This is a genomic window from Faecalicatena contorta (assembly GCF_003149105.1).
Classification (GTDB): Bacteria; Bacillota; Clostridia; order Lachnospirales; family Lachnospiraceae; genus Muricomes; species Muricomes contortus_C.
In genome coordinates this window covers 15,334-246,019 of sequence record NZ_QGDS01000001.1, presented here as the reverse complement: position 1 = coordinate 246,019, position 230,686 = coordinate 15,334, and the positions used below count along the sequence as shown (strand labels likewise).

Below are 230,686 nucleotides of genomic sequence, written 5' to 3'. Positions count from 1 at the left end.
CAGATTGGCATGCTCCATTCCCATTGCATATTTTCCGTATTCTTTCACAATATGCCTTGTTACACAGAGATTATCAATAACATGAGGCCCTAATGCATCCGGTGTCACCTGGCGGTTTCCAAGTCCGACAATGAGCACGGATAAATCATCCTTCTCTTCTATGCCCTTTTCCTCAATTAGTTCCCGGATAAATTCTGCCAGCTTTTCTGAAATCTCTCTGTGATACCCCTCATCCGGAACGGCCAGATTCGGCGCTTCTAAAGTAAGATAAGTTCCCACAGGCTTGCCCATAACTTTCGCGCCATTTTCAGTTTCAATGCGCACTCTGGTAATACGGATCTCTTTTTCCTCATCATACTCCTCTTCCAGAACGACCCCCTGTACTTCCACATTGTCAGATTCAAACCGTTCCTTTTCCTCCAGAGCCAAATCTGTTCTTACACTATACTTCTCCAACATCTTCAGTCCTCACTTTTTCTTTGCATCATTGTTACAAGTAGTTTTTACAATATTTTGAGAAATATGTATTGACAACCACTGTTCCTTATCATAAAATGAATGAGTATGTTCCGTGCAAAACGTCCGTGTCCGATTTTGGCGGAATAATGAATTCACTATTTGAAAATTTCACATATTTGGAGGTGTACAGATTGGCTAACATTAAATCTGCTAAAAAAAGAATTTTAGTAAACGAAACAAAAGCTGCAAGGAACAAAGCGATTAAGTCTAAAGTTAAAACTTCTGTAAAGAAAGTTGAAGCTGCAGTAGCACAGAATGACACAGCAGCAGCAAAGACAGCATTACAGGCTGCTATTAAAGAAATTTCCAAAGCAGGAAGCAAAGGTGTTTATCACAAAAACACAGTTGGAAGAAAAATCTCCCGCTTAGCAAAAGCTGTAAACTCAATTGCTTAATATAATATAGAATCCAAAGCATCCGCTTCCGTCAGGCGGATGTTTTTTTATATAAATAGGAAACGTAGTTTCCTATTATATAAAACCCTCCGGGGGATCACACTGGGTTGGTAAAGAAGGTGTTGCTATCGCAACCCAACCCAGGCGGAGAATCTCGCAAGCGAGATTCTTTTTCATGTAACAGAAAATACAGTTTCTTATTGCATAAAAAAATCCCGGTATCTGTTTTCCACAAACACCGGGACTTAATATTAGTTGTTAATCAATTTATCTTCATCACTCCAGCTATAAAGCTTTCTTACTTCTTCACCAATCTTTTCTGATGAATGTTCTGCACCAAGTTTTCTCATTGCTCTGAAGTGAGCCTGCCCGCCTGCTTCAGACATATCAAGCAGGAAGTCTTTTGCAAAAGTACCATCCTGGATATCGGCCAAAATCTTCTTCATAGCTTTCTTTGTGTCTTCTGTAATAATCTTAGGCCCTGTTACATAGTCACCGTATTCTGCCGTATTAGAGATAGAATATCTCATTCCTGCAAATCCGGACTGATAAATCAGGTCTACAATCAGCTTCATCTCATGGATACACTCAAAATATGCATTTCTTGCATCATATCCAGCTTCCACCAATGTCTCGAAGCCTGCCTGCATCAGCGCGCAGACACCGCCGCAAAGTACAGCCTGCTCGCCAAAAAGGTCTGTCTCTGTCTCTGTTCTGAATGTAGTCTCCAGAACACCAGCTCTTGCTCCGCCGACTCCAAGTGCATATGCCAGTGCTTTATCCAGTGCCTTACCGGATGCGTCCTGCTCAACAGCTACAAGACATGGAACACCTTTTCCAGCCTGATACTCGCTTCTTACTGTATGTCCCGGTCCTTTTGGTGCAATCATTGTAACATCTACATATGGAGGCGGTACAATCTGTCCGAAATGGATTGCAAATCCGTGTGCGAACATCAACATGTTGCCTTCTTCCAAGTTTGGCTCAATATCGTTCTTATACATTGCAGCCTGTTTCTCATCGTTAATCAGAATCATAATGATATCTGCTTTTTTTGTTGCCTCTGCTGCTGTGAATACTTCAAATCCCTGTGCTTCTGCTTTTGCCCATGATTTGCTGCCTTCATACAAACCGATAATTACATTGCATCCTGACTCTTTCAGGTTCAAGGCATGTGCATGTCCCTGGCTTCCATAACCGATCACTGCAATTGTCTTACCTTCTAATACAGCCAGGTTACAATCTTCCTGATAATAAATTTTTGCTGACATTTTGAAATTCCTCCTAATTCATATTCACCAGGCCACCCTGCCTGATAAGCATTTAAATAGTGTATTAGTTAAAGGCCCAGGGCCTCTAGCTTCCTGATATGTAACAGTACCTGGGGCTAATCCAGAAATGTGACATCCTTAATACCTCTTCCAAGTCCTGTAATTCCTGTTCTTGCAAGTTCCAGTATTTCATAGCCGTCCAGAAGATTCAGAAACGCATCCAGTTTTGATTGGTTTCCAGTCAGTTCTATAATCATAGATTCTTTTTCCACATCCACAATTTTTGCCCTGAATATATCAGCAATTGAAATCACTTCTGCCCTCTGGGCAGCATTTGCGCGGATCTTTACCATAATCAATTCTCTGCAGACAGATTCTCCGTCCTGCAGCAGTTTGATTTCAACCACATCTTCCAATTTGCGTACCTGCTTCTCAATCTGGGACAAAATCAGTTCATCTCCAGTTGCCACAACTGTAATTCTGGTAAACCTGATGTCTGCCGTCATCCCCGCAGTAATACTGTCTATACTGTACCCTCTTCTGCTGAAAAGACCTGCAATCCTGCTTAATACACCTGGATTGTTGTCAACCAGCAATGAATAAACCTGTCTTCTCATATGCTTCCCTACTTTCTACTTCAGAAACACAAAAACAGAGTGCGTTCTGTTTTTTTATCATACCAAGTTCCTATTTTTTTGTCAAGCAATTTTATCACAGTTCAGTCATGAAAATTTTTATTTAATAGGAAAGTGCTTTACCTATCCCCTGTAACCATCCGGGTTCGTGGATTGCCATTTCCATGAATCCACACACATCTCTTCAATTCCCCGCTCAGCCTTCCAGCCCAGTTCTTCCTTTGCTTTAGACGCATCACAGTAACAAGTAGCAATATCTCCGGGACGGCGTGGTTTTACCTGGTAAGGTATTTCCCTTCCGCAGGCTTTTTCATAAGCTTTTACCACATCCAGCACACTATATCCTACTCCCGTTCCCAGATTGTAGACGTGTACTCCTTTACTAGTCTTCATTTTTTCAATTGCCTTAACATGTCCCACAGCCAAATCCACAACATGTATATAGTCCCGTACACCGGTGCCGTCAGGAGTATCGTAGTCATCTCCAAAGACCCCAAGGCAGTCCAGCTTTCCAACGGCTACCTGGGCAATATAAGGAACCAGGTTGTTCGGAATTCCCTTCGGATCCTCGCCAATTAACCCGGACTCATGGGCCCCAATGGGATTAAAGTATCTAAGAAGCATAATATTCCATTCAGAATCTCCTGTGTGAAGGTCTGTTAAAATCTGTTCCAGCATCCCCTTGGTTCTTCCATAAGGATTGGTGATTTCTCCCTTTGGACACTGCTCTGTAATCGGAATCTCTGCAGGATCTCCGTAAACAGTTGCAGAGGAACTGAATATCATATTTTTACATCCATGCTTGCGCATCACGTCACAAAGAACCAAAGTTCCTGCAATATTGTTGTAGTAATACTCCCACGGTTTCGTTACAGATTCCCCAACAGCTTTTAATCCTGCAAAATTAATAACTGCCTCAATGTCTTCTTTCTCAAAAATGCATTCCAGGTCTTCTCTGTTCAGAATATCCCCTTTATAAAATTTTACACTTTTTCCCGTAATCTGCTCTACTCTTTCCATAGCTCTTTCACTGGAATTATACAGGTTATCAACTACAACTACCTCATAGCCTCTTTCCAAAAGCTCCACACATGTGTGGCTGCCTATATATCCTGCACCGCCTGCTACTAATATTGCCATAATTATACCTTCCTTTCTTTCTGATGCCGATTTCCACCGTTAAATGTCTACTTCCACAAATGCAGAGGATAAACTCCCTGGACTTTCATTTGAACAACTGCATCTGCAACACTTTGCTTGTCTTCTTTATATGTAATGCCATACCATCTGTCCTCTGATTTCAGAACTTTTACTGCGGCTCTTCCTTCCCGGATTAATTCCCCCACCACGGTAGGAAGAAAATACTCGCATTTCAAAGGAGAATCTTTCAGATTTTCTCTCAAAAATACCGGGAAACGCTCTTCTAGTTCTTTCAGCATACTTTGTGTAAATCCGAACATATTCATAGAGACAATACTGTCTTCATCAATATGGTTCCAGGTTTTCCCGTCGTCCTCTGTAAAAACAGCGCCGTTCTTGTTTTTTTCAATATGCGTTCTTTCTGTAATTCCAGTCAGATAACCTTTTTCGTCTACTTCGCATACCCCCCGGGATACATAACCGTTCTCTGTTAAAGTATTGGACAGTCGGTATCCCACCATAGCATATCTATATTTATCATCATCCTCAAACACGGATAAATACTGATAAATAGACTGCAATGCCGATACTCCATAATAATCGTCTGCGTTAATCACCGCAAAGGGACCATCTATCACCGCTTTACAGCTTAGAATAGCATGTCCTGTTCCAAATGGTTTTACACGGCCCTCTGGAACCTCAAAGCCCTCCGGCAGGTTATCCAGTTTCTGATATACATAATCCACTTCCATGAATTCACTGATTCGATTGCCGACGCTTGCCCTGAATTCTTCCTCGTTTTCTTCCTTTATTATAAAAATCACTTTCTCAAATCCTGCGCGTCTGGCATCATATATGGAAAAATCCATAATAATGTGCCCTTCTTCATCAACCGGGTCAATCTGCTTCAAACCGCCGTACCGGCTTCCCATTCCAGCGGCCATAATTACAAGTACAGGTTTTTTCATCCTTTTTGTCTCCTCCTCAATTCCTCTGTGCTTCTATCCTCTCAGCCAAATCACTTAAATAAACCCACCGTTCCATTTTTCCCTCCAATTCCTCTTCTATCTGTTCTTTCTTTTCAGTTAGTTCAGATAACTTCACAGAATTGGTTGCATTGGACATTATATCATCCTCCAGGTGTGCTATTCTTTCTTCCAGTGCTTCTATATCCTCATTGATAGTCTCGTATTCTTTCTGTTCCTTATATGAGAACTTCAGCTTCACAGAATGATTCTGCTTCCAGTCCTTTTTTTGTGTCTTTTTTGCATCATTTTCTACTATCTTATCCGTACTTTCTCTGTCATCTAGCAGAGACATTTGCCTTTCTTTTGCTTCCAGATAATCTGTATATCCACCTTCATACTGCTGCAGATGCCCGCTTCCGTCAAATTCAAAAATCCTGTCTGCCACATTATCCAGAAAATATCTGTCATGAGATACAGTGACCACTATTCCCGGAAATGAAGTCAGATAATCCTCCAAAATTGTAATTGTAGGGATATCAATGTCATTGCTTGCTTCATCCAGCACAAGAAAGTTAGGTGCCGCCTGCAGAATACCCAGCAGGTAAAGTCTCTTTTTCTCTCCTCCGGAGAGCTTACTAACGGGAGCATATTGCATGTCCGGTGTGAAGAGAAACCGCTCCAGCATCTGGGATGCTGTAATCCTACCATCCTTTGTGGGAATGTACTCTGCAATATCCTTCACATAGTCAATCACTCTCTGCTCTGTATTCATATCGGGAACTTCCTGGGCAAAATACCCCATCCGGATTGTCTCCCCTGTCTCCACCCTGCCTTCATCCGGCTCTATAAGACCCGCCATAATTTTCAGCAATGTAGACTTTCCGCATCCGTTTGGTCCGATGATGCCAAGCCGCTGATTCTTCAAAACAATATAGCTGAAATCTTCTATAAGTTTCTTATCTCCATAACTCTTACTCACATGATGTAGTTCAACCGTCTTTTTCCCCATCCTCGTTTCAGGGGACTCCAGCTCCACTGTCTGGTCCTTCACAGGGCCTCCTGCATTCTTTAAAGCATCCAGTCTTTCCAGCCGCGCCTTCTGCTTCGTACTCCGTGCCCGGCATCCCCGTTTTGCCCATTCCAGCTCCATACGCAGAACGCTCTGGCGCTTTCGCTTTGAGGCTAATTCCATTTCCTCACGCTGAGCTTTCAGCTCCAAAAACTTAGAATAATTTCCCTCATAGCCGTATAACTGCCCATGGCTGATTTCCAGAATCTTATTTGTGACTTTATCCAGAAAATATCTGTCATGAGTAACCATGATAACTACGCCCCCAAATTTCCTCAGGTAATCTTCCAGCCAGGAAATCATCTCGCCATCCAGGTGGTTCGTTGGTTCATCCAGCAATAAAATATCAGAAGGGGCTGCCAAAACTCTTGCAAGTGCCACTCTCTTTTTTTGTCCGCCGGAAAGCACTTCAATCTTTTCATCGTGCTGCCTGATATCCAGCTTATTCAGCGCACTTTTTGCTTCACTTCTGGCAGTCCAGTCTGTCTCTGGTATGCCTTCCATTACATAAGATAATACAGTGGAACCTTGAGGAAATTCCGGATTTTGAGGCAGGTAAGCAATCCGCAGGCCATTCTGCTTCACTACCTGTCCACTATCTGCATCCTCCTGACCTGCCAGAATTCTCAGCATTGTAGTCTTTCCGGTTCCATTGATACCGACAATCCCGATTTTATCTCTCTTATGGATTCCATAAGACACATCATTAAAGATGACTTTTTCTCCGTATATTTTACTGACATGTTCCATGTTTAAAATGTTCATATGCCACTCCTTATCCATTGTTTCACTTTGTTTATCATAATGGATTTCCACTCAAACGTCAATGTTTCACACATTCCTTCCACTTTAAATAACATGCTGTTTTTTCCATATACCGGAGAAATAAAATGCCATGGACAGTATTGTTCCCATCAGCCAGCCGATAGGCCAGGACATCCATATGCCAGTTTCCTTCCAGAAACCAGACAATACGAAAGCTAAAATTACCCTCAGAATCAAATCAGTAAAGGTAGCAATCATAAATACTTTCATGGCCCCGGCCCCTCTTAGTATTCCATCTGCTATCAATTTTAAAGCGATTACTATGTAAAACGGAGAAACAATCTTTAAAAATTGAACCCCCACATCGGCTGCCTGCGTACCGCCTTCACTCATAAATAAATTTACAAGAGGTCTTGCGGCGAAGAAAAACAGAAGAAATGCGGGAATTGCCACACCTAAAACCATAGTGGCACCGCTGCGGAAACCTTTAGCAACACGTTCTGCTTTTCGCGCACCCATATTTTGGGCGGTAAAGCTTGATACTCCATTTCCAAGAGTAGAAAAAGACATAATTGCAAAGGTATTGATTTTCATAGCTGCAGAATACCCTGCCACAACTGCTGATCCATAACTGTTAATCACTCCCTGTACGAAGAGATTTCCTACAGAAACAAAGCTCTGCTGTAAAATGCTGGGGATTGCTACCCTCATAATCCTATTTAACATAGAAAGAGAAAATCGTTTATATTCTCCGCTCTCTATACCTTTCAGCCGTTTTCGAAGTGCCACGCAGACCAGCACAGAAGAAATCCCCTGAGCCAGAAATGTAGCCCAGGCCACTCCGCTTACACCCATATGGAATTTAATAACGAACACCAGATTCAAAATTATATTTCCAATGGAAGATGCAATCAGGAAATACAGCGGAGTCCTGGAGTCTCCCAGTGCCGTAAATATTCCTGTACAGATGTTATACAAAAACAGAAAAACCAGACCACATATGTAGATGTTCAGAAAAAGAAGGGAATCTCCCAAAATATCCTTTGGAGTCTTCAGCAGAAGCATCAAAGGCTTACTGAAAATCAATCCCAGAACCGTCAGAAAAATACTGATTCCAAATACAACCAAAAGAGATGTACTGATTGCACTTTTCATCTGTTTATATTCCTTTGCGCCAAAATACAGAGAAATTACGACAGAACATCCGATATTCAGCCCTGTAGCTACCGACATAAAAATCATCGTAACTGAATAAGATGCCCCTACCGCGGCCAGAGCATTTACCCCTATAAACTTTCCTGCAACTACGCTGTCTGCAATATTATAAAACTGTTGAAACATTACACTGACAAGCATGGGGATTGTAAATTTCCAAAGTATCCTGGAAGGTGCCCCTTCCGTCATATCTGTTATCATAATATGTCTCCTCTCCGAATTTCTCTCGTCCACATATCTTAAATATTTTCGCAACTTTTTTATTCTACCACTTTTAGAAAAAATATGAAAGAATTCTTAGAACTTTATGAATTTTTAACGTTAACCCTTGAGTATACATGAAAAAAGTTATACAATGACCTACATAAAAAAATTGAGGAGAAGTTTGATGAGCAGTACAAAAAATACTACTACATTTTTTGATGATGATTTTGAGGTGACTTATGAAGAAGAGGAGCCCTTCACATATAGTTTCGATATAGAACCAGTAACCAAAGATTTATCCAATAAAACTACTGTTATGGATACGTCCCATTACCAGGATGACAAATATCGAAATGGCAGATATCGGGATAACAGATATGATGAAGATATATATGACAGGGACGAGTATGATGCAGACATATATGACAAAGATGAGTATGACGCAGATATATACAGCGGGGATGAGGATGATGCAGACATATATGATAATTTTATCCGGCCCAGGCGCCGCCGCAGAAAGTCCGTTCCGGGTATACCGTCTTTGCCTTTCCCTGCAAAAAAGAAGGCTAAATATGGAACAAAAGCCATTTATCACGTTGCCCGCTCTGTTGTAAGAATTGTATCTTTTCTTATCACAGCAGGAACATTAGGTGTTCTGGCTTATAATTTCTGGCGCGGTGCTGCTCCTTATGGAGACCCCCAGACCATTTTGACAGAAAAGAATTATGAGCTTGCAGCTTACGCTGGAGTTGCCGCTGTTTTTCTACTGTTTGAATTTATTGCCCTTTTATGGTCCATGACCAGAATGAGGATCCGGGAAGGGAGAAAGGTTTATAAAGAAGATACCGGAAGAGGCTTATCCTCCTTTATCTTTTTATACATTGCTTCTTATCTTTCCTTCCTGCTCTGCTCCTTTTTACCTGACACATCAGGCACTTATGCCATTTTGAACGGAATAGAGGGAGCCCTCGATGTGTTCGGCTCCCTCCATAATATGCTGCTTGGTCTGTGCGCCGCAGGCGTTATTTCCTGCCTGGTACGCAGACGTATGAATTAATTTGTAAATAAATAAGCTTATTTCTATGCCTGGTTCAATCTGATATCTAATCCCATATTTCCTGCGGCGGTAGAAATCAGGCAGCTCGTCATCAGTTCATATGTCTTACCATTATCAGGGTTGCACACTGCCGGAGGCAGAATATCACATTTCATGTCATTCTGTGCAAGCTCAGTCAGAACATTTCCGCTGATAATATTGGCAATCTCAGAAATGGCGGAGGTTACAAACTCATCCACAGAGCTTATTTCCATACCGCTCATAATATTCACCATATTAAGAGAAGTATCGGAAGGAAAACGATATATGACCTCCCCCACAAAATCACCTACAACGCCAATAGAAACATCCACGCCTTCCTCGTACTCAAAACTTTCCACCACACGGCCGGAAACATCCGAAAGGTCAAGCATAAGCTGAAAAACATTGCGGGTAGCTTCCATAAATGGAGCATACAGTTTATTATTCATTGCCGGCTACCCCCTTTTTAATTGCATAGGTAGCTATCTTCTGGTCTTCCGAAGCCACATGGTTAATCAGCCATGCCAGAAGTTTACCGCCAAACTGCTGCATCAATTGTTCGTCAAAACCGCTCTTTTCATATTCGGCGGTAACCTGAAGAACATAATCCACCATATCTTTATGTATCTTTTTATGTATTTCATAACCCGGGTATTGGATTCTCTGCTGATACTCCTCCTCATCACGAAAATGCTCTACTACATATCCATTCATAAATTCCAATGTCTCATTGACACTGGCTACTTTTTCTTCCCATGGAACCGCAGAACGCAGGTTCTTCATAAATTCTTCAACCCTCTGGAATAGTTCCTTGTGCTGCTCATCAATATTAGGATCACCCAACTCATACTTTTCTTTCCAAAGCATATCCTTTACCCTTCCTTATCTTAATGTATTTACTGAAGTTTATTCAAAATTCAGTTGTCTGCTGTACCGCCTCGTGAAGCTGTTCGCATTTTAATATCTTACCTCATAGTGGGTGTACTGACAATATTTTCTTATTGTTAATGACGTAAAATTTTGTCCATTTTTTTGCCCTTGGCCAATTCATCTATTAACTTGTCCAAATAGCGAAGTTCCCGCATCATTGGGTCTTCAATTTCTTCCACCCGTATTCCACAAATTACGCCTTTGATTAAAAATCTTGACGGATTCAGATTTGGGGCTTCTGTAAAAAAATCTTCAAAATTGGTGTCCTTTTCCAATTGGGACTCTAACTCTTCCTGGCTGTATCCGGTAAGCCAGCGTATAATCTCATCAACCTCTTCTTTTGTACGGCTCTTCTTTTCAGCCTTAGCTACATAAAAAGGGTATACACTTGAAACACTAGTTGCAAATATACGATGTTTTTCCATATAGAACCTCCGTAATAAAAATCTATCTATAGTAATCTTCTCTTGATATAACTACCGGTGTTACTGTACCTTTGTAAAAAGGAACAGGTTTACCAATAATTTTCCCACCCATACTACAAATAATTCCTACAGTTGCATCCCGTGCATCCATATAAACTTCTTCAACCCCTTGTGAAAACAGGGCCTCCAATGAGTGCCGGGCTAACCTTGTACCAATTTGTTTTCCCCTGTAAGTATTATTTACTGCAAATCTCCCCCAATGAATCTGATTGTCTTCTTTCCACGCCGCTACCGCCCCTACAACCAATGAATCTATTGCAGCACACCACCACCGGGTAACGTCTTCTCCAATTACCTCAATTATATCTTCCGGAATTTCTTGTTCACCTGCAAATACTTTTACCTGTAACTTCATTATATCACTCATATCCATACTGGTTGCTTCTCTAATTGTCACCTCTTGCATATACACACGTTCCTCTTCGCCGCAAAACACTCCGTGAGTCTTGTTTAATAAATACGGTCGCCATTTTCAACAATTTCTGCTGGATTAAGTAATACAGTACCCTGCTGTGAATCACATCCCAAAATCAGCACTTCACTCTTGACGCCGGCTACTCGGCGGGGAGGGAAATTTACTACTGCAATCACTTGCCTGCCAATCAACTGCTCTGCAGTGTAAAGTACCGTAAGTTGCGCTGAGGATGTCTTCGTTCCAATTTCATCACCAAAATCAACTACAAGTTTATATGCAGGTTTTTTAGCTTTTTTATTTATGGATGCCTCTATAATTGTACCAACTCTCATATCTACTTTATCAAAGTCATCTATCGTAATCATTGGCTTTGTTTCCTTTCTAAACCCTGTTTTGACTAATTATATCAAAGCTGAAACCCAAAGTATAGCACTGAATATCACTTTATATACAATGCTATCAATCATAATGCTCATTAATTGTCTAGTGTTACATACTTTTCATCCAGCCGGTGAACCGGCAGAGTCAAGGTGATTACCGTACCTTTTTTTAAACCACTTTCAATCTTCATGCCATCATATGTCCGGTACAGATAGAATAAACGCTCACGGATATTGGACAACCCGATTCCCCGCCCTCTTTCTTCGGGTCGATAGTGAGCTTCTCGGACTTGTTTTAAACGTTCTTCACTCATTCCCTGACCATCATCCTGGACTTTGATTACGATACTATTTTGCTGTTTCAAAATGATAATTTCAATCGTTCCTTCAATATCTCCAGTCTCCTCATTGATTAAACCGTGAAACAGTGAGTTCTCCACCAGCGGCTGAATCAGATTCTTGGGAATCTGTTCTTCCAGAAGGTCGTCATCCACCCTCCAAGTCAAATTTAATTTTCCATCATATCGATACCGCTGGATAATGATATACTGCTCCAGTACCTTGATTTCATTGGAAATTGTATCAGTAATTTCAATATCATTTACCCGCAGCCGGTCGCACAGTATTGAAATCAATGCTGAATTCATCGTCACGACATCCTCACAGCGATTCTGACGAGCCAGATAGTTGATACTATTAATCGTATTATAGATGAAATGAGGGTCGATCTGGCTAATCAGCAGACTGAACTTAATCTGTTGTTTTTCTTCTTCTTTCTTCCTAATAATCTCCAGACTTTCTTTGAGGTCTGCCAGCATCGTATTAAACGATACCCCCAGCCTGCCAATCTCATCATCGCCCACCACTTCAACTTCACAGTCCAGGTTTTTCAACGCCACCGACTCCATGCTGTGTGATAAGCTGGTGACGGGTTTGATAATTCTACTCATCGCCCGCGATAGAAACAATAGCACCAGGACCAAAAAGGAGGTCAAAATAATCAGCATAGCGACAATATATCTGGCAAAACCATGCAGAATCGTACCATATGAGACAACCACTGAAACGGCCCATTTATTATTAACCGACCCTTGCACCAGACTAATTGCTCCATTGCTATGGCGGATTTGATTGCGCAGACTCTGACCGGCATTTTCTCGCGACAGCGCTGCCCAATCCTCCTTACCCCGGGAATAAAAGATATTCCCCTCTGAATCAATCAGTCCATAGTGATCAAAGGCGGTATCGCCGATGACTCTGGTTTCGTATAATAATTTGTTTAAATTGATAAACACGGTATAAACATAACGTTTATTATAGGTATAAAATACTTTTGAATAGGCTGTAGTGACTGCATTTTCATTGTTTACACTGGCCGTATATACCGGCGACAGACTGCTGCCAAACGATGAATCATAAATTCTCTGGTACCACTCCGTGTCGAGCTGCTCCTTATCGTTTTCGGATATTTTCGTCAGGGAATCCAGCCGGGGACCATCGACCTTTTCAATCATAACACAGCGAATCAGCCCTTCGGCACTGATTAATTGATTCAGATGCAAGGTCGCAATCTGCTTATTCTGTTCAGTAGAATCATAAAAATAATTCATGATATTGTTATTTTGTGCCACCGATAAAGCTAGATTCTCGGTATAGTCCTGGGCAAAAGAAATGGTCGAATCAATCTGCTGAACCATCTCCACACTGGTATTTGATATCCCTTCTATCTCCCTTTCCCCAAAAGACGGTACCATAATCAGCGTGGACAGAATCAGCGAGGAAAAAAACATGATAATGCCAATTAAAACAATAGTCCGGTATATTTTTGATTTAATCGATTTAGATGGTTTCATAAATTCGTTTCCTTATTTAAATATTCGCTGGGATAGCAACCTTCTTGTTTATAAAATATCTGGCTGAAATACTGACCGGTCTGATAGCCCACCGCATCTGCTATTTCATAGATTTTCTTTTCTCCTGCCAGCAATAATATCTTAGCCTCTTCAAGACGAACTTGGGTAATATAAGCATTCAACGTCATTCCGGTCTCCTTCTTAAAAATCATCGAGAGATGACCAATGCTTAGGTTTATCACATCGGCGATTTCTTTAATAGATAGGGATTGACGCTGAAAATTCGCGGCAATATATTGCCGCACCTTTACAACTGGTCGCGAATATTTACCAAATTCCTGATTCTTTCTAATGTCTGCAAGTAATGAAAATTGAGTACAAAACCATTTGCAGATATCTTTCGCCCGCAGCCAACAATCCCAATCCAGCCCGCTCTTGACTGTTCCTAAGTTGGTCCCCGCCAGCGCTTTGACTTGTCTCGTCAGCAGACTATACATTTCACCGGCAAGCAGATTCAAATGTTTATAATCTTGCGGCATCGTTTCAAAGATACCTTCAATTTCTGCAACTATCTCTTTGACATCATTCTTGCCTACAGCCTTGTCAAGCCGCGAAATATCTGAGGTGTTAGCCTTCTTAGCCGGATTTTTAAAAGGTTCTGTTAAATCGATTGTTTCGGCATTGCTGATAAAGTATTTCTGAGAAAAAACGGCTTTGCTGCTCTGATACAGCTCTTTAAACTTTAGCAGGCTCATGCGCTGACCGACAATATAGATTGTGAACGAGCGCTGAAAGCTTTGCGCGAGATTCTTTTTGAAACGATTCTTGTAACGATATATCGCATCGATCCGCTCTGATATGAGATGTTCCTCGGGTTCAATCACCATCAGAATGCGATTGGCATCAAGCTTTACCGCCATCACAATATCGGCATCCTCCAGTTCGATTTCACAGCAGTCTTTTAGGATTTTATCGATGCGGATTTGATATTGGCTCAGATCATAATCAGCCGGGAGAAAGACAGGCAAATCCTGTTCGATAATCAGATAGTTATAGCGTTCACTTGTGAAGTCGCTGCCAGCATCCTTCATAGTGTTATCATCCGCCTGGAAAAATTCGGTCAGGCGATTTTGAGCAAGCAGATTTGAAACCTGTTCTTGCTCTTTTATCAAGCCCCTTAATTTACCTAGAACCTCACTAAAACTTTCTTTCGTAATAGTACCTTTAATAATATAATCATTGATGCCGTAACGAATTGCACTTTTGGCATAACTAAAATCTTCATAAGCAGTCAGCAGCAAAATCTGTGTCGCTTGATTTTCTTCCCGCAGTCTTTTGATCAACTCAATACCATCCATGAATGGCATTTTGATATCGGTAATCACCACCTGCGGATGATATTCACGAAACTTTATTAGTGCCTGTTTGCCATTTGCCGCGGTAGTGACTATATGAAACCCCAGCGCTTGCCAGTCAACGATGGTTCGTAAATCTTCAACCACCAGCCGTTCATCATCTACAATCATTACGGTTATCTGCTTCATATCATCACTTCCTTTTTGCTTTATTTTAGTTCATCTTGATAAGGGATTGAACCGGCCGCCCCTTTCTTGCCGACTGCTAATGCCGCCGCTTTAGAAGCCTGCTCTAAGCAGTCTTCAATCGTTTTTCCATCAGCCTTTAAAGCCAGGTAATAGCCGGTAAATGTATCACCCGCTGCCGTCGTGTCTTTAACCGCAGCCGGAATTGCTGGCTGCTTGAGAACCATCTCCTGATATTGATAGATACTGCCCTTTTCACCCAAGGTTAAAACCACCTCAGCATGCTGGTACTTTTGCCTCATTACCCTTAAAATATCACTTTCATCAGAGACTCCGGTAATCATCGCCCCTTCATGTTCGTTCATAATAAACAGCGACACCTTACTGAAATCACATTTTAAAAGCTCATCATTAATTGGCGAAGGATTCAAGACAATATACATCTTTTTCTGATATGCCTTTTCAATCAACAAATCAATCCCATTTATTTCATTTTGAAGCAGTAAGATATCACCCTCGCCAAAGTTTTTAAGTATTGCTTCGCTGAAAGACGGGTCATTCATCCTATTAGCGCCGCCGTATAAGATAATGCAGTTCTGACCGCTTTCATCAACCTGGATAATTGCATTCCCGGTTCTTTTTGCCACCACTTTTAAATAAGTACAGTCGACTCCATCGGCTACCAGAAGCTCCCTCAAACTTTCCCCATCAACACCGATCATTCCGGCATGGAAGATTTCATGACCGGCCCGTCTGATTGCCAGTGACTGATTAAGTCCCTTGCCGCCGGGATAGCATTGCAAATCAAAAGAATCAATGGTTTCACCTGGTTTTACAATCTCTTTGACCGCATACACATAATCTAAATTTAATGAGCCGAAATTCAATATTTTCATATTTTTATAACCTTTCTGATTTATTATACCATAGATACTTAAGGAATAAACAGAAAGGACACTTCCATAATGCAGTGTCCTTTTCTTGTTTTCTTTATTTAGGCGCCCGGCTTAATTTTTCGAACATATCACCGAAAATGCCGTCCCGATAAACAAAATTACACATTCTGATCAGATGGCTTTGCTGTTGCATCTGCCATTTCACATCATCCGTCAACCGCGGTGCTGATACCAGTGTGGTCGGACACCATCTGGGGTTGATAAGATAACCAATGACCGATATATCCCAGATGATACGCGAGCTGGCCATTGCCATAAATTGACTCTCTTCGGTCATTGTCTCAGCATAGTCGTCGACACCCTGCAGGTAAGTCAGGCGGAATAGAGACAACATATTATTAGCCGCTTCTGGAGATAACTGTTCAATAACCGTATCCGCCAGGAATGTGCCAATCCGGCTTTTGCCTTTTAAACATTCTGTCAGCTCAGCACTTGTTGTCACCAGGTGTGAGGCTACCGTCATACACGGAACCATGACCAGCGGCACACCACATTCCATGATAATCTGTGACGCATAAACATCCTGTCCAATATTAAATTCTAAAGTATGGGGCCAATATAACGGCTGCCCCGACAGCCAGACAATCACTATCTTCTTAATAATTTCTGGTTCCATCAGGATTGCCGAAGCGATGTTGGTAATCTCGCCCAGCGCTGCCACATATAAGATATCCTCGCTGGCCATCGCCCGTTTTACCAAATCCTTTGCAGCATCGCTTGCAATTGGCGTCTGCTTATCCTTCATATAGCTGTCAGAACCGCGGAATACCTTTCCCTCCGGGGATATTTCTAGATGCTTAAAAATCTTGATGATTTCCTGATAGCTCAACTCCAGACCCTCTTTAATATCGCTGGTCATCGGCGCTGCCACATCATCTTGTTTTATTAAATTATCAAAGAACCCTGAGGAAAATGGGGCCGCATAAACCGCTTCTACATTTAGCCGCTCTGGAGACATCAGTGCATAAGAGACGGCAAACTGATCGTCCACTTCATTGTATGTATCGGAATCAATTACAACGTTAATTTTCCCCTGGGGCGGGAGTAACATCTTTCTTCTTTCCAGTTCGGATAACACGGGATATTTCATTATTTTCATCTCCTTTACCCGGCAATTTCGGGTGCAATCTTTTTTTGTCTCACTCTTTTTTCTTTGATCCATTCTAAACTATTCGAGCCGACCATAATAATCAGCAGGAAGCCGCCCAGGACGATGTTCTGGAAGGTGTCGGGCAGACCTAACGCAATCAGACCGACGAAAATGGTATTGAGCATTAATTGGCTGATAAAAATCCCAAAAGTCAAGTTACAGAACGGCCGCAGTACCATTGCGATGATAATTCCCATCAAGGGCTTAAACAACAAGGAGGCACTGCCCAGATTGGTTTGGGCACCAATTGAGCCGGATTGACTGATGGTTAAAACTGCGGCGATGGCGACAAAGATACTGCCAATCAGGAAACTGCCGATCTTGATTTTCTGAACCTTGATGCCGGCGTTTTTCGCCACCACTTCATCGCTGCCAATCGCTCTCATATGAAAACTAAATTCAGTATAGTTGATAATGCAGTAAAACAATCCTGCCGACACAATTAACACAAAAATGATTTGGGGTGCTGTGCCAAGCACTGCATATTGATAATCGATGGTGACAAAGCTAAATCGCCCAGATATCTTTTTACCAATGATTTCGAAGACCATCGTCAACGCCATCGTTAAAATAAGTGATGGGATTTTACACAGCCAGTTTAGTACTCCGGTTAGCAACGCTGCCGCCAGACTTGCAATCAGTGTACCAAGAATCAGCCCGGTCAACCCGTATTGCGCTGAAGCGATACCACCGATTAAGCCGCTGATGATAATCCGCGAGCCAATGGTAAAATCAAACAGACCGCTAATGTGGATGAAAGCATATGCATATGCGGTGATTGTCGGAATGATCGACTGCAGAAAAATGGTATAAGCAGTGTTTACATTCCCAAAACGCTTGAAGCTGGCAATTAAAAATACGCTATATACTGCAATCGGCAGTAGCAATGTGATCAGGCTATTCTTCAGTACTCGTTTCATGTTTTAATCTTCCATCCCTTCATGTCTTTCAACGACGTTTTGTACGCTAAATTCATCGACAATCCCTTCAAAGGTTTCTTTACTAATATCTTTGTTATAGAATTTAATCATTCTCTCTTTGATTTCATCGGCTGTATACACTGCATTATCGCCAAGGAAATATTTGAGGAAATCATTTGCTTCTTCAGCCGAAGTGAGTTCCAGATAATTGGTAACCAAGTTATATGGTTCGCCTTCCACAATCGGTGTTCCGATAACTGCATTAACTAGTATTACTGTTGACAACAGCGGATCAATCTGCTGCTGACCGCCATATGCCACATGGAAAGAACCATTCTCAAAATATTCACCCATTGTAAAGTCAAAGTCAATTCTGCCGACAATGATATCACCAGATTTCTTATGGTCAGATAAGGTTTTCTCAATCGTTGGCAGAGCTGCGTCGGCATAAGTTCCGGCTAATAGAATTCCATCCAGCTCTGGATAAGCCGCCAGATAACTTTCGATTGCCTTAGTCATATCGGTTTGTGATGCTATGCCATACGTCGTATTGAGGAGATTAATACCAGTCTCTTCCACCGCCTTTTCAATCCCTTTATCACGCAAATCGGAAGAGGTGTCACCTTTCGCAATATTGATTACACACAGATTCTTGACCCCTTGATCCACCATGTTATTGACAATGTTAAAGGCACATATCTCATCATCTTCAAAACATCCGCCGGTAAAATACTCTGAGCTATACACCTCTTCTCTGATGCTGTCGTCGTTAATGGTCCTAAACATCGTACCATAGTATACCTCGGCCTCGGTGCACATCTGATTGACTGTCGCCAACATGGAATCAGATGCCGGCATTAAGATAATGCCGTCCACATCGCGGCTAATCAGATCTGAAACATTATTAATTAAATCTTCTGCGGACAGATCACTCTCGACTAAAACCAGCTCGCCGCCTGCAGCTTCAACCGCTGCCCGGACATTATTGACAATTGATACAAAAGTCGGATCGGTTGATGATGTTGCCCACGGAAATCCAATACTAAATGCAGCCGGGTTATCTCCGCCGTTTTCTGTTTGCTTTTCTTCACTGTCACCTTTGGCACCGCATCCAGTTAATGCCGATACCACCAATACTGCTGCTAATAATAACGATAATACTTTTTTCATATTCTTCCTCCTAGATTATTTGATAACTGCTACATTTCTTCGATCAAATGATATGACAACTACGATAATTAATATTATGCCTTTTACCAGCTGCTGGGTCAAACCATCAATTCCCATCAGCGACATGCCGTTCTGCATGACTGCCATCGAGATACTGCCGACCATTGCCGTTCTGTATTTCACCCCCCATCCTCCAGATAATGGCATACCGCCGAGAAGCACCGCCAAAAGCACTTCAAACTCAAATGCATCTCCGGTTTTAGAAGACGCCGTAGTTGTACGAACTAAACTGAAAAATGCTGCCAAGCCGCAAAGGGCTCCTGATATTACAAAAGCTGCCGTCTTTACCCTTTCAACTCTAATGCCCGACTGTCTGGCGGCGTCTTGTGATGCGCCGATAGCCCGGCAGCTCTTTCCAAATGAGGTAAACTCGAATAATATAAAAAACAGAACCAGGACCGCTATAAACACCGGTATTTTGACATGGTCGGCATCAAATCTGCGCATCTCCGTCGGAATACCCACCGAACCGTTTAATAACAAGACCATGACCCCTCTGGCAATAAAGGATACGGCCAGCGTGCCGATAAATGACTCAACCTTTAACCGAGAAATCAGCACTCCATTGATTAGTCCAATCAGTAAGCCGGTTAGCATCACCGCCGGAAATATAAAGACGGTTCCCTTAGCTCCGGCCAAGGCGCCAACCGCGGCCGATAACCCTAAGGCCGCACCCACCGAAAGATCAAGTTCTTTTAATGACATGAGAAACAGTACGCCGACAGCCCCTAAACCGATGGTGAAAAAATTATTAAAAATATTCATTAAATTTCTACTTGAGAGCAAACGTCCTTCTGTGAAAATCTGAAACGCAAGCAATATTAGTAGTAACCCAATAAAAGAAAAATAGCTAAAAATTATACTCCGAAAATTTATTTTTTTCATATTTCCCATCCCTCAAATCATTTTTTCCAGTAATTTTGCTTCGGTCAGCTGCTCTTCTCTGAAGAATTCGCCTGAAATTCTGCCGTTCTTTAAAACCAACACCCGATCGCTCATACCGATTAGTTCGGCTAGTTCCTCTGAAATCAGGATGATTGACTTTCCTTCGTTTTTAAGCTGCTCAATAATTTTATAAATAGAAGCTTTAGTTCCAATGTCAATGCCCCGGGTCGGGCAATCCAGAATCATAATTTCCGAGCCTTTTCCCAGCCATTTTGCCAGTACTACCTTTTGCTTGTTCCCACCGCTTAAAGTGTTACAGTACTGATTAACTGATAGAGCTTTGACCTTTAAAAACTCATACCACTTCTGGGCCAAAAGCGTTTCGCGCTTTTTCGAAATCAAGCCTCCTCTTGATATCTCTTTCAGCGATGGCAGACAGATGTTATCTTTAATGCTGCAGACCGTCATCATCGATTCGCGATCCCGATTCTTTGATACATAGGCAATTCCGTGCCGGACGGCCCAGGCCGCGTTTTCTACCCGGCCGCTGCCAGACAGCCGGGCTTCGCCCTGCTTTGGTTTGATTAACCCAAATAGGGCCTTGCCAAGTTCATGCATCCCGCAGTCACTCAAACCACCGATTCCTAAAATCTCGCCTTTATGAAGTTTTAGCGATACTCCATTGATGCCGCTGGCGGTCATTGATTCGGCTTCTAAGACCACTTCGCTGCAGACTTTGACTTTCTCGTCACTGCGATAATAATGTTTTGATATATCCCGTCCAATCATCAACTGTTTGATTGTTTCTTCTGCAAACTCCTCTTTCCTTAGATTGGCGGTTAATGTCCCGTCTCTTAGAACCGTCAGCGAATCACATTTCTCCATGATTTCTTCAATATCATGAGAGATGAACAAGACCGAGCCACCACCAATTTTTACTTGTTCCATCACCCGGTATAACACATCTCGGCCGCTTAAAGTTAAAGCAGTGGTTGTTTCATCAACAATCAACAGACAGGGATTGGTATAAAGAGCCCTGGCTATTTCCACCAGTTTACGGTCTTCAAAGGTCAGTCCATCGATAATCTGATCTGGCTTTATATGGCTGACCCCAATTTTTTCTAACGCTTCGGCCGCGGCGCAGTTAAGTTGTTTAATATTCACCAATCCACCTCGGGAAAACATTGCCTCTTTACCGAAAAAAACATTTGCAGCCACCGTTATTCCGCCGATCGTCCCCTGTTCCTGGACAATCATACTAATTCCCCGGTCAACTGCCTCAATAGTTCCACTGGGTTGATAGGAATCTTGCCCTATGTACATCATGCCGCTATCAGGTGGCTGTATCCCCGCGCAAATCGAAGAAAATGTGGATTTCCCGGATCCATTCTCACCAATCAGCCCGTGCACCTCTCCTCCATGAATAACCAGTTCAACTTCCTGCAAAGCTTTCGTCGCCCCAAAAGACTTGTTGAGTTTTTCTACCCGAAATAAAACCTGTGTCTCTTTCATAACCTCACCCTTTGTTTTATATTTGTTAATAGTGATTATACAGGTATCTTTTGTTCATATTACCTATAAAATCTTCATATTTCGTTCAAATTTATCATATTTTTACATAACCCGTCATATCACAGCACAATTTCCTCCATATGAACAAAAAGCTGTCCGTTGTGGTTCATTTCCCGCAACAAACAGCTTTATTTAACGATATGGGGTTATATGACTGGAATAATACTGCAAATAATTTACGTATTACTTTACCAGACGAATGGAATAAGCCTATATTTTACACGTTTCTTATAATCGGTATATCCGTCTAATCCTGACTCTAATATGCGTTCTTCATTACGAATCCGCTTCACAATTAATACCGGATAAGATAAAAATATAATAAATGAAATAGCTGAGCCCAATATAATAGGTATTGCCAAAAAAAGTAATAATGTAACCGTATACATAGGATGCCTTACAATCCCATACAGCCCTGTATCAATCACTTTCTGATTTTCCTGTACTTCAATAGTTCTTGAAAGATAAGCATTTTCACGCAGAACTTCTGCATAAAGACCATATGCAATTAGAAAAATTAATGTTGCTACCCCCACAAGCCAAACAGGAATATGTACCCACCCAAACCTAAAATCAAGGGCGGCTATTACAAAGCCACTAATAAACATTATAACTGATAAAATAATTACTGATTTCTGCTCTGTTTCCTTTTCCTTCGTATTCAAACGTTTTGCTAATAATTCCGGCTTTTTCATCAAAAGTACAATGCCTAAAATAGGCATCGGTATAAACAATACTGCAATAAACAGCCATGCATTCCAAAACAGGAATGTTCCTGCCGGAATAAATAACAAGAAACCTGCAATCAGCAGTCCGAAAAAAAGTTTAATGCAAGCTTGAAATAAAAGTTTAGTATTCATTTTCGCCCTCCTTAAATTGAATTTAACCTAACCGAAATCGAAAACCAAATATGATTGTAACCAAAACAGGAATTAAAATAATAATAAGACCTGATAACACAATAGCTGTGAGGACTTTTTCCTCGTTTTTCAGAAACGCATACAATCCCCTGTACGCCAATATTCCCTGTTTGGGCTGAATAATTCTAAAGGTGAAACGTACTTAAAAATCAACGCATAAAAAAGCAGAAGAATGTACAGCAAAAGAAAAACACCAAACAGCATAAAGGAGTTGAATGGTTTCATTTTTTTTATATAATTTTATCTCCCTAAATATAGATTGTTGTACATACTCCTTTTGACTTTATCCTTGTATAAATTTCAAAATCTTTTTCTCCTGGGCCTCTGGATTTAATGTATATACCTGTTCAGTAATCCTCGCAATCGCCTCTTGCTTTTCAATCTTCGCTGCCCGGCTAACCATTTCTTCTCCAAAAAAATCTTCAACAGTACAAAATACCGTAGACGACCAGCCGTATTCCGCTCCTTTTTGAGACAGCTTCTGCTGTTTTCCACACATAGTAAGATACATTTTCATTTGCAGTTCAATCATTGCCCGGTCAAACTTAGACTTATCTTCTTTGGAAATCTCTCCAATCTGCTTGATTGCATGCAATGGCAGTGTCCCGTGTTCAAGAATAATCTGATATATCTTTTTAGCATAATGAGAAATCATTCCTTTCTCATATTCCTCCTCAAGTGTCTGCCCTTCTCTTCTGGCTGCCAGAAAATATGGATAGAATTCTTTCGTTATATAGCCGCTTTTTTTGAAGAAGAGCTTTGCATAGGCAATATCATTCCGTTCGTCTAGAACACGCATACGCCATTCCCACGGATCGGTCTCTAAGTCTTCTGTATGCCAGCGCACCGGAGTATCATATGGTGGCTCCTCATTCCAATTCCAGGAAACAGCAGCATAAATACCTTCTGCGTTTCCACCTCCCATTGAAAAACCCGCCTGCAATAATACCTTTATAAAATCATTATAACTATAGATCTCTTTTTTCATTTTCCTTGTATTCTGTATTTGTAACCAAATATAGCATACTCTCCTTTCTTCTCAACTTTGTTATAATCAATAGTAACACTGTGGACTTTTTATTTTTCCTTATAGCTTTGACTATTTGTAGGAGTGTATTGCCACAGTTTTATCTGAATCATTTATAGTTGGATAAGTCTTAGAACTTTTATTTCACGCAAGTCTATGAGGGTAAAACTAGGTGGATTATCCACAGTGATTTCATGCAAAGGAGCTGATTTTATGATTTACTTAGGTATTGATATTGCCAAACTAAACCACGTTGCATCCGCTACTGATTCGGATGGACAAGTCCTCATTCATAATCTATGCTTTACCAACGACCATAAAGGGTTTCAAAAGCTATTGAACTCCATTGGTGCCTTCGATAAAGAACACTTTCTTATCGGTATCGAATCCACCGCCCATTATGGCGAAAACCTTATCTGCTTTCTCTTCAACAGAGGATTTCAGATTTGTTTAATCAATCCTATTCAAACTGCTACACTATGAAAAACCAACATCCGTAAGACCAAGACGGATGCTGTTGATTCTTTGCTCATTATCAAGTCATTAATGATGAACAAGTATCGTATCTTTTCACAACAAGATTTGAATTCCTTGCAATTAAAAAACCTCTGTCGCTTCCGCCAGAAACTTATCAAGGCTAGGACAAAGGTTAAAATCCAACTGGTCTCTTATATGGATTTACTATTCCCTGAACTCCAATACTTCTTTAAATCTGGAATTCATGGCAAAGCTGTTTATGCTTTACTTAAGGAGTGCTCTAATCCCGACAAGATTGCGACTATGCATCTCACGCGGTTATCAAACCTGCTGAACAAGACCTCTAAGGGCCACTTTAAACGATCACACGCCGTGTGTTTAAAAGAGCTTGCAGCACAATCTGTCGGTACTAAGAATGATACCTTATCTTTGCAGATTAAGCAATCTATAATTCAAATTTATGCCGGCCTTGACCCTTCTGTCCATCAGTCTGGTAACTACCAAGCTGCTAGAACCCGAATGTCAAAAAGAGGCTCTAAACTACTTCGATATGCTTTGATTAATGCTGCCTGGCAAACCACCTTGGTCAACAAAACATTCCAGGAATACTTTGATTTGAAAGTTTCTCAGGGGCGCCGACACTACAATGCTCTTGGGCATGTGGCTCACAAACTCGTTCGTGTGATACATAAAATGATGACTGACAATCTAGAGTTTAACCTAGCCTAGTCCTACTATATTTAATTTTCAGGCATCCAGAGGATGCTTTCTTTACATACACTTTTTTAAGCCAAAACTTTTTCCAAAACTTTTTGATTTTCTATTGACTATTCATAGTTGGTCTCCTATGTTAATTCAGTATTTAATTATCATCGGCTCTCTTAATGTATCATTTAGCAATAATTAACTATTAATATTTAAAACATTGTGCAAAGCCTTTCTAATCTCAGGCATCCGCTTTTTTTCAAACTCCGGCCGATCTTTAAGCCATTTCGTATTTAGCGGGGATGGGTGGGGTAATACATAGGCCGGTTTACTATTAATCTCTTGATCTTGAAATACCAAATCAGTAAAGTTCTTTTTAGGAAAAAAATAATTAGATGCATGTCTCCCTATTATAATATAAATTAAGTTATCCACAGATTCTAATTCAAGAAGCATCCATTTTTTTGCACAGTTCTTGGGAGGAATACGGTCTCCTCCTTTTGGATTTTTCCCAGGATAACAGTGCGCAATAGAGGTAATATAAAAGTAATCGGGGTTATAAAACACCTCATCTTCTATTTGATACCATTCCCTCCTCAGTTTTTTGCCGCTCAAGTCATTAAACGGCTTTCCTGTTTCATGAACCAACAAAGACGGTGCCTGACTAATCTGCATAATTTTAGATTCAGAATGTCCAAAAAATACCGGATGAGGTTCATACCCAAATAATTCATCACATTCTCTGCACCGTAAGATTTCTTCTTTTAACTGTTGTATCTTCATAATAATAGTCTCCTTAGCTTCATGAAAGCTCGTTCATCCTCTAATCTCCTACTCTTAGTCATTTACTACAATCCTTATATTAAAATATGCATATATATTATGTACATATTTCCAATTTTTGAACCACTATTCTATCTAGGAAAATTGCACGGCTAAATTTCTGTTTTACAGCATTAAAAAACTACTAACTTAATATTTGATATGCCCTCTTCTAGATAGACAGTTAAAATTATATAAACTGTTTATTTATGAAGGGAGCATATCAATTTCATAGTTAGTAGTTAATTGACCTCTCATTTGTATTAAACTGATATTTAATTTCCTTTATCATTCCAGACACTAGCTAAAATATCTTTGAATACCAAAAAAGCGTCTGTATCATTATATCCATATTCCTTTTTCAAGCTATATAGCATTTCTTTTATTTTAGGAATATAATCATTAACATTAACCTCTTGCTGATAAGTTGTTAAAATCGGATACTTTTCCCCCCACACCTTTGTCCAATCAATTTCCTGTTGCTTTTCTTCACTGGTCTTTTCAATAACCTGCTGTATTTCCTTTAAATCAATATCAAACTCTATCAGTTCATCTAAAGATAGGCCATATATAGTTGCCAACTTTTTTGATTGGCGTATGTCAGGAAGCGTTTCGTCGAGTTCCCATTTTGAAATGGTTTGTCTGCTTACTCCCAATTTTTCTGCAACTTCTTCCTGTGACAACCCTCTTTTCTTTCGTGCATTGAACAAATTACTTCCTAAGTTCATTAATTCCACCTCCAAATTTAATATAAGGTAAGTATATCAGTATATAAAAAGAAATCTACCAATTATAGTATGCACTTATGCACTTTTTCTTAACATTCTATAGAGTTGCATTTTGATTTTCTAACCTAAGGACACAGTAATCTCTACTAACTATCAATATTAAGTTATCAATGTACAACACTTTTGAATCACCAATTCAATCGTTTTCAGGTACTTCCCTGCTCTTCTTTCAGATGGTTCTATTCTATCATACTTTGCCATTTTGTAGAGGGATATCTTTTTTATTCTGATTTGTCTTGATATATATGATGGTTGATAATAATATAATTAAATCGGAATTTAATCGTTCTATTTGTATCTGTTCTTTAAGATATAGACAAACAATTAAAACTGCGCCAACCACGAAAGTCAGTGCAGTCTTTACGTAACTTTATTTTAATGTACACTATATGGTAGTGGCATCATTTAATTCAAATAGATTACCCTCCGGGTCTCTAAAATAAACGCAATTCATTCCCCAATCATCAATAAACTGTGGCTCCCCTATAAATTGTACACCCGCTTTCTTTAAGCGGCGGTAATCCTCATTCAGATTTGCTGATGGGATGACTCCTACAACTGTATCCGGCTGAATATTTCCCTCTGGCTGCTTATATCCTTTAAACATTGTCATATTCTCACCGGCAAAAATTGCAAAACACGGAGCTGATTCTTCACTCACAGCAAAAGACGTATACGGACCATTTCGGTCGCCCCAAACAGCTGCCAGTCCTAGTTTCTCTGTATAAAAATCATAACACTTTCGGTAATCCTTTCTTACTAAAATACGTGTTGCTATCTTATCAAATTGCATCCTTCTACCTCCATCATTCGGATTTTTATTCGACGGATTTTAACGCCTATACTGCCACCCATCCAATATCAGTTCCGGCATTTTGGTATATCCTGCCCTATTTCCCGATAAAGACATGGCTGAGTATCTTCATAGTCAGTTTCTTGTTCCGTCTTTATCTGCAACTATACCACAAAGTCATATTTTGTATTGTAAAAAATCGACATGGCTACCGGTTCACATCGGCAATCTTTCGGGCCTCGGTTGGGGTAACACCATGGAAACGTTTAAATTCTTTTAGTAAATGAGCCTGATCACTATAGCCATAACGATGCACTTCATCCTGAATGTCAAAGTTACTCAGCCGCACCATATCATTCCAGACACATTGATAGCGTATCAGACGGTATACCCGCTTTGGCGGCAGCCCTATATTCTGAAGAAACAGCCGTTCCATCTGTCGTTGGCTGACACAACTGTATGCACAGATATCCGAGATTGACATTTGTCCTGGTATATGCAGCAGCTGTTGGATTGAATTAAACAAATTTGCATTTAAATCAGGGCTTTCAATTCGTTTCAGCAAGAATTGTTCTATCAGATTAATCCGTTCTTTTGTTGTCTTCCGATAGAAAAATGACTCAAAAACAGCCCGCCATCCCTTATCAAATTCATCCAGTTCAAGAAGCTGATTGCGAGTTTCGTTAAAATTCAGCTTCAGAAAGAGATGGGCCGCCCAAAAATGGAATCGCACTGCAAAACAAGTAACGATATCCCCATTCTCATCCTCGATGGACAGGAACGGCTCATCCTGAATACTACACAGATATCCTGTAAGCGATTGACGAGTATGATTTATCCGAATAATAACATCCATGCAAGTATCGGGAATCACCAATACCTTGCTCTTTTCTTGTCCTGCCCCTATGCTTCGGTCTGTCGTCCAGTAACAGGCAATGTAAGGAAGCAATCCCTCACATGGCTGATGTTCAGTATAAGTGTGGTTTGATAAATATGGGCGTGATGTCAGGGGATGATATCTTTTGTGGAATGAAAGCATGTTACTCTCCTATCAATTATACTAATTCTAATCTGCCAGAGGCATATAATGTCTTTATTTATGAGGATATTATATCATATCTTTTCTTTGCATTTGTGCTTTAATTTCTCTGGTATTAATCACTTTCTCATTCTTTCTCACGACTTGCATATCCATAAGTTATTTTCATAATATCACATTTTTACTTTATCAACGTATTTTATTGCTTTTTCACAAGACATTCTTCCCTTTTTACATATTCTATTGTATTATTTATTTGAAGAGATGTACTACACATGAATATACAGAGTATCATCAAAAATAGAAGGTTTAAATTTGATTTAACGATGAAGAATATCGCAAAAGCACTTAGTATTTCCGTAACCACCGTGCCGAGATATGAATGTGGCAACATTCGAGATATAGAGATAGATAAATTTGATGCACTGGCAAATGTTTTGCGTTGTTCCGTCGGTTACCTAGTCCATGATTTTGGATACATAAAATTGGACGCAGAAAAAATGACATAAGGAAAAAGTCCATGGGAATATAGTACATATTAACTTTTAAAATAAGGTGACATTGTTGCCTTAGAATAAAATGAATAAGGAGAACTAAAGAAATGATTGATTTTCAAAATGGTAGTATTTTTAAACTGAAACAGACTAACCCCGATAGTGTAATGCGTGATGTTTCCCCTTTGCTCGTGAATGGTGAGGACGTTTTAAGTGCCTACAAAGGTTTACGCGATTATGTTGTCTTTACAAACAAGCGGGCTATTGCGGTTAATGTTCAAGGAGTAACTGGCAAGAAAAAGGACTTTACTTCCCTTCCATATTCAAAAGTTCAAGCGTTTTCTTCTGAAACTGCTGGCGTTTTTGATATGGATAGCGAATTGGAACTTTATTTCAGCGGACTCGGTAAAGTGAAGTTTGAATTCGCAGGCACAAGCAATATAGTACAACTGTCACAAGTTATTGGTTCTTATATTTTATAGTGCAGCAAAAACCGCCGTGCTGGTAATACGGACGGCTGCAATCTTCGAATGAACTAGGTTCTGAAAGAGATTGTGGGACATGAAGATAATGACATCACTGATCATTACACCCACTGTACTGTCGAAGATCTTCAAGAAGGGATTGTATTTTTAGATTATTCATAAGACGAACAATAGAAAATAGGCTGATCGGTTTGTGTATTCCCAGTACCGATCAACCTATTATTTTTCTGTGCATTCCCTTTGTGTATTACCCATGTAGTACGTGCTAATAGCCATTTGTGAGTCGTTTGTGTGCTACTGTCCACACCTGAGGGCTGTTCAGGGCACTACATAATATCAGCCGTTCGGTTGATAGGCAAAAAATAATTCCCTCTCTATAATAGAGACATCACCAAATAAGAGAGGAAAAATTATGGAAGCAATCTTATCAATTAAAAATCTTGAGAAAAGCTATCAAGCAAAAAAAGTAATCAAAGACCTGAGCTTTGATGTACACAAGGGCGAAATCTTATGTATCCTCGGACCAAATGGCGCTGGAAAAAGCACTACCCTGAATATCCTGACTGGCGTACTGAATTATGAAGACGGAATGATCCAAAGCAAAGGCAAAAATGTTCATGACCATCTCCGGCTCTTTAAAAAGCGCCTTGGCATCGTCCCCCAAGATATTGCCTTATATGAAGAGCTAAGCGCTGAACAAAACATTAAGTTCTTTGCTTCATTATACGGTTTAAAGGGAAATGCTCTATCCACCAGCTGTAACCAGGCACTAGAATTCGCCGGATTATCCGAGCGCCGAAAAGATAAAGTAAAAACCTACTCCGGAGGTATGAAACGTCGTTTGAACATTGCCTGCGCGATCGCTCACCAGCCAGAAATCCTGATCCTGGATGAACCAACTGTCGGTATTGATCCACAATCTCGAAATCACATCTTAAGCTCAATCAAAGAGCTGCGTAATAAAGGCATGACCATCATCTACACCACCCATTACATGGAAGAAGTGGAGGAAATCTCTACCCGGATTATTATTATGGACGGAGGCAGGATTGTTGCCAGCGGTAAGAAAGAAGAACTCAAAGAACACGTGAATGAAGAAAGATTGTACCATATTGATGTGGATCATACGGAAGGCATCAATGAAAAAGAGTTTTATCATATTGAAGGGGTTAAGCATGTATCCATTTCAGCTTCCCAGGTGGAGCTGGCAACCCTGAAAAGTGTTGAAAATCTAGATCGGATCATCTCTGTTTTCATTCAAAACAAGGTAAAAATAAATAGTATCTCATGTGAATCTACAAGCCTGGAAACGGTATTTCTACGTCTGACCGGGAAATCATTGAGAGATTAGGAGGTGTCAGGAATGTATCAGTTCAGAAGAATTTTAAAAATGGATCTTGTCAATCTATTTACTAATCCGATGTGGCTTTTCTATACTACAGCCTTTCCCTTTGCGCTGACACTCATTTTTGGTTTTCTGGCTAAGGGCAGCTACAGCGACAACATTACTTCCTATGATTTTTATGGAATTACAACAATGATCTACAGTGCTTTAAACGCTGCAACACTGGCTGCAAACAGTTTTATGGAAAAGGATATCAAAGGTCCCAACATGCGCTTGATCTATGCTCCGGTGCCCTCCTTTGCAATATATTTCCCAAAAATCATCGCAACGGTTATCTTTACTACCGTTTGTTATACTGCCGTAGCCTTGTTGCTCCGTGTGACTGCTCACGTGAATTTTGGGGAAACAAGTACGATTTATCTCTGGTTATTAATGATCCTGGTTGAAATATTTGCTGCTTCTTTCAGTGTGATGCTGTGCTGTGTCCTGAAAACCGAAGCAGCCGTAAACCAAATCCTGAGTTTTGCCATCACCCTAATGACATTGCTTGGCGGAGTATTTTTCCCGGTGGATGGTCTTGGTAAAACAGTTACCGCAGTCAGCAATCTGTCACCGGTCAAATGGGTCGCTTTATCTGCCTTCCAGATTATATATGACGGGAAATTCACCCTGTTGCTGCCGGCTTGCATTATTTTGACGGTGGTTTCGGTCATTTGTATTTTGTTCAGCACGAAATTTTTTAAAACGGAGGACTTCGTATGATTGCCATATTCAAAAACGATTTTTATCGCTTACTCACCAAAAAGTCTCTGATTATCTCCCTGCTGGTCCTGATCACCGGAGCGATCGCAGCCGCTATCTTTTTCAGCACACAAACCGAGACGATGGCCAATATCGCTGTCGTCACTTCCAGCCCCCAGAAAAGTATGGATATCTCCGCTTTAAAAATAACCACATTAACAGAAGCTCCGCCTGTTTCACAAATGGTTTCAGGGCATTATGATGCCATCTTAACTGAACAGCCGGACGGCACATTTGATATCCGGACGATTAAAAGCCAGGAAACAAAAGACGCTATTCTACAGTTGATGGAAACAGGCTCTCTGCCGGAAACTTTTCACTCCGATAAGCGCGGTGTCGGTACGATGATTATCGGATATCTGCTGATGTTCCTACTCATGCAGGGTGCGGCGCTAATGTGCATGTTTGCGGAGGATAAGGAGCACAAGCAGATTACCCGGGTCATCTCCTCTCCCCTTTCCCTGGGACGATATCTGGCTGCTCACAGCATCTTCAGTTTCTTTACGCTCTACCTTCCGACCCTGGCAATACTTGGCATCATCAACATCGCAGCTCCTTTTGACTTAGGTTTTACCATTTTACAGTATGCCGCATTACTGGCACTTATCTGTGCTTTTGCAACTGCCTTCGCATTGTTTTTAAACAGCTTGACAGCCAAGAGTGACAATGCAAATATGACCGCATCGGCAATCATCGTTATGAGCACTGTGCTGTCCGGCAGTTTTTATTCTTTTGAAAAAGGAAATACTATTTTAGAAAATCTGATCCGCTTTCTGCCGCAAAAGGCATATCTAAATATTGTCCAGCAGGTCGAAAAAGGATTTTCCTTTTCCTCTTACCGCAGCTCACTCAGCTACCTTGGTATACTTTTAATCCTTTTCTTTATACTGGCTGCCATAAAAACAAAAAAAGATTACGTACAAAGCCATTGAATTGACCTGGAAAAAGCGTTAAACTGATAAAAATAACAACTTACTGGCAGCAAAACCGGTTTATGATATCGGAGGACTTATGAATCAATATATTTTATCGACTAGACTAAAAATTCCACAGCCCCGAAAAAACTATATGATTAGAAAAACTCTTTTTGAGCAGCTAAAACATCTTGATGACTATAAAATAACCTTGATCAAGGGTGGACCGGGAAGCGGGAAGACGACGTTTCTCGCTTCTTATATTAAAGAAAGTGTTCCATCGGATTTCGTTTGGATCAGTCTGGATGAGACTTCCAACCAATCCCTGATCTTCTGGAATTATATAATCGAAGCGCTGGCAGCTTATTTAGGTGAATCAAAAGATATGTATTTACAAAATTTCAATAATACGTTTCATACCAACGATATTGAAATACTTTTAACCACTCTTCTGAATATCCTGGACGAACATAGTACCGGTAACAACGGACCAATCTTTCTGATCCTGGATGATTTTCATCTCCTTAACAATGAAAAGCTGCTGAAAGAACTGGATTTTTTTTTCTCACACATGAGTGCTTCTTTTCATATCATCCTTTTAACCAGAGAAAGCCCACCCCTGTATCTTTCCGGTTATCTGATGCAGGGCGAACTCCTTAGTCTGGACGAAAAATTGCTGACGCTGTCTTCTGATGAATCTTTCTTTTTCTTAAAAAACACACTAGCTCTGCCCTTACAAGATGAGACCCTGCTTTATCTGGCCGGGAAGGGAGAAGGATGGATCGGCGGACTTCAGCTGCTTGCCGCGGCATCTTTTGGTAAGTCAGATGCCGAGATTCTTTCTTCTGACTTGAATAATACCTATATCAGTGAGTATCTGACCAATGAGATTTATGATCGGCTGGATGAAAAAGAAAAATATTTCCTCGTCGCCGTCTCCCGTCTGTCTTATTTTAACCAGGATATAAGTGACGCTTTATTTCCGGGAGAAAACTTTCCCGTGATGTTAAGCAACCTGCTGAATAAAAATCTGCTGATCCAGTGTCTGGATGAAAAAGAGGGGCTTTACCGCTGTCATAATATTTTAAGTGAATACCTGAATACCCATTTTGTACAGCTTCCGGCTGGAACCAGAAAACAGATTCTGCAAATTGCTGCAGATGCCTTTCTGACCAGGGGTGAATACGAGGAAGGATTACAGCTTTTACTGAATATTCAGAACTACCCCGCCCTGATGCAGCAGCTGATGACCCTCCCTCTCAATGTAACCACTACTGCTTTTGCTATGAAGGTACCAAAGGATATTGCAGTTTCTAATCTTGATTTCGCATTTCAAAAGTTTTTCGCCCATTACTGTAACTATGATCTGGCCGGCTGTGCTGACATCTACCATGTAGCACTGCCCTGTATTGAACAAGACCCAGCCTATAAGATCTTTACCGGCCTCCATATTTTATTCAGTGACAATCCTCTGGAGCTGGATTTTGAGATCATTTCAGACAATGAGCTGAATCATTTTGGACTGCTGCCGCTTACAAGAGCTTTTGTCACCCTGGTGAGAGCCGCTTTTCTATATTATAAAGATTGTTTTCTTGGGGCACTCGCTTCACTGGATAGCGGTATAAGCTATACTAAAGATAAGATAAACCCCTTTATGGATTTTTTTAATCTGAGCCTTCGTTCTCAAAATTATGAGGAGCTGGGATATTTTCAGAAGTCATTGGAAATACATCGGCAGATTGTCAAAGAATTGGAAAAAAGTAAATCTCTTTCCATTTTTTATGTGAATCATTATATCAGCATTACCGGTGTATACCTAAAGCAGATGGAACTCAATAAAGCGAAAGAAATGCTGGACCTCTGTGCCGATTTTATCAAAAACAAAAGCGGCCAGATCTTGGTCGCCTACGAACATAATCTGGCCGAATACTATTGCCTTTCGGGACAAGAGGAAAAGGGCATACCCCTAATCAAACATTTATTATCACTAGACATCTATCGGAATCTTACGGTCACCGCAAATCTGGTAAAATACTTGTGGTTGTTCGATGAAATGGGTATCGCTATGAAAGAACAGTATATCCAGACATATGAAGACACTCCTGACCTGCAGCCGCTGAACAGCAAACTCTTATACGCCCGCCTTTTAAATGAAAAAGGCCAGGCCACAAAATCTCTTGCACTCGTTGATGATATTCTCAGCTATGCCAGAAAGGAAAAAGTATACTTAAAGATCACTGAAGCCGCATTGTGCAAGATCGAGTTTCTTTTTGATCACTATCCTGACGGCAGCCGATTGATTCCGGATTTGTATCAGGAAGCAATCTATTATGCCTGCTATGATTCCATTCGCTACCCGTTCTATTTCAGCCGGCAGACAATCGCTAAAGTTCAGAAAAAGTATGGACTGTTATTTGCCGAAAAATTTTCCGAAAAGGAATTGGCGTTCCATTCAGAGATGATTAATTTCTACACCGCACCAAACAACACGATCCTAAGCGTACGGGAAATCGAAGTCCTCACCAGGCTGGCCGAAGGAAAGATCAATAAAGCTATCGGTGAAGAACTATATATTTCTCTTGCTACGGTCAAAACTCATATTCTGAACATTTATAGAAAATTAGAAGTCAGCTCCCGTGTGGCCGCAGTTGAAAAGGGCCGGAAACTGGGATTGATCAGATAGTAGAACCTCTTCATTTTAGTCACTGAATAACCTGGCGTATTCTTAAAACTTTCCAGCCTTCACAGTTTCGATTGAGAAGCTGAGAAGGCCAGTTTTTCAAGAATCTAGAGTGCATTTGTGTGTTCTAGCTTCAATCTGCACCAAAATACATATCCTAGAGCAGCCAGAATTATACACTGTACTGTTATGATAATAAACTCCAATTCTGATGATGGTGTGGCGGTTAATTGAGAGATGATATTATGTATACTATGCCATACAATCCCTATAACAATACTGTTTGTTAGAAAAACAACTTCAGCACAAACAAAGCCAAACAGCATGGCAAATACAATTTGTACAAGTGTGGCCTTTAACTCTGCTCCACCTAACAAGTTCACAATATGTCCAACTCCAAATAGAGCAGTTGATAAAAAAATAGCTATCTTAGTACTTCTTCTGTTTAAATATTGCAATATCAGTCCACGATATATGATTTCTTCAAAGAATCCCACAGAAACCATAAATAGTACCAGTGCCCCAATTGTATTTAAATCCATTTCCAAATTAACTCCAGCCGTAAAAGCAACTGCTTCTATCACAACGATACCAATGATCCACTTACCAACACGACCAGCCCGGAAACCTATATCATTAAAAGTAAACGAACTTTTCTTTATAATTCCTATCAGGATCAAGCAGCCTACAAAGATCGCTATAAACTGAATAAGATATACAGCCACTTGATTTTTAATCTCCCCCACCCCTATGACAGCACCTGCCAGCGTAGGCATAAGCAGGGATAACAATACCAACAAGGTGATCTTTCTTCCTACTTTTTCATTATTTAAGTCAGAACTATTCTCAGTATTTTTTCTATTATGTTTCATCTTTAATTCTCCTTTTCTTTTCATGATTCAACTATAGGAGAATTTCAAAATTATTTCCACTAAAAATGCCTAAGCGGTATATCAGGCCTACCAAGTTGCATTAATTCTTTTATTTCATATTATTCTTTCGCTCTTTAAGAGCAGTATTAATTCCTTCCGCCTCTTTCTTATCTTCCGTAAATAGCAGATACTTTATCAAAAGATAGATGCCCATTACTATTATAAAGTTAATACCTACTGTTGAAAGTGACTGTTTCCACCCCAGTAAACAACTGATTCCAACAATAGTGACCATTATAATGCAAAGGTATATAAACTGATAAATCATCACACGTCGAGCACTAAACTTTTCATTATCCTTTAGCACAAAAGACATAACACTAGAGAAAAAAGATACAAACATAAAGGAATAAACGACCTCATTGGACAACTCTCCGCCTCTAAAAAAATGAATTAAAACCAGCACTGAGAATATAATACAGAACATAATACATCTGTTTTTTATAAAAGATCTCATAAACTTAATCCCTTCCTAATCCTAGTTTTTTCTTTAATCCAGGAACATAACTTCTTGAAATAGCCACAACTTCCTGATTCAATAACTTCGCTTCAAATCTGCCACTAATCGTAGGATATACAAGTTCTATCATATCAATATTTAAAATCATTGATTTTGATACTCTTACAAAATCTGCAAATTGCAGCTTTTTCTCTAGTTGATATAGCTTCTCTGATGATTCCAACACGTTTTCATTAGTGTATAAAAATGTTTTTTTATCAACTGTTTCAATGTAATAAAGGTCTTTAAATTTTACTTTATAGAATTTCTCATCAGCTTTGCCCACTAAGAATGTATCCATATTTTCTAAGTAATGAATGGCATTAGATACTTTCATATCCATTTCTCTTATATGAAATAGTATATATTCTTCTTGTGTTTCTTTTACCTCATCTATGATAATTTTCATATATTTCTCTTTTACCCTTCTTAAATTATCATGCTTTTGTGAAACAATATCCTCCACCTAAATGCAGATACCTTTTGTTACACTATGATATCATATACTCTATTTATTTCAACTACTATTTGGGGTTATAGTAAAACTGCACCAACCATGGAAGATTGATCTAGCATTTGTTAATCTTTTAATTTAAATAGTGAGCTATCTTAAAACATCAATCCCCTTTGTAAGATGGACATTCTTTAAAACTTCCCAATCTTCGCAGCCTCCTCAATCGAAACTGTGAAGGCTGGTTTTTCAAGGTGAAACTGGGCATTTGTGAGTTGTATGTATGCTACTATCCACATCTGACGACAACTCAGGACAACTATCATCAAATTGATATTTATTGCATTACTTGATTTTCAGCCCTATACTCCGAAAATGCTTATACTATTTGGTTCACTTGTTTAGATACTCTATAATCACTACTTGGTTATTATCCGGGTCTTTTAGACGAAGTTCGTATGTACCCCAATCAAATTTTTCCGGTGGAGTAAGGACAAGACCTTTCCGCCTTAATTCCAAACACGTATTATCAAGATTGTTACATCCAAAAACAAATGACATTGTCCCGCTAACAGGCACATTCCACTTTGCTGCATCCCAAATACAAATTGATGGCGCATCCTTTATAAAACCAAGATAGACACCATTGTAATCATCGCAATCAGTTTTCAGCACGGGTATCTCAAGTATTTCACAATAAAACTTTATTAGCTCCTTAGCATTACCGGTGAAAATATTAGTACAAGAAAAACTGTTTACCATATTGCACTCCTTCGCAGTATATAAATAATCTACAATTGCAGTTGCTTAACTAAATTTTGATTTAATAACCTAATAATATCAAACTTCGAGATTAAAAAACAGTCTATTTTTATTATACTAAAACTGCACCAACCATGAAAAGTCAATGCAATCATCATAAACTTTATATTTATGCTATTTTCTCAGAATTTACCCGTTTTAACACTCTCCTCGACAGAAGCTGTGAGGGGCTGTTTTACCAGCGTTTTCGGCGCAATTGTGTGCTGCTTGTGTGTTGATGACTGCTACTGACGACTGCTCAGTCCAACGATTATCAAATTGATATTCTGATGGACAAACTGGAATTTATTGGGCTTATTCTTAAAAGGCTAACATTCAGGTTTGGTTAATTTTAATGAAATAAATTTGTTAATGCCTATTTTAGTGGCTTTTTTCACAGGTACAGAGCTCGACTTGTACTCGACAAATCCCATTTTTTGATACAGTGCCATCGCTGGGACATTCGTGTCAGCTACTTCTTCAATTATATAATCAACAAAGGGAGTGTTCTCAAAAATGTAATCAAATATTTTCAATGAAATGCCCTGTCCACGAAAATTTGAAGATGTCCCTACAAATTCAATAGAACCTGTATTTAAAGGAGGGTTTCGAAAAGGTTTTTCAAATTCCTTCTTCAGAAAAATTCCAGCTAAAAAGCCCTTGTATAAACCGAAATGCTTTCGTAATTCCTTTTTGTCAAGGCAAACAGACAATGTCATGCAATCTGTACAGGCCACCATCCCAGCTACTTCATCACCAACCACCGCAACGTAAAACTGATCTAGCACAAATATATGAGCAAACGCTTTTGCAATCTTATCTTGATCTTTCGAGAAAAAACCAAGCCATTGTGTAAAACCTTCTCCGAAGATTTTTGCCATTCCGATGCGCACATTCACATCTTTTGCCATATCCGCACGAGAAATGGCAATATTATTCGCTTTCTTTTCCATACTCTTTGGCCTCCACTTCAACTTTCTATCTCAAAAGGAGATAACGTATAATTAATTTCGCACTTTTAATTTCATAAAAATAGACTACTGGTGACTGCTCAGCGATACTCCAGTAATAATACTCAAAATTCCTTTTCTAATATTATTCCTTTGGCTGTCTCATTATTTAATAACAAATCTTCATAATCACTTCCATCTAAATATGCAATTTCTACCAAATTTGAATAATCATAATCACTTTTGATCATTACATCTCTAAATAACTTTGAAGCGCGCTTTTTTCCCCAGCTAAGCTTCACATTAATCGCAATATTTCCAATGATATTTCCTATGAGTGTTATATATTAGGAAAACCAACAAGCTCTGTTCGTGTGTAGGTGTCTTATCCTACCTGTAAATGCGAGTTGACTTCGATATACTGGATAATGCGGCGCAGCTCGTCGGCAAACTTAAACCGTATGCTTATGTCGCCGCCCTCGTATACTTTGATATGGTCAACCAGTTCGATTAAGATTTCTCTTGTCAGCTTGTCGATGTTCTCGTATTTTCGGAAAGTTGCTAAAAAAGGATTTTCGGTGTCAATGCCATTTTCCAGTTCGTCCCGCTCTTTTTTCAGATTGGCAATCACTGTGCCAATGGCTTCATTTTGCTGTTCATAATCTTCACTCATGTGGCGGTAATCATTATGTGTGATATGACCGTCTTTCCAGTCCTGATAAAGTGCTTGCTTGTACCGCATGATTTTGGTAAGCTCTTTTTCTTTTGCGGTAATCAGTTCATTCAGCCGTATCGACTGGCTTTTTTTGAGCGGAGCCAAGTTAATTTTTGATACAATAGCGGAATAGCTGACTGCAAGATGTACCTGTTGCCGGATTGCATAGAGTACAGCCGCTTCAAGCCTTGTGCTTTTAATAGAGTGCATAGTGCAGGCTTTTTTAGAAAGGCTCTTATATGTTCCGCATTGGTAGTAAACGTACAATTCCTTGCTTGCTATCCGCGACATTGCCCGGCCACAATCCGCACAGCGGAGAAAGCCGCTAAACAGATAAAGCTGTTTCTGTTTTGGAGAAGTGCGGGTGTCACGCTTTAGCAGTTGCTTAACCTTTTCAAAGGCTTCGCGGTCAATAATCGGTTCATGGGTATTCGGGACAACAATCCAGTCTTTTTCAGGTACAGCTTCGATTTTGTGTATCTTGTAGCTTTTCACACGGTTTCGCCCCTGTGCCATATTTCCAACATAGACGGGATTTTTCAGCATATTGCTGATAGTAATGGTACTCCACATGGGCTGTGTCTGTCCGTTGGGGCATTTGTACTTTAATCCCTGACTTTGCTTGTAAACGGAAGGACACATAACACCGTGGTCGTTCAGATGATTCACAATAGCCCTGACGGTCATACCGCTTAGACACATGGAAAAAATCTGCTTTACCACTTCGGCGGCTTCATGGTCTACCAACAAAGCGTGTTTATCATTGGGGTCTTTGATGTAGCCATAGGGGGCATAGGAGCCAATAAATTCGCCATTACGTTTCTTGTAGTCAAACACCTGACGGATTTTCTTTGAAGTTTGGTAACAATACTGGTCGTTCATTACGTTCGTTATAGGAACAAGAATACTTGATACGCTGTCAGGGTTCAAATAACTGTCTACGCCCTCTGCCAAGCTGATAAAGCGTACATTCATCTGAACAAACAAATTTTCAATCAGGCTCCCGGCGTCCGTATAGTTACGGGAAAGACGGGAAAGGTCTTTGACAATCACGCAGTTTACCTTTTTCGCGTAAATGTCGGCCAGCAGTCTTTGAAAATCTGCCCGGTTCGTGTCTGTACCTGTGCAACCGTCATCAACATAGGTTTCGGCGCTTTCAAATTCATCAAGGTGCTGTCTGTAATAATCATCAAGCAACTTTTTTTGATTGGTGACACTGTTGCTGTCGTCCTTGCCACGATTCAAGTCCTCTTTGGATAACCGGATATATTTTGCAAGATTCCACCGTGTAGGATTATACGAAAATTGAGAAACAGCAGTATTTGTTTCCCTGTTTTTGGTTCGTGCCATGCTTCCTCCTTCCTATCACATTACACTTACATTATACCATTTCAGCATAATGCGAACAATGTTGTCGAGGGCTTAAAAATACCGTTAGATAGCTGATATTACCGACTTCGGGCCAAGTTGGCCCGAAGTGGCATGACCGATTACAGGCCGCTTTTCTGCCGTATAAGAAAGTTTGTAATTACATCCTGCAAGGGGGGGCCGTCCTCCGGGAACTCTACCTTTACCGCAGTATCTCCATGACGGAAGCAGTAAGGGTTTTTTACCTGCTTCAAAATATGTGCCGCACGTTCCCTTTGAGGCAGGCTGTTATCAAAGTCGATTCCGCTAACATCTGTCAACTGTGATTTATCCACTGTGGCAATATCCACATCTTGCATTGTGATGATCTGTTCCAGATTTACCATCGCTTTGTGCCTCCTTCTCAAATGAAAAATGTACTTTATGTTTCCTGCTGTCCTATGAGGAAACATAAACAGTCACCACTTTATAAGCAAAAGTGATGGCTGTTAATCTTTCCTCATACTTCGGGCCGAGTTGGCCCGAAGTCAATAGGGACTGTTCCGGTAATGCCCGTCTGCTTCGTGAATGGATTTGAAGTCAAATCTTTCGTTCAGTTCCATAACCACGCGCCGAATATCATCAGAGCTAAAACCACAGCTTTCCATTGCCCAAATGACATAGCCGCGACAAGCATTGTTGCTCCACGGTTCAGGCAGTATTTCCGATAAATTCATATCTTTTTCCATTTCGATTCTCCTATGCCAGAATAGGGGGAGTGCCGCGCCGGGAAAGAATGGGCTGTCATTAGACAGAAATGCCCGGCGCGGCCTCCTATATGGTAAATAAGAGGATAACCCGGACAGGCGGCGGCAACCGCCCTCATGGGAATTTCACCCCGCCCCATGCTGATGGCGCGACGGTCAATACTGTGACGCGTTCAAACCGTAAGTATCATTGTACCAATCAAAAGATTATCGCCGGGTAGATTGCCATATCTGCTCTGTCACAGTTGGTAGGAATCGCTCACGCTCCGTTTGGTTTTTCCCCCTTTCAACGGGCGGTTTTGGCGTACCCTGTGGCTTGGCTCCCTTTTGATTGAACGTATCCGGGTTATCTGTATTCAGTTGTCAAAGAACGGCAGATGGAGAAAAAACTCCTTCTAATAGCCATGTGATTTGAAAGGCAAATTCGGAACTGGAAATTAAGACTTTTTCAAAAATTTCTCCATGCTTTTCAACCCTTTCTCAATAGCAACTCTGACGGCTTTTTCATTTATACCCTCTGCCCGTGCAATATCGGATTTACTCATACCGAGTATGTAATGGGCATAAATTCGTTTTCCTTGCTTGTCCGGCAAGTAAGCGATTGCGGAGTGCAGTTGTTCGGAAGTAATTTTACGCTCGTAAATCTCGCAAGGGGAAAGGGATTCAAAAAGAATATCCTTTTCGATCCCGTCGTCAGCGTCCAGCGAATAGTGGGCTTTGTTATAGAAGCGGCGGCGAATGTAGTTTTTATCCAAACGTTCTGCTTCCAGCAAAGCGTCCTTGATTTCATCTGATATCTCAACAAAAAAGTCTGAATTATAAAACGGGTAATAATCCCGCAGATTGATTTTTGCCATAAGGCGTTCCTCCATTTCGATTTTTTAGGGAATAGTGAATCGAAATGGAGCGGGAGGGGAACGACAGCGAGGTCGGACTTCGGGCCAAGTTGGCCCGAAGTGACAAGGCTTGTTCCATACGTTGTCAGTGAAAAAAGGATACAAAAAAACACCTTTACGCAAATTAGCGCGAAAGGTGTCGAATAAAAAATGGGCGCAATAGCCGCCCACAAGTTGATATAATACTTTTAAACTATGTAAATGAAATTTTTCTGCTATATTAAACCGTCACAATATGGCGGCGTTTCTCTCAGAGAAAAAAATGCTTTGGGGTACATAAAAACCTCCTTATCCCAAAGCCGCCAGAATAAGAAGAATTACAGGTATACTCTTTCCGATTTTTAACGGAAAATGACGGCTTTGTATGTCTGTTAAATTTGTCAGCAATCGTATAACAGAAAATTGTTATATGAAAAGAGCCGATAATCAAGAGATATGTACTCATTGATTATCGGCTCTGCGTCTTTGCGTCTGGCTCTTTGATAACTGACATATTGAGTTGTAGCACATTGATTAGAGATTCTTGTTTACATTTGGGACAGTATAGGGGGAAGTTTTCGAGGATTGTATCTTTCCTAATTTTCAGTCTTGTTTTATTGCCACATATAGGACATAGTAACCATTGAACTTCAATCATTATCACCCCCTACATCATTTCATTAGTTGCTATTTTTCTGCTCTAATAATTACTGTTCCACAATTTTGATACAAAACTTCAAACGTTTTAAAACCGGCGTTTTTCATAAGTTCAAATTGATGTACCAATGTCAGTGGAATATCAATTTGTATAAACATATCTTCGGGTGTATTATTTTGCTTGCGCTTATATTCGTATTCCTTAAGGCAAAGCGCTTCCTCTTCATCGCAATAGGCAAATCTAGTATATTTCTGTTGCGTTGGACGGTAAGCTTTTAACGCGCTCAAGGTAGCTCTTGCTATTTCTTGCTTCTGTCAAATCGTAGGGGAAATTTAATTTCTCACTTACCTCCAAAGAAATTTTCTGAAACAAATCGCACATGAGAAAAACAGCATCCCATATAGCGTTTATTTGTGCTTTCGAATAAGATTCTAAGTATTGTTCATAAATCCCTTTCGGCAAATACTTGTCCATGTATTTTGCGGATTTCCCTGCGCTGACTGAAAAATCATTATCAATCCCAATTTTCCATTCCAGCAGCCGCCTAAGCATTGGCCTTATTTGAAAATTTATCATATCCATTGCATATGGAATCTCATTCCTCCATAATCCCTTCGCCACATTATTTAAACACCACCAAAATTCATTACATGTACAATAGAATTGATTTGGCACCGGCTTTTTCACCCAATATTCTTCATCGGACAATACTTGTTTTTGAGGCATGATATTGTCCTTGTCAACTAGTGTTTTATACAATTCTAGACTATTAAGTACATTTTCTAATGTCTTTACATGTAAATCCAATCTATTTCCATCAGTGAATTGAATTAGCCAACCATAGCAATTTTCAACATCAGAAGTGTAGTAGATATTTTCCTCTGGATATTGCATATACAAGCGCTCACCAAATCGATCAATCCAGGCTTTGTCCTCTCTGAATGACCTTGTTTCTGTAACAACATATACAATATCATAATCTTGAAAGATATCTTTTGGTACATTTGGATTTGCACGTGAACCTTCTAAGTAGGCCGCACGAATGCGGACATCATTGTTGGCAACTGCTATGATTAAATCCATCATTTCTTTTTCTGATCGCATACTGTGTCTCCTTTTATAGTGAAGATAAACTAAGTTATCCGGACAATTTTCTATTATATCAACTTATGAAAATGCGGCCTCATATTCTCGTATGTACAATGATATCGAAATCCCATATCGAATAATACTTTCTTGGTATTTTCAATATGTGCACCTAGCTGTCCTTTTTTATGACTGTCGCTTCCAATCGTGATAATCTCACCGCCTAATTTTTTATATAAAGTAAGTATATCTTTGGATGGTGTCATATCCGTAAGTCCATATCTGTAGGATGACGTATTTACTTCTATTCCTTTTCCATCACGAATGACAATTTTTAAAATTTCATTAACTATGTCTGAAATCTTTTCAAACGGATATGTGCCATTTTTATCATATCTTATAATAATATCTAAATGTCCCAAAACACTATAATTTTTATATTGTTTTACAATTTCCAGCAGCTCTTGATAATATTTTTCGTTATATTCTTTCTGGCTCTTTCCTTTCTGAAAATCCTGTGTCCATAATTCCAAGTTATCTATTTGATGCACAGATAGAATAATAAAATCAAATGGATATTTCACAAAGAGCTTTTCATATTGAGAAATTGTATGCACCTGTACTCCAAACTCCATTCCCTTTTTTATAGCAATCAAGTCACCATATAAATATTGTAATTCCTTAATCGTCTCAAAATATTCTGGATAATACACATTTGCCATAGGCATACCATCGCGATATTGAATTTCTTTCTTATCATTCCAGTCCAGCTTAACTCCATAATCTACATGATCCGTAAAACATATTTCTTCCATTTTTATTTGTATTGCATCTTTTACAACCTCTTCCATTTCATAAACAGAATCATCGCTAAATTCTGTGTGTACATGATAATCAGCAAACATTTTCTTCATCCCTTCAAGCAGTTTTTTTTACCAGCAATTCATGCATCATCACCATTAATAAAAGAATGATTAGCAAATATACCGGCAGCAAAACAATATTTATATGCTTTGCAATTAATCCAAATAGCGGCGGCATCACACAGGTTCCCACATATGCACTTGCCATCTGAACCCCGATGATTGCCTGTGACTTATCCGCACCAAAACGAGACGGAGTGGAGTGAATAATACACGGGTAGATTGGCGCACATCCAAAACCAATGAAAAGCAAGCCGACCAAAGATATTACTTCATTTAACGGCAGTAACATCATAATAATACCAGCCGCAATGATTCCCTGCCCCAGACGAATCATTTGTAAATCACTTAATTTCATACTTATAAATCCACTTAATACTCTCCCAATGGTAATACCAATAAAAAACATACTTGCAAAACCAGCCGCTGTCTCAATTGAAAATCCTTTGAACAGGGTAAGATAACTGCTTGCCCATAAGCCGGTCGTCTGTTCCAAAGCACAGTAGCAAAAGAAACAAAGCATTACTTCTTTTGCTCCAGAAATCTGAATTACCTCTTTCAAAGGCAATGCTTTTCCCGCTAAAATATCATTCTCTTCTGCCGTCCCTTTTTGGTTCTTCCATAACGGCAGGCTAAAAAACAAAATTACTGCAAAAGCAATCTGTAAAAAGGAAATATACAGATAACCAGCATTCCAATTCTGATTGTGCTTCAAAGCATATCCCATCATATAAGGTCCAATAGTTGCGCCGATTCCCCACATACAATGAAGCCAACTCATATGTCTGCTTGCATAGTGAAGTGCTACATAATTATTCAACGATGCATCTACACTACCTGCCCCAAGTCCGTAAGGAATAGCCCAGAAACAGAGCAAACCAAACGAATGGGAACTGGAAAAGCCAAATAAAGCAAGTGCCGTCATAGTAATGCTGATGGTCGTTATCTTTCCGGTTCCAAATTTACGGGTAAGTTTATCGCTTTGTAAACTTGAAATAACGGTTCCGATTGCAATAATCATAGAAATGACGCCTATGTATGAAATCGGCACCCCAAATTCCAAATACATGGATGGCCATGCCGAACCTAATAAGGAATCCGGCAATCCAAGACTAATAAATGCAATATAGATAATTACTAACAGTAATTGAAACATATTGACCTCCTTCTCTTTTTGCGATATCATAATATCATCATTCGATGAACTTTTATATAATATTTCACTCGCAATTATATAATAAAATCGTCAAAGAGAAGGTGTCTTGTATGAGCATAGCAAAATGTAATGTAACAGTGAATTCTTCCGGTGAAGAAGTTCAAAAGCATGGAACGTCAGAATTTCCTATTGCTTTTTATGAGGAAAACTTATCAAGCTATTCTATTCCCTGGCACTGGCACGAAGATTTTGAGATTATATGGGTAATCTCAGGATCGATAAAAGTATCTGTTAATAGCACAGAACATATCCTAAACAAAAATCAAGGGATATTTATCAATGCAGGCTTTCTTCATTCCATTCATGCAACAAACGATGGCGAATACGTTTTAAGATCCATTGTTTTTCATCCAAGACTAATCGGAAGCATAGATAGTATATACTGGCAAAATTATATTGAGCCAATTATCCAGAACAAAAATCTGCCATACATTTTATTAGATCCATTCATTAACTGGCACGATAAAATACTCGCTTGCTCTCTTTCTGTATGGAACAGACTTTATAACACTGAAAATGGTTTTGAGATATATGTCAGGAATGAATTATCTCAATTGATTCTAATTGTGCTAACAAATCATTCCATATGTGAAACAAAACCTAGCATTCGAAATCTTCGAAATGCTGATCGAATAAAAACCATGCTTCAATACATTCAGATGAATTTTTCAGAAACCATAACAATCTCTACTTTAGCAAGGGTAGCGCTAATTAGTGAAAGCGAAGTTCTGCGCTGTTTTCACAGTACAATCCATTCCACACCGAATCAGTACCTAAAACAATATCGAATCCAAAAAGCATGTCGAATGTTAATCGATACAGATATGACTTCTATCGATATTGCCTTTCAATGCGGATTTCAAAGCAGCAGCTACTTTACGAAAACTTTCCGAGAACAGATTGGCTGTACCCCTTTAGAGTATAGAAAAAGGGATCAGCAACGCTAATCCCTCTTTCTTATGTAATAAAAAGCCAAGTACGACGACCAATTGATATTCGGCAAAAACATTGAATTTTTTCTATTTCGAATCTACATATTAAAATCTTCTGCATCTTTTACAGGATACCCTTTAGCAATTAGGGCTTTGGCAAAAAGCCCTTGACCAGATACTAGTTTTCCGGTAAATGTTCCATCATATATATTGTTAACTCCACATGTTGGACTTCTTGACTGTAGAATAGCCAAATCAATTCTTTCGCCTTCTATTTTTTCTAATGCAAGCGCAACTGCTTTCCTATAATCAGAATCAACATTATTTCCCTTATCATCCATCACTACTCCATCAACAATTTCAGCACATGTTCGGGGAATGGGCATATTGGCTAACATTTCAGGACAAATACTTAGAACCTCTTTTCCTTTCAGGTATTCCATCACAGCTTCATTGCGATTGTTTCTCCCATTATATTTACAATTACATCCTAGTACACATGCACTTACTAATACTTTCATAATCAACAACTCCCATGGAAGACTTCCACCTTAATCTATATATTTCTCATACATTACCGTTTCGCTTATTTCTTTGCGTTGGGCAATATGACGCTCTGAACTTAAAAAGCCTTTTTCTGGATACCCTATTAAGAGTAAAGCTGTAGGTTCTATATACTCTGGTAAATTAAATTCATTGCTTATAATTGCGGGATCAAACAAACCAACCATTACGCTTCCAATATTTAATTCTCTTGCTGCCAACATCATGTGGTCACAGACAATACCTATATCCAAATCGCCAGAACATTTTTGATCAAATGGCCGTATTAATTCATCCCGTCGATCCCGACACACGATAAAAACACACTTAGAACCAAACGTTTGATAAGCCTTTTTAATTTTTAAAATGTTTTCTTCACTTTGAACAACAATAGTCCTTTGTGGTTGTTTATTACAGGCTGTAGGGGCGACACGTCCAGCCGATAAAATCTGATTTAAGTCATCTTTTGGAATCTGTGCTCCCGTAAAGCCGCGTGTTGTGCAGCGTTGTTTTGCCAGTGTTAAAAAATCCATTATTCTTCCTCCTATATACGAATGATTATTCACATTATTATTATAGTACCCGCATTGATAGATGTCAACAAAATGCGAATAATGATTCACATTTCATTGACCTGATTTAAAGTTCCAAGTATAATAAAAAAGAGGTGATATTATGAATGATGTAAGAGAACCCATTCAAAAACGTTCTATTGAAACAAAGAAAAAAATACTAGATGCCGGGTTTGCCCTTTTTTGCGAAAAAGGATATTATAAAACCAATACAATTGAGATTGCCAAACGTGCTGGTATCTCAACAGGAGCGCTATATAGTTACTTTAAAGATAAGAAACAAATATACATTGCTGCTTTTCACGATTATCTTGAAAATATTTCAGGCCATTTACTTGAAAAATTAAGTTTGCAACAACCTTTTTCACTAGCTAGTTTTGTTGAAAATTGGATCTGTTATTATATTGACTTATATGCCGATACCAGTCACGCTCTGGCTCAGTTAAGAATGATGATATCAGAAGATACTGATATCAATCGTCATTTTTCCAATTTTGAAAATGAATATTTTTTAAAAATTAAAGAGCTATTAAATAAAAATGGCATAACGCAAGATGACTTATTTGAAAAAGTTTACACTTGCTGCATTTTAATTGATGCTCTTAGACAGGAAAAATCTGCATTTTCACACAACGGCTTAGACTTCAATATTTTTAAAGACCAAGTAACCAAAACTGTCATTGTATTATTGTCAAGTTGATTTTTTATTAAGGGCTAATAAAATCGCAGAGCAAGTCTATTTTTCTGTATGGCAATTCAATTTGTCATTTGATAACTCTATCTATGTAATCTATCAAGGGGTGTAAATGAGAGACTTCAATTAATTCGGAAGCTCTTTCAGACGCAAAGATGGCGTAAGAAATTGCTTTCTTACGCCGGTATTAGCCACAGGTCTAGAGGTCAGGTCTTACCTTTTTCAACTTGTTCAGTTCCCTCGCAAACACATATCAATATTCCATTGTATTAGATAAGGACATTTTCCTTTGGAAAGCGTCATTATTATATCAAAATATACTTCAATCCAAAATCCTTCGCAAAAGTCGTAAACATCTATTAATCCTTCATATTTTCAGACTTTTTACTCAAAAACCATCTCATTCAGGAAAAGAAAGGCATTTGATACAGAAAAAAGGCAATAGCAGGTCCTATACACAGTGATATTAATGTTGTAATCAATTTTTTATGCATAAGAATTATAGCACAAATTAAAAATATTATCTCACAATACATATCATCATGATTACTGGACATAATTTGCAAAAGCATTACCGAAATAACACCTGCTGATAGTAATACCGCTAAGATATTATCTTGCTTTATTTTATGACATAAAACGGCCAAAAACGGCGATATTGCGGTAATTGTATACCAAATTAACATATAGCTATTAACATTAACATGAATCAATAAATGGTATATATGAAATGTAATATTTAGACTTAAGAAAAAAAACAAAACTCTAATTGCAGCTGAAATAGATTTTTCGCTTTTTAATGAAATAAATAATGCAATAAGGATCCATATACCAAAATTTGAAAGAATCGCATTTACATTTATTTGACCTAAGAAGAAATTGATATGGATATGCCTATTGTCTATATAGGCCGAAAAAAGACCTAATAAAACACCAACCACTGTAACGCTTAGTATGGGAATGACATTCTTTTTTGTTATTTTATTCAACTTTATAACCCTCCAAATTATATAAATAGCGAGTAATATCCATTCGCATTTTTCCATGATACATCTATTTATTTGCTAAATGAGATTGCAGTGTGTAACTGTAGCAATAATAATTAACGCAACGCCTGAACCAAACCATAACCCAACGAAATGGGACAACATCTGCTAAAGGCCCAAAAATCGCCATACCAATAGGCAAAAAACCGGAGTAGATTATTTTTGTATTCCATTGTTTTTATCCATATTTGCATTATACTTTGCAATGAACTTAATGGCAACCATAGCTCCATATATCTTGCCTCTGGAGTCGTATCATAGTACATCTCGGCAGCGAAATTACCGTAAATGCTTACAGTTTCACCATCATCACCGCACACAGACAGACATAATGACCACGTATTCACGCCGAAGTATCAGCGAAAGATAATCTATTATCAATTGAGGGACGACATACGGCAAATCATAAGAGATTTATGCAAAAGGAAGGGAATTGCGATCATAGAAGGACATATAATGCCCGACCATATTCATTTGCTTCTCTCAATTCCACCAAAATACAGTATATCGCAAATCATGGGATATCTCAAAGGAAAAAGTGCGATAATGATTTTCGATAGACATGCAAATTTAAAATACAAATTTGGTAATCGGAATTTTGGGGCGGAAGGATATTAAAAGCAAACCACAATTTTTGTGCCATTTTTGGGGCTTACGCTAACCCGCAAGCAGGGCAAGTGTATTGACACTTGCACATTTTTAAGATTTTTCCCTGCGGTCAAATCTTAAAAATTGCTTGTTGGGGCAAGCCGCCCCAAACCCTGCCACTTCGGGCCAAGTTGGCCCGAAGTCGGCGCTTCGCACCTTATGTTGCGTCATGTCGCTATCGCTCCCTTTCCTTATTTTTCTGCGCGTCCGTCAGGCCGAGCAGGTGGTCTATATTACTTTTCACCGTCACAATTTCCTGCATGGCCTTTTTAGTTTCCCGATACTCTCGATAAGTCTTTTTCTTGTCGGCCGATAACCGCTGAAACTCTGCTTTGAGCGTATCCATTTTGGGGAGCTTTGCCCCGGACAGCAACCGCCGGAATGTGTCCTGCGCCGCCCGGTAGGTAGCAATATCGGCTTCATGCTCGGCAAGATATTTCTTGTTGTACTTCGCCGCCTTATACCCCTCAAACACAGACCGGGTTTTAGCGTAATCCACCACTGCCGCCTTTAGCTCCGCATTGACACGCATAGCGGCTTCGGTGGATTTTATGCTATCCGAAAGCACATGAAAGTGGTCGGTAAGCTCTGCGGCCTTTTGCTCTAAATCTGCATATTCCATCAGGCCGTTTTCCTGCAAATACTGTAAGGCTGCCGCCATCTGTTTTAGGTTGAATACCTTTGCCCAGCGTTCATAGGCAGGGCCTTTTCCGGCTTTCATACGGGATTGAATATCTACAATCAGATTGACCTTGCGCCGTTCCTGCTGGGCGGTTCTGCCCTCAATCGCCGCTTGTATATCCTCCTGCCCGTAGCCCTTACCAAGCGTAGAAGCTCGAAGCCGGGTAAAGCGTTCCTGCCCCTCTGCCCGGAAGCTGATTGTGCCGCCGCGCCCCTGCTTGATTTCATAGCCAGCCGCCACCATTGCTTGTAAAAAGGTATCCATATCCGGCGGCTTCGTTGCAAGGCAAATATCAATCTGCGCCTTTAATTTCTCTTGAAAGGTGGGCGGCTTATGACCGCCGAGCCATTCCCCGTAATGCTTGAATTTTCCCTTGCTGTGGCGTTTCGGATTGGTAATAACAGATAGCCTATTTTCAAAACATATACGGTCGGAGAGCCGCCGCACCGCACGGGCCGAACCGATAAAATCCCGGAATTTCCGGGTGCAGTCCAGCGAGGTGGAATTGTAGTAAATATGACAATGAGGGTGGGGACGGTCAGCGTGGGAAACCACGAAAAAGGCGTGTCGTCCTTTTGTCCAGCGCATGGCAAGGTCATAACTGATTTTGAGGGCGGTTTCCGGGTCTGTTTCACCGGGCAGGAACGCCTGCCGGATTTGATAATATAGCACATCATTTTCCCGTTTTTGTTCCCGCCCTGTGATAGCTTTGTACTTTGCTTTTGAGAGTAAAAATTCTGCGTCAGCCGTGTCGGGGTCACATTCATAGGCAAGAATTAAATCGCCGTTGCGGGTCTTGTCTGGATTTTTCCCGTAATCAAAACCGTCCTTTAAGGTTTCCATAATGGTCATGCCGCTTCCTGCATGACGGGTCATAAGGCGGGTGGTTGCTATGTGCATTTCCTCCTTTCCTCGAAAAAACAACTTCGGGCCAAGTTGGCCCGAAGTAGCCCGGCAGCTCTGTTATTCTGATGTTAGTTTACAATGAAAAAGCGAAGCGAGTTGTTCAGGCTGTGCAGTCCGTCAATCAGGTGTTCCGCAATGGCGGGAATCCCAAGAGGAGAAATCAAAAACGACAGGAACAGGAACACGCCGAATCCCAGCTTTTCGCCGCTTATCAGCAGGGCAATGCTGATAAGAACACCTATCCCGGAAACTACCTGTAAGAAAGCGGCGGCATAGCAGAAAATAAATTCAATCATGGGTGTTGCTATCGTCAGCAGAACCACAAACGGCGCGGCGATAATCTTAAATATCAGCTTAATAAACTTCATAAAAATTCTCCTTTCATTGAGCGGCCTTATTGTTGTATCCTACCTATATTTTACCATTTCGTGCAGAGAGTAACAATGTTGTCGAGGCCACACCGATCTTGTCCCGGGACTTCGGGACAAGTTGGCTCGAAGTCAGCTTGTATACGTATGGAAAATGCTGTATAATAGAATATAAATAAATTTTACCACTTTTGAAAATTTAGTACATATTGCTGCTTTTGCGACGAAAAGGATGGATAAAGGCGAAGGAGAAGAACAATTATGAATATTGATGAAACATTGTATCAGTCGATGCTCGAAAACCAAAATTGTTTAAAAATTAGCAGTAAGATTGAATTCCCTGTATTTGATAATTTCAATGGGGAAAAAGACCTACAGTCTACGCGTGAACAATATCGAAAGAGAATTGAACCGTGGCTTAGTGCAGCACTACAAACTGAACATTTATCAATGTTAATCGGGACTGGACTTACGATGGCTATCTGTTCTTCTGCTGATGTTAAGTCATCTTCTATGGCAAAGGCAGAATTTGGTGAGGACTTTTCTACTAAAATAAACACTTATGCTGAAAATGCCGCAAAGCAAATGGGAAGAGGTAATTATAATATTGAAGATCAGATACGAACCGCTTTATCCTTGCTTCATGGCTACGAAATAGATAATAATGATGAAGCAGCAAAGAAGCTTGGTGCTGAAATTGATATTGTTCTTACTGATTTTAGTAATAGTATTTTAGAAGCAGAAAAAAGTTTTATGACAGCACTAGAATCTTCAGATACTACCCAATCAGCTAAAGCAGAATTCGCACTATTTTTACTTAAGTCATTTATTACATCTTTCAGTAGTAGGACTGCGACCAGAGAACGAACGCATATTTTTACAACCAATTATGATCGTTTTATAGAACTCGCCTGTGATTATTCAGGTATTAAAATTTTGGATCGCTTTTGGGGAAAAATTGTTCCCCGTTTTCAAGAAAGTCCAGCTACAATTGATTATTATTATCGGACACCAGATGCCAAAAATGAATTTCGCTATGCAGAAGGTGTTGTTCGTTATAGTAAAATTCATGGCTCTGTAGATTGGGTTAATAAAAATAATACAATTTATAAGGATTGTCTTCGATTCGGAGCTGAAAAAGTTGAATTACCCAAAGATAAAACTTATCGTGACCATTTAATGATTTATCCTAATTCCATGAAATCAGTTGAAACAGCCTTATATCCATATTCAGAACTCTTTCGTGATTTTAGCAGTGCAATATGTCGGCCAAATTCAACATTGGTAACATATGGATACGGATTTGGTGATACCCATATAAATAAAATCATCAAAGAAATGCTTAGTACTCCCTCTACGCATTTAATCATTATTTCTTATGGAATGGACGAACGTCTTGTTGGATTTTTAAGACAAATTAATCTTGCTCAAATAACATTACTCTGTGGTAGCGAGTTTGGTAGTATTGAAAATTTAGTACAATTTTATTTACCGAAAGCAGCTATTGACACGATAACTGAATCGGCAAGTAAACTTGTTGATGCTCGTAAAGGATATTTAGACAGAGCGGAGGTTAGTGCGGAGGTGGAGAATGAACTTTAATAATTATTCAGATAAATGCATCGGAATAGTTGACTCGGTTTCTCCTTCCGAAATCAAAGGTTTCTTATTGGATACTGCACCAACAAATGTTTCCATTACTGAGGGTAATATATCTTTATTCCCAAGAATAAATAGTTTTTTAACTATCCCCAATGAAACGGGGTGCTTAGTTGGTATGATTTCGTGGATAGGATATAATCACTTAAATGTAAATAGTGAGGTCAATCTGCCCCGGGGGGCGCGAATTATTTCGTTAAATATACTTGGTCATATCACAGCTACATTAAATGGCCTTGAATTTGAACGAGGAGCATTTACCTTACCTACTGTGGGTGACCCTATTCTTCTTCCTGACCCGGAACAACTGGATACTATCATTGAAAACCATGATGCAGAATCCATCACAATTGGAACGTCACCATTAGCTGGTAATAGGGATGTTCGTATTTCTGTTAATGAACTTTTTGGGAGGCATCTTGCTGTGCTTGGAAACACAGGAAGCGGAAAGTCCTGTACAGTTTCTGGATTGATACGGTGGTCAATAGAATCAAGTGAAAAAACTGGTCAAAAATCTCCAAATGCTCGTTTTATTATTCTTGATCCTAATGGAGAATATAAGCATTCATTTGATAATTTAAATGTTGATGTAACACATTGTACTGTAAAGGACTTGGATAAATCCAGTTCTTCTCAACTACGGATTCCTGCATGGATGTGGACAAGTTCTGAATGGGCTAGTGTATTTCAAGCAAGTGATAAGACACAAAAGCCTTTATTACGTGAAGCTCTTAGAGATCTAAAAGCAGCAAACCAAGATTGTACTAAATTCAGCAAAGAAACTGTAACTGGAGATCGTATTAAAATTTTTATTTATAAATTGGAATGTTTTCTGCGTGAATCAATCGTTTCTCAATCTCATTTGTCTAATGAAAGAACAAAATTCGGAAAAGAACTCAAGGCTAGAACCGATGCGCTTAGGCTCGAAGTTCAAAAGCTTGATGAAACGAACGATTATAAAACAGCTTTAATAAATTTCTGTGACAATACTGATGCTACAATTCAACAATATCAAGGTACATATAACGGAAATCTGTATTACAATATTTTCCCTGCGCAAGATGTTCAAACAATTCTTAGTAACACTATAGGTATCTCTGGGACTTTTGGAAAAGTAAGCGAAAACTTAACATGTAATGAAGACGATCCAATAGAATTCCCCATTGAAAACCTTGCCCCCTATATTGCTGCACTTGCAAATGATACTCAAGTGGCACAATATATTGACTTTATGACTATAAGAATTAAGAGTATTCTTCGTAATTCTTTGCTATCGCCTGTCATTGGAAACAATCCACAAATCACTTTATTAGAATGGGTAAATTTATTTTTGGGTGAATCAAAAGAAAAGAAGGCAAAAATTTGTATTATTGATTTATCCCTATTACCTTCAAACATAGTCCATTTGATGGTTTCAGTCATTGCAAGATTAATTTTTGAAGCATTGCAGAGATACCGAAAGCATTATGAAAAGGAACTTCCAACATTATTGATTATGGAAGAGGCTCATAACTTTATAAAAAAGTATTCTGACAATAATGATAATTCGTCAGAAAAACTATGCACCCAAGTATTTGAGAAGATAGCGCGTGAAGGTAGAAAATTTGGTTTGGGACTTGTTGTTTCCTCACAACGTCCTTCCGAATTATCTCCGACAGTTTTATCACAGTGTAATTCTTTTATCCTTCATAGAATCGTAAATGATCGAGATCAAGATATGGTCAGGAGAATGGTTCCAGATAACATGGGAAATATTTTATCAGAACTTCCCGCTTTACCAACCAAAAAAGCCATTATTTTAGGTTCTGCCGTTTCAATTCCTACTGTGGTAGATATTAAAGATATCCCTTCACAAAACAGGCCGAAATCGGACACTCCAGATTTTTGGAAAGTATGGACATATGCCGAAGAACGTTCTCTGGATTGGAAACCAATTATTGACACTTGGCAAGGCTAATTACCTACTAAAGTAAAAGCGGGGAGCGGCGACATTATGCCAACGCTCCCCGCTTTCCTTATAGCTCCACCACCGCCGTAAGCTGTTTGAGTACCTCCGAAACCCGGCTCCACAACTCTGCATAATCTTTTTGTAGGGCGGTAATTTCGGACGGATACACGCCGTAAGTATTCGCATGAATGGCAACCTGATTCAGATTGTTGGCACATCTGCGTTGCAGGGAAACCAGCTCCCGGACAGGAGCAAGGTCAACATTCAGCACATAGCCATTGAGTGCCATCTTGCGAATATACGCACTTAAATTCTGTGTTCCGGCCTGTGCCATACGTTCCCAAATGGCGGCGTATTCTTCCTCACTCACCCAAACGTAGAGGGGAACGCCCCGCCTGCGTTTGGGGCGGCTCACCGTTCCTCCCGTTCCCGGCTCCGGCGTTTTGCCGGCGGCTCCTTTACCCGGTCTTTTGGCTTTTCCTCCGGCATGGCCTGCGGAACAGGCAGAGGGGCATTATTCGGAATCCCATCAATCATGTTGTAATTCTGTTCGGTGGAAAGCTCTGCGTTTTTCAAATAGTTATCTTTATCGTGCATGATAAATCTCCTTTCAGTTTTGTTACAATTGAATATGTTCTGATGAATTGCTATAATTAGGTTAGAGTTTATGGTGTTTTGGCAAACAGGGATTTGAATAGGAGTAATTTATGGTGGAAATAAAATATAAGCCTGCTGACAATACAGATATTGAGCCTATTTTTGAGTTGAATAAGGCACTTATTGACGAGTACGAAAACAGAGAAATTATTGATTATCAAAAAGTTCTGTTATGGGTACTAAACAAGATTGAAACCCATATACAAGAGTATATATGTGTCACACTAAATGGAAAAAAAGTCGGATATTACTATTTTCATCGAGTAGATGGAAAAATGGAGATTGATGATTTGTATATTTTCCCTCAATATAGAAATATGGGAATAGGGACAGAAGTATTAAAAAAGTGTCTGTCTGAAACAAACCTCCCCATTTTCCTTTATGTTTTCGCAAATAACAAAAGAGCCATTGCTTTATATCAAAAGTTAGGCTTTCGGATAACAGAAATTATTAAAGAATCTCGATATATAATGCAGCGAATTTGATAAATCCTCATTTCTAACGAACATCGGGCCAAGTTGGCCCGATGTTTTGCTATCTGTCCTTTTCCATATTCTTAGTAAGGGAAGAACGGGCGGCAATGGATTTACTTTCAGCCTTGCTTTGCGCCTGTTCCCGCATGGGGCCTTTTCTATCGGGATTGCCGGGAGCGGCCCGAAGCTCATAATCGGCAAGCTGCTTTTCCGTCAGGGGTGCGTCATACACAAGATAGCCCCACGCCAGAAATCGGCCCTGTTCCACACTTTCCCGCTTATCAAAGTTCACAAGGTATAACGGGCCGTTCTCCGTTTTGGGAAACGTGCCAATATCCACCGGCCTTTGTGTAGAATAATATCGGTAAGCCGATTTTTCGGATACGCCGTAATCATGCTGATACTCCGAAACACGGTTCTCATAATCCCTTGTAGCGGCGGATTTATTGGTGGTATAGTGGCCCCAATAGTAGTCGCGCCTGCCGCTTGCGTCCTCGGTAAACTGCCATGTGGCAAAGGGCTGTACTGCCTGCGGATTTTCCCCAAGGGCAAAGCCACGGTCATTCTCAAAGACAATGGCACGTTTGATTTCATATCCTTTTACGTTATCGCTCATTTTCCCTCCGTTCTCATACATAGAAATGTCACGCTGTTACCCTCAAAAAGCGAGGGTATGAAGCATAGATACCTTTTCCTTGAAACCGGGGCCGGAAAGCCCCGGAAATCAAGTCTTTTTCAAGCAAACTTCGTGACACCTTACCCCTTGCTTTTGCGTCTGTACCGCTGTTGGCGGCGGCGGTCTGCTTCACGTTTTCCTTTCCGACGGCAGGCTTCGGAGCAATAGGTCTGACTGGTGACAGGAAGAAAGGCCGCACCGCAGACCGGGCAGGGCTTACGGGAAAGCACCGCAGAGGTTTCTGCTAAATCAGCTTCCAATACCGGGGCAAGAGGAAGCACGGACTTTTGAAAATACTTGCAGTATGCGCCCGTCCAGCATTTATCCAGCATATAGCAACCGCCGTAATCAAGGGGCAGACAGCCATATTCCGGGTCATAGTTGGCACACATCCCTGTTACCAGCCTGCGGATTGCGGCACGTTCCCGGCGGGTCAGTTCGCGGGGTTCGGCGCTCATAAGTCCGACTTCGGGCCAAGTTGGCCCGAAGTTCCCTCCCTTTGCGGTAAAATCAAATCCCGGTAGCAAACGCCTACGCAGACAGAGCCGTTCCAATAACTGCAATCCCGGCAGAGGGAGCCTTTCGGCGCCTTGCGCGGCGAAGCCGGGCGGCACGGACGAGGCTTTTCTTTCATCATTTTTTCATAGGGGCTGTTTGTGAAGTTCATGCGTCCTCGTCCTCCCCGGTATCAGAGGCCTCTCCGTCTACTTCCCACGGCGGGGTATCATCCTCCTGCTCGTCGTAGGTATCGGCCTCGTATTCGTCAAATTCGTCCTCTGCCAAAGCGGCCTGCTCCTGTTTCGGGCGGTAAATCTTAAAGTAATATCCAGCCCCGCCGCCAAGGACTACAACCGCCAGCACCAGCAGGAGCATTGGGGTATTGCTTTTTTGCTCCGGCTCCGGTTCGGGCGTTGGCTCCGGCGTGACTTCGGGGGTAGTTTCCGGCTCCGAAGCGGACAGCGGGTTTTCTTCGTCATTGGTATCCTCGGACTTCTCCGCAAGGGCCAACAGGTCTTTTTCCGTCACGGCGTTCAGAAAATACACATTGTCCGTTTCCCGCTGAAGGTCAATGACAAGGTAAAATACATTTTCGTCCGGGGTGGTAATGGTGTAAAACTGCTTGCCGTCCTCGTCCGTGGCGGTATTGTCTACGGTTCCCGTTCCGGCTGGGGTAAAGGGATTGGGGTCGCTGGTTGTTTCAGAAGTCGCCGGAGCTTCCGTTACTTCCGGGGTTTCCTCACCGCCGCTGGCATAGGCCACAGTGCTAAAGGAAAATGCCATTAAAAAAGCGGCGCATAGCACCGCCATCATACGAAATTTCTTCATTCTTCGATTTCCTCCTTTTCAGTTTGGGCGGGTACTGCGGACTTCGGGCCAAGTTGGCCCGAAGTGGCGCCGCCTGCCTTTGCTGCTTTCAGCAGGTCGGCAAGGTCGGTCAGGGAAATATCCATGCCGCGCACCGCGTCCACGATTTCCAGATTTTCCAGCTCGGTTTTCTGCTTTTCCAGTTCTCGGAGCTTCGTTTGAAACTCATTGATTTTATCCTTAGTTTTCTGTATGTCCTTGCTGACACGTTCAATTTTGACGTTCAAAAGTTACCTCCTTTTCGTTATGGCAAACGCCCATAGCCTAAAAAATGATTTTGCCAGTAGTTTGTATTGATCGAAGTGTACTGTATGGGGGAACCGCAATGGATCATCATACCGTTTCCAACGTAAATTCCCACATGGCTTGCGCCGGAAGTATCGTAGGTGCCTTGAAAGAAAATCAGGTCGCCGGGCTGTGCTTCGTCCGGTGGGATATGGGAACAGGAATTGTAAAGCCCTGTTGCGGTGGTTCGCCCCACGCTTCCCACACCCGACTGATTGATGACCCAGCACACAAAGCCCGAACAATCAAAGGAAGTGGAGGGAGAAGAACCGCCCCAGACATAGGGGTAGCCTAAATATTTCTCCGCTTCCGTAATCATGGCGGCAAATTCCGGGTCGGCCAGAGCTTGTGGCGGTATGTCGTAATCGGTGTATTCCCCGGCATGAGCGTAAATATTGCCCTCGAACAGATAAGGGCGGTTGCCTTTGGTCTTTTGGTAAATGGCATAGCGTTCCGTCTGCTCCGGGTCGAGATTGGAAAGAGCCACGGCTCCCAATGACTTATTCTTCAAAGACACATTGAGGATATAGTAATCATAGGGAACCTCGTAGGTGTCGGTATGGGTTTCGCCGTTCTCGTCCGTCCAAGTGTCGGTTTCAGTGCGGTAGCGTACCTCCACCGTTTCCGTGATGGTCAGGATATATTGCTGTCCGAACAGGGCTTGCAGTTCTGCCTGTACCTGTGCCGGGGTGTAGCCGCCGTATTTGGCAGTCAGGTAGGAAGCCAGCTCAAAGGGGTCATGTCCGATTTCGTCCACGGAATAGCGGTACTCGTCATAGCCGGAATAATCCTGTTCTATCCGGGAGAGCCGTTCCCGCAAATCCTTTTCCAGTGTGGTATAGCGTTCTTCCACGGCTTTAATATCGCTGTCCGATGAACCGTAAGAGGTGCCGCCTACAACACTAATCAGGCCGTTGCCAATGGTGGTAATTCCCGCCATGCAGGATTGCAGAATCACAATCAGCAGGAACATTACCAGCGCAAGCAGTAAAACCTTTGGGTTGCTCTTTACAAAAGCCGCAATCGTCCGGGCTGCTTTTTCTGTGAACCTCACCGCTTTTTTGCCCTGCTTTGCGGCTTTCTTTGCTTGCTTTCGGTACTGCTTTTTTAGCTGTTGCTTCTGCCAGAACCGGGAAACCGGGTTACTTTGCAGGCTAGGATTCTCCTGCACAAGCTGGCGGTAAGCGTAATCGGCCCTTGCGCTGATATGCTTATGTTCCCACTTGCGAACCTGCCGGGCAGGTCTGGTGCGGATACGGTGCTTCATAAAGCGTGTACCGCCCCGGACAAGGTGTTCTTCGGCAAGCTCGGTTTTGTGGGCGGCTTCCGTGCCTGCATTTTCATGCTCCACTTGATGGATTTTTCCATGCACATACCGCCATGACTGATACCGGGTGGAACGGCTGAAGGCTTTGACCGGGCCGGGTTTCTTCTGCGGTTTCTGGTTCGCCAATTTTTCACGGGCAGTATTCAGCTTTTCGCCGCTTTTTTCCATACGGAGCTTTGATTTCTCCATACGCTTACCGTCCTGCGCCGCCTTTTTGCTGGTAGAACCATTACGGGAAGCGGATTCGTCGCCGGGCGGTGGCTCACCGTCGCGCCGCAGACGTTCAGAGGGTCGGGGCTTCTTGCTGTCCTGCCGGAGCTTTCCCGACTTCGGGCCAAGTTGGCCCGAAGTTGTGGGGTCAGCATATTTCGGCGGGGTAGCTATTTCCGGGGCGGCTTCATCTTCAAACTGCAATTTTCGTTTTTTCGTATCAGGCGGGGCCGAGCCAGAGCGATTGCCCACAGACAGCGAAGTTCCCAGCGGGTCGGAGGTCGGAGGGGGTGTTTTTCCGGCAATTACCTTTTTCGGTGCAGTCCGCTTTTTTGACTTCGGGTCAAGTTGGCCCGAAGTTGCCGCCTGTCCCTCCGGCTCGAACCGCAAGCGGCCCGGCCTACCCGTATCACGCATTTTGGGCCTCCCTGATGTCCTCCGGGCGAGTGGTAAGCAGATTATAAATCTCACCACGGGGGAAACGGTCTACAAAGGGAATAGTGGTATTGCCGAAGAACAAAAGCCCTTCCCCGGAATTGCTGTGGGCGATATAGGAAAGCTGATGTTCCGATATACCAAGCTGTTTGGCGAGAATCGCCCGGTCGCCCTGTGCCTGTGACAGCAGTATCATAAAGTCGCTGTTTTCCAGAATATTTTCAATTTCCCGGCTGGCTAAAAGATCTTTCACATTCTGCGTGAGGGCACTCGGTACACAGCCTTTTTTACGGAGCATTTTCCATACACGGACAAAGTAGCTGGCAGAAAGTGCGTCCTGCAACAAAATATGAAATTCGTCATAGTAACACCAAGTCGCAAGGCTTCTGGAAAAGTTTTCGTCTACCGCCTGTGTTACCAGTTCGTTTGTGATGTGCATGGCGATTTTGCGTAGGTTTTCGCCCATGCTTTTTAACACGATACAGGTAATGCGGTTGTCGGTCTGCACGTTGGTAGGGTGGTTAAACATATTGAGGGAGCCAGTGCAGTAAAGCTCCAAGGCGGTTGCAATCCGTCTGGCTTCCGGTTCGGGCTGTTTACACAGGGTTTCATACAGGTCTTGCAAAAGGGGCATTTTTCCGTCCCCGATACCAAGGGCAAGTTCCCGGTACACCAGCCGCACACAACGGTCAATCACCGTTTTTTCAATAGGCTGTAAGCCCTCCTTTCCGCCGATAATCAGTTCGCATAAGGACAATAAAAAATCCGCTTTCATCGAAAGCGGACTGTCCTCTCCGGCTAAATTCAGTTTTAAGTCCATTGGGTTGATGTGATGGAGGCTATTGGGCGATATTTCTATGACCTCCCCGCCAAGCCGCATGACCAGTGGGGCATATTCGCCCATTGGGTCTACCACGATAATGCGGTCTTTGGTGGCAAGAAACACGTTGATTAGCTCACGCTTTGCGGCGAAGCTCTTGCCGGAGCCGGTACTGCCAAGATACAGGCCGTTAGCGGATTTCAGCTTTTTGCGGTCTGCCATGATAACATTGTGAGAAAGAGCGTTCATACCGTAATACAACGCCTGCCCGTCCATGCGTAGCTCCTGCGTCATAAAGGGAACGAAAATCGCTGTAGAGCTTGTTGTCATGCCCCGCTGTATTTCAATGCCATTCCAGCCAAGGGGCAAGCTACTCATAAAGCCCTGTTCCTGCTGAAAGTCCAGCCGTTTGAGAAAGCAGTTGTATTTCTGCGTAATGCCCGATACCGTGAAAATATCGTTTTCCAACTGCTGGCGGGTGGGAGCCGTATTCACCACAAGGAATGTGAGAAGAAACATTCGCTCGTTGCGGCTCTGTAAATCTGCCAAGAGTGCCGCCGCGTCCTTGCTGTAAGTGAGCAAATCCGGGGGAAGAATATCAATGTCATACCCGGCCCGGGCGGCTTTTTTCTGCTCGTCCATTTTCATACGGTCTATGTCGGTCAGTTTGGCCTTGACCGTTTTCACTGCTTTGGTCTGGTCTACCGTCTGGATATGCAGGGTGATGGTCATTTCCGCGTCTACCTCCAAAAGCTCCGCTAAGAGCTTGTCGGAAAGCTCGGAAGCCATAATCTGCATATACAGAGCCGCGCCCCATGTGGTTCCCACACGAAAGGCGCGGCTTTGGCGAAAATCAAAGGAAGTGGGAGCGATAAAGTCCTTTGTTCCCATACCTGTTTTGGGTATCATATCCCATGAAAAGCGGAATGGCTCCCGTCCTCCGGGGTGTAGCTGGCTGTGCAGCACCTCCAGGCGTTCCCGCCCGGAAAGGGTTGCCGATTGTACGCCCAGCTTCTTGAAGTTCCCCACAATATCCGCTTCGATACGCTCCAAGCGGGGCCGGGCCGCCGCGATTCCGTCTGCTTGAATCCCGAATGTGATGTATTTGGAACGGACAATACCGTTGTTGCTTTTGGCAATCTGGTTTTCCAGCATAGCGGTAAATTCGCCCCGGATACTGTTGAAATCGTCGTCCTGCGGGGAAATGTTCACGTTGTAACGGTTCTCCGGGCGGGAGCGGTGATTGATAAAGGAAAGCTGAAAGGGCAAGGCACTGTCAAAGTAATTGAGAAACCCGCAGTACCCGTCAAAAATGGTGCTTTGGTCGTCACTGGAAGCCACGGCGTAGTTAATATCCTCATAGGAAAGGGTCTTTGTATAGTAGCCCTCCCGCACCTTGCAGATACCGTCTTTCAGCATTTCCTTGTAGGGAATGGTCTGCTGTGCCGACTGCGGCCCGCGCTTTTTAGGCTTTCTACTTTTTACGGGAACGGGCGGGCGTTTTGTTTTTTGTGCCATTGGGTGAAACCTCCTTTCCGGGGTTGCTTAGGTAGGAATAGAAATTCTGTGTCTGATAAGGTCTTGTACGGGGCCACAGGAATTTGGAGCGGACAATATTTTGCACCACCTTTTCCAGCGGCTGTCCGTCACGCTCATACATGGCAATGAGAAAGCAAGGGAGCATAAGGGCTATCATTAAGAGCATAGCCCCGGTATTGCCAATGGAAGTACGGGTAAACAGATACGTCGGAATCCCGATTACCGCCGCCGTTCCAAAACATAAAAGCTGGCGTTTGGTAAGATTGAACGCCATTTTGGTTTTTATTTTTGATAAATCGTTTGGTACGCTTACATAGGCCAATGAAAAATCCTCCTTTCTGACTTCGGGCCAAGTTGGCCCGAAGTTGATTATCGTTCTGCATTGTGGATAGGAACCGTCTGCCGTGCCGGGGTCTTTTCCAGTCCGGCCTGTCGTATCCGCCAATAGTCCGGGTTGTGTTCCCGAAGTGACTTATTGATGTTTTCCTCAAAAGCAGACTTATCCCTAATGCGGTCAGGAATCGTCCACAGCTTTTTATCTAAAAGCTCCCGCAGGGCAACATCTTCCTGTGTATCTTCCTCAAAGCAGAGAAAACCGCTGTGACGAAAGCCACACTTGATCGCGGCAGAAGAAAGCACCGCCGCCATATCCTTTGCAACCATTGTGCCGCCATGACTGGCGGTACTCACAAGAAACACGCCGGGGCAGAGAATATCACAGGTCTGCACCTTGCCCCACGGCGATTGTTCCGGCTGTTGATAGAGCATAAAATCCTCCTTTCCGGCACTTCGGGCCAAGTTGGCCCGAAGTAGCAATATTACCTTTCTGCATTTTTGGTCTTACCGGCCTTTGCAGGAGCAGGCCGGGCGGCTTTTTCCTGTGCCGCCTGTTTCGCGCCCTCCGCAAGCTGTTTCGGGATAGACTGCTTTTCGGGGGAAGCAATGGCAGCAGCGCGGGTCTGCAACTTTTCAAGCTCTGCATGGTAGGCCGCTGTCACGGCTTCCGTCAGCTCGGCACGAAACTCCTTTGTGATGGGGCGGGCCGTATCCCGGTAGCCGGACTTGCTGGTCTTATCCGGCTTGCTCGGCATACCTACAAAAATGCCCTTGTCGCTCTGTAAAATCTTGAAATCGTCAATCACAAAGCAGTCGTTCAGTTTCAGACTGGCAAAGCCTACAAGGTTGCCCTTTGGCTCAATGAGCCGGGCGGTAACGTCCAGTTTCAGCGGCAGAGCCGCCTGTTCCGTTTCCTGCGGAACCGTTGTTTTTTCGTTGCTCATAGTAAGAATTTCTCCTTTCTCACTTCGGGACAAGTTGGCCCGAAGTTGTCAGTGTGCTCCAAAAATAGATTTTGCAAGGCTTCCCGTCTTGAACATGGTGAAGCAAAGTAGAACCGTATAGCCGATAACCGTCCATATGGCTCCAATGGGGTTGCCGCCTACGGCGATACTCTGCACCAGCTTTGCGTAAATCCCCACGCATACCAAAATCAGCAAGCCTTGAAAGCCCACGGCGCACAGGGATTTCAGATAATTCTGGCCCATGCCGCCAATTTCCCGGTTGACCAAGGTTGCCATTGGCACGGGTGCTAAACTGGTCAAAAGATAAATTTCAATCATTCTGCCGTACACAATGACAAACACAACAATGTTGATTGCTACGACAATAATCTTAATCAGAAAGGATTGCATCCACAGACCGAGCAGAGGGCCGATTTCCATTGTCATGAGCTGGGCTTCCAAGCTGTCCAGCATATCGGGGCTTACCCCTGTATTTCCTGCAATCACGCCCCCTGCACTGTTAATGACGCTCTGCGATACATCAAATACCGCCATTACAATGTTGAACGTGTTGGAAAGAAGCAGTACCGCGACAAAGGTCTTGAATATCCACTTGAAGAAAATCCATGTGTCAATGTCGTGCAGGTTGTTCCGGTCAATGAGCATCTGAATCAGCTCATAGCACATGACAAAGGTAAGCACCAGTCCGGCAATCGGCAGGACAACCGTTTCGGAAAGCTGCCGTATGAGGGAGAATACGCCGGGGTTCCAATTCCTCGGCGTGGTTCCCACCTGCGTTGCAATCTCTCCGATCTGGTCGTTCACGTTCTCGAAAAGGCCGATTAAATTGCCCATGATACCGTCTACCAGCAGGCCCTTTATCCATTCGTTAATCCAGTCGGTGAGAAAATCCATACCGGCCTACCTTAAAACAGGCTGGAAAGCATAGGTACAAGCGTTGTTCCCAGCAGGATAACGCCGCCCCCGGCCATAAGCTGTTTAATCCCTTGCGATTTCGCGCCCGGATTGTCCGACCCGTAACCTTCCAAAAGATTGATAACGCCCCATACGGCAAGACCCGCGCCAAGAGCCACAACAAGGGTCTGTAAGGTGCTAACTGCACTTGTAAAAAATCCCATAATCTAATTACCTCCATATTTTCATATTGTTTTCGGGTACAAAAAAACCGCCATTTCCGGCGGCTGTCATTTCGGGCCAAGTTGACCCGAAGTTATGCAAATGCTTCCGGGTCGTCCACATCATCATAGTTGAGAATGTCCTCGTTCTCGTCTATGGCGACGGTTTCCTCGTCGGCATTTACTTCATAAACGATATACTGCTCATTGGGATTGAGCTTTTTCATGCGGCGGTTTACCAGCTTTGAAGCGTCAAAAGCGTTGCGCTTGTCGGCTTCGGCGGTATACCTGTAATTGGGGTGCTGTTTCAAATCGTATTTTAGGGATAGGAACGGACGCAGACCGCGAAGCTGTAAAATACACTTGTTGCCCGGCATGGTGGTCAGTTCGTCCATTGTCATAAGCTCCTTGCCAAGCCGTTGCAGATTTTGTCCATAGCTTTCCGACTGACCCCGTGTGCGGCTTTCCGTCTTCATGGAAATGGTTTCTTTCCCCAAAACCTCCGAAAGCTCCTTGATGGTGGAATGTTCCCGCCCACCAAGAAAAATCACGCTGTCCATATTCCCCATAATGGTTTCAGCGTGGTCTTTATACAGAGCCTTTAACTGGCTCTGTGCCTGTAAAAACAGGCACAAGGATATTTCGCGGGATCGGATAACGGCAACCAGCTTTTCCAGTTGAGGAACCTGCCCGGTATTGGCGGCTTCGTCCCATAATACCCTTACATGATGGGGAAGTCTGCCGCCGAATTTGCTGTCGGCCCGTTCGCACAAAAGGTTGAACATCTGCGAAAAGGCAAGGGCAACAATGAAGTTGTAGGTCGTATTGGTGTCGCTGATGATGAAAAAGGTAGCGGTTTTCTTATCACCCATGCGGTCAAGCTCCATTTCGTCATAGCTCATAATCTCCCGGAGCTGTCCAATGTCAAAGGGAGCAAGTCTGGCTCCGCAGGAAATCAGGATACTTTTTGAGGTTTTGCCGCTGGCGAGCTTGAATTTTTTGTACTGGCGCACCGCAAAATGATTGGGGTTGCGCTTTTCCAAGCCAAGGAACATATAGTCCACAGCATTTTTGAAATTTTCATCATCTTCCCTTGTTTCCATGCTGTTCAGCATATCCACAAGGGTATTGATATGGCGTTCTTCCTCCGGCCCCTCAAAGACGATATAGCCGATTAAAGCGCAATACAAAAGTGTTTCCGCTTTCGTCCAGAACGGGTCGCCCTCTTTGCCGTCGCCCTTTGTGTTCTCAATCAGAGCGTTTACAAACTTCAAAATATCGCTTTCTGTCTTTAAGTAGGCCAGCGGGTTATAGTGCATGGATTTTGAAAAATCTATGCTGTTGAATACCTTGATTTTGTAGCCCTGCTTTTTCAGAAAAGAGCCTACCTGCTCTAAAATGCCGCCCTTTGGGTCAACCACCACATAGGACGAATGAGCCTGTAAAAGCTGTGGGGTCAGCCAAAAGCGGGTTTTCCCGCTTCCGCTGGAGCCTATGATACAGCAGTTAAGGTTTCGGGCGTTGGCGGGATTTGCCGGGCGGGTGTTCATGGTAAGAAGCTCCGTGCCTGTAAGTATTACGTTGTTGCTGAATTTGGGGTCGATAAAGGGCTTGATGTCCTTTGCCGTTCCCCACCGGGCCGAGCCATATTCCACATCCCTCCGAAACTTTTTTGCGTTTTTTACCTTATACCATACCACCAGCCGGAGCATGACAGCCCCTGCAAGGCCAATGAGCCAATCGGACAGCACAAAGCCCGGCGCAAATGAAGCAAACGCCGGGCCTGTGGTTTTCATCATGCCGATTAGCTTTTCCCCAAAGTCTGCACCTGCCGCAAGACGGTAGGCTGTGCCGAGCTTCAGAAAGAACCACAGCACAAACAAATAGGGAACATTGGGAATCACATATTTACGGATTTTATCGTTCATTCCGCACCACCTCTCGTTTCCGTTCCTGCTGACGCGGTTTGGTGCGCTCCCTGTCGGCAAAGGATTTTAACTGTTTCAGAATAGAGGGGCGGCGGCTCTTGCTCCGGTTCAGTACCAGCTTTGTGTATTCGCCAAAACAGGCGGTGATAGCGTCCGCCTGTCCAGCCTTGAAGAACAGCAGGTATTTGTCCGGCCCTGTTTTATGAAAAGCATAATCCACATTGTATTTTCGGGCCACACGGTCAAACAGCTTCGTATCCCCGGACAAATCAAGGCTATTGGTAGAAACACCGTGGTTCATCAGCTTTTTTACGCTCTGTCTGCCCTGTGGGGTCTGCCGTTTCTGATGGCCCTTTTGTATCTGCCGGAGTGCTGCCGCCAGCACCTTTGCCAGTGTCCGGCCCGTCAGTTTTGTGGCATTGACGGATAGGGCAACCGTCCGGCGTTCAATATCTTCCTGCATGAAATTCCTCCTTTCCTGCCAGATAGGACAATCGTATATGCGGGAGGACTTCGGGCCAAGTTGGCCCGAAGTGTGTTACCTCTCCGCATTGACAGGGCGGGGGCGTTCTGTGGTGGGAGTGTCCTTTTGTTCTTGCGCGATTTTTTCATTGTGGGTCGCAAGAGCTTCCCGGATAGAGGGCTTTTTCTCTGCCGCCCGTTCTTCCAACCGTGCCAGCGTTTTCAAAGATTTTTCTACATGGCTTTTTATACTGGAAAAATGGGAACGCTCCGCATGAAATGGGGCAGATATGACCGCCGCCAGCTTACCGGGCCGTTTGACTTCCTGTGCCGCTTCTCTGCCAAGCATGACCCGACCCATGTTTTTCAAATGCCGCCCGGCTTGATGGTATTCGGTGCTGATGGCTTCGATTTTGGCAATAGCCTTATCGTCGTACTGAATATCCTTTGTGAGCATATCCCGCATGGCTTCTAAAGTGGGGCACACCTTGAAGAACCGGGCTACGTTATCCAGCGCGGAAATGCCGGTTTCCTTAAAAGCGGTAACGGCGTTCTTACAACCGTCTATGACGCTTTGCTTTAGCTCCGCCAATTTATCCCGCAAGTCCAATACCTGCCCCTGCATAACAATGACCGCCTTTTGCAAATCGGTCTTAACCGGGTGGTTCTGTTCCTGTGCTGTTCGGAGTTCCTGCCGCATGGCGGCAAGCTCCTTTACAGCGGCGTCAAGCTGTTTTTCCATTGCTCCGACATGATGCAGAACCGCAAGAAAATCCTTTGTGGACGGGGAATTGTTTTCCCGCAATATCGCCAAAAGCTCCTTAACGTGTTCATTTTCCAAAATCGGCTCGGCGGTAGTTTTCGTTTTTGCCATAGGCTTTAACCTCCTTTCACACTTCGGGCCAAGTTGACCCAAAGTGACAATTGTTTCAACTGTATAAATGTGGTATTATTAACCTAAAAATATAATTTGAAATGAATAAAGGAGCTTATTATGGATAACTTGGAAAAAGTTAAGTACTTTTATGAACATATCACCTCAAACCACCTTCTTAATGAATTACCTGAATATATTGCAGATAACTGCACGGTAAGAATAGGAGAAGATATTATCCCCGTAGGTATTGAGGGCATGAAACAACATATGGTAGATGTCAGAAAAACCTATCCTGATTTGAAAATGACAATTATTCGCCAATACGCTGATGGCGATATGATAATCTCAGAGTTTCTTATGGAGGGGACACATCAGGGGGAATGGCTGGGCATGAAACCCACAGGCAAAAAATTGCGGATGACAGGTGTTGACATTGACAAAATTGTTGATGGCAAAATTGTCGAGCATGGTGGAGCTGTCAATACTTTTGAAGCCCTCTTTAATGCAGAAATCATTAAACCTGCATAATGTCCACCAGTTTTCACCATGTCTTATAAAATTGTATTACTTTCCTTAACAGCTACGGTCTAACTAATTCGTAGCTGTTTTTTTATCGTTCCTCACAGGACGGGGCAGAGCGGTCTTTTGAGGTGTACGGTGCGTTGTCAATCATCTGCTGATACTGTTTGAGTGTGTCACGAATAGAAAGCTTTTCCGGTTTGGGATAAGCGAAAATCCGGTATTCTTCCGGTAAATCTTCCCTGCCGCAGTAAAGCTCGGTGAAGCTGTCGCCTGTCCGCACCACATATCCGCCTTCGGTAAAGCGTCCGTCCTCGTCCATGCTCATATCCCGTCCGTAGGCTTCATAATCAATGTAGTTTTCCAAATGCTCCGGAATTTCCAGCGTACACATTTCTTCAATATAGTAGCGGCCCAAATCGTCCTCGTTCTCAATTCCGGTGTAAAACTCAAAGCAATCCAGATTTTGCGTAAGGTTAATTAGGGCGGGTACACTGTTGTACTCCCCGAAGTCCACGGCGGCAGAAAACTTTTCTAACTCCCATTCCTCCATATCGTCCAGCAGGGAAGCCAAGAAGTTCAACTCATCAATGCTTTCATATTCTCCTAAGCAGTCACGCAGACCGGGAATGTCGGTTTCATAATTAGTAATGAAAATTTCCTCATACCGCACACCGTCCACATGGATACGCTTCAAAAGAGCCTGCACTTCCTCGGTGGTGGCAGGGAGCTTTAAAGGCTCCCCGTCCAAATATCCCTCGTTATACCGTCCAAGATTGGTAACAAAGGCTTCAAGCATGGTCTTTTTCCTGCCCCTGTGTTTTCACGGTCAGAATCCCGTCCAGCGTGGTTGCCGTGATGTTCAGCCGCCCGGCAACGGCAATGTCGTTTTTCACGTCCTCGTCAATATCGCTTCCGCATACGACAAGTACATGGGCGCGGCGCAGGAGATCCCGGCTCATATCAATGCCGCTTTTATGTTCCTCCGGGATTGCGTCATTGAGAAAAAGCGGAAGATACAGGGTCGGGCAAACCGGGGAAAACCCGGCTTCATAGACTGCCCGGCAATACTGCGCCGCCTGTTTGGTATCCGTATCGTGATTGCCGCACCACGCGGCAGTAATGTATGCTAAAGGTCGTTTCATGATTTAAGCACCTCCGTTCTTGTTGCGCTGAATGTGTCAACCTATCCCCCCGCCCTTTCCACGCTTGGAAAGGGAGCAGCTCAAAGGAATATATATCCCCGTCGCTTGACTGCCTTAAAGCATAACCGGGAGAAATCCGTCAAGAGTGCGAAGCACCGCCTACGGCGGCAAGCTCTTGACCGATTTTCCCGGCTATGCTACCCAATAAGCGGCGACGGGGAATATATTTATCCTTAGAGCTTTGGGGCACGGGGCAAAGCCCCGCATATACCGACTTCGGGCCAACTTGACCCGAAGTGCTTATTTTTCCTGTTCGGCTTTCTTTTGAGGAGCCGAAACCTCTTTCAGCTTCGCCTTGTTTTCCTCCAGCAGTTTCATAATGGTATCCTTCATTTCGCGAGGTGTTTTCTCCTTGCCGAAATACTGGCTTAATTCCTGACTTGAAATAATCACTTTGTCTGCCTCCTTTTTTTCTTCTAACATGATTCCGTCAATCACATCGGGGTTTAACAACTTCTTTTGGTCAAGGTCACGCATACGCTGTGCCTGTGAGAGTGAGGGAGCCGACTGCTGGCCCTCAATGGCGATAGCGATATACCGCTGATTTTTGGGCTTGATGAACGCAAGCTCCACGGCGGGAGTGAACGCGATTTTCTTTTCGTCCACCATTTTTATAAGGTCGGGAACCAACTCATTGAGCTTAATATACCGCTGAACCTGCTTGACCGTCATTTTGTTGCGCTCTGCTACAACCTCATTGGAGCGTTGCCCGTTGCCGGTTCGCGCGCCCTGCCGCTTGATGGCTTCCAACTGCATTTGCAGGGCTTTGGCCCGTTCACTGGGCAGGATATTTTCACGCTGGTTGGTGTTGTCCTCTACCATCTGCGTGATGGCCTGTTCGTCCGTCATGTTGCGGATAATACAAGGCATATCCGCAAATCCGGCTAATTCGCTGGCCTTCTGGCGGCGGTGGCCTGATACGATTTCATAGCCGCCATCTTCACGGGGGCGCACAATGGCAGGCTGGGTAACGCCCTTGTCCTTAACGCTTTCCACCATAGCCGCCATTTCTTCATCATTACGAACCTGAAACGGGTGATCTTTGAAAGCGAAAAGCTCGGAAAGATTGAGATAAACAATCTGTTCCTGTTCGCCGGGGTGGGGTGCTTCCCTCGGTTCGGACGGCAGTTCCGGGGCAGGGGACGGCGTTTCCTGCTGTGCCTGTTCCGTAGCTTGCGGGGAATCAGAAGCCCCGCCGCCAATTTCTGCGGCTTGTTTCGGTTTATCCGGCTTTTCCGGTTTTACAGCCTTTGGGGCTTTTTCCTGTTTGGCAGGGCGAGTAGGCTTTTTGTCCGCTTTTTCAGTGGTTTTTTGTGAGCGAGATTTGGGCTTGCTGTTAGCCGTTTTCGGCTCGTTTTCCTTTCCCTTATCCATACCGGGTTTCTCTGGCTCTGCCTTTTTTTCGGTGTGTGCTGATTTTTCCATGTCCTTTTTTTCGGGGGCGGTCTGCTCCGCTTCCTTTACCGCCGCCTGTTTCCCGGAAACAATCTCATTGATTTTGTCAAAGGAAACCACCACATCACCGGGGGCGGGAATGTCAATGGGGGTAGGTACTTTCGGCCTGTCCTTATCAGATTCATGCAGGGCGGCTCCGTCCTCATGGGGAAGTGCCGCTGTTTCTTCGGCAGTCTTTTCCGGGGCAGGAGCTTTGCCGCCAATCTCCGGCATGGGTTTGGGAGTGCTTTTTTCTTCTGCTGCGGCTTCCTGTGCCGGGGCGGTTTTTACTTCGTCCGGTTTGTTTGGCTCATTTTTTGCCATGCGTTTTTCCTCCTTGTCTGTTTTATGGCATGAAAAAGGGGCTTGATTTTTTAGGTCAAGCCCCACAGGGATTTGTAATCCCCCCTTTCCACTTCGGGCCAAGTTGACCCGAAGTTCCGCTATCCAGATACAAAAATACCGCCTATCTTGTCCAATTAGGCGGTATCCTGTGTAATGTGATAGCTCATATTTTATTTTGGTATTCCCTTATCCCGCATAGAATAAGGGTTTTTGCAGTTTTCCTAATACGTTTGGCTCATAAGCTAATACACCAAAAAGATAAATTAATTACACTCTCCACTGTGGAAACATACTCGCTGCCAATTCTCTCATACACATATTTCATAATATCTTCTACGATAATTTTATTCTCATCTACTATTGCAACTAAACTATCACTCAGATATCCTCCATTCACTAACTCCGCATACACCGTATTCATTTCAAATGCCGGTATTCTTGACTGTATCCAGGCGCTAACTATCAAACTTATCAAGGCACTTATTATTGTGATTATGGCACTTACCAATAAGATCTTTGATTTCAAACTATGTAACAAGAAAATCGGTGTCATCACAACGAAAAACGTTTGAAAAATTATAGCACTCATTACACAGATTGTTGTTATCCATAAGTTGATACTGCTAATATTATATTTAGCTGACGTTATTATAATTGCCAAGATAAATGGCATAGTTACAAAAATGATATAACTCACCCATGGAATCCTATAGAGCAACCAGAGATATGCTCCCCATATCATAACACTGCCAAATATCATAATCAAGACAATTTCTACTGCACCCATCTGCTTAGATAATAATGTGCTAATAGCTGCTAAAACTAAGAAAACAATAATATATGCACTTCCGCTAAGACTGTTCAACTCATTGACCCATGCTTTTCTGCTATCCTTTTCTTTTTTCTTTTTATTGTCAATAATATAATAAAAATTCCTACTTCTTATTCGTCTATAATGACATATTAACAATTCAATTGAATTCCAAATTTTCTTCCAGCATAACAATATATAGACTTCAACCATTATCACAAAATAAATACTTGCAATAACTACACCAAAAAAGTCCGCTAAAAGCAATGGTAAGAAAATTTGAATTGCAAAAATAAAATAGCAAAAAAATAAGGGGGAAGCACTTGTGCTCCCCTCTTATTTTGTTAATTACGTCTGTTTGTTACGCATGATTTTTGGCGCTTTTTCGCATTGTTTCGCAAATGCCACAGCTCTTATAAACACTGTACTTGCTAGAATTTACCAGCCTTCGCCGCTTCTTCCAAAGAAACAGCTACTGCCACGGTCATTCCAACCATAGGATTGTTACCTGCTCCAATCAGTCCCATCATTTCAACATGAGCCGGTACAGAGGAAGACCCTGCAAACTGAGCGTCAGAGTGCATACGTCCCATTGTATCTGTCATACCATAAGAAGCCGGGCCTGCACCCATGTTATCTGGATGAAGTGTACGTCCTGTACCACCGCCTGATGCTACGGAGAAGTACTTCTTGCCCTGTTCCATACATTCTTTTTTATATGTACCTGCTACTGGATGCTGGAAACGTGTTGGGTTTGTAGAGTTACCTGTAATAGATACGTCTACGCCTTCTTTGTGCATAATTGCAACGCCCTCGCGAACATCGTTTGCACCATAGCAGTTTACTTTGGAGCGAAGTCCTTCAGAGTAAGAAATTCTTTCAACTTCTTTTAATTCTCCTGTGTAGTAATCATATTCTGTCTGTACATAGGTAAATCCATTGATTCTGGAGATAACCTTTGCAGCATCTTTTCCAAGACCATTCAGAATAACACGCAGAGGGTTTTTACGTACTTTGTTTGCTTTCTCAGCGATACCGATAGCACCTTCTGCTGCTGCAAAAGATTCATGTCCTGCAAGAAATGCGAAGCAGTCTGTTTCTTCTTCCAAAAGCATCTTTCCTAAGTTACCATGACCAAGTCCAACCATACGCTGGTCAGCAACAGAACCTGGAATACAGAAAGCCTGAAGACCTTCCCCAATTGCTGCAGCCGCGTCAGCCGCTGACTTACATCCCTTTTTAATTGCGATAGCTGCACCTACAATATACGCCCAGCAAGCGTTCTCAAAACAAATGGGCTGGATTCCTTTTATCTGATTATAAACATCAAGCCCGGCATCTTTTGTAATCTTTTCAGCCTCTTCAATAGAAGCAATGCCATAGCCATTTAATACTTCATTGATTTTATCAATTCTTCTTTCATATGATTCAAATAAAGCCATTTAATTGTCCTCCTGATTTATTCAGCGTTACCTGTTATGTAATATTTGGTTGTAGTGAATATAAATTCTTCACTCTTAATTCTGCCTCTGTTATTGCTCACGAGGGTCGATAATCTTTACAGCATCTGCAACACGTCCATACTGACCTTTTGACTTTTCCCATGCGTCATTTGGTGTATCGCCTGCTTTTACGAAATCTGTGAATTTTCCAAGGCTTACGAACTGGTATCCGATGATTTCATCGTTGGCATCCAATGCGATTCCTGTTACATAACCTTCAGCCATCTCCAGGTAGCGGGGGCCTTTAGCCAATGTTCCGTACATTGTACCAACCTGAGAGCGAAGTCCTTTCCCTAAATCCTCCAGTCCTGCCCCGATTGGAAGTCCGCCTTCTGAGAATGCACTCTGTGTTCTTCCATAAACAATCTGTAAAAATAATTCTCTCATTGCTGTATTAATAGCATCACAGACAAGGTCTGTGTTTAATGCCTCTAAAACGGTTTTTCCCGGAAGAATTTCAGATGCCATAGCAGCGGAATGAGTCATTCCTGAACATCCGATTGTCTCAACCAAAGCTTCCTGAATAATTCCCTCTTTTACATTCAAGGTCAACTTACAGGCACCCTGTTGCGGAGCACACCAGCCCACTCCATGTGTCAAACCAGCAATATCTTTTACCTCTTTGGCTTGTACCCATTTTGCTTCTTCCGGAATTGGAGCTGGTCCGTGATTTGTACCCTGAGCTACCGGACACATCATTTCTACTTCATGTGAATAAATCATGTTAAAACTCCTTTCAAATACGTATGATTATCTTCCTATAGGCATCTGATAATTATTTAACGCCATATACCTGATATTTTCGCACAATTTTCGACATTCGTCAATTGTTACTTTCTACAAATCCCGGCCACATTGGCATTGAATATCTGTGAATATAGAGAAGCATTTAAGTACAGCAGTGACTTTGTGTAAGAAGCGTTCTCTTATCCATAAACATTCATAATGTCTGATGCCCATTCTATTGCTGATATATACCCTTCAGTTAAGATTTCCGAACACACATTAATTGCCTTAGCATATTTATCCACTTCACTCCAATCACCATTTTCATAGGACCTTATCAATGTACACAATGGTTCAAAGACGCCCGTCCTATTTACAAGAGCATCTGTGATATCATCTGAAATCGCTAATCCCTGTAAAGCCTCTTCCATAGAGCTGTTCAAAATCACATCCAGCATACTGAATAAACACATCAGCGCTACTTCATCTTTCCTGTCTTTAAAAAAACTATGTTCGGCAATATATTCACTAAATTTGGAGCGCAGCAGTGACAGTCTGAAAATCTCATCCGGTTTATCCGCTGACATATTCTGAAGCATTACCACACTAATCCACCTCTCTATTTCATGCCGCCCCATACGTATCAAAGCTTTTTTGATTGAATTATAGTGTTTCTCTTTTTTACGGCTTATTACATATAACAATCTATATGATAAATTGACATCCGATTCTATAATTTTCGAAATCCTGTCATAGGAAAAGTCCTCTTTTTTTAATTCACTTAATATTTGAAGATAAACTGTTTTAGGTGATTTTTTAGTTTTATATCCGCTTGACACAATTTTAGGTTTACTGAAAAAATAACCTTGAAATAGTTGAAAGCCCATTTCTTTTACCTTTTTATACTCTTCTTCTGTTTCAACTTTTTCCGCTAACAATACATGATTGCTTGAAATTGCCTCCTTAACTTCCTTATATATCGTATCAAGGGGAGTTGCGCGGATATCGTATTTAATAATATCGGCCATTGGCACTGCCGGGCAGTGAAAAAAATCATCTTCAAAATCATCAAGAGCTATTTTATATCCTTTGGTACGAAGATACTTAATTCGGGCTAAGAGCGCATCATCAAATTTAACGGTCTCAAGAACTTCTATCACCAAGCTGCCCGGATCTATCAGCTCAATTGTATCTGATAAAATGAATTCGTAATCAAAATTCACAAAAGCTCTTGTTTCTCCGACAATCTTGCCCATACCCTGCTCAAATAGTTCTCCAAGTACCACCGCTGTTGCGGAGGCAGAAGTCGCACTTGAAAAAGCATTCGATGTTTCACTTGCCCTGTAGAGCAGCTCATATCCGTATATTTTAAGATCCCGGTTAAAGATTGGTTGTCTTGCAATAAACACTTTCTAGGCCCCCCTGTCTGATTGTATTGAATTCATCCATTTTTGCCCTTATTATTCTAGCTACTTCTATATATGTATTATTCTGTACGGTATTTTTTTATATCTTCCCTCATCTGATAAGCCACTTCCCTCATTTTAATTGCACAGAAAGTAGTAGTTTTTTTCCATATCATCATTTTAAATTGTTATTATTACAATAACACATTATCCAAATAATAACAATAACTATTACTTTATTGGTGTTTTCGTTAACACATAAAAAAGTTGATGGACTTATAAAATCCATCAACTTTTTTCATATGTTTGCTATATCGCCAAATTATTTATTTCCTTCAGGGCCATTTCAAGTGCCTTTTCAACAGTAGCTATCCGGTTTTCCATTCGGCTGCCTGTGAACTGACATTTTATTACGTTTGTCCTCCCACAGACACTGCAGCCTATATACACCAGTCCTACGGGTTTTTCCTTCGTTCCGCCTCCAGGACCTGCAATGCCGGTAGAACTCAGCCCAACATCTGCACCTGCAGCTTTTGCGGCTCCCTCTGCCATTTCCCTGGCAGTCTCCTCACTGACTGCACCATACGTTTCCAGGGTTTCGTGACTTACGCCTGCCAGCCGTTCCTTTGCTTCATTGGAATAGGTAATATACCCTTCATTCAGTACATCCGAAGCCCCGGCAACATTAATTAAAGTCCCGGCAATCATGCCGCCTGTGCAGGATTCTGCCGTTGTTATAGTAAGCTTGTGTTTTGCCAGTTCATTTACCAGTTGTTCTTCCAGACTAGTTTCTTCACTTTCTGTTTTCTGTAACATCCATTGGGGATACACAATTACATCCCTCCCTGTGTCAGTACTTGTTTGTTTTTCAACACGTAATCAAGCAGAGAAACCACTGTTAATACAAGGGCAATCCATACGAATATAGTGCCAATCATATCAAAAATACCACCTAAATCTGCGATTAACAAAATAATCATAGCCATCTGAAATACTGTTTTGAATTTCCCCCAGTAGCTTGCTGCAATTACAACTCCACTGTCAGAAGCCACCAGACGGAATCCGCTGATAATAAACTCTCTGCTGATAATCACAATGACAATCCAGGCTGCCAGCTTTTCCATCTCTACCAGGCAAATCATAGCAGCACAGACCAAAAGCTTGTCTGCCAAAGGATCCATAAACTTTCCGAAGTTCGTAACTAAATTATATTTCCTGGCAATTTTCCCGTCCAATAAGTCTGTCAGGCTTGCAACAATAAACAAAATAAGTGCAATCCATTTATTTGCGGCTCCTCCAACATCCGTCAGCATGAAAAACACAAAAAAGGGAACCATAATGACTCTTAATATTGTCAATTTATTTGGTAAATTCATTCCACTAGTCCTCCTATCAAATCATAGTCCACTGCACCGGACACCTTTACCCTCGCAAAATCTCCTGTTTTCAGTTCCTCATCTGTATTTACAAAAATCAGGCCATCCACATTCGGAGCATCTCTGTAGGTTCTGCCTACATAGGCATCTTCATCCGCTATCTTTCCCTCAATCGTCACCAGAACTTCCTGTCCTACCATATTTTCTGCATGTTCGAAAGCAATTTCCTGCTGAAGCTCCATCAATTCAGCCTGACGCTCCTCCTTTATCTCTTCTGGAACCTGTCCCGGCATCCCGGCCGCCGGAGTATCCTCTTCCGGTGAATAAGTAAACACTCCCAGCCTGTCAAATTCCATCTCATCTACAAATTCCATTAATTCCTCATGCTGCTCCTGCATTTCTCCGGGAAAACCTGTAATCAGTGTTGTACGTATACAGATATCAGGAATTTCTTTTCTGAGTTTCCCAATAATGCTTATCAGTTCCTTCTTTGTTGTCCGTCTTCCCATACGCTTGAGTATCTCATCATTGGCATGCTGAATCGGCAGGTCCACGTAATGGCAGATTTTTTCTTCCTCTTTCATAACTTGTATCAATTCATCAGTGATTTCTTCAGGATAACAATATAACACTCGTATCCACCGGATACCGTTTATTTTACACAATTCTATCAGAAGCAGATGTAAAGACTTTTCACCGTAAATATCCTTGCCATAGAGTGTAGTTTCCTGAGCCACAAGAATTAATTCTTTTACTCCCTGGTCCGCCAGGTACTGTGCTTCCTCTATAAGCTGCTCCATAGGAACGCTCCTGAAATTTCCACGGACTTTTGGAATAATACAGTAGGTACAGTGTTTGTCACACCCTTCTGCAATCTTCAAATAAGCAAAATGTCCCCCTGTGGTTACCAAACGCTTTGCAGGAACCTTGGGCAGCACATCTATATCTGTCATTGTAACAGACTGCCTTCCTTCCAGCGCCTCATCGATCACATCCAGGATTTTGTCGTAGGATGTCGTTCCCAGGACTGCATCTACCTCAGGAATTTCATCCAAAACTTCCTGACGGTATCTCTGAGCCAGACATCCAGTTACAACAAGAGCTTTGAGATTTCCCTCTTTTTTGTATTTTGCCATCTCCAAAATGCTCTGAATACTTTCTTCTTTGGCATCGTGAATAAAACAGCAGGTGTTTACCACTATGATATCCGCCTCTGTTTCACTGTCTGTCATCTCATATCCTCTGGATGCCAGAAGTCCCAGCATTACTTCCGTATCTACCAGGTTTTTGTCACACCCAAGAGAAATAAATAGTATCTTCATAAAACCTCCTACTTAGAAAGGCAGATACCCCTATGTGCATCTGCCTTTTTTCATTTCTATTCTTCTGCATTTTCAGCGATAATTTTCAGCTTTCCTTCATTCAGTTCTTCAATCGCCGTTGAAAGAGGCTTCTGTGCATCTCTGGCATTTACCATAGATATTTCTCCGTCAATCAACTGCCTTGCCCTTTTGGATGTGGCCAATACAATAGAATAACGGCTGTTTACAATCTTTGTCTCGCCTTCTTCAATGTCTTTGTTTACAACCTTCATTAAGTCTGTGTAAGATGGATGTAGCATATTTAATCATTCTCCTTTCAAGCTTCTGCTTAAGTCATCTTTTATTTCTTTCATAAACGCTGCATTACGGAAACTTCTGCAATGCTCTGCCCGGATGATTGCGTGCATCTCTTCCACACAATGTCCCAAATCATCATTGACAACCAGATAATCATACTTATCCATGCCCTCGGCTTCTTCTACCGCGCGCCTCATTCTGGACTCGATTATCTCCATTGTCTCTGTACCTCTGCCTATGAGACGTTTCTTTAACTCCGATGATGTGGGCGGGGTTACAAACAAAAGCAATGTTTCAGGAAATGCCTTTTTTACCTTCAATGCTCCCTGAATCTCAATCTCTAAAATAACATCCCTGCCTGCATCTAACTGTTCTTCCACGTAGTCACGGGGAGTCCCATAATAATTTTCTACATACCTAGCATACTCTATCAGTTCTTCTTTCGCAATCTTTTTTTCAAATTCTTCTTTTGTTATAAAGAAATATTCTTTTCCATGAACCTCTCCTTCTCTTGGCTCACGGGTGGTTGCTGAGATAGAGAGGGCATAATTTTCTCCATAACGGCTAATCAGCTCCTTCATCAAAGTCCCTTTTCCTGAACCGGAAAAACCGGACACAACAATCAGAATTCCTTTCCTACTCATAACTGACTTAACTTCCTTTACTCAATATTTTGGATCTGTTCCCTTACCTTTTCAATCTCCGTCTTGAGACCGATGGCACAGTTGGACACTTCTAAATCGTTGGCTTTTGAAAGAATAGTATTCGCTTCACGGTTCATCTCCTGAGCAATGAAATCCAGCTTGCGGCCAATTCCTTCCTTTTCACCTAAAGTGACTTTCATATGGCTGATGTGGCTTTTCAGGCGTACCACTTCTTCATCCGTACAGATTTTATCAGCAAAAATAACCACTTCTGCTGCAATCCGGCTCTCTTCTATCTGTGTATCCGCCAGAAGCTCCCGAACCTTAGTCTCCAGCTTTTCACGGTATTCCATTACAATTCCTGGTGAATGCTCTTCAATATAGGCCACCATTTGCTCCATGTCCTCAAGCTTCTCCAGAATGTCTTTCTTTAAATTTTCTCCCTCTGTTGTCCTTGTTTCTACAAATTGACGAAACGCCCCTTCCAGGGCTTCTTTCAGGCCATTCCAGAGCTCATCTTCATCCTCACACTGCTCTTCCATCGTAATCACTTCCGGATAGCGTGACAGTGCAGACACGCGTATGTCATTTTCCAGCCCGAATTCCTTTTCCATCTGCTTTAGATATTTAAGATATTCTGCAGCCAGAGACGCATTATATTTCAAAGAAACCTGGTTTTCTGATGTATCTTCGTAAGTAATAAAAATGTCAATTTTTCCTCTATTGGCATACTTTTTCAACAAAGTCCGTATCGATGTTTCAAAAAAATTAAGCTTCTTAGGCATCCTGACATTCACATCTAAATAGCGGTGATTCACGCCCTTTAGCTCTACTGTAAATTTTCTGGAACTTTTAAGAATCTCGCATCTTCCAAAACCTGTCATGCTCTTTATCATGTCTGTTTTTCCTTCTGCTCTCTAGATTTTGTTTGATTTACCTTATTGAACGTTAGTAGTTCAAGAAGTATAAGCTCACTCCTGTAAGATTATACTCCTGTTCCCCCACTTCGGTCAACCTTTATCCAAATACTTTAGAAAGGATTAAATTAAATTTACCTATAGAAAGGCACAGGTGTTTCGCGTGTCTGGTATTTATGATATAATATCCTCATAAATGAGGATATTATATGCAAATCATTGTATTTACTGTTAAGGAAGGAATTTATTATGGCATTTGACGGAATTACCGTGGCCTGTCTGGTCCACGAATTAAAAGAACAATTATTAGGCGGAAGGATTGCTAAAATTGCCCAGCCTGAAACAGATGAACTGCTTCTTACTGTGAAATCCCCTGGGGGGCAAAAGAGGCTTTGTATTTCAGCCAGCGCATCACTGCCGCTCATTTATCTGACCGGATCTAACAAGCCAAGCCCCATGTCTGCCCCTAATTTCTGCATGCTTCTCCGCAAGCATATCAGCAATGGCCGCATTATTGACATCTACCAGCCAAAACTGGAACGTATCATCCATTTTACAATTGAGCATCTCGATGAATTGGGAGACCTCTGCCAGAAAGATTTGATTGTAGAAATTATGGGTAAGCACAGCAATATCATTTTCTGTAACCAGGAGGGCATGATTATTGACAGCATCAAACGGGTATCCGCACAGATGAGTTCCGTACGTGAGGTTCTTCCGGGAAGGGAATATTTTATTCCGGATACGATGGACAAGTCTGACCCGCTGAACATAGACGAGGAGGCATTTATACAGCAGCTTTCTGCAAAGCCCCTTCCTCTCGCAAAAGCAATTTACACCAGTTTTACAGGCATAAGCCCGGTGGCTGCAGAGGAAATCTGTCACCTGTCCGGCGTGGACTCTTCTATTACACCAAAGGAGCTTTCTCAGGATGTTCTTCGGCATTTATATAATCAGTTTTATATTTTCTTTTCTGCAGTAAAAGAAAACCGCTTTTCTCCTGCCATTTATTATAACGGGCAGGAACCAAAGGATTTCTCCGCTCTGCCGCTGACACATTTTTGCAGCTATACCCGCAAAGAATTTCCAATGATGTCCCAGGTATTAGAGACATACTATGCTTCAAAAAATGCAATCACCCGTATCCGGCAGAAATCGGCGGATTTACGTCAGATCGTGCAGACTGCACTGGAGCGCAGCCGGAAAAAATATGACTTACAGCTCAGGCAGCTTCAGGATACTGAAAACCGGGACAAATACAAGGTATACGGTGAACTCATTCATACCTATGGCTATAATTTGGAAGAAGGCTCTAAAAAACTGGAGGCCCTGAACTATTATAATAATGAAATGGTTTCTATCCCCATGGACCCTGATAAAACACCTCAGGAAAATGCTCAGCGCTATTTTGATAAGTATAACAAACAAAAGCGGACCTACGAGGCACTTTCCAAGTTTATTCAGGAGACCCGGGATGACATCACTTATCTTGAGTCTATCAGCACTGCACTGGATATTGCGCTGACCGAAGACGATTTGGCAGAAATCAAGGAGGAGCTTATCAGTTCAGGGTACATGCGCAGGAAATTCACCGGGAAAAAAGTAAAAATAAAAAATAAGCCGCTTCATTATCTGTCAAGCGACGGCTACCATATATATGTAGGAAAAAATAACTTTCAGAATGAGGAACTCACCTTCCATTTTGCTGTGGGAAATGACTGGTGGTTCCATGCGAAAGAAACTCCCGGCTCTCATGTCATCGTCAAATCAAACGGGGAAGAACTGCCGGACCGGACCTTTGAAGAGGCCGGCCGCCTCGCTGCCTATTATTCCAAGGCCCGGGGCGGTGAAAAAGTTGAAATCGACTACGTAGAGAAGAAACATGTAAAAAAACCTAAAGGCGGAAAACCTGGTTTCGTGGTGTATTATACAAATTATTCCCTGATCATAGACAGTGATATTTCCCAAATTGAGGAAATCAAATAACAATGCTTATGTCACTAAGGCTTGGTATTTTCACGCCTTAGTCACACGGATGTTTCCTTTATTAACAAAGTAAAATGGACAAGTCCTTCTCATTTATGAAGGTCTTGTCCATTTTGCACGACGGTAATCATCCGTTACAGTGTGCCCTCTGCTGCTTGTTTCACGTCCTGGGGCACTTCTATCTTTTGCACCTGATTAAACCCTGTATACCCCAGTTTTATCATGAAATTATTAACATTCGTACTTTTATCATGCTGGTCATACAAATCATTCATAACATCTGTCATATCAATCATAACCCTGGCCGGGAGCATTTTTTCCTTATATACATCTATCGTAACAGGAATCTTTAATTCTGCAATTGTATCTCCCCCTGGAATATCAACCAGCCCAAAAGCCTCCATCATATCCAGCCCCATGAACTGTAAAAGCTCCTTCCCAGTTATATCCCCATACATTTCGTAACATTCCTCTTCCCCCACCCGGACTGGCTCTTCCGCAATTCTAAAAGATTTGACAGAATTTCCCGCCTCCTGGAACAAGTTCCCATTAAATGTACTTTTCTTGGGGTTTTTAGAGCTTTCTCTGCTCCACTTTCCATACATACTGCTGTAAGTAACAAATTGCTTATCCTCTGTCACCTGATATATTTCTATATCGCTTCCAACCTTTGTCCCGCTCATGTTCACCTCAGCAGTTCCCTCTGCATGTCCTGCCATTGGCTTTGTTGTGTTTTCCATCTCCATATCCATGGAAATTTTCGTGGAATCCAGCACATCCTCCAGCTCAATGTCCATACTCAGGGAATTGGAGACTGACGTTACTTCCGCCAGATTTTCCGTCACTGCGGACATCAGCTTCGCGGGGGTCAGCCTGCTGCTGCATCCGGTCAGCATATTTACACAGCATATTCCGGCCAACAGTAAACAGATTGTTTTTTTAATAGATCTTTTCATAAATTAACCTTCTTTTGAGCAAAATACCTGGCGAAATCTTAAACACAACGGCAGGATGTCATCTCTGTCCCAGCAAATAATCAATAAATTGCTGTGCAGTTCTTCCTGACCTTCCTCCGTGAGTAAGCTCCCACCTGTTTGCCTGGAGAAGAAGCTCTTCCTCAGGCAGCTCTATCTTATTTTGTCTGGCCAGCTCCCTTACAATCTGCTGGAATTCCTTTTTATCCGGAGAACCGAAATAAATGGTTACCCCAAATCTGGCAACTAAAGACAGTTTTTCCTGAACTGTATCATTTGTATGCAGCTCTTCGTCCCTGTCTGCTTTGTCCCTGAATGTCTCGCGAATCAGGTGCCGGCGGTTAGATGTGGCATAAATAAGCACATTATCCGGCTTTTTCTCCAAACCGCCTTCAATAACAGCCTTCAGATATTTATATTCAATTTCAAACTCCTCAAAGGATAAATCATCCATATAAATAATGAATTTGTAGTTCCTGTTTTTAATCTGAGTAATCACATCATTTAAATCCTGGAACTGATGCTTGTAAAACTCTATTATGCGCAGTCCCTTGTGGTAATACTGATTCAGGATCGCCTTAATGGAGGAGGATTTTCCTGTTCCCGCATCTCCATATAAAAGACAGTTGTTTGCCCGTCTGCCTTCCACAAATGCTTCTGTATTGTCAATTAACTTCTTCTTTGCAAGCTCATATCCTACCAAATCATCCAGATGCACATGTGCAATGTTCGTAATGGGAACAATCTGTGCGCCTTCGCCTTCTGGATGCTCCACACGGAATGCTTTATGAAGTCCCAATTTCCCAACTCCAAATTCACGGTAAAACTGTGTCAAAATCTGTTTAAAGGACTCTACATCTGCCGATTCTCCCAACGCCTTTCCCAGCTCACAGATTCTGTCACGGATGCGTTTGTTAAATACCTTGCTTCCTTCATTTACATTTTGATAGTTTCCCAAAACGGAGAAACAGTCTGCATCCAGTTTCTCTTCCATATCTTTAAAATCGTAATCAAACAATTCTTTAAATACAGCAAAGTCATGAAGGGCAATTTCATTGATGCTTCCTTCGACTGCCCCTACAATTTCACAGGAAGTGGTGTATGCATTCTCATGGCTGGCCAAAAGAAAGGCCAGATATATATGCCATAGATTGCCCTCAAATCCGTGACTTACAGATAACTCAAGCAGAACATTCATACATTCAAAAACGAGGTTTCTCAAATCTTCCCTGTTGTAATACTCATTGTTATAATTCTCCATTAAAAACGTCATATCATGAAGAATATTCCCATATTCCATATTTTTGTACAACACCAATTCATTTGTACGCATAACTTTCCTCTTCTCTGCTTTTCTAAATACAGCCCCGGGGCTGCCATTTGTCTAATAATTTCCCAATATCTTCAGGTTCCTTGCTTCTTCCCGCAGGCCCCGGATTGCATTTTTCACCGCCGCATCTCCCATATTTCCTTCAAAATCTGCAAAGAAACGGTATTCCCAGCTTTTTCCTTCCACCGGCCTGGATTCAATCTTTGTCAAGTTTAAATCATTATATATGAAATGAGATAAAATGTGGTACAAAGAGCCGCTTTCATGAGGCAGTTCAAAGCAGATACTAATCTTAGAAGCATCCTGCAAAAAGATTTTCTGATTTGTTATTACAATAAATCTGGTAGAATTATTTAGTTCGTCGTTAATGTTATCCACCAAAACAGACAGCCCATATAATTTAGCCGCATATGCACTGCACACTGCCGCCTGGGACTTATCTTTATCCTCAAGAACCTTCCGGGCAGCAATGGCTGTATTCACTACGCTGATTTGCTGCCAATTACTATGCTCATCCAGAAAACGAGTAGTCTGCATCAAAGCTTCCGCCTTGGAATATACTCGCTGAATCTCTTCTAATTTTGTTCCCGGCAAACCGGAAAGGGTATGGGTAATAGGAATAATCGTTTCACCTACAATATAATTCTCAAACTCTACAAGAAGGTCATACATCTCGTTGACCGCACCTGCTGAAGAATTTTCAATGGGAAGAACGGCATAATCTGCGGAACCTTCTTCAATCGCCTCCATGGCATCGCGGAAGGTCCGTACATGAAAGCTATTGCAGTTATCTCCAAAGTAATGCTGCATGGCTGCCTGACCATAAGCACCTTCTACCCCCTGGAACACAACTCTTGCACTTTGCTTATTCAGGGAATCCACCTCAATAAACGGAAGCCTTCCCAGGGCCCCTGCCTCCACAAGAAGCTGGTACTGCAGCTTCCGGCTCATGGACATAAGCTGTTCGTACAGTTCCTGGACACCCTTTTTATTAAAGTCCCCGGACACCTTGGCGGAAACATCTGCCAGTTTGTCTCTTTCTCTTTGACGGTCAAATACCTTCCTGCCTGCTTTCACCTTAAGCTCTCCGACTTCCCGGCAAACCTGCATCCTGCCTTCATATAACTTTACAATCTGTTCGTCAATCTCATCCAACCGTAACCTGAGTTCTTCCAATGTAGCCATTTTCACTTCTCCTTCGCACAAACTAAAACCATTATAATACATTTAACTATATAATCCAAATCTTTTTTTCAATCCCCCTGCCCGTAAGCTCTTCCCAGAAATTTTTGCATATCTCGTGGAATGTCAGCAGTTCAATAAGTATAAATTTTCCTTTTTCAGTCCATACTTCTCATATGAAAAATAAATTTATTATATGCGGCACCCTGGGCTGGTGCATGGAAATCGTATTCACAGCACTTCATTCCTTTAAGAAAAAAGAATTTACTCTGGTCGGACGCACCTCTATCTGGATGTTTCCTATCTATGGCGCAGCATGTCTTCTCACCCCTGTCTGCCGCCTGCTGAAAGGTAAGAACACCCTTTTTAGAGGCGGCGTCTATACATGCTGCATCTTTCTTGGCGAATTTATTTCCGGCAGTCTCCTTCAGAAACACCATGCCTGTCCCTGGGATTACAGCAAAGCAAAATACAACCTAAAAGGGGTTGTAAGATTTGACTATGCACCTCTTTGGTTTGGAGCCGGTCTTCTTTTTGAAAAAATCCTGCGTTAAAATTGTTATCATAATTTCCTGTTGAAAATCCTTCTGATTTGGTATATGATTAGTAGAAAAGAATTTTGAACAGGGAGGTATATAAATGAACGTTATTGAGTGTATCACAAGCCGCAGGAGTATCCGCAAATATAAGCCGGATCCAGTTGACCATTCTATTATTGATTCTATTGTTTCTGCATCATCTTATTCTCCTTCTTGGAAAAACACCCAGATTACCCGTTATATTGCAATTGAAGATTCTACCGTTATTGGGAAAATTGCCGATGAATTTACCCCTTCTTACAACGCTAAAATTCTCAATCAGGCACCCATGCTGATTGCTGTTTCTGTTGTAAAAGGAGTTTCCGGCCTTGACCGTGACGGCTCTTTTGCTACGAAAAAGAAGGATGCCTGGGATATGTTTGATGCAGGAGTGGCATGCCAGACTTTCTGCCTTGCTGCAAAAGAGTATGGACTTGGTACTGTTATTATGGGGATTTTTGATGAAGATAAGGTTTCAGAGCTTTTAGACATTCCTGAAGATCAGGAATTGGCTGTATTGATTGCCATAGGGTACCCTGATGTGGACCCGGAAGCACCAAAACGCAAGCCTGTTGACGAATTACTGCAATATAGATAAAGATAATATGCTCTACCCGGCATATAAGGAGGTTATTTATGAGACATTTAATGAGCCCTTTGGACTTTTCCACTGAGGAACTGGACGAACTTTTAACCCTGGCACAGGACATTGAGACACATCCTGATAAATATGCCCATGCCTGTGACGGTAAAAAGCTTGCCACTTTATTTTATGAGCCAAGTACCCGTACAAGGCTGAGCCACGAAGCGGCTATGCTGAACCTTGGAGGCAGCATCATGGGATTTTCCACCGCCGATTCCAGTTCCGCCTCAAAAGGAGAAAGTGTATCCGATACAATCCGGACCATTTCCTGCTATGCAGACATCTGTGCAATGCGGCATCCGAAAGAAGGGGCTCCTATGGTTGCCTGCCAGCATTCTTCTATCCCGGTCATCAACGCCGGAGACGGCGGGCATCAGCACCCTACCCAGACATTGACTGACCTGCTGACAATCTTAAATGTAAAAGGACGCCTGAATCATATGACCATCGGTCTGTGCGGGGATTTAAAATTCGGACGTACCGTTCATTCCCTGATTCACGCCCTGGTGCGTTATGAGGGAATCCGCTTCGTTCTCATTTCACCCGAGGAATTGAGGCTGCCCGATTACATCCGCCACGACGTACTGGATAGAAACAACATTCCTTATGAAGAGGTAGTCCGCCTGGAAGAAGCAATGCCAAATCTGGATATTCTGTACATGACACGCGTGCAAAAAGAACGTTTCTTTAATGAAGAAGATTATGTGCGCATGAAAGATTTTTACATTCTGGACAAGAAAAAAATGAAGCTGGCACCTGATGATATGTATGTGCTCCACCCACTGCCCAGGGTGAACGAGATATCTGTGGAAGTAGACGATGATCCCAGAGCCGCATATTTCAAACAAGTGCAATGTGGAGTTTACGTTCGAATGGCACTTATTCTCACTCTGCTGGATATACACGTTGACTAAAACAGGAAAGAAAGAAGGACAATTATGGTAAAAAATACATTGAATGTGGGCCGCATATCCGAGGGATTCGTACTTGACCACGTTGAGGCCGGCAAAAGTATGGAAATTTATAAATACTTGCATCTTGATAAATTGGATTGCTGCGTTGCTATTATCAAAAATGCAAAAAGCAGCAAAATGGGAAAAAAGGATATCATAAAAATAGAGTGCCCTATAGATGTGGTGGATTTAGATATTCTTGGCTTTATTGACCATAACATTACAGTCAACATCATCCAGAATGAAGAGATTGTAGACAAAAAACGGCTGACACTTCCCCAAAAAATCAGAAACGTCATCCGCTGCAAAAACCCAAGGTGCATCACTTCTATTGAGCAGGGACTGGAGCATGTCTTCGTACTGACTGATGAGGAAAATGAAATATACCGCTGCAAATACTGTGAAGAGAAGTATAGCGGAAACCAGTAAAAGCTAAAAGACCGCTGTAAGAAGGGATCTGGCTTGCCAGACTTTTTCTTACAGCGGTTCTTTATTTATTATATACATATATGTTTAACAATTCTCCGCAATCTTATAAATCAACTGTTCCGTATCTTCCCATCCCAGACAAGGGTCCGTGATTGATTTTCCATATACCATTCCATTGCCGATATTCTGACACCCTTCCGTCAGGTAGCTCTCTATCATAACCCCTTTAATCAGCTTTTTCAGCTCCGGGTTATAATTACGGCTATGCAGTACCTCGCTGACGATACGCTTCTGCTCTCTGTGCTGCTTATTTGAATTGGAGTGGTTGGCATCGATCAGTGCTGCCGGGTTTTTCAGCTCTCTCTGGTTGTACATATTCAAAAGCCTCACCAGATCTTCATAATGATAATTTGGTATACACGTTCCATATTTATCAACCCCGCCCCTTAGAATTACATGGGCAAGATCATTTCCGTCTGTTGTTACATCCATCCCCCGGTAAATGAAGGTATGGGAGCTTTGTGCTGCTACCACAGAATTTAGCATTACAGAAAAATCTCCGCTGGTGGGATTTTTCATTCCTACGGGAATATCCATACCGCTGGCAGTCAAACGGTGCTGCTGATTTTCAACGGAACGGGCACCGATTGCCTCATAAGATAAAATGTCATCCAGATAGCTTCTGTTTTCCGGGTATAACATCTCGTCAGCCGACGTCATACCGCTTTCTCCAATGGCCCGGATATGCATTTTCCGGATAGCGATAATACCTGCCAGAAGGTCCGGGGCCTGATCTGGTTCCGGCTGGTGAAGCATTCCTTTATACCCTTCTCCCGTTGTTCTGGGTTTATTTGTATAAATTCTTGGAATAAGCATCAGTTTGTCTGAAACCCTCTCATTCACCGCTGCCAGCCTGCTAACGTATTCACACACTGCATCTTCGTTATCTGCTGAACAAGGTCCAACCAGGACAAGAAACCTGTCCGATTTTCCTGTGAATATATCTCGAATTTCTTTATCTCTTTTTCTTTTCAATTCCCGGATACCGCCGGACAGCGGATATTCCGCTTTCAAATCTGCCGGACGCGGCAGCTCTGCATTCACCCGCATTCCCATATTTTTTCCTGCCTTCTTATCATTCATTCAACGTGCAATTACACATATACATTTTCTCTAATACTTATATTTCTTTTGCGTTAAGCAAGACGGTAAGCCGGGTTATGTCGTTGGACAATCATCTATCTAGGCCTGATGTCGCCACCAGGCTCAAGCAACCTACCTAAAGCGTGACGGGCAGCCACCTTGCTTTTATTCGGTCTTGCTTCGGATGGGGTTTACATGTGCCCTCCCTGTTACCAGAGAGGCGGTAGTCTCTTACACTGCCTTTCCACCCTTACCTGGGACGTATCCCAGGCGGTTTATTTCTGTTGCACTGGCCTTGGAGTCACCTCCACCGGACGTTATCCGGCATCCTGCCCTGTGAAGCCCGGACTTTCCTCGTCTGCTGCCTTTCGGCACCTGCAGCCGCGATTGTCTGTCTTACTTAACACAGTTACATATTATACTATGTATTTTTGTTCCTGTCCATAAGTTTTACTACTGTTTGGCGTAATCGGGTTTATGGCTGAACCAGTCTTTTATCAAATGTACAGCCGGATTATACCCAGCAGAATAAGATGCGCCGGATAAAAAACATAAAAAAACCATTTAGAAAATTTCCGACCTCTTTTTGCACGCTGTCCGTTGTAAAAACAAAGAATCACAACTCCCGACGCTGCAATTCCGAGAACAGAAAATCCCGCATGCAGCAGAGCTTCCCCAGTCTCATACATCCTTTGATAGGACATATAATTAAAAATACCGAATAAAACCGCAGCAATTCCATAAGCAACAACCAGCTTTTTCTTATCATATTTCCATACTGCAAACATAATCGTAAATACAGGGGCCATCACCGCCCAGTCCGAAAAGATAGAGAACATTACAATTAAAATAATCAGTACATTCCGCCATCCTCCCAAATCTGCCTGGTCTCTGATAATAAGAATGAAAAGACACAGCAGTAAAGTAAAAAGCATATTTAACTGGTAAAGTCCAAGCACAAGACAGTAAGGAATTTCTGAGATTATAGCAAATATAAGCAATCTTTGTGCATATTTCTTTCTGGAATGTGTATACCCATAACCTTCCACCAAAAAATAACACATAGTAATTGCTGTAAAATACCCGATATCCAAAAAAATTTCGTATAAAACCGTTCCAGGAGACAGAAACACATGAGCAAAGTGATTAAGAAACATGGTAAGCATTGCACAATATTTAATGACATCACGGTTCAGCCCTCTTGTTTTTTCAATTTTCCCCATAAATTATTGCACCAGTCCTTCATCCACAATTAAATCACTTCCGTCTGCAGCCGTGGTGGCCAGTTCATCACACCTCTCATTCTGGAGGTGTCCGTCATGCCCCTTTACCCAATGGAATGCAACATTATGCTGTGCCTTTGCCGCCAAAAGCCGCTTCCATAAATCTACATTCTTTACAGGCTCATTCTTACCGCGTTTCCATCCTTTTTTTAGCCAGCCGTCAACCCAGTGCTGGTTAAATGCATCCACCACATATTTTGAATCTGAATAGACTTCCACCGTACAGGGACGGTTCAGTGCCTCCAGTCCCGCAATTACAGCCATCAGCTCCATCCGGTTATTTGTAGTCTTCACATACCCCTGTGACAGCTCTTTGGTATGCAGGATACCTTTTGTATCCACATATTCCAGTACAGTTCCATAACCTCCCGGTCCGTCCGGGTTTCCCCGGGCAGCTCCGTCTGTATATAATTTTACATGCATTATCTTATATCTCTCCACTTCTGCCATATTCCATTACATCAGGTCTAAGAAGTCTCTTATTCCATCACTTCCCTGACACTATCGGCAAAGGATTTCTTTGCCTTCTTTTCCACCTCAAACACTTGCCCGTCTCTAGTAATATGCTGAATTTTATCCACATATTCTTTTGTACAGCTTTCCAGAGCCAACCTGTCAAAGATTCCATAGTTTTCCCAAAAATGCATTGGGAATACCACCTGCGTGTCCGTACGTTTCATAAAACAGTCCAGCCCCCAGCAGTATTGTTCACCCAGGCGCGGGTCTACCGGCACAAATGCAGCATCAATCTTCACACCATTCAGCTTGTTAATTTCATGCTGGTAATTCCGCCGCATCATCGTATTGTAGACCTCGCTCTCTTCTTCCCAGTGCCACCAATTCAGATCTCCGGCGTGATAAATGACATATCCATCATACTGCACCAAAAATGCCACGCCCTCATCCGTAGAGCGAAGGGTACGGATTTTACAGCCGTTTACATATTTTTCTTCATTTGCTCTCATATAAATAACATTTTCTTCTTCCTCTGCTTTTATATCATCAGAAAGCACAAAGCAAATTTCAGGCATGCGTTCTCTCAATTCAAAGATATCTCTTCTATAATGGTCATAATGAGCATGGCTGACAAAAACAAAAAGGTTCTTCCCAGCGTCCAGTTCAGGCAGCTCCCCTTTATAGAAATCAAACAAAAAATATGCCTTCTCCAACTCTACAAGAAATCCACTGTGACTTAAATAAGTAATACGCATCATGCACTCACCTTCTCCACTACATAAACTAATTCAGGTAAAATATATTCCAGGCTTTCCTTGGCAGCTTTTGCACTCTCCGGAAGATTCACCAGCAAAGTATGGTTTCTGATTCCTGCCGCTGAACGGTCCAAAATAGCTTTTTTTGTGTGACGGATATTATAAGCCCTCACCGCTTCCGGAATACCTGGCAGAAGCCTGTCCGAAATCTCTTCTACAACATCAGGAGCGCAGTCCCTTTTTTGGATACCTACGCCACCGGTAGTCAGAATCAAATCCACCGCTTCCGTATCTGCCAGTCTCTGCATCACCGCCGATAACACCTTTTTATCCTCCGGCAGAACCCCCGCTGCTTTCACTTCAAATCCCACCTGCTCCAACATTCGCTTCAGTGCAGATGCCGCTGTACTTTCTTTCCTTGCTCTATATAAACCCGTATCTAACGTAAATATTGCCGCTTTCACCCTATAGTACTCCCTTCTCTGCAAAAGTCCAAAGGGGACAGCCCCTCTTCAAAAGGGACTGTCCCTTTTGCTGTTCATTTTCAGACTATTCTGAAAGTTTCAAAAACAATTTCAAAGTTATCCTAAAATGCGCCTCGCTGATTCATTTGCTTTCGCAAATATCTCTTCTTTTGAAGAGCCCAGGTAATAATTCCCGTCCTGGTAGAGAACTTTACCTCCTACCATGGTCATTTTTACATTTTGCTTGCTGCCGCTGTACACCAGGTTCTTTTCTATATTCTGAATAGGCTGCATATTTGGCTGCTGTAAGTCGATTAATATCATATCCGCTTTCTTGCCTTCTGCTATTGTGTCACATTCCGGCAGCCCCATTGCGTGTGCTCCTACTACTGTTGCCATTTTCAGCACTTCCATAGCCGGCACAGCTTCCGGATCATCGCAGATTACCTTCTGCAACCCAGTTACCAAAAACATTTCCCGGAACATATCCAGGCAGTTGTTGCTTGCCGGACCGTCTGTTCCGATAGCTACAGGAATTTCCATATCCAGATACCGTTTTACAGGGGCGATACCGCTTGCCAGTTTCAGGTTGGAAGCCGGATTCGTTATGATGTAAAGCCCCCTTTCTTTTACAATGCCGAAATCTGCTTCATCCAGATGCACACCATGGAACAGGCCGCCTCTATGGGCAAACATCCCCAGGGAATCCATATAGGTAATTGGTGTCATGCCTGTCCGGCTCCGGCATTCCTCTACTTCTTTTTTAGTCTCGGAACAATGTACATAGACCGGAATCTTGTACTTCTTGGAGAGTGATGCCAGTCCTTCCATCAGCTCCTTGCTTGTCGTGTATTCCGCATGAAATCCCAGCTGATAGGATATCAGCTTGTCCGGGTCCTGACTGTAGCGTTTATAATCTGCTTCCACTTCTTCCAGTGTCCCTCCAAAGTTGTTGATGCTCTCGCATATCACTGTCCGGAATCCAGTTTCCACTGCAACCCGCTCTACCACCGGCTTATTAAAATACATATCAAAAACGGAGGTAACGCCGCTTGTCAAGTATTCCATGATTGCCAGCTTGTTCAGCCAGTAGAGGTCTTCTCCTGTTAACTGAGCTTCCGCAGGAAATACTCTTGTATGCAGCCATTCGTCCAGCTTCATATCGTCTGCATGGGAACGTAGAAATGTCATGGCAGAATGGGTGTGGGCATTTTTAAACCCAGGCATCAGAAGATTTTCCTGTCCGTCTATTTCCTGGTCCCACGTTTCCTCCGCATCTGGTACAAAAGGTCCCGCATAAACAATGGTGTCGCCTTTTACCCAGACCTCCCCCCGGAAAATTCCTTTTCCCGCTTCCATGGTCAGGATTCTTACGTTATAAATTCGTATGTTCATCTTCGTTTCCTTTCTCCTATCTTTTCTACATCTTCTCAATAATTCGTGTCACCAGACGTTCAAACTCTTCCGCCCTCTTATCTGCCACAGCCTGTACATCTAAATGGCTGAGTTCCTCTCCTGTAATACCGCATGCCATATTTGAGATACAGGAAATTCCGCATACCCGCACGCCTCCGTGATGGGCTGCAATAGCCTCGCAGGCAGTGCTCATTCCTACAGCATCAGCCCCCACTATATCAAACATCCTGATTTCAGCAGGACTTTCAAAATTAGGACCTGTTGTCTGTACATAAACACCTTCCTTGAGGGAAATACTTTCCTTCTTCGCCACAGTACGGATTAATTCCATCCATTCCACATCATAAATATGAGTCATATCCGGGAAACGTGTCCCCAGCTCTGCCACATTTTCTCCAATCAGCGGAGAAGGAACAAAATTAGATATCTGGTCCGTAATCATCATGAAGTCTCCTACCTGAAACTCTCTGTTGATGCCGCCTGATGCATTTGTAAGGAACAAGGTTTCAATTCCCATCAGTTTCATCAGCCTGACTGGAAGCACCACGTCTTCAATTGAGTATCCTTCATAGTAATGTACGCGCCCCTTCATTACTGCTACAGAAACTCCGCCAATGTATCCCAACAGAAATCTGCCGTCATGGCCTTCTACCGTAGAAACCGGAAAACCTGGGATATCACCATATGGAATCTCGCATTCCACTTTCATATTTCTTGCATAATTTCCCAGCCCTGAGCCAAGAATCAGACCTACGCGGGGTTTAAAATCTGTTACAGACTGATAATATTCATAACATTTTGCTAATTTTTCATATTGTTTGCTCATTTTATTTCTCCTCGATATCATATTAAAGTATACCTGTGAAATATTATACCTTGTAACCGGTGAACTCACAAGGGCAATTTGGAAAACACAAATGCAAAAGGAGCATTGAACGAATCACTCAATGCTCCGGATTATTCTCATATACTTAAATAATAATGCAGACCAGCCCTCCGTTGCTGTCATTTACAATCTTCTGCATGGTATCCTGCAGCTTCACCTGACTCTCATCATTAATCATCGTCAGCTTATTCCGCATTCCATCCATTACCAGTTCTTCAATGGACTTGCCGAATATATTGGTTCCCCATACTCCTTCAGGAGTTTCGCTTTCCGTTTTAATATACTCCACCAGATCCTGGGCCTGTTTTTCATTTCCTACAATAGGCGCTATCTCTGTCTCAATATTTGCCCGTATCATATGGATGGATGGTGCCTCGGAACGGATTTTCACTCCATATTTATTGCCCTGTTTGATTATCTGAGGTTCGTCCATTGCTATTTCCTCTCTCTTCGGGCTTACCATACCGTATCCTTTCATTTTCACATCGGCAAATGCATCTTTTATCTGAGTATATTCTTGTTTCATGGCAGCCAATTCCTTCATGGCAGAAATCAGTTCATATTCTCCATTGATATCTGTGCCTGTCAGTTCACTCAGCACCTCATAATAAAATTGCCCGGCAAGATCAATTCTAATTTTGACTCTGCCGGTATCCATCTCAATTTTTTCTACATTGACCTTCTCTATGTAAGGACTTTCTATCTGCGGTGACTTATTAGCTGTACTGCGTATATCTTTCATTTCTCCCATAATTGCTTTCACATTTTGCAGCAAATCCACCTTGATCCGGTGATCTCTTGACAACATTTCCACCCATTTGGGGATATAGAATTCCACTTCCGCTATCGGGAACTCATACAGTACCTGCCGCATGATATTGTGGATATCCTCTGTTCTGAGCTGTTCACAGTTCACCGGCAGTACAGATACTCCATATTTCGTTTCCATGTCCTCTTTCAACGCCTTTGAATCATCTGTGTAAGGCTTCTGCGTATTCAAAAGAACAATGAAAGGCTTGCCGATAGACTGCAGTTCTTTAATTGTTTTCTCTTCGGCTGCTATGTAATTTTCCCTGGGCAAATCTCCGATACTTCCGTCAGTAGTTATCACAATACCAATGGTAGCATGGTCATGGATGACCTTCTGAGTTCCGATAGCTGCTGCTTTCGTAAATGGAATTTCATACTCAAACCAGGGTGTTTTTACCTGGCGCTCCGCATCATTTTCAATATGGCCGGATGCCCCCTCCACCATGAAGCCTACACAATCAATCAAGCGTATTTTTACTTCTACGTCATCGGATAACTTTATGGATGCAGCTTCCTTTGGAACAAATTTGGGTTCTGTTGTCATAATGGTTGTGCCGGATGCAGACTGCGGCAATTCATCCTTAGTTCTCTCTTTTGCATGTTCATCTGTCATATTGGGAAGCACAAGCAAATCCATAAGTCTTTTAATGAACGTTGACTTGCCTGTCCGAACAGGACCGACCACTCCAATATAAATCTCACCGTTTGTTCTTGCTTTCATGTCTTTGTATAACTGAAATGAATCCATAGAAATACCCCCTTGTTCTGCTGATATCAATGTATGCACAGAAAAGGGGGTTTATGCAAATTTGTTTTATAAGGAACGGCCTCGCACTAAGTTCATCCTTCGCGAACGCTCGGATTTACTAAGTTGCTTTCGGCTCGTCCCATGGCTGTGCGGAATGCTCACTCTTCAATTCACGAAGCATAAGCTCATCTACCGCCTCCGCCGGATTCTTTCCTTCAAACAGAACCTCATTGACCTGAGCCACAATCGGCATGGAAACATTATATTTTTCAGCGAGCTTAGCAGCAGCTTTTGCAGAATAAACACCTTCCACAACCATCTTAACCTCTTCCATGGCTTCCTCCATGGTTCTGCCCTGTCCCATGAGGTATCCTGCCTTCCTGTTCCTGCTGTGTACGCTGGCACAGGTAACAATCAAATCTCCGATTCCGGTCAGCCCGGTAAATGTCTCAATATTCCCGCCCATCTTAACTCCAAGTCTTGCAATTTCCGCAATTCCTCTGGTTATCAGGGCAGCTTTTGTATTATCACCATAACCCAGTCCATCGGCAATTCCGGCGGCCAGTGCAATCACATTTTTCAAAGAACCGCCCAGCTCTATTCCCAGAATATCCGGGCTTGTATATACACGGAATACACGGCTGATAAACATAGACTGCAGATATTCAGCGGTCTTTTTTGTCTTCGCTCCAATAACACAAGTGGTCGGAAGCTTCTTTCCTACTTCCTCTGCATGGCTTGGTCCCGACAAAACGGCCACATCTGCCTGGGGAATCTCCTGCTCTATTTGCTGGGAAAGAGTCATCAGAGTTGCTTCCTCAATCCCTTTTGCCACATCTACAATAATCTGACCTTCTTTTACATAAGGACACATCTTCTTTGCAGTTTCCCTTGTGAAAGGGGACGGCACGGCCAGCACCAGAAAATCCTTTCCGGTAATTGCCTCTTCCATTTCATTTGTAAAAACCAGCTCCGGCGGCAGTTTTACTCCCGGCAGCTTTGACTCATGTTCTCTTTTTTCAGAGAGCATCTTCACTTCTTCCTTATTAATAGACCATACTGTAACCTGATGTCCATTTTCATGAAGCAAAACAGAAAGCGCGGTTCCCCAGCTCCCAGCTCCCAGCACACCTACATTCGCCATAATCGTCCTCCTTCACCTTTATTACTCAATGATTACTCCGCCGCCTTTTTCCTGCCTGAACCAAATGTATTTTCTGTCCCTGCAAGAAGGCGTTTGATATTTTCTTTATGCCTGTACCATGCCAGAATGGTAAGTAACAGGACTAGTATGTAAAGTTCATACCGGTAAGCCGCAGCTATATGGAATCCTCCCAGCTCACCGAATATAAGTATCTCCAGAAAAAATAAAGAAGATGCAAGTAAAGAGCCTAATGATACATATCTTGTGAAAGCCACTGATATTAAAAATGCTGCCAGAGGAATCGGTACCATCACCAATCCGGCAGACAGTACAAGTCCCGCCAACACGGCAATTCCCTTCCCGCCTTTAAACCGAAGGTAAAACGGGAAATTGTGTCCCAGAGTGGCGCCCATGCCTGCATACATGGACAATAAAGGTAGAAAATCACTGTCCCTGTACAAATACCGCGCAATGAAAATTGCTGCCAAACATTTCAGCACATCGCCTGCGAAGGTCAGCCCTCCGGCTTTCCACCCCATCACACGCACTGCATTCGTAGACCCGGCGTTTCCGCTCCCTTCTTTTCTAATATCAATATGATTTATCTTTCCCACAACATATCCGGTCTGCAGCAGACCAAATGCATACCCTATCAGAAGACAGATTATACGCTCCATAGTTATTGCTCCTTTTCCTTTCTTTCCCGGATAAAAAACTTCAGCGATGTTCCCCGGAACCCAAATGCCCCACGGATCTTATTTTCCAAATACCTTGTATAAGAAAAATGCATCAGCTCTTTATCATTTACAAAAATAACAAAGGTAGGCGGCTTTACGGACACTTGTGTGATATAATACAGCTTCAGCCGTTTTCCTTTATCGGACGGAGGCTGCTGCATAGCCACTGCTTCCGTCATAATTTCATTAAGCACACCGGTTGCCACACGCAGTGTCTGATTCTCAATTACTATATCAATCATATCATAAAGCTTATGCAGTCTCTGTCCTGTAACTGCTGATACAAACATAATCTCTGCATATTGAAGGTAGGACAAAATCTGACGGATTTTATTCTCATATTCCTTCATAGTCTTATCATTTTTCTCAATGGCATCCCACTTATTTACTACAATTATAATACCCTTGCCCCGCTCATGTGCAATTCCGGCAATTTTCGCATCCTGCTCCGTCACGCCTTCTTCTGCATCAATGACCATCAGAACAACATCTGCACGCTCTACTGCCGCTACAGTTCTGATAATACTGTAACGCTCCAGTTCTTCCTTAATCTTACTTTTTCTGCGCAGCCCTGCCGTATCAATGAAAATATATTCTTTTCCATTATGAATAATCTCTGTATCAATTGCATCCCGGGTAGTCCCTGCCACATCCGATACAATGACACGGTTCTCTCCCAAAAGTTTGTTAACGATAGAAGACTTTCCTACGTTTGGTTTTCCCACAATCGCAATCCGAGGCTTGTCATCCTCTTCCTCTTCACCGGAGCCTGCCGGGAAATGTTCTGTTACTGCATCCAGCATATCTCCAATTCCAAGTCTGGAGGATGCCGAAACCGGAACCGGATCACCAATTCCAAGATTATAAAATTCATATACATCCGGCATAAACTTATTAAAACTATCCACTTTATTTACCACAAGAACAACCGGTTTCCCTGACCTGCGCAGCATATCTGCCACCTTGGAGTCGGAATCCACAAGCCCTTGCCTCACATCTGTAAGGAAGATGATTACATCCGCCGTATCAATGGCAATCTGCGCCTGATCCCTCATCTGAGAAAGAATGACGTCCTTGCTGTCCGGCTCAATACCGCCTGTATCAACCAATGTAAAGTCTTTGTCGAGCCAACTTACATCGGCATAAATCCGGTCTCTTGTAACGCCCGGAGTATCCTTTACGATTGAAATCATCTCGCCTGCCAGTGCATTGAATAATGTGGACTTTCCTACATTCGGCCTTCCTACAATCGCTACTACTGGTTTACTCATATTTGTCTGTTACCTTTCTATTTTTTCAGCCTAAAATTGCATCTATCAAATCCTGACCGCTTGATTTTACAATATCCACCTGGACTTGTAAAGTATTCTCTACCTGTTTCACCGTAAAATCGTCCAAAAACACATCCTCATCCGCTCTGAGCATATTGCAGGGAATCAGCAATGCTTCTCCAAGCTCCTGCCCCTTTAACTGGGCCGTCAGGTCCTGTCCTGTAATCAGTCCTGACACCGTAATATGCTCTCCAAAAAAATCATTTCTGACTGCATAAAGGTGAACCTGAACATTCGGAAACTTCTCTTTTAATTTACCCAGCATCTGTTCCACATAGGGATATGCCAGTTTTCCCGTAGCAAGAGAAACTTCTCTTGTGCGCCCGTCCCCTTTTATACCCGCCAGGCCTTCCCTGAATTCCTCTATAAGAAGCCGGAGCATTCCCACACCGTTTTCCAGCTGGAGATAACCGTCATACCGTTCTTCCCCCGGGAACTCCTCTTCTGCCAGAATATACCACTCATCACCTGCATGTATAAAGTGTATACCGTATTCTTCATATATCTTGTCCTGCCAGCTGTGAATCATTGCAAGCATTTCTTTTGCATCTTCCTTTGTAAAAGGCTCAAGGGGATAAAGACCTTCACGAAACTTCGTCAGTCCCACAGGCACCACAGATACACTTTTTAAAAACGGCAGGTATGCCGTCAGGTCCCTGATACTCCTCTCCAGCTCTTCTTTATCATTTACTCCTTTACAGAGCACAATCTGACCATTCATTTCAATTCCACCCCGGTACAAGATGTCGACTCTTTTCAGGGCATCTCCCGCAAAACGGTTGTGAAGCATTTTACACCGTAGTTCCGGGTTTGTTGTATGGAAAGAAATGTTGATTGGCTCCAAATGGTATTTTACAATACGCTCAGCGTCATGATCACTCATATTTGTCAGGGTGATGTAATTTCCCTGTAAAAATGAAAGCCTGGAATCATCATCCTTAAAATACAAGGTATCCCTCATTCCACCAGGCATTTGGTCAATAAAACAAAACATACACTTATTCCGGCAGGAACGGTACTCATCCATCAGGCTCTGTCCAAATTCCAGACCCAAGCCTTCTTCCTCATCTTTTTCAATTTCCAGTTCCCACTGTTCTCCGTCCGGCTTCTCTATTAATAATACAATATTATCATCATCTACATAATAATGATAATCAAATACATCTGCAATCTCGTTCCCGTTAATCTCAAGAAGTCTGTCTCCGGGCTCAATTCCCATCTCTTCTCCAATACTTCCAGGCTGTACAAGACTTACGATATGTCCATGCGCCATTCTTTATTATCTCCTCAAAATCTATTATATAACACCCTATATTCTCAGAACAAAGAGTTTGCTTCGCAAACTCTTGCACCTGGGTTGGCCGCATAGCGACATCTGCCGCTTACACCCCAGTGCGCATCCCCCGGCGGGTTTTTATGTAATAGGATATAACTTCTTACTACATAAAAATATCTCCCAAGTCCGTTTGCATTATACCATACCTGATGAAACATTCCTAGCCTAATAAGAAAATCTTGCTGAACCGTAACGAACATTCGGTATAGTTCAGCCATAAGTCCGATTACACTTTACATCAGATGTTTGGCAAGCAATGCTTGAATTTACTATAAAAAAATGATATAACCATATATGTAGAAAGTCTGGAAGTTTCCAGCCATCCAAAGTTAAACATAGGAGAAAATCATGTCAAACATTAAACTATTAGAAAGAACTCTTCCGGTGGCTCCATTGAAGATTGTAGCTATGGAAAGCTGTAAGGAACTCGGCGAAAAAGTCAATGACTATATTGTATCTTTCCGTGAAAATACAATATGTGAAGTGAACTCTTCTTCCCCGCTCTACGTCAACTATGAATCCAGCAATTATCTGGTTAATTGCAGCTGTCCCCGTTTTGGCTCCGGCGAGGGCAAGGGAATCCTGAAAGAAACCATACGCGGAACTGATTTATTCATTATGACAGACGTGTGTAATTATAGTCTTACCTACACACTCAACGGACGTGTCAACCACATGTCTCCGGATGATCATTTCCAAGATCTTAAGCGAATCATTTCTGCTGCTACAGGCAAAGCGCGCCGTATCAATGTCATTATGCCGTTTCTATATGAGAGCCGTCAGCATAAACGCACCAAAAGAGAATCTCTTGACTGTGCCATTGCACTGGAGGAGCTGAATGCTATGGGTGTTTCCAATATCATCACCTTTGATGCCCACGATCCAAGAGTCCAGAATGCCATTCCTTTAAGCGGATTCGACAGCTTCAATCCGCCTTATCAGTTTATGAAGGCACTATTCCATGCCGTTCCGGATTTAAAAGCAGATAAAGAGCATCTGATGATTATCAGCCCGGACGAAGGAGCTATGCACCGTGCTGTTTACTTTTCAAACGTCCTCGGTGTAGATATGGGAATGTTCTATAAGCGCCGGGACTATTCTACTGTAATAAACGGTAAGAATCCTATCGTAGCCCATGAATTTTTGGGAGATGATGTGGAGGGCAAGGATGTAATCATCATAGACGACATGATTTCCTCAGGTGAAAGTATGCTTGACGTAGCCAAACAGCTTAAAGATTTCAATGTAGCACGCGTTTTTGTATGCACCACCTTTGGGCTGTTCACTGAAGGCTTTGATAAATTTGATGAATATTACGAAAAAGGTTATATAGACCGTGTTGTCACAACCAACTTGACCTACCTCCCCCCCATTGTGGATGAGAAGCCTTATTTTGTAAAAGCTGATATGAGTAAGTTCCTGGCACTTATCATTGATTCACTGAACCATGATACTACCATCGGAGCAGTACTCAATCCTACAGACAAAATACACTCTCTTCTGGAAAAAAGACTGGGGAAAGTGTAGCACAAAACCTGGCCTATCAATAAAACAACCGCTCCGGTAAAAGGCGCGGTTGTTTTTATTATCCTGTCTTGATTCATTCCATTTAATATAACTTTGCACTGATTAATTTTGGACGGAAACCTTTCTTCTCCAGTGCATCCATAATTCTGTGCTTATGTTCTGTCCCGAAGGCCTCCATTGTGATGCGCAGTTCTACCGCTGTATTTCTATTTGTGCTTACAAACTGGTTATGCTCCAGTTTGATAACATTTCCTTGTGCATCCGCAATTGTGGAAGCCACACTTACCAACTCACCTGGTTTGTCCGGAAGCAGGACGGATACTGAGAAAATACGGTCTCTTTGGATTAATCCATGCTGTACTACAGAAGACATGGTAATAACATCCATATTGCCGCCGCTCAAAACACATACAACCTTCTTTCCCTTACATTCAAGCTGCTTCAAAGCAGCAACAGAAAGAAGTCCGGAATTTTCTACAATCATCTTATGGTTCTCAACCATATCCAGAAACACACCTATCAGCTCATCATCTTCCACCAGAAGTATATCGTCCACATATTCCTGAACATAAGGCAGATTTTGTACACCTACACACTTAACCGCGGTGCCGTCCGCTATGGTATTTGCGCTTTTCAATTCTACTACTTCATTCGCCTGCACAGCCGCAGTCATACTGGCTGCCTCCGCAGGCTCCACACCGATTACTTTGATTTTGGGATTCAGCATCTTTGCCAGGGTAGCAACACCTGAGATAAGGCCGCCCCCGCCAATGGGTACAAGGATATAATCTACAGTAGGAAGCTCCTGTACAATTTCCATAGCAATGGTACCCTGTCCGGTGGCTACATCCAGATCGTCAAAAGGATGAACGAAGGTATATCCTAGTTCCTCTGCAAGCTCACGGGCATGTGCACAGGCATCATCATAAACATCTCCATGAAGAATTACTTCGGCCCCATATCCTTTTGTACGGTTCACTTTAATCAGCGGTGTTATTGTAGGCATAACGATAATCGCTTTACAGCCAAACTTCTGAGCGGCATATGCCACACCCTGGGCGTGATTTCCGGCAGAAGCAGTAATCAAGCCCTTTGCTCTTTCTTCTTCAGACAATGTGCTGATTTTATAATAAGCCCCTCTCAGTTTGTAAGCCCCGGTGTGCTGCATATTCTCCGGCTTCAAATACACCTTTCCCTGGCACATATCGCTTAGATAATCACTGTATATCAGCTTTGTCGGATTCGTCACACGTTTTACGATTTCACTTGCTTCCTCAAATTTTTCTAATGTCAACATATTATCCCTCCTGCTTATGCATCTTAGGCTTGGTAGTTTCAAGCCTTAGATGCAAAGTACATCCTGTCGACTTGCTTATACTACTTAGTAAGGTTTTTTCGAACTTAGTAGTAAAGCACAACCTGCTGGCTTAGTGAGGTTCTTTCGAACTTAGCAGCATGGTTGTTTCCTTAGTGACATGGATGTTTCTCTGCTTATGCATAGGCCTGTTCCTTTTTATTCCTGCTCTTCTTCCGCACTATTGCTGTAAAACAGAGCGTTTACAAATTCATCTGCATCAAATTTCTGTAAATCTTCAATCGCTTCACCGACACCAATATATTTCACCGGTATTCCCAGCTCTGCCTGTATTGCCACTGCAATTCCGCCCTTTGCAGTACCGTCCATCTTTGTCAGAATCACTCCTGTGATATCTGCCACCTCATTGAATTCCTTTGCCTGAGCCAGTGCATTCTGTCCGGTAGTTGCGTCTAATACTACCAAAGTTTCTTTATATGCCTCCGGGTATTCCCGTTCAATGACACGGCTGATTTTACGCAGCTCTTCCATTAAGTTCTTCTTGTTATGCAGGCGTCCTGCCGTATCACACAGCAAAATATCCGTCTTCCGCGCCTTCGCTGCTACTACCGCATCATATACCACAGATGCAGGATCGGCCCCGTCCTGGCCTCCTATCATTTCTACACCTGCACGGTTCGCCCATTCTTTCAACTGTTCTCCTGCTGCTGCACGGAATGTATCGGCCGCAGCCAGAATAACTTTTTTATGCTGTTCACGGAATTTACCAGCCAATTTCCCAATGGTAGTTGTTTTTCCTACACCATTAACTCCAATCACAAAAACTACAGACGTCCTGTTTTCAAATTCGTAGGCAGCTTCTCCCACATCCATTTGCTCCTTGATGCTGTCAATCACAAGCTGCCGGCATTCTATAGGTTCCTTGATATGCTGTTCCTTCACCTTTGCTTTCAGATTCTCAATAATCTCTGTGGTGGTATGCACACCTAAATCACCCATAATTAATGTCTCTTCCAGCTCCTCATAAAATTCTTCATCTATTTTCGAAAAACCAGAAAACACACTATCCATACTGGAGACAATATGATCTCTTGTTTTAGCCAGACCTGAAACCAGCCGTTTAAAAAAACCCTGCTTTTCTTCCATCTTTCCCCTCCATTCTTATATTACTTAAAGGTATCTGTTCAGAACCATGAACAGTTACCCTTAAAGTGCTTATTTATCCAAATCACCCTCCAGTAAATCTACAGAGACAAGTGTAGATATACCTTTTTCCTGCATTGTAATACCATAAAGCCTGTCCGATGCAGTCATGGTCCCTCTTCTGTGGGTGATGACAATAAATTGTGTATGTTTCGTCAATTTATGCAAGTATTGGGCAAAACGCACCACATTGTTATCATCCAATGCTGCCTCTATCTCGTCCAGCAGGCAGAATGGAGAAGGTTTTAGATTCTGGATTGCAAACAGCAGTGAAATCGCTGTCAGTGCTTTTTCGCCGCCGGAAAGCTGCATCATGTTCTGGAGCTTCTTACCTGGCGGCTGTGCAATGATTTTGACTCCTGCCTCCAGAATGTCCTCATCCTCCATAAGCTCCAAAGTTCCTTTGCCTCCTCCGAATAACTGCTTGAATACATTGTCAAATTCTTTCGAAATCAATGCAAACTGTTCTTCAAACTGCTTTCTCATAGCTGCATCCAGCTCGTCAATAATCTTCATCAGCGTAACTTCCGCTTCTACCAGGTCATCATGCTGTTTCTTCAGGAATTCATAGCGCTCAGAAACATTTTTATAATCATCAATAGCATTGACATTCACATCTCCAAGCTTCCTTATCTCACCTTTCAATACCTGAATCTGACGCTTCATGTATGCAAGATCCGTCAGGTTTTTATTTCGCAGCTCCATAGCGTGATTGTAAGTCAGTTCATACTCTTCCCACATATAATTCATCTGCTTCTCTGAAGCTTCTTCATAGGATTCTTTCTGACTGTTCAGCCTGAAACACTCCTTATCCAGCTCTGACATGTGCCTGGATAATTCTTCTCTTTTCCCAAGGAACTCTTTATGTTTTTGATTGAGCGCATCTCTGTTTGCCGTCTGGCTTTTAATCTCTGCCTCAATTTCTGCAAAAAGCTCTTTCGAGTTCTCAATGGTATCTCTCAGATCCTTTATTTTAGTTTCTTTTTCCTGGATTTCTTCCGATGCATTTCCCTTGTTGATATCCAGTTCTCTGAGTTCAGTCTCAAACTTTGCGATTTCTTCCTGGATACGCCCGATGTTTTCTAAAATAAATGCATTTTGCTGTTCCAGACTTGCATGAGAAAGATGAACTTCTTCAGAATGTCTCTGCTGAATAGCTTCCTTTTCTCTGTCAGCTTCCAGGCATTTTTGCTGCTCCTCAATCCGGACATTCAATTCTTTTTCTAACGCCTCGGAAGTTTCCAGTTCCATCTGAATAGAATCTTCATTGTCCAAAATCTCCTGCAGCTTCTGCTCCAGACTTTCTTGCTCTTTCAGGTAAGAATCATATCGCTGGGCAGCCTCTTTTTGTCTGGTCTGTACCTGCTCTACGTTCATCTTTGCAGTATTCTCAATGACAGATGCTTTTCTCAATTTCTGCTGAAGCTCATCAATTGCACTGTAACATGCAGCACGTTTTGCCTTCACGTCATTGACTGTCCGCTCACAGTCATCCATATCTTTTTTCAGCATCTTTACAGTCTGCTCAAACTCTTCGATTTCCCGCCGTCTGCTCAGAAGGTTGCTTGAATTTTTGAAAGCACCTCCTGTCATGGAACCGCCGGGATTAATCAGTTCTCCTTCCAGTGTTACCAGACGCAGTGACTGCTTGTATTTTCTGGAAATTCGGATTCCATTGTCAATATGGTCCACTACAAGTGTTCTGCCAAGGAGCTGGTTTGCCAGTCCCTGAAATTGCTTCTCCACATGTACAAGTGTACTGGCAACACCAATAATTCCTTCTTCCTTCATGACTTCCGCCTGCCGGATTTCTGAGCCGCCATGCATACTTGTTAAAGGGAGGAAGGTTGCCCGCCCAAACTTATTCTGTTTCAAATAAGCAATCATACGTTTTGCAGTTTCTTCATTATCTGTAACAATATTCTGGATATTTCCGCCTAAAGCCGTCTCAACTGCAATTTCATATTCTTTATCTACCTTAATAATATCGGCTACTACCCCTATAAGACCCTTTTCCCTGTCCTTGTTACTCATAACCTTACGGATACTGTTGCCATAACCATCATAACGCTCTGTAATATTTTTTAAGGATTCCAGCCTGGAGGACTCCCGGTGGTATGCTGTCTGCCCAATACGCAATTGCTCCTGTTTTGCGGACAGCTCTTGCTGAAGCTGTTCAATCTCCTGCTCATTTTTACTGATTTTCTCCGCGTATCCGGCAATCTCTCCGGAAATCTGCTTTAGCTGGGCCTCATATTCCAAAAGGACTTCATTTTGTTTGCGGGCTTCCCCTGACACTTCCAAAATCATGCGTCCCAGTTCTGATTTCCTGATCGTAATCTGCTCCTGAGTTGTTGTATAGTGCTGAATCTTAGCCCTGGTGGATGCCCTGTTATTCAAAAGCTCTATGATTTCTGCCTTGCACTGTTCAATCCCGGCTGTCCCGGAGGCAATTCTTGCCTGTACATCAATCAAAGCTTCTTTGGCCTCAGTATTACTTCTTGCAACCTCACTCAATCTTGCCTTTACTGCAGCCTGTTCTCTGTCTAACTCTTCTTCCTGTGCCTGTCTTGTTTCTATTTCTATTCGGATGGTATGCAGACGGTTATCATAATGCTCATCATTCATCCGTATCGTATTAATTTGTTCCTTTAATACATTAATCTGCCCCTCTAATTGTTGTTTCAGAAGCGTAGTCTCATTTAGCTGGCTCTTTGCTTTCTCAATAGAGAAATCTATTCCGTCTACCTCTTCTTCAATGGCATCATACTCATTCTTCATGTCTGTATATCTGACATTTGCTTCTTCCAGTTCCTCAAGGGCAATCTGCAGCTTAGAATCTGCCTCCCGTATCTGGTCTTTGATACGCTCTGTTTCCAATAGGAACATATTAATATCAAAGGTTTTAAGTTCTTCCTTCTTCTTTAAATATTCCCTTGCCACCTCGGACTGCCGTTTCAGAGGTCCTATTTGTTTTTCCAGTTCCGTCAGAATGTCATTGACACGGGTCAGATTCAGCCGTTCCTCTTCCAGTTTTTTTACAGAAAGATTCTTCCGGCGCTTAAACTTCACAATCCCCGCCGCCTCATCAAACAGCTCCCGGCGCTCTTCCGGTTTTCCGCTTAGTATTTTATCAATCTGCCCCTGCCCGATAATGGAGTATCCTTCTTTTCCGATTCCGGTGTCATAAAACATTTCATTGATATCCTTTAGACGGCATCCGGCACCATTAATCAGATATTCACTTTCTCCTGAGCGGTACAGCTTTCTGGTGACGGTAACTTCCTCATAATCTACAGGCAGTTGATGGTCCGAATTGTCCAGTGTAATCGCAACCGATGCATAGCTGAGTGGTTTACGGTTCTCCGTTCCGGAAAAAATAACATCCTGCATAGTGCCGCCCCTGAGCTGCTTCACCCGCTGCTCTCCCAGAACCCAGCGCACCGCATCTGCCACATTACTCTTTCCGCTGCCATTTGGACCTACGATACCAGTAATTCCGTTATGGAATTCGAATTTGATTTTATGGGCAAAAGACTTAAATCCTTGTACCTCAATGCTTTTTAAATACATATAACACCTGCTTTATTTTTCTTTTCTCAATTCTAGTATCGCTTTATAGGCAGCTTCCTGTTCCGCTGCTTTTTTTGTCCTGCCTGCCCCTACCCCATAACTCTGCGTACCGATAAGTGCTTCCACAAAGAAAGACTTGTTATGGTCCGGGCCCTCTTCTTTTATGAGGTTGTAGGAAATCCCATCCTCCATCCTTGCCTGTACAATTTCCTGCAAAATAGTCTTGCTATCAAAAAAGAGCTTTTTACTTTCTAAATCTGACAATATAAACCGATGAATAAACTCTTTTGCATTAGTAAAACCACCGTCCAGATAAATTGCACCAATCAACGCTTCCAATGCATCTGACGTAATCGACTCTCTCTGTCTTCCCCCGGTTGCCTCTTCACCCTTGCCAAGCAGCAGATAAGACCCAAGATCAATATCTTTTGCACAGAAAGCCAGTGCCGGTTCACACACCATACTAGCCCTTGCCTTGGTCAGTTCTCCCTCCGATACCTTTGGAGATTCTAAAAACAAATATTCACTGGAAACCAGTTCCAGCACTGCATCTCCAAGAAACTCCAGCCTTTCATTGCAGTGGTGCTTCTCCAAGTGCTTCTCATTCGTATAAGAGCTGTGCATCATAGCCTGTCCAAGCAAGGAAAAGTTTTTGAATTTGTACCCTATTTTTTTCTCCAATTCTTTTAAGTTACCGCTCATACCCTTTTCCTTTCAAAAGAAGACAATCCTTTTTCTTAACCGGATTCTCCTTCTCTTATGAAAATGAAAAAGCCCATAGGGGCTTTTTCATTAATTTCCTATCTATTCTACAGCCTTTTTAATCTGGTCAACCGCATCCTGTACTGTTGAAATTTTCTCAGCTTCATCATTATCAATCTCAATATCGAATTCTTCCTCAATTCCCATAATGATTTGGAAAATATCTAAGGAATCTGCTCCTAAATCATCTACAAATGTAGTTTCCAGGCTGATATCATCCTTTGAAACGTTTAATACGTCCGCAATAATTTCCTGTAATTTTTCAAACTCCATAATCTTGTTCCCTTTCTTTATTACACTAATCTTCTTTTTTTTCTTCCTGCGCCTGAATGGCAGCTTTTATCTTTTCATTAATTTGCTGCTTCTTAAACGTGACGCATTGGATAATTGAATTACATACTTCCTTTGAAGTAGAACTTCCATGTGTTTTTACAACCAGCCCATTCAACCCCAGCAAAGGCGCACCACCATGCTCACTGGCATCGAAATTTTTTAGTGTGGCTTTCAGTGCAGGCTTCACAAGAAGCGCTCCTATCTTGCTTCTCAAAGAGGTCATCATGCCGCCCTTAATCTTACTGATTAAGGTACTGCCTAAACCTTCATACAGTTTCAGGATTACATTTCCCACAAAGGCCTCACAGACTATAACATCTACATCTCCAAGGGGGATGTCTCTGGCCTCCACGCTTCCTATAAAATTGATGTCTTTACATTCTTTCAGAAGCGGAAAGGTTTCTTTTACGAGTGCATTTCCCTTCTCCTCCTCTGCACCAATATTCACAATCCCTACTGTAGGCTTTTTCTTTCCGAGGACACTCTCCATATAAATAGAACCTATTTTTGCAAACTGAACAAGATGTGACGGTCTCGCGTCTACATTTGCCCCACAGTCTATCAGCAGCGATACGCCTTTGGCAGTGGGTATCAACGGTGCAAGAGGCGGTCTCTCTACCCCTTTAATCCTGCCCACCAGTACCTGGCCTCCAACCAGAATGGCTCCTGAACTTCCGGCAGATACAAATGCATCGGCCTCCCCATTCTTTACCAGATTCATGGCCACTACAAGAGAAGAGTCTTTCTTCCTGCGAATCGCCATAACCGGTGCTTCTGCAGTCTCAATAACTTCTGCCGCATTCACAACTTCAATCTGGTCCTTTGGATAAGTATATTCTGATAAGGTCTTTTTTAACAACTCTTCCTGCCCGGTCAGCAGAACCTTTATGTCGCCTCTTTGCTTTACAGCTTCTACCGCACCACGAATGATCTCGCCGGGTGCATTGTCGCCGCCCATAGCATCTAAGGCAACTCTTGTAATATCAGACATTTTTCTTCCTCCTAACGCTACTGCATTAATTCTACTAGACATCAATATAAAAATCAATAAGAAAATGGAAATTAAATATAAGAGGTAAATATAAAAGTGCCTGATGCAAAATCTGTCGTTTTGTTTCGGATTTTGCATCAGACACTTTTTCCTCTTCATCTTTTTATTGTTCCTGGGATACCAGGTGCTTATACACTTTCTAAAAGTTGCTTTGTTGATTCCCGGACAATCAGTTCCAGATCGAACCCGTTATCTTTACAGCTGTATTCTTTGTTTTCCATCTGAGATATGAGCAGTTCCACAGCCTTTATACTCATGTTCTCAATGGGAACACTAATGGTTGTCAATCTAGGATTGCAATATCTGGAAAATTCTATATTATCGAAAGACGCCAGCATCATGTCCTCCGGGACTTTTACTCCGTGATCGCGGAGACAGTTCAGTGCCCCGATTGCCATGACATCCGTATCGCTTAAAATGGCATCTGGCAGAGTGCCACTTTTTAAAATCTGCTCGGCGGATTCATATCCTGTTTCCATTGTGTATTCTTTTTCCAGCCTGATAATACTGTGGGGTTTCAGATGATGTTTTTCCATTGTCATCAAAAAGCCGTTTAGCTTTGGTTCATGTGCCGCATCCTTTGTCTTGCAGCCTATATAGGCTATATTTTGGTTGCCAAGGCTGATCAGATACTCACAGAGCTTCTGAATGCCTCTTGTAAAGTCTGTGTGCACTATCTTATTAGAATCATACTTACTGAAATACCGGTTAGAATTGCTCATAATAACCATAGGTACCTTTTCATGCCGCTTTGCAAAATTAATGGACTGTTCCATATCATGAAAGTAACACAAAATCAGTCCGCTGAAATAATGAACCGGAAGCGATTCAAATAAAGTGTCTATGTTTCCGTTCACATCACTAATAGAATAAAGAACTACTGAATAATCGTGTTTCATTGCCTCTTTTCGAATGGTATTAAAGAGTGCCGCATGAAATGGATTCCGAATTTCCTGTGCTATCACTGCTATTGTCCTTGAATCCTGTACCCGCAGGTTTCTGGCAAATAAATTTGGTTTGTAATTTAATTTCTGAATTGCATCTTCCACAGCTGCGCGCTTATCTTCCCGCAATAACTCCGGCGTATTCAGATATTTTGAGACTGTTCCCACTGAAACTCCCGCCAGCTTAGCAACATCTTTGATAACTGCCACAAGTTAATCCCCTTCCCATCAGCAGAAACTCCTCTTTTCTGCTAGTACCTATATAATATATTTTGCCTTCAGGCAACTTATCTTATTATAACAGAAAATTTTACTTTTTCCAGTGAGTACCACTACTTTTCTTATCATATTTTACGGAACCAGCATAACCTTCATTGCTTCCGGTTTTCTTTCTGCCGCCTCAAATGCCTCTTTCCAGTCTTCAAGGCTGAAAGAATGGGAAATCAGCCCTTCTGTCCGAATCAGTCCGCTTTCAATGCCTTGGATTACGGAGGAGAAAGTAAGTGCAGAAAGGTGAGAGCCTTTTATAGTCAGTTCTTTTCCGTCTCCGATTACATTCCAGTCTGCTTTTACCTCTTCGGCAAACACACCCATCTGTACATATCTCCCGTGATTCTTCAGTGAATTCAGCCCCTGGGAAACGCTTATGCCGCTCCCGGAAGCTTCAATATATACGTCACAGCCATATCCTCCTGTCAGCTTTTTAATTGCTTCTTCCGCATTGCATTTAACCGGATTCAGTACACAATCTGCCCCGTATTTCTTTCCCATATCCAGGCGGAAATCTTTTACATCAACTCCGATAATCATTTTAGGCAGGCACAGCTTTGCCAGATTAATCATAGAGGTGCCGATTGCTCCCAGCCCGGCAATCACCACCACATCATCATGCTTGATTCCAGCCATCTCCACCGCATGCATTCCGCACGCAATAGGTTCTACCAGTACAGCCTGCTCTGTAGTAAAGGATTCCGGTATTTTATGAATAATACTGTTTTTATGCAGTTTAATATATTCTGCAAAGCCGCCATTGATATGCTGCTTAAATCCGTAAACTGCTGAACCTGTGCACATCCAGTATTTTCCCTGTCTGCAGAATTCGCATTCCCTGCAGGGAACGATCTGTTCTGCTACGACCCGGTCACCGGGCTTATAGCCAGTCATCTTGTCACCTGAAACCACGACTTCCCCCAAAAATTCATGTCCGCCTATGACCGGAGCTTCTATATAACGATCCGCCTCACTGGTTCCCCATATCCTGATTCCTCCATAATAAGACTTTACATCACCGGCACATATGCCGCAGCCCTTCACCTTCAGAAGCAGTTCTTCCGGACCAACAGCAGGAATATCTACTTCCTCCAGCCTATTGTCATAAGGTGCATAAGAAAGCAATGCCTTCATTTTTTTGCTCATTTCTGTCCCTCCTGTTTTTTTGCGTGCTCATATGCCAGATAGGTATTCTGTACTTTGAACATACCGCCGTCAATTCCGATGATTTCTCCTGTTACATAGCCTCCCTCCGGTGAAGTCAGAAAGCCGACCAGCGCTGCCACATCTTCTCCCGTTCCAAAGCGGCGCAGACATAAATCTTTTACCTGCTCGTCTCCCCGCTCCTGTATCATGGCATCTGTCATATCTGTATGGATAATCCCGGGCGCATAGGCATTTACAGTAATATTATATGGTCCCAGCTCTGCAGAGCTTATTTTTGTCAGCATGTCAACACCTGCCTTGCTGGCTGCATATGCCACAAGTCCGCAGTCTGCAAAATGTCCGGATATAGACGACGCATTAGCAATTCTTCCGTATTTATTTTTCTTCATATACTCAGCGGCGTTCTGCAGCATATAGAACTGACTCTTAAAATTCGTATCCAGTACGCGGTCCAGATAAGGTGCATCCATCTCGTCGATGAAACGAAAATCAAAAATTCCGGCATTATTTACAAGTATATCAATCCGCCCGAACTTTTTGCCAATTTCTCCTATTACAAACTTCACTTCCTCTTCTTTAGAAATATCTGCCTTATATACATCACTTTCAGGCACCAGCTCCTGAATCTTTTTCTGTGTTTCTTTCGCGCTTTCCTCATGAGAGCGGTAAACCGCACACACGATGTTTCCTCTTCGGGCAAGCTCCACACTAATTGCCTGTCCCATTCCACGGGTTCCCCCGGTTACTACTGCAACTCTAATCTCTTTCATATTTATTCTCCTTTTAAGCTATCCTTGTCAGTCTTCAAAATATGGCATCACAGCAAAAGACTGTGCAGCTCCGTCAATCCAGTTAAATCTTGCATATTCCACCACAATATTCTGATCACTTGTCAGTATTGCTGAATAACATACCGATACAGGTATTTTTATATTCCACTCTTCTGTCTGATCCATACGGACATGCTTCGCCTGCATAGGCTCCACCTGTATCCCAGCCAGCCTGGCCGGAGCATCGCCATTATCAAAAATCAAATCTATTGTCACATTTGCCGGTACTTCTCCCGTATTTAAAAGTGTTATACTTTCATGAGAAGGAGTCGGCATATTTCCAGGCTCTTTCATATACAAATCTGGAATACACCACTTTCTGTGTCCCATACCTTTTTCCATTACCGTATCCTCCCTTTATGCTTTCTGACTTCTTTTCCTCCTGAGCACGTCCACAATTACGGCCAGAACAATAATCCCGCCCTTTACCATCCGCTGTGCTCCCTGCGGAACATTTAAAAGATTCAGGCCATTTGCCACAATACCTATAATCAGAGTACCAATGATTGTTCCTGCCAGTGTTCCTTCACCGCCATTCATGGACGTTCCTCCGATAACAACAGCCGCAATTGCGTCCAGCTCAGCCCCGTCAGCATTGGTCGGAACTGCAGAGTCCAGTCTGGATGTAAGTACAATTGCTGCAACACCACAGCAGAAACCACTGATAACATATGCAATACATTCTATCTTCTTTACATTAATACCTGACAGCTTTGCACAGTTCTTATTTCCGCCGATTGCATATATGTATCTGCCGTATTTTGTATATTTCAGAACATATGCAGCTACTGCAAACATAACGGCCATGATTAAAATAGTAAATATGGGAATTCCGCCGTATCTACCTGTAATTGCAAGAAAGCCCTCCGGAAATGTATATATGGGCTGACCTTCTGTAATTGTATATGCTGCACCTCTTGCAATTGACATCATCCCCAGTGTTGCGATAAATGGCGGCAGGTCAAATCCTGTAATTAAAGTTCCTGTTACAAGCCCGATAACTGAAGCAAATACTACTCCCAGAAGCAGGCTTACCAAAACCGGCATATTCCAGCTTTTCATCATCAGGCCCATCATCAGGCCTGTGACTGCGATAATGGAACCAACAGAAAGATCAATTCCTCCCAGCAAAATAATAAATGTCATACCAATTGCAATCAGAAAATTTGTGGAAATCTGCTGAGATACATTCAGCAGGTTGGATGCTGTCAGGAAACTTCCGCTGGTTATGGATAATACAATACACAGAATCAGCAATGCTATCAATATCCCCACATAACTTGTGCCTTTTCTCTCTTTTGCTTTTATCTTCATTTCTGTTTTCCCCTTTCCTCAGCCCCTACGGCTAATGTCATAATAGATTCCTGATCTGCCTCTTCTCTGCTCAGAGAACCGCTCATGCGTCCTCTCGCCATTACAACCACACGGTCGCAAATTCCAAGCAGCTCCTGAATTTCAGAGGTAATAACCAGAATTGCTTTCCCTTCCCTGGCAAGTTCATTGATTAAATTATAAACTTCTATTTTTGCACCCACATCAATTCCGCGGGTAGGCTCATCCAGAATCAGCACTTTACATTTTGAAAGGAGCCATTTTGCTAAAACTACTTTCTGCTGATTACCGCCCGATAAGTTCTCCGCCTTCTGATATATGGAAGGTGTTTTTACATTCAGTTTCTTAACATATTCTTTTACTGTATTCTTCTCTTTTCCAAGATTCAGATGGATTCCCTTCCGGAATCCATCCAGCGCTGCCAGTGTGATATTCTCATCCACCCCCAGTTTCAGGATAAGACCTTCTCCCTTCCGGTCTTCCGTAACATATCCGATTCCCGCACGGATAGCATCTTTTGGATTCTTTATGGCACACTCTCTGCCTTCTATAAATACCCTGCCGTCTGTTTTTGCATCCAATCCGAAGATAGCCCGTACCGTTTCGGTACGGCCTGCACCCACCAAACCGCCTACACAGAGCACTTCGCCTTTTCTTACGGAAAAGCTGACATTCTGTACCTTGGAACCGGCACAAAGGTTATCAACCCGGAACAGTTCTTCCCCTATTTCTTTTTCAATCCGCGGATATTTATCCTTCAGCTCTCTTCCTACCATAAGACGGATGATTTCATCCATTGTTACATCTGCTATATTCAACTCCTGAATAGTACATCCGTCTCTCATAACCGTGGCACGGTCACACATTTCCAGAACTTCTTCCAAACGATGGGAAATATAAATAATAGACACACCACTTTCTTTCAATTTTTTAACAATGCGGAACAAATTCTTAGTCTCTCTGGCTGTCAGCGGTGCCGTCGGTTCATCCATAATAATTATTTTAGCGTTCATAGACAATGCTTTTGCTACTTCTACCATCTGCTGCTGTGCAATTCCCAAATCTCTGATATAGTCAGTTCCTTTCACATCCACTTCCAGGTCTTTCAGCAGTGCTTCCGCTTCTTCATATACTTTTTTCCAGCTTACTTGTATCCTGTTACTCATTTTATAGCGCCCCAGGAAAATATTTTCTGCGACCGTCAGTGTCGGAATCAGATTCAACTCCTGGTAAATAATACTAATCCCAAGATTCTCTGCAGCCTTTGGGTCACCCAATTCTGTTTTTCTGGAAAAAACTTCAATTTCACCTTCATCTTCTACATAGGCTCCTGCCAGTATCTTCATCAATGTGGATTTTCCTGCACCGTTTTCACCGAGCAGTGCATGTACTTCTCCCGCTTTTACTCGAAGACTGACATGGTCAAGAGCAAGGACTCCGGGGAAACGTTTTGTAATATCTGTCATTTGTAAAATATATTCTTCTGACATTTGCTTCCTCCTGACTTCTTTTAGAAAAGAGGATGCTGCAAAAATAGTGTCTCTTAGAGAGCATATACTAGATTTTGAGACAGTATTTTGCAGCATTCCCTTTTGGAACATTCTCGTACTACTGCCTGTTAGTCAGACTCTGACGGGAACTGGTCCGCATTTTCTTTCCAGATGATTTCTGTATCAACATTTTCAATTTTTTCAATTTCTTCACCGTTCAGAATTTTATCCAGTGATTCTACACATTTCACGCCTGTGTCAGGTCCGCCGATAGATACTGTAGAAACAAGGCTTCCTGCCTGAATGCTTGCTACTGCATTTGGATTACCGTCAAAACTTACTACTTTTGCATCTGAGCCAGCTTCTTTCACCGCCTGAACCGCGCCAAGTCCCATCTCATCACAAAGTGCAAAAATTACATCAATATCAGGATTAGCCTGCAGCATGTTAGCGGCCGCATTCATACCTTTTTCACGCTCCCAGTCACCTGCCTGGCTTGCCACCACTTTAATGTTCGGATAATTCTTTTCTGCCTTATCTACAAAACCGCCCATTCTTTCCGTTGTATGATCTGACGGGAGTCCTTCTACGATTGCCACCTTTAAATCATTACCAAACTGTTCTGACACAAAATCACAAACTTTTCCGCCTGCTTCATACTGGTCATATCTTACATAGCATGCAACTTCGCCGCCTGCGAGTTCATTTTGTGTATTAAACATAATTACAGGGATATCTGCCTCATTTGCCTTTTTAACAGCAGCTACAATTGCATCGCTGTTGATTGCACAGAGGATAATGCCATCTACTTTCTGAGTGATCATATCTTCTACAATCTGAACCTGTGAAGCATAATCTGATTCTGACTCCGGTGCCAGTGTCTTTAATTCATATCCCATTTCTTCACATGCTTCTTCTGCTCCAGAAATAACAGATTTATAATACGGAGAAATCATTGCCGGAGGCACCAGGGCAATTGTCTTCTTATTCCCTTCTTCTAATTTACCGTCTGCTGAAGCCGGCTCGCCATCAGAACCTCCGCCGCCACATGCCGCCAGTGTGAATACCATACATGCTGCAAGCATTAATGCTACTAATTTTTTCATTATTTTTTCCTCCTTTTTAGGAATATAAATCAATTCATTATGAACTGATTTTTTCTTTATTTTACTGAATTATTTATTTTATGAATCGATTCATTTTATAGGCAAATGATAACATGCACATCCGTGGATTTCAAGTGTTTTTTATAATTTCCACAATAGCAACAAATAAGCCGCACCATTTTTATACAATATAGACAATCCATTATACATAGAATAAGTTGTATCCTATGGGATAAAACCATCCATTATAGTAGTTTTGTATCCTGGACAAGACTGAAACATCCCCCGGATACAAATAAGCAGGGGCAAAGCGGAATCGCTTTGCCCCTGTTCTATACTATATATAAGTTCTACTTTTCAATTCTGACCCTTTTTGAAATATCTTCTTTTTCCTTTGCATCTGGCTCTTCTACAATACCTCCAAAAGGCATTTGCGCAATCAGAATGTAGGATTCCGGCAGATCGAAAAGCTCATGAATCTTGGCATCAATCACTGGGTTATAGTGCTGCAGGGATGCTCCGATTCCCAATTCACGCAGGCCGCTCCAAATGCTGAGCTGGAGCATTCCGCTGGAATGGTTTGCCCATATCGGGAAGTTCGCTGCATACAGAGGGAACTGGCCTTGAAGCGCTTCTACAACATCTCTGTCATAGAAATAAAGAACGGTTCCTGCACCTGCTTTGAAGCTGTTAATCTTTTCTCTCGGTACCTCGCCGCCAAATACATCATAAATGGAATCCCACACCAGGTCCTGCTTTTCTCCCAGTGCAACAATCACACGGGAACTCTTCATATTAAATGCATCAGGAACCAATTCGGTTACTTCCTGAACAAGTTTAATAACCTCTTCCTCTTTAACTGGAAGTTCTTTGTTAATGTTGTAATAAGTTCTGCGTTTTTCTAAAGCTTTTATAATGTTCATATATAATACACTCCTTTCATTGTTAATCGTTAATTAAGATAGGTTTATGATGTGCTTATTGAACTACTAATGTTCAATAAGATATCTCTTTTTGCAGAAAAGTGCCGTTTTGCAAATCTGCAAAAGCTTTCTGTAATTCAGACTTTGTATTCATTACAATGGGGCCGCCCCATGCCACCGGCTCATCTAAAAGGGTGGAGCTTACAAATAATATTTGTGCGGCTTTGTCCATACTTTTTATTACAAGCTGGTCCCCCTCTGTAAGTTTCACTGCTGTCTTTTCCTTTATCACTTCGCCCCCGATATTTGCTTCTCCTACCAATGTAAATACCATAACAGACCGGTCTTTTTCTGTATCAATTACTATAGAAGCATTTGGCTCCAAATGTATATCATAATAATCGAGAGGCAGATATTTGCTCATATATCCGGTGCTGTCTTTATATTTTCCGGCAAGCAGTCTTAGTTTTCCATTTTCCAGGGGTATCTCTTCTATTTTGCTATTTCTGATGCTGTGGTATGCAGGTGCTGTCATTTTATCTTTGGCAGGTAAGTTAAGCCATAATTGAACTCCAAGCATTCTTTCCGATGCCGGAAGATTTTCCTCGTGCAGAATACCAGAACCGGCCGTCATCCACTGAACCTCTCCGTCTGCAATAGCATCTTCATTTCCCAGGCTGTCTTTGTGTATCATCTTTCCCCTGAATATATAGCTCACTGTCTCAATCCCCCTGTGTGGATGCATGGGAAAGCCTGCAGTGTAATCATCAGGATTTGTACTATCAAAAGAATCCAGCATCAAAATTGGGTCATATGTTTCTACTGTGGTGTTTCCCAACACTCTGACCAGGTTTACACCGGCTCCATCCTGTGTACGGTAGCCCCTGACCTGATCTTTTACTTTTCTCTCCATTTACGCACCTCCAAACTTCTTTAACAAAACAGCTAATTGTTCCTTCTCCTCTTTCGTCCAGCTTTCCATCAGTTCTATAATCCTTGCTTCATTTTTTGGATAAACCTGAGCCATTAACTCCCGGCCCGGCTGCGTAATATCCAGGATACACCGCCTCTTGTCCTTATCATCTGTCTGCCTTATAATATATCCTCTTTTTACCAGATTATTTATAATAAGAGGCATTGTTCCGCTTGAACTGAGTATCTTCTCCTGAACCTGTCCCACCGACATAGCTCCTTTGTGATACAAAACTTCCAAAACAGCAAATTGTCCCATAGTAAGATTATATTCCGAGAAAAGTTTAATGGACTGCCTGTCAATATAATTGACGGCGCGATTGAGACCTATCAAAACCTTCATCTCTATTTTTGCCATCTCCTCACCTCTTTTATCTCTATGTAGAGATATTATATCCTGTATATGGAAAAAATGCAAGGGGTTTTTATAAATTTACTTTTCTACGAAAATATCAACGATATGACTCCTGATAGATTTTTATACAATCTTTATCCGTCAACTCCAGATATTCGTTCTCAAACTTAGACCCCATTGTAGACCTTGCATTTTTTACGAACTTTGGGAATTCATCAGGGCTAATTCCATATTGTGACATTTTTAAATCACCAATTCCACACGCTTCAATTAGTTGCTGTAAGGTATCTATTGTGCAACATATGTATTTTACCTGCACCAAACAACAAATGTGTTGGAATATAAAAGTCAAACATAAAACCTGTTTCTAACATAATTTCTCTTTCCTTTCTCTTTTAAAAATGAAAAAAACTGCAAAGGGTTGATTCTGCCCCTTTGCAGCTTGATTTTCCGTTATTATTGCACACAGATTTTCATATGTCAACTTGCAAAATATTAAAAAACTATTGACAACATACGATTTACAAGGGTATACTCGCTTATGTAAAGGCAAGACGGAAACGACGATGATTCCTTAATGAGGAATTACCGTCGTTTTTTTGTTTTTGAAGACAACACAGCAGATTGCGCAATCCGCTTCTCACATTAACAAACATGGAGGTGACCAGAATTGAAACTAAAAGATACTGGATTGACAAAAACTGAACTAAAAGCTCTGGTAGATACGTATATGATTGATACTTATGAAAGATTTGATATGATTGCTGAAACTGCAAAGGATATGTACATTTACAATGAAAATGGCGAAGGCTATCTTGACTTCTATGCCGGTGTGGCAGTAAACAGTACAGGAAATGGCAATGAAAAAGTAATTGCTGCCGTAGAGGACCAGTTGAAAGATGTTATGCACACTTTTAACTATCCCTACACCATTCCCCAGGCACTGCTGGCAAAAAAAGTCTGCACAACCATCGGAATGGATAAAATTTTCTTCCAGAACACCGGAACAGAGTCCAACGAAGCCATGATTAAAATGGCAAGAAAATATGGTGTTGAAAAGTATGGACCTCATAAATACAACATTGTCACTGCTTTTGATGGCTTTCATGGAAGAACTTACGGCTCTATGTCCGCAACCGGACAGCCCGATAATGGCTGTCAGATTGGTTTTAAACCCATGATACCGGGATTTACTTATGCAAAATTTAATGATCTGAATGCCTTTAAGGCGGCCGTTACGGAGAATACAATTGCTATTATGATTGAACCTGTTCAAGGGGAGGGCGGTGTATATCCCGCTTCCATGGAGTTCATGAAGGGGCTCAGAGAACTTTGTGATGAGAAGGGGCTTCTCCTTCTGTTGGATGAAATCCAGACAGGATGGTGCCGCACCGGAGCCATAATGTCTTACATGAACTACGGCATTAAACCGGACATTGTCTCCATGGCAAAAGCACTTGGCGGTGGTATGCCTATTGGTGCAATCTGTGCATCTGCAGAAGTAGCTGCAGCATTCACCCCCGGTTCACATGGTACTACATTTGGCGGACACCCGGTCTCCTGTGCAGCAGCTCTTGCTGAAGTCGACGAGCTTCTTGAAAAGAATCTTGCTGAAAATTCCCGGAAGATGGGTTCTTACTTCATGAACAAATTAGAGAAACTTCCGCATATTAGAGAGGTCAGAGGGCAGGGACTTTTGGTTGGCATAGAGTTTGACAAACACATTGATGCCGCAGATATCAAACATGAGGCTTTTGAAAGACATCTGTTAATCACCGCAATCGGCAGCCATATTATCCGTATGGTTCCGCCTCTCATCCTGACAAAGTCCGATTGTGATAAAGCATTTGAGATTCTTTACAAGTGCGTAGAGTCAGTTGCCGGAACTAACACCGAATTGCGGTGTGGATAAAAAAGTAAAAATGCAAAGGTGCATTACAGAAATTGTAATGTGCCTTTTCGCTTTAATACACTTAAAACAAGTATAGGAGGAATGGATTATGAAAAAGAAAATGTTTGCAGCTCTGCTTAGCGTAACAATGACAGTAACTATATTGGCGGGATGTCAGAAAACTTCTGACAACTCTACAGCCGTCAGCAAAGCTGACGAAAACACAAAAACAGAGACATCGGATGTGGAAGGTTCTATGAAAGGGGTTACACTCAAGGTGGGAACATCCGGACTGTTCGGGCCATTTTCATACTATGACGAAGATGGAAAAACCTTAATTGGGTATGATTTGGATTTACTTGCCGACCTTCAGGAAATTCTCGGATTTGACATCGATAACGAAATCCAGGCAATGGATTACTCGGCTCTGACCACCTCTCTGGCAGGCGGAAAATTGGATATAGGTGCCGCAGCACTCTGTGCAACAGATGAGAGGAAAGAGGTCATGAATTTTACAGATACATATTGTGATTCCGGTCAGGTTGTTATGATAAATACAGAGAACAAGAACGATATTTCAGGCGTAGACGATCTGTCCGGAAAGAAGGTTGCCGTCGAAAAAGGAACCGCATCCCACATGTATGCAACGAAGAATCTGGCAGATTCAGAAGTTGAAGTTCATGATACCATAACAACAGCGTATGAGTCATTAGAACAGGAAAAAGTGGATGCTGTCCTGCAGGACGGCCCGGGAGCTGCCTTTTACATTAAGACGACAGCGGACACAAAACTGGAAGTAATCGGAGAAGAATTCAACCAGGGGCAGGCTCCCTATGCAATTGCAGTTTCTAAAGACTGTAAATATCTGGAACAGATTAATACAGCACTGAATATGCTCCAAAAAGACGGAACATTAGATGAACTTTATGCAAAATGGTGTGAGTAGCAAACACGCCTTAGCTTATTTAAGTAAAAAAGATTGGATGTGACTGTATGACTATATCATTTTTAAATATTCTTCTGCCTATGCTGGTTCAGGGACTCAAACTTACACTTCTTATTGCAATTTTAGGAATCGCTGTTGGAACAGTCATTGGAAGTTTGTGCGGCTATGCATTGCAGGGGAACAACAGGGTTACAAAGACGATTGCCAATACGTATATATGGATTATCAGAGCCACACCACTTATGGTGCAGGCACTGTATGGATATTTTGTAATCCCCAAACTGCTTGGAATTGAACTGGACAGTACAACCGTGGGTATTATGGTAATTGCATTAAATTCCGGTGCATTTATTTCTGAAATCGTTAAAGGTGCATTACTGGGCATTGATCCGGGGCAAAGGGAGGCTTCTCTCTCTCTTGGAATGTCAAATCTTCAGGTTATGTTTCACGTTATCATTCCCCCGGCTTTTAAAGCAGCGCTGCCGGCTCTCTTTAACCAGTTTATTATTTCCGTGAAAGATACAGCCCTCTTATCGATTATCACTGTAAATGAGATCACTCATATGGGACAGAATTATGCGGCATTAAGCTTTAAAACCATTGAAACGTATACAACAATTGCAATGTTCTATTTGGTATTGCTGTCCATTTTAATTATCGTTCAAAAAAAGATTGAAAGGAAAATGAGGTGACTATGATGAATATTATGATGAGAATATGTCATTTATCAAAACATTTCGGCGAATCAGAAGTTTTGAAAGATATTAATGTAAATATAGCGGAGGGAGAAGTGGTCTGTGTTATCGGACCATCAGGCTCTGGTAAAAGTACATTTTTACGTTGTATCAACAGACTTGAGATGCCATCGGGCGGCACAATTCATTACAGAGGAGAAAATTTGGTTCATGAAGCATATGATATTAGAAAATTCCGCGAAGAAGTGGGCATGGTATTTCAAAGATTCAACCTTTTTCCACTAAAAACAGTTTTGGAAAATGTGATGCTGGCACCACTGCTTACAAAAAAGGGTACAAAATCAGAGGTGCGGAAAATTGCAATGGAATTACTTGACAAGGTTGGGTTGGTTGAGAAGGCCCATGTCTACCCGTCTACGCTGTCAGGAGGTCAACAGCAGCGTGTTGCGATCGCAAGAGCGCTTGCTATGCAGCCAAAAGCACTGTTGTTTGACGAGCCAACTTCCGCCCTTGATCCCGAGCTTGTAGGTGATGTTCTTGAAGTCATGAAAAACCTGGCAAAGGACGGCATGACCATGATTGTTGTCACTCATGAAATGAGTTTTGCCAAAGAAGTGGCAGACCGGGTTATATTCATGGCAGACGGATATATTGTAGAAGAAGGAAAACCAGAAGAAATATTTGTAGCACCAAAAGAAGAACGCACAATATCATTTCTGTCCCGGGTTCTGCCCGCTGCCGGATAAGAAGATTAGATGAGAAAGGCCTCCCGATTTTGAACCGGGGGCCTTGTCTACCTTTTCACTTCAAGAATTTCATGTGTATACTTATATCTTGAATTATATGTTTATGTACCATGATGGTCAGAAAGCCTTTGGCAATTCACTTTTCATTTGACCGATTATAATTCTGAATTGCATGATACATCCGCTCAAGCCCCGTTTTAATGACAGAACGAGGCATGGCCAAATTAAGCCGGATATAACCTTCCGCATTTCCGACAAAGAGAGAATTTCCGCCTTCTAATAAAACACCGGCATTATAGGCAAAGAATGAGGGGAAATCTCTTACTTCCGGAAGGCATCTGCTCATATCAATCCATGCGAGATAAGTAGCCTGGGGAATGCTAAAGACAGCCTCTGGTAAAAATTTATCCAAATACTCTTTCACATAACGAAAATTAGCATCCATATATGTCTTTAATTGCTCCAGCCATTCATTACATTCTTCATAGGCCGCCTTATGAGCCGCTATGGATAAAGGATTCAGGAATCTTGCAATCTTATCTCTGCTTACAAACTTTTCTCTTTCTTTTCTGTCTCTAATGAGGATATTAGAAAGCATCAGGCCCGCCATATTAAAGGTCTTACTTGCAGATATGCAGATAACAAGTTTCTGGTACCGGGGCATAATCTTCCCCATGGGAGTATACTGCAATCCCTGTCTGACAAGATCACAGTGTATTTCATCTGAAATAATCCATAGTTTATACTTCTTAACAATTTCTGCTACTCTTTTCAATTCTTCTTTTGTCCATATTCTTCCTGTCGGATTATGAGGGTTGCAAAATATAAGAACCTTTACCTTTGAATCTGCAGCCTTTCGTTCAAAATCATCAAAGTCAATCGTAAAATAGCCATGATTATTCTTTAATTCTGTACATACCAATGCTGCATGATTGTATTCTGCTGCATGCCCAAAATATCCATAGGCAGGAGTCATAGTCAATACCTTCTCGTCTTTCTCCACCAGATCCTCAAGCAATTGATAAAGAGCAGGAATTACTCCGGGTGAGAATACAAGTTCCTCTTTTTTAAAGCTCCAATCATAACGTTTTGTGCACCAGTTCATAAGAGCCTTATAGTACCCAGGGTCCGTTATCATACTATACCCAAATATTCTCCTGTCAACACGCTCCCTGATTGCCTCACATATTTCCAGAGGAGTGGCAAACTCCATATCGGCAACCCACATACGGATAAACTCTTCATCTTCAAATGGAAAAACCTTTTCCAGGCCGGCATGAAATATATATTCCCTGAATCCATCTGTATTTAATGCATTTGTATTTCTTCTCTCAATTATTTCGTCAAAATTATATTTTTTCATTTTCCACTTCCGCTGCATCATCCCAAATGTAGTAATCCTTTTCCTTTAGCAACGCCTCAGCATGTTCTTTTGCACACTTTTTAGCCTCCCGCAGATAAACTTCCATATTCTCAAGGGGGGTGCCATATGGCATATCGCATCCTGTATGGATCGAAAATCCTTTTGGGGAATCCCATGCTTTAAAATAACAACTATGAACCGATTTTTCAACATCCCGGGGCGTTCCCTGCAGCATTACTGCTACCGGATCCACATTGCCTGCCAAATGCATACGGTTTCCGATTTCACGTTTTGCAACTGCTAAATCTACCATATTATCCAAACTAAATGTGGAAAACCCACAATCTGCTACATCATTTAAAATTTTAGTTGTATTTCCGCAAATGTGTATGCTCAGAGGCTTTCCCATATATTCCATGCAGCGTTTTGCAAATTCAATCTCATATGGCTGTGCAAACTTACGATAAAGTTTAGGATTTATAATTGTACAACTTGCTACAGGATCACTGGTACCCACTGTTATCCCCTCTTTCAGGAACTCCTTTGCCAGCTTAAACTGGGCTTCTAACACAAATTGTAATACTTGTTCAGCCCTTTCCGTATTTTTTGCCAGGGCAGTCAGAAACTTTTCAATTCCGACTATTCCTGAAGCCACTGTAAAAGGTGAAGTAAAATTCATCGTACATTCCACTTCATCCCCGATAGCCTCCTGTACATACCTAATTGCATCGAAAGCCTTTGACGCCGCCTCATCTTTACAAAGCCCCACACAGTCTAAATCCAGAACTGAAAGATCGCTGATATCCTTTACCGGATATTCAATAAGTGTCCTGGTGAGATTTTCCGGATCGGAGTAGGCTCCTCCTATTGCAATCGGTAAGGAATATAAACCATGCATCATCCCTACACTATCAAACCCAAACATCCTATATCCTGCAATCTGAACCTCTGCCTTTCTTTTTGCAGACAATTCAGATTCCCTCAGAGTTGTACCAATCAGCTGAGGTATTACGAGATCAGCCATCATATATACCGGCATCCTGTCTACCGGCGCACCAATAGAAAGAGCGTGTGCTCTTTCCTTTGGCGTCATTAAATCATAGCTTCTTATATTTTTATAATAAGATAGATTATTTTCATAAATACTATTATTCATCTTCATCCACAAACTGATATACGCCCGGATAATCTTTTTCAATGGCTTCCCTGAATTCGTCTGAGTGGAATGCCTCATTCAGTGCCTGAATGGACGCTTCATTTTCATTTCCCTTTCTGACAGCAATACCCATAGCATACTTTGTGTCTTCTTCTCTGTACAGAGTATCTGTTGCATCACCTCCTGCATTGTTTACCAAATCACATGGCTCAATGACCAAATCCACTTCAGAAATCATGGAATATAATGAATTAGAATCTGCCTTTACAAAAGATAAGTTATGAGGGTTTTCTTCAATATCCACCTCATCGTAGTACTCATCTTTCGGCTCATCCGTCAATACGAGAAGACCAGCTTCCTGTAACAGCATTAAACTGCGGCTTCTGTTACTAGGTTCATTAGACATGGCAACCTTTGCTCCATCCCCAATCTCATCCAATGACTCATATTTGTCTGAAAAGAACCCGTATGGCGTAGAATAGATTTTGGGAGTAATCATTACTAAATCCGTACCTTTTGACTGATTGTATGCCTCCATATACGGCTCATGTTCAAAGAAATTACAATCAACGGACCCTTCCGCCAAAGCTGTATTTGGCATTACCCAGTCATCAAATTCATGTACGTCCAGCTCATATCCCAACTTTTTCAGCGGTTCTTCTACCCGTTCTATACTGGGCACGATGTCAGAAGAAATTGCAATAGAGATAGTTTTTGAATCAGAATCTTTACTCTTTGCAGTGTCATTTTCATCACTTTCCTTCTTACCTCCGCAGGCAGTTAACGCAACACATGCCGCTCCTATTAATAGACTGCTTACAAATAATTTTGTTTTTTTCATTTCTTTTACCTTCCTTTGTATATTATTTGGGGAGAATAAACCCCTTTTTAATACCTAATATTATTTTAACCTTCTATAAAGTAAACGCCCAAAGGCCTGGATTATAACAACTAAAACTGCCAAAATCACAATAGCCCCATACATCACATAACTATTAAATGCATAATAACCATAATCCATAGCAACCGCTCCTATTCCCCCAGCCCCCACTGTCCCTGCAATAGCAATAATTCCAAGAAAAATAACTGTTGCAAATGAAATTCCGGTAACCAAAGATGGAACAGCTGCATGGATTACATATTTGGTCAAAGTTTGCATATTTGAAAGTCCCATGGATTTGGCTGCTTCTATCAGATTCTTATCTACCTCTTTTAATCTGCCTTCTATCACGCGTGCCATAAAAGGCGTACACATAATGGATATAGATAAAATCGCCGCAGGCGTTCCAATTGCAGTTCCTAATAGCCCCCGCGACACAGGTATCATTAGCACGATAAAAATAATGACTGGAATGGCCCTGATAATATTAATAATTAAACCTAATATGACGTTAAACTTCGGATGAGGATATAACCCATCCTCTGCTGTCAAATACAGTATGCTTCCTATTATGAAACCTGCAGCTGTAGTAAATACAACTGTAAAAAACAAAATAATCAATGTAGTACCAAGTCCCGGCAAAATAATGTCAGCCAGATAATATTGTATCAAATCAGTATCCAAAGACCCTTACCTCCATTTTTTATATATGTATTCTCCTGCTATCTGAATTGCCTGAGTTATAACAGCCAAAACACCGACTACTACCCATATGACTGTATAATTTGATCTCTGATAGCCATAGATGATAGCAACCGCTCCTACACCACCGGCGCCAATAGCTCCCATCATAGCAATTGAGCTCAATGTTGTAACACACGATAATGTAGCCCCTGAAATAATGGAGGGAACTGAATCCTTTACCATAATCCGCAGAATCTGAATATCAGAAGCTCCAAAAGATTTTGCCGCCTGGACCAGCCAGGGATTCACTTCCAGCATCCCGTCATAAATAAACTTTGCAAATACTGGTGTAGTTACAAATGTAAGCGGCACTAAGGCTGCAGTCTTACCGATACTAGTTCCTACGATCAGTACCGTGAGCGGTGTCAAAGCAACTGCCAGTACGATGAATGGCATTGAAATGAGCAAGTCCACGACTGTTTCAAATACTATAAAAACCACCCTGTTAGCATGAAGTCCGCCTTTACGTGTACAAATCATAATCAATGCGACTATACACCCGAAAATCATAGAAAGAATTGATGTCAGTAACAGCATATAAATCGTATTCCACATTTCAGGCAAAACCAGAGTTCGCAAAATTCCACTAATAGTACTGGTATCAGCCATCAATTCAACACCTCCCAAAAAATATTGTTTGCAGACATATATTCAATAATATTCTTCTCATCTTCTTCCCGCACTAAAATTACAAATTCTCCAAATATTCCTGTACGGTACTCTTTTACATCAGCATTCAGTATTCCAAAAGAAATCTTTGTATCACGAAACATTTTCACTATAATATTCTTTTCAGCATCATCACTGGAACAAAACACCCTGATTGCCTTACCGGATTTAATTGATGCAAAATCATCCCGGTTTCCTAAAAGCTCCACCAACGCCGGGCACTGGTTTTTAAACACTTCTTCTACATCGCCGGAGTCCGCTATTCCATTCTTATCCAATACGGCAATTTTGTTGCATATAGAGCGGACAACTGACATCTCATGGGTTACTACTACGATTGTAACTCCAAGCTTGCGATTAACTTCCTTCAGCAATTCCAGAATCGACTTCGTGGTGTTTGGGTCCAGTGCGCTTGTCGCCTCATCACAAAGTAATATAGAAGGTTCCAAGGCTAGTGCACGGGCAATTGCCACTCTTTGTTTTTGCCCGCCGGACAAATATCTGGCTTTTTGATTGGACCTGTCTCCAAGTTCAACAATCTCCAAAAGGCTTTCCACTTTTTTCTTAATATCTTGTTTTTCATATTTCCAGCACTTCATTGGGAGAGCTATATTCTGATATACAGTATCCCTTTCCGTTAATGAAAAATGCTGAAAAATCATTCCCACATTTCGCCGGAATTTACGCAGTTCCATCCCAGACAGGCTGCTAACCTCAGCCCCGTTCACATTCAATATACCGCTGTCATATGTTTCCAATGCATTAATACAACGTAATAATGTTGATTTCCCTACTCCACTTCTCCCTACCAGGCCAAATATATCTCCATCCTGAATATCAATATTAATTGAATTCAATACCTTCTCTTCCCCAAAACATTTTTTCAGGTTTCTTATTTCTATCAAGTAAAAATCCTCCTCGTTACAGTAAAATATGCAAGTACCTTTTCAATAAAGTTTGCTGTAGGATTCATTATAGCTCTATCTCAGGCAAACCTATTCAATACCTACTAAACCTATATGATTATTATATTATCTTCTATATATTTTGTAAAATAGATTTTCTCACATTAATTATAGTAATTATATATAACTGCCACCCACATTTCTTACCATTACTCCGTTCATTTATTTTAGTCACCTGCTTTTCATACACGTTTAATAGGTATTTTGGTATTTTCTCGCGCCGAACGTGATTACTTTAGAGGCCATTTTCTTTATGTACGTAGTACGATTCCCCGGATAGGTTTTTTATTATATGAAAAAAGGCTTCCCGGTCTCCCGGAAAGCCTTGTCTTCTCTGTACTAGTCAACAGAAATGATTTCTTTTTTGTTGTAAGAGCCACAAGCCTTACATACTCTGTGAGGCATCATAAGTTCTCCGCACTTGCTGCATTTCACAAGGTTTGGAGCACTCATCTTCCAATTAGCTCTTCTCTTATCTCTTCTACCTTTAGAAGATTTATTCTTTGGACAGATAGACATAGGTTACACCTCCTTAAAATTCTTAAACAAATCACGGACAACTGACATTCTTGGGTCAACTCCCGTATCTTCACAGTCACAGGTACCCAGATTTAGGTTCTGACCACAAACATTGCAAATGCCCTTACAGTCTTCACTGCATAGAACTTTCGTCGGCCATCCTATCAATATCTCATTAAAGAGCAATTTGTCCACGTCAAGATGATATCCATCAATAAAGTTTGACTCATCTAAATCTTCTCTCAAATCAGCATCAGATACACTCAAATCCACCAGCTTCGTAAAGTTAAGTATAAGTTCCTGTTTTACATCTTCCACGCAGCGGTCACAGGGAATCATTATGCTGATTCTTGATTCCGCCTGAATCTGCAATTCCTTGTCCTTTACATGAGTGACAATAATATGCACAGGATCTTTACCGACAATCGGAAATGAACCGGACTTCAGCCTTATCTCTTCCAATTCCAACGGCACTGTCTCTTCTACTGCCTTATGCTGTTCTGACAGAACGTCTGATAGGTTAATTAACATCTTTAACACTCCTATTCATACCTAAACTATTATATCATGTAAAATAAGTTTGTCAACAAAAAAACTACAGATTCTGACAGAAAAAGGATGCAAAAGGGGACTGACCCTTTTGCACTCCGTTTTCTGAATATTCTGAAAATCTATTTTACGAGAGCTAATGTTTCTCTTGCAATCGCCAGCTCTTCGTTTGTAGGAATTACAAATACTCTTACCTTAGAGTCTGGTGTAGAAAGTTCGATTTCTTTTCCTCTTGTATTGTTAGCCTCTTCATTGATTTCTATTCCGAGGTAACCCAGATAACTGCACACTTCTGCACGGACTTTATCGTCATTTTCGCCGATTCCTGCTGTGAATACGATGTTATCCACACCGTTCATTGCTGCTGCATAGCTTCCTACATATTTTGCAACTCTGTAAGAAAATACTTCCAGAGCAATCTGTGCCCGATTGTTTCCTTCTGCTGCTGCGTTTGTTAAATCCCTGAAATCACTGGACAAGCCCGATACTCCCTGTACACCGGATTCTTTATTCAATACCTTCATTAATCCTTCTATATCCTTGTTTTCTTTCTTAGCAAGGAATTCCAGGATTGCCGGGTCAATGTCACCGGAACGGGTACCCATTACCAAGCCTTCCAAAGGTGTCATTCCCATGGATGTATCTACAGACTTTCCATTCAGCACCGCACATACGCTGGCACCATTACCAAGATGGCATACAATCGTCTTTGTAGCATCATAAGGCTTGCCGACAATCTCTGCTGCTCTCTTTGACACGAAGCTGTGGCTTGTTCCATGGAAGCCGTAACGTCTTACTTTGTATTTTTCATAATATTCATATGGCAGACCGTACATATATGCCTTTTCGGGCATTGTCTGATGGAATGCGGTATCAAATACTGCCACCATGGTAGTACCTGGCATTAATTCCTCACAGGCATTCACACCGATTAAGTTCGCAGGATTATGTAATGGTGCCAAATCGTTACACTCTTCAACTGCTTTCTTTACCTCTTCTGTAATGATTACAGAAGAGGCAAACTTCTCACCACCGTGTACCAGACGATGTCCGACTGCTCCAATCTCATCTAAGCTCTTTACAACACCTGTCTTAGTGTCTGTCAGAGCGTCAATTACATACTGAATCGCTTCTGTATGGGTAGGCATCGCTTTCGCTGTTTTTATCTTTTCCCCGTCAGCTGCCTGATAGGTGAGACTTCCGTCAATTCCAATTCTTTCGCAGATACCTTTTGCAAGCACTTTCTCTGATTCAGCGTTGATTAACTGGAATTTTAGAGAAGAACTGCCGCAGTTGATCACTAATACATTCATTTCACTATCCTCCAATATTTATGAATAAAGATCTGTCTGATTTCTTCAATACTTTTATTTAAGGAAGTTCTTTTCACTAAGCTCGATAATACCTCGCTAATCTCAAAGAACGACCTACGTGCTAAGCTCGTAAGGACCTCGCTAATCACTATCGGTCAAGGAAGTTCTTTTACCCCAAGGGTACCGTCCTTGCTAAGCTCGATAATACCTCGCTAATCTCAAAGAACGACCTGCGTGCTAAGCTCGTAAGAACACACCACAAGGGTGAACTTTCTCACTAGGCTCGTAAAAAACCTCGCCAAGTGTTCAATGTTTCGCCAATCACTATCGATCTCGGTCTATGAGTATGACTGAGCCTGTACTGCTGTAATTGCTACAACACCCTCGATGTCTGAAGCACTGCATCCACGGGATAAGTCATTAACAGGGGCAGCAATTCCCTGGGTAAGAGGTCCATAAGCTTCTGCCTTGCCAAGTCTTTGTACCAGCTTGTATCCAATATTTCCAGCATCTAAATCTGGGAAAACGAGTACGTTGGCATGTCCTGCTACAGGGCTGCCGGGTGCCTTAGACTCACCTACTTCAGGTACGATAGCAGCATCTAGCTGTAATTCTCCATCCAGTTTTAAATCAGGAGCTAATTCTTTTGCAATTCTTGTAGCTTCCACTACTTTATCCACATCTGCATGCTTTGCACTTCCCTTTGTAGAATGTGACAGCATGGCAACAATTGGTTCCTTTCCTGTCAATGCCTTGAAAGATTCTGCTGAAGATATGGCAATGTTTGCCAGCTTGTCCGGATCCGGATTTTGTTCCAGTCCTGCATCTCCGAAAATAAATGTTCCGTCTGCCCCCATATCGCAATCTGGTACAGCCATAATAAAGAATGCGGAAACCAGCTTTGTTCCCGGTTTCGTTTTCAGAATCTGAAGACATGGACGAAGGGTATCTGCTGTAGAGTGGCATGCACCAGATACCATTCCGTCTGCATCCCCCATCTTCACCATCATAACACCATAATACAGGTAATTGTTCAGCATCAGTTCCTTTGCCTGCTCTTCTGTCATACCTTTTTTCGCTCTGAGTTCCACCAGTTTTGCGATATAAGCCTCTGTCTTTTCGCTCGCTGCAGGGTCTACAATCATAGCACCTGAAATGTCATACCCTTTTCCGTACTTTTCAATTTCCTCCTTGCTGCCCACAAGAATCAGGTTCGCAGTTCCTTCCTTGAGCACTGCCTCCGCTGCCTGATAGGTTCTTACATCTTCTGTCTCCGGAAGTACAATTGTCTTCTTGTCAGACTTTGCTCTTGCCTTGATTTCGTCAATAAATCCCATGATTTAAAGCCACCTTTCATTTTTTCTCACTATTTCCATTATACCCCAAAGAATTTCTGTATACAAGTAGACAGCATGTGTATTTTTAAGTACAATCCGCATTTGCTTGTTATTATTTTCACAATATCAGCCTTTTAGGTGGAAAATGACTGTCACAATATTAAAGTATACTAGAATTGTACACGTATCCAGAATTGTAGTTATCAGAGGAGCTGCCATGATTGCCGGATCAAGCCCCAGCTTTTTTGCAAGCAAAGGCAGAGTACATCCAATGGATTTTGCCACAACCACTACTGCCATCATTGTGATTCCAAGTGCCAGAGACAGCATAATATTCTGGCCATACATAATATAAATCCGGAGGCCATTCACCAGAGCCAGCAGAAAGCTGACAACTAATGCAACCCTGATTTCTTTGAAAATAACCCGGAAAATATCCTTCAACTGAATCTCTCCAACCGCCAGTCCCCGGATAATCAGCGTCGAACTTTGGGAACCACAGTTTCCGCCTGTTCCCATCAGCATGGGAATAAAAGTAATCAAAACCGGCATCACAGCCATTGCACCTTCATAGCGCCCTAAAATCTCTCCTGTCACGGTTGCTGAAAGCATTAGAAGCATCAGCCAGAGGCTCCTGTTTTTAGCATGCCTGATTACAGAAGTGCCAAAATAGGAATCCTCATTCGGACTGACACCGGCCATGATACTAATATCTTCCGTTGCCTCTTCCTGCAAAACAAGCATGGCATCATCAACCGTTACAATACCGACCAGACAGTTTTCATGATCTATAATAGGTATTGCAACAAGACCATACTTTTTAATAGTCTTAGCTACATCTTCCTGGTCATCCAGTGTTGCGGCACAAAGTACGTTCTCGTCCATGATTTCTTCAATCAGCCTGGATTCCCCTGCCGTCAGCAGATCCTTTACGTCCACTGCACCAATCAGCTTTTTCTTTTCTGTAACGTAGCAGGTGTAAATTGTCTCCCGGTTGATACCAACCTGCCGGATTTTCAGGATTGCTTCAGCCACCGTCATTTCTTTTCTTAGACTGATGTAATCCACATTCATGATACTTCCGGCACTATCTTCAGGATATTGAAGCAGTACGTTGATTTTTTTTCTCGTCTCCTCGTCTGTCGCCATCAGCAGACGGTCTACTACGTTAGCAGGCATCTCTTCCAGGACGTCTACCGTATCATCCACATACATCTCGTCCATGACTTCTTCCAGCTCAGAGTCTGTCAGCGCATTAATCAGATCCTCACGCATATCACTGTTCATATCCGTGAAAACCTCTGCTGCATCCTCCTTTGCCAGAAGGCGGAAAATCAGAATCGCCCGGCGTGTATCAAAGTCCTCCAGCATCTCCACAATGTCAACTGGATGCATGGTTTCCAATTCTTCTCTTAATTCTTTAAATCTGCGCTGTTCCAGAAGTTCAAGTATTCTTTCTCTTTTCATGCCATACACCCTCTTTTGTTTTTGTTCCAAAATCTTATTTTGCTCAAAATGCATCTGCATTTATTTATGTTTTACAGAAGACATCTGTTATAAACCAAAATTCCTCTATAAGTCCCTGCTATTTTATAGTATAATAGTTAACAAATTGATATACAAGGAGATTCTCATGAAAATTGTCGGTTTAATCACAGAATACAATCCATTTCATAACGGACACCAATATCATATTGAAAAGGCAAAAGAAGTCACAGGTGCCGATACGGTCATTGTTGTCATGAGCGGTGATTATGTCCAAAGAGGTACACCTTCTATCATGCCTAAATATATTCGTGCCGAAATGGCTTTGAAATGCGGAGCCGGAGCGGTATTTGAACTTCCTGTCTGCTATTCCACCGGCAGTGCTGAATTTTTTGCCACAGGTGCTATTTCCTTCCTGGACAGCCTGAACATTGTGGACTCCGTCTGCTTTGGAAGCGAAGCAGGTGACTTGGAATGCCTTCAAAACACAGCCAGTATTTTGTGTGAAGAGCCAGAAGAATATAAAAGTTTTTTGCAGGATAACCTCAGAAACGGCATGTCCTTTCCAGCTGCAAGGCAGAAAGCCCTCGCTTCTTATATGGGAGGTCCGGGCTGTGCTTCTCTGCTCAATGACCCGAACAACATCTTGAGCGTAGAATATTTAAAGGCCCTAAGAAAACTAAACAGCTCTATCAAACCCTATACGATTAAGCGTCAGGGCTCCAATTACCACGATACTGCGCTAAATGCCAATTACAGTTCTGCTTCCGCCATCCGCTCTCTGCTTGCATACTCCAGTACTGCAATCAGCACCCGCTCTGGCCACTCATTTGAAAACACTCATTTTTCCAATATTTTAAGCCAATTGGAAGATCAGGTTCCATCCTGCTGTCTGGAATTGTTAAAAGACTATCACAGGGTCCAATACCCTGTCTATCAAAATGACTTTTCTCTCATTATGAAATACAAGCTGCTGAACAAATCTGCCAGCGACCTGACCAGATATATGGACGTCTCTGTAGAACTGGCAAACCGTATTACCAACCAGCTAAACAATTTCTTTAATTATAAACAGTTTTGTGAACTGCTTAAAACAAAAGAAATGACTTATACACGTATCAACCGTGCACTTCTGCACATTATGCTGGGGATTAAAAAGAATACTGTGGAAGAATATGTAAAAGGGGGCTGCCACTACTATGCCCGCCTGCTCGGATTCCGAAAGGACCGCGAAAAAATATTAAGCAGTATTGTAAAAAACAGTACGCTGCCGCTGCTGACTAATTTATATGAAACAGATAAAATTCCAGAGGCAGGACAAAAAATGCTCTATCATGACACACTGGCTTCCAATCTGTATAAATCTGTAATTACAGATAAATTTAAGACAGCATTTGAAAATGAATACAAACAGGCCATTATAAAAGTATAATTTTCAGTTACAGTTCAGCCATGGACTTATGGCTGAACTGTAACAACCTTTTTCATACAGGTGACTGCCATGGCTCCTGCCCCAATGTGACAGGCCACGCTCAACGACAGCGGCCCCTCTATAATCTCATGCTGAGGAAATTTTTCGTGAATTTCCTGTTTCCAGGCTTCCGCTTCTTCTTTGCTGCATGTATATGCCATTCCTAAAACCATCTGATTTTCTTTTCCTGCAAAACGTTCTGCCAAATCTGTCTCTATAGCTTTCAGCATGGTGCGCTTTGCAGCCTTCCAGCCCCGCACTTTTGCAAAAGCATCCAGTTTCTCTCCCTGAATCTGCAATACCGGTTTCAAATTCAGTACTGTCCCCAAAGCTGCCGCTGCAGGGGTGATTCTTCCCCCTTTTTTTAGATATTTCAGTGTATCTACTGTAATGTAGACACTAGCCTCCAGCTTTTCCTGTTCCAGAATTTCTTTCATTTCTGCGGCTGTTTTTCCTGCTTCTTTCAGTTTGATTGCATCCAGAACAGCCTGCACCTGAGTAACTGAAATTCTCTGGTTATCTACCACCTGTACTCTGCCGTCGTAATCCTGAGACAGCGTAACAGCCGTCTCACAACTGCTGCTCAATCCGCTGGACATGGGGATATGGACAACCTCATCGTACTCTTCAAGCAGGCGGTCCCAAAGCTCCAAAACATCTGCGGGGGATGGCTGGGACGTTGAAATATCGGAATCCTCGCCCAGTCTTTTATAAAATTCTTCCTGTGTCAATGTAATATCTTCCAGAAAGAGCTCTCCATCAATAAAAAATGGCATGGGAAGTATAAAGATCCCCATCTTCTCTCCCTGTTTCTGAGTTATTCCGCTATTACTGTCTGTTACAATCGCAATTTTCTTCATAATCTTTCCCCTGTTTTAGTTTTTAAAGCTATGGATTGGTGCGGGAATTCTGCCCTTCCGGCTGATAAATGCCTCACAGCCAAATGTATTCACCGGCATAATAGGAGCATAGCCAAGAAGTCCGCCGAATTGGGCCATCTCTCCCACATCTTTTCCAATAACCGGAATAAGACGTACTGCCGTCGTCTTCTGGTTCACCATTCCAATTGCCATTTCATCCGCAATAATTCCGGAAAGCGTGCTTGCTGTAGTCTTGCCCGGAATCGCTATCATATCCAGTCCCACAGAGCATACACAAGTCATAGCTTCCAGCTTTTCCAGTGTCAGCGCTCCCAGGTTCACTGCATCTATCATACCCTGATCCTCACTAACAGGGATAAATGCTCCGCTTAAACCACCTACATAGGAAGATGCCATCACACCGCCCTTTTTCACCTGATCGTTTAACATTGCCAGAGCAGCCGTTGTTCCGGGGGCCCCTACTCTTTCCAGACCAATCTCCTCCAAAATCTCCGCAACACTGTCGCCCACAGCAGGAGTCGGCGCCAGAGATAAATCAACAATTCCAAATGGAACATTCAGTCTTTTGGATGCCTCACCAGCTACAAGCTGTCCAACACGAGTCACCTTGAAAGCCGTCTTTTTAATAGTCTCACAGAGCTCTTCAAATCCTTTGCCCCGTACTTTCTCTAAAGCCTTCTTCACAACTCCCGGTCCGCTGACACCCACATTGATTACGGCATCCGCCTCTGTCACACCGAGAAACGCACCTGCCATAAATGGATTGTCATCTGGAGCATTACAGAAAATAACCAGCTTTGCACAGCCCAGAGAATCCTTTTCCTTCGTTGCCTCTGCGGTGGATTTTATAATTTCACCACACAGACGCACTGCATCCATATTTATCCCTGTTTTCGTGGAACCCACATTGACAGAACTACAGATTCTTTCTGTCTGAGCCAGCGCCTGAGGGATGGATTGAATCAAATTTATATCGCTTTGGGTCATTCCTTTGGAAACCAGCGCGGAATAACCGCCGATAAAATTAACTCCCACTTCTTTTGCGGCCCTATCCAGCGTTCTGGCAATGGTCACATAATCCTCGGGACTTTTACATGCAGCTCCGCCTACCAGCGCAATGGGAGTAATGGAAATTCTTTTATTTACAATGGGAATCCCAAATTCCTTCTCAATATCATTTCCGGTAGAAACCAGTTTCTCAGCTACTGTTGTGATTTTCTCATATATTTTACGGTTCAGTTCCTGCAAATCAGAATCAATGCAGTCAAACAGGCTGATTCCCAGTGTGATTGTGCGGACGTCCAGGTTCTCATGCTCAATCATCTGATTGGTCTCTGATACTTCATACATATTAATCATCGTATTTATCCTCTCTTCACTTCCTGCGTTTTCTAGAGCCTGTGCATTTTTTCAAAAATTTCTTCTTTCTGGCAGCGGATGTTCACGCCGATTTCAACTCCCAGCTTTTCCATCTCATCGCAGACCACTTTGAAATCTTTATCCAGATCCGTTACATCCACAATCATCATCATGTTAAAATACCCCTGAATGATTGTCTGTGAAATATCCAGAATGTTAATTTTATTGTCCGCCAGATATGTACATACCTTCGCAATAATTCCCACAGTATCTTTTCCCAGCACTGTTACGATACATTTTTTCATTTTCTCTTCCTCCTAAACCATAATGATTTCCGAAAGCATATCTCTTTTAGCAACAGACATATTCAGGTCTTCTCCCTTATAATCGTTGTTACCCAGAGTAACCTCCAATTTTACCGTCTCATAAGCAAGCTCTGCATAGTTATTTTCTTTACTGAGATGTCCAAGCAGAATATGTTTCAAGTTATTATGTAATATATCACAGAGAAGTCTTCCCGACGACTCATTGGACAGGTGTCCCTTATCCCCCATTACCCGCCTTTTCAGATAGTAGGGATAAGACCCCACCTCCAGCATATGGATGTCATGGTTAGCCTCCAGAAGCACCGCATCCAGCATCTGTAGCTTGGACACCGTATATTCATTATAAATTCCCAGGTCTGTAGCTACCGCAACAGATTTTCCCTGATAGCTCATCCTATATCCGGCCGGTTCATTTGCATCATGGGAAATCCCGAAAGGGTCCACCGTAATATCTCCAATTACAAAACTTTCATCTATATGTATGGGATTCAAAAGTCCCCCTGGCAGCTTTCCCAATGGAGCATAGTTCTTGATTCCTTCTATTGTACCGGGGGTGGCATAAATGGGTACTTCATATTTCCTGCTGAAAACCCCCAATCCCTGTATGTGGTCCGAGTGTTCATGGGTAATCAAAATCCCATCCAGCTCTTCTCCCTTTATCTCCAATTCTTTTAGTCCCGCATCAATTCTCTTCTTACTGATTCCGGTATCTACAAGCAAATGGGTATTATCACATCCCACATAAATACAATTGCCGCTGCTGCCGCTTGCAATACTGCATAATCTCATAATTGCTCTCCTATTTGTTTCTTTGTTCTCTCGAACGTCCCACTGTTGTCTATGACGATATGGCAGGCTTTCCGGAATACAGATTCCGGAGACTGTGACCGTATCATCCGGCTGATAGTTTCGTCGGAATATCCTCTTGATTTTTTCAGCCGTTCTCTTCTGACACTTTCTTCCGTATAAATATACCACATTTCCTGGCAGATGTCTTCATATCCTGCTTCCGGCAGAAGCGCCGCCTCAATTACATACAGCGGCACTCCTCTTTTTTTCTTCTCTATAATGTCCTGTTCCACCCACTTTTTCACTTCCGGGTGGACGATTCCATTCAGTATCCTTCTTTTATTCTCATCCTGGAAAATAATTGCTGCCAGCTTCTTTCTGTCCAGTTCCTCATTCTCCCCAGTAACTTCCAGACCAAACTGTTCTATAATTTTATCATAGCAGTCCGTTCCCTTTTTCTGGAGAGCCTTCGCCACTTCATCCAACTGACAGACAACCGCACCATACTCTTCCTCCATATAGCGCAGAACTTCACTTTTCCCGGAGCCTACTCCGCCAGTGATTCCCAATACCTTCATCACTTTGCCTCATACCAGTTCTTTCCTGTATGCATGTCTATAATCAAAGGTACATCCAAATCCGCAGCCTGCTCCATCTGCTTCTTCAGGATTGCTTTCACCTCTTCGGCTTCTTCCTGATACGCTTCAATTAAAAGCTCATCATGCACTTGCAGAACCATCCTTGATTTCAATCCCTTTTCTCTGAGTTCTCTATTTACACCTATCATGGCAATTTTCATAATATCTGCGGCAGAGCCCTGGATTGGTGCGTTCATAGCTACACGTTCCCCAAAATTACGCTGCATAAAATTACTGGATTTTAATTCAGGGACAGGTCTTCTCCTGCCGAACAAAGTCACAACGTAGCCTTCCTCTTTGGCATGTGCCACTGTATCATCCAGAAAACGCTTAATCCCAGGATAAGTTTCAAAGTAATTCTCAATATACTGCTTCGCCTCTTTTTGCGTAATACTCAGACCCTGACTCAGTCCAAAAGAACTGATGCCGTATACAATTCCAAAGTTTACGGCCTTGGCATTTCGGCGCTGCAATTCGCTTACTTCGTCAAAGGGTGTGTGGAATACCTGAGATGCGGTCATCCGGTGAATATCCCTTGCCTCTTTATATGCCCGAATCAGTTTTTCATCCCCTGAACAGTGGGCCAGTATCCTCAGTTCAATCTGAGAATAGTCTGCATCAATAAAAATACAGCCCTCTTTCGGCACGAAAACCTTTCTGATTAACCGTCCAAGCTCCATTCGAACCGGAATATTCTGCAAGTTCGGCTCCGTACTGCTGATCCGCCCTGTGGCGGCAATTGTCTGGTTGAATTTCCCATGGATTCTTCCATCCGGACCTATATAGGCTGACAGCCCGTCCGCATAAGTGGATTTCAACTTAGACAGCTGTCTGTATTCCAAAATTTTTTCTACAACCGGATAATCAGGCGCCAGCTTATCAAGCACATCTGCCGCTGTAGAATACCCTGTTTTTGTCTTCTTACCATTGGGAAGCTTCAGATGGTCAAAAAGAACAACTGCAAGCTGCTTTGGAGAATTGATATTAAAGGATTCCCCTGCCATCTCAAAAATCTCTTTTTCCAACTCTACAATTTTACTGCCAAGCTGCTCCCCATAAAAATGCAGTGCATCCCCTTCTACCCGGATGCCCTCCTGTTCCATATCAAACAGTGTAAAGAGCAAAGGCATCTCGATGTCTGTAAACAAATGATGCATTCCTTCTTCCTGCATTTTTTCTATCAGCGGCCCTGCAGAAGCAAATGCAGTATAAGCCTCATAGCAGGCTTTTGTCATAACATCGGTTTCCCCGCTTATCAAAATACCCAACTGCTCTCTTGCCACATCTTCATAATCATAATTACTTTTCAATGGATTCAGCAAATAAGCTGCTACGGTGGCATCAAAACAATTTTCCGGCTTTGTAATTTTAACAGCGGTTAAATATTTTTTCAAATCAAACATAGAAAATATTTTCACTTTACCTGCAACTTCTGAGAGTTTCTCAAGCAAATATTCCATATCCATATCTGTACCACATAATATAGAATATATTTTATCTTTCTCATAAGCAATATTCACCCTGCCGTATCCCGATGGATGAGCAAATAAAGGCAGTACATTTCCTGTGTCCTCTGTAATAGAAACTCCTGCACATTCTGCCTGGGATGCCTCTGCAAAAATCTGTTCTGCTTCTTTTTTATCTGTAATTTCTTTAAAACAAGATTCTATACTATCTATGGAGGACTTTACATCAAACCTGCTCAGCATATTTTTAAACTGAAGCTTCTGAAAATACACATGAGCCTCCTTTGTGTAAGGATTCTCATGTTTTGCCGCATTCAAATCAAAAGTGATATCTGCATGGGTATCAATCGTAGCAAGAGTCTTGCTCATACAAGCCTGATCCCAATATTCCTGTATATTCTTGCTAGCCCTTGGAGGCTTAAGCTCACCGGCATGTGCATGAGCATTCTCAATAGAGCCATATTCCTCGATAATTTTCGTAGCGGTCTTCTCTCCTATCCCTGGAACCCCAGGAATATTATCGGAGGAATCTCCCATCAATGCTTTTACATCAATGAATTCTTTCGGCGTAACCCCGCACGTTTCTTTCACATCCGCGGCATAGTAATCCTCTACGATTGTCTGTCCCTGTTTCGTCTTGGGAATGCGGATTTTTACGCGTTCTGTAGCAAGCTGCAAGGTGTCTCTGTCCCCGGAAATAATAGAAACATCCAGTCCTTTTTCCTCGCAGATCCGGGAAATCGTCCCCAGAAGGTCATCTGCCTCCAGGCCTGCCTGCTCAATAATTTCAACGTTCATCGCTTTCAGAACTTCTTTGATCACCGGAACCTGCTGTCTCAGCTCCTCCGTCATAGGTTTTCTGGTGCCTTTGTAATCCTCATACATCTCATGTCTGAATGTAGGGGCATGTACATCAAAAGTCACTGTTAAGTACTCTGGCTTCTCTTCATCCAGAACCTTGAACATAATATTTAAAAACCCATAAATAGCGTTCGTATGAAGTCCTTCTGAATTGGTTAAATCCGGTACCCCATAGAACGCCCTGTTTAAAATACTGTGGCCATCTATTAATACTATTTTTTCATTCATCTTTCATTCTCCACATCCTTGCTGCTTCGCACACCTGATATGATATGCAAAAAAATATATTCAAAACCGATATCCAAAATCCGTTTCTCTTTATTTTCGTAAGATTATATTAAAGTATACACTAAAATCTTTCTTTTTAAAAGGCTATTTTTATGATATTATGAAAATGACTGCTGATTTTAAAACCACATATTGTACCGGAGTATATATGTAATTCGGACAGCTAGTGCTTTTGTTCAGTCTATGCTTCTTGAACTACTAATGTTCAATAAGTATGCATTTTTAATAAGAAAAGGAGTAGATACTATGGATGGAATTATTTTTGATGTAGACGGAACCTTATGGGACCCTACCGAAACCGTTGTGAAATCCTGGAACCAGGCAATCATAGAGAATTCAAATCTGGAGGTCAGAGTAGACTCTGCACTTTTGAAAAGCTTATTCGGAAAAACAATGGATAAATTTTATGATGCAGTTTTCCCCGCTCTTTCTAAAAAAGAACAAGAACGGATGGGCGCTTTTTGTTTTGAATATGAAAACCGTATGCTGGAGACAGAACCCGGCATCTTGTATGGCGGCGTTCAGGAGGTATTCCACGCCCTCTCCCAAAAGGTTCCTCTTTTTATTGTCAGCAATTGCCAGCAGGGATATATCGAGGTCTTTTTAAAGACTACAGGGCTTAAAGACACCGTCAAGGGCCACCTTTGTTATGGAGACACACTGACATCAAAGGGACAGACAATCCTGCGCCTGATGAAGGAAAATGAATTGAAAGATGTTGTTTATATAGGAGATACTAAGGGAGATTATGTGGCCTGCCAGGAAGCAGGAATTCCATTTATCTTTGTTGAATATGGATTTGGAGATGTGCCCGAGGCAGCGGACCGGATTGAAAAATTGACCGATTTGCTGGAACGGGACTTCACAGGCGCTTCCGTATAATCCAGCTTCGACAGATATATATACTAGAAAAGCAAGCTTGTTTACATGCTTGCTTTTCTAGTGCTATTTATCAGGATATTCGCCTTATATTACAGGCTGTCGGCTGCCTTTACAATTTCATCTGCCGTAATTCCAAAATACTCAAATAATTCTTTATATGGTCCACTGGCCCCAAATGAGGTCATACCCACAATTTTCCCTTCCAGCCCTACATAGCGTTCCCATCCGAAAGTGGCCAATGCCTCTATGGCTACCCGGCGTGTAACTGCCTTCGGAAGTATTGCCTCTTTATACTCCTCAGACTGTTCTTCAAATATATCCATACATGGCATAGATACCACACGCACTTTTCTGCCCTTGTTTTCCAGAATCCTGCCGGCTTCTACTGCAAGTTCTACCTCAGATCCTGTTGCAATTAATATAATATCCGGTACCCCTTCACAGTCTTCCAAAATATATCCGCCTTTTAATGCATCTTTACTGCTTCCCTGCATAGGTGCCAGATTCTGCCTGGTTATAACAATCGTTGTAGGCGTCTCTTTTGAAGTAAGGGCGCTGTACCATGCAGCCGCTGTCTCCACGGCATCACAGGGTCTGAACACATGCATATTAGGCATCGCGCGAAGCATAGCTAATTGTTCGATTGGCTCATGGGTCGGTCCGTCTTCTCCCACTCCGATACTGTCATGAGAATACACATACGTTGCAGGAATTCTCATAATAGAGGACAAACGGGCCATTGGTTTTACATAATCGCTGAACACCAAAAATGTTGCTACATAACTATGCAGTCCTCCATGCAGCGTGATACCATTTCCAATCGCACCCATTGCCAGTTCTCTGACTCCAAACCGTATATTTCGTCCGGCAGGATTTTCTTTTGAAAAATCCCCCATTCCTTCCATATACGTCTTGTTGGACGGTGCCAGGTCCGCTGAACCTCCTATCAGATTCGGGATAATATCCTTCATCATGTTAAGAAGCCTTCCCGAAATATTCCTGGTTGCTTCCGGCTTTTCGTCTCTCTTCCAAAACTCAGTATTATTCTCAAGCAGTTTTCCATTGCCGCTGTTAAAATATACATCTATTAATTCTTTCATCTCCGGATACTTTATACAGTATTCCTCAAACATTTCTCCCCATTTTCCAGTTTTTTGTATCAGGCTCTCACGAAGAGTTCTGTAGTTCTCATATACTTCATCTGGAATATAAAATGGTTCCTGAGACGGCCACTGTAAGTTCTCTCTCAGTGCCTTGACATTATCCTCACCAAGAGGTTCACCATGCGCGCTTGCTTTTCCCTGTTTATTCGGGCAGCCATAACCAATCTCTGTATGTATTTTAATAAAGGAAGGGCGTTCCTTATCTGCCTTTGCCTCCTCTATTGCATTTCCGATGGCTGCAATATCATTCCCATCCTCCACTGTTAATGTCTGAAAGCCGAAGGCCTTCATTCTCATTTCTACATCTTCAGTAAATGCAAGGTCTGTTGAGCCTTCAATAGAGATATTATTGGAATCATACAAAACAATCAGTTTTGACAGTCCCAGCGTTCCCGCAAGGGATAGTGCTTCTGAAGAGATGCCTTCCATCATGCACCCATCTCCGCCCAATGCGAATGTATAGTGGTCAATCACAGGATAGCCTTCCTTATTAAATATAGATGCCAAATGTTTTTCTGCGATTGCCATACCGACTGCCATTCCCATACCTGCCCCCAAAGGCCCTGTAGTGGCTTCCACTCCGACTGTATGACGATACTCCGGGTGTCCCGGTGTCTTTGAATTTAGCTGTCTGAATTCTTTCAGGTCTTCCAATGTCAAATTTCCATACCCATACAGATACAGCAGAGAATATAACAACATTGACCCGTGTCCTGCTGAAAGAACAAACCTGTCCCGGTTGAGCCAGTCCGGATCAGCCGGATTATGATTCATATGCCGTGCCCATAACTCATAGGCTATGGATGCACAGCCTAATGGAAGGCCCGGGTGTCCGGATTTCGCTTTTTGAACGGCATCTGCCGACAGAATCCGGATAGTGTTTATTGATAAATTATCAATTTGATTCATAATGTTACCTCCTCTTTCATTTATTTATTAATCCCATTATAAGCCATTATTTATCTTTTAGAAACACCTGATTTTAAGCACTTGCCAAACGGTCAAATTGCTTTTTTAATGCAGGAACCATATCACTGTAAATAGTATACATTTCTTCATACACTTCTTTATTTCTCACATTTGGCAGATTTTCAGTCACTACTTTCATCGTTGCACAGGCTTCCTCCAAATCACTCCAAATTCCTGCACCAACGCCGCCTGCCAGACATGCCCCATAAGCTCCGCCTTCCTTGGCGCCATTTACTGTATATACCGGAAGTTGGAAAATATCACTTAAGATCTGTCTCCACAAATCACTGCGGCTTCCGCCTCCTGATACAATAATACGGTCCAGCTTTAAAGGTTTTAATTCCAATATAGACTCGCCGATTTGCTTCATTCCATATCCAATGCCTTCCATTAAAGACCTGGTAATGTCTCCTTTACTATGGCTTTGAGCCAGTCCAATAAAACTTCCCCGTAGGTTCGGGTCTGTATACGGCGCCCGTTCTCCAGACAAATATGGCAAATATAAAAGCCTTTTTGCCCCTGGACTTGAATTCTTTGCGCTTTCATTCAGCAAATCATATGGATCCACACCCTGATGCTTTGCCCTTGCCATTTCATCTCCGCAAAGTGTATTTCTGTACCATTGGTAACTGCCGCCACATGCCAGCATCACTCCCATAACATGGTATAAATCTTTCTGATTATTGCAGAAAAACTGAAGGGTTTCATTATGATTTTCTAAATATTGGGACATACCCATAGCAACAATCCCGGCCGTTCCCAATGTCAGACCTAATATGCCTTCTTTAATCAGACCCATCCCGGTTGTTTGAATGACACTGTCACCGCCGCCGCCTACTACAGGGGTGCCAGGTAACAGCCCAGTTAATTCAGCCGCTTCTTTTGTAATTTCCCCTGTCATCTCACTGGACTCCACCACTGGAGGGAACAAGTCTGGAGAAAGATTCAGGCAGTTCAGCAGCTCCCAGCTATACACACGGTTTTCCACATCAAAAAGCCCTGTCCCTGATGCATCGGAAACATCTGTATAATATTCTCCTGTTAACCTGTACCTCAGATAGTCTTTAGGCAGGACTGCCTTTGTCATTTTTTCAAAATTTTCAGGCTCCATTTCACGCAGCCATAATAACTTTCCGCCTTGATAACCAGGGAGCATATTATTGTTTGTATAACATCGTAATTTTTCAAAACCGCCAATATCCTTCAACATATCCTGGCATTGTTTTGCACAACGCTGGTCATTCCATAAGATGGCTCTGCGGATGACGCTCCCATTTTTATCCATTGCAACCAGGCCATGCATCTGGCCCGAAAAACTTAACGCCTTTATACCTGCAGGGTCTATCCCGCTTTTATCTACTGCCTTACGGAGACTAATGTAAGCTCCTTTCCACCAATCCTCCGGATCCTGTTCATTCCAGCCAGGTCTGGGGGAATACAAGGGATACTCTTCAATGGCCGAGGAAACAACTAGTCCATCCTCGTCAACAATAATTGATTTGCATCCACTTGTCCCTATATCCATTGCCGCTACATACTGTTTCATATTCATTCACCTCATGTGCATATACAAACAGACATTACTCCTCATCGCCGTCCATAAGACAGGTATTCCATACAAATGCCAATGGCAGAATCCCGGTCTGAATTGTAGTATGATACTGCCCCGGCGGAACATAGCAGGCATCACCGGCTTTTACTGGAAACTGGTCATCCCCTACTACCATAATACCTTCCCCGGACATGAAATAATAAATTTCCTCCATATTATTATGTGAATGTCCAGTCGTTGTTCCTGTAGGATATATTACGGTATACCCACAAGTGAGACGTTTGGAGGGCCCTTCATTGCGGTCAATAAGATAATATGTATCCCTGAGTACTTCCTTTTCTCTTGGCAAAACCCTGGCTCTTAAACTTCTTTCATCAGTATCCGGTTCTCTTCCTGCTGCCACGTTAACAACATGTTTCATAACTAAGCACCTCTTTCTTCATAATATTATTTTAACAAGTTACTTTAAAATCAATTGAATTCCACCACCACTTTTACTGCAGAAGGATCCTCGGCAGCAATATGAAAAGCTTCATCAACTCCATCCAGTGAAAATGGTATTCTGTGTGTAATTAACTGCATCAGCTTTTCCTTATTGTCAATGAGCAGTTCAAGGGCGGTGGGATATGTATTTGAGTATCGGAAAGAAGGAATAATGGAAATCTCTTTGCAGACATAATCCACCAATGCCACCTTCTGAAACTCCGCCCCCATACCAACCATAGCGATTCTCCCACCCGGTTTTATGCATTTTACCGCAAGATTGCAGCATATATCAGCCCCGGTTGCCTCATATCCAAAATCAAATGTATTCTCAGCAATCTCTTCCGTTTTTGTGTTGATAATTTGATCAGCTCCCATCCGCTTTGCCCACTTAAGACGGTCATTACGTATATCCGCAACAACGACATGCTTACAGCCGGCAGCTTTAGCAGCCAACAGGCAGGTAATACCTATAATACCGGCTCCAAAAATAATTGCACGTTCCCTCAGGCAAGGGGCAATTCTCCTCGTTGCAAATACTCCTACCGACAATGGCTCAGCCATGGTTGCCAGACCAAAATCTGTAATCTCCTCCGGTATTTTAAAAACAAAATTTTCGTCATAGACAATATTTTCCGCAAGAATACCATCATCCGGCGGTGTTGCAAAAAACACAATATTCTGACAGAGATTGTAACGTCCTTTCAGACAATGTTCACATTTCATACAGGGTATCCCCGGCTCAAGAACAACCTTGTCTCCCACGGAAAACTTTGTCACCTTGCTTCCTGCGGCCGAAACAATACCGGAACATTCATGCCCTAAAATCAAAGGCTCTTTCACAACAAACTGGCCAATACGTCCATTTGCCCAGTAGTGTACATCCGAGCCACATATTCCTGCTGCCTTTATCTGAACCACAACCTGATGTTCACCACACTCCGGCATAGGCAATTCTCTTTCAGAAAAACATTTAACCTTATCCAAATAAACAGCTTTCACACTTTCACCTCACGTTTCACATGTATTACTCCTTATTAGCCAGCCGTATTCTAAATGAATCAATAAGTACCGCTAATAAAATGATTAAACCAGTGACTGCCTGAACATAATAGGAATCCATTCCAAAGACCTGCAGGCCGACCTGCACAAAATTCAAGAGCAATACTCCGCCCAAAACACCAGAAACCTTACCAATCCCCCCTGCAAGAGATGTTCCTCCAATTACCGCAGCAGCAATAATATCCATGGAATAAGAGGAACCAAATACACTGTTTATGGATCCCATTTTGGATGAAAGCATCAGTCCTGCCAGCCCTGCCATTAAACCGGATATAGTAAATGCCATAATACGGATTTTATCCACATTAATACCAGATACCCTGGCGCACTTTGCGTTTCCGCCGACAACAAAAAGACTCCGGCCTAAAGGTGTTCTGTTCCAGACAAAATACATCAGGACATAAATAAGAATGAAAATAATTACAAGGTACGGGATTGTACTAAACAATTTTCCCTGTCCAACTGCAGTATACGCCCTTTCATTTATCGTAATTGTACGTCCTCTTGTAATAGCTAAAACAACTCCCGCCAGGGTTGTGTTCATTGCCAGTGTTTCTATCAGAGCGACTGCTTTAAGCTTTGCTATCAGCACTCCATTGACAAATCCCAGCAGACCTCCCATCAGCAAAATAACAATAATTGCAACAGGAACCGGTACATGACTTGTTTTAAACAGCAAAATCCCAACTGCTGCCGACACTGACATAATACCGACACAGGAAAGATCAATATCTCCCAGTAATATCGTACCTGCTAATCCAATGGTCATAACTCCCATTACAGAAGCCTGCATAGGAATATTCAGATATAGTCCCATATTTGTAAAAGGATTAAAATAGGTTGGCTTGAGTATAATAAATACAACAATACCAATCAGTAATAATACCCATACTACATTATCTATAAATTTCAATTTCAAATTGTCTACATTACCCTTTTTTAACTTTTCCATATCTACAGTGTCCTCCGATCCCGGATATTAACTATCATATCAGACGTTAGATTTTCATTTTTCATATTTCCTACTATTTTCCCTTCGCTGAAAATAACTACACGGTCAACAATACGAAGTAATTCCTCAAAATCGTTAGTCAGATAAATTACACTCATGCCTTCATTCGTTAATTCCTTTATCAAGCCCATAATTTCTTCCCGGCTTTTAATATCAATACCAATCGTAGGTTCATCCAAAATTAGTAATGTTGAATTCACCGCCAAAACTTTTGCTAACACTACTTTTTGCTGGTTTCCCCCTGACAGACTCCCACTCGTGGCATAAATAGACTGTGTCTTAATGGCAAGCCGTTTCACAAAATCCTCAGCCAATGTGGTTTCTTTTCTTCTGTCTAATAACCCAAACCTGCCTAACAGGCTCGTTCGCAGACAGGAAAAACCAATATTTTCTTTTACACTCATGATTGGTACAATACCCTCGGCATGCCGGTCATTTGGAACGAGGCATATTTTGTATTTCAATGCATCGGTAGGATTTTTAATATCCGTTTCCTTTCCACATACAGTTACCTTTCCACTTTTCTTCTTTATCATCCCATAAAGAGCTAAGCACAATTCCCGTGCCCCTGAGCCGGAGAATCCCACAAAACCTACTATCTCACCGCGATGAATCTGAAAATCTGTTGATTCAAGAAATTTTGCACTGATTCCTTCACACTTTACCACGACCTCTTCGCTTACTTTTTTATCTTTATTCCTATAAGTCAGTTCAACATCTTCCCCTGCGATTAACTTTGCAAGCTCCATCTCTTTGTCACTTGTACTGCCCTGTTCCATATTTCCAGAATATACACGTCCATCACGCAACACGGTAATTTCACTGGAAACCTGAAGAATTTCTTCCAGATAGTGGGATATTAATATAAAGGCAACTCCATGTTCAGCATGGTGCCTTACAAATCGAAATAAATTATTTCTATCCTCGATAGAAAGCGATGTTGTAGGTTCATCAAGAATAATCAATTTGCCTCCTCCGAACATTGCACGGATGATATTTAATTTGCGCTGCTCCACAGGAGTAAGCCTGCGGACAAGTTCATACGGATCGACCTTCAGGCCGTATTCATCCAGTATCTTCTGTGCATTTTCATGCATCAGTCTGCGGTCAACAAGCCTTGCTTTATTTTTCGGCCAAAGTCCCAGGAAAATATTTTCTGCCACATCCAGATCAAGTACAACACTGGCATGCTGTGTCACAAGCCTGATACCCATATCCTGCCTTTCTTTAAAACTTAAATGACCAATACTCATCCCCTCAAAAGTAATGTCTCCGCTTGTCTGTCTGTACACGCCCGCAATGATATTAACGATTGTACTTTTACCTGCACCGTTTTTACCAACAAGGGAATGAATAGAGCCTCTTTTAATTGAAATGCTTGCATCTTTAAGTGCACAAGTTTTTCCAAAATTTTTGTTTATATGCTCTGCTTCCAGTATTACGTCTTTTTCCATATGAAAGGTTCTCCCTCCTTTCCAACCCGGAGAGGCATCGATACCCCGCCGGATTGGTTTCTTAACTATTGAACCAGTTTGTATACGAATCTAGTTCTCAACAGCCGACATGTCATATTCTATTCCCAGCTTTTCTTCTGCTACAATACCCCAGTGACGCGGGTCTGTGCAGTTATCCGGATTAATTTCATAAGCAGGAACCTTCACATATGGACCGGAATCTGATTCAATAATTTCACATTTTTCCCAATAGTAATCTTTATTCTCATATGGTCCTAATGGCACATCTTCGCCCTTCATAGAATACTTTTCAAGCATTTCTACTGCTATCTGTCCATAAGAATATCCATCCTGTGCAATAGAATAATCATAATATCCTTCTTCAATAAACTTGTTTGCAATGGGTTCCCCATCAATTGTGACTATAATGACATGGTCTTTATCATCACGCGTAACCCACTTATTTTCCATCTTTAAAGCTGCTACTAAACCCTGTCCCGGGTTATCTGATGGAGTATGTAAGGCATCTATTTGAATGCCTGATGCAAACTGATTCAGCACTGCATCCTGTGTAGTTGCAATCTCACCTTCAGCCGGTACCGCAATATAATTCACATTCGGGTATTCTGCAAATACTGCATCCATACCTTCTTTTCTTAATCTCCAGGCCTCAGAACTCATTGCCCCATAACAGTTAACAACCGTACCTTTCGCCTCACCATACTTATCCTCCAGGGCTTTAATAATTGCCTCCGCTGCCAGAGTTCCTGCATCATAATTATCAAATGCCACTGTTACCGCAATGTCACCACCAGTAAGAGGTGTATCCACAATTGCTACCGGAATTCCTGCAGCAACAGCCTGATCAGCCGCAGCAATCAGTCCTTCAGAGTCAATAGAGTCCGCTATAATAGCTGCCGGTTTCTTATTAATGAAGTTAACAAATTGATCAAACTGCTTTGCACTGTCAAGTTTCGCATCGGAAGCTTCAAAGGACCAGCCTCTGTCTGTGCAGGCCTGCTCTGCGGATTTCTGACATACCGTCCAGAAGTAATAATCCAGTCCTTTGTTTGAGAATGCTACCAGCGGCGTGTCCGAGCTGCTGCCCGTTGAACTATCTTCTTTTGCACTGCTGTCTTTTTCTGCACTTGCATCTTCCTGGCCATTGCATGCAGTTAAGGAAAAAACAAATACAAGTCCTAATACTATCCCTATTACCTTCTTCATACCTTTCATTTTTTACCTCCAATTTTTTATTTTGTCCGTCAGGGAATCTTTCACCGAAAGATATCTGCCCTTATGACAGCCGATCAGAATCACAAAGTTCTTTCCACTTTCCTCCTCTCTCTAAAGTGTTGACTTATTAAAATTCAGCTCTCTTTGAACTCCGCCGTATATAACTTACCAACCTCATATTTCCACTTTATCGCTTAAGTGAAGATATGAAACTTTCCACATCCTGCTTTTCGATATATACTGCTGCGGATTGATCCAAATTCACCTGTATGATAGAATCATTTGTCTGCACTGTGCTTAATGTTAGTACTTGTTCATAAGGAGGCGACAGCCGCTCCACTGTAATAGTTCCTAATATCTCCCCCTGTTCATCGGGGGAATCCAGAATTTGTTTCACTTTTGTATCCGAAAACCAGCTTACTATGGAACTGTATTCGGCGCCTGTAATGCTGTTTCCATTCAGGCAGCAGCGCTGACCTCGATTTCCCTCTTCACTGGCAGTAACCCATTTGGCACTGAGTTCATACGTTTCTCCCAGCCATTGAACAGTACATGTTTTTATAGATGGTATTTCATAGTAATACAACGAGGTATCAATAATATCATTGGTATTTATATTCATTACCTGCTGAATCTTCTTATCTATTAAATAGATTCCCTCCAGATAATTTGTTTTACAATATACATAATCACCCTGTGCCTTCCCCAGGTAAACTGTCAGTTCACTGTCATATGTATCATAGAAAGTAACAGCAGGAAGCTGGCTTTCATCCTTTTCCAGTCCACACTCTTCAGCAGAAACTTCACCTTTCGTTCTCTTTAAAGTACCAATATCTTTCATTGTCTCAATGAGAGCGTCCACCTTTTTTGTATCTGCATTCCAGGCAAAGGGCTTAAATATATTCCAGTAAAAGCTGCCATTTGCCCGCGGCGCTTCAGAGCGGTTCATTAATATCAGATCATTCTCCGGTACAGACAGTTGGATTCCCCGTATCTCATCAAACTTTACATTTGTTAATGCCACATCATACAGAGAGGCAACCATATCTTCCAGCATCCTTGCACGCCGGACATCAATCAGATATACACTGTTTCCACCGTTACTTGATATATACATGCCTGTATTATCCACAAATTTTCCTATGTTATAATTAAATTCTTTCCCGCCATCGTATGATACACGAACCGTATAAGCAGGTGCCTTCAGTCCATATTCCTGTTTTTCGCTGTCTGTGGCTTCCAGCTTTTGCTCTGTCTTCATATAGCCTAGTACAGCGAGATATGAAGCAAACTGATTATTGTCATAGGAACTGCCGTCATCGCCCTTCCAGGATGTCTCTCTCTTGGTAAAGGACAGCATCTGATTATCCTCATTGCTATATATTGAAATCTCTGTAATACCGTCAATCCCGTCCGTACAAATCCAGGCCGCTGCATCATCAGGTCCGGCGCTATTATCCATTGTTAAGTAACACACCCCTGATCCCAAAATCAATATAAGCAAAAACCCAGATAGAATGATTTTCCTTTTTTGCTTCATCGGCTAAGTCTCCTCCGCCATACAAATGCCCCGCTTATCAATATAATGACAGGCATGACTATAATCACTAAAATCATCAGTCTGTAGCCGGCTGCTGTACTTGGAATTTTCAGCGGTGCCGATACAAGCGACTTTGGCTGAATTGCTACAGAATTTACTTTTCCAGATGCCCATGTTACGGAATCCATAAAAAGCGCTATATTTCCTTCATATTTTGCGTTTTCCAACGTTGAAACAAAATCACTGCTTCCAAGCAGGACAATTTTTGAATCATTTTGGTTATTGCTGGCTGCCGCTCCTAATAAAAATGGTCCTTCTGTATCTCCGGTTTCTTTGTCCAGCGTTTCAGTATATGAATTCACTTTCCCATAACTACTCTCTGAGCTATATAGTATAGGGTCTAATTTTATATTTTCCTTTTCAATACTCGTGATTCCCCTGCAGCGTGGGAGTACCAGTCCCGCATCTGCTTCAATAACTGACTGAAGAACCGGGTTTTCCTTATTCATCTGGGGTTTTATCATAATCTGGCTGTTCAGGTAATTATTACTGTCGGTTTCTACTATTAAATTATCTTCTAATTCAAGTCCATAGAAGCCAAACAGCCGATTAAAATTGGGCAGCTCCTCCGTCAGCGGATTAATCAGATATACCGATTTTCCTCCTTCATCCATAAACCTCTGTAAGATCTTATATTCTTCATCCGTCAGATCCTTTACAGGGGATAAAAACAACAGGCAGTCATCAGATGTCAGAGCTGTATCATTATAGACCAGGTCATAAGGTGAAACTTTATATCCATCACTTTCCAGTGTTTTAGCCAGATAATATTGTTCCGATACATTCATCTCTCCATGCCCTGTCACAAAATATGCTGCTGCCTGCCTTCCGCCTTCAATGGAAAATATCGCAGATGTAATGCGCTGCTCCGCAATCATCCCAGTGGCATAAAGCTGATCCTCTTCCAGCTGCCATTCATATAAATCCTGTGCATTGATTACACGGAAATCTTTCGTATCATCTGCCTGAATGACTAATGATGATTCCTCTATCTTAGTATCATCTGTTTCAAATTGCTGTGTAAAGAAAGGGCTCTCCAGCGGATCTACATTGACAACCTTTAGGTAAGAACTTTTCTGCTTATATCTTGCTAATATTTCCGATATTGTACGGTCTTCACTTCCAGTTTCGTAAAGCGTATAAATAGTTATATCCTTGTCTAATTTTTCCAATACTTCTTTTGTCGTATCCCCAATAGAATATATTTGACTGTTCGTTAAATCCCATCTCAAATTAAAACGAGATTCTATTTTTTCCACTACCAGAGTCACTACAACTGCACACCCAATAAGTAAAACCATATATCCTAAAAGAATAAGATTTTGAAATCTGGTCAATTTTTTATGCTCCATCACTTTAACCTCCTATATTTCATCACCATAATACTAAGATTTAGAAACACGAAAGAAAAAGAGATGTAATAAACTACTGATGCAATACTAAATGTCCCATACTGGTAGGATTTAAATCTTTCAAATAATGAAAACCATTGAAGAAATGATGTTATAATCCCTACATGTATTTTGGATATAATCAAATCCATACACAGAAACAGCAGCAGAATTCCATATGTACATATTGCTGAGGTCAGCTGACTTTCTGTGATGGAGGAAGCAAACATACCAACAGATATAAATGCCATTCCAAGGAAGAAGAAACCTATGTATCCATTCATAATCAGGGTTGCTGAAATGGAGCCGTAAATGAACAAAATAACTGGATATATCAATGTGCAGCACAGTGTTACCGCAAAAACTGATAAAGCAGCCAAAAACTTACCGGCAATGATTGACGAAAGTGTTGTTCTTGTCGTCATAAGCAGCTGGTCCCTCTTTGTTTTTTTCTCCTCCGCCAAAAGCTTCATAGTCAAAAGGGGAGCTGTAAGTAAGAACACATAGATACAGTCATTTAATGTTGTATTAAACTCCGCGTTTAATGTGTTTATGTTATTCACCGAAAAAAATACTCCGGCCAGAAACAGGAAAGCACTGACGAAAACATATCCCAACATTGTATTGAAATATTCTTGGAACTCACGCACAAAGGTTGTTCTCATAATTCACCCTCTTTAATTGAGATGCCTGCCTGATGTTAAATCAAGAAAGGTATCTTCTATCTCCGTATTTACCGGGAACATCTGCAATAGATTGAGCTTATTCTCCATAACAGTGCTAAATATCTTTTTACGGATATCTTCCTCATGCGGCTCTGCGATTAATTTCCAGTCACTGCATCCCGGCTCACCTGCCCCTTTATAATCATATCTGTAATTTGCCAGGCTCTTTTGAAGGATCTCTTCAAAATGGGTCCTTTCAGTATCTACACGAATGAAAATGTGCTTTTTACCTGAATTACCCAGTTCAGACACCTGACAATCTTTAATCAGCTTTCCTTCATTAAGGATTAAAATCCTGTCACATATCTCAGAAATTTCTGTCAATATATGTGAACTAATAATTATTACATGATCTTTTGCATATTCTGTTAAAAGTGACCGGATTTCCACCACCTGTGAAGGATCAAGTCCTACTGTCGGTTCATCCAGAATCAATATCTCAGGTTCACCCACCATAGCCTGGGCAATTCCCACTCTCTGCTGGTAGCCCTTGGACAGATTACGGATAAGACGCCTTGCCACATCTCCCAAAGCTGTCTGTTCGATAATATTACTGACTACCGATGATACACTGCGGGAAGGTACCCCTTTCAGTCTGGCTACATAGCATAAAAACTCATACACCGACATCGTGTCATAAACCGGAGGTTTTTCCGGCAAATATCCGACTTTAGATTTTACTTCCCGGGGTGCATCACTGATAGACACTCCATCTACAACAACATCTCCTGCTGTTGCGGGCAAGTACCCTGTCATAATGTTCATGAGCGTACTTTTACCTGCCCCATTTTTACCCAGCAGACCTATGATGCTTGCATTGTCTATTGAAAACGATACATTGTCCAAAGCAAGTTTATTGCCATAATATTTACAAACATTCTGCAATTCAATCATATGCTCACATATTCCTTTACCAAATTGTATATCCGCCGTCACACAATACAACGGACCCTGTCATATATGTGGACGCATCACTTGCCAAATATACAACCAATGGTCCCAGCTCTTCCGGCTTGCCGGGACGTTTCATGGGAGTCAGGGAATTCCAGCGTCTTGCCCATACCCCATCCTCTTCATAGGTCTTATGTACTAAATCAGTATCCATATATCCCGGAGCAATAGAATTCACTCTGATTCCGTACTTAACCCACTCTGCAGCCAGGGATTTTGTCATATGCGACACTCCTGCTTTTGATGTATTATACGAAACCTGGCCCTGTGGGTCATTTACAATAAATCCGGACATAGAAGATATATTGATGATATTGCCATGATTCTGCTTTATCATGATTTTTCCCACAGCCTGTGACATATACCAGACCCCATTCATATTGATATCAATTACCTTGTGCCAGTTTTCCAATGGCACGTTTTCAGCCGCCTCATTTATGCAAATACCTGCATTATTCAACAGCACATCAATATGTCCCCACTCTTTACATATCTCCTCCACTACTTCATAGCAAGTATCTGCATCGGCCACATTTACCTGAAATGCTCTTGCCTTGACGTTGTATTTGTTTTCTATGTATTTTGCGGTTTCAGCAGCCTTATCCACATTTAGGTCTAACACAGCAATATCGGCTCCACAGTCCGCCATCGCTTCTGCCATTGCTTTTCCCAGTCCCTGTGCCCCACCTGTAACAACCGCCAGTTTTTGGTCCAGCCTAAATAAATCTAAAACATGCATGCCTTACCCTCCTTACCGTTCTAATAAAATTCCTTTTCTGAAGTTTCAAAAAATTAATTATAAATTGTTGAGATATCATTTCCACAATAAATTCCATCTCCCAAAGAACGCAAGGTTTTGTATCCGTCAACATGAGTAGTAATCACATCAGGTTCTTTCCCAATACTGCCCTGCACTGCTTTATAACCGACTTCTAATGAAGTAATTAACAGATTTTCTCTGTTCCAGTAAAATAAAGCATCTATCTCATCATTCTCAGTATCTGTATTCAGCAATTCCGGATATCCAATGCCGACAGTTATCAGATCATTGCCTGTCTTTTGTTTCCATTGAGAAATTCCCAGGCCGTCAATGTACGAAAAAAACACTGCCCCTTTCATCTCATGGGTCTGATACAAAGTATCCACCGTATCATACACCATCTGCACACTGTTTCCTTCCTGGAGCCTGGAAACAGCCAGCATTTGCTGGTAGTTATTTTTTTGCTGATTCACACAGGCCAGCTCTTGCTGCAGTGCTGACTCTGAATCCTTTGCAGGCACTATAGTCACATAACTGCCTGACTGTCTCATTTTTTCTGCAAATATATCCATTATAGATATACCCAGTTTTTCATAATCACAAGGCTGAACCGTATAATCAGCACCCAGTACAGGGGCACCCTGCATTGATATAACCGTACTTCCTTGTTCTTTTGCGTAATCAAGAACCGGATATAACTCCGTATTGCCTAATGGCTCTAAAACTATAAAATCCCACTTTTTTTCTCTGATTGAATTTTCAAGAATTGTTTGCTGCTCATAAACCATAGATGTCTTTGGAGCAACAACCTCTAAAGATATATTCTTTTCCTCCGCCCACTGCCTTGCAGCTATCTGTAACTCTTCATGGGACAATTCACCCTGACTGCCTAAAACAACTAAAACTTCCTGTTCTTTTTTACTGCAGCCACATCCCAGCAGACTACATAATATAATTATTGTGCATAGTCTGCCACAGCCATACAAACTCTTCAAAACATCGCCTCTTTCTGACAACAGCAATTGTTTCTTCCTTGACAGTACAGTGGACCGGGAAAAGATTATTTAGAATTTATTTGATTAAATACAGATATTGACTTAACATTCTGCCATGATACATTCTACCCCTGCTTCTTCTATTCTTTTTTTCCATTCCGCAGGTAGTTTATTATCTGTGATAATTCGATCAAACATACTGAACTCGCATATGAAATTCTTGTGAATCTGTCCAAACTTACTTGAATCAACAAGAAGTATTTTCTCCATACTTGCTTTCAGTATTTCCCTTTTACTTTCCAGTTCATAAGTACTGGTACAAGTTACCCCCAGAGTGTTATGCACACCGGCTGCAGAAACAAATACTTTTTTTGCTCTTGTACGGCGAATCAATTCCAGACTTTCTTTGCTTTCAAACATTAGAGTTTGAGGGTGAAAATACCCCCCGCCAAAAATGAGTGAAATATTCGGTTTCATGTACAGGTGATTCAATATATTAATGTTATAACACAAAACGGTAGCATTAATATCTTCCGGGAAATGTGCTGCCAGCCTTTCTGTTGTCGTCCCATTATCAATAATAACAATGTCATCATTTTCAATTAACTTAGCAGCACAAAGCCCGATTTCGTTTTTTGTATTAAAATTTTCACTGCCGGCAGAGTTTAGATTATATATTGCGTTCTCTCTATCCTGTTCATTTGCGAACACAATTCCTCTGACATTCTGTACAAATCCCTGTTGCTCCAAAAACTGGATATCACGTCGTATTGTTAGTTCTGAAACTCCACAAATTCCCGCTAATTCTTTAATAGAAATTCTTTCTTTTGTATTAACGAGACTTATTAAATCATTATGCCTTTTTTGTTTTTTGTCCATAGAATCACAATCTCCTTTTATATGATAATTTGATTTTATACTGAGCATATCTCATTATCACACAAAAAAATTGATTTAGCAAAGATATCCCTTCCTATCATTTCCTGAAATATCAGTCTTAACTCTTACGGACACAACGTAAATATTGAATCTTTAGCAAAAAGGATACCACTTCTTTGTATGTAATCATTTAGCATATCTCCAAGCCGGCATCCTTCTGTTAATAAACTCTTTTCCTCAATACTTTAGTTTCTATCTTTTATCCGCAGTATTATTTACAGCATTTAAAAATCTGCGCTGATATGTAATAATCTGAGGTGCTGAAGTGTACTGTGCGAAATAAATGGGTTCAGTAGTAATAACGATCTTATCCAGAACATCCCTGAACTCGTCTTCAACAAGCAGCTTGTCAAGTTCCGGATATTCTCTCGATCCGGCTATAGAACAAATTATAAGCCGTGTATCCTCAAGGTTACTGTCCCGCAGCATACGAAGATTATGGCGTACTCCGTCCATACCATCAAAACCGCGTACATTATCAAAATCTCTATATGTCAGTGTTTCACGGGCAATTTTTTCCACCTCAGCCAAATCTGAATCTTTTGCTGACTCTGGAAGAAAATCCACATCAATAAAATAGCTTCTGAGATTCTTAAGAAATTGTAAATCTCTGGTACTGTCAAAGGCTGATATCATACCCTTTACATATGTACTGGTAAGCATTCTCTTATTAATGAAGCTGTTTATGAAATAAGGCTGCGCCTGCAACGCCATCCCTGTCTGCCATGGCTCGAACATTAATGTATAATTCACCCTGAACCCTTTTTCTTTCAAAGCCAAGGCTAAATTATGGCTATAAAAATAGTCTTTTGTCTGGCCATTGTTGTGGGCAACCGGCAGCCTTTTATTTCCCTCAAGCAAATGATGGGCATTTTCCGCTGTTACTGCTCCTGTGTGGGGCACTTTTATAACAACCCGGTACTCTGAAAGCATTTCTTTGAAATGTTCTGCTTCTTCCAGTAATTTGTTGATATCTGCGAAAGGATCATTGAACTCTACACTGATGTCACATCCAGGTCCCAATATATTGCCAATCTCACACATTACTTCGTCCCGGTTTTTAAACTTATTTCCAATGTTCTCTTTCGGATCATTGATGAATAAATCGTAAATAATTCCCGGATTGCAGGTCAGATTTGCAATCATATCTTTCATTGGTGCCAGTTCATATGGGTTAGCTGTATCTGCGGAAAAGAGAAATGGCGTCGCTCTTTTTATTCCATTCTTCCCATATGAAATATCACGTTTTAAATCAATCAGCAATTGTTTGTTCTCTGACAGATAATATTCTATTCTGAAACCAGCCGGTGTTTCCCCTTCAGGGACTTTAAAAAGATCAATGATTTTTTTGAATTCAGAAGTTACACCGATGGTTCTGACCTCTTGTAATAAAAACTTGTACTCTTCAAAATCCAATTCTTTATTGATAGCACGGCTTATATACTTTTCATCACCGTTCATGCACTTTACAGTTTCACCTAAAAGTGAATTCAAATGATAATGCACATTATACATCTGCTGTCCCCTCCCTCATTAATTTAATGATGCCAGATACTTTTCATACTGGTCTGTCAGAATCCCCGCACTCCTTGTTCCACACAGACTAACTCCCATGTGCTCAAACATATAGAGTGTAGCCGGAAGAGCAAATGTTCTTGGAACCCCAGACACCTTTATCTTTGTATTTCCTGACAGATTATTTTTCATGATTTCAACATGTTTTATATCCGGGAAGGCCTGGGTTCCTGTTGCAGTCTTCACATATGTAATGTTATGTTCACAGCACATTTTCGTTAATGTTGCAATCTCCTCATCACTGAGAAAACCTACTTCAAAAATGAGCTTGCTGTCCGAGTTAGCTGCATTGCACATATCTGCAAATGTTTTTACTTCCTCTTCAACCAGCCTTAAATTATTATCTTTAAGAGCCCCTACGTTAATAACCATATCACATGCAGAACAGCCTGCCTTCAACATTTCATCAACTTCCAGATATTTCACTTTAGAAATTGCCGTGCCATAAGGAAATCCTATAACAGCACTGTGTCCAACACCCGTACCTTTTAATTCTCTGCGGGCTACATCAATCCAGCATGAGTTTACATTTACCGAGTTAACCTGATACTTTGCCGCTGTTGCACAAGCTTCTACAACTGCTGCTTCCTGTACATCCGGAGCCAAAAGTGCCAAATCGAAATGTTTCGCAAATTCTCTTACAGTTAACATAATTATCCTCCATTTTTTTATTACTGTTTCCCTTGCTATGTTTCATATGTTATCATTTTAATCTGATTATGTCAATATATTTTGAACATGTATTATCATTCATTTATCATTTTAACATTTTTTGTTACTATATTATCAATCTAGCCTTTAAATATCAGCAATCATAAGATTTGAGTTATTATCATAAAAAAAGAGCCGATAACCGCATTTTACTTCTGCGTGTTACCGGCTCTGCGTCTTAGCGTCTGGCTCTTTGATAACTGACATATTCAGTTCTTTTACTGCAATTGTACTTTCCTCGTTTATTGGTTTACCTATCTCGTTTAAATAGGTTAAAATTTCAAAAGGATATGCATTTCATCAGTCACTACAACAATCTTATTAGTAAAAATAGCTTTATATAGTTTTTACTTATCATCCAGCAGCGTTAAACAAAAAACAACATACCCATTATCAGGACATGCTAAATTTCTTTTTAATTTCGGGTTATTTTCAAAATGGAATCTGGCCCCATTATGCAACGCAACTTGAATAGGAAACAAGGCCATATATGCTCCCCCGCAGAAAGGAACAGTGGGCGTATTCATTCCCTCACAATAGAATACATCCCCCACTTTATACCCGCATGAACAGTGACCGGAAACTGTTTCAACCTTATACTCAAACTGTTTCTTTGTTGTGATACACATACAAATACCTCCTGTTTTTTCAAAAGTATAGTAGAAAAAAAGCAGAAGGTATTGAATAAAAGGGACACTCAATGATAATTATATTTCGTATTTTCCTTTACTGTAATTTTTTCTTGCTGAAAAATACGGGGAGCTGATCCTGAAAATTTCCGAAACTCCCTTATAAAATGAGCTTGATCTGCAAAGTCATTATCATATGCTATCCCGGATAATTGTTGTGGGCTTTGGTAAACCAGTTGATTTCCTGCCTTTTGAAAACGCCTTATAGAACGTAAGATTTTTGGTGTGTATCCTGTATATCGGAGAACATTACGCATAAAAGTTTTCGTGTTTATCCCATGCTCCAAACAAAATGATTGTATGGTACAATCATTGTCCATTTCTAAAAATCTGCGTATCAAATCCGTTTTTTTTACATAGTCATCTGTCACTTGAAGTTCCTGATGCAGAGCCTTTTCGATACTTTCGATTATATTCCCGGTGGCAGACTGATTGGAAACCGCAAGCTCAAGCTTCTTTGCCAAAGGCTTTGAGAGTTCAAACAAATCAACAATTTCATCATGTATACCCGCTAATGATTTATGAACAAACGGATAAAGGCCAAAGGGATAGCAGGATATTCCAAACATATGGATATTGCCTGTTTGATGTATATAACTGTGCTTACTCCTTAGTCCGTTTACATGGAATGGAGCCGCAGAAATATGGCGGGGACCAGCCTCGTAAACAATATTTCCTGATATATTCAGTATAATATCAATGCAGTCCGTTGGCAGCAGCTTATAATGAATATCGGCTTCATGGACTTCAAAATGCCATAGAAATTTTATCCACGGTGCAAGGCTTTCCGTTTTTATGGAATATCTTGTTATAGAAAGCATTTTCCTACATCTCCTATCCTCGAAAGCATAACATTTTTTGTATCTAGTTCAATTATCGGCAATTGAACAGAAACCAGCTACATTTGACATCGATATTTTTTAATTTCCGGCTCTTTTTACCGCCTCTTTCATGCTCTTTACATATTCTGCAATCGGCTCTTCTGCCCGGTCTCCATATTTTTCTATCAGTTTCACAATTGCACTGCCCACAATGGCTCCGTCGGAAGCTGCTGCCATTCTTTCAGCCTGCTCAGGCGTGCTAATACCAAAGCCCACCGCCGCCGGTATATCCGTCACTTCACGGATAGAAGCAATCATAGAAGTAATATCCGTCTCTATATTACTTCTTACACCAGTAACACCCATGGATGACACTACATAAAGGAAGCCTTTTGCTTCTTCTGCAATCATCTGAATCCGCTGTCTGGAGGTGGGCGCTATCATGGAGATGACATCTACATGATGAGATTCTGCCGCCACAGACATTTCCTCTTTTTCCTCGTAAGGCAGATCCGGAATAATAATGCCATCTACACCCAGGTTTTCACATTTCAGAAAAAAGTTTTCGTATCCGTAATGGAATACCGGATTCAGATACGTCAGAAACACCAGAGGTATCTGACTCTTTTCTCTTACCCGGCTTACAATTTCAAACACGCCGTCTACAGTCATGCCTTCTTTCAACGCCCGGATATTTGCATCCTGTATCACAATGCCTTCTGCCGTCGGGTCAGAAAAGGGAATCCCGATTTCCACCAGGTCTGCGCCTGCCTCTTCTATTGCCAGAATATAGTCCACAGTTTTCTCCAGAGAAGGGTCCCCTGCCGTTAAGAAAGCAATAAAAGCCTTTCCGTCTGAAAATGCATTTTTTATTTTACTCATGGATATCCACCCCCTTGTATCTTGCAATCGCCGCTACGTCTTTATCTCCCCGCCCTGACAGACAGATAATCATTACTTCCTCTTCTCCCATGTGGGGTGCAATCTTCCTGGCATGTGCTACAGCGTGAGCGCTCTCTACAGCACAGATGATACCTTCCGTCCTTGCCAGATATTCAAATGCATCCACCGACTCATCGTCTGTCACCGGCACATATTCCGCCCTGCCGGAATCTCTCAGATATGCGTGTTCCGGTCCAATTCCCGGATAGTCGAGACCCGCGGAAATAGAATATACCGGTGCAATCTGACCGTATTCATCCTGACAAAAGTAAGACTTCATCCCATGAAACACGCCAATCGATCCTTTTGTCATAGTTGCCGCATGCTTATCTGTATCCACTCCTGCTCCTGCTGCCTCACAGCCGATCAGCCTGACCGTTTTATCCGGAATGAAGTGGTAAAACATCCCTATTGCATTGCTCCCTCCACCCACACAGGCAAGTACTGCTGACGGCAGCTTTCCTTCTGCTTTTAGAATCTGCTCTCTGGCTTCCCGGCTGATTACACTTTGAAAATCCCTTACTATCATTGGAAAAGGATGAGGTCCCATGACGGAGCCAAGGACATAGTGAGTATCTGACACCCTGTTGGTCCACTCCCGCATAGTCTCATTCACCGCGTCCTTCAGCGTCTGGGTGCCGCTGGTCACTGAGTGGACTTTCGCACCCAGAAGTTCCATCCTGTACACATTCAGGGCCTGCCGGTCTGTATCCTCTTTTCCCATGAACACTTCACATTCCAGTCCCAAAAGTGCTGCCGCCGTAGCCGTAGCCACGCCATGCTGTCCGGCGCCTGTCTCTGCAATGACTCTGGTTTTTCCCATTCTTTTTGCCAGAAGCACCTGCCCCAGCACATTGTTAATTTTGTGAGAACCTGTATGGTTTAAATCTTCCCTCTTTAAATAAATCTTTGCTCCGCCTAAATCTTTTGTCATCTTCTCCGCATAATACAGGCGGGAAGGGCGTCCCGCATAGTCATTCAGCAGGTTGTTCAGCTCTAACTGGAATTCAGCATCTTTTCTATAATATTCATACTGCTCCTCCAGATGAATTAATTCATTCATGAGTGTCTCGGAGATATACTGCCCTCCGAACTCACCGTATCTTCCTTTCGACATCTCGAATCCTCCTAACTGCTTCTTTTATTTTTTCTCTGTCCTTTTTTCCTTCTGTCTCTACACCGCTGCTCATATCCACCCCATAAGGCAATACCTGCATAGCCGCCTGGGCAACATTTTCCGGATTCAATCCTCCGGCCAGAAAGAAAGGTTTTGTAACCCTGCCAATAAGCCTGTAATCAAACTGCTGCCCGGTTCCCCCTGTGCCGCTGTCCAAAAGCAGATAATCTATGCTGCTTTCTTCCCAGCGCCGCAACTCCTCCGAAAAACCATCTGATGTCATGGACACTGCCTTTACAACAGGAGCATCACAGCACCTTTTCAGCCTTTCCAGGTATTTCACATCTTCACTGCCGTGGAGCTGTATAATATCTATCGTCTGCTTCTCTGCCAAATCCAGAACAATATCCAGCTCCTCATCCACAAACACTCCTACAGCTAATATTTCTTTGCTTAATCCGCTTTTCAGCAAGGCCGCCTGGCTGGGCGTAACATATCTGCGACTCCCTCTGGCAAAGACAAACCCTATTAAATCCGGCCTGGCCTCGTTCACCGCCTCAACATCCTCAACACGGCTCAGCCCACATATTTTAATCTTCATAGCCCCTCCTGACTGCAAAATATCAGAATATTCTGAAAACGAAGTGCAAAGGGGACAGTCCCTTTTCAAAAGGGACTGTCCCTCTTGAATTCGTCCCTCTTGAATTCCTCTAACATCCTGCGCTTATCTGTACTTCTCATAAGTGTCTCTCCTATCAGTACAGCATCTGTCCGGTTTTTCCGCAGCCGCTGGATGTCCTCAGCGCTTTTTATCCCACTCTCTGATACATATAGTACCTGTTCCGGCACCAGGCTTCGAAGGCGTTCGCTCGTATGGATGTCTACCTTAAAGGTTTTTAAATCTCTATTATTGACTCCTACTATCCTTGCCCCGCATTTTAAAGCTCTTTCTAATTCTTCTGCAGTGTGTGCCTCCACTACTGCCGACAGCCCCAGCTCTTCTGCTATTTTCATGTAGTCTTTTAGCTCTTCGTCATTTAATATGGCGCAAATCAAAAGGATGGCATGGGCTCCCATTATTTTTGCTTCATACAGCATATAGACATCTATCGTAAAATCTTTCCTTAGGATAGGAATCCTGACTTTTTGTGATATTTCCTCCAGAAACGTGTCGTTTCCTTTGAAATAGTAAGGTTCCGTCAGAACTGACAGTGCTGATGCTCCTGCCTGTTCATATTCTTCTGCTATCTTTAGATAGGGAAACTCTTCTGCTATGACTCCTTTAGAGGGAGATGCTTTTTTCACTTCACAGATGAAAGACATCCCCTCTTTTTTTAAGGCCTTTTCAAAGGGAAATGAAAAATCGCCTCCCTGTTCCTGCCTTTCTTTGAGAGCCAATTCATATGCTTTCTCCCTCAGCCCTTCCTCCGGTACATTTTTCTTTTTTTCTTTTATTCTTATCCTGGTTTTTGCCGCAATCTCATCTAATATCATCTTTTACCTTCCTCTTCACCAAAAACTCTGTTCCATTTAAAAACAGGGGATTTCTTCTGTAAGATTAGAATAACGTATAAACTGCTCCAGTTTTTCATTTGCTTTTCCACTATCTATTGTTTCTTCTGCAAGGCTTACGCCTTCTTCAAGTGTTTTTGCCTTTCCTGCCACATAAAGGGCTGCCCCTGTATTCAAAAGTACCGCATTTCGTTTCGGTCCGGTTTCCTGCCCCTTCAAAATCGCCCTTGTGATTTCCGCATTTTCTTGAGGTGTTCCTCCTGCCAGCTCTGATTTTTTGCAGAAGGTAAATCCAAATTGTTCCGGTGTAATTGTATAAGAATGAAATGCGCCGTTTTTGATTTCACATACGGTCGTCGGAGCGCTCATGGATATCTCATCCAGTTTATCCTGTCCATACACTACCATGGCATTTTTTACACCCAGTTTTTCCAGCACTCTGGCTAATGGCTCTACAAGAGCTTCTTCATAAACTCCCATCACTTCCATATTTGCCCCGGCCGGATTGGCCAGCGGTCCCAGGATGTTAAAAATGGTCCGTATGCCCAGCTCCTTTCTGACTGGAGCTACATATTTCATAGCAATGTGATAATTCTGGGCAAATAAGAAACAGATCCCGATTTTCTCCAAAAGCTGTGCGCTCTGCTCCGGTGGTATTGTAATTTTTACCCCAAGCGCCTCCAGCACATCCGCCGCTCCGCTTCTGCTGGATGCTGCACGGTTGCCATGCTTTGCTACCGGCACTCCCGCGGCAGCAATCACCAGTGCGGAGGTGGTGGAAATATTGAAGGAGTTAGCTCCGTCTCCCCCTGTCCCTACAATCTCCAGCGCGTCCACATTGTGCAGGAGTTTTACACAATGTTCTCTCATCCCTGCTGCCGAAGCCGTAATCTCATCGATGGTCTCCCCTTTCAGGCTCATAGCTGTCAGATAAGAGCTCATCTGTACGTCACTTGCCTCCCCGCTCATAATCTCATTCATAACCTGGTAAGCTTCTTTATATGTTAAATCTTTCCTCTTTGCCAGTTTTAAAATTGCCTCTTTAATCATGATGTCCTGCTTCCTTTCTGAATATATTCGACGTAACAGTTCAGCCATAAGACTGGTTTCACGTTACTGGGCTGTTATAAAAAATTGTGGATAATCTTTGCCCCATCGGGAGTCAAAATAGATTCCGGGTGAAACTGTACTCCATATACCGGATATTCCCGGTGTTCCACCGCCATAATCTCTCCCTCCTTCGTCCTTGCCGTTACCCGGAGAGTTGAAGGAAGGCTTTCCTCCTCAACTGCCAGAGAATGATATCTGGCAACCGGGATTCTATCCTGCATTCCCTTAAATAACTTACTCTCCCTATCCAGCCATGCTTCTGAGGTTTTTCCATGCATCAGCCGTGGGGCATACGTAATCTTTCCGCCGAAAGCCTGACAAATAGCCTGATGTCCCAGGCACACCCCCAATATAGGAATTTCTCCTGCCAGTTTCTGCACGATTTCCAAACAGATGCCTGCATCATCAGGTCTTCCCGGTCCGGGAGACAAAACGATAGCTTCCGGTTTCATTCCCCGGATTTCCTCCGCAGTCATTTCATCATTACGGATAACCATCAGGTGCTCCCGCTCTGCCCCAATCAATTGGTACAGATTGTAAGAAAAACTGTCATAATTATCAATCAACACAATCATGCTTCTATCCCCTTCCCTGCGCCCTCAATGGCTTTTGTCACCGCTTTGGCTTTATTCAGACATTCTTGATATTCCATCTCCGGAACACTGTCCGCCACAATTCCCGCACCGGAGCATACATAAATATGTCCGTTTTTCGCGTAAGCCATCCTGATGGCTATACAAGTATCCAAGTTTCCAGTAAAATCAATGTATCCTACTGCACCTCCATAGATTCCCCGCTTGCAGTCCTCCAGTTCGTCGATAATCTCACAGGCACGGATTTTGGGTGCCCCAGAGAGGGTCCCTGCCGGAAGAATTGCATCTATGGTGTTCATAAAATCCTTATCTTTCCGAATCTCACCTCTCACGGTGGAGCCAATGTGCATCACATGGGAAAACCGTTCAATGCTCTGATATTTTTCCAGTTCCACTGTACCTATTTTGCTGATTTTCCCGATGTCATTTCTCCCCAGATCAACCAGCATATTATGTTCAGCCAATTCCTTTTCGTCTGCCAGGAGCTCCTTTTCCAGACGCTGATCCTCCTCATAAGTGTCTCCCCTTTTCCTGGTCCCGGCTAAAGGAAATGTATGAAGCGCCCCATCCTCCAATTTTACCAGTGTTTCAGGGGAAGCTCCTGCAATCTCAACATCATTGCTGGAAAAGTAAAACATATAGGGAGACGGATTCGTACTGCGGAGCATCCGGTATACATCCAGAATGCTTCCTTCTATTTCTGCCGACAGCCGGTTTGACAGCACCACCTGGAAAATATCCCCTTCATAGATGTAATGCTTTGCGCGCTCCACCATTTTGCAGTACGTTTCCTTCGTAAAATGGGGACGCAGCTCACTTTTTATCGTCAGCGGAATATATGGCTTCGGTTCCCCGTTCCTTACAATCCGTTTCAGCCTTTCCAGCCGGTCAATTGCTTTTTCATATTCCTGTTTCACATTTCCGTCCAAAGACATACTTACAATTAAAATCATTTTATGTCTCAAATGATCAAACACAATCACCTGGTCAAAAAGCATCAGGTCCACATCCCTGAAATGGGCTTCATCTCTGGCATTAAGCTTCAATGATGGCTCCGCATACTTGATATAGTCATAAGAGAAATACCCCACCAGCCCTCCTGTAAAAGAAGGAAGTCCTTCCAGCTTAGGCGCCCGGTGACTTTCCACAATCTCGCGGATGTATTTTCCAGGATAAGAAGTCTCAAATTCCTTTATTCCTTCATCCTTGATCCGGCACATCCCATTCCTGCAGCTAATTTCCATGGTAGGCTCAAATCCCAGGAAACTATAACGTCCCCACCGTTTTGCATCCTCCGCACTCTCAAGCATATAACAGTGGTCACTCACATTTTTCAGTACCTGCAATACCCCGATAGGCGTATACATATCCGAAAACAATTCCACACTGACCGGCATGGTACGATAATTCCCTGCCGCCGCAAACTCTTCTGCTCTCTTTAAATCAGGATAAATCATAAACTCTCCTTTCCGTCAGGGACAATCTAAAGGTGAAAGTACAAAAGAAGTACAAAAGGGACTGACCCTTTTGAGCTTCGTTTTCAGAATATTCTGAATAATCAGTGCAAAGGGGACTGTCCCTTTTGGGCTCTGTTTTCAGAATAATTAAAAAAATCCGCCCCTGACATTACACATTAAAGTAATGTCAAGGACGGATTGAAATTTCAATTCGCGGTGCCACCTTGATTCACAGAAAAAATTCCTGTGCACTTAGCAAGATACTAACATATCTCTGGCGACTAACGTACGCCCTTACGTCATGCTATACTCGGCCTTACTGCCTTTCCCTCATGCCCTCAGCGGTCCATTTAACAAACTGCGTTTACCTGATTTCCACCATCTCAGGCTCTCTGTGAATGCACGATATGTTTTTATCTCCGCTTCAACGGTTTAATTTGTTGTTTATTATATACGCTCTTTTGTAAAAATGTCAATGATTAAATTTATCTTTTAATTTTTCATTAAATTCCTTTTCTATAAAGTGAGTAAGAATATATGGCAGGAATCAGCACAACCAGAACTATGATAACCAAAGGTATTATACCAAATTGAAAGAAGGCACTTATAATAAACACAATCCCACCTACAATAAAGAGCTTCCCGGCAAGCCTGCTGGTACGGTTCCAGTTTTCCGTACTGTTTAATGTCCAGGGCAGCCTGATTCCCACAGTATAACTTTGTTTACTCTTAGGGATGTAGTTTCCAATTACAACAAATAACACTCCCACCATAAGATTTGCACCCATGCCGATATTCAAAGAAATCCCCACAGCTATACCATAAATCATGAAACAACATACCCATGATGTGACAGGGATAATCCAGAACACTACATTTAGCATCTTATTGCTGATGTTCTTCTTTTTCGGGTCATTCAGCGTTACAAATATACAGACCAGATGCAGTAATACAAGAAGCAGGGGCATCCCGAAGACAGCAAAGGTCCTGCTGCTCCAACCGTTTGCAACATTATTCATTCCCCAATGTGTAGCAATTGTCTCAGGGAGCTTATTCCACAGTAAAATTCCCGCCAGCATGGGCAAAATGGTGATAATACTGGTAATAATTATTCTTTTCAAATATGGTTTCATACTATCTATCTCCTTTCAGGTCTGACAGCCAAAGCATAATTTCTTCCACTACGGAAGTATTCAATTCATAATAAACATAGTTCTTTACTTTTGTCTCCCATACCAAATCTGCCTTTTTTAATATGCTAAGATGATAAGAAATCGTTGCTCCCGTCATATCAAAATGACTCCCTATCTCCCCGGCAGAAAGAGGAGCACCCTTTAGCAGCACCAGAATTTCCCTCCGAACGGGGTCTGAAAGTGCTTTAAATGTTTCCGCAAAACTCATCCGCATCCTTCCTTTCTTTAAACCTATTTAGAAAATCTTCTAATCACTTTATATCACAAACTCCGGTAAAAAACAACAGGTATTTAGAAGTCCATCTAAATACCTGTTTCCAGCCAAATTCCTTTATTTGCTTTTTATTATCTTTCCTATGCTAAACTTTACCAGGACCTCTTTTTGACCTGTTACTGTCAAAAACATCAGGAATATTTATTTCGGGCAAGCCTGTTCTTCTATATGATTCAGATAACTGAGGACTTACCATTGCTCTTGACGTTTTTTTGCTTGCCTTAGCCTCTTCTTTCGTCTCAAACAATCTATTTTCAGGCAGCTTCAATGCACCACAGGCCCCAATTAACTGTACGATATAAGTCTTCCCTTGTTTACTAACTACCTTTACCTGAACTACTTCTGAATTGTCCTCTAATATAAAGCATGTATCACCACGTTTAAATGGCATACCATCCACCTCCTTTGAAGGTAAATAAATTTAAAAACACCGTCTCTTTTCCTTGAGAAAAAATACCGTGTTCTGTACCTTAATACCCTGTAAAATAACTTTTTATATTTACTGTGTCCAATACATACTATAAAGTTTTTTCCGGTTGATGTCAACGCTGATGTCGAAACATGTTTAAACTTATACGACCAAATTTTGCCTTCGTTTCCAAAGTATATGCTTTTTAATTCATCTACAGTATTTAGGATCTCCATTATAATAAATTTCACAATAAACAATTATTGACAATATTGTATGATACACAGTATAATAACTATGAGGTGATAACTATGTCAGAAAAAGAACAAATTCAAAACTTTATCACAGAACTCCGCAGGGGAAGCCTAACACTGGCTGTCCTGGGATGTCTGAAGCAATCCCATTATGGCTATGCACTGCTTCAAACGATGCAGGGCGAGCACATAGACATCGAAGCCAATACACTGTATCCACTTTTACGCCGGTTGGAAAGTCAGGGCTTACTTGTCAGTGATTGGGATACAAGTGAGAGCAGACCGAGGAAATACTACTCCATCAATGAAAAAGGTGAAACAGTATATAAGGAACTAATGGAAGAATGGAAAAGAATGCAAAGAAGCATTGAATCTATTTGCGGAAAGGATGTATACAATGAATAATTTAATTGATCGCTATGTTTATGACGTAACACGCCGCCTTCCTGAAAAAGACAGGGATGAAGTAAGCAAAGAATTAAAGTCCAACATTTATGATATGCTGACGGAAAATGCTGATGAAAACGAAATAAAGGAAGTTTTGTATAAACTGGGTCCGCCTGTTTCCCTGGCGGAGAAATACCGGCAAAACCCACGGTATTTGATATCCCCCGCTGTTTATGATGATTATGTGCGCGTATTAAAATGGATCTTGCCTCTGATTGGTATCCTTACCTTATGTATTGGTATGATTGTGGGAGCCATTGATGCCATTAAAAACGGTATGGTTGATGCAGTTTACTTTATACAGAATATCCTGTCAAAAGGTATTTCTTTAGGTATATCTGCCACCTTCCAGGCGCTTTTGTGGACGACGATTGGCTTTGTAATTGCTGAACGGGCCAGTACGAAAACGGATGAAGACAGAGAACCCAAGTGGAACATTGAAGATTTACCGGAAGTATTGCCTGCTGACAAAGGAAAAATACCATTATCCGACAGTATTGCCGAGTTGATACTAACGTTTGCATTCTCTGTCCTAGCAATTTTGCTGTGCGCTGGAACATTACCTATTCCCTTTATGATTCTGGATGGCAACACACGAATATACACCTTATTCAGCTCTAGCTTCTTAGCCGCCTGTATCCCTGCTATTATAGCGATGTTCTTATTTGGTGCCGGCGAATCTATTATTAAGATTAAAGAGCGCAGATGGACGCCTCTTGTCTGCACTGCAGTCATAATAAACAGCCTAATAAGTATAGGCGTTATGATTTATCTAATTACCAGACCAGACATATTCAGCGCCGAATTTACAACTTTCCTGCAGCGCTTCGATTGGAGTAACCTTGATATACTGCGTTTTATGGGAAGAGGAGGAATAAATCCAATCATTGCACTTGTTTTCCTTATAGTTGTGATTTGTTCCCTGGCAGAATGCATAAATGCCATTTTTAAGACCATTAGAAATAGAAATTCATAAAACCACTTAATAACATAAAAATTTTTGGCATACGACTTGCTCATTATATGGTATCCTTATTTTACAAGGAGGTATTTTAAGATGCTGAATAAAATTGAAAAGGTGCGCCCGGAGCTAGCCCGGCACCATGGAAATGTTAAAGTTGTCTCATATGAAAACCATATACTGCGTGTTAAACTGCTGGGAAAGTGTTCTGGAGGTTCTCTGCCATGTTAACTGTAGGAATAAAATACTGCGGAGGATGCAATCCCAAATATGACAGAGCAAAAAAAGTGCAGGAACTTCAAAAACACTGCCCTCAACTTTGCTTCTCGTATGCTGTACCAGCACAAACCTATGATTTTCTCATTGTAATTTGCGGCTGTCACGCAAAATGCGCAAGTCACGAAAAACTTTCTGTACAATCAAAAAAATTTATTTTATATGAAGAACAGGATTTTGAACAGCTATATACATTTTTCGATACTTTAAATGCGTCTGCCGGGAAGCTATAACAAATTCAAAAAAAGAAGAGCAAAAGGGTCAGTCCCTTTTGCTCTTCTTTTTCAGAATATTCTGAAAGCTTAAGCTTTGTTTTCTGAAAGATAAATGCCATAATCCATTGCTTTTAACCACTCAGCCATGGTGAGAATATGTAGATTTACCGGAAAATCAAAGATGTCGCTGCAAAAACTTCATATCACTGTGCGATTTCTCTCCCGAAGTCTTTACACTCCTGCTCAGATTCTCCGCTGGGTGCGTCATTCACAATCAGACTCTCAACTGCAAGCACTGCTCCCGCGTTCTTCATGCGTTCGTCCCAATCGCGCATCCACTGCCCGTCGCCCCAACCGTATGAACCAAAGAGCGCAAGCTTCTTTCCGCTGAGACTTCCCTCAATGGAAATCATGAACGGTTCAAATTCACTTTCTTCCAACACCTCATCCCCCATAGAAGGACAACCGAGAACCAAAACATCACAGTTTACATCGTCAATCGATGCATCAGAAACATTTTTCAGATTGACAGTTGCTCCAGCGCTTTCCGCACCTTCTTTGATTAGATTTGCCATAGCCTCGGTATTACCTGTACCGCTCCAGTAAATAAGATTAATTTGCATAATGATTTTCTCCTTTATATAAATTTTTTTAACTAACTTTACCTTCCCTAAAACTTTTCACACAGCTCTCAGCAAATTTGCAGCAATTTGTATTGACGGAAAATTTTGCAGCACATCAATTGCATAGATTTGAGCCTCATCAATTTTCGCCCACATTTGCTGCGCCGCTTCAACATCCTCATAGACCTTCCAGTATCCGCAGCAGGTACAGTTTTTACCTTCATTTTCGATATAAGCTTTTACATCTCCCGGAGGATAGCCAAGGAAAAGACCGATCTCATGAGGAAAATCGTTTGACGCAAGCCTTGCAGATAAGCAATTAAGAAATTCATCGACACTTCCATTAAGTTCATAACCGAATGATGCTAAAATACAAAGCGATTTTTCGTTTCGAATGGCAAGCTCAATTTCGTATCGGTCATATATCAAAAACAATGAGGAGTTGTTGTTGATTTTCAGTTCCTTTAAACACAATCCACTTGCTTTGCACATTGCTTTTTCTCTGCTTCTCCATAAATTCACGCATTCCGATTTTACAGTAATCAGCACGGCAGGCTTTGCTTTGCGAAGCACAGGTGAAGCATGGTACAAAAACAATGATTCAATATGCTGTCGGCAGACGGAACCGCGCAGCATAGCCATGAACATCGCTTGTTTTTGATTAAATGTTTTCAAATCATCGCCTCGCTTTCTGCTTTTAGTTAGTATTAACTAACCAAATTAGCTAAAGTAAACACTGACCTTTGGCAGTGTAGGAGTATAATCACGGATAAGTTAGTTATTGCTAACTTATTTTAAATTATCAAATTTTTATCTGATTGTCAAGATGTTTTTATAAAAATAATCAGGAGGTTTTCTTTCGTATAATTCTAAGGAACCAATATAAGTTACTAATAATTATGTGCCATATGTTAAAAAAGAAGCTCACTTTTATGTGAGCCTCATTAACATGCACTTTTACACTTACTGCCAAATAATTGTCAGAGCAGCCTTGAAGCCCAGTATTATTTAGCTCTTTTTGCGCATTGACATTGTATCAATCTTTACGTTTGTTTTTTGAAACAGTACTGTATCTAATGTTATTATACCGTACTCGATTTTTCGTGATGATTATGTTCTCCGCAGTTGTGTCCTCCACGGCCATCATCGTGATGTCCGCCGTGATGATTACAGGTGGCTTCCGGGTCGAAGACGAGTTTTTCCGCCAGTAATGCCTCGACAGCCTCATCCGCGTTTCCTGTTACTCCACCATAAAGCTTTATATTTGCTTCGGATAATGCTCTCTTAGCTCCACCGCCGATGCCTCCACAGATTAGCGTACCCACATTCAGCTTTTTTAGAATATCCGCCAGGGCGCCATGACCGCTGCCATTGGTATTAACTGTTGTAGCGACAATCACTTTGTTATCTTCGATGTCGTAAATTTTAAAACGTTCGGTGTGGCCAAAGTGTTGAAAAACCTCGCCGTTTTCATAAGTTACCGCAATTCTCATCTTAATTCTCCTCACTTTCAATATGGTTTTCGTTATTAATTCTTCTACCTCGGCGACGTCTATGGCAACAGCCGCGGCCACAGGTTTCCTCCTGTCCCCCACAAAGGATATATTCTCCTCCATCGATCAGCAGTACCTTTCCATGTACCAGAGAGTCTGCAAGTTTCCTTCTTGCCGTTTCATATATCCCTTGAACGGTGGTACGAGCTATGTTCATTTGTTTTGCGCACTCTTCCTGTGTAAATCCTTCCAGATCAATTAAGCGGATAGTTTCGTATTCATCCACCATCATCCTTACAATTTCTTCTCCACTGACTGCGCTTCCTAAAGGCCCAAATCGGGCATTTTCCGGCAGGCAACAGACTTTTCTCCATTTTCTCGGTCTCGGCATTTTCTCACCTCGCTTCATAAGTAAAAGAAACAGGAGAATACTCTGCAGCTTTTACGTTTTGTTACAGATTCCTTCCAGGACATCCTCCAAGACCTTTTCCAGTGAATGCTCCATCTTCCATCGGACCTGTTCCGTTTCTTCCGTGCGTTGATAATAACCTTCTTCAAGTTATTGACATATGTCATTTACATTCTTACTATAACTCTGTTTCGGGCATATGTCAATAAACATTCTTAAAAAATTAAAAACCGCCTTTCGAGGCGGCTTGATTCTTGCCCTAAAACACAAAAAAGTCCAATCTTACTTGGACTTTTTCTTATGACTGCGGATGGTGGGACTTGAACCCACACGAGGTCACCCCCGCAAGATTTTGAGTCTTGTGCGTCTGCCATTCCGCCACATCCGCTCATCCGGTTCGGAGTGCATGTCTGCTTTCCGAACCGAAGTTTATGTTACCATATTTAGGGACATTTTGCAATAGTTTTTTATTAATTTGCAAATTACTTCTGAATCAGTTTTTTCCCAATGTCAAAGCAATCGAAAGTTGCAAAATAATCTGCTGGTGTTTCCGCACGTCGGATAAGCTGCGCTGTACCATCCTCCCTGAGGAGAACTTCCGCGGATCTTAATTTCCCATTGTAATTATATCCCATGGCGAAGCCATGAGCTCCTGTGTCATGAATGACCAGGTAATCCCCTTTATCTATTTTAGGCAGCATCCTGTCAATGGCAAATTTATCATTGTTTTCACAGAGTGAGCCTGACACATCATATTTATGGTTACAGGGCCAGTCTTCTTTTCCCATAACTGTAATATGGTGATAGGACCCGTACATAGCCGGACGCATTAGATTTACGGCACATGCATCCACACCGATATATTCTTTGTGAGTATGCTTTTCATGAATTGCCGTGGTCACCAGGCATCCATAAGGACCCATCATATAGCGGCCCAGTTCTGTATAAATCGCCACATCTCCCATACCCGCAGGTACTAAAACTTCCTCGTATACCCTGCGTACACCATCACCGATGGCACGTATATCATTTGGCTCCTGGTCCGGCTTGTATGGGATTCCGATTCCGCCGGAAAGATTGATAAACTTAATATGCACTCCCGTCTCCCGCTGAAGGCGCACTGCCTGCTCAAACAATACCTTTGCCAGCATCGGATAATAATCGTTGGTCACGGTATTGCTGGCAAGAAAAGCATGAATCCCGAAATCCTTCGCACCTTTTTCTTTCAGGATTTTAAACGCCTCAAATATCTGTTCTGTAGTCATGCCAAATTTGGAGTCTCCCGGGTTATCCATAATATCATTGCTGATTTTAAATAATCCGCCTGGATTATACCGGCAGCTTATGGTTTCTGGAATATGACCGATTGTCTGCTCCAGAAAATCAATGTGTGTGATGTCATCCAGATTAATAATTGCCCCCATCTTATCCGCCAGTACATATTCCTCAGCAGGGGTGTCATTGGAAGAAAACATAATATCCTCACCTCTTACTCCAATTGCATCAGAGAGAATCAGTTCTGTATAAGAAGAACAATCACAGCCGCAGCCGTACTCCTTCAAAATCTGAACCAGAAAAGGATTTGGTGTTGCCTTCACTGCAAAATACTCTTTGTAGCCGGGATTCCATGCAAAAGCTTCCTTGAGAGCCTTCACATTTTCTCTGATTCCTTTTTCATCATAAAGATGGAAAGGGGTAGGAAATTCTTTTACAATCTCATCCAGCTGTTCTTTCGTTACAAATACTTCTTTTTTCATATCTGCTTTTCTCCTTTACGTAGCTCTATTAGTTGAATTTCATTCGCTAAAGCCATTTTGAATACCATTACAAAATTATTCTGAGCGGAATACAGGCAGGTGTTCATACTTCCCTTGCCGTATTCACCGGACAATGCATACTTTGAATCCATGATAAGTCCTATCTGCCTGCCTTTATCCCCGGTGATGTAAACCTTTGCACCGTCCAGTTCAAAAGGCCCGTCTGTAATAATGACCACCTTTTTCCCTGCAGACAAAAGTTGTTTTAATTCCTCTAGAAACTCACCCAGGCAATCTAATGTACAAGATAAATATACACGTTCCTGTGAATGTTCCAGCAAATTCTGAATCTTGTCCTGTATATTGGCCGCCCCTTCAATGGTGATATAGCCCTCTTCCTCCACTTGCCCCGGGGGCAGGTTTTTTATAAGCCACTCCTCTTCTGCCTTCATTCTGCGGATACAATTATCGCAAAATTCTTTCAGATTCACCGGAATATATCGTTTTGCTGATTCTTCCACAAGATACGCGGCCCCCTTCTCCACCAGGGCTGCAAGTGAATTATAAGCATTGGAGCGAGAAATACCGGCTTCTTTAGCCACCTCATATCCGGTCTGCTTTCCTCTATGCAGCAGCTTCTGATAAACCAGAGCTTCCTGCCTCGTCAGTCCGAAATGAAGTAAATATTCTATAAACTGTTGTTCATCCATTCTATTATACTCCATTAGTAGTACTTTACAGGAACACTATATAACATTCAAAACTATCTGTCAATAGGTTGTTAAAAAACCAGCGTCTTACACAAAGCTATACTTGTTGAACATTAGTAGTTCAACAAGTATAGCTTTGGTAATTCGCTGGTCAGAATACTTTTTATAAAATATTTGCACAACAGCTATCTCTACTCTATCGTCGCAATTCTCATCATATTGCTGATTCCGCTCTTTTCCTTCTTCACACTTGGCGATGGAATTCCGGCAGTCAGTACAACTACATCCCCTGTCTCAATATACTGTTTCACAAGAGCCAGTTCAATCGCTCCGCTGCAAATGTCCTCTGTAGTATTCACTTCTAAAGATTTCAGAGGTCTGACTCCCCAGTAAATAGACATCCTGCGCAAAGTTCTTTCATTAGGTGTTACCCCCAGGATTTCCTGTTTTGGCTTCAGATTTGATACCACCCTTGCTGTCGCTCCGGATACAGACGGTGTTATGATGCATTTTGCATTCAGGTTTGCCGCGGCAAGCACAGAGGAATACCCTATCGCACTAGACACTCCTGTCCGCAGGTGATTCCCTGCCTTTTCCAATATAAGGTCATAATCCAAATGCTGTTCTGAATTTTCTATGATGTGTACCATCATCTGCAAAGCTTCCAGCGGATATTTCCCCTGGGCCGTCTCCCCTGACAGCATCACTGCATCGGTACCGTCGTAGACTGCATTCGCCACATCGGTAACCTCAGCTCTTGTAGGACGGGGGTTACGAATCATGGAATCCAGCATCTGGGTAGCTGTAATAACGGTTTTAAAATTATTATTACATTTCTGAATAATCATTTTCTGCAAATAGGGAACCTCTTCTGCCGGAATCTCTACTCCCAGATCTCCGCGGGCTACCATGATTCCATCCGCAGCCCGGATAATCTCATCAATATTCTGAATCCCTTCTGCATTTTCTACCTTAGCTATAATTGGGATATATGGCGCATTCAGTTCTTTTAAGTAAGCTTTGATTTCCAGAACACATTCTGCATTTCTCACGAAAGATGCCGCAATAAAGTCCACATCCTGCTCTACACCAAATTTAATATCTTCTTTATCTTTACTTGTAATAGCCGGAAGTCGTACAGGAACATTGGGTACATTCACCCCTTTTCGTTCACCTAGTTCTCCCCCGTTTACAACGGTACAGACAATGTCACGGTCTGTCTTGCTTACAACCTTAAGTCCAATCAGACCGTCATCAATCAGAATAATCTTACCTTTGTCCACATCATCTACCAATCCGGTGTATGTGATGGATACTTTTTGCTCATTGCCTACTATATCATCAATAGTCAAGGTAAAAGTGCTCCCTGTCTCCAGGGTAACTTTCTTTCCATCGGCCAGCAGGCCGGTGCGGATCTCCGGGCCTTTGGTATCCAGCAGAATTGCCGTGTTGACACGTTCCTCTTCCCTAAGCTGCTTTAACATATCCATTCTGCTTTTATGTTCCTGATGGTCGCCGTGGGAAAAATTAAAACGTGCAACATCCATGCCGTTTTGGATCAGCTTTCTCATCAATTCTCTATTATTTGTGTTTGGTCCCATTGTACATACTACTTTTGTCTTCTTCATTTTCTATATCCTCTCTGATATTACTTTATTTCTTTTACTTTTCTTTCAAAACATTTCATTCAACATGCCGGTGCGTAAACAGGTGATCCTGACAATACTCATAATTCCCCTTACATTTTGAACAAAAACGAAACTCCAGAGTTGGGTCATCCAGCTCTGTCCGCCCGCACACTGCGCACCGGTGGCGTGCGCCATTCTGGTATGTCATATGGGGACGGGACTGTTTCTTGAAATCAGCCTTTCTTGCTCTCTCTTTCGGAGTATAGGGCTTCGTATTCCTGCTGGAGAAAAAGAATACAATAAAGTTCAGAAGAGACGCTATAATTGCAACCCTCGTAACCATATTTCCGCGTACCAGGTCATATAAGATAAATGCGGCATAAACCAGCGCCATCCATTTAATCTTTATAGGGAGGATGAAATACAGCATTATTTCCATATCCGGATTGCTGACGGCGAACGCCAGAAAAATAGACATATTAATGTAATACGTACTGAAGTAAAATCCCAGTCCTAACAATCCGCCGGTTACCAAATATAATATAAAGGCACCAATAACGGTGAAAAGAATTCCCGAAAAAATATAAACATTGTAACGAAATGCTCCCCACGTACGTTCCAGCGCAGTTCCCAGTGAATAGTAAAACAACATCATAATGAGAATCGTAATCATATTTCCGCTGGGCGGCACCAGAATCCATGATATGATCCTCCAGACCTGACCTGACAGTACAAGTCCTGGTTCCAGGGTCAGCCAGCCTAATAGATTCGGAAGAAGGCTATATATTCCATATCCGATAATATAACCCCCGATTAAATATAAGGTCAGATTATGGATAGCATAACGACCAAACTTTTTTTCTAACTTACTTAACCAATTCAATGACATTTTTCTCCTTACTTTTTATTTGCTCATTTATGAAGTAATTAATAACTGTTCAGTACAAAACTGTGCAGTAAATGCCCAGTCTGTGTAAAAACATTGAACATGCAATAGCAAGTCCCATCGCCAAAGGCGATTTTTATGGGCTTGCGGCGTATCTGTTCATGGCCCTGAACAGATACAGTAATTGTACCGTCTGGGCAGGGGGTTTGTCAAATATATGTTACCCTTTTTCATGTTATGATTTTGTAAAATTTTATAATCTTTGTACCATTATTCCACAAACCTGCATAATAATTACAATTGTCTTTTTTTCTATATTGTCGTATAATGTAAATTGTTGTAACACCCAAAAATACATTTAATAGGAAGTAACTAACATATAATAGTTTTAGAAAATGAGGAAAACACTATGAACTTAAATGAATTACATACTTTAGGAATTGACATTGGTTCCACCACTGTAAAGATTGCAATTCTAGGTCATGACAAAGAGGTACTCTTTTCCGATTACGAACGGCATTTTGCTAATATCCAGGAAACCCTGTCTGAGCTGCTTGAAAAAGCAATCTGCAAACTGGGTGCAATCCGTGTTTCACCGGTTATTACCGGTTCCGGCGGCCTGACTTTGGCCAAACACCTGGGAGTCCCCTTTGTGCAGGAGGTTATAGCCGTATCCACTGCATTGCAGGATTATGCCCCCCAGACAGATGTTGCCATTGAGCTGGGTGGTGAAGATGCCAAGATTATTTATTTCGAAGGCGGAAATGTAGAACAGCGTATGAATGGTGTCTGTGCCGGAGGTACAGGTTCTTTTATCGACCAGATGGCATCTCTGCTGCAGACCGATGCTCAGGGACTGAATGAATATGCAAAAAACTATCAGGCACTGTATTCTATTGCCGCCCGCTGCGGTGTATTTGCAAAATCCGATATCCAGCCTCTAATCAATGAAGGGGCTGCTAAGGAAGATCTGGCTGCTTCTATCTTCCAGGCTGTAGTAAATCAGACCATCAGCGGCCTTGCCTGCGGAAAACCTATCCGGGGACATGTAGCCTTTTTAGGCGGACCCCTTCACTTTCTTTCCGAGCTTAAAACTGCATTTGTGCGCACTTTAGAACTGGATGAGGAGCACACCATTGCTCCGGACCACTCTCACCTGTTTGCAGCCATCGGTTCTGCACTGAATTCGAAAAGAGATGTGAATGTGGCTCTCAGAAGCCTTCAGCAGCGTCTGGCCGGAAAGATAAAAATGGAATTTGAAGTGGACAGAATGGAACCCCTTTTTGCTTCTACCGAAGAATATGATTCTTTTACCCTGCGCCATGCAAACCACAAAGTGCCTGTGAAGGACCTTGCTTCTTACACAGGAAAGGCCTTTCTGGGAATCGATGCAGGTTCCACAACAACAAAAGCCGCACTGGTTGGTGAAGACGGTACACTTTTGTATTCCTTCTATAACAACAATGAAGGAGACCCCCTGGGCACTACCCTTCGCGCAGTCAAAGATATTTTCAGCAAGCTGCCGGAAGATGTGGAAATTGTGCACTCCTGTTCTACTGGATATGGAGAGGCATTAATTAAAGCTGCCCTTTTACTGGATGAGGGAGAGGTAGAAACAGTTTCTCACTACTATGCCGCATCTTTCTTCGAGCCTGATGTAGATTGTATCCTGGACATTGGCGGACAGGATATGAAATGTATTAAAATCAAAAACCAGACAGTTGACAGCGTGCAGTTAAATGAAGCCTGCTCCTCCGGGTGTGGTTCTTTCATCGAAACCTTTGCAAAATCTCTGAATTATTCCGTAGAAGATTTTGCCCAGGAAGCTCTTTACGCCAAAAACCCAATTGATCTTGGTACACGCTGTACTGTATTCATGAATTCCAAGGTAAAACAGGCCCAGAAAGAGGGTGCTGAAGTCGCTGATATTTCCGCAGGTCTCGCTTATTCTGTCATTAAAAATGCACTGTTTAAGGTTATAAAGGTATCTGATGCTTCCGAACTCGGAAACCATATTGTAGTGCAGGGCGGAACCTTTTACAATAACGCTGTGCTGCGCAGCTTTGAAAAAATCGCAAACTGCGAGGCCATCCGTCCCGATATTGCAGGGATCATGGGAGCCTTCGGGGCTGCTTTAATCGCCCGGGAACGATATGTGGAATGTGAAGGTACTACAATGCTGAGCATTGATGAAATTGAAGCATTGGAATATACTACCACCATGACCAAATGTAAAAGATGTACAAATAACTGCCGCCTGACTGTCAGCCATTTCAGCGGCAAACGTCGTTTCATCACCGGAAACCGCTGTGAAAAAGGGCTTGGAAAAGAAAAAGCCGGGAACGGGCTGCCAAATCTTTTTGAGTATAAGAGCCAGCGGTATTTAGGCTACACCCCTTTGGAGGAATCCGAAGCAAAACGCGGTATTATTGGAATTCCCCGGGTTTTAAATATGTACGAGAATTATCCTTTCTGGTTCACATTTTTCACTAAGTTAGGGTTCCGGGTTGTGTTATCCCCTGCCTCTACGCGAAAAACCTATGAGCTTGGAATTGATTCTATTCCAAGTGAATCAGAATGTTATCCGGCAAAGCTGGCACATGGACATGTGCAATGGCTGATTAATGAAGGAATCCGGCAGATTTTCTATCCTTCTGTTTCATATGAAAGAAATGAATTTGAGGATGCCAATAACCATTACAACTGCCCGATTGTAACCTCTTATCCGGAAAATATTAAGAACAATATGGACTCCATTGTACACGGTGAAGTGGATTTTATCCATCCTTTCCTCTCCTTCGCAAATGAAGAGATTCTTCACAGCCGCCTGACTGAAGAGCTTTCGGAAAAGTTCTCTATTCCTGAGAATGAGATTCGGGATGCAGTCCATGATGCATGGGCGGAGCTAAAAGCATGCGGTGAAGATATGCGCCGAAAAGGCGAAGAAACTATCAAGTTTCTGGATGAGACGGGAAACCGGGGTATTGTATTGGCCGGACGTCCATACCACATTGACCCTGAAGTCAATCACGGACTGCCTGAGCTGGTGAATTCTTACAACATTGCCGTATTGACGGAGGATTCAGTCTCCCATCTTCAGCCTGTTGAACGTCCTTTAAATGTCATGGACCAGTGGATGTACCATTCCCGCTTATATGCTGCGGCAAATTATGTAAAAACAAAGGAAAATCTGGATCTGATTCAGTTAAACTCCTTCGGATGCGGCCTGGATGCTGTAACAACTGATCAGGTTGAAGAGATTCTGACCCGCTCAGATAAAATATATACTTCATTGAAAATCGATGAGGTCAATAATCTGGGAGCAGCCAGAATCCGTGTCCGCTCTCTGCTTGCTGCTATCCGTGTCAGAGAACAGCGCAATACAAAGAGGGAGATGCATACGTCCTCCATAGAAAAAGTACCATTTACAAAGGAGATGCGCAAGTCCTATACAATCCTCTGCCCTCAGATGTCTCCTATGCATTTTGAGCTGCTGGAACCTGCATTCCAGGCTTCCGGCTATAAAGTGGAAGTACTTCCAAATGACAATAAGCAGGCCGTAGATGTAGGCCTGAAATACGTAAACAACGATGCCTGCTATCCTTCCCTTATGGTGGTAGGACAGATTATGGAAGCGATTTTATCCGGAAAATATAATACCGATAAGCTTGCCGTTATTATCAGCCAGACCGGAGGCGGATGCCGTGCATCCAATTACATAGGTTTCATCAGGCGTGCATTGAAGAAAGCGGGATATGCACATATTCCTGTAATCTCCATTAATCTGAGCGGACTGGAAGGAAACCCTGGTTTTAAGATAACACCTGCTTTGGCTCTCAGAGGTATATACGCTGCTGTCTTAGGCGACATTTTCATGAAATGTGTTTATCGCATGCGTCCTTATGAAAAAGTGCCGGGGACAACGGATGCCATCCACAGAAAATGGGCAAAAATATGTAAAGAATTTCTTTCCGGCGGATATCCGTCCAGACATAAATTCAAAAAGCTTTGCCGGGAAATCATTCATGATTTTGATACAATTGAAATCTTGAATGTAAAGAAACCCCGGGTTGGTGTAGTCGGAGAAATCCTTGTAAAATTCCTTCCGGCCGCAAATAACCACCTTGTAGAGCTGCTGGAAAATGAAGGTGCAGAAGCTGTGGTTCCAGATTTGCTGGATTTCCTGCTCTATTGCTTCTACAACCAAAACTTCAAAGTGTCTCATTTGGGATTTGCAAAATCAAAAGCAAGAATTGGAAACCTGGGAATAAAAGCTCTGGAATGGTTCCGTTCACCGGCATCCAGCGCATTTGAAGCCAGCAGACATTTTGATCCGCCTGCCCGTATTGAGAACCTGGCAAAAATGGCATCTGAATTCGTATCTATCGGAAATCAAACTGGTGAAGGCTGGTTCCTGACCGGTGAGATGCTGGAACTGATACATAGCGGGGCCGGTAATATTGTATGTACCCAGCCTTTTGCGTGCCTGCCCAACCACGTGGTAGGAAAAGGAGTCATCAAAGAGCTGCGCCGGGTATATCCCCAGTCTAATGTGGTTGCCATTGATTTTGACCCGGGAGCAAGTGAAGTAAATCAGCTGAACCGGATTAAGCTGATGCTTTCAACGGCAAATAAAAATCTGGAAAACGAAGTAAAAGGCACCGTGGAAAATGTAGAATCACAGCCTGCCAAGTCAGTAGGCGGCGCGGCTGTAGTAAGCGGAATTTAGAGGCTGCAGTAAACAGAGTATAGAAAACGTAGTAAACGTAATCTAGGCGCTGCGGTAATCAAATTTTAAAACCAAAAAGGCCCGGCAGATACAAGCTTCAAGTACATCGAAACGTACTTGAGTTCTGTATCCACCGAGCCTTTTATTTTTGCCTAATATAGGCAAGATTTATGATTTATTAATACTGATATTTAAGTATCCGGCTGCTTCCCCAGGGGTTTTTATGATGATATCTGCCCCTGCACTTTCTAGTTCTTCTCTGGTACCATAGCCGTATAACACACCCATGGAATGGATGTTTAACTCTTTTGCTCCCTGGATATCATAGCGTCTGTCACCAATCATCAAGGTACTCTCCCTGTCTTGTATTTTACATTCCTTTAGGGCATATTCTATGACTTCCGACTTTTTTGTCCGGGTTCCGTCCATCAGGCTTCCGCCTATAAAGTCAAAATATTGAGAAATATTAAAATGGTCTGCTATGATTTTGGCATACTTTTCGGGTTTGGATGTAGCCATGATAACGGTCTTTCCGGCACTTTTCAAGGCCTGAAGCAGTTCAGGGATTCCTTCATAAACTTCATTTTCAAAAATCCCCTTTTCCGTATAGTATTCCCGGTAATAAGCAACCGCCTGATTGCTTTCTTCCTCAGAAATACCACAGTGTACCCGTAACTGCTCTTTTAAAGGCGGCCCGATGAAATGACGGAGTTTTGAAGGATTCTCTACTTCCATTCCATATTTTTTCAAAGCGTAGTTTACGCTATTTGTAATTCCAGTACCAGAATCTGTTAAAGTTCCGTCCAAATCAAACAGGACTGTTTTTATCTCCATAAATTCCTCCTTTCGGTCAAAAGCTTCTGATTTTTTCTTCCTCTTCTTCCTGGGTATTTATGATTCTGCGAATCACAACATAATAGCCAAAATCGTTATTTACCTTCACATATACCCTGTCATTTAGCTTATGTCCCAATATGGCTTTTCCGATTGGGGATTCAATGCTGATCCGCCCGTTGATGGAGCTTCCCCGCACCGATGTGACAAGGCGGTATGTTTCCACCTCATCATCATCTTCATAGTATAATTCTACTGTATTATTAATTCCAACCTCGTCTTCACGTGAACTGTCTTCCACAATCACTGCAGTCTTCAGCATTCTCTCAAGATACCGGATACGGCTCTCATTTTTATTCTTATCCTTCTTCGCCGCATGATACTCAAAGTTTTCACTCAAATCACCGTGAGCCCGTGCTTCCTTCACAGCCTCAATAGCCTGTTTCCGCACCACCAATTTACGGTGCTCAATTTCTTCCTCAATCTTTTTTATATCGCCTTTTGTCAGTTTATCATACATCTACTCACCAGCCCTCTATTCTTCTCTCATTGAACATTCATTGAGCTCCTCTTATTGAACATTAGCCGTTCAATAAGTCTACTTTATCAGCAGGGATTTTCCGGTCATTTCTTTTGGCTGCTCCATTCCCATCAGGTCTATCAAAGTAGGAGCAATGTCAGCCAGGCAGCCCCCTTCTCTCAGTTTGTAAGCCGGATCTGCATTTACAAGAAGAAACGGCACCGGATTGGTCGTATGAGCGGTAAATGGCTCTCCTGTTTCATCATCAATCAACTGCTCTGCATTTCCATGGTCTGCACAAATGAACATCTGTCCATTCACTTCCTTTACAGCCTCCACGGTTCTGCCTACACACTCATCAACAGCTTCTATGGCTGCGATTGCAGCTGTTTCCACTCCAGTATGGCCTACCATATCCGGATTTGCAAAGTTAATGATAATGACGTCATATTTATCAGATTTCACCGCCTCAACCAGCTTATCGCACACCTCAAAGGCACTCATCTCCGGTTTCAAATCATAGGTAGCAACTTTGGGTGATTTTACAAGGATTCTGTCTTCACCTTCATTGGGTTCTTCCACGCCTCCATTGAAAAAGAAGGTTACATGGGCATACTTTTCTGTCTCTGCAATACGTGCCTGTGTTTTATGATTTTTAGCAAGAAATTCCCCAAATGTGTTTGTAATTTCTTCTTTTTCAAATGCAACTAATTTGTTTCCAATTGTCACATCATAATTCGTAAAACACACAAAAGTTGTCTTAACACGGGGGCCTCTGTCAAATCCTTCAAAATGATCATCACAGAATGTTCTTGTGATTTCCCTCGCACGGTCCGGACGGAAATTAAAGAAAATAACAGAATCATCATCTTTGATTGCCGCAACCGGTAATCCATTTTTCATAACTACAGTAGGCAGTACGAACTCATCTGTGGCGCCTGCATCATAAGAAGCCTGGATTCCTGCGGGTCCTGATTCTGCTGTCTCTCCCTCGCCCTTTACAAGAGCCCTGTATGCCTTTTCCACGCGGTCCCAGCGGTTATCTCTATCCATTGCATAGTAGCGTCCCATCACGCTTGCAACCTCTCCTGCTCCAATCTCCTTCATCTTTGCTTCCAGCTGCTCTACATATTCCTTCCCTGAAGAAGGAGGTGTATCACGTCCGTCCAAGAAGCAGTGTACATATACCTTTTCAATCCCCTGCTTTTTTGCAAGTTCTAAAAGACCATAAATATGCTCATTGTGGCTGTGTACGCCACCATCGGAAACAAGCCCGAACATATGCAGGGCGGAATTATTATCTTTTGCATTCTTGCAGGCAGCAAGAAGTGCTTCATTTTCAAAAAAGTCACCATCCTGAATAGACTTTGTAATCTTAGTCAGGTCCTGATAAACAATACGGCCTGCTCCCATATTCAAATGTCCAACTTCTGAATTTCCCATCTGTCCGTCAGGCAGTCCCACTGACAATCCGCTGGCATTTCCTTTTACAAACGGGCATTCTGCCATTAATTTATCCATAACCGGTGTACTTGCCTCTGCCACAGCATTTCCGGCAGTTTTGTCATTTAATCCATACCCATCTAATATCATTAATACAGTTGGTTTTTTACTCATATCTTTTCTCCTTCATCCGAATTATTCATTCCGGTATTCATTGTACATGTTTTTCCAGCCTTTTGCAATTCTCATTTATTCAGTCATCCCTTTTAGCCAGATTCCAAGCAAATCAATCCAGGACTGAATTGGTTCACAGATTTTACTTCCGTCTGCTCTCGCCGTTGTCTCATCACCAAGGGACAATCCGTGCTCCCCTTCCGAATAGACATGAAGTTCCGCAGATACTCCTGACTTTTTTAAAGCCCGGGTCAGAAGCAGAACATTCTCCACGGGGACCGCTTCATCTGTAAACGTATGCCAGATAAAGCAGGGCGGCATAGCCGGTGTGACCAGTTTTTCAACAGACACCTTTTCCTTTTCCGACTCATACTGGGCCCCCAAAAGATTCCGGAAGCTTTCCTCATTGATATATTCTTTGTCTGATGTAATCACCGGATAATTTAAAATTAGTCCCCGGGGCTTTAAAACCTCCGGTGCCACTCCAGCCTTTTCATATAGGAAGGGCTGATTCCAGAATACTCCCAGGCTTGCTGCCAAATGTCCTCCTGCGGAAGAGCCCTGCACAAATATCTGATTGATATCCACCTGCCACTTTTTTCTGTTTTCATGAACCAGTTTCATCACTTCCGCAAGTTCCAGAAGTGCTGCGGGAAATCTTGCAGGAGCTACAGAATACCTCAGTATCCCCACATGATAACCCATGGCCAAAAGCTTCATTGCAATAGGTTCCGCCTCCCTGTCACTGGTCTTCCCATACCCTCCTCCGGGACATAGAATCACCATGGGACGGGCAGATCCACATGGAGCACCTTTTATATCATCCAAAATGTAAGCATAAAACTTTGTATCAGGTGCGGATCCTTTCACCTGAACCGGTATTATCTCATACTGCATATTCTGCCCTCTCTTTCTTCACAAAGCTGAAAATTTATATGACTGAAAATTTGTTACAGTTCAGCCACAAGCTCAACTCCACTTCGTTCCATCTCGCTTGGGCAGAGCGCCAAATAAATTTTCAGTATCATGCTCATACGCAAGCAAACTTTCTCCTTAACATGATACTGAAAATTTGCATGGCTGAACTGTAACAAAAATCGTGGCGAGCTGTTACTGCGGCCCCCCACGATTCCCTTCCTCACAAATTGCACGGCATATGTTATGCCCTATCAATCTGTGCTGATATCTGCATTTGTTTCTTATTTATAGTTTACAATTTTCCCAAATTCAGCTTTCAGAGATGCTCCGCCTACAAGACCGCCGTCGATATCAGCCTGTGCAAATAATTCTGCTGCTGTAGAAGCATTTACGGAACCGCCGTACTGGATGCGGATTGCTTCTGCTGTGGCTTCATCATAAACTTCTGCGATACATGCACGGATTTCTGCGCAAACTTCCTGAGCCTGCTCTGTAGTAGCTGTCTTACCTGTCCCGATTGCCCAGATTGGCTCATATGCAATAACTGCTGTCTTAGCCTGATCTGCGGTCACGTTCTGGAAACCAACCTTTACCTGCTGGCGGATAAAGTCCATTGTCACGCCCTGCTCTCTCTGTTCCAGAGATTCTCCGCAGCACATAATTGGTGTAATATTATGTTCAAATGCCTTCAAAACCTTTTTGTTTACATCTTCATTTGTCTCGCCAAAGTATTCTCTTCTCTCAGAATGTCCAAGAACAACATATTTTACACCTGCGTCTACAAGCATAGCAGGAGAAATCTCACCTGTGTAAGCTCCGCTCTCCTCAAAATACATGTTCTCAGCACCAACCTGGATATTACTTCCCTTTACAGCCTCAACAACAGGAATAATGTCGATTGCAGGCACACAGAATACAACATCTACATCTTCACTTGCTACTAATGGTTTTAACTCCTCTACCAGTGCAACTGCCTCACTGGGAGTCTTGTTCATCTTCCAATTTCCTGCAACGATTTTCTTTCTTGACATAATATATCTCCTTCTATACTTTTAATAATATCTGACTCGCCAAGCTTTTACGGGATGTCCGTCTCACTAGGCTCGTAACTACCTCACCAAGGTCGGCGGACTAAGTAAACGCTAGGCTCAAAAAAACTTCGCCAAGCTTTTTACTTATCATTTGCTGCCGCTACTCCCGGAAGTTCTTTTCCTTCGAGGAATTCCAGGGATGCGCCGCCGCCTGTGGAGATATGTGTCATTTTATCTCCGTATCCCAATTGATTTATGGCTGCTGCAGAATCTCCGCCGCCGATGATTGTAACTGCATCTGTATCAGCAAGTGCTTTTGCCACTGCCTCTGTACCAACTGCAAATTTCGGCATTTCAAAGCATCCCATTGGCCCGTTCCATACTACGGTCTTAGCACTCTTTACTGCATCAGCAAATAATTTCGCTGTCTCAGGTCCAATGTCCAGTCCTTCCCAGTCGTCCGGAATTTCTCCGCTGCCTACAACTTTTGAGTTTGCATCATTGGAGAAGTCATCTGCAATCACATTGTCAACAGGAAGAAGCAGCTTCACGCCTTTTTCCTCTGCTTTTTTAACCATATCCAGTGCATACTGGCAGTAATCCTCTTCCAGAAGGGATTTTCCAACGCTGCCGCCCTGAGCCTTACTGAATGTGTAGGACATTCCTCCGCCGATAATGAGAGTATCTACTTTATCCAAAAGATTCTCGATTACAGAAAGTTTACTGGATACTTTGGCTCCGCCAAGAATAGCAACAAACGGTCTTTCCGGATTTTCCACTGCATTGCCCAGGAAATCAATTTCCTTCTGCATTAAGTATCCAACCACTGCGGTATCAACAAACTGTGTAACACCTACATTAGAACAATGTGCTCTATGTGCTGTTCCAAACGCATCATTAACAAATATGTCGCAGAGAGATGCCAGGTCTTTACTGAATGCCTCGCCGTTCTTTGTCTCTTCTGCTCTATAACGTGTATTCTCCAGAAGAACGATATCCCCATCCTTCATAGCCTCTACTGCCGCTTTTGCATTGGCTCCCACTACTTCTGGGTCTGCTGCAAATTTTACCTCTTGTCCAAGCAGGTCGGATAATCTGACCGCTACCGGTGCAAGAGATAATTCCGGAAGAGGCTGTCCCTTAGGTTTACCCAAATGAGAGCAGAGAATCACTTTCCCGCCATCTGCAACCAGCTTTTTGATTGTGGGAAGTGCAGCTACAAGACGGTTCTCGTCCGTAATCTTGCCGTCAATCAACGGTACATTAAAATCACATCTTACCAGGACTCTTTTACCATTTACATTAATATCATCTACTGATTTTTTGTTGAGCATACTATTGCCTCCTATATAGTATAAAAGGGATCCAGTCCTATATTAGACCGGACCCCTTCTGAGTCTATTTTTAGAAATTGTATCTGTTCAGAACTATGAACAGTTACTAGAAATCAACTTAATGATTAAATTTTCCGCAATGACAGCTTACAGTAATGTTCCAAAATGTTTGATTGTTCTTACCATCTGGCTTGTGTAAGAATTCTCATTGTCATACCAGGATACAACCTGTACTTCTGTTGTTCCGTTGTCCAATGGAAGTACCATTGTCTGTGTAGCGTCAAATAATGAGCCAAATTTCATTCCTACGATGTCGCTGGATACGATCTCATCTGTGTTATATCCGAAGGATTCGTTAGATGCTGCTTTCATAGCTTCGTTAACCTGATCAACTGTTACAGTGCCATCAACTACTGCTGTCAGAATTGTTGTAGATCCTGTTGGTGTAGGAACACGCTGTGCAGATCCGATTAATTTGCCGTTCAGTTCAGGAATAACCAGTCCGATTGCTTTTGCTGCACCTGTGCTGTTAGGTACGATATTAACGGCTGCTGCACGTGATCTTCTTAAATCACCATTTCTCTGCGGTCCGTCCAGTGTCATCTGATCGCCTGTATAAGCGTGAATTGTACACATGATACCGCTCTTGATTGCTGCAAGGTCGTTCAATGCTTTTGCCATTGGCGCCAGGCAGTTTGTTGTACAGGAAGCTGCTGAGATAACATGGTCATCTTTTGTCAGTTCTTCGTGGTTTACATTATATACGATGGTAGGAAGATCATTTCCGGCCGGAGCAGAGATAACTACTTTTTTAGCGCCTGCTTTGATGTGAGCTTCTGCTTTTGCTTTTGATGTGTAGAAGCCTGTACATTCCAGAACTACATCTACTCCAATCTCTCCCCATGGAAGTTCTTCAGCGTTAGCCTTTGCATAGATTTTAATTTCTTTTCCGTCTACTGTGATTGAGTCCTCACCTGCTGTAACTGTACTAGCCAATGCATATGTTCCCTGTGTAGAATCATACTTTAACAAATGAGCCAGCACCTTGGGAGATGTCAAGTCGTTAATTGCAACTACTTCATATCCTTCTGCCCCGAACATCTGTCTGAATGCGAGACGTCCAATACGTCCAAATCCATTAATCGCTACTTTTACTGCCATGATTAATTCCTCCTAAAGTTTGAAAAGTTATTAACTGTTATACAGTCCTTTTATTGTGAAATCTCTACACAAACAGAGTTCGTTAAAGATTCATCAACTATGGTTTATTGTACTAAATCGAAAACAAAAATTCAAGTAGTAAATATATTTTTATGGAAGTTGTCTAAAAATCGGTTTTCTGCTCTTAAATTCTGTATAATATTTAAAACCACAGCTCTTTAAGAGCCTTTCTACATTCTGAAAATCATAGGCAATGTGCTCCGGTTTATGCCCGTCTGCCCCAATGGTAATCACTTCACCGCCCAGTTCACGGTAGCGTTTGATGATATCCGGATGAGGATGGCAGAATCCCAGTCCATACTTGAAACCTGATGTGTTTAGCTCAATGCCTTTTCCCATAGCAATCACTTTTTTCAGTATCTCGTCCAGACAATCCGCATATTTCTGGTAGCTATACCCCTGTGCCTGATTTTTTCCGTAGCGCACCACATAATCAATATGTCCCAAAACATCAAAATCCTTCACCCCATCCAAACTTTCAAGGGTTGCCTCAAATGTTTTCTGGTAAACCTCTTCATCTGTCTGCTCCCCAAACGTTTCCTCATAATATGGGTCTTTCCCGTAAATCAAATGGACAGACCCAATCACAAAATCAAAAGGATACTTATGGACCAGCTCTTCATAGTATTTTCCAAGGTGAGGCTGTAAGCCTATCTCAATCCCGATGCGCACATCAATTCTGTCCGCATATTCCTCCCGAAGCGGCTCAAGAACTTCGAAATACTTGTCCACATCGAAAGTAAACTCTACAACTCCTTCTTTATAAAAAGGGTAATCCTTATCATTATGGTCTGTAATACATATCGTATGCATACCTTTTTTAATTGCACCTTCTATCATATCTCTTGGAGGTATATTACAATCAGAAGAGAAGTCCGTATGCATGTGGAAATCACTGCTTATCATAATATTGTTCCTCCTCCCAGAACATATTCTCCATCGTAAAATACAACAGCCTGTCCCGGCGTTACCGCCCGCTGAGGTTCCTCAAATGTACAGAGTACTTCATCTGCCCCTGTCTTTTCTACCGTGCACCAGGTCCCCTTGTGGTTGTAACGTATCTTAGCCCAAACACGCAAAGGCTCTGTCAAATCCTCTACCGACATAAAATTCAGCTGGTTGGCTCTGAGTGTGATGGTCATGGATTCCTCCACAGTACCAAGCACCACCTCATTTGTGTCCGGCCTTATTTCCAGAACAAAGGCAGGATAACCCAGTGCAAGTCCCAGCCCTTTTCTCTGCCCCACAGTATAGTGAGTGATGCCTTTATGACGTCCCAGCACCTGCCCACTGCTATTTACAAAATTTCCTTCTGGTATGGGTACACCCGCAGTTTCTTCTATATAAGCAGCATAATCTCCGTCAGGTACAAAACAAATATCCTGACTGTCCGGCTTGTTCGCTATTCTGAGATTAATCTTCTCTGCAATACGGCGCACTTCCTCCTTGGAATATTCTCCAACAGGCATCAGTGTATGTTTTAACTGCTCCTGTGTCAGATTATAAAGCGCATAAGTCTGGTCCTTGGAAATTGTTGCAGATTGCCGCAGAGTGTAACGGCCATTTTCAAGCTTTACAATTCTGGCATAATGACCTGTTGCTATATACTCTGCGCCGATAGACATGCTCCGGTTCAGGAGAGATTCCCACTTTACATACCGGTTGCAGGCAATACAGGGATTCGGTGTCTTCCCCTGCAAATATTCTTCTATAAAATAATCTATAACGTGTTCTTTGAACTCCGGTTTAAAATTCATAACATAATACGGAATCCCCAGGTCCGCAGCCACTCTTCTCGCGTCATCCACTGCACTTAAACCGCAGCAGCCTCCATTTTCCTCCTGAACAGCCTGATCCTCGTCCTGCCATATCTGCATGGTCACTCCGGTCACATCATGGCCTTGTTCTTTCAGAAGGTATGCAGCTACCGAAGAGTCTACACCCCCGGACATTCCGACTACTACCTTACTCATTAATACTCCTCTGCCTCTTCTTCTTCGTGAATATCTGACTTTGGTTTTTCCAATCCTTCAATCTTAATTCCATGTTTCTCTGCATAATCCCAAAGAGCTGCATGAATTGCTTCCTCTGCCAGCAGAGAACAGTGTACCTTCACTGGGGGAAGTCCATCCAATGCTTCCATAACTGCTTTATTTGTAATCTGCATTGCTTCCTGGATATTCTTTCCTTTTACCAGTTCTGTTGCCATGCTGCTTGTAGCCACCGCTGCTCCGCAGCCGAATGTTTTAAACTTCACATCCTGAATAACCTGGTTTTCATCAATATCCAGATAAATCCTCATGATATCGCCGCATTTCGCATTTCCTACAGTTCCAACGCCGCTGGCGTCCTCTATTTCTCCCACATTTCTCGGATTCTGAAAATGATCCATTACCTTCTCTGTATACATATATTTTCCCTCCTACTTATGTTACTTGGACTTGGTCTTTTCATGTCCTAGTTACAAAGTACATCCTGTCGACTTGCTTATACTACTTAGTAAGGTTTTTTCGAACTTAGTAGTAAAGCACAACCTGCTGGCTTAGTGAGGTTTTTTCGAACTTAGCAGCATGGTTGTTTCCTTAGTGATACGGATGTTTCTTATTATTTGTCTTGTTTTTTAACAAAGTCTTCATATAAAGGAGACATGCCTCGTAAATTTTCTACAATTCCCTTTAATGACTCTACTACATAGTCCAAATCTTCTTTTGTGGTCTCCTCACTTAACGTTATACGCAGTGAGCCATGTGCAATCTCGTGGGGCAGCCCGATTGCCAGCAGTACATGAGACGGGTCTAATGAACCTGAAGTACATGCTGAGCCGCTGGATGCGCAAATACCTTTCATATCCAGCATAATCAGAAGGGATTCTCCCTCCACGAACCTGAAACTGAAATTCACATTATTGGGAAGCCGGTTTACCCGGTCTCCATTCAGCCTGCTGTACGGAATCTCAGCCTCAATCCGGCTGATGAAATAATCCCTAAGCTCCTTTTCCCTGGCAGTGCGCTCTTCTAAAGAAGAAACAGCTCTTTCTACCGCTTTTCCAAACCCTACAATGCCTGTTACATTCTCCGTACCTGCACGGCGTTTACGCTCCTGGGCACCTCCGTGTACAAAAGAACGTATTTTGACACCGGTTCTTATATAAAGAAAGCCAATTCCTTTCGGCCCATTTAGCTTATGGGCACTGGCGCTGAGCATATCAATATGACAGACGTTCACATCAATAGGAACCTGGCAAAATGCCTGAACTGCATCTGTGTGGAAAAGAATACCATGCTCATGTGCAATCTCCCCGATTTCCTGAATTGGCTGTATAGAACCAATTTCATTGTTCGCATACATAATTGAAATAAGAATGGTGTCCGGGCGGATAGCATCTCTTAATTCATCCAGCTTCACAATGCCGTTCTCATCCACATTCAGATAGGTTACTTCATATCCATCTTTCTCCAGGTATTCACAGGTGTGGAGGATGGCATGATGTTCTATCTTCGTTGTAATGATATGTTTTCCTTTACTGCCGTAAGCCTCTGCCGTTGCTTTTAACGCCCAGTTGTCTGCTTCTGAGCCTCCGGCCGTAAAATAAATTTCATTTCCTTTTGCCCCAAGTGCTTCTGCGATTATGTCCCGCTGTCTGGATATCACGTCCTTATTCGCTGCTGCAAAACTGTATACACTGGACGGATTTCCGTAATTCTCTGTAAAATAAGGGAGCATTGCTTCCACAACCTCCGGTGCTGTTTTCGTTGTAGCAGCATTATCTAAGTAAATCAATTTATCCATTCTTTTCATCCTCCTTACGTAAGCTTTCCGCGGCCTGTACCTTTTGACTTATCACGGACTGCTTCTATCTAATTCTTACAACCAACCTGTCCTGGTATCTCCTGGCATTTCATCCTTTTCTGCTCTTCTACCAGCTGGTCCAATTTCATTTCATCTACTGTCTGATTAATACTATCATTGATGCGCTGCCACACGTGTTTTGTAACACAACTATCAGCCGACTTGCATCCCTCCTCAGGATTCAGGCCCGAACACTCCACAGGCTCCAGGCTGCCTTCCAATGCCCTCAGTACATCACCTACGGATATCTCTTCCAGGTCCTTTGCCAGTATATATCCTCCGCCGGCTCCCCGGATGCTTTTCACAAGCCCATCTTTTTTCAGCATAGCCATCAATTGCTCTAAATAACGTTCCGAAATTCCCTGTCTGCCAGCAATACTGGTAATGGAGACAGGTTCATTCTCACTATATTGAGCTAAATCAATCAGTGCCCGCAATCCATACCTTCCTTTTGTTGACAACTTCAAATTATCACCTTCCTGTTTTTAACTATGATTTGTTTTCTGCTTATTTCTCCGGTTATTATTCCTCTTCCGGAAAATTTAATCCCTATCATTTCAATCCCTATCTTTTTACTAGGATTTTATTCATTTGTAGAATACCACTCGTTTCCAGTTCTGTCAACCCGGAAACTCGAATATGTTGTAAAAATATGTTTTTTAGGAGATACAATACGCGTGTCCAGAAAACAAACCATTATCCGAGGGACTTTTATTCTTACTGCCACCGGTTTTCTATGCCGGTTCATGGGGTTTTTCTACCGTGTTTTTTTAAGTCATACATTCGGTGAAGAAGGCGTCGGTCTGTACCAGCTCATTTTCCCGGTCTACTCACTGTGTTTCGCCCTTACAGCGGCAGGACTGGAAACTGCCATCTCAAGAACCGTCGCCCAGAAAGTTTCTCTGGGAAAAAGGAAAGAAGCCCGGGAAATACTTCTTCTGGGGCTTCTCCTATCTTTTTTACTTTCCTGTGCCTGTGCACTTATTCTTCAGGGAAATGCTGCTTACATTGCCGAAAAATTTTTAGGAGATTCCCGCTGCGAGCCACTGCTTATTCCACTATCCTACGCACTTCCTTTCGCTGCAATCCATACTTGTATCTCCGGATACTGCTATGGTATGAAGCAAACCGAAATTCCGGCCCTTTCTCAATTAATTGAGCAGGTTGCCAGGATTCTTTCTGTTTATGCATTTTATGTAATTCTCACGAAAAAGGGGAGCGAAGTTCCTATAACAATTGCTGTACTGGGTCTGGTCATTGGAGAAATGGCATCCGCACTGTACTCCGCAAAATCCCTGACTAGCAAGACACACCCTTTTGCCCGCCTGAATGTTACATATGCCAGTATCCTGTCCCGGTTCAGGGAGCTTGTCCCACTTTCCCTCCCCCTCACAGCCAACCGGGTATTAATTAACCTTCTGCAGAGCATAGAAGCCATCTCCATTCCTGCACGGCTTCTACTGTACAATCATACCACCTCTCAGGCACTTAGTATTTATGGGGTGCTGACTGGTATGGCCTTGCCCTGCATTCTGTTTCCCTCTGCCATTACCAGTTCCATTTCCATTATGCTGATGCCGACAGTGGCTGAAATCCAGACCACAAGCAACCGTAATGAGATGATAAATATTATAAAGAAAGTGGCTGGCTCCTGCTTTATACTAGGCCTTGGATGCTGCCTTATTTTCCTTATTTCCGGAAACTGGATGGGAACTGTTTTGTTTGGAAGCTCTATAGCCGGCAAATTCATTATTACCTTGGCCTGGATATGCCCATTTTTGTATACTAATTCCGCACTGCTGAGTGTAATCAACGGTCTGGGAAAGACGACCTCCACATTTTTAATTAACTCCTTCGGGCTGGTAATACGGATTACCAGTGTATTTATCGCCATACCGTTGTTTGGAATTCAGGGATACCTTTGGGGATTGCTTATAAGCCAGCTGGCGGTCAGCATCTGCGCTGGAGGAGTGTTGTGGGTAAACTTAAAAAGAGAATAGAGAAATTTACTCCCAAATGAATAAAGAGTCTGACAAAAGCCAGACTCTCACGCCAAGAAAGACAGAAGCTGACAAACTTTTGTCTTTCTTACCGTTTTAGAGGGTAGACAGAAATGCGTGCATTAAAACCGGATTTATATATGCCTCCAACATCAGGCCTGCGGCCATCATCAGCGCGACAAATATACTTTTTTGGGTATTCCACTTGTTCTTAGGATATGTATAACTATACCAGATAACAACCATATATGCAGGTATATAGAGAAGAAATTGTGGAAAGATACCGATTATACAGAGAATGCTTCCTTTGATTCCCATACTGAGAACCGCCATGGACAAAAGCATTCCGCTTGAAAAGCCCGTCCACACAAGGAAGACTACGGATGATGTTTTTCTCACTTTTGTAAATGCCAGGCCCAGCAGAAGCAAAAAAGGCGTTACCCGGATTTTTACCAAATACCAGACATATTCCTGGGCAACAATTTCTGCCGTCTGATATTGTTTCAAAAAATAGTCGCTGAATATTCCTGGTTCCGCGGCATATTTTTTCATAATTAGATTCACATATAAAATGCCCAATAAAAAACCCGGCATGAAGAAAACAAAAAGCTGCTTTCTTGTATGAAGTATCTTCACAGGCTCTCCTCCTATTGTTAAGATATTTCATTATATGCCGGGCGTTCTCATTTATTCTCCTTTTCCGTACTTCGTATCATACGCAAGCAAAGCGGATATTGTCTTCCCATCCTCTATTTCGCCGGAGAATATCTTTTTCTTTAATTCTTCTATTGTATAAGCCTTCAAATCAATAAATTCGTCCTCATCCAAATGCTGCTTCGACGGAATCAGATCCCTTGCAACGAAAACTTCAATTCTCTCATTACAGAATGCCACTGTTGTTCGCAGTGTAATCAGCCATTCCAAATCATCACTCCGGTATCCGGTTTCTTCTTCAAGCTCCCGCCTTGCGCAGACAATTCCTGGCTCAGCCTCTGTATCCAGCGCGCCTGCCGGAACCTCCAGTGTATAGCGGTCCAGAGCATTACGGTACTGCTTTACCATCAGTATCCTGCCATCGTCTGTAACCGGTACAACTGCCGCCGCACCCTTATGTTTAATAAAATCCCATATTACAGTACGGTCACCGTCAATCTCCATTGTGTCCTGATAAAAACTGATAATTTTTCCTTCAAACTTCAGTTCTCGTTTCAATCTTTTAATCTGCCCGCTCATACCATGCTCCTTTTCATCCCCTACAGAGAGGAAACAAATTTCTCGATTCTGTCAAGGCCTTTTTCAATTGCCTCTAAAGAAATAGCATAAGACAAACGGATAAAATTGTCAAACCCAAAGTCTGCACACGGAACAACTGCTACCTGATAATCTTCCAAAAGAATATCCGCCGCCCTTGCTGCTGTACCTATTTCCTGCCCTTTGTATGATTTCTTCAGCACATTTGCAAGATCAATAAATACATAGAACGCTCCTTCTGGTTCCAGCAGCTCCAGAAGAGGCATGCCAGAAATTCTCTCATACATATATTTTCTTCTCTTATCAAACTCTTCCTTCATGACAGTAAGCGTAGACTGATCCCCTCTTATAGCTTCCAGTGCCGCTTTTTGGGCAATGGAGTTGGGATTGGATGTCTGGTGGCTCTGCACGCTGCCCATCATCTTCGCAATTTCCACACTGGAACCTGTATAACCGATTCTCCAGCCTGTCATGGAATAGCTCTTAGATACGCCGCTGCAGGTTATCGTTCTTTTATATATCTCGTCACCAAGTGCCGCGATGCTTACATGCTTTTTCTCTCCATAAATCAGATATTCATACATTTCATCTGCTACGACATAGAAATCTTTCTCTACAGCGATTTCAGCAATTGCACGCAGTTCTTCCTCAGAATAAACCATACCGGTGGGATTACTTGGTGTGTTCAGAATCAATGCTTTCGTGTTCTCAGTCACCACCTCGCGTATCTGCTCTGCAGTCACCTTATAGCCGTTACTTTTATCTCCATATACATATACAGGCACACCGTCTGATAATTTTACAATTTCAGGATATGTCAGCCAATAAGGTGCCGGAATGATGACCTCATCTCCTGGGTTCAGGATTGCCTCGAAAATATTCGTCAGGGAGTGCTTTCCGCCATTGCTGATAACAATCTGGTTCGCCTCATAATGTAAACCATTGAAACTCTCAAACTTTTCACAAACCGCTTTTTTCAGTTCCTCAGTTCCTGATGCCGGGGTATATTTGGTAAACCCTTCTTTGATCGCTTTAATTGCAGCCTCATTGATGTTATCCGGAGTATTAAAATCCGGTTCTCCTGCACCAAATCCAACTACATCAATTCCCTCTGCCTTCATTGCCTTCGCCTTAGCTGTAATCGCTAATGTTGATGAAGGTTTCACACCCGCTGCTTTTTTTGATAATGTAAGTGGCATTTTTCCATCCTCCAATTCCATACCTTATTGAACATAAAATATTCAATAACTATACTTTTAAATGATAACGTTTTTCTTGCACTCTGTCCATCATCGCAGATACTCAATATCCACTCTGTCACAGAGCTATATTATAATATATGGAGTTATTTTTTGCAAGTTTATTTTAAAAATTATTCTTATTCTCTCTAAACACTCCTTGTTTTATGTTTTACTCGCTCCCGTTTTGCAACTCTTTGACTTGCATCCTTCATTTTCTCTTTTATATAACTAATAATTCCGAAGGACGTCCACCTTAACGGCTGCGGTTCTTATTATACAGAAAAACCCTTGTCCTAAGACAAGGGTTGTACTTTCATTTCCTATCTGATATGGATTATTTTGCATAATCTGTAACACGTGACTCACGGATTACATTTACCTTAATCTGACCCGGATATTCCAACTCAAATTCAATTTGTTTCGCAATATCCCTGGCCATAAGTACCATGTCATCATCAGATACTTGGTCCGGAACTACCATAACTCGAATCTCTCTACCCGCTTGAATAGCAAAAGATTTATCAACACCTTTAAACTGGTTTGATATTTCCTCTAATTGTTTTAATCTGTTTGTGTATGTTTCAATTGTTTCCCGTCTTGCACCTGGTCTTGCTGCAGAAATGGTATCGGCTGCCTGAACTAAACATGCAACCAAGGTCTGAGGCTCTACATCTCCGTGATGTGCCTCAACTGCATTAATTACTGTCGGAGACTCTTTGTATTTTCGGCAAAGGTCTGCGCCAATCTGAATGTGTGACCCTTCTACGTCGTGGTCAATAGATTTTCCAATGTCATGCAGAAGGCCTGCACGCTTTGCCATTCTCACATCCAAACCGATTTCACCGGCCAGGAGTCCTGATAATTGGGCTACTTCAACAGAATGCTTCAGCGCATTTTGACCATAACTGGTTCTGAACTTCATACGTCCAAGCAGACGAATCAGTTCCGGATGAATTCCCGGTACGCCGACGTCTAACGCGGCTGCCTCTCCTTCTTCCCTTATCATTGTGTCCACTTCTTTTTGTGCCTTTTCAACCATCTCCTCAATTCTGGCAGGATGGATACGTCCATCCACAATCAATCTTTCAAGGGCAATTCTTGCAACTTCCCTTCTGATTGGGTCAAATCCTGATAATACAACCGCCTCCGGCGTATCATCAATAATCAGTTCAACACCGGTTAATGTCTCGAGGGTTCTGATATTACGCCCCTCCCGGCCTATGATTCTTCCCTTCATCTCATCATTTGGGAGCTGCACTACGGAAATTGTAGTTTCAGCCACATGGTCGGCCGCACATCTTTGGATTGCATTGACAACGTATTCTTTACCCTTCTTGTCCGCATCTTCCTTTGCCCGGCATTCCAGCTCTCTTACCATTTTGGCTGTGTCATGTTTTACATCTTCTTCAACAGTTTTCAACAGATATTCTTTTGCTTGTTCGGAGGTAAGTCCTGAGATTCTTTCTAGTTCCTGTACTCTTTTCTGACTAAGATCTTCTACTTTCGCTTCACGCTGTTTTAGTTGCTCTTCCCTTGCTGTAAACTTCGTTTCCCGCTGTTCAATTGTTTCGGAACGTTTGTCGACGGCCTCTTCCTTTGCAAGCACTCTTTTTTCATAGCGCTGCAATTCGGCTCTTCTTTCCTTTGTCTCTTTTTCCAGCTCATTCTTCGTCCTGATAGACTCTTCCTTCACCTCTAAAAGAGCTTCCTTTTTCGTCGTTTCAGCAGTTTTCACGGCATCATCAATTATTTCCCTTGCCCTTGCTTCCGCATTTCCAATTTTAGATTCTGCGTTATTCTTTAACTTGGAAATTGTTGCAAAGCGAGTAATAATACCAACTATCAACGCGAGGGCTACAGCAATAACAATACTTATCATTGTTGGCACAGGAGCACCTCCTTATTCAATTTTCATTGTACATTTTTGCTTAAAAATACAACAGTTAAATTTTATACTGTTTTCACAACTATGTCAAGCATTCTCATCATAATTTTGTGTCACTTGACGGATGTCTTCGTATCGGAATCCTTTTCGTGATAAATAGCCATATAATCTCTGTATTTCCGCGCTGTCTGCCTGGGAAAGATTAATTCTCTTTTTTCGGATTATCTGCCGTATGGCATCTTTCTCCCCTTCTGATTCATAACATTCCTCAAAAGCAAGGTCAATCTTATCTGCCGCCACACCTTTCCCCCGCAGCAGAGCATAAATTTCTTTCCTGCTTTTCAGTGATTTTCTGCTCTCTATAAACTGCTTTGCATACCGAAAATCATCAATATAATGAAAGGACTTTACATATTGGACTGCTGCCTCTATCGCTTCCTCCGGGTAAAGCCCCTGTCTTAGTTTCTCCCTGAGTCCTGACTCCGTGCGGTCCATATCTTCCAAAAGATGCATGGCCCTTAACCTGGCACGTTTCACAATAACTTCATCCCATATCTTCTGCCGGACCGCTTCTTCCAGAAGTGCCCCTTCCTTTATATGATATCGGGCCAGTTCGCCCTTGTATAAAACAAAGGCGAACTGACCGTCCAGAAACACTTTATATTTTGTCTTCGTCACAGTCTCTAATTTCGTAACTGTCATATTAAACTTCCTCTTTTACGTCCTCTGAAACTGACTCTCCTGTTTCCTCCTGTGCTTTCGCTTTCTTAGACTCCTTTACTTTCTTTGTCAGCTTTAAATCTTCCCCTGCACCAGATGCCTCTGTTTCACCATTCAGGTTATAATGGGCACGTACTTTGCGGTCCAGTTCCTCCACAAGCTCAGGATGTTCCATCAGATATGCTTTTGCATTCTCTCTTCCCTGTCCGACCTTCTCACCTTCATAAGCATACCATGCGCCACTCTTCTTCACTGCATCGATGCCTACTGCCAAATCCAGAATATCTCCTTCTTTGGAGATTCCCTTTCCAAACATAATATCAAATTCAGCCTCCTTAAACGGAGGGGCAATCTTATTCTTAACAACTTTGATACGTGTACGGTTACCAACCATCTCACCACTTTGCTTGAGCGTCTCTATTTTTCTCACATCCATTCTCACAGAAGCGTAAAACTTCAGGGCCCGTCCGCCTGTTGTGGTCTCGGGGCTGCCGAACATAACCCCCACCTTCTCACGAAGCTGGTTAATGAAAATCACAATACAGTTCGACTTACTGATAACGGGTGTCAGCTTTCTCAGTGCCTGGGACATCAGCCTCGCCTGGAGTCCCACATGGCTGTCTCCCATGTCTCCCTCAATCTCCTGTCTCGGCACCAGAGCCGCCACGGAATCAATAACAATAATATCAATGGCATTAGAACGCACCATAGTCTCTGCAATTTCCAGTGCCTGGTCACCGCTGTCCGGCTGGGAAATATAAAGTTCATCAATATCAACCCCGATATTCTTTGCATAAACCGGATCCAGTGCATGTTCCGCATCAATAAAGCCTGCGATTCCGCCGCGCTTTTGTACCTCAGCAACCATATGTAAAGCAATCGTGGTCTTACCGCTGGATTCCGGACCATAGACCTCTACCACACGACCCCTGGGAATCCCTCCAAGTCCCAGTGCCAAATCCAGACTCAGGCACCCGGTGGGCACCGTCTCTACAGCTACATGTGCTCCAGGTTCTCCCAGTTTCATAACCGTTCCTTTTCCAAAATCTTTCTCTAACTTTGCAATCGCTGCATCCAGCGCTTTTTTCTTATCTTCATTTACGTTTGCCATAATACAATATTCTCCTTTTGAGTTTCGAACAATTGTTCGTTTCCTATTACTATACTATTATACTTACTATAGAATGTCAACCATATTTTATTAAATTTACTTCAACTATAAACTTGGAATTTTTTTGACGAATGTCATGACTAGAACAAAGGGTTTGCCAAGCAAACTCTTGCGCCTGCGGTGGGTTGCGGTAGCAATAACTTCTTTGCAACTAAGGCTTGAAAAAACCAAGCCTTAGGTACATAAGTACTGAGAAAATGCAATCTGCTCTTCATTTCTCCACTTTTCAGAATTACCTGTTCTTCTGATATCTGCCTGCAGGTTTTTACTGCTTTTCTACAACTTCTCCCTGTTTCTTGTAAATACTTTCCGCCGGAACATGTCCTCTCACAGATGACAATGGATAGATATTACTGCAGCTTCCCACAATAGTTCCTGGATTCAGGACACTTCCGCAGCCTACCTCGACCTCATCCCCCAGCATGGCGCCAAATTTTTTTATGCCTGTTTCAATATTCCCCTCCGGTGTTTTCACTACTACCAGCTTTTTATCAGATTTCACATTAGAAGTGATGGAGCCCGCCCCCATATGAGCCTTGTATCCAAGAATGGAATCTCCTACATAATTATAATGGGGCACCTGTACCTTATTAAAAAGGATTACATTTTTCAGCTCCGTAGAATTTCCTACTACTGCCCCTTCCCCTATAATTGCATTCCCCCTGATAAAAGCACAGTGCCTCACTTCTGCGTCTTTTCCAATGATAACAGGGCCGGTGACAGATGCAGTTGGAGCCACCTTCGCCGTCCTGGCAATCCATATATTTTCACCGCGTTTTTCATATTCTTCCGGGGACAGCGAGGCACCCAGTTCTAAAATAAACCCGCCGATTTTAGGCAGAACCTCCCATGGATAGTCCACCCCCTCAAAAATGTCTCTTGCAATTGTTTCTTCCAATGTATAAAGCTCTTTTACAGTAATTTCTTTCATGCTTTTTTCCTCCTAGTTTTAACCCGCCAAATCTTTTTTATTATAACATATCATATAGTACATCACGCAATAATAAAACAAAAAATAATGATAAAAATTCAATTACTAAAAATGTAAAAGACTTAAATCTATTCTAAATATAACTATTTATTTGATTTCCATATTGACCAAAGTGCAATTTAATTTCACTATAGGCTTCCTCATTCCCCGGTATCTCAACATGCCCACAATGCTTTCACATTTAGACTCTCCATTTGTGTTTATCAAAGTTTTTACTATATATAAATGGAGTACACGCTCGTGTACCCCACCTATCAAGTATCTTATTAATTAATATGTATCCGTATTCTTCTTATCGGCATCGTTCAACCCTAATACAACAGGAACTGATTTATATCCAACACCCATTCTGTCAATTCCCATATCAATCAGCTGTAAAAAATGTTCTCTCGTACGGATACATCCGCTGCCTTTTACCTTACATTTGTCTCCCACCTCTTCCATCATTATTTTGATGATTTCAGGGGTTGCACCATTTGACTCATATCCGGTTAAGAATCCAGTACTGGTTTTTACAAAGTCTGCTCCGGCTTCTATACAGCACTGACATGTTTTTCTTACCTGTTCTTCATTGAGGGCATCTGTTTCGAAGATAACCTTAATTTCTCTTCCATACTTATGTGCGGCTTCAGCACATGCTTTTAAATCTGCGGTAACTTTATCGTACATTCCTGCCCGAATCCATCCAAAATTCGCTACGATATCAACCTCCTTTACAGTATCGTATTTTGCTACATTTTCTATTTGCTGAACACGAGACTCTGTTGAACTTGTTCCAAATGGAAAATCTGTTACCGGACACAGCATTGTGCCAGTGTCTTTTACATAAGGCTCACATAGTTCCATATAGCCGGGATTTATACAGATTGTAGCACATCCAAGCTTTACACCGTCCTTTGTCAGGTCAACAATTTCCTCTTCCGTAAATTCAGGCTTTAATACTGAGTAATCAATATATACTGCCAACTCCTTAACACTCATTTCACTTGCTTTTTTAATAGGTTTCATTTCATTTCCTCCTTATATTGGACCTTAAAGTTATTAACAGAATGAGTTTGACTATATTGCTTTATAAACTCTTCTATTTCATTTAAAAAGGGGGCTCCATTTACGCCACCTCTTTTTGTAGCCGCCAAAGCACCCGCAGCATTGGCAAATTTCAATATTTCAGGATAATCACCAGCGGAAATGTTTTCTATACCTCCACGCTGTTTTATCTGGTACAATAATCCGGCAAAAAAACTGTCTCCAGCGCCTGTGGTGTCTATAGCCTCCACTTTGTATGATGGAATATGTCCCGATTCACCGTTTACATAATAATATGATCCCTGTCCGCCCAACGTTATAATGACAATCCGGCAGCCGTAATCTGCTATTTTCTCGGCCGCTTCCTGCAAATCTTCTACACCTGCCAACAAATAAGCTTCTTCCTCCGATGATTTGTAAAGTGCTGCATAGGATAACGTCTCACGCATGGCCGATATAGCCTCTTCTTCGTTTTTCCACAGGTTATACCGGTAATTAACATCCAGAACTATGGGAATCTCCTTTGCTCTCACCGCCCGAAGTAATTTCCAGGTTGCTGAGCGGATGGGTTCGTCTGTCATACACATGCCGGAAAATCCAACCATGGATGACTGAAGTATTCTCTCCATGGGCAGGTCACTCTCCTCCAGCCAGATATCTGCTCCAAAACGCCTCGCAAAACTAAAACTTCTTTCTCCATTTTCTCCCAGAGATACAAATGTCTGGGTTGTAAAGTGTATCGGGTCCACGACACACCCCTCCATAGAAACCCCATGGCTTATCATTTTATTTCGTATCAATTGCCCCATACAGTCATCTCCGATTTTTCCGACAAACAGTGTGCTCAGTCCCAGCTTACTTCCAGCTGTCAGGGCATTCGCCACGGTTCCTCCTACCTCGCACTGATAGACAGGTTTATCCGGGGTATATTGGGGTGCAGGTATAAAATCTACCAGTGCATCTCCGATTGCACATAAATCATACATATTACCACCTCATCCTTAATTTGCCGCAAATCTCATCAAAGTTTCTTCCGAACACTCTTCAACATTAAACAGTCCGGTCTGTTTGCCCTCATTCATTACCATAATTCTATCGCAAGTTCCTAAAAGTTCAGGCAGTTCTGAGGATACCATGATAATGGAAAGTCCTTCTCCTATTAATTGATTTAATATCTCATAGATTTCTTCTTTTGCCCCTACATCTACTCCCCTGGTAGGTTCATCTACTAACAGGATTTTGCAGTCTGCGGCAATCCATTTCGCCAACACTACCTTTTGCTGGTTTCCTCCACTCATAAACTTGGTTATGGTATGGGCCGAACCCGGCCGTACCTGAAATGTTTCAATATATTTTTTTGCTATTTTTGCCTCTTGCCCCAGTTTCAGTGTTCCAAACCGGTTCTTATATTGTTTCAGAGCAGGTATCGTCATGTTGAAAATAATATTCTGCTGCAGCATCAGCCCTTCTTCCTTCCGTTCTTCAGGAACAATTCCTAAGCCCGCAAGGATTCCTTCTTTAACATTCCTGAACCTGACAGGTTTTCCTTCCAGCTCTATTGTCCCTTCATCTATAGGGTCAGCTCCAATAATGGCGCGCAGTATCTCAGAGCGCCCCGCCCCTGCCAGACCTGCAATCCCAATAATTTCTCCTCTGCGCAGGTCAAAATTAATATTGTTAATAATTCCTCTTCTTGTCAGCCCTTTCACTGAAAGTATGACATCTCCGATATTTTTCTCTCGCTTGGGATAAATATCTTTCACATCTCTCCCTACCATTTTACTAACCAACATTTCTGTTGTATACTGTTCTACCGCACCACTTTCTACAAACTTACCATCTTTCATAATTGTCAGATTGGTGCAAATTTCAAAGATTTCTTTCAGTCTATGGGATATATAAATAAAGGTAACCCCCTCTGCTGCCAACTGGCGGACAATTCCAAACAGTCCCTCTAGTTCATTATCTCCCAGCACCGCCGTAGGTTCATCCAAAACAACAACCTTCGCATTTCTGGACATGGCTTTTGCAATTTCTACCATTTGCCGTTTTGCCACACTTAAATCTTTTACTATAGCTTTCGTATCCAGATCCAGCTTCAGTTCTTGTATCACCTTGCGGGCATTCCGATCCATTTTTTTATAATCAATTTTTCCCATCTTCGTCTTAGGATATCTATTCAGAAAAATATTTTCAGCTACAGTACAGTGAGACAACAGCATCAGCTCCTGATATATAACTGCAATCCCCTTTTCAATCATTTTTGCAGGCGTTGTATTCTCAATCTTCTCGCCATCCAAAATAATTTCTCCGCTGTCCAGAGAATACGCCCCTGATAAAATCTTCATCAACGTGGACTTTCCTGCTCCATTTTCCCCTACTAATGCATGGATTTCTCCCTTTTTTACGGAGATTGATATGTCATCAAGTGCCTTCACACCGGGAAATCCTTTTGAAATGTGGTTCATTTTAAGCATTGCTGCACCTCCATACTATAGTCTTTTCATTTACAGACCTTTACCAATCCAGTCTTTTACATTATCCTTATCAACGATTGCAGTATCCAGTTTCCAACGCTGTTCCACTCCGTCTCCTTCAAGAATCTCGTATGCTGCCTGCATACCTTCTGGTGCGCAGTAGGGATAAACAACTGTAAAAAACATGTTACCTTTTTCAATTTCAGAAAATGCCACTTCTGTTCCATCCATACCTATAATAAGGATACCTTCATCTTCACGTCCTGCTGTTTTGATAGCTTCCAGTGCACCCAGTGCCATCTCATCATTATGACAATAAATAGCGTCAATTTCTCCAGGTCCGAATCTCTGCAGTGTATCGTCCATAAATGACATCGCATTTTCTCTCAAATAGTCACAATACTGTGTCGCTATAACTTTCATATCAGGATATTCTTTTTCCAGTTGTTCCGCAAAGCCATCGTGGCGGTCAATCGTAGCTGGCGCACCTGCTGTGCCTTGAATTTCTATGATTTTACCCTTATTGCCAAGCTCCTCTGCTAATTTATCCGCAGAAGCCACTCCCATAGGTTTATTCTCCGCACCGATAAAACAGGTGACTTCAGTTTCCAGATTTCTGTCCAACGTTATAACCGGAATCCCCTGATCCATAGCTTTCTTGCATACAGGTGTCAAAGCATCCGACGTCAGCGGAGAAATAATGAGCAAGTCGATTCCACGTGCCAGAAGATCCTCTACATCCTGTACCTGGGTCGCTGAGTCATTCTGTCCATCCGTTGTGATGCATTCAAATTCCGGGTAATTTTCTTCTGCATATTTTACATTTTCGTCCACCATAGCCACGCGGAAAGGATGATTCATTGTTCCCTGTGAAATACCTATGGTAAATTTCTTTTCACCGCTGTCAGAAACCTGCGCTTTATCGTCCTTTGCTTCATCAGCTGTACTGCCACCTTTGCTGCATCCTGCTGTCATTGTTACCACCATTGCCATACACAAAATCGCACTGATAACTTTCCTTTTCATTCTTTTTCCTCCTTATGAAATTCATATTTACTAAAGCACCTCTCGTGCTGTTAGTTTTTCTTTGTTCTGCGTTCCAGAAGAACTGCCAGAATAATAATTACACCCTGAATTACTTTCTGAATAAACGGAGAAATTCCCATCAGGTTGAGAATATTACTAATAACGGATATCAGACATGCACCAACCAGTGTGCCTACTACGCTTCCGCTTCCTCCGGCAGTACTTGCTCCTCCGATATATACCATGGCCAAAGCATCCAGCTCATATCCTTCACCTGCCTCCGGCTGTCCGATTCCAAGTCTGGAAATAAAAATAATCGCGGATAATGCAGATAAAAAGCCTGTGATGACAAAGCACATTGTCTCAACCCTTTTCGTATGGATTCCACACAATCTTGCGGCTTCCCGGCTGTCTCCCAACGCATATACACTTCTTCCGCATTCTGTATATTTCAGCACATAAAATGCGATCAAAAATACAGCCAAAAAGATGTATACCGGTACCGGAACTCCTAGGATGCTTCCCTGTCCAAGAAACGAAAAATCTATTCCTGAATCATTCCAATTCTGTGGGGAACCGTTGGCTATGTATCTGGCAACACCGCGGAGCGCTGTCATTGTACCTAAAGTCATAATAAACGGTGCCAGTTTTCCTCTTGTAACACCAATCCCATTAATTAATCCCAGAAAGGATCCAATCAATAAGCTGGCCACTACCGTGATTACAGGATGAATTCCCATTTGCATCATCATTGCCGCAGAGACTGCCACCACTCCTACAATCGATCCGACTGACAGGTCAACGCCTCCAGTCAGAACAACAAAAGTCATTCCCATTGCAATAATCCCATTCAAGGAAACAGAGCGGACGACATTGACCACATTCGCCGGTCTCAAGAAATTAGGAGAAATAATAGCGGCGATAATACAAACCAAAATTAAAGCCCATAAAATTCCCATCGTTTTCAGGTTTTTAATAAGTACACTGTTCTCATTTACTTTCATTACTTTATTCTTCCCCATACTAACCTCCTTTTCATTTGTTTCAAATGTATGATACATTTAATATATATTGTTCATTAAGTATTGTCAATACTCTTATAAAACAATTACAAAATACTTACATATTGCACAAAAACAAGTGTGTGTTTTCTATAATAATCACAATTCAACATCACAAGGTAAACCTATTTAATTGATATCAATGCAATCAAAAAGAGCAAGGTACATCGTATTGATATACCTTGCTCCATGTTATTTTAATAATCATTTCTTAAATCCCTTTAAACTATGGGGGGATCTTCATGTTGTGCCACGTCCGTTGCGGTTTTTATCCATCTGGTAAATGTTACCTGCAGTTCTTCCCTGACAGGAGCACAAATCATTGGTCCTGCCTGCATCCCTTCCTCATAGGGAAATCTTGCCAGACGCACTGTCATCCAGCGGCTGTCTTCGGTTCGTACTCTGATTAAAACAGCATCCTCAAAAGGCGACACGCGGAATGTCACACTTTTCCCTTTCCAGGATGGAACCGGAAAATTGGAACAATCGGAGTATTCATCCGTTACTACAATTGAGATGTTTGGTTCTTTGTCAATTACTTCTATACTGATTTTTATCCAGTGGTTTTCATCATACCACAGCATCATTCCGGCCTGGTCATATAGCTCCTTAAAATCTTCCAGACGAAATGTAACCTCCATAGCCTCCGTTCGTTTCATGTCTGCCAACAGAGCATGTCCGTTTCTATGGCAAAAGTGATACAATGTTTTTTCCCAGTAATCACTTTCATGGACTGCCGTTACAATCAGGCCTCCATCTTCGTTTTTTACAGAAGCTGGTTCATTTGTCCATTTTCCGGCTTCCCATGGGATATTCTCGTATTGTACTTTCATAAATTTGCTCCTTTCATACCTGTCCATGATTCTTTATACAGAGAATCTTCCGCCCTTATATTTCCCCTTCATTTTTACATTTCTTCCACGCTTTTTCGCTCTTTTCCCATCTCTTCCGACGTTATATTCCGCAATACTCTGCATGGATTTCCTGCGGCAATCACACCAGAGGGAATGTTTTTTGTTACCACACTTCCTGAACCTATAATGGTATTGTCTCCGATTACAACTCCCGGCATCACAGAGACATTTCCTCCAAACCAGACATTATCTCCCACCGTTATAGATCTTGCATATTCCAGCCCCCGGTTTCTCAAATCGGGGCTGACAGGATGGCCTGCTGTGTAAAATCCACAATTAGGCGCTATAAAAACATTGTCCCCAAATGTAACATTAGCGGCATCCAGTATAACACATCCGTGATTCGCATAAAAATTTTCACCAATCGCAATATTATATCCATAATCACACCAAAAAGACTGTTCAATCAAAAATTCCTTACCTGTCTTTCCCAGTATGCGCCTCATAATATCTCCACGTTTTTCGTGCTCAGACGGCAGACAGGAATTAAAAAGATGACAGAGGTCCTTACATCTGTTTCTCTCTTCTATTAGATCTTTGTCATAATTGGCATCGTATAAAAGTCCCAATTGACACTTTTCCTTTTCACTTATGTGTTCTTTACTCATATTTGCTCCCTTCTATTCTTCTATTTTCCAAATTACCGGGTACTGGTATTTCTGAATTTCAGCCTTATATGCAGCTCTTAAATCACTGTCTGTCAAAATTGCCGTTACTTCATCCAACTGGCATATATGGGAAAGATATGTATACCCAAATTTGCTGCTGTCTGCAAGTATATAGATTTTTTCGGCATGACCGAGCATTGCCTGTTTAATTTCCATTTGCGGATACCCAATTCCAGTAATTCCTTTCTGAAAATCAATTCCATTTACCCCAATGAAGGCTTTATCTGCCCGGTACTTCCTTATCTGTTCCAAGGCTTCTGGTCCCACAGTTGCAGACAAGTTGGCGGCAGCATCTCCTCCAATCATTTTCAGAGTGACGTGTGCAGTCTGCATCAGCTCAGATGCCAGTAGTATGCTGTTCGTAATAACATTAACGGACTTTGTTACATTTTTCTTAATCTCTCCTGCCAGATACAGGCAGGTTGTAGCATCATCAAGAAATATGGTATCCTGATCATCTATCATATTGTAAGCTATTTTAGAAATGTATATTTTACGGTGCAGATTGCTGTATAGTAAATCCTTTACATTATCAGTCACAAAATTATTTCCTATTTTAACAGCTCCCCCATGTGTTCTTTTCAAAAGGCCCTCTTCTGCAATTTCGCTTAAGTCTCTCCTGATTGTCATTTCCGTGCATTGAAGCAATTGACTCAATGTGCTGACTCTGACATAGCCGTTTTGTTCAAGCTCTTTTAAGATTACCTTTCTGCGTTCCTGCATAAGCCTCTTCCTTTTTCATAGCCGTATTGCCTTTTGTAAATATATATGATAATATATTTATATTATTTGTATGATACATATGTATTATATCATATTTAAATTTTATTATCCAGTTATTTCTTCTTTTCCACCATCTGGTAAATGTTAATTGAATGTGATATAATTTATCATATTATCGAAACAAATAAAACATCTGTATCCGCCATTTTACTATGTTTCATTCATTTTATTCTGTGCGGAAATTTTTATTTTTCGGAAAGGAAGCATACAATTGGATATCAATTATTTTAAAGAAACTTTTCACTTTTCGTCAGACAGCGATTCCCCCTTATATGAGCAGCTAGCCTCTTATATTAAGATACAAATTCAAGCCGGAGTCCTTAAGCCTGGGGATCAGATGATTACAGAAGCCAATCTATGCAATATCTTAAATATCAGCCGCACTACGGTCCGCCAGTGTATGGACCGCCTGGTGGATGAGGGCCTGCTGGTACGCTACAGGGGACGAGGCTCCTTTATCGCTGACTCCAAGATGAAACGAAACATTAACTATTTATATAATTTTACAGAAAATATGCGGGAACTGGGAGCTGTTCCCACCTCCATTGTTATCAAAAGTGAAATAATAGATGCGGACCAGTTTTTACGTGAACAGCTCATGCTCCCTCCCACACAGACCAAGGTTTTCAAACTTTACCGGTTACGCTGTGCCGATAATGAGCCTATATTGTTTGAGAAGACCTTTATTCCTTATTATCTGTGTAAGCAGATTGAATATTTCGATTTTTCCTCTGTATCTTTATATAATGTACTAAGTGAGCGCTATGCCCTTAATCTTTATCGGGCCACAGAAACAATTGAAGCGATTATTATTAATAAAGATGAAGCAGAGCTTCTAAAATGTACCTCCAAAGTACCCGGCTATAAAATCCAGCGAATTTCATATCTAGATTCAGGATTCATTTTTGAGTTTACCACCTCCATTACCAGAGCCGACAAGTGTGTATTCCAACTGGAATTATATAAGAATATACCTTCCAGCAAAAGTCCCATTGATATCAGGCGGCAGGTTACATTATCCTGAGTCTTTGATAACTAAACAGACATGAGAAAAATACAAGGCACCCCTCTTATATTCGAAATATTATTTGAGATTACGATATAAGAAGGATGCCTTTTTTATATTTATGCCCTGTTTTCCATATCCGTAGACAGTTGATAACTGCGTATCATATTTCGGATTTTTTCTACATACTCCTCTTCATGGGCTTTCACGTCCTGCATTGTATATTCAATCCCACAGGAAGTGTATTTCGCACTTCCATACTGGTGAAAGGGAAGAATGTCATAATTACATATTTTATTTCTCTGCAATATTTCAATTATATCCAAAATATCCTGCTCTTTGTCATTTACTCCGGGAATCATAGGCGTTCTGACAAAGATGTCTGTACCCTGTCCTGCCAGCCATTGCAAATTTTCCATAATTTTGTGGTTATCTACTCCCGTCCACTCTTTATGCACCCGGCTGTCAGCAGATTTTAAATCATATAAAAATAGATTCGTATAAGGAAGTACCTTTTCCAGATTTCCCCTGGAAACAAACCCGGTGGTCTCAACAGCGGTGTGTATTCCCTCCTCTTTGCACATTTTTAAAAGCCCTTCTGCAAAATCAGCCTGTAAAAGAGGCTCTCCTCCCGAAAGAGTGACACCTCCATTGCTTCGTCTGTAAAATGCAGCATCCTTCATTATTTCAGAGAATACTTCCTCAGTAGTCATCGGTTTTCCTTTTACTGACAATGCTTTCGTTGGACAGACGTCTGTCCATTGCAGATTTTCATGCCGGCATTTTTCCCAGTGAATCTTCAGGCCGTCCTCTGCCGTCACTTCCCCATTGGGGCAGTTCTCAACACAGGACATACAGCCTATGCATCTTGAAGCCGCATAAAAGAGCTGTGGATACTCCTGCCATGATTCCGGATTAGAGCACCATTTGCAGCGCAGGGGGCAGCCTTTTAAAAAGACAACTGTTCTTATTCCCGGTCCGTCATGGATGCTGTATCTCTGTATATCAAATACGTTTCCTTGTTTTTCCATTATTCTCCCCTCTCTGTCATACACATTGCATGGTTCTGCTGATTATCTCGTCCTGTATATCTTTATCCAGCTCGACAAAAAATGCACTGTAACCAGCAACACGCACAACCAGATTTCTATGCCTGTCAGGATTCTGCTGCGCATCCATCAGCTTTTCAGGCGTGAGGATATTAAACTGGATATGCATACCTCCTATAGAAAAATTGGTACGGATCATATCAATCAGCTTCTGCCGTTCTTCTTTTGTCTTGAGAATAGTCGGCATGAATTTCATGTTGAAATTCACCCCGTTAATGGCATTTTCATGATCCACTTTTGCCACAGATTTGCATGCCGCGGTGGGACCGGATATATCCATTCCATGCTTAGGGGATATGCCTCCGTCTCCCAAAGGTGTCCCGGCTTCCCTGCCGCTGGGCAGTGCACAAACCTGGCGTCCCAGCGGAGTGTTGGAGGACAGGCAGAACAAGCCCGGTCGGTAAATAGCCCCGAAAGCGGAACGGTGGCCTTTTACACTATCACAATATTGTTTCCCTACATAGGCCGCCATTTCGTCTGCTCTTAAAATATCATTTCCATATTTAGCTACCCGGTTTATTAACCTGTACTTGAGTATTTCCTGCCCCTCAAAATTGGTTCTCAATGCATTTAAAAGCTGTGACGGAGCCAATTCTTTCTTCTCAAATACAACCTCCTCAATAGCCGTCAGCGAATCACCTACATCGGCAATACCTACCCCCTGGACGCCCACATAATCATACTTTGCCCCTCCCTGCGTACAGTCTTTCCCCTTTTCCAGACATCCTTCCAGCAGCATGGAGCAATAGATGTGCTGTCCAAATCTTGCATGAAGCAGCTCAATAGAATTTAGTGAGCTTACCATCATGTCAACAAAATACTTCACTTGTATCTCATATGCTTTCTTTAGCTCTTCAAATGTTTTGAACGCTTCAAATCTTCCTGTTTTGGGTCCCAATTGTTCTCCTGACATTTGACAGACACCGTCAAACAATGCAAGTTCAAGGCATTTTGCCAGGTTAAAATAGCAGGCGTTGGTTCTGCCCATGGTATTGCCTTGTCCTGTAGGTTCCACACACCCTACAATTGCATAATCCCTGGCATCCTCGAGAGTAAGTCCGTCTCTCATAAGCCCCTTAATAATCATATCATCATTGAAAAACGGAAGTTTACCGCCCTCATTTTCCACCAGAATCTTTAACACTCGCTGAAGGAATTCATCAGGATTCTTTTCGGAAATACGAATACTGGTATTTGGCTCGGAATTGAATACGGTCTGTTCCGCATCCAGGCATATATAGGTAAAGTCATTTACTGCGTTTTCTCCATACTTATCGACCCCGCCGAGAACTACATTGATGGTTGTAGCAAAACCGCCATTATTTCGGGCACTCATATAGGTTCCTGCTTTAATGATATCACTACTTTTCACCCAAAGTGCCTCCAGGATTTCCCGGGCTTCCTCTTTTACCAGTGTTCCTTTCTCCATGTCGTTCTTATAATATGGATAAAACAATTGATCCAGCCTGCCCCCGGAAATGGCCGAACCATTTTGTCCACAGTAATCAATCAGAATTGTAAACCAATATGATTGAAGGGCTTCATAATATGTGCGCGCCGGTTCATAGGGAACACGGCGGCAGTTAGAAGCAATCAGAAAAAGTTCTCCTTTCCTTCGCTCATCCTGTTCTTTTTCCGCCATCTCTTCTGCCAGGCTGGCAAAGCGGTTCTGGAATATTTTAACTCCTTCACAGACAATTAGAACAGCTTTGTAAAAATGTGTTTTATCCGTAAACTCAGGATCAAGAATATCCAGATTTTCCAAAAAATCCTTTGCCTGTTCCTCTACTCTGCGGAATCCTTGATTTACAATTTTCTTAATGTCAGGCAGATAATGTCCGTATCCGCTTCTGGCACGGCTCAGAGGGTTGAATACACGGTATTCTGAATCCAACACCTTCATAATTCTCTCATCAATATAATACCTGGATAAATCCCCTATAGATTTATTTTCCCAGTATGGATAAATTTCCGTCAACAGCGTCTCTTTATCCTTCTCGGTGATTTGCAGCGTATCTACTTTTCTGGTAGGCATCATATCCAGTTCTTTTTTGCTAAATCCGCCGAATTCGGGGAACAACGGAGCTGAGCGCGGTTCAGCCCCATGATTTCCTACAATAAGTTCATCTTCGTCAATAAAAATTGTCATATGCTCCAAAAGGTATTTCATTCCCTCTGCTCTTCGGATAATATAGGGGCTTCCTTCTGTCTGTTTATAACTTTCTGTAATCAGCCGGGCACGCTCAATACAGATAGCCGGTTTTACACTTCTCATTGCATGATTTAATTTGTTTGTTCTTTCCTCCCTGGAAAAACCCTTTGGGAGAAGCTTTTTGTCTATTAACATAACATACTCCTTTCCAGTGTAATTAACTTTTATAATTTCATCTTAACACTTGGAGTTTGTAATTCAATTACTGCAAAGGAGTTTTTAAACAGAATTTATTCAAAAGCGAACATTTTAAATAGATAATTTTCGAGTTGATTAATCATAGTGGATCTGACTTCATTAACAAGGCTCTCTATCCATAGTGGTGAGAGCCTTATTTTTTCCCGGAATAAAATTGAGCTGCCCGGTCATAACAATTTTTGAGCTGATATTGATTATTCAGACTTTTCACTCCGTTTGTCCGGCTGATGATGAAATGATTCAGCTTCTTCATGTAATCGTCAGGCGTGATATCTCCCTCTGCTACATAATTTAATCCCTTTTCCCAGCTTGCCGTTAAATCTGGATTGAGCAGGGACTTAATAGAGTTGTCGACCACATCATATATCATTTCTCCCTGCAAAGTAGGTGTGATAATCTGTGTTTTTTTATTTAGTGATAAATACTTTATATGTATTAGCTTCTTCAGAATCTCTGCCCGGGTCGCACTGGTTCCGACGCCGCTTCCTTTAATCTGCGCGCGCAGCTCCTCATCCTCAATAAGCTGCCCTGCATTTTCCATAGCCAGAATAATAGAACCGGAATTATATCTTTTTGGAGGGGAAGTCTCTCCTTCTTTAATATCCAAAGAACGTACCGGAAGAACCGCACCTTTTTTCAGCCCTTGTACAATCTGAAAGAAACTGGCATCCAAATCCTGTTCTCCACGGTTTTCCTGATTTTCATCATTCCCGCCGTCTTCATTGCCCAAAGAGCCTTCACTGTTATTTTTATCTGTCTGAACTGATGTGTTTTTCCTGGACTGGGAAGTACCTGCCACTTTCAGATACCCTTCTTCAGCAAGCACCTTAAAGCTGGAAAAGAAACTCTCTTCTTTAATCTTTGTGACGATCGATACCTTCTGGTATACCGCCGGAGGATAGAAAATGCTTAAAAATCTTCTTACAATACAGTCATAAACTTTTCCTGCAGTGGCAGAAACAGCCTTTAAAGCGCTTAATCCTTGTCCTGTAGGAATAATAGCGTAGTGGTCTGTAATCTGTTTGTCATTTACATACCTGGACTTTGCCAGACTTTTATGGCTGCCAAAATTCAAGATGTCTTCCAAATAAGGCGCTGCCATTGGATACTTGGAAAGCCCGTTTAAATTCTTGCTGATTTCCTTTGCCACAGCCGTGGACAACACACGGGCATCTGTTCTTGGATAAGTGACAAGCTTCTTCTCATAAAGTTCCTGTACTATCCGAAGTGTCTCATCCGGGCTGATTTTAAACCGCTTTGAACAATCATTCTGCAGTTCCGCCAGATTGTAAAGAAGAGGAGGATTCTTCTTCTCTTTTTTCTTTTCAATGGATGCAACCTGACACGTTAAAGGCTGAGGCTCCTCCAAATATGCTACTAGTTCCTCTGCCTTTTCTCTTTTCTTAAAACCGTTCTCTTTGTATAAATCAAAGGATTCAAAATAACGGGAACCTTGTACTGCCCGCCATTCCCCTTCAAATGTCTGTCCCTGGGCTTCCACCGTGCTTATAACCCGGTAAAACGGGGTTTTCACAAAGTCCCTTATTTCCCGCTCTCTGCGCACAATCATTCCAAGCACACAAGTCATAACACGTCCTACAGATATCACTGCATACTTGGTATTCAAATAATTAGAAATACTGTTGCCATACTTCAGAGTCAAAAGACGGGAAAAATTAATTCCCATCAGATAGTCCTCTTTCGCCCTCAAATAAGCCGACGCACTGAGACTATCATACTCTGATAAATCTTTCGCGTCTTTGATTCCGCGTAAAATCTCATCTTCTGTCTGTGAATCTATCCAGACCCTTCTCCTTTGTTTCCCCTTTACATGGGCTTCCTGCTCCACCAGACGGTAAATATACTCTCCCTCACGCCCGGAGTCCGTACATACATAAATGGTATCCACATCATCCCTGGTGAGCAGCCCGCTTACAATCTGAAACTGCTTCGCCACCGCCGGAATCACTTCATATTTGAATGTTTCCGGGATAAAAGGAAGAGTATTTAGATTCCAGCGTTTCAAAGCGGGATCATATTCCTCAGGATAGCTCATTGTAACCAGATGTCCCACGCACCAGGTCACAATTGCTTCCTCTGATTCTAAATATCCGTCTCTGCGTTTTGTATTCAATTTTAATGCTTTTGCGAATTCCTGAGCCACACTGGGCTTTTCCGCAATATATACTGATTTCCCCATATATCCTTATACTGCCTGCTCTCGTTTTTTTACTTATTGCGTGTAGAAACGATACTCTGTGACCGTCTCATAGTTACTGCCGGCCCGGCATACCGGGCTTACGAAGTTTTCATGATGGATGGCATCCGGAAAATACTGCGTCTCAAAGCAGACTGCTGCCCGCTTTTCATAAACTGCACCGTTCTTTCCCCTTTCCTGCTGCAAGAAATTTCCTGTATACACCTGCACCCCAGGCAAATCTGTCCATACTTCCATCACAATACCGCTGGTATCACCAACTGCTTCAGCTACTTTAGCAAATTTTCCGGCATTTTTCAATACCCAGTTATGGTCGTAGCCCTGTCCGAAACAGGTTGCCTCATAATCTGCGTCAATTTCTGCCCCAATTTCCTTAGGAGTCCGAAAGTCCATAGGAGTTCCGGTCACATCCACAAGTTCTCCCGTCGGTATAGATTCCTGGTCAGCCCTGGTAAAATAATCCGCATCAATCTTCATCTGATGTTTTAAAATGCTTCCCTTGTCATGTCCGTTCAGATTAAAATAACTGTGGTTGGTCATATTGATAATGGTATCCTGGTCCGGTACGGCATGATAATTTATACGTACCACGTTATCTTCTGTCAGCTCATAGGCAACTTTCATAGTAAGAGCCCCCGGATACCCCTGATCCCCGTCCGGGCTGTGAAGAGAAAAGGTAATCCTGTTTTTTTGTTCCTCCTCAACCTGCCAGATTCGCTTGTTATAATACTTTGTTCCGCTGTGCAGATTATTCCCATTGTCATTCTTATTCAAAGTATAATGGGTTCCATTAATTTCAAAGGAGGCTTTGCCTATTCTATTAGCATTTCTGCCCACCGTTGCACCAAAATATGTATCTGCGGACGCATATCCTGCTGCATCATCATATCCTAAAACTACATCTAAGGATGTCCCGTTTTTATCCGGCACTTTCAAAGTAACAAGTGCCGCACCATAATCTGTAACTGCTATCTCCATGCCTCTGCTGTTGGTAATTGTATAGAGATGAGCCTTTTCTCCCTCTCCCGTCTTTCCAAATTCTCTTTCTTCCAAAACGCCCATTATTATACCTCCTGCCTTCTATTAAAATACTTTCTCAGTCTTCTCAGGAAAGATGGTTTTTCTGATGCTCCTACCTCAGGCTTTGCACTCAGGGCCTCTTTCATAAATATTTCCTGACAATTCACAGCCTCTCCGGTTATTGCTTTTTTCTTATACGTACCATCACTTTGCATCACTCTTGCTTTCACATTATCCCTGAGCATAAGATTCAGGCTGTTTACAAGCCGTTTTCTAACAGCGCCATCGTAAATCGGACATGCTACCTCTACCCGTTTTTCTGTATTTCTGGTCATCATATCTGCGGAGCCGATGTACACTTTCTGCTCTCCTCCTGTGCCAAATACGAACACTCTTGGATGTTCCAGATAACGCCCTACAATACTGGTCACCGTCAAATTCTCCGTTTCCCCCGGAATCCCCGGCAAAATACAGCAAATACCGCGTACAATCAAATCAATCTTCACACCTGCCCTGGATGCTTCCGCAACCTTATTTATAAAATCCATATCTGTCACAGAATTCATCTTCATAATGATTCTGCCATTTGCCCCTTTTTTAATTTCCTCATCTATCAGTACCAGCATTTTGGACTTCAAGGTGGTTGGAGACACAACCAAATGCTGGTATATACCGTCCAGATTCCCAATGGACATGTTTTTAAAAAACACCGCTGCATCTTCTCCAATTGCCTGGTTAGCGGTTATCAGAGAAAAATCTGTATACAGTCTTGCTGTCTTTTCATTGTAATTTCCTGTACCTATCTGGGTGATATATCTGATTTCATTTTTATTCCTGTATGTAATCAGACAGATTTTGGAGTGTACCTTATAGTCCTCAAAACCATATATAACTCTGCACCCGGCCTCCTCCATACGCTCAGACCAGTCGATATTGTTCTGTTCATCAAATCTGGCCCTCAATTCAATCAAAACCGTAACTTCTTTTCCATTCTCCGCCGCCGCACACAAATATTCTACAAGCCGGCTTTTCTTTGACAGACGGTAGATTGTAATTTTAATTGTCATAACGCCTGGGTCCGTGGAAGCTTCTTTTATCATTTGCAGAAACGGTTCCATGCTTTCATACGGATAAGAAAGCAGGATATCCTTCTTCTTCACCTGCGCCATAACACTTCCTTTCGCCACGGCTGCTGAGTGCTGGGGAGAAAAGGACTCGGCAGTCAGGGAACGTTTCATAGACGGAGGGACCTTATCCGCTATGGCAAACATATAATCCAGCTTCATCGGCATTTTTGTGCGGAAAATGCAGGCCGGTGTAATGTTAAACTTATCGCAGAAGTAATTCTCCATCTCCTTTTTCAGGGGATTTGCCACCTCCAGCCGCACTACTGCCATTCTCCTGCGCTTGTGAAGAGCTTCTTTCATAATAAAGCGGAAGTCTTCACTATCTGCATATGCTTCGTCATCCGGTGAAATATCTGCATTGCGTGTGACACAAATATAGTTCTTATCAAAAACCTGGTATTGGTCGAACACAATATCCAGATATTCTATAATCACCTTTTCCATTCTGATATAACGAATATCATGTCCCGGAAGATATAAGATATCGGAAATAAACTGGGGCACAGGTACAAGACCCATCATGCTCTTATCTGCCAGCTTTAAATCCGCCACTACATAAATTTCCTTATTCAGCAAATGGGGAAAAGGATGGTTCGCATCCACAATCTGAGGAGAAAGAAGAGGCAGCACCTGCTCCTTAAAGTACTTCTTCACGTACTTCTTCTCCGGCTGCTCTAATTCTTTAAAGTCCAGGCCGCATACTCCATATGGATGAAGTTGTTTTTTAATTTCAGCGTATGTTTTATCTCTTTCTTTATACAGCGGCGCCACTGCTTCATAAATAGCCGTCAGCTGCTCTCCAGGGGTCAGACCCGATTTACTGTCTTTTGTTGTATTATCCACAAATGCCATGTCGTACAGGCTGCCTACCCGGATCATAAAGAATTCATCCAAATTACTTATAAATATAGCTACAAACTTCATGCGCTCTAAAAGCGGTACACTCTGGTCTCTTGCCTCCTCCAGCACCCGCTGGTTAAACCGGAGCCAGGACAACTCTCTATTTTGTGTATAGTTTGATGTTGTTTTACTCATATTCTTTTCTCATCCCTCCAGAATTTCACAAATACACGCTCTTCTATTTCTCCAGATATTCTGTCAATCTTTTGTGATTCTCCTTCATCAGCTCATATCCGTGATTGTAAAACGCCGTCAATATTTCCTGCTTGCGCTCCATTCTTGCTACTGGTCTCACAAGCGGGCGCAATACAAATATCTTTCCTTGTTTTTCTAACGTTTCCAGATGATTCATCGTACGGTTATAATAAAAACTTCTGGTCAGAATTGCCTTAACCAGTTTCGGATAAGACTGGTAAGCCCTGCGGTATACTTCCGCCAGACCCTTGGACACCCTTTTTTTCCGGTATCCTGCATTTCTTGTCAGAATCACCACAATCTTTTCATTTTCCAACTCCTTCGCACGCTTCAGAGGCACGCTGTCTGCAAGCCCTCCGTCCAAATATGGTATATCGTCAATATTTACAATGGGAGTCACCAGAGGCATACTGGAAGAAGCGCGGCAGATTTTCATCAGCTTTTCCCTGTCAATGCGCTCGTCAAGATACTCTGCCTTGCCTGTCAGGCAGTTTGTCACTACCAGCTCACAGACCATCTCAGATTGGGAATATGTGTCATAATCAAATGGAAAAAGGTGATTCGGAAATGCATCAAAAATCATATCCATATCCATCAGACTTTTTTCCTTCACAAACTTCCGGAAACCGTAATAATAATTTATACTCTTGTCTGTGGGTATCATGCAGTCTCTCGTCCTGCCGGGCTGCCTGGATACATAATCTACTGCATTACATGCTCCCGCAGAAACCCCGATCACATGTGACATATATAAATCCTGTTCCATCAGGTAATCCAGAGCCCCTGATGTAAATACCCCGCGTGTTGCTCCGCCTTCCAAAACTAATGTTGCTTTCTGCATAATCTTTCCTCACTTTCCTTTCCTATTATATAACGGTTTCCAGTATTCGAAAACACCCATCTTTAAAAATTAACATTTATATAACATTCCGTCCAAACAGTATGAAAATCGCCATAAGCCTTGCTATTTTAGTTCATCTCATGTTAAGATAATCGTTAGGATTACAGGAACATGAATAGATAAAGGAGATTATACTATGATCAGTGCAAATAATATCACATTACGCGTAGGGAAAAAAGCGCTGTTTGAGGATGTAAATATTAAATTTACTGAAGGAAACTGCTATGGCATGATTGGTGCCAACGGCGCGGGAAAGTCCACCTTCCTGAAAATTTTATCCGGTCAGCTGGAACCTACCAAGGGAGAAATCGCCATCACACCCGGTGAGCGTCTTTCCTTCCTGCAGCAGGATCATTTTAAATATGATGAATATGTGGTGCTTGATACCGTAATTATGGGGAACGCCCGTTTATACGAAATTATGAAAGAAAAAGAAGCCATTTATTCGAAGGAAGATTTTACAGATGAGGATGGAATCAAAGCCAGTGAACTGGAAGGGGAATTTGCCACTATGAATGGCTGGGAAGCAGAATCTGATGCTGCTACTCTCCTGAATGGACTTGGTATCGATACAGAACTCCATTCCAAATACCTGAAAGACCTGACAGGAGCAGAGAAAGTCAAGGTTCTGCTTGCTCAGGCTTTATTTGGGAATCCGGATATCCTGCTTCTGGACGAGCCAACCAACCATTTGGATTTGGATGCCATTGCATGGCTGGAAGAATTTTTAATTAACTTTGACAACACAGTAATTGTGGTATCTCATGACCGTTATTTTCTTAATAAGGTGTGTACTCAGATTGCAGATATCGATTACGGCAAGATTCAGCTCTACACCGGAAATTATGATTTCTGGTATGAATCCAGTCAGCTTTTGATTCGTCAGATGAAGGAAGCAAACAAGAAAAAGGAAGAAAAAATCAAAGAGCTCCAGGATTTTATTTCCCGGTTCAGCGCCAATGCATCTAAGTCCAAGCAGGCTACTTCCAGAAAAAAGGCGCTGGAAAAAATTGAGCTGGATGACATCAGACCCTCCAGCAGGAAATATCCTTACATTGATTTCCGTCCAAACCGCGATATCGGAAACGAAGTCCTGACTGTGGAAGGCCTTTCTAAAACCATTGATGGCGAAAAGATTCTGGATAATATCACCTTTACTTTAGGACATGATGATAAGGTTGCACTTGTGGGCAGCAATGAGCTTGCAAAAACCATATTATTTAAAATATTAATTGGGGAAATGGAACCCGATGAAGGAACATACAAATGGGGAATCACCACTTCCCAGGCCTACTTCCCCAAAGACTTCGGCGGGGAATTTGACAGCGATTATACCATTACCGAATGGCTTACCCAGTACTCAGAGGAAAAGGATGTCACCTATGTCCGCGGATTCCTTGGAAGAATGTTGTTTGCTGGTGATGACGGAGTAAAACGCCTGAAAGTTCTCTCCGGTGGAGAAAAAGTACGGTGTCTGCTGTCTAAAATGATGATTTCCGGCGCAAATGTGCTGTTGCTGGATGAACCTACCAACCATTTGGATATGGAGTCTATCACTGCGTTAAACAACGGAATGATTAAATTCCCAGGGGTATTGCTCTTCACTTCCCGGGACCATCAAATCGTACAGACAACAGCAAACCGGATTATGGAGATCGTACCAGGCGGAAAGCTGATTGACAAGATTACAACTTACGATGAATATCTGGAAAATGATGAGATGGCAAGAAAGCGCCAGACCTATACAATACAGGCAGAGGATAATGACTAGAAATAGACATACAATTATAGAAACTCTGTGTTTTTCGTATAAAATAAGAGTGTACCAGGAGTCCCTTAGGGATTTTCCTGATACACTCTTTTACTTTTTCCTTATGCCTTTCATAACGCTTCCAGCAACGCTTTCTTCCCCTCCTCGGGACTTTGGATCTTCTTTGTTGTACCAGTCAGATAATCCAGCACATCCAGCCATTCGCGTACAAAGTAGGTTGTGCCATCCACATTCTCTATACAGCTAACTATGTCCTTATGATACATATTATTTCTCAAATCGGAAATATAATTGACGCCTACCTGCTGTGCCAAAAACTCTAATAGCCCTTCTTCTTTTGCCATGACCTGTTCCTCCTTATCCCACTGTGGATTAAAGCAGACTTTAGTCTGCA

General features: G+C 42.1%; 228 protein-coding genes, 1 tRNA gene, 1 other RNA gene, 2 pseudogenes and 1 other annotated feature (2 of these 233 running past the window's edge). Of the genes and pseudogenes, 37 read left to right on the top strand and 195 right to left on the bottom strand.

Annotated elements, in window-relative coordinates:
- A protein-coding gene (gene gpr, locus A8805_RS01235) for a GPR endopeptidase (protein WP_109708383.1) crosses the window boundary here: on the bottom strand, positions 1-459 show its 5' end (the start). Its footprint begins 522 nt before the window's first position; only the first 459 of its 981 coding nucleotides appear in the window; its start codon is at positions 457-459; the stop codon falls past the left edge of the window.
- 191 nt (positions 460-650) lie between these two features.
- Here gpr and rpsT point away from each other — a divergent pair, with 191 nt between their 5' ends.
- Positions 651-914 carry a 30S ribosomal protein S20 gene (gene rpsT / locus A8805_RS01230; protein ID WP_181392708.1) on the top strand — a complete coding sequence of 88 codons (264 nt, stop codon included), beginning with the start codon at positions 651-653 and terminating at the stop codon, positions 912-914.
- A gap of 251 nt (positions 915-1,165) precedes the next feature.
- On the opposite strand, the gene ilvC is transcribed toward rpsT, so the two are convergent.
- From ilvC to A8805_RS01200, 6 genes are all read right to left on the bottom strand, one after another.
- On the bottom strand, positions 1,166-2,185 hold the full coding sequence (gene ilvC / locus A8805_RS01225; RefSeq protein WP_109708382.1) for a ketol-acid reductoisomerase: 1,020 nt from the start codon (positions 2,183-2,185) through the stop codon (positions 1,166-1,168).
- Between the two features lie 116 nt (positions 2,186-2,301).
- A complete protein-coding gene (ilvN, locus tag A8805_RS01220) occupies positions 2,302-2,802 on the bottom strand; it encodes an acetolactate synthase small subunit (protein ID WP_109708381.1) in 501 nt (166 codons plus the stop codon).
- Positions 2,803-2,943: 141 nt separating this feature from the next.
- A complete protein-coding gene (gene galE, locus A8805_RS01215) occupies positions 2,944-3,960 on the bottom strand; it encodes a UDP-glucose 4-epimerase GalE (protein ID WP_109708380.1) in 1,017 nt (338 codons plus the stop codon).
- A 47-nt stretch (positions 3,961-4,007) separates the two neighbouring features.
- Complete coding sequence (locus A8805_RS01210; RefSeq protein ID WP_109708379.1) at positions 4,008-4,928, bottom strand: nucleotidyltransferase family protein; 921 nt, start codon at positions 4,926-4,928, stop codon at positions 4,008-4,010.
- Between the two features lie 16 nt (positions 4,929-4,944).
- Positions 4,945-6,762 carry an ABC-F family ATP-binding cassette domain-containing protein gene (locus tag A8805_RS01205; RefSeq protein WP_109708378.1) on the bottom strand — a complete coding sequence of 606 codons (1,818 nt, stop codon included), beginning with the start codon at positions 6,760-6,762 and terminating at the stop codon, positions 4,945-4,947.
- Between the two features lie 84 nt (positions 6,763-6,846).
- The gene (locus A8805_RS01200) at positions 6,847-8,178 is read right to left on the bottom strand and encodes an MATE family efflux transporter (RefSeq protein ID WP_109708377.1); all 1,332 of its coding nucleotides are present in this window, start codon (positions 8,176-8,178) and stop codon (positions 6,847-6,849) included.
- A gap of 187 nt (positions 8,179-8,365) precedes the next feature.
- On the opposite strand from A8805_RS01200, the gene A8805_RS01195 reads away from it, so the two are divergent.
- On the top strand, positions 8,366-9,238 hold the full coding sequence (locus tag A8805_RS01195) for an ATP-dependent RNA helicase (RefSeq protein WP_109708376.1): 873 nt from the start codon (positions 8,366-8,368) through the stop codon (positions 9,236-9,238).
- Between the two features lie 23 nt (positions 9,239-9,261).
- On the opposite strand, the gene A8805_RS01190 is transcribed toward A8805_RS01195, so the two are convergent.
- From A8805_RS01190 to A8805_RS01120, 15 genes are all read right to left on the bottom strand, one after another.
- On the bottom strand, positions 9,262-9,708 hold the full coding sequence (locus A8805_RS01190; protein WP_109708375.1) for a chemotaxis protein CheX: 447 nt from the start codon (positions 9,706-9,708) through the stop codon (positions 9,262-9,264).
- Complete coding sequence (locus A8805_RS01185; RefSeq protein WP_109708374.1) at positions 9,701-10,126, bottom strand: bacteriohemerythrin; 426 nt, start codon at positions 10,124-10,126, stop codon at positions 9,701-9,703. Before A8805_RS01185 ends, A8805_RS01190 begins: the two co-directional genes overlap by 8 nt.
- Positions 10,127-10,263: 137 nt before the next feature.
- On the bottom strand, positions 10,264-10,614 hold the full coding sequence (locus A8805_RS01180) for a DUF2200 domain-containing protein (RefSeq protein ID WP_109708373.1): 351 nt from the start codon (positions 10,612-10,614) through the stop codon (positions 10,264-10,266).
- Positions 10,615-10,636: 22 nt separating this feature from the next.
- The gene (locus A8805_RS01175) at positions 10,637-11,080 is read right to left on the bottom strand and encodes a GNAT family N-acetyltransferase (protein ID WP_109708372.1); all 444 of its coding nucleotides are present in this window, start codon (positions 11,078-11,080) and stop codon (positions 10,637-10,639) included.
- 44 nt (positions 11,081-11,124) lie between these two features.
- Positions 11,125-11,454, bottom strand: a complete 330-nt coding sequence (locus A8805_RS01170) for a tRNA-binding protein (RefSeq protein ID WP_109708371.1) — start codon at positions 11,452-11,454, stop codon at positions 11,125-11,127.
- A 110-nt stretch (positions 11,455-11,564) separates the two neighbouring features.
- Positions 11,565-13,322: a sensor histidine kinase gene (locus A8805_RS01165; RefSeq protein WP_109708370.1), complete on the bottom strand. Its 1,758-nt coding sequence runs from the start codon at positions 13,320-13,322 to the stop codon at positions 11,565-11,567.
- Complete coding sequence (locus A8805_RS01160; protein WP_109708369.1) at positions 13,319-14,866, bottom strand: response regulator transcription factor; 1,548 nt, start codon at positions 14,864-14,866, stop codon at positions 13,319-13,321. The genes A8805_RS01165 and A8805_RS01160 overlap by 4 nt, the downstream gene beginning before the upstream one ends.
- A 20-nt stretch (positions 14,867-14,886) precedes the next feature.
- Positions 14,887-15,759, bottom strand: coding sequence for a ribokinase (locus A8805_RS01155; RefSeq protein ID WP_109708368.1), 873 nt, complete (start codon positions 15,757-15,759; stop codon positions 14,887-14,889).
- 94 nt (positions 15,760-15,853) lie between these two features.
- Positions 15,854-16,909 (bottom strand): nucleoside hydrolase, encoded by a 1,056-nt coding sequence (locus A8805_RS01150; RefSeq protein ID WP_181392707.1) that lies wholly within the window; start codon positions 16,907-16,909, stop codon positions 15,854-15,856.
- Between the two features lie 14 nt (positions 16,910-16,923).
- Positions 16,924-17,889: an ABC transporter permease gene (locus A8805_RS01145; RefSeq protein ID WP_109708366.1), complete on the bottom strand. Its 966-nt coding sequence runs from the start codon at positions 17,887-17,889 to the stop codon at positions 16,924-16,926.
- A gap of 3 nt (positions 17,890-17,892) precedes the next feature.
- The gene (locus tag A8805_RS01140; RefSeq protein WP_109708365.1) at positions 17,893-19,059 is read right to left on the bottom strand and encodes a sugar ABC transporter substrate-binding protein; all 1,167 of its coding nucleotides are present in this window, start codon (positions 19,057-19,059) and stop codon (positions 17,893-17,895) included.
- Positions 19,060-19,074: 15 nt separating this feature from the next.
- Positions 19,075-19,884 carry an ABC transporter permease gene (locus A8805_RS01135; RefSeq protein ID WP_242992249.1) on the bottom strand — a complete coding sequence of 270 codons (810 nt, stop codon included), beginning with the start codon at positions 19,882-19,884 and terminating at the stop codon, positions 19,075-19,077.
- Positions 19,885-20,016: 132 nt separating this feature from the next.
- Entirely contained in the window at positions 20,017-21,516 is a 1,500-nt protein-coding gene (locus A8805_RS01130; RefSeq protein ID WP_109708363.1) for a sugar ABC transporter ATP-binding protein, read from the bottom strand.
- Positions 21,517-21,764: 248 nt separating this feature from the next.
- The gene (locus A8805_RS01125; RefSeq protein WP_109708362.1) at positions 21,765-22,436 is read right to left on the bottom strand and encodes a methyltransferase family protein; all 672 of its coding nucleotides are present in this window, start codon (positions 22,434-22,436) and stop codon (positions 21,765-21,767) included.
- A gap of 343 nt (positions 22,437-22,779) precedes the next feature.
- Positions 22,780-23,484: a hypothetical protein gene (locus A8805_RS01120; protein ID WP_207657665.1), complete on the bottom strand. Its 705-nt coding sequence runs from the start codon at positions 23,482-23,484 to the stop codon at positions 22,780-22,782.
- A gap of 252 nt (positions 23,485-23,736) precedes the next feature.
- On the opposite strand from A8805_RS01120, the pseudogene A8805_RS01115 reads away from it, so the two are divergent.
- Positions 23,737-24,729 (top strand): annotated as a pseudogene (locus tag A8805_RS01115) (IS110 family transposase).
- A gap of 174 nt (positions 24,730-24,903) precedes the next feature.
- Here the strand turns inward: A8805_RS01115 and A8805_RS01110 are convergent.
- From A8805_RS01110 to A8805_RS01095, 4 genes are all read right to left on the bottom strand, one after another.
- Positions 24,904-25,488 (bottom strand): uracil-DNA glycosylase family protein, encoded by a 585-nt coding sequence (locus tag A8805_RS01110; RefSeq protein ID WP_109708361.1) that lies wholly within the window; start codon positions 25,486-25,488, stop codon positions 24,904-24,906.
- Between the two features lie 314 nt (positions 25,489-25,802).
- Positions 25,803-26,255 (bottom strand): helix-turn-helix domain-containing protein, encoded by a 453-nt coding sequence (locus A8805_RS01105; RefSeq protein WP_109708360.1) that lies wholly within the window; start codon positions 26,253-26,255, stop codon positions 25,803-25,805.
- Positions 26,256-26,700: 445 nt separating this feature from the next.
- Positions 26,701-27,108, bottom strand: a complete 408-nt coding sequence (locus tag A8805_RS01100; protein ID WP_109708359.1) for a VOC family protein — start codon at positions 27,106-27,108, stop codon at positions 26,701-26,703.
- Between the two features lie 208 nt (positions 27,109-27,316).
- Positions 27,317-28,147 (bottom strand): helix-turn-helix domain-containing protein, encoded by an 831-nt coding sequence (locus tag A8805_RS01095; RefSeq protein ID WP_109708358.1) that lies wholly within the window; start codon positions 28,145-28,147, stop codon positions 27,317-27,319.
- Positions 28,148-28,422: 275 nt separating this feature from the next.
- On the opposite strand from A8805_RS01095, the gene A8805_RS01090 reads away from it, so the two are divergent.
- The 6 genes from A8805_RS01090 (at position 28,423) to A8805_RS22730 (ending at position 34,869) form a co-directional block, all read left to right on the top strand.
- Positions 28,423-28,656 (top strand): helix-turn-helix domain-containing protein, encoded by a 234-nt coding sequence (locus tag A8805_RS01090; RefSeq protein WP_109708357.1) that lies wholly within the window; start codon positions 28,423-28,425, stop codon positions 28,654-28,656.
- Between the two features lie 92 nt (positions 28,657-28,748).
- Positions 28,749-29,123, top strand: a complete 375-nt coding sequence (locus A8805_RS01085) for a PH domain-containing protein (RefSeq protein WP_109708356.1) — start codon at positions 28,749-28,751, stop codon at positions 29,121-29,123.
- Between the two features lie 415 nt (positions 29,124-29,538).
- The gene (locus A8805_RS01080) at positions 29,539-30,477 is read left to right on the top strand and encodes an ABC transporter ATP-binding protein (protein ID WP_109708355.1); all 939 of its coding nucleotides are present in this window, start codon (positions 29,539-29,541) and stop codon (positions 30,475-30,477) included.
- Positions 30,478-30,489: 12 nt separating this feature from the next.
- Positions 30,490-31,233, top strand: a complete 744-nt coding sequence (locus tag A8805_RS01075) for an ABC transporter permease (RefSeq protein WP_109708354.1) — start codon at positions 30,490-30,492, stop codon at positions 31,231-31,233.
- Positions 31,230-32,204 (top strand): ABC transporter permease, encoded by a 975-nt coding sequence (locus A8805_RS01070; RefSeq protein ID WP_109708353.1) that lies wholly within the window; start codon positions 31,230-31,232, stop codon positions 32,202-32,204. The genes A8805_RS01075 and A8805_RS01070 overlap by 4 nt, the downstream gene beginning before the upstream one ends.
- Before the next feature lie 79 nt (positions 32,205-32,283).
- Positions 32,284-34,869 carry a helix-turn-helix transcriptional regulator gene (locus tag A8805_RS22730; protein ID WP_109708352.1) on the top strand — a complete coding sequence of 862 codons (2,586 nt, stop codon included), beginning with the start codon at positions 32,284-32,286 and terminating at the stop codon, positions 34,867-34,869.
- A gap of 104 nt (positions 34,870-34,973) precedes the next feature.
- Here A8805_RS22730 and A8805_RS01060 read toward each other — a convergent pair whose 3' ends face one another.
- From A8805_RS01060 to A8805_RS01025, 9 genes are all read right to left on the bottom strand, one after another.
- The gene (locus A8805_RS01060; RefSeq protein ID WP_109708351.1) at positions 34,974-35,762 is read right to left on the bottom strand and encodes a CPBP family intramembrane glutamic endopeptidase; all 789 of its coding nucleotides are present in this window, start codon (positions 35,760-35,762) and stop codon (positions 34,974-34,976) included.
- Between the two features lie 85 nt (positions 35,763-35,847).
- Positions 35,848-36,225 carry a DUF3021 family protein gene (locus A8805_RS23080; RefSeq protein ID WP_420319460.1) on the bottom strand — a complete coding sequence of 126 codons (378 nt, stop codon included), beginning with the start codon at positions 36,223-36,225 and terminating at the stop codon, positions 35,848-35,850.
- Between the two features lie 34 nt (positions 36,226-36,259).
- Positions 36,260-36,763, bottom strand: a complete 504-nt coding sequence (locus tag A8805_RS01050; protein ID WP_109708349.1) for a LytTR family DNA-binding domain-containing protein — start codon at positions 36,761-36,763, stop codon at positions 36,260-36,262.
- A 378-nt stretch (positions 36,764-37,141) separates the two neighbouring features.
- Positions 37,142-37,510, bottom strand: coding sequence for a VOC family protein (locus A8805_RS01045; RefSeq protein ID WP_109708348.1), 369 nt, complete (start codon positions 37,508-37,510; stop codon positions 37,142-37,144).
- Positions 37,511-37,878: 368 nt separating this feature from the next.
- Entirely contained in the window at positions 37,879-38,502 is a 624-nt protein-coding gene (locus A8805_RS01040; protein ID WP_181392704.1) for a GNAT family N-acetyltransferase, read from the bottom strand.
- A 122-nt stretch (positions 38,503-38,624) separates the two neighbouring features.
- Complete coding sequence (locus tag A8805_RS22725) at positions 38,625-38,750, bottom strand: hypothetical protein (protein WP_278321202.1); 126 nt, start codon at positions 38,748-38,750, stop codon at positions 38,625-38,627.
- 134 nt (positions 38,751-38,884) lie between these two features.
- Entirely contained in the window at positions 38,885-40,564 is a 1,680-nt protein-coding gene (locus tag A8805_RS01035) for a recombinase family protein (RefSeq protein WP_055669128.1), read from the bottom strand.
- 140 nt (positions 40,565-40,704) lie between these two features.
- Positions 40,705-40,968: a DUF6870 family protein gene (locus tag A8805_RS01030; RefSeq protein WP_009064822.1), complete on the bottom strand. Its 264-nt coding sequence runs from the start codon at positions 40,966-40,968 to the stop codon at positions 40,705-40,707.
- Between the two features lie 141 nt (positions 40,969-41,109).
- A complete protein-coding gene (locus tag A8805_RS01025) occupies positions 41,110-41,310 on the bottom strand; it encodes a hypothetical protein (RefSeq protein ID WP_011988842.1) in 201 nt (66 codons plus the stop codon).
- A gap of 68 nt (positions 41,311-41,378) precedes the next feature.
- Here A8805_RS01025 and A8805_RS22285 point away from each other — a divergent pair, with 68 nt between their 5' ends.
- Positions 41,379-41,549 carry a hypothetical protein gene (locus A8805_RS22285; RefSeq protein ID WP_207657663.1) on the top strand — a complete coding sequence of 57 codons (171 nt, stop codon included), beginning with the start codon at positions 41,379-41,381 and terminating at the stop codon, positions 41,547-41,549.
- A 216-nt stretch (positions 41,550-41,765) separates the two neighbouring features.
- Here A8805_RS22285 and A8805_RS01020 read toward each other — a convergent pair whose 3' ends face one another.
- The 6 genes from A8805_RS01020 to A8805_RS00995 form a co-directional block, all read right to left on the bottom strand.
- Positions 41,766-42,185: an RNA polymerase sigma factor gene (locus tag A8805_RS01020; protein WP_109708347.1), complete on the bottom strand. Its 420-nt coding sequence runs from the start codon at positions 42,183-42,185 to the stop codon at positions 41,766-41,768.
- A gap of 487 nt (positions 42,186-42,672) precedes the next feature.
- Positions 42,673-42,861, bottom strand: coding sequence for a cysteine-rich KTR domain-containing protein (locus tag A8805_RS01015; protein ID WP_011988843.1), 189 nt, complete (start codon positions 42,859-42,861; stop codon positions 42,673-42,675).
- 29 nt (positions 42,862-42,890) lie between these two features.
- Entirely contained in the window at positions 42,891-43,148 is a 258-nt protein-coding gene (locus tag A8805_RS01010) for a hypothetical protein (protein WP_181392702.1), read from the bottom strand.
- Positions 43,102-43,965 (bottom strand): aminoglycoside 6-adenylyltransferase, encoded by an 864-nt coding sequence (locus tag A8805_RS01005; RefSeq protein ID WP_011988845.1) that lies wholly within the window; start codon positions 43,963-43,965, stop codon positions 43,102-43,104. The genes A8805_RS01010 and A8805_RS01005 overlap by 47 nt, the downstream gene beginning before the upstream one ends.
- A gap of 53 nt (positions 43,966-44,018) precedes the next feature.
- The gene (locus A8805_RS01000; RefSeq protein WP_009064810.1) at positions 44,019-44,852 is read right to left on the bottom strand and encodes a histidinol-phosphatase HisJ family protein; all 834 of its coding nucleotides are present in this window, start codon (positions 44,850-44,852) and stop codon (positions 44,019-44,021) included.
- A 13-nt stretch (positions 44,853-44,865) separates the two neighbouring features.
- Positions 44,866-46,026, bottom strand: coding sequence for an MFS transporter (locus tag A8805_RS00995; RefSeq protein WP_109708346.1), 1,161 nt, complete (start codon positions 46,024-46,026; stop codon positions 44,866-44,868).
- Positions 46,027-46,136: 110 nt separating this feature from the next.
- Between A8805_RS00995 and A8805_RS00990 the strand changes: the two genes are divergently transcribed.
- A complete protein-coding gene (locus tag A8805_RS00990; RefSeq protein WP_109708345.1) occupies positions 46,137-47,033 on the top strand; it encodes an AraC family transcriptional regulator in 897 nt (298 codons plus the stop codon).
- 83 nt (positions 47,034-47,116) lie between these two features.
- Here A8805_RS00990 and A8805_RS00985 read toward each other — a convergent pair whose 3' ends face one another.
- Together A8805_RS00985 and A8805_RS00980 are read right to left on the bottom strand one after the other, a co-directional pair.
- Positions 47,117-47,539, bottom strand: a complete 423-nt coding sequence (locus tag A8805_RS00985; protein ID WP_109708344.1) for a DUF523 domain-containing protein — start codon at positions 47,537-47,539, stop codon at positions 47,117-47,119.
- 30 nt (positions 47,540-47,569) lie between these two features.
- Positions 47,570-48,094, bottom strand: a complete 525-nt coding sequence (locus tag A8805_RS00980) for a nitroreductase family protein (protein WP_109708343.1) — start codon at positions 48,092-48,094, stop codon at positions 47,570-47,572.
- Between the two features lie 142 nt (positions 48,095-48,236).
- On the opposite strand from A8805_RS00980, the gene A8805_RS00975 reads away from it, so the two are divergent.
- Entirely contained in the window at positions 48,237-48,833 is a 597-nt protein-coding gene (locus A8805_RS00975) for a TetR/AcrR family transcriptional regulator (protein ID WP_009064831.1), read from the top strand.
- Positions 48,834-49,231: 398 nt separating this feature from the next.
- Here the strand turns inward: A8805_RS00975 and A8805_RS00970 are convergent, their stop codons facing one another.
- Complete coding sequence (locus A8805_RS00970) at positions 49,232-49,816, bottom strand: hypothetical protein (RefSeq protein ID WP_020073007.1); 585 nt, start codon at positions 49,814-49,816, stop codon at positions 49,232-49,234.
- 345 nt (positions 49,817-50,161) lie between these two features.
- Between A8805_RS00970 and tnpA the strand changes: the two are divergent.
- Positions 50,162-50,488 (top strand): annotated as a pseudogene (tnpA, locus tag A8805_RS00965) (IS200/IS605 family transposase); the annotation flags it as partial.
- 208 nt (positions 50,489-50,696) lie between these two features.
- Here tnpA and A8805_RS00960 read toward each other — a convergent pair.
- Both A8805_RS00960 and A8805_RS00955 read right to left on the bottom strand, forming a co-directional pair.
- A complete protein-coding gene (locus A8805_RS00960) occupies positions 50,697-52,097 on the bottom strand; it encodes a relaxase/mobilization nuclease domain-containing protein (protein WP_109708785.1) in 1,401 nt (466 codons plus the stop codon).
- 80 nt (positions 52,098-52,177) lie between these two features.
- Positions 52,178-52,477 carry a CD1845 family protein gene (locus A8805_RS00955; protein WP_109708342.1) on the bottom strand — a complete coding sequence of 100 codons (300 nt, stop codon included), beginning with the start codon at positions 52,475-52,477 and terminating at the stop codon, positions 52,178-52,180.
- Between the two features lie 261 nt (positions 52,478-52,738).
- Between A8805_RS00955 and A8805_RS00950 the strand changes: the two genes are divergently transcribed.
- Positions 52,739-54,079: an SIR2 family protein gene (locus A8805_RS00950; protein ID WP_055669135.1), complete on the top strand. Its 1,341-nt coding sequence runs from the start codon at positions 52,739-52,741 to the stop codon at positions 54,077-54,079.
- Entirely contained in the window at positions 54,069-56,093 is a 2,025-nt protein-coding gene (locus A8805_RS00945) for an ATP-binding protein (RefSeq protein ID WP_055669136.1), read from the top strand. The genes A8805_RS00950 and A8805_RS00945 overlap by 11 nt, the downstream gene beginning before the upstream one ends.
- 58 nt (positions 56,094-56,151) lie before the next feature.
- On the opposite strand, the gene A8805_RS00940 is transcribed toward A8805_RS00945, so the two are convergent.
- Both A8805_RS00940 and A8805_RS00935 read right to left on the bottom strand, forming a co-directional pair.
- Positions 56,152-56,499 carry a plasmid mobilization protein gene (locus A8805_RS00940; RefSeq protein ID WP_055669137.1) on the bottom strand — a complete coding sequence of 116 codons (348 nt, stop codon included), beginning with the start codon at positions 56,497-56,499 and terminating at the stop codon, positions 56,152-56,154.
- The gene (locus A8805_RS00935) at positions 56,496-56,681 is read right to left on the bottom strand and encodes a DUF4316 domain-containing protein (RefSeq protein WP_055669138.1); all 186 of its coding nucleotides are present in this window, start codon (positions 56,679-56,681) and stop codon (positions 56,496-56,498) included. Before A8805_RS00935 ends, A8805_RS00940 begins: the two co-directional genes overlap by 4 nt.
- Before the next feature lie 110 nt (positions 56,682-56,791).
- On the opposite strand from A8805_RS00935, the gene A8805_RS00930 reads away from it, so the two are divergent.
- Positions 56,792-57,226, top strand: coding sequence for a GNAT family N-acetyltransferase (locus tag A8805_RS00930; RefSeq protein ID WP_055669139.1), 435 nt, complete (start codon positions 56,792-56,794; stop codon positions 57,224-57,226).
- A 49-nt stretch (positions 57,227-57,275) separates the two neighbouring features.
- Here the strand turns inward: A8805_RS00930 and A8805_RS00925 are convergent, their stop codons facing one another.
- The 14 genes from A8805_RS00925 to A8805_RS00855 all read right to left on the bottom strand — a co-directional run bounded on the left by A8805_RS00925 (position 57,276) and on the right by A8805_RS00855 (position 69,551).
- Complete coding sequence (locus tag A8805_RS00925) at positions 57,276-57,830, bottom strand: hypothetical protein (RefSeq protein ID WP_055669140.1); 555 nt, start codon at positions 57,828-57,830, stop codon at positions 57,276-57,278.
- Between the two features lie 140 nt (positions 57,831-57,970).
- Entirely contained in the window at positions 57,971-58,348 is a 378-nt protein-coding gene (locus A8805_RS00920) for a cysteine-rich VLP domain-containing protein (protein ID WP_074042380.1), read from the bottom strand.
- Between the two features lie 205 nt (positions 58,349-58,553).
- Entirely contained in the window at positions 58,554-59,216 is a 663-nt protein-coding gene (locus tag A8805_RS00910; protein ID WP_109708341.1) for a CD1107 family mobile element protein, read from the bottom strand.
- The gene (locus tag A8805_RS00905; protein ID WP_013271028.1) at positions 59,213-59,482 is read right to left on the bottom strand and encodes a DUF4315 family protein; all 270 of its coding nucleotides are present in this window, start codon (positions 59,480-59,482) and stop codon (positions 59,213-59,215) included. Before A8805_RS00905 ends, A8805_RS00910 begins: the two co-directional genes overlap by 4 nt.
- Before the next feature lie 17 nt (positions 59,483-59,499).
- Positions 59,500-61,146 (bottom strand): C40 family peptidase, encoded by a 1,647-nt coding sequence (locus A8805_RS00900; protein ID WP_420319459.1) that lies wholly within the window; start codon positions 61,144-61,146, stop codon positions 59,500-59,502.
- 340 nt (positions 61,147-61,486) lie between these two features.
- Positions 61,487-63,850 (bottom strand): VirB4-like conjugal transfer ATPase, CD1110 family, encoded by a 2,364-nt coding sequence (locus A8805_RS00895; protein WP_181392701.1) that lies wholly within the window; start codon positions 63,848-63,850, stop codon positions 61,487-61,489.
- On the bottom strand, positions 63,807-64,193 hold the full coding sequence (locus A8805_RS00890; RefSeq protein WP_109708339.1) for a PrgI family protein: 387 nt from the start codon (positions 64,191-64,193) through the stop codon (positions 63,807-63,809). The genes A8805_RS00895 and A8805_RS00890 overlap by 44 nt, the downstream gene beginning before the upstream one ends.
- 47 nt (positions 64,194-64,240) lie before the next feature.
- Positions 64,241-64,639: a DUF7007 domain-containing protein gene (locus A8805_RS00885; RefSeq protein WP_109708338.1), complete on the bottom strand. Its 399-nt coding sequence runs from the start codon at positions 64,637-64,639 to the stop codon at positions 64,241-64,243.
- Between the two features lie 50 nt (positions 64,640-64,689).
- Positions 64,690-65,184, bottom strand: coding sequence for a SpoVG family protein (locus tag A8805_RS00880; protein WP_055669145.1), 495 nt, complete (start codon positions 65,182-65,184; stop codon positions 64,690-64,692).
- Positions 65,185-65,199: 15 nt separating this feature from the next.
- Positions 65,200-66,066: a VirB6/TrbL-like conjugal transfer protein, CD1112 family gene (locus A8805_RS00875; protein ID WP_109708337.1), complete on the bottom strand. Its 867-nt coding sequence runs from the start codon at positions 66,064-66,066 to the stop codon at positions 65,200-65,202.
- Positions 66,067-66,077: 11 nt separating this feature from the next.
- Positions 66,078-66,290, bottom strand: coding sequence for a Maff2 family mobile element protein (locus A8805_RS00870; RefSeq protein WP_011988858.1), 213 nt, complete (start codon positions 66,288-66,290; stop codon positions 66,078-66,080).
- A 92-nt stretch (positions 66,291-66,382) separates the two neighbouring features.
- Positions 66,383-68,215 (bottom strand): VirD4-like conjugal transfer protein, CD1115 family, encoded by a 1,833-nt coding sequence (locus A8805_RS00865; RefSeq protein ID WP_055669148.1) that lies wholly within the window; start codon positions 68,213-68,215, stop codon positions 66,383-66,385.
- Positions 68,205-68,678, bottom strand: coding sequence for a PcfB family protein (locus tag A8805_RS00860; RefSeq protein WP_055669149.1), 474 nt, complete (start codon positions 68,676-68,678; stop codon positions 68,205-68,207). The genes A8805_RS00865 and A8805_RS00860 overlap by 11 nt, the downstream gene beginning before the upstream one ends.
- A 75-nt stretch (positions 68,679-68,753) precedes the next feature.
- On the bottom strand, positions 68,754-69,551 hold the full coding sequence (locus tag A8805_RS00855) for a DUF6674 family protein (RefSeq protein ID WP_055669150.1): 798 nt from the start codon (positions 69,549-69,551) through the stop codon (positions 68,754-68,756).
- A gap of 120 nt (positions 69,552-69,671) precedes the next feature.
- Here A8805_RS00855 and A8805_RS00850 point away from each other — a divergent pair, with 120 nt between their 5' ends.
- A complete protein-coding gene (locus A8805_RS00850; protein WP_055669151.1) occupies positions 69,672-70,082 on the top strand; it encodes an ester cyclase in 411 nt (136 codons plus the stop codon).
- Positions 70,083-70,164: 82 nt separating this feature from the next.
- On the opposite strand, the gene A8805_RS00845 is transcribed toward A8805_RS00850, so the two are convergent.
- From A8805_RS00845 to A8805_RS00785, 13 genes are all read right to left on the bottom strand, one after another.
- Positions 70,165-70,872, bottom strand: coding sequence for an antirestriction protein ArdA (locus A8805_RS00845; RefSeq protein ID WP_055669154.1), 708 nt, complete (start codon positions 70,870-70,872; stop codon positions 70,165-70,167).
- A complete protein-coding gene (locus tag A8805_RS00840) occupies positions 70,865-71,218 on the bottom strand; it encodes a hypothetical protein (protein WP_011988863.1) in 354 nt (117 codons plus the stop codon). Before A8805_RS00840 ends, A8805_RS00845 begins: the two co-directional genes overlap by 8 nt.
- A gap of 300 nt (positions 71,219-71,518) precedes the next feature.
- Positions 71,519-73,036, bottom strand: coding sequence for a ParB/RepB/Spo0J family partition protein (locus A8805_RS00835; protein WP_181392700.1), 1,518 nt, complete (start codon positions 73,034-73,036; stop codon positions 71,519-71,521).
- Between the two features lie 256 nt (positions 73,037-73,292).
- The gene (locus A8805_RS00830; protein WP_109708336.1) at positions 73,293-74,081 is read right to left on the bottom strand and encodes a hypothetical protein; all 789 of its coding nucleotides are present in this window, start codon (positions 74,079-74,081) and stop codon (positions 73,293-73,295) included.
- A gap of 218 nt (positions 74,082-74,299) precedes the next feature.
- Entirely contained in the window at positions 74,300-75,310 is a 1,011-nt protein-coding gene (locus A8805_RS00825; RefSeq protein ID WP_109708335.1) for a GGGtGRT protein, read from the bottom strand.
- A gap of 90 nt (positions 75,311-75,400) precedes the next feature.
- Positions 75,401-76,093 (bottom strand): iron-sulfur cluster assembly scaffold protein, encoded by a 693-nt coding sequence (locus A8805_RS00820; protein ID WP_109708334.1) that lies wholly within the window; start codon positions 76,091-76,093, stop codon positions 75,401-75,403.
- Positions 76,094-76,296: 203 nt separating this feature from the next.
- On the bottom strand, positions 76,297-77,505 hold the full coding sequence (locus A8805_RS00815) for an EAL and HDOD domain-containing protein (RefSeq protein ID WP_109708333.1): 1,209 nt from the start codon (positions 77,503-77,505) through the stop codon (positions 76,297-76,299).
- A gap of 306 nt (positions 77,506-77,811) precedes the next feature.
- On the bottom strand, positions 77,812-78,318 hold the full coding sequence (locus A8805_RS00810; RefSeq protein WP_330405660.1) for a CinA family protein: 507 nt from the start codon (positions 78,316-78,318) through the stop codon (positions 77,812-77,814).
- Positions 78,319-78,335: 17 nt separating this feature from the next.
- Complete coding sequence (pgsA, locus tag A8805_RS00805) at positions 78,336-78,878, bottom strand: CDP-diacylglycerol--glycerol-3-phosphate 3-phosphatidyltransferase (protein WP_109708331.1); 543 nt, start codon at positions 78,876-78,878, stop codon at positions 78,336-78,338.
- Positions 78,875-80,200: a 30S ribosomal protein S12 methylthiotransferase RimO gene (gene rimO / locus A8805_RS00800; RefSeq protein WP_109708330.1), complete on the bottom strand. Its 1,326-nt coding sequence runs from the start codon at positions 80,198-80,200 to the stop codon at positions 78,875-78,877. Before rimO ends, pgsA begins: the two co-directional genes overlap by 4 nt.
- 56 nt (positions 80,201-80,256) lie before the next feature.
- The gene (gene rpoZ / locus A8805_RS00795; RefSeq protein ID WP_109708329.1) at positions 80,257-80,499 is read right to left on the bottom strand and encodes a DNA-directed RNA polymerase subunit omega; all 243 of its coding nucleotides are present in this window, start codon (positions 80,497-80,499) and stop codon (positions 80,257-80,259) included.
- A 6-nt stretch (positions 80,500-80,505) separates the two neighbouring features.
- Positions 80,506-81,141, bottom strand: coding sequence for a guanylate kinase (gene gmk / locus A8805_RS00790; RefSeq protein WP_109708328.1), 636 nt, complete (start codon positions 81,139-81,141; stop codon positions 80,506-80,508).
- A 17-nt stretch (positions 81,142-81,158) separates the two neighbouring features.
- Complete coding sequence (locus tag A8805_RS00785) at positions 81,159-82,037, bottom strand: YicC/YloC family endoribonuclease (protein WP_109708327.1); 879 nt, start codon at positions 82,035-82,037, stop codon at positions 81,159-81,161.
- Between the two features lie 270 nt (positions 82,038-82,307).
- Here A8805_RS00785 and A8805_RS00780 point away from each other — a divergent pair, with 270 nt between their 5' ends.
- Positions 82,308-84,044, top strand: coding sequence for an Rqc2 family fibronectin-binding protein (locus A8805_RS00780; protein WP_109708326.1), 1,737 nt, complete (start codon positions 82,308-82,310; stop codon positions 84,042-84,044).
- A 134-nt stretch (positions 84,045-84,178) separates the two neighbouring features.
- Here A8805_RS00780 and A8805_RS00775 read toward each other — a convergent pair whose 3' ends face one another.
- Genes A8805_RS00775 through pheA form a run of 3 tightly spaced genes read right to left on the bottom strand, consistent with a single transcriptional unit; the run spans position 84,179 to position 87,533 of the window.
- Complete coding sequence (locus tag A8805_RS00775) at positions 84,179-85,000, bottom strand: DUF6612 family protein (RefSeq protein WP_109708325.1); 822 nt, start codon at positions 84,998-85,000, stop codon at positions 84,179-84,181.
- A 58-nt stretch (positions 85,001-85,058) separates the two neighbouring features.
- Positions 85,059-86,351, bottom strand: coding sequence for an ATP-binding protein (locus tag A8805_RS00770; protein WP_109708324.1), 1,293 nt, complete (start codon positions 86,349-86,351; stop codon positions 85,059-85,061).
- A gap of 51 nt (positions 86,352-86,402) precedes the next feature.
- A complete protein-coding gene (gene pheA / locus A8805_RS00765; RefSeq protein WP_109708323.1) occupies positions 86,403-87,533 on the bottom strand; it encodes a prephenate dehydratase in 1,131 nt (376 codons plus the stop codon).
- A gap of 173 nt (positions 87,534-87,706) precedes the next feature.
- Here pheA and A8805_RS00760 point away from each other — a divergent pair, with 173 nt between their 5' ends.
- From A8805_RS00760 to A8805_RS00745, 4 genes are all read left to right on the top strand, one after another.
- Positions 87,707-88,084, top strand: a complete 378-nt coding sequence (locus A8805_RS00760; protein ID WP_109708322.1) for a putative ABC transporter permease — start codon at positions 87,707-87,709, stop codon at positions 88,082-88,084.
- 85 nt (positions 88,085-88,169) lie between these two features.
- A complete protein-coding gene (locus A8805_RS00755) occupies positions 88,170-88,706 on the top strand; it encodes a nitroreductase family protein (RefSeq protein ID WP_109708321.1) in 537 nt (178 codons plus the stop codon).
- A 38-nt stretch (positions 88,707-88,744) separates the two neighbouring features.
- The gene (gene pyrB / locus A8805_RS00750; protein WP_109708320.1) at positions 88,745-89,665 is read left to right on the top strand and encodes an aspartate carbamoyltransferase; all 921 of its coding nucleotides are present in this window, start codon (positions 88,745-88,747) and stop codon (positions 89,663-89,665) included.
- 24 nt (positions 89,666-89,689) lie between these two features.
- Positions 89,690-90,133, top strand: coding sequence for an aspartate carbamoyltransferase regulatory subunit (locus A8805_RS00745; RefSeq protein ID WP_109708319.1), 444 nt, complete (start codon positions 89,690-89,692; stop codon positions 90,131-90,133).
- Positions 90,134-90,217: 84 nt separating this feature from the next.
- Here the strand turns inward: A8805_RS00745 and A8805_RS00740 are convergent, their stop codons facing one another.
- The 13 genes from A8805_RS00740 to A8805_RS00680 form a co-directional block, all read right to left on the bottom strand.
- Positions 90,218-91,276 carry a 3-deoxy-7-phosphoheptulonate synthase gene (locus tag A8805_RS00740; protein WP_109708318.1) on the bottom strand — a complete coding sequence of 353 codons (1,059 nt, stop codon included), beginning with the start codon at positions 91,274-91,276 and terminating at the stop codon, positions 90,218-90,220.
- 50 nt (positions 91,277-91,326) lie between these two features.
- Positions 91,327-91,679: RNase P RNA component class A (gene rnpB, locus A8805_RS00735), an RNA gene on the bottom strand.
- Between the two features lie 94 nt (positions 91,680-91,773).
- Positions 91,774-92,499, bottom strand: coding sequence for a TraX family protein (locus A8805_RS00730; protein WP_242992215.1), 726 nt, complete (start codon positions 92,497-92,499; stop codon positions 91,774-91,776).
- A gap of 3 nt (positions 92,500-92,502) precedes the next feature.
- Positions 92,503-92,982: a ribonuclease HI gene (rnhA, locus tag A8805_RS00725; protein ID WP_109708783.1), complete on the bottom strand. Its 480-nt coding sequence runs from the start codon at positions 92,980-92,982 to the stop codon at positions 92,503-92,505.
- Positions 92,983-93,038: 56 nt separating this feature from the next.
- Complete coding sequence (locus A8805_RS00720) at positions 93,039-93,773, bottom strand: MBL fold metallo-hydrolase (protein ID WP_109708317.1); 735 nt, start codon at positions 93,771-93,773, stop codon at positions 93,039-93,041.
- Positions 93,770-94,234, bottom strand: coding sequence for a MogA/MoaB family molybdenum cofactor biosynthesis protein (locus A8805_RS00715; protein ID WP_109708316.1), 465 nt, complete (start codon positions 94,232-94,234; stop codon positions 93,770-93,772). The genes A8805_RS00720 and A8805_RS00715 overlap by 4 nt, the downstream gene beginning before the upstream one ends.
- A 117-nt stretch (positions 94,235-94,351) precedes the next feature.
- A complete protein-coding gene (locus tag A8805_RS00710) occupies positions 94,352-95,629 on the bottom strand; it encodes an amidohydrolase (RefSeq protein ID WP_109708315.1) in 1,278 nt (425 codons plus the stop codon).
- A gap of 25 nt (positions 95,630-95,654) precedes the next feature.
- Positions 95,655-96,476, bottom strand: a complete 822-nt coding sequence (locus tag A8805_RS00705) for a purine-nucleoside phosphorylase (protein WP_109708314.1) — start codon at positions 96,474-96,476, stop codon at positions 95,655-95,657.
- Between the two features lie 145 nt (positions 96,477-96,621).
- Positions 96,622-98,094, bottom strand: coding sequence for a stage IV sporulation protein A (gene spoIVA, locus A8805_RS00700; RefSeq protein WP_109708313.1), 1,473 nt, complete (start codon positions 98,092-98,094; stop codon positions 96,622-96,624).
- 118 nt (positions 98,095-98,212) lie between these two features.
- Complete coding sequence (locus A8805_RS00695) at positions 98,213-99,238, bottom strand: NAD(P)H-dependent glycerol-3-phosphate dehydrogenase (RefSeq protein ID WP_109708312.1); 1,026 nt, start codon at positions 99,236-99,238, stop codon at positions 98,213-98,215.
- Between the two features lie 32 nt (positions 99,239-99,270).
- Positions 99,271-99,915: a glycerol-3-phosphate 1-O-acyltransferase PlsY gene (gene plsY / locus A8805_RS00690; protein WP_109708311.1), complete on the bottom strand. Its 645-nt coding sequence runs from the start codon at positions 99,913-99,915 to the stop codon at positions 99,271-99,273.
- A 2-nt stretch (positions 99,916-99,917) separates the two neighbouring features.
- On the bottom strand, positions 99,918-101,246 hold the full coding sequence (gene der, locus A8805_RS00685; protein ID WP_109708310.1) for a ribosome biogenesis GTPase Der: 1,329 nt from the start codon (positions 101,244-101,246) through the stop codon (positions 99,918-99,920).
- A 25-nt stretch (positions 101,247-101,271) separates the two neighbouring features.
- Positions 101,272-102,579, bottom strand: a complete 1,308-nt coding sequence (locus tag A8805_RS00680; protein ID WP_109708309.1) for a DUF512 domain-containing protein — start codon at positions 102,577-102,579, stop codon at positions 101,272-101,274.
- Between the two features lie 411 nt (positions 102,580-102,990).
- Here A8805_RS00680 and A8805_RS00675 point away from each other — a divergent pair, with 411 nt between their 5' ends.
- Positions 102,991-104,169: a ribose-phosphate pyrophosphokinase gene (locus A8805_RS00675; protein WP_109708308.1), complete on the top strand. Its 1,179-nt coding sequence runs from the start codon at positions 102,991-102,993 to the stop codon at positions 104,167-104,169.
- Between the two features lie 82 nt (positions 104,170-104,251).
- Here A8805_RS00675 and ilvA read toward each other — a convergent pair whose 3' ends face one another.
- From ilvA to A8805_RS00595, 16 genes are all read right to left on the bottom strand, one after another.
- Positions 104,252-105,466, bottom strand: a complete 1,215-nt coding sequence (gene ilvA, locus A8805_RS00670; RefSeq protein WP_109708307.1) for a threonine ammonia-lyase — start codon at positions 105,464-105,466, stop codon at positions 104,252-104,254.
- 216 nt (positions 105,467-105,682) lie between these two features.
- On the bottom strand, positions 105,683-106,630 hold the full coding sequence (gene ftsY / locus A8805_RS00665; protein WP_109708306.1) for a signal recognition particle-docking protein FtsY: 948 nt from the start codon (positions 106,628-106,630) through the stop codon (positions 105,683-105,685).
- 69 nt (positions 106,631-106,699) lie between these two features.
- Positions 106,700-110,260 (bottom strand): chromosome segregation protein SMC, encoded by a 3,561-nt coding sequence (gene smc / locus A8805_RS00660; protein ID WP_109708305.1) that lies wholly within the window; start codon positions 110,258-110,260, stop codon positions 106,700-106,702.
- A 12-nt stretch (positions 110,261-110,272) separates the two neighbouring features.
- The gene (gene rnc, locus A8805_RS00655) at positions 110,273-110,962 is read right to left on the bottom strand and encodes a ribonuclease III (RefSeq protein WP_109708304.1); all 690 of its coding nucleotides are present in this window, start codon (positions 110,960-110,962) and stop codon (positions 110,273-110,275) included.
- A gap of 102 nt (positions 110,963-111,064) precedes the next feature.
- The gene (gene acpP / locus A8805_RS00650; protein ID WP_109708303.1) at positions 111,065-111,295 is read right to left on the bottom strand and encodes an acyl carrier protein; all 231 of its coding nucleotides are present in this window, start codon (positions 111,293-111,295) and stop codon (positions 111,065-111,067) included.
- A 25-nt stretch (positions 111,296-111,320) separates the two neighbouring features.
- The gene (gene plsX / locus A8805_RS00645) at positions 111,321-112,346 is read right to left on the bottom strand and encodes a phosphate acyltransferase PlsX (protein WP_109708302.1); all 1,026 of its coding nucleotides are present in this window, start codon (positions 112,344-112,346) and stop codon (positions 111,321-111,323) included.
- 188 nt (positions 112,347-112,534) lie between these two features.
- Positions 112,535-113,560, bottom strand: coding sequence for a LacI family DNA-binding transcriptional regulator (locus A8805_RS00640; RefSeq protein ID WP_109708301.1), 1,026 nt, complete (start codon positions 113,558-113,560; stop codon positions 112,535-112,537).
- A 141-nt stretch (positions 113,561-113,701) separates the two neighbouring features.
- Positions 113,702-114,766 (bottom strand): alcohol dehydrogenase catalytic domain-containing protein, encoded by a 1,065-nt coding sequence (locus tag A8805_RS00635; protein WP_242992214.1) that lies wholly within the window; start codon positions 114,764-114,766, stop codon positions 113,702-113,704.
- Positions 114,763-115,557 (bottom strand): SDR family NAD(P)-dependent oxidoreductase, encoded by a 795-nt coding sequence (locus A8805_RS00630; protein ID WP_109708300.1) that lies wholly within the window; start codon positions 115,555-115,557, stop codon positions 114,763-114,765. Before A8805_RS00630 ends, A8805_RS00635 begins: the two co-directional genes overlap by 4 nt.
- A 27-nt stretch (positions 115,558-115,584) precedes the next feature.
- Positions 115,585-115,959 carry a sensory rhodopsin transducer gene (locus tag A8805_RS00625; RefSeq protein WP_109708299.1) on the bottom strand — a complete coding sequence of 125 codons (375 nt, stop codon included), beginning with the start codon at positions 115,957-115,959 and terminating at the stop codon, positions 115,585-115,587.
- 15 nt (positions 115,960-115,974) lie between these two features.
- Entirely contained in the window at positions 115,975-116,931 is a 957-nt protein-coding gene (locus A8805_RS00620; protein WP_109708298.1) for an ABC transporter permease, read from the bottom strand.
- The gene (locus tag A8805_RS00615) at positions 116,928-118,439 is read right to left on the bottom strand and encodes a sugar ABC transporter ATP-binding protein (protein ID WP_109708297.1); all 1,512 of its coding nucleotides are present in this window, start codon (positions 118,437-118,439) and stop codon (positions 116,928-116,930) included. Before A8805_RS00615 ends, A8805_RS00620 begins: the two co-directional genes overlap by 4 nt.
- A 128-nt stretch (positions 118,440-118,567) precedes the next feature.
- Positions 118,568-119,545 carry a sugar ABC transporter substrate-binding protein gene (locus A8805_RS00610; protein ID WP_109708296.1) on the bottom strand — a complete coding sequence of 326 codons (978 nt, stop codon included), beginning with the start codon at positions 119,543-119,545 and terminating at the stop codon, positions 118,568-118,570.
- Positions 119,546-119,895: 350 nt separating this feature from the next.
- The gene (locus tag A8805_RS00605; protein WP_109708295.1) at positions 119,896-120,468 is read right to left on the bottom strand and encodes a nitroreductase family protein; all 573 of its coding nucleotides are present in this window, start codon (positions 120,466-120,468) and stop codon (positions 119,896-119,898) included.
- A gap of 73 nt (positions 120,469-120,541) precedes the next feature.
- Positions 120,542-121,381: a pirin family protein gene (locus tag A8805_RS00600; protein WP_109708294.1), complete on the bottom strand. Its 840-nt coding sequence runs from the start codon at positions 121,379-121,381 to the stop codon at positions 120,542-120,544.
- Positions 121,382-121,798: a MarR family winged helix-turn-helix transcriptional regulator gene (locus A8805_RS00595; RefSeq protein WP_109708293.1), complete on the bottom strand. Its 417-nt coding sequence runs from the start codon at positions 121,796-121,798 to the stop codon at positions 121,382-121,384.
- A gap of 667 nt (positions 121,799-122,465) precedes the next feature.
- On the opposite strand from A8805_RS00595, the gene A8805_RS00590 reads away from it, so the two are divergent.
- From A8805_RS00590 to A8805_RS00575, 4 genes are all read left to right on the top strand, one after another.
- Positions 122,466-123,707: an aspartate aminotransferase family protein gene (locus tag A8805_RS00590; protein ID WP_109708292.1), complete on the top strand. Its 1,242-nt coding sequence runs from the start codon at positions 122,466-122,468 to the stop codon at positions 123,705-123,707.
- A gap of 88 nt (positions 123,708-123,795) precedes the next feature.
- Positions 123,796-124,632, top strand: coding sequence for a transporter substrate-binding domain-containing protein (locus A8805_RS00585; RefSeq protein ID WP_109708291.1), 837 nt, complete (start codon positions 123,796-123,798; stop codon positions 124,630-124,632).
- 47 nt (positions 124,633-124,679) lie between these two features.
- The gene (locus tag A8805_RS00580) at positions 124,680-125,324 is read left to right on the top strand and encodes an amino acid ABC transporter permease (RefSeq protein ID WP_109708290.1); all 645 of its coding nucleotides are present in this window, start codon (positions 124,680-124,682) and stop codon (positions 125,322-125,324) included.
- Positions 125,325-125,329: 5 nt separating this feature from the next.
- Positions 125,330-126,073, top strand: a complete 744-nt coding sequence (locus A8805_RS00575) for an amino acid ABC transporter ATP-binding protein (RefSeq protein ID WP_334294037.1) — start codon at positions 125,330-125,332, stop codon at positions 126,071-126,073.
- Between the two features lie 136 nt (positions 126,074-126,209).
- Here the strand turns inward: A8805_RS00575 and A8805_RS00570 are convergent, their stop codons facing one another.
- From A8805_RS00570 to mgtE, 11 genes are all read right to left on the bottom strand, one after another.
- Entirely contained in the window at positions 126,210-127,436 is a 1,227-nt protein-coding gene (locus A8805_RS00570) for a MalY/PatB family protein (RefSeq protein WP_109708289.1), read from the bottom strand.
- A complete protein-coding gene (locus A8805_RS00565) occupies positions 127,423-128,598 on the bottom strand; it encodes a uroporphyrinogen decarboxylase family protein (protein WP_207657662.1) in 1,176 nt (391 codons plus the stop codon). Before A8805_RS00565 ends, A8805_RS00570 begins: the two co-directional genes overlap by 14 nt.
- Complete coding sequence (locus tag A8805_RS00560) at positions 128,585-129,433, bottom strand: MetQ/NlpA family ABC transporter substrate-binding protein (RefSeq protein WP_109708287.1); 849 nt, start codon at positions 129,431-129,433, stop codon at positions 128,585-128,587. Before A8805_RS00560 ends, A8805_RS00565 begins: the two co-directional genes overlap by 14 nt.
- A gap of 60 nt (positions 129,434-129,493) precedes the next feature.
- Positions 129,494-130,156, bottom strand: coding sequence for a methionine ABC transporter permease (locus A8805_RS00555; protein WP_109708286.1), 663 nt, complete (start codon positions 130,154-130,156; stop codon positions 129,494-129,496).
- Between the two features lie 6 nt (positions 130,157-130,162).
- On the bottom strand, positions 130,163-130,825 hold the full coding sequence (locus A8805_RS00550) for a methionine ABC transporter permease (RefSeq protein ID WP_109708285.1): 663 nt from the start codon (positions 130,823-130,825) through the stop codon (positions 130,163-130,165).
- On the bottom strand, positions 130,825-131,790 hold the full coding sequence (locus tag A8805_RS00545; protein WP_109708284.1) for a methionine ABC transporter ATP-binding protein: 966 nt from the start codon (positions 131,788-131,790) through the stop codon (positions 130,825-130,827). Before A8805_RS00545 ends, A8805_RS00550 begins: the two co-directional genes overlap by 1 nt.
- Before the next feature lie 399 nt (positions 131,791-132,189).
- Complete coding sequence (gene rpmF / locus A8805_RS00540; RefSeq protein ID WP_089984246.1) at positions 132,190-132,369, bottom strand: 50S ribosomal protein L32; 180 nt, start codon at positions 132,367-132,369, stop codon at positions 132,190-132,192.
- Between the two features lie 3 nt (positions 132,370-132,372).
- Positions 132,373-132,900, bottom strand: a complete 528-nt coding sequence (locus A8805_RS00535) for a YceD family protein (RefSeq protein WP_109708283.1) — start codon at positions 132,898-132,900, stop codon at positions 132,373-132,375.
- 140 nt (positions 132,901-133,040) lie between these two features.
- The gene (locus tag A8805_RS00530; protein WP_109708282.1) at positions 133,041-134,231 is read right to left on the bottom strand and encodes an acetate/propionate family kinase; all 1,191 of its coding nucleotides are present in this window, start codon (positions 134,229-134,231) and stop codon (positions 133,041-133,043) included.
- A gap of 338 nt (positions 134,232-134,569) precedes the next feature.
- Positions 134,570-135,568 (bottom strand): phosphate acetyltransferase, encoded by a 999-nt coding sequence (gene pta / locus A8805_RS00525; protein ID WP_109708281.1) that lies wholly within the window; start codon positions 135,566-135,568, stop codon positions 134,570-134,572.
- Between the two features lie 126 nt (positions 135,569-135,694).
- Positions 135,695-137,035 carry a magnesium transporter gene (gene mgtE / locus A8805_RS00520; RefSeq protein ID WP_109708280.1) on the bottom strand — a complete coding sequence of 447 codons (1,341 nt, stop codon included), beginning with the start codon at positions 137,033-137,035 and terminating at the stop codon, positions 135,695-135,697.
- A gap of 166 nt (positions 137,036-137,201) precedes the next feature.
- On the opposite strand from mgtE, the gene A8805_RS00515 reads away from it, so the two are divergent.
- Positions 137,202-138,485 (top strand): nucleotidyltransferase, encoded by a 1,284-nt coding sequence (locus A8805_RS00515; RefSeq protein WP_109708279.1) that lies wholly within the window; start codon positions 137,202-137,204, stop codon positions 138,483-138,485.
- Positions 138,486-138,511: 26 nt separating this feature from the next.
- On the opposite strand, the gene A8805_RS00510 is transcribed toward A8805_RS00515, so the two are convergent.
- From A8805_RS00510 to polA, 6 genes are read right to left on the bottom strand one after another with little or no spacing between them, the layout of a single operon-like run.
- Positions 138,512-139,384 carry a DegV family protein gene (locus A8805_RS00510; RefSeq protein WP_109708278.1) on the bottom strand — a complete coding sequence of 291 codons (873 nt, stop codon included), beginning with the start codon at positions 139,382-139,384 and terminating at the stop codon, positions 138,512-138,514.
- Positions 139,385-139,399: 15 nt separating this feature from the next.
- The gene (locus A8805_RS00505) at positions 139,400-140,764 is read right to left on the bottom strand and encodes a PFL family protein (protein WP_109708277.1); all 1,365 of its coding nucleotides are present in this window, start codon (positions 140,762-140,764) and stop codon (positions 139,400-139,402) included.
- Between the two features lie 32 nt (positions 140,765-140,796).
- Positions 140,797-141,069 carry an ACT domain-containing protein gene (locus A8805_RS00500; RefSeq protein WP_109708276.1) on the bottom strand — a complete coding sequence of 91 codons (273 nt, stop codon included), beginning with the start codon at positions 141,067-141,069 and terminating at the stop codon, positions 140,797-140,799.
- A 12-nt stretch (positions 141,070-141,081) separates the two neighbouring features.
- Positions 141,082-141,879 carry an MBL fold metallo-hydrolase gene (locus A8805_RS00495; RefSeq protein WP_109708275.1) on the bottom strand — a complete coding sequence of 266 codons (798 nt, stop codon included), beginning with the start codon at positions 141,877-141,879 and terminating at the stop codon, positions 141,082-141,084.
- Positions 141,876-142,457 (bottom strand): dephospho-CoA kinase, encoded by a 582-nt coding sequence (gene coaE, locus A8805_RS00490; RefSeq protein ID WP_109708274.1) that lies wholly within the window; start codon positions 142,455-142,457, stop codon positions 141,876-141,878. Before coaE ends, A8805_RS00495 begins: the two co-directional genes overlap by 4 nt.
- Positions 142,457-145,072 carry a DNA polymerase I gene (gene polA / locus A8805_RS00485; RefSeq protein WP_109708273.1) on the bottom strand — a complete coding sequence of 872 codons (2,616 nt, stop codon included), beginning with the start codon at positions 145,070-145,072 and terminating at the stop codon, positions 142,457-142,459. Before polA ends, coaE begins: the two co-directional genes overlap by 1 nt.
- A 306-nt stretch (positions 145,073-145,378) precedes the next feature.
- Here polA and A8805_RS00480 point away from each other — a divergent pair, with 306 nt between their 5' ends.
- Positions 145,379-146,014 carry an HAD family hydrolase gene (locus tag A8805_RS00480; protein WP_109708272.1) on the top strand — a complete coding sequence of 212 codons (636 nt, stop codon included), beginning with the start codon at positions 145,379-145,381 and terminating at the stop codon, positions 146,012-146,014.
- Between the two features lie 89 nt (positions 146,015-146,103).
- On the opposite strand, the gene tkt is transcribed toward A8805_RS00480, so the two are convergent.
- The 28 genes from tkt to A8805_RS00335 all read right to left on the bottom strand — a co-directional run bounded on the left by tkt (position 146,104) and on the right by A8805_RS00335 (position 174,691).
- Positions 146,104-148,086, bottom strand: coding sequence for a transketolase (gene tkt, locus A8805_RS00475; protein ID WP_109708271.1), 1,983 nt, complete (start codon positions 148,084-148,086; stop codon positions 146,104-146,106).
- A 73-nt stretch (positions 148,087-148,159) separates the two neighbouring features.
- Positions 148,160-149,692 carry a xylulokinase gene (gene xylB, locus A8805_RS00470; protein ID WP_242992212.1) on the bottom strand — a complete coding sequence of 511 codons (1,533 nt, stop codon included), beginning with the start codon at positions 149,690-149,692 and terminating at the stop codon, positions 148,160-148,162.
- A 34-nt stretch (positions 149,693-149,726) separates the two neighbouring features.
- The gene (locus A8805_RS00465) at positions 149,727-150,119 is read right to left on the bottom strand and encodes a cupin domain-containing protein (RefSeq protein ID WP_109708269.1); all 393 of its coding nucleotides are present in this window, start codon (positions 150,117-150,119) and stop codon (positions 149,727-149,729) included.
- A 50-nt stretch (positions 150,120-150,169) separates the two neighbouring features.
- Complete coding sequence (locus A8805_RS00460) at positions 150,170-151,183, bottom strand: alcohol dehydrogenase catalytic domain-containing protein (protein ID WP_109708268.1); 1,014 nt, start codon at positions 151,181-151,183, stop codon at positions 150,170-150,172.
- Between the two features lie 25 nt (positions 151,184-151,208).
- Positions 151,209-152,195, bottom strand: a complete 987-nt coding sequence (locus tag A8805_RS00455; protein ID WP_109708267.1) for an ABC transporter permease — start codon at positions 152,193-152,195, stop codon at positions 151,209-151,211.
- A gap of 2 nt (positions 152,196-152,197) precedes the next feature.
- A complete protein-coding gene (locus A8805_RS00450) occupies positions 152,198-153,709 on the bottom strand; it encodes a sugar ABC transporter ATP-binding protein (RefSeq protein WP_109708266.1) in 1,512 nt (503 codons plus the stop codon).
- Positions 153,710-153,799: 90 nt separating this feature from the next.
- The gene (locus A8805_RS00445) at positions 153,800-154,945 is read right to left on the bottom strand and encodes a sugar ABC transporter substrate-binding protein (protein WP_109708265.1); all 1,146 of its coding nucleotides are present in this window, start codon (positions 154,943-154,945) and stop codon (positions 153,800-153,802) included.
- Between the two features lie 187 nt (positions 154,946-155,132).
- Positions 155,133-156,485, bottom strand: coding sequence for a DUF4340 domain-containing protein (locus A8805_RS00440; protein ID WP_109708264.1), 1,353 nt, complete (start codon positions 156,483-156,485; stop codon positions 155,133-155,135).
- Complete coding sequence (locus A8805_RS00435) at positions 156,482-157,897, bottom strand: GldG family protein (RefSeq protein WP_109708263.1); 1,416 nt, start codon at positions 157,895-157,897, stop codon at positions 156,482-156,484. Before A8805_RS00435 ends, A8805_RS00440 begins: the two co-directional genes overlap by 4 nt.
- Positions 157,897-158,601 (bottom strand): ABC transporter permease, encoded by a 705-nt coding sequence (locus A8805_RS00430; RefSeq protein WP_109708262.1) that lies wholly within the window; start codon positions 158,599-158,601, stop codon positions 157,897-157,899. The genes A8805_RS00435 and A8805_RS00430 overlap by 1 nt, the downstream gene beginning before the upstream one ends.
- Positions 158,602-158,613: 12 nt before the next feature.
- Positions 158,614-159,555: an ABC transporter ATP-binding protein gene (locus A8805_RS00425; protein WP_109708261.1), complete on the bottom strand. Its 942-nt coding sequence runs from the start codon at positions 159,553-159,555 to the stop codon at positions 158,614-158,616.
- Positions 159,556-159,571: 16 nt separating this feature from the next.
- Positions 159,572-160,351, bottom strand: a complete 780-nt coding sequence (locus A8805_RS00420) for an SDR family oxidoreductase (RefSeq protein ID WP_109708260.1) — start codon at positions 160,349-160,351, stop codon at positions 159,572-159,574.
- Between the two features lie 53 nt (positions 160,352-160,404).
- Positions 160,405-161,367, bottom strand: a complete 963-nt coding sequence (locus A8805_RS00415; protein ID WP_109708780.1) for a substrate-binding domain-containing protein — start codon at positions 161,365-161,367, stop codon at positions 160,405-160,407.
- A 102-nt stretch (positions 161,368-161,469) separates the two neighbouring features.
- A complete protein-coding gene (locus tag A8805_RS00410) occupies positions 161,470-162,246 on the bottom strand; it encodes a DeoR/GlpR family DNA-binding transcription regulator (protein ID WP_109708259.1) in 777 nt (258 codons plus the stop codon).
- 252 nt (positions 162,247-162,498) lie between these two features.
- Positions 162,499-163,821, bottom strand: coding sequence for a transaldolase (locus A8805_RS00405; protein WP_109708258.1), 1,323 nt, complete (start codon positions 163,819-163,821; stop codon positions 162,499-162,501).
- 18 nt (positions 163,822-163,839) lie between these two features.
- Complete coding sequence (gene deoC, locus A8805_RS00400) at positions 163,840-164,532, bottom strand: deoxyribose-phosphate aldolase (protein WP_109708257.1); 693 nt, start codon at positions 164,530-164,532, stop codon at positions 163,840-163,842.
- A gap of 407 nt (positions 164,533-164,939) precedes the next feature.
- Positions 164,940-165,221, bottom strand: a complete 282-nt coding sequence (locus A8805_RS00390) for a TIGR04076 family protein (protein WP_109708256.1) — start codon at positions 165,219-165,221, stop codon at positions 164,940-164,942.
- 68 nt (positions 165,222-165,289) lie between these two features.
- Positions 165,290-166,102, bottom strand: coding sequence for a helix-turn-helix domain-containing protein (locus A8805_RS00385; RefSeq protein ID WP_109708255.1), 813 nt, complete (start codon positions 166,100-166,102; stop codon positions 165,290-165,292).
- A gap of 99 nt (positions 166,103-166,201) precedes the next feature.
- Positions 166,202-166,984, bottom strand: a complete 783-nt coding sequence (gene trpA, locus A8805_RS00380; RefSeq protein WP_109708254.1) for a tryptophan synthase subunit alpha — start codon at positions 166,982-166,984, stop codon at positions 166,202-166,204.
- Entirely contained in the window at positions 166,977-168,161 is a 1,185-nt protein-coding gene (gene trpB, locus A8805_RS00375) for a tryptophan synthase subunit beta (RefSeq protein ID WP_109708253.1), read from the bottom strand. The genes trpA and trpB overlap by 8 nt, the downstream gene beginning before the upstream one ends.
- Positions 168,139-168,762, bottom strand: a complete 624-nt coding sequence (locus tag A8805_RS00370; protein ID WP_109708252.1) for a phosphoribosylanthranilate isomerase — start codon at positions 168,760-168,762, stop codon at positions 168,139-168,141. Before A8805_RS00370 ends, trpB begins: the two co-directional genes overlap by 23 nt.
- A gap of 65 nt (positions 168,763-168,827) precedes the next feature.
- A complete protein-coding gene (trpC, locus tag A8805_RS00365; protein WP_109708251.1) occupies positions 168,828-169,655 on the bottom strand; it encodes an indole-3-glycerol phosphate synthase TrpC in 828 nt (275 codons plus the stop codon).
- Positions 169,656-169,691: 36 nt separating this feature from the next.
- Complete coding sequence (gene trpD, locus A8805_RS00360) at positions 169,692-170,723, bottom strand: anthranilate phosphoribosyltransferase (RefSeq protein ID WP_109708250.1); 1,032 nt, start codon at positions 170,721-170,723, stop codon at positions 169,692-169,694.
- Between the two features lie 74 nt (positions 170,724-170,797).
- Complete coding sequence (locus A8805_RS00355; protein ID WP_109708249.1) at positions 170,798-171,358, bottom strand: anthranilate synthase component II; 561 nt, start codon at positions 171,356-171,358, stop codon at positions 170,798-170,800.
- Positions 171,355-172,833, bottom strand: a complete 1,479-nt coding sequence (gene trpE, locus A8805_RS00350) for an anthranilate synthase component I (protein WP_109708248.1) — start codon at positions 172,831-172,833, stop codon at positions 171,355-171,357. The genes A8805_RS00355 and trpE overlap by 4 nt, the downstream gene beginning before the upstream one ends.
- 503 nt (positions 172,834-173,336) lie before the next feature.
- On the bottom strand, positions 173,337-173,966 hold the full coding sequence (locus tag A8805_RS00345) for an SdpI family protein (protein ID WP_109708247.1): 630 nt from the start codon (positions 173,964-173,966) through the stop codon (positions 173,337-173,339).
- A 1-nt stretch (position 173,967) separates the two neighbouring features.
- Positions 173,968-174,234: an autorepressor SdpR family transcription factor gene (locus A8805_RS00340; protein ID WP_146199418.1), complete on the bottom strand. Its 267-nt coding sequence runs from the start codon at positions 174,232-174,234 to the stop codon at positions 173,968-173,970.
- Between the two features lie 151 nt (positions 174,235-174,385).
- On the bottom strand, positions 174,386-174,691 hold the full coding sequence (locus tag A8805_RS00335; RefSeq protein WP_109708245.1) for a hypothetical protein: 306 nt from the start codon (positions 174,689-174,691) through the stop codon (positions 174,386-174,388).
- Positions 174,692-175,020: 329 nt separating this feature from the next.
- Here A8805_RS00335 and A8805_RS00330 point away from each other — a divergent pair, with 329 nt between their 5' ends.
- From A8805_RS00330 to A8805_RS22280, 4 genes are all read left to right on the top strand, one after another.
- Complete coding sequence (locus tag A8805_RS00330; RefSeq protein WP_109708244.1) at positions 175,021-175,368, top strand: PadR family transcriptional regulator; 348 nt, start codon at positions 175,021-175,023, stop codon at positions 175,366-175,368.
- Positions 175,361-176,386, top strand: a complete 1,026-nt coding sequence (locus tag A8805_RS00325) for an HAAS signaling domain-containing protein (protein WP_109708243.1) — start codon at positions 175,361-175,363, stop codon at positions 176,384-176,386. The genes A8805_RS00330 and A8805_RS00325 overlap by 8 nt, the downstream gene beginning before the upstream one ends.
- Before the next feature lie 81 nt (positions 176,387-176,467).
- Positions 176,468-176,602 carry a NifU family protein gene (locus tag A8805_RS00320; RefSeq protein ID WP_109708242.1) on the top strand — a complete coding sequence of 45 codons (135 nt, stop codon included), beginning with the start codon at positions 176,468-176,470 and terminating at the stop codon, positions 176,600-176,602.
- The gene (locus A8805_RS22280) at positions 176,596-176,880 is read left to right on the top strand and encodes a hypothetical protein (protein ID WP_109708241.1); all 285 of its coding nucleotides are present in this window, start codon (positions 176,596-176,598) and stop codon (positions 176,878-176,880) included. Before A8805_RS00320 ends, A8805_RS22280 begins: the two co-directional genes overlap by 7 nt.
- A 185-nt stretch (positions 176,881-177,065) precedes the next feature.
- Here A8805_RS22280 and A8805_RS00310 read toward each other — a convergent pair whose 3' ends face one another.
- From A8805_RS00310 to A8805_RS00270, 9 genes are all read right to left on the bottom strand, one after another.
- Positions 177,066-177,488, bottom strand: a complete 423-nt coding sequence (locus A8805_RS00310; RefSeq protein WP_109708240.1) for a flavodoxin — start codon at positions 177,486-177,488, stop codon at positions 177,066-177,068.
- Between the two features lie 54 nt (positions 177,489-177,542).
- Complete coding sequence (locus A8805_RS00305; protein WP_109708239.1) at positions 177,543-178,160, bottom strand: DUF3793 family protein; 618 nt, start codon at positions 178,158-178,160, stop codon at positions 177,543-177,545.
- A gap of 407 nt (positions 178,161-178,567) precedes the next feature.
- Positions 178,568-178,978 carry a NifB/NifX family molybdenum-iron cluster-binding protein gene (locus A8805_RS00300; protein ID WP_109708238.1) on the bottom strand — a complete coding sequence of 137 codons (411 nt, stop codon included), beginning with the start codon at positions 178,976-178,978 and terminating at the stop codon, positions 178,568-178,570.
- A gap of 1 nt (position 178,979) precedes the next feature.
- Positions 178,980-179,387 (bottom strand): DUF134 domain-containing protein, encoded by a 408-nt coding sequence (locus A8805_RS00295; RefSeq protein WP_330405656.1) that lies wholly within the window; start codon positions 179,385-179,387, stop codon positions 178,980-178,982.
- A 305-nt stretch (positions 179,388-179,692) separates the two neighbouring features.
- Positions 179,693-179,775 (bottom strand) — tRNA-Leu (locus A8805_RS00290).
- 94 nt (positions 179,776-179,869) lie between these two features.
- Positions 179,870-181,144 (bottom strand): diaminopimelate decarboxylase, encoded by a 1,275-nt coding sequence (locus A8805_RS00285; protein ID WP_109708236.1) that lies wholly within the window; start codon positions 181,142-181,144, stop codon positions 179,870-179,872.
- Positions 181,141-181,854: a TrmB family transcriptional regulator gene (locus A8805_RS00280; RefSeq protein ID WP_109708235.1), complete on the bottom strand. Its 714-nt coding sequence runs from the start codon at positions 181,852-181,854 to the stop codon at positions 181,141-181,143. The genes A8805_RS00285 and A8805_RS00280 overlap by 4 nt, the downstream gene beginning before the upstream one ends.
- Positions 181,855-182,045: 191 nt before the next feature.
- The gene (pyk, locus tag A8805_RS00275) at positions 182,046-183,482 is read right to left on the bottom strand and encodes a pyruvate kinase (RefSeq protein WP_109708234.1); all 1,437 of its coding nucleotides are present in this window, start codon (positions 183,480-183,482) and stop codon (positions 182,046-182,048) included.
- Positions 183,483-183,537: 55 nt separating this feature from the next.
- Positions 183,538-184,365 carry a hypothetical protein gene (locus A8805_RS00270; RefSeq protein WP_109708779.1) on the bottom strand — a complete coding sequence of 276 codons (828 nt, stop codon included), beginning with the start codon at positions 184,363-184,365 and terminating at the stop codon, positions 183,538-183,540.
- A gap of 412 nt (positions 184,366-184,777) precedes the next feature.
- On the opposite strand from A8805_RS00270, the gene A8805_RS00265 reads away from it, so the two are divergent.
- On the top strand, positions 184,778-189,097 hold the full coding sequence (locus A8805_RS00265) for a 2-hydroxyacyl-CoA dehydratase (protein ID WP_242992210.1): 4,320 nt from the start codon (positions 184,778-184,780) through the stop codon (positions 189,095-189,097).
- A 168-nt stretch (positions 189,098-189,265) separates the two neighbouring features.
- Here the strand turns inward: A8805_RS00265 and A8805_RS00260 are convergent, their stop codons facing one another.
- The 12 genes from A8805_RS00260 to A8805_RS00205 all read right to left on the bottom strand — a co-directional run bounded on the left by A8805_RS00260 (position 189,266) and on the right by A8805_RS00205 (position 200,888).
- Complete coding sequence (locus A8805_RS00260; RefSeq protein ID WP_109708233.1) at positions 189,266-189,931, bottom strand: HAD family hydrolase; 666 nt, start codon at positions 189,929-189,931, stop codon at positions 189,266-189,268.
- A gap of 16 nt (positions 189,932-189,947) precedes the next feature.
- The gene (locus A8805_RS00255) at positions 189,948-190,451 is read right to left on the bottom strand and encodes a GreA/GreB family elongation factor (protein ID WP_109708232.1); all 504 of its coding nucleotides are present in this window, start codon (positions 190,449-190,451) and stop codon (positions 189,948-189,950) included.
- A gap of 78 nt (positions 190,452-190,529) precedes the next feature.
- Positions 190,530-192,068: a 2,3-bisphosphoglycerate-independent phosphoglycerate mutase gene (gpmI, locus tag A8805_RS00250; RefSeq protein ID WP_109708231.1), complete on the bottom strand. Its 1,539-nt coding sequence runs from the start codon at positions 192,066-192,068 to the stop codon at positions 190,530-190,532.
- A 75-nt stretch (positions 192,069-192,143) separates the two neighbouring features.
- Positions 192,144-192,965, bottom strand: a complete 822-nt coding sequence (locus A8805_RS00245; RefSeq protein WP_109708230.1) for an alpha/beta hydrolase — start codon at positions 192,963-192,965, stop codon at positions 192,144-192,146.
- 302 nt (positions 192,966-193,267) lie between these two features.
- Complete coding sequence (gene tpiA / locus A8805_RS00240; RefSeq protein WP_109708229.1) at positions 193,268-194,017, bottom strand: triose-phosphate isomerase; 750 nt, start codon at positions 194,015-194,017, stop codon at positions 193,268-193,270.
- 140 nt (positions 194,018-194,157) lie between these two features.
- On the bottom strand, positions 194,158-195,351 hold the full coding sequence (locus A8805_RS00235) for a phosphoglycerate kinase (protein ID WP_109708228.1): 1,194 nt from the start codon (positions 195,349-195,351) through the stop codon (positions 194,158-194,160).
- A 147-nt stretch (positions 195,352-195,498) separates the two neighbouring features.
- Positions 195,499-196,512, bottom strand: coding sequence for a type I glyceraldehyde-3-phosphate dehydrogenase (gene gap, locus A8805_RS00230; RefSeq protein ID WP_109708227.1), 1,014 nt, complete (start codon positions 196,510-196,512; stop codon positions 195,499-195,501).
- Between the two features lie 150 nt (positions 196,513-196,662).
- Complete coding sequence (locus A8805_RS00225) at positions 196,663-197,478, bottom strand: histidinol-phosphatase HisJ family protein (RefSeq protein WP_109708226.1); 816 nt, start codon at positions 197,476-197,478, stop codon at positions 196,663-196,665.
- A complete protein-coding gene (mnmA, locus tag A8805_RS00220; protein ID WP_109708225.1) occupies positions 197,475-198,545 on the bottom strand; it encodes a tRNA 2-thiouridine(34) synthase MnmA in 1,071 nt (356 codons plus the stop codon). Before mnmA ends, A8805_RS00225 begins: the two co-directional genes overlap by 4 nt.
- A complete protein-coding gene (gene nifU / locus A8805_RS00215; protein WP_109708224.1) occupies positions 198,545-198,982 on the bottom strand; it encodes a Fe-S cluster assembly scaffold protein NifU in 438 nt (145 codons plus the stop codon). Before nifU ends, mnmA begins: the two co-directional genes overlap by 1 nt.
- A gap of 194 nt (positions 198,983-199,176) precedes the next feature.
- Positions 199,177-200,361 carry a cysteine desulfurase NifS gene (nifS, locus tag A8805_RS00210; protein ID WP_109708223.1) on the bottom strand — a complete coding sequence of 395 codons (1,185 nt, stop codon included), beginning with the start codon at positions 200,359-200,361 and terminating at the stop codon, positions 199,177-199,179.
- Positions 200,362-200,429: 68 nt separating this feature from the next.
- The gene (locus A8805_RS00205) at positions 200,430-200,888 is read right to left on the bottom strand and encodes an RrF2 family transcriptional regulator (protein WP_109708222.1); all 459 of its coding nucleotides are present in this window, start codon (positions 200,886-200,888) and stop codon (positions 200,430-200,432) included.
- Positions 200,889-201,098: 210 nt separating this feature from the next.
- On the opposite strand from A8805_RS00205, the gene A8805_RS00200 reads away from it, so the two are divergent.
- The gene (locus tag A8805_RS00200; RefSeq protein WP_109708221.1) at positions 201,099-202,421 is read left to right on the top strand and encodes a polysaccharide biosynthesis protein; all 1,323 of its coding nucleotides are present in this window, start codon (positions 201,099-201,101) and stop codon (positions 202,419-202,421) included.
- 96 nt (positions 202,422-202,517) lie between these two features.
- Here the strand turns inward: A8805_RS00200 and A8805_RS00195 are convergent, their stop codons facing one another.
- The 15 genes from A8805_RS00195 to A8805_RS00125 all read right to left on the bottom strand — a co-directional run bounded on the left by A8805_RS00195 (position 202,518) and on the right by A8805_RS00125 (position 217,575).
- Positions 202,518-203,057 carry a stage II sporulation protein M gene (locus A8805_RS00195; protein ID WP_109708220.1) on the bottom strand — a complete coding sequence of 180 codons (540 nt, stop codon included), beginning with the start codon at positions 203,055-203,057 and terminating at the stop codon, positions 202,518-202,520.
- A 51-nt stretch (positions 203,058-203,108) separates the two neighbouring features.
- Entirely contained in the window at positions 203,109-203,654 is a 546-nt protein-coding gene (locus A8805_RS00190) for an NUDIX hydrolase (RefSeq protein ID WP_109708219.1), read from the bottom strand.
- Between the two features lie 20 nt (positions 203,655-203,674).
- The gene (locus tag A8805_RS00185) at positions 203,675-204,871 is read right to left on the bottom strand and encodes a pyridoxal phosphate-dependent aminotransferase (protein WP_109708218.1); all 1,197 of its coding nucleotides are present in this window, start codon (positions 204,869-204,871) and stop codon (positions 203,675-203,677) included.
- 376 nt (positions 204,872-205,247) lie between these two features.
- Positions 205,248-206,792 (bottom strand): ribonuclease Y, encoded by a 1,545-nt coding sequence (gene rny / locus A8805_RS00180; protein WP_242992246.1) that lies wholly within the window; start codon positions 206,790-206,792, stop codon positions 205,248-205,250.
- 93 nt (positions 206,793-206,885) lie between these two features.
- Positions 206,886-207,500 (bottom strand): regulatory protein RecX, encoded by a 615-nt coding sequence (locus A8805_RS00175; RefSeq protein ID WP_109708216.1) that lies wholly within the window; start codon positions 207,498-207,500, stop codon positions 206,886-206,888.
- A gap of 1 nt (position 207,501) precedes the next feature.
- Positions 207,502-208,629, bottom strand: coding sequence for a recombinase RecA (gene recA, locus A8805_RS00170; RefSeq protein WP_109708215.1), 1,128 nt, complete (start codon positions 208,627-208,629; stop codon positions 207,502-207,504).
- 325 nt (positions 208,630-208,954) lie between these two features.
- The gene (locus A8805_RS00165; protein WP_109708214.1) at positions 208,955-209,620 is read right to left on the bottom strand and encodes a UDP-N-acetylglucosamine pyrophosphorylase; all 666 of its coding nucleotides are present in this window, start codon (positions 209,618-209,620) and stop codon (positions 208,955-208,957) included.
- A 330-nt stretch (positions 209,621-209,950) separates the two neighbouring features.
- Positions 209,951-210,688, bottom strand: coding sequence for a deoxyribose-phosphate aldolase (gene deoC, locus A8805_RS00160; protein ID WP_109708213.1), 738 nt, complete (start codon positions 210,686-210,688; stop codon positions 209,951-209,953).
- Complete coding sequence (locus A8805_RS00155) at positions 210,685-211,692, bottom strand: carbohydrate kinase family protein (protein WP_109708212.1); 1,008 nt, start codon at positions 211,690-211,692, stop codon at positions 210,685-210,687. Before A8805_RS00155 ends, deoC (A8805_RS00160) begins: the two co-directional genes overlap by 4 nt.
- 15 nt (positions 211,693-211,707) lie before the next feature.
- Entirely contained in the window at positions 211,708-213,183 is a 1,476-nt protein-coding gene (locus A8805_RS00150) for a sugar ABC transporter ATP-binding protein (RefSeq protein WP_109708211.1), read from the bottom strand.
- Positions 213,184-213,213: 30 nt separating this feature from the next.
- On the bottom strand, positions 213,214-214,209 hold the full coding sequence (locus A8805_RS00145; protein WP_242992208.1) for a substrate-binding domain-containing protein: 996 nt from the start codon (positions 214,207-214,209) through the stop codon (positions 213,214-213,216).
- Positions 214,210-214,259: 50 nt separating this feature from the next.
- On the bottom strand, positions 214,260-215,231 hold the full coding sequence (locus tag A8805_RS00140) for an ABC transporter permease (protein ID WP_109708210.1): 972 nt from the start codon (positions 215,229-215,231) through the stop codon (positions 214,260-214,262).
- 260 nt (positions 215,232-215,491) lie between these two features.
- Entirely contained in the window at positions 215,492-216,103 is a 612-nt protein-coding gene (locus A8805_RS00135; RefSeq protein ID WP_109708209.1) for a DUF1349 domain-containing protein, read from the bottom strand.
- 74 nt (positions 216,104-216,177) lie between these two features.
- Positions 216,178-216,777: a sugar O-acetyltransferase gene (locus tag A8805_RS00130; RefSeq protein WP_207657669.1), complete on the bottom strand. Its 600-nt coding sequence runs from the start codon at positions 216,775-216,777 to the stop codon at positions 216,178-216,180.
- Positions 216,778-216,804: 27 nt separating this feature from the next.
- Positions 216,805-217,575 (bottom strand): DeoR/GlpR family DNA-binding transcription regulator, encoded by a 771-nt coding sequence (locus A8805_RS00125; RefSeq protein WP_109708207.1) that lies wholly within the window; start codon positions 217,573-217,575, stop codon positions 216,805-216,807.
- 271 nt (positions 217,576-217,846) lie between these two features.
- Here A8805_RS00125 and A8805_RS00120 point away from each other — a divergent pair, with 271 nt between their 5' ends.
- Entirely contained in the window at positions 217,847-218,659 is an 813-nt protein-coding gene (locus A8805_RS00120; protein ID WP_109708206.1) for a GntR family transcriptional regulator, read from the top strand.
- A gap of 101 nt (positions 218,660-218,760) precedes the next feature.
- On the opposite strand, the gene A8805_RS00115 is transcribed toward A8805_RS00120, so the two are convergent.
- The 6 genes from A8805_RS00115 to A8805_RS00090 all read right to left on the bottom strand — a co-directional run bounded on the left by A8805_RS00115 (position 218,761) and on the right by A8805_RS00090 (position 228,461).
- Complete coding sequence (locus A8805_RS00115; RefSeq protein ID WP_109708205.1) at positions 218,761-219,672, bottom strand: glycyl-radical enzyme activating protein; 912 nt, start codon at positions 219,670-219,672, stop codon at positions 218,761-218,763.
- A gap of 16 nt (positions 219,673-219,688) precedes the next feature.
- The gene (locus tag A8805_RS00110) at positions 219,689-222,097 is read right to left on the bottom strand and encodes a glycyl radical protein (protein ID WP_109708204.1); all 2,409 of its coding nucleotides are present in this window, start codon (positions 222,095-222,097) and stop codon (positions 219,689-219,691) included.
- 196 nt (positions 222,098-222,293) lie between these two features.
- Complete coding sequence (locus A8805_RS00105; RefSeq protein WP_109708203.1) at positions 222,294-224,360, bottom strand: DNA topoisomerase; 2,067 nt, start codon at positions 224,358-224,360, stop codon at positions 222,294-222,296.
- A gap of 33 nt (positions 224,361-224,393) precedes the next feature.
- Positions 224,394-225,440, bottom strand: coding sequence for an aldose epimerase family protein (locus A8805_RS00100; protein WP_109708202.1), 1,047 nt, complete (start codon positions 225,438-225,440; stop codon positions 224,394-224,396).
- Between the two features lie 2 nt (positions 225,441-225,442).
- Entirely contained in the window at positions 225,443-227,560 is a 2,118-nt protein-coding gene (ppk1, locus tag A8805_RS00095; protein ID WP_109708201.1) for a polyphosphate kinase 1, read from the bottom strand.
- Positions 227,561-227,603: 43 nt separating this feature from the next.
- On the bottom strand, positions 227,604-228,461 hold the full coding sequence (locus tag A8805_RS00090; protein ID WP_109708200.1) for a patatin-like phospholipase family protein: 858 nt from the start codon (positions 228,459-228,461) through the stop codon (positions 227,604-227,606).
- Between the two features lie 196 nt (positions 228,462-228,657).
- Between A8805_RS00090 and A8805_RS00085 the strand changes: the two genes are divergently transcribed.
- Positions 228,658-230,292: an ABC-F family ATP-binding cassette domain-containing protein gene (locus A8805_RS00085; RefSeq protein WP_109708199.1), complete on the top strand. Its 1,635-nt coding sequence runs from the start codon at positions 228,658-228,660 to the stop codon at positions 230,290-230,292.
- A 110-nt stretch (positions 230,293-230,402) separates the two neighbouring features.
- On the opposite strand, the gene A8805_RS00080 is transcribed toward A8805_RS00085, so the two are convergent.
- On the bottom strand, positions 230,403-230,686 hold a 284-nt coding region (locus A8805_RS00080), incomplete at its 5' end, for a hypothetical protein (protein ID WP_207657661.1).
- Positions 230,683-230,686, top strand: a sequence feature (23S ribosomal RNA rRNA prediction is too short) (it continues 253 nt past the right edge of the window). It overlaps the preceding gene by 4 nt.

Excerpts from the sequence above, each read along its gene's own strand:
- A8805_RS00635 (WP_242992214.1), bottom strand. The coding sequence starts at position 114,766 with ATGAGCAAAAAAATGAAGGCATTGCTTTCTTATGCACCTTATGACAAT.
- A8805_RS00390 (WP_109708256.1), bottom strand. The coding sequence starts at position 165,221 with ATGTGTATCACAACAAAGAAACAGTTTGAGTATAAGGTTGAAACAGTT.
- A8805_RS00950 (WP_055669135.1), top strand. The coding sequence starts at position 52,739 with ATGAATATTGATGAAACATTGTATCAGTCGATGCTCGAAAACCAAAAT.
- A8805_RS00600 (WP_109708294.1), bottom strand. The coding sequence starts at position 121,381 with ATGGAGAGAAAAGTAAAAGATCAGGTCAGGGGCTACCGTACACAGGAT.
- A8805_RS00190 (WP_109708219.1), bottom strand. The coding sequence starts at position 203,654 with ATGAGCGGGCAGATTAAAAGATTGAAACGAGAACTGAAGTTTGAAGGA.
- rny (WP_242992246.1), bottom strand. The coding sequence starts at position 206,792 with ATGATAAGTATTGTTATTGCTGTAGCCCTCGCGTTGATAGTTGGTATT.
- polA (WP_109708273.1), bottom strand. The coding sequence starts at position 145,072 with ATGAATGAAAAAATAGTATTAATAGATGGCCACAGTATTTTAAACAGG.
- A8805_RS00245 (WP_109708230.1), bottom strand. The coding sequence starts at position 192,965 with ATGCAGTATGAGATAATACCGGTTCAGGTGAAAGGATCCGCACCTGAT.
- spoIVA (WP_109708313.1), bottom strand. The coding sequence starts at position 98,094 with ATGGATTCATTTCAGTTATACAAAGACATGAAAGCAAGAACAAACGGT.
- A8805_RS01190 (WP_109708375.1), bottom strand. The coding sequence starts at position 9,708 with ATGAATAATAAACTGTATGCTCCATTTATGGAAGCTACCCGCAATGTT.
- A8805_RS01030 (WP_009064822.1), bottom strand. The coding sequence starts at position 40,968 with ATGGTAAATCTGGAACAGATCATCACAATGCAAGATGTGGATATTGCC.
- A8805_RS01210 (WP_109708379.1), bottom strand. The coding sequence starts at position 4,928 with ATGAAAAAACCTGTACTTGTAATTATGGCCGCTGGAATGGGAAGCCGG.
- gmk (WP_109708328.1), bottom strand. The coding sequence starts at position 81,141 with ATGAGTAGGAAAGGAATTCTGATTGTTGTGTCCGGTTTTTCCGGTTCA.
- A8805_RS00405 (WP_109708258.1), bottom strand. The coding sequence starts at position 163,821 with ATGTATAATGTGCATTATCATTTGAATTCACTTTTAGGTGAAACTGTA.
- pyrB (WP_109708320.1), top strand. The coding sequence starts at position 88,745 with ATGAGACATTTAATGAGCCCTTTGGACTTTTCCACTGAGGAACTGGAC.
- A8805_RS00565 (WP_207657662.1), bottom strand. The coding sequence starts at position 128,598 with ATGAAGATGAATAATAGTATTTATGAAAATAATCTATCTTATTATAAA.
- A8805_RS01090 (WP_109708357.1), top strand. The coding sequence starts at position 28,423 with ATGAATATACAGAGTATCATCAAAAATAGAAGGTTTAAATTTGATTTA.
- A8805_RS00135 (WP_109708209.1), bottom strand. The coding sequence starts at position 216,103 with ATGAAAGTACAATACGAGAATATCCCATGGGAAGCCGGAAAATGGACA.
- A8805_RS00280 (WP_109708235.1), bottom strand. The coding sequence starts at position 181,854 with ATGGATGAACAACAGTTTATAGAATATTTACTTCATTTCGGACTGACG.
- A8805_RS00610 (WP_109708296.1), bottom strand. The coding sequence starts at position 119,545 with ATGAAAAAATTAGTAGCATTAATGCTTGCAGCATGTATGGTATTCACA.
- A8805_RS00255 (WP_109708232.1), bottom strand. The coding sequence starts at position 190,451 with ATGTATGATAAACTGACAAAAGGCGATATAAAAAAGATTGAGGAAGAA.
- A8805_RS00705 (WP_109708314.1), bottom strand. The coding sequence starts at position 96,476 with ATGAGCAAACAATATGAAAAATTAGCAAAATGTTATGAATATTATCAG.
- A8805_RS00865 (WP_055669148.1), bottom strand. The coding sequence starts at position 68,215 with ATGAACGATAAAATCCGTAAATATGTGATTCCCAATGTTCCCTATTTG.
- A8805_RS00625 (WP_109708299.1), bottom strand. The coding sequence starts at position 115,959 with ATGGAAAAAGGTATGGGACACAGAAAGTGGTGTATTCCAGATTTGTAT.
- A8805_RS00165 (WP_109708214.1), bottom strand. The coding sequence starts at position 209,620 with ATGAAAGAAATTACTGTAAAAGAGCTTTATACATTGGAAGAAACAATT.
- A8805_RS00480 (WP_109708272.1), top strand. The coding sequence starts at position 145,379 with ATGGATGGAATTATTTTTGATGTAGACGGAACCTTATGGGACCCTACC.
- recA (WP_109708215.1), bottom strand. The coding sequence starts at position 208,629 with ATGGCAAACGTAAATGAAGATAAGAAAAAAGCGCTGGATGCAGCGATT.
- ilvA (WP_109708307.1), bottom strand. The coding sequence starts at position 105,466 with ATGTTGACATTAGAAAAATTTGAGGAAGCAAGTGAAATCGTAAAACGT.
- A8805_RS00875 (WP_109708337.1), bottom strand. The coding sequence starts at position 66,066 with ATGGATTTTCTCACCGACTGGATTAACGAATGGATAAAGGGCCTGCTG.
- pta (WP_109708281.1), bottom strand. The coding sequence starts at position 135,568 with ATGGGATTTATTGACGAAATCAAGGCAAGAGCAAAGTCTGACAAGAAG.
- A8805_RS00595 (WP_109708293.1), bottom strand. The coding sequence starts at position 121,798 with ATGGCAAAAATAGAGATGAAGGTTTTGATAGGTCTCAATCGCGCCGTC.
- A8805_RS00975 (WP_009064831.1), top strand. The coding sequence starts at position 48,237 with ATGAATGATGTAAGAGAACCCATTCAAAAACGTTCTATTGAAACAAAG.
- ilvC (WP_109708382.1), bottom strand. The coding sequence starts at position 2,185 with ATGTCAGCAAAAATTTATTATCAGGAAGATTGTAACCTGGCTGTATTA.
- trpE (WP_109708248.1), bottom strand. The coding sequence starts at position 172,833 with ATGATTTATCCTGATTTAAAGAGAGCAGAAGAGTTTGCGGCGGCAGGG.
- gpmI (WP_109708231.1), bottom strand. The coding sequence starts at position 192,068 with ATGAGTAAAAAACCAACTGTATTAATGATATTAGATGGGTATGGATTA.
- A8805_RS00530 (WP_109708282.1), bottom strand. The coding sequence starts at position 134,231 with ATGAATGTATTAGTGATCAACTGCGGCAGTTCTTCTCTAAAATTCCAG.
- A8805_RS22725 (WP_278321202.1), bottom strand. The coding sequence starts at position 38,750 with ATGATCAAAAGTGATTATGATTATTCAAATTTGGTAGAAATTGCATAT.
- A8805_RS01005 (WP_011988845.1), bottom strand. The coding sequence starts at position 43,965 with ATGCGATCAGAAAAAGAAATGATGGATTTAATCATAGCAGTTGCCAAC.
- A8805_RS01200 (WP_109708377.1), bottom strand. The coding sequence starts at position 8,178 with ATGATAACAGATATGACGGAAGGGGCACCTTCCAGGATACTTTGGAAA.
- A8805_RS00850 (WP_055669151.1), top strand. The coding sequence starts at position 69,672 with ATGGATAACTTGGAAAAAGTTAAGTACTTTTATGAACATATCACCTCA.
- A8805_RS00185 (WP_109708218.1), bottom strand. The coding sequence starts at position 204,871 with ATGCCACTTACATTATCAAAAAAAGCAGCGGGTGTGAAACCTTCATCA.
- A8805_RS00740 (WP_109708318.1), bottom strand. The coding sequence starts at position 91,276 with ATGAATGATAAGAAGGCAGGAAAAAATATGGGAATGCGGGTGAATGCA.
- A8805_RS00355 (WP_109708249.1), bottom strand. The coding sequence starts at position 171,358 with ATGATTGTGTTGATTGATAATTATGACAGTTTTTCTTACAATCTGTAC.
- A8805_RS00265 (WP_242992210.1), top strand. The coding sequence starts at position 184,778 with ATGAACTTAAATGAATTACATACTTTAGGAATTGACATTGGTTCCACC.
- A8805_RS00510 (WP_109708278.1), bottom strand. The coding sequence starts at position 139,384 with ATGAAGAAAATTGCGATTGTAACAGACAGTAATAGCGGAATAACTCAG.
- A8805_RS00430 (WP_109708262.1), bottom strand. The coding sequence starts at position 158,601 with ATGAGAACAACCTTTGTGCGTGAGTTCCAAGAATATTTCAATACAATG.
- A8805_RS01110 (WP_109708361.1), bottom strand. The coding sequence starts at position 25,488 with ATGAAGATACAACAGTTAAAAGAAGAAATCTTACGGTGCAGAGAATGT.
- A8805_RS00370 (WP_109708252.1), bottom strand. The coding sequence starts at position 168,762 with ATGAAGATTAAAATATGTGGGCTGAGCCGTGTTGAGGATGTTGAGGCG.
- A8805_RS01120 (WP_207657665.1), bottom strand. The coding sequence starts at position 23,484 with ATGAAAAAAGAGATCTATAGTTATAATGATTTTATAAAGGTATTATTG.
- rnhA (WP_109708783.1), bottom strand. The coding sequence starts at position 92,982 with ATGCATGTAAAATTATATACAGACGGAGCTGCCCGGGGAAACCCGGAC.
- A8805_RS00110 (WP_109708204.1), bottom strand. The coding sequence starts at position 222,097 with ATGTTAATAGACAAAAAGCTTCTCCCAAAGGGTTTTTCCAGGGAGGAA.
- A8805_RS01130 (WP_109708363.1), bottom strand. The coding sequence starts at position 21,516 with ATGAAAGAGACACAGGTTTTATTTCGGGTAGAAAAACTCAACAAGTCT.
- A8805_RS00605 (WP_109708295.1), bottom strand. The coding sequence starts at position 120,468 with ATGAACATTATAAAAGCTTTAGAAAAACGCAGAACTTATTACAACATT.
- A8805_RS00550 (WP_109708285.1), bottom strand. The coding sequence starts at position 130,825 with ATGGCTGATACCAGTACTATTAGTGGAATTTTGCGAACTCTGGTTTTG.
- A8805_RS01155 (WP_109708368.1), bottom strand. The coding sequence starts at position 15,759 with ATGAAAATATTGAATTTCGGCTCATTAAATTTAGATTATGTGTATGCG.
- A8805_RS23080 (WP_420319460.1), bottom strand. The coding sequence starts at position 36,225 with ATGTTCTGTATTATATTCTCAGTGCTGGTTTTAATTCATTTTTTTAGA.
- plsX (WP_109708302.1), bottom strand. The coding sequence starts at position 112,346 with ATGTCTGATATTACAAGAGTTGCCTTAGATGCTATGGGCGGCGACAAT.
- gap (WP_109708227.1), bottom strand. The coding sequence starts at position 196,512 with ATGGCAGTAAAAGTAGCGATTAATGGATTTGGACGTATTGGACGTCTC.
- A8805_RS01075 (WP_109708354.1), top strand. The coding sequence starts at position 30,490 with ATGTATCAGTTCAGAAGAATTTTAAAAATGGATCTTGTCAATCTATTT.
- A8805_RS22285 (WP_207657663.1), top strand. The coding sequence starts at position 41,379 with ATGCCCGGCGCGGCCTCCTATATGGTAAATAAGAGGATAACCCGGACA.
- A8805_RS01025 (WP_011988842.1), bottom strand. The coding sequence starts at position 41,310 with ATGGAAAAAGATATGAATTTATCGGAAATACTGCCTGAACCGTGGAGC.
- trpC (WP_109708251.1), bottom strand. The coding sequence starts at position 169,655 with ATGATATTAGATGAGATTGCGGCAAAAACCAGGATAAGAATAAAAGAA.
- A8805_RS01165 (WP_109708370.1), bottom strand. The coding sequence starts at position 13,322 with ATGAAACCATCTAAATCGATTAAATCAAAAATATACCGGACTATTGTT.
- A8805_RS00260 (WP_109708233.1), bottom strand. The coding sequence starts at position 189,931 with ATGGAGATAAAAACAGTCCTGTTTGATTTGGACGGAACTTTAACAGAT.
- A8805_RS00710 (WP_109708315.1), bottom strand. The coding sequence starts at position 95,629 with ATGAACATACGAATTTATAACGTAAGAATCCTGACCATGGAAGCGGGA.
- A8805_RS00745 (WP_109708319.1), top strand. The coding sequence starts at position 89,690 with ATGGTAAAAAATACATTGAATGTGGGCCGCATATCCGAGGGATTCGTA.
- A8805_RS00505 (WP_109708277.1), bottom strand. The coding sequence starts at position 140,764 with ATGATTAATATGTATGAAGTATCAGAGACCAATCAGATGATTGAGCAT.
- A8805_RS00755 (WP_109708321.1), top strand. The coding sequence starts at position 88,170 with ATGAACGTTATTGAGTGTATCACAAGCCGCAGGAGTATCCGCAAATAT.
- rpoZ (WP_109708329.1), bottom strand. The coding sequence starts at position 80,499 with ATGCTACATCCATCTTACACAGACTTAATGAAGGTTGTAAACAAAGAC.
- A8805_RS00810 (WP_330405660.1), bottom strand. The coding sequence starts at position 78,318 with ATGTTACAGAAAACAGAAAGTGAAGAAACTAGTCTGGAAGAACAACTG.
- A8805_RS00585 (WP_109708291.1), top strand. The coding sequence starts at position 123,796 with ATGAAAAAGAAAATGTTTGCAGCTCTGCTTAGCGTAACAATGACAGTA.
- A8805_RS00870 (WP_011988858.1), bottom strand. The coding sequence starts at position 66,290 with ATGGGATTTTTTACAAGTGCAGTTAGCACCTTACAGACCCTTGTTGTG.
- A8805_RS00100 (WP_109708202.1), bottom strand. The coding sequence starts at position 225,440 with ATGGGCGTTTTGGAAGAAAGAGAATTTGGAAAGACGGGAGAGGGAGAA.
- A8805_RS01135 (WP_242992249.1), bottom strand. The coding sequence starts at position 19,884 with ATGAATATTTTTAATAATTTTTTCACCATCGGTTTAGGGGCTGTCGGC.
- A8805_RS00720 (WP_109708317.1), bottom strand. The coding sequence starts at position 93,773 with ATGATGCGTATTACTTATTTAAGTCACAGTGGATTTCTTGTAGAGTTG.
- A8805_RS00335 (WP_109708245.1), bottom strand. The coding sequence starts at position 174,691 with ATGCCATTTAAACGTGGTGATACATGCTTTATATTAGAGGACAATTCA.
- A8805_RS00995 (WP_109708346.1), bottom strand. The coding sequence starts at position 46,026 with ATGTTTCAATTACTGTTAGTAATTATCTATATTGCATTTATTAGTCTT.
- rimO (WP_109708330.1), bottom strand. The coding sequence starts at position 80,200 with ATGAAGATACTATTTATTTCTCTTGGGTGTGACAAAAACCTGGTAGAT.
- A8805_RS00775 (WP_109708325.1), bottom strand. The coding sequence starts at position 85,000 with ATGAAAAGATCTATTAAAAAAACAATCTGTTTACTGTTGGCCGGAATA.
- A8805_RS00930 (WP_055669139.1), top strand. The coding sequence starts at position 56,792 with ATGGTGGAAATAAAATATAAGCCTGCTGACAATACAGATATTGAGCCT.
- A8805_RS01040 (WP_181392704.1), bottom strand. The coding sequence starts at position 38,502 with ATGGAAAAGAAAGCGAATAATATTGCCATTTCTCGTGCGGATATGGCA.
- A8805_RS01140 (WP_109708365.1), bottom strand. The coding sequence starts at position 19,059 with ATGAAAAAAGTATTATCGTTATTATTAGCAGCAGTATTGGTGGTATCG.
- A8805_RS00580 (WP_109708290.1), top strand. The coding sequence starts at position 124,680 with ATGACTATATCATTTTTAAATATTCTTCTGCCTATGCTGGTTCAGGGA.
- smc (WP_109708305.1), bottom strand. The coding sequence starts at position 110,260 with ATGTATTTAAAAAGCATTGAGGTACAAGGATTTAAGTCTTTTGCCCAT.
- A8805_RS00155 (WP_109708212.1), bottom strand. The coding sequence starts at position 211,692 with ATGTATGATTTATGTGCAATCGGAGATGCACTGGTAGATTTTATACCT.
- A8805_RS00340 (WP_146199418.1), bottom strand. The coding sequence starts at position 174,234 with ATGAGTTTTGCGGAAACATTTAAAGCACTTTCAGACCCCGTTCGGAGG.
- A8805_RS22730 (WP_109708352.1), top strand. The coding sequence starts at position 32,284 with ATGAATCAATATATTTTATCGACTAGACTAAAAATTCCACAGCCCCGA.
- ftsY (WP_109708306.1), bottom strand. The coding sequence starts at position 106,630 with ATGGAAGAAAAGCAGGGTTTTTTTAAACGGCTGGTTTCAGGTCTGGCT.
- A8805_RS00985 (WP_109708344.1), bottom strand. The coding sequence starts at position 47,539 with ATGAAAGTATTAGTAAGTGCATGTGTACTAGGATGTAATTGTAAATAT.
- A8805_RS00885 (WP_109708338.1), bottom strand. The coding sequence starts at position 64,639 with ATGCTCTATCAACAGCCGGAACAATCGCCGTGGGGCAAGGTGCAGACC.
- A8805_RS01160 (WP_109708369.1), bottom strand. The coding sequence starts at position 14,866 with ATGAAGCAGATAACCGTAATGATTGTAGATGATGAACGGCTGGTGGTT.
- A8805_RS00105 (WP_109708203.1), bottom strand. The coding sequence starts at position 224,360 with ATGGGGAAATCAGTATATATTGCGGAAAAGCCCAGTGTGGCTCAGGAA.
- A8805_RS00145 (WP_242992208.1), bottom strand. The coding sequence starts at position 214,209 with ATGAAAAGGAAAGTTATCAGTGCGATTTTGTGTATGGCAATGGTGGTA.
- xylB (WP_242992212.1), bottom strand. The coding sequence starts at position 149,692 with ATGAAACAGTATGTAGCGGCAATGGATATAGGGACAAGTGGATGCAAA.
- ilvN (WP_109708381.1), bottom strand. The coding sequence starts at position 2,802 with ATGAGAAGACAGGTTTATTCATTGCTGGTTGACAACAATCCAGGTGTA.
- A8805_RS00925 (WP_055669140.1), bottom strand. The coding sequence starts at position 57,830 with ATGAGCGATAACGTAAAAGGATATGAAATCAAACGTGCCATTGTCTTT.
- A8805_RS00675 (WP_109708308.1), top strand. The coding sequence starts at position 102,991 with ATGTCAAACATTAAACTATTAGAAAGAACTCTTCCGGTGGCTCCATTG.
- deoC (WP_109708257.1), bottom strand. The coding sequence starts at position 164,532 with ATGTTAACTGTAAGAGAATTTGCGAAACATTTCGATTTGGCACTTTTG.
- coaE (WP_109708274.1), bottom strand. The coding sequence starts at position 142,457 with ATGAAGGTATTGGGAATCACTGGCGGAGTAGGCTCCGGGAAAAGTGAA.
- A8805_RS00570 (WP_109708289.1), bottom strand. The coding sequence starts at position 127,436 with ATGAAAAAATATAATTTTGACGAAATAATTGAGAGAAGAAATACAAAT.
- pgsA (WP_109708331.1), bottom strand. The coding sequence starts at position 78,878 with ATGAATTTACCAAATAAATTGACAATATTAAGAGTCATTATGGTTCCC.
- nifU (WP_109708224.1), bottom strand. The coding sequence starts at position 198,982 with ATGTATACAGAGAAGGTAATGGATCATTTTCAGAATCCGAGAAATGTG.
- A8805_RS00895 (WP_181392701.1), bottom strand. The coding sequence starts at position 63,850 with ATGGCACAAAAAACAAAACGCCCGCCCGTTCCCGTAAAAAGTAGAAAG.
- mnmA (WP_109708225.1), bottom strand. The coding sequence starts at position 198,545 with ATGAGTAAGGTAGTAGTCGGAATGTCCGGGGGTGTAGACTCTTCGGTA.
- A8805_RS00615 (WP_109708297.1), bottom strand. The coding sequence starts at position 118,439 with ATGTCAGAAGAATATATTTTACAAATGACAGATATTACAAAACGTTTC.
- A8805_RS01020 (WP_109708347.1), bottom strand. The coding sequence starts at position 42,185 with ATGGCAAAAATCAATCTGCGGGATTATTACCCGTTTTATAATTCAGAC.
- A8805_RS00845 (WP_055669154.1), bottom strand. The coding sequence starts at position 70,872 with ATGCTTGAAGCCTTTGTTACCAATCTTGGACGGTATAACGAGGGATAT.
- A8805_RS01060 (WP_109708351.1), bottom strand. The coding sequence starts at position 35,762 with ATGAAAAGAAAAGGAGAATTAAAGATGAAACATAATAGAAAAAATACT.
- A8805_RS01080 (WP_109708355.1), top strand. The coding sequence starts at position 29,539 with ATGGAAGCAATCTTATCAATTAAAAATCTTGAGAAAAGCTATCAAGCA.
- A8805_RS00780 (WP_109708326.1), top strand. The coding sequence starts at position 82,308 with ATGGCATTTGACGGAATTACCGTGGCCTGTCTGGTCCACGAATTAAAA.
- A8805_RS00445 (WP_109708265.1), bottom strand. The coding sequence starts at position 154,945 with ATGAAAGGTATGAAGAAGGTAATAGGGATAGTATTAGGACTTGTATTT.
- A8805_RS00425 (WP_109708261.1), bottom strand. The coding sequence starts at position 159,555 with ATGATTGAATTGCAGAATGTTTGTAAATATTATGGCAATAAACTTGCT.
- A8805_RS00345 (WP_109708247.1), bottom strand. The coding sequence starts at position 173,966 with ATGAAACCATATTTGAAAAGAATAATTATTACCAGTATTATCACCATT.
- A8805_RS00855 (WP_055669150.1), bottom strand. The coding sequence starts at position 69,551 with ATGGCAAAAACGAAAACTACCGCCGAGCCGATTTTGGAAAATGAACAC.
- A8805_RS00330 (WP_109708244.1), top strand. The coding sequence starts at position 175,021 with ATGTCAGAAAAAGAACAAATTCAAAACTTTATCACAGAACTCCGCAGG.
- A8805_RS00455 (WP_109708267.1), bottom strand. The coding sequence starts at position 152,195 with ATGGAAAAGTTAAAAAAGGGTAATGTAGACAATTTGAAATTGAAATTT.
- galE (WP_109708380.1), bottom strand. The coding sequence starts at position 3,960 with ATGGCAATATTAGTAGCAGGCGGTGCAGGATATATAGGCAGCCACACA.
- A8805_RS00785 (WP_109708327.1), bottom strand. The coding sequence starts at position 82,037 with ATGATAAAGAGCATGACAGGTTTTGGAAGATGCGAGATTCTTAAAAGT.
- A8805_RS00090 (WP_109708200.1), bottom strand. The coding sequence starts at position 228,461 with ATGCAGAAAGCAACATTAGTTTTGGAAGGCGGAGCAACACGCGGGGTA.
- A8805_RS00465 (WP_109708269.1), bottom strand. The coding sequence starts at position 150,119 with ATGAAACATGTTGTTAACGTGGCAGCAGGAAGAGAACCGGATACTGAT.
- plsY (WP_109708311.1), bottom strand. The coding sequence starts at position 99,915 with ATGGAGCGTATAATCTGTCTTCTGATAGGGTATGCATTTGGTCTGCTG.
- A8805_RS00500 (WP_109708276.1), bottom strand. The coding sequence starts at position 141,069 with ATGAAAAAATGTATCGTAACAGTGCTGGGAAAAGATACTGTGGGAATT.
- trpA (WP_109708254.1), bottom strand. The coding sequence starts at position 166,984 with ATGAGTAAAATAAAAAATGCATTTTCAGACGGAAAGGCTTTTATTGCT.
- A8805_RS00560 (WP_109708287.1), bottom strand. The coding sequence starts at position 129,433 with ATGAAAAAAACAAAATTATTTGTAAGCAGTCTATTAATAGGAGCGGCA.
- A8805_RS01000 (WP_009064810.1), bottom strand. The coding sequence starts at position 44,852 with ATGTTTGCTGATTATCATGTACACACAGAATTTAGCGATGATTCTGTT.
- mgtE (WP_109708280.1), bottom strand. The coding sequence starts at position 137,035 with ATGAAAAGAGAAAGAATACTTGAACTTCTGGAACAGCGCAGATTTAAA.
- A8805_RS00910 (WP_109708341.1), bottom strand. The coding sequence starts at position 59,216 with ATGAAGAAATTTCGTATGATGGCGGTGCTATGCGCCGCTTTTTTAATG.
- A8805_RS00225 (WP_109708226.1), bottom strand. The coding sequence starts at position 197,478 with ATGATAAGCAGTGATTTCCACATGCATACGGACTTCTCTTCTGATTGT.
- A8805_RS00285 (WP_109708236.1), bottom strand. The coding sequence starts at position 181,144 with ATGAAAAAAGAAGTATTTGTAACGAAAGAACAGCTGGATGAGATTGTA.
- A8805_RS00770 (WP_109708324.1), bottom strand. The coding sequence starts at position 86,351 with ATGCGTACAAATGAATTGGTGTTGTACAAAAATATGGAATATGGGAAT.
- A8805_RS00840 (WP_011988863.1), bottom strand. The coding sequence starts at position 71,218 with ATGAAACGACCTTTAGCATACATTACTGCCGCGTGGTGCGGCAATCAC.
- A8805_RS00410 (WP_109708259.1), bottom strand. The coding sequence starts at position 162,246 with ATGGACAAAAAACAAAAAAGGCATAATGATTTAATAAGTCTCGTTAAT.
- A8805_RS00760 (WP_109708322.1), top strand. The coding sequence starts at position 87,707 with ATGAAAAATAAATTTATTATATGCGGCACCCTGGGCTGGTGCATGGAA.
- A8805_RS00535 (WP_109708283.1), bottom strand. The coding sequence starts at position 132,900 with ATGTTAATTAACCTATCAGACGTTCTGTCAGAACAGCATAAGGCAGTA.
- A8805_RS00945 (WP_055669136.1), top strand. The coding sequence starts at position 54,069 with ATGAACTTTAATAATTATTCAGATAAATGCATCGGAATAGTTGACTCG.
- A8805_RS00235 (WP_109708228.1), bottom strand. The coding sequence starts at position 195,351 with ATGCTCAACAAAAAATCAGTAGATGATATTAATGTAAATGGTAAAAGA.
- A8805_RS00860 (WP_055669149.1), bottom strand. The coding sequence starts at position 68,678 with ATGCAGGAAGATATTGAACGCCGGACGGTTGCCCTATCCGTCAATGCC.
- A8805_RS00435 (WP_109708263.1), bottom strand. The coding sequence starts at position 157,897 with ATGGAGCATAAAAAATTGACCAGATTTCAAAATCTTATTCTTTTAGGA.
- A8805_RS01105 (WP_109708360.1), bottom strand. The coding sequence starts at position 26,255 with ATGAACTTAGGAAGTAATTTGTTCAATGCACGAAAGAAAAGAGGGTTG.
- tpiA (WP_109708229.1), bottom strand. The coding sequence starts at position 194,017 with ATGTCAAGAAAGAAAATCGTTGCAGGAAATTGGAAGATGAACAAGACT.
- A8805_RS01170 (WP_109708371.1), bottom strand. The coding sequence starts at position 11,454 with ATGATTACGATAGATGACTTTGATAAAGTAGATATGAGAGTTGGTACA.
- A8805_RS00820 (WP_109708334.1), bottom strand. The coding sequence starts at position 76,093 with ATGATTTATTCACATGAAGTAGAAATGATGTGTCCGGTAGCTCAGGGT.
- A8805_RS00495 (WP_109708275.1), bottom strand. The coding sequence starts at position 141,879 with ATGAGATTATGCAGTATTGCAAGCGGCAGCAGCGGCAATTGTATTTAT.
- der (WP_109708310.1), bottom strand. The coding sequence starts at position 101,246 with ATGAGTAAACCAGTAGTAGCGATTGTAGGAAGGCCGAATGTAGGAAAG.
- A8805_RS01195 (WP_109708376.1), top strand. The coding sequence starts at position 8,366 with ATGAGCAGTACAAAAAATACTACTACATTTTTTGATGATGATTTTGAG.
- A8805_RS00385 (WP_109708255.1), bottom strand. The coding sequence starts at position 166,102 with ATGCTTTCTATAACAAGATATTCCATAAAAACGGAAAGCCTTGCACCG.
- A8805_RS00695 (WP_109708312.1), bottom strand. The coding sequence starts at position 99,238 with ATGGCGAATGTAGGTGTGCTGGGAGCTGGGAGCTGGGGAACCGCGCTT.
- A8805_RS00440 (WP_109708264.1), bottom strand. The coding sequence starts at position 156,485 with ATGAAGCAAAAAAGGAAAATCATTCTATCTGGGTTTTTGCTTATATTG.
- A8805_RS01125 (WP_109708362.1), bottom strand. The coding sequence starts at position 22,436 with ATGAATACTAAACTTTTATTTCAAGCTTGCATTAAACTTTTTTTCGGA.
- A8805_RS00140 (WP_109708210.1), bottom strand. The coding sequence starts at position 215,231 with ATGGGGAAGAATAAAGTAATGAAAGTAAATGAGAACAGTGTACTTATT.
- A8805_RS00115 (WP_109708205.1), bottom strand. The coding sequence starts at position 219,672 with ATGGAAAAACAAGGAAACGTATTTGATATACAGAGATACAGCATCCAT.
- ppk1 (WP_109708201.1), bottom strand. The coding sequence starts at position 227,560 with ATGAGTAAAACAACATCAAACTATACACAAAATAGAGAGTTGTCCTGG.
- A8805_RS00450 (WP_109708266.1), bottom strand. The coding sequence starts at position 153,709 with ATGGAAAAAGACGTAATACTGGAAGCAGAGCATATAAACAAAAATTTT.
- rpmF (WP_089984246.1), bottom strand. The coding sequence starts at position 132,369 with ATGTCTATCTGTCCAAAGAATAAATCTTCTAAAGGTAGAAGAGATAAG.
- A8805_RS00830 (WP_109708336.1), bottom strand. The coding sequence starts at position 74,081 with ATGGTTGAAGTCTATATATTGTTATGCTGGAAGAAAATTTGGAATTCA.
- A8805_RS01185 (WP_109708374.1), bottom strand. The coding sequence starts at position 10,126 with ATGCTTTGGAAAGAAAAGTATGAGTTGGGTGATCCTAATATTGATGAG.
- A8805_RS01015 (WP_011988843.1), bottom strand. The coding sequence starts at position 42,861 with ATGATTGAAGTTCAATGGTTACTATGTCCTATATGTGGCAATAAAACA.
- A8805_RS00835 (WP_181392700.1), bottom strand. The coding sequence starts at position 73,036 with ATGGCAAAAAATGAGCCAAACAAACCGGACGAAGTAAAAACCGCCCCG.
- A8805_RS00990 (WP_109708345.1), top strand. The coding sequence starts at position 46,137 with ATGAGCATAGCAAAATGTAATGTAACAGTGAATTCTTCCGGTGAAGAA.
- acpP (WP_109708303.1), bottom strand. The coding sequence starts at position 111,295 with ATGGAGTTTGAAAAATTACAGGAAATTATTGCGGACGTATTAAACGTT.
- deoC (WP_109708213.1), bottom strand. The coding sequence starts at position 210,688 with ATGAAACCTATTAAAAAAGCAAGTGAAATGAGTGTTAAGGAGTTGGCA.
- A8805_RS00620 (WP_109708298.1), bottom strand. The coding sequence starts at position 116,931 with ATGAAGATAAAAGCAAAAGAGAGAAAAGGCACAAGTTATGTGGGGATA.
- A8805_RS00325 (WP_109708243.1), top strand. The coding sequence starts at position 175,361 with ATGAATAATTTAATTGATCGCTATGTTTATGACGTAACACGCCGCCTT.
- A8805_RS01095 (WP_109708358.1), bottom strand. The coding sequence starts at position 28,147 with ATGCTTTCATTCCACAAAAGATATCATCCCCTGACATCACGCCCATAT.
- A8805_RS01045 (WP_109708348.1), bottom strand. The coding sequence starts at position 37,510 with ATGGTAAACAGTTTTTCTTGTACTAATATTTTCACCGGTAATGCTAAG.
- A8805_RS01070 (WP_109708353.1), top strand. The coding sequence starts at position 31,230 with ATGATTGCCATATTCAAAAACGATTTTTATCGCTTACTCACCAAAAAG.
- trpD (WP_109708250.1), bottom strand. The coding sequence starts at position 170,723 with ATGATTAAAGAGGCAATTTTAAAACTGGCAAAGAGGAAAGATTTAACA.
- pheA (WP_109708323.1), bottom strand. The coding sequence starts at position 87,533 with ATGGCTACATTGGAAGAACTCAGGTTACGGTTGGATGAGATTGACGAA.
- tkt (WP_109708271.1), bottom strand. The coding sequence starts at position 148,086 with ATGAATCAAATTGATAATTTATCAATAAACACTATCCGGATTCTGTCG.
- A8805_RS00825 (WP_109708335.1), bottom strand. The coding sequence starts at position 75,310 with ATGGCTTTATTTGAATCATATGAAAGAAGAATTGATAAAATCAATGAA.
- A8805_RS00980 (WP_109708343.1), bottom strand. The coding sequence starts at position 48,094 with ATGGATTTTTTAACACTGGCAAAACAACGCTGCACAACACGCGGCTTT.
- A8805_RS00630 (WP_109708300.1), bottom strand. The coding sequence starts at position 115,557 with ATGAAAGAGATTAGAGTTGCAGTAGTAACCGGGGGAACCCGTGGAATG.
- A8805_RS00575 (WP_334294037.1), top strand. The coding sequence starts at position 125,330 with ATGAATATTATGATGAGAATATGTCATTTATCAAAACATTTCGGCGAA.
- A8805_RS00920 (WP_074042380.1), bottom strand. The coding sequence starts at position 58,348 with ATGAGCGCCGAACCCCGCGAACTGACCCGCCGGGAACGTGCCGCAATC.
- A8805_RS00420 (WP_109708260.1), bottom strand. The coding sequence starts at position 160,351 with ATGCATGTTTTAGATTTATTTAGGCTGGACCAAAAACTGGCGGTTGTT.
- A8805_RS00680 (WP_109708309.1), bottom strand. The coding sequence starts at position 102,579 with ATGGCGCATGGACATATCGTAAGTCTTGTACAGCCTGGAAGTATTGGA.
- trpB (WP_109708253.1), bottom strand. The coding sequence starts at position 168,161 with ATGTCGAAAGGAAGATACGGTGAGTTCGGAGGGCAGTATATCTCCGAG.
- A8805_RS01150 (WP_181392707.1), bottom strand. The coding sequence starts at position 16,909 with ATGAAATATCCCGTGTTATCCGAACTGGAAAGAAGAAAGATGTTACTC.
- A8805_RS00085 (WP_109708199.1), top strand. The coding sequence starts at position 228,658 with ATGATCAGTGCAAATAATATCACATTACGCGTAGGGAAAAAAGCGCTG.
- A8805_RS00295 (WP_330405656.1), bottom strand. The coding sequence starts at position 179,387 with ATGAAGCGAGGTGAGAAAATGCCGAGACCGAGAAAATGGAGAAAAGTC.
- A8805_RS01100 (WP_109708359.1), bottom strand. The coding sequence starts at position 27,108 with ATGCAATTTGATAAGATAGCAACACGTATTTTAGTAAGAAAGGATTAC.
- A8805_RS00125 (WP_109708207.1), bottom strand. The coding sequence starts at position 217,575 with ATGCAGGAACGCAGAAAGGTAATCTTAAAAGAGCTTGAACAAAACGGC.
- A8805_RS00300 (WP_109708238.1), bottom strand. The coding sequence starts at position 178,978 with ATGAGAATTGCGGTAACTTATGAAAACGGCGAGGTTTTTCAACACTTT.
- A8805_RS00150 (WP_109708211.1), bottom strand. The coding sequence starts at position 213,183 with ATGCTTAAAATGAACCACATTTCAAAAGGATTTCCCGGTGTGAAGGCA.
- A8805_RS01175 (WP_109708372.1), bottom strand. The coding sequence starts at position 11,080 with ATGCAAGAGGTGACAATTAGAGAAGCAACCAGTATGGATATGAGTGAT.
- A8805_RS22280 (WP_109708241.1), top strand. The coding sequence starts at position 176,596 with ATGTTAACTGTAGGAATAAAATACTGCGGAGGATGCAATCCCAAATAT.
- rnc (WP_109708304.1), bottom strand. The coding sequence starts at position 110,962 with ATGAGCGGTAACTTAAAAGAATTGGAGAAAAAAATAGGGTACAAATTC.
- A8805_RS00515 (WP_109708279.1), top strand. The coding sequence starts at position 137,202 with ATGAAAATTGTCGGTTTAATCACAGAATACAATCCATTTCATAACGGA.
- A8805_RS01180 (WP_109708373.1), bottom strand. The coding sequence starts at position 10,614 with ATGGAAAAACATCGTATATTTGCAACTAGTGTTTCAAGTGTATACCCT.
- A8805_RS00320 (WP_109708242.1), top strand. The coding sequence starts at position 176,468 with ATGCTGAATAAAATTGAAAAGGTGCGCCCGGAGCTAGCCCGGCACCAT.
- A8805_RS01085 (WP_109708356.1), top strand. The coding sequence starts at position 28,749 with ATGATTGATTTTCAAAATGGTAGTATTTTTAAACTGAAACAGACTAAC.
- A8805_RS00730 (WP_242992215.1), bottom strand. The coding sequence starts at position 92,499 with ATGGGGAAAATTGAAAAAACAAGAGGGCTGAACCGTGATGTCATTAAA.
- A8805_RS00955 (WP_109708342.1), bottom strand. The coding sequence starts at position 52,477 with ATGAAGTTTATTAAGCTGATATTTAAGATTATCGCCGCGCCGTTTGTG.
- A8805_RS00175 (WP_109708216.1), bottom strand. The coding sequence starts at position 207,500 with ATGACAGTTACGAAATTAGAGACTGTGACGAAGACAAAATATAAAGTG.
- A8805_RS00935 (WP_055669138.1), bottom strand. The coding sequence starts at position 56,681 with ATGCACGATAAAGATAACTATTTGAAAAACGCAGAGCTTTCCACCGAA.
- A8805_RS01035 (WP_055669128.1), bottom strand. The coding sequence starts at position 40,564 with ATGGCACGAACCAAAAACAGGGAAACAAATACTGCTGTTTCTCAATTT.
- pyk (WP_109708234.1), bottom strand. The coding sequence starts at position 183,482 with ATGAAGAAGACAAAAGTAGTATGTACAATGGGACCAAACACAAATAAT.
- A8805_RS01145 (WP_109708366.1), bottom strand. The coding sequence starts at position 17,889 with ATGAAACGAGTACTGAAGAATAGCCTGATCACATTGCTACTGCCGATT.
- A8805_RS01205 (WP_109708378.1), bottom strand. The coding sequence starts at position 6,762 with ATGAACATTTTAAACATGGAACATGTCAGTAAAATATACGGAGAAAAA.
- nifS (WP_109708223.1), bottom strand. The coding sequence starts at position 200,361 with ATGGATAAATTGATTTACTTAGATAATGCTGCTACAACGAAAACAGCA.